Raw genomic sequence first — 222,504 nt, 5'->3', positions numbered from 1 at the left:
GCTAAAGCCCGGCACACGATCTGCGCGGGAAAGACCGATTCATGAAAGCTGTCATCGATGAGCTCGAACGCCGGCGCGCCGCTGCGCGCATGGGCGGAGGCGAAAAGCGCATCAAGGCCCAGCACGACAAGGGCAAGCTGAGCGCGCGCGAACGCATCGACGTGATGCTGGACCCCGGCTCGTTTGAAGAGTTCGACATGTTTGTCGAGCATGACTGCACCGAGTTCGGCATGGCCGACAAGAAAATCCCCGGCGACGGCGTGGTCACCGGGTCCGGGACCATCAATGGCCGGCTGGTTTACGTCTTCGCCAAGGATTTCACGGTGTTCGGCGGCTCACTCTCGCTCGCCCATGCGCGCAAGATCTGCAAGGTGCAGGACGCGGCGCTCAAAAACGGCGCGCCCATCATCGGCCTGTTCGATGCCGGCGGCGCGCGCATCCAGGAAGGCGTGGACGCGCTGGGCGGTTACGCGGAAATCTTCCAGCGCAATGTGCTGGCCTCAGGCGTCATTCCGCAGATCAGCGTGATCATGGGGCCGTGCGCGGGCGGGGACGTGTATTCGCCGGCCATGACCGACTTCATCTTCATGGTGAAGGACACCTCCTACATGTATGTCACCGGCCCGGACGTGGTCAAAACCGTCACCAACGAGGTGGTGACCCATGAGGAGCTGGGCGGGGCGTCGGTGCACGCCAAAAAGTCCGGCGTGGCCGATGCGGCGTTCGAGAACGATATCGAGGCGCTCATCCAGGTGCGCCGGATGATCGACTTCCTGCCCCTCAATAATCGCGAGAAGCCGCCCGTGCGCTCGGTGGCCGACAGGCCCGACCGGATGGAGCACAGCCTGGACACGCTGGTCCCGCCCAACCCGAACAAGCCCTATGACATCCGCGAGCTGATCGTGAAGACCGCCGACGAAGGCGATTTCTTCGAGATCGCGCCGTCGTATGCGGCCAATATCGTCATCGGGTTCGGGCGCCTTGAGGGCCAGACCGTGGGCTTTGTCGCCAACCAGCCGCTGGTGCTGGCCGGGGTGCTGGACATTGACGCCTCGAAAAAAGCCGCGCGCTTTGTGCGCTTCTGTGATGCGTTCGAAATCCCGATCATTACCTTCGTCGACGTGCCCGGCTTCCTGCCCGGCACGCGCCAGGAATATGGCGGCCTGATCAAGCACGGCGCCAAGCTTCTGTTCGCCTATGCCGAGGCCACGGTGCCCAAGCTCACCGTCATCACCCGCAAGGCCTATGGCGGCGCCTATGACGTGATGGCGTCGAAACATTTGCGCGGCGATATCAATTACGCCTGGCCCTCAGCCGAGATCGCGGTGATGGGCGCGAAAGGCGCCGCCGAGATCATCCACCGCGCCGACCTCGGCGACCCCGGCAAGATGGCCGCCCACACCAAGGAATACGAAGACCGCTTCGCCAACCCCTTCGTGGCGGCCGCGCGCGGCTATCTCGACGACGTCATCCTGCCCCGCAACACCCGCCTGCGCCTGATCAGCGCCCTGCGCACCCTGCGCAACAAGCAACTGACCAATCCGTGGAAAAAGCACGATAATATTCCGTTGTGAGGGGGGGCGTGTCATTTCCTGAACCCGGCTTTTCGAAAGGCGAGGTTGACCGCTCGGGAGATCGTTTCCGTGCAGGGACCGCGACTGAGCATGACGAGGTTGTGCTTGCGAATTGGCGTGCGGCGCATGGGCGGGTCATCAACGTTTTCCAGGCGAATCTTCGCAATCGTTGTAAAGAGTTTCAGTACCCGGTTGGCCAACGGCTCAAGCGTTTTCCGACAATCGTTGACAAGCTGACGCGTCAACCGGAAATGCACCTTGCCCGCATGAACGACATTGCTGGATGCCGAGTGATTTTTCCCACGATAAAGTCACTCTATCAATTTCGAGATCAGCTTTTAAAAGCTCGGTGGAGTCACAAACTAACCCATGATCCGGATCGCTATGACTATGTCGAGCGGCCAAAGGAGACGGGGTATCGCGGGATACATTTGGTCTATTCTTTTGTTCCGCGTGGACGCGGGGCTGAGCCTTGGCGAGGGCTTCGCATCGAGATTCAGTTGCGCACAAAAGCACAACATGTATGGGCGACCGGTGTCGAGACGGGTGATCTGTTAACAAAAGGCAGAGCCAAGTTCGGGGAAGGCGCTGATGCCTACCGACGTTATTGGCTGCTTGCGAGCGAAATCATTGCGCGTACTCGAGAGGGTCAGCCTTCGTACTTAGCGGAACTATCTTCAGAAGAAATTGTTTATCATTTTGAGGCGCTTGACCAGCAGTTAAATATACGAAGGCTTATGCGATCAGCGCGGCGGTCTCAACCCAAACTGAAGGCTGAAGCATCGACAGTCCTTATTTATCGGGCCGACAGAAAGCTGCCGTTGACAGCTCACAGCTTCTCGCATTGGCAGGATGCGGTCAAATTTTATAATAAAGCAGAGAAAGATTTGGCAGATCAGGCTGATGTGGTTTTGGTCGAGGCTGATAATGTAAAAAGTATTCGAAATGTTTTTAGAAATTATTTTTCGAATACAACAGATTTTTTAAGGTATATTGATGCGGGGATAAATCTGCTAAAATAACAGTACTCTATGCTGCGTGGCAGGCATAGCTGCAATGGTAGCAGCCATCCGACTTTCCAAACATGGAGCGAGCTTTTTCAATGGCATGATGGCAATCGGGAAAATCGCCAAGGTAGACGCGGTTCTCCGGCGCCGGCAGGTATGAGCAGCCATCGCGATGAACTTCATGCTCGCCGGTCGCTTGCGCTCTCTTGTTCACATAATACCGCGCCATGACAAGGCTCCTCGAAACGTCTAATTCGGCTATTTGTGGGGAGGGGTCAAGATCAGCGTCATGAGGCCCATTATGCCACCTGGCTTCGCTTCGCTCAGCCCGTTCGGCCGGTCGTCTGGTTCCCCGGACCAGACTTTGCGGCCGCACCCCCACGAGTGGGAGAGGAGCTCAACCCCATTACCCCCAACCCTACCTTCCCGGATTTTGCGTGAGCAAAAGTCGGGGACCCATCCCGCCCCATCAGAGCGGCCCCGGCGGCTGAGAGGTTCGGTGGATGGATCCCGGAACGGCTACGCCGTCCGGGAAAACAAGACAGACGCTCCGGCGTCTGAAAGCCCCCTCACTCCACCGGCAGATGCTCGCGCAGCAGCGCGGCGCTTTCGCTGAGGAGCTGGCGGCGGGAGTCGGCGGTGGTGAGGTAGTGGTCGATGGCGCGCATTTCGATATAGCGCAGGCGGCCCGAGCGGCGCATCACGCGGTCGAGATGGCGCGATTCCGCGACCGGCACGGTGGAATCCTCCACCCCGTGCAAGAGCAGGATGGGGGCGGCATATTCGCTGGCGCGGCGCGCGGGCGAGATGGAGGCGGGGTCGGCGCGCATTTCGGCGCGCGCACCGACATAGCGCTCCCAGAACAGGCGCCGGGCGCCGGGCTGGCCCAGCAGCTCCACCGGATCGGTGACGGGCGCAAAGGCGATGATGCAGCGCACATTCGCCCGGTCGATGAGGCCCAGCATCAGCGCGGCATAGCCGCCATAGGAGGCGCCCGCGGCGCAATATCCGCCCTCGCGCGCCACGCCTTCACGCACCAGATGGGCGGCGCCGTCGGCGATGTCGCGGATCATCAGCCCGCCAAACTCGCCATGGCCGGCGCGCTCGAATTCGCCGCCATAGCCGCTGGACCCGCGGAAATTGGGCTGCAGCACCGCATAGCCGAGCGAGGCGTAGTACTGCGCCCACCAGTCAAAGCTGGCGGTGTCGCGCGCGAAGGGGCCGCCATGGGGCAGGGCGACCAGCGGGAAGGGGCCGTCGGCGCGGGTCTTGCCCGGCGGCAGGGTCAGGAAGGCGGGAATGGACAGGCCGTCGGACGCATCATAGCGGAAGGCTTCGACCGGGCCGAGCGGGGTCTGGTCGAGGGCCGGCGCCTGGGACCCCAGAATGCTGAGATCGCCGGTGGCGCCGTCAAACAGGAAGTATTGCGACGGACGGCCGCGCTGGGTGGCCGCGACGGTGACCATCATCCGGTCGGCTGACCAGGAGGTGAGGGCCACCCGGGCGCAGGGCAGGACGCCGTCCAGCGCCTGGGCCAGGCTGGCGTGCAGATCGCGCAGGTCCGCGTCGATGAACACCTGGCCAGGCAGATCGTCATGCATGATCGAGACGCCGGCCAGTTCGTCGCGCCAATCGTCGACCAGCATCGCGTACTGGTCTCCTGCGTCTGCCGGCAGCTCGATCGGCGTCAGCGCCCCGGTTTCCAGATCGACCCGGTGCAGCCCTTTCTGCGCGCCGGTATTGATGCGCATGGCCAGCGCGGCGCCGTGCTCGATCACGCTGATCTGCGCGGGGGCGGGCCGGCCTGGTTCGGCGATGTAGAGCGGCTGGCCCTGGGCGTTGTCGAGCCTGAAATCGGCGCCGGAGGGCAGGCGCGAGGTGCTCGCGATGGTGCGGCCGTCCGCTGTCATGATGTCCCGGCGAATGCGCCCTGCGGTATTGCTGGAGGACATGCGCTCGCCGTGTCCGGTCTCGAGATCGACGCGCAGCGTCATGGTCGCGAACTCGCCCGGCGCCAGCCGGGTGCCGGTGTCGGGATTGGAATCGCCGCGCTGGACCACCATCTGGGCGATCGCGGCGCCCGGCTCGCCGGTGAGCAGGGAGGCGACCTGATTGGTGGCGCCGAGATAATTGCGCATGTTCTGCAGGAAGATCGGCGCCTCCCCGGTGTCAACGTTCAGGATCACGCCGCGCTCATTGGCGTAGACCGTGTGCGCGTCGCTCTGCCCGGCGCGCCAGGCGAAGCTGACCTCGATAATCACGTGCCGGTTGCTGGCCCAGTAGAACCCGCCCACGCTGGCGCGCTCGGGCGGTTCGTACAGGCGCGGGCGCTCGGCGCCGGTGAGATCGAACACACACACCGAACGCTGGCCCCGCCCGGCGCAGATGGCCGCGACGCGCCGCCCGTCGGGCGAAAGCCGGGGTTCGGAGAACGCCTCCATCTCGGCGAAGGGACCGGGATCGGGCGCCTGCGCGATGGCGGGCGGCGCGAACAGCGCCATCGCCGCTGCCGCCAGGATCGCCATCAGGCCTGAAAACCGTGCACCCATGACGTTCGCTCTCCGCGGCCAAGTCTTATCAAAGATTGCCGTTTTATACCCTCGTGACCCACGCTGCCGCCATCGCCGGCGCCGGTCAACCCGCTATTCGCGTGTGAGGTGAGGGGTGTGGCGCCGGACCCAAACATTTGTCCACCTGCATCCGCCCCGCCCGCGCTATATCTCTCACCATGGAGCGTTTTGCCCGACTGCTCGATACGCTGGCTTTCACGCCGCAGCGGAACGCCAAGCTGCGGGCGCTGGAGGTGCATTTTGGCGCGGCGCCCGACCCCGAGCGCGGGCTGGCGCTGGCGGCGCTGACGGGGGCGCTGGCGTTTCGCGGCGCCAAGGCCGGCGTGATCCGTGAACTGGCGGCGCAGCGCACCGATCAGGTGTTGTTTGCCCTGTCCTATGATTATGTCGGCGATCTCGCTGAAACCGTGGCGCTGATCTGGCCATCAAGGCCCGGCGCCAACCGGCCCCCTGACCTCGCCGAGGTGATCGACACCCTGCAGACCATCACCCGCGCCGAGGCGCCGGCCCAGATCGAGGCCTGGCTGGATGCGCTGGATTCCACCGGGCGCTGGGCGCTGTTGAAGCTGGTCACGGGCGGGCTTCGCGTGGGGGTGTCGGCGCGTCTGGCCAAGACGGCGCTGGCGCAATATGGCGGCGTGCCGGTCAATGAGATCGAGGAGATCTGGCACGGGCTGGAACCGCCCTATGAGGCGCTGTTCGCCTGGCTGGACGGCAAGGCGCCGAAGCCCGAAAGCGCCGCCAAATCGCCCTTCCGCCCGGTCATGCTGTCCCATCCGGTGGAGCCGCGCGATCTGGAAGCGCTCGACCCCAAGGACGTTCAGGCGGAATGGAAATGGGACGGCATCCGCGTGCAGGCGGTGAGCGAGGGCGGGGTGCGCCGGCTCTACACCCGCACGGGCGACGACATTTCCCATACATTTCCCGACGTGCTGGCGGCGCTGGATTTTGAAGGCGCGCTGGACGGCGAGCTGCTCGTGCGCGCCAGCGATGGCGGGCCGGCGCCGTTCGGCGATCTGCAGCAGAGGCTCAACCGAAAGACGGTCTCCAAAGCGCAGATGACGCGCCACCCGGCCTTTATCCGCGCCTATGATCTTCTGGTGGAAGGTGAAGAGGATCTGCGCGCCCTGCCGTTTGCGCAGCGCCGCCAGCGTCTGGAGGCGTTTGTGGCGGGGCTGGCCTCGGACCGCATCGATCTGTCGGCGCCGGTGGCGTTTGACAGCTGGGACGCGCTGGACGCCCTGCGTGCCGATCCGCCCCACGCCCAGGCCGAGGGCGTGATGATCAAGCGCCTGGCCAGTCCCTATCTGCCCGGCCGTCCGCGCGGCGAATGGTTCAAGTGGAAGCGTGATCCGTTTCTCATCGACGCGGTGCTGATGTACGCCCAGCGCGGCCACGGCAAGCGCTCCAGCTTCTATTCCGACTTCACCTTCGGCGTCTGGCGCACAGGCGAGGATGGCGAGGCGCTGACCCCGGTGGGCAAGGCGTATTTCGGCTTCACCGACGCCGAACTCAAACAGCTCGACGCGTTTGTGAAGGACAATACCGTGGAGCGCTTCGGACCCGTGCGCGCGGTGAAGGCGGGGCGGGATTTCGGCCTGGTGCTGGAGATCGCGTTCGAGGGGCTCAACCGCTCGCCGCGCCACAAATCCGGAATCGCCATGCGCTTCCCCCGCATTCACCGCATCCGCTGGGACAAGCCCGCGGCGGAAGCCGACCGGCTGGAGACGCTGGAGGCGATGTTGGGGGGCGGGTGAGGGGGGCTCACACAACAACGCCAGCGCATTCCAATGAAACGCCTCGTTCAAGCCTCCTCTCCCCTCTTTGAGGGGAGAGGGTAGGGTGAGGGGTGTGCGGCGGCTCAGCGAAACGTGTCGTAGGCAGGTGAACCGGAGAGGTCCGCCCCCTCACCCTACCCTCTCCCCCATAAATGGGGGAGAGGGGGTGGCCCGGGGGGCGTATTCCGGACGCGCAACCTAACCCCCCGGCGCCTCCCTTAACCGCCTTGCCGCGGCCATGGCTTCCAGGGCTTCGCCATCGGTGCGGGCGCCGCGGGCGGCGATGTCGTAGAGCTCGGCGGCGCCGGTGAGGTCGCCGGCGGCTTCTTTCAGGCGGGCGAGGCCCAGCGCCGCCCGGGCGTGCTCGGGCTCGAAAGCCAGGACGCGTTCAAACTGGACGGTGGCATCGGCGCCGTCGCCGGCCTGGGCCAGGCACGCGCCCTGGGCCGCAATCAGGTCGAGATCCCAGGGCGCGTCTTCCAGCTCCTGCGCGACACCGGCGCAGGCGGGGTTCAATGCGGCGGCGCGCTGGGCGGGGGTGGATACAGGGGCGGGCTGTGAGGTTTGCAGAGGTTCAGGCTCGGCTGGCGCGTCCGTGCTCGTCGCCGCGTTGTCTGGCGCCGGCGCAAACGGGCGCACGGGCGCCGCGTCCGGTCTGGCCGCCGCCGCGCGCGCTGCGGGCGGCGCGGTCCAGCCCTGCGCATCCAGCGTCAGCCACACACCGCCCGCGCGCACTTCAGCCGTCCGCATAGGGGCGCTGTCCAGCGTGAGGCGCACGCCGCCGTCGGATTCCGGCGACAGATGCAGCGCCGCGAAGGGCGCGGGGCTGGCCGGGGTGATCCGGCGCGCGGCTTCGCCATCCACGCCGATGACATACAGCGCGCCAGCTTCGATGAAGGCTGACGCCGGCTGGCGGTCGAAGGCGAGCCAGAGATGCACCCCGCCCTCGCGCTCCACCAGGAGCACGTCGCGCAATTGCGCGTGAGCGGGGGCCGCCGCGCCAAGCGACGCGGCGGCCAGGAGGCAGGTGAGGGGGCGAGAGACCATGGGTGAAGCATTGGCGCGAGTCGCCCGCCGCGCCTAGGTTCGTGGCGGGCCGCCCTCCGATTGACGTTGACGTGAACGTAAACCTGATAGATGGTGCGCGCCATGAGCCACACACCCGCGCCTGACTCGCTGTCGACGATCCGGGAGCTTGCCGAACGTTTTGACGTCACGGCGCGCACGCTGCGCTTTTACGAACAGAAGGGCCTGCTCAAACCGCGCCGGCGCGGGGCCACACGGCTGTACACGGCGGCTGATTGCGCCCGGCTGGAGCTGATCCTGCGCGGGCGCCGGGTGGGCTTTTCCCTCGATGATGTGCGCGAGATGCTGGAGATCGAACAGCTCGATCACGGCTCCCACGCTCACATGACGCTGGCGCTGGAGCGCATGCGCGACCGCATCACAGTGCTGGAGCGTCAGCGCGACGATATCGACGCGGCGCTGGCCGAACTGCACGCCGGGACGCGCTGGCTCGAAGCCCGCCTGGCCAATCGCGAACCGCCTGACGACATCAAACGCCGGGCGCGCGCCTTCGAGGCGCTGGCTGCGGCGCGCCTGACCGAATGGGCCGCTGGCCCGCCTGACTGACGCCTCACACGTTCACGCCAGCCCTCACCGGTCTGGCGGCCAACCCTTAAGCCGGCCCGATATCGCGCGCCGGCCCGACCCTTCGGAGACCGACATGCCCCAGTACCGCGCCCCGCTTCGTGATCAGAAATTCGTCCTCAACGAGCTTCTGGACGTTCAGCAATACACCCATCTCGACGGCTTCGCCGAGGCGACGCCCGACATCATCGACGCCATTCTGGAGGAGGGCGCCAAGCTGTGTGAGAACGTGCTGTCGCCGCTGAACAAGGTGGGCGATGTGCAGGGCTGCACGCTGAAAGACGGCGTCGTGACCACGCCCGAGGGCTTCAAGGACGCCTATACCCAGATGACCGAAGGCGGCTGGACCGCGCTGTCGGGCGATCCCAAGTATGGCGGCCAGGGCCTGCCGCATTTCCTGAACCTCGCCTTCAACGAGATGGTGACCAGCTCCAACATGGCGTTCGGCATGTATCCGGGTCTCACCGGCGGCGCCGCGCAGGCGCTGGTGGTGGGCGGCTCGGACGAGCAGAAGCAGCTCTATCTACCCAAGATGATCTCCGGAGAATGGTCGGGCACGATGAACCTGACCGAGCCCCATTGCGGCACGGATCTGGGCATGCTGCGCACCAAGGCCGTGCCCAATGGCGACGGGTCCTACAAGATTTCCGGCCAGAAAATCTGGATTTCGGCGGGCGAGCACGGCCTGTCGAAGAATATCGTTCACCTGGTGCTGGCACGCATTGAAGGCGCGCCGGCGGGCGTGAAGGGTATTTCGCTCTTCGTCGTGCCCAAATTCATCCCCGATGAAAACGGCGAGCCGGGCCAGCGCAATACGCTGAAATGCGGCGGGCTGGAGCACAAGATGGGCATTCACGGCAACGCCACCTGCGTCATGGATTATGACGAGGCCACCGGCTGGCTGGTGGGCGAGGAGAACAAGGGACTGCGCATCATGTTCGTCATGATGAACGAGGCGCGCCTGGGCGTGGGCCTGCAGGGTCTGGGCCTGGCCGAGACCGCCTACCAGTTCTCGCTCAGCTTCGCCAAAGACCGGCTTCAGGGCCGCTCGCTGACGGGGCCGAAAAACCCGGACGGCCCGGCCGATCCGATCATCGTGCACCCGGACGTGCGGCGCATGCTGATGGACCAGAAAGTGTTTGTGGAGGGCGCGCGGGCGCTGGCCTACTGGACCGCGCTGCAAGGCGATCTGGAGCACAAGGGCGAAGACGACAAGGCGCGCGAGACCGCAGGCGATTACATGGCGCTGCTGACCCCGGTGATCAAAGCCTATCTCACCGACAAGGGCTATGACAGCGTTTCCAAGGGCCTGCAGATTCATGGCGGCTCGGGCTTCACCGAGGAGTGGGGCATGTCCCAGCTCCTGCGTGATGCGCGCATCACCCTGATCTATGAAGGCACCAATGGCGTGCAGGCGCTGGACCTGGTGGGCCGCAAGCTGGCCATGAAGGGCATGGCGCCGATCAATAATTTCTTCGCCGCGCTGGACGCCTTCGTGGCGGAAAACAAGGGCGACAGCGCCATCGCATCGTCCGTGGAGGGCCTCGAAGCGGTCACCGCCAAGCTCAAGCGCGCCACCAACTGGCTGGTGGAGAAGGGGCTGGAGAATTTCGACAATGCGGGCGCGGCCTCGACCGATTACCTGCACCTGTTCGGCCTGACCTGCTTTGCCTGGACCTGGGCGAAGATGGCCAAGGTCGCCGCTGCGAAAGTCGCCGCGGGCGAAACCGATCCGATCTATGCCGCCAAGCTTGTCACGGCGGAGTATTTCGTCGCCCGCTGGCTGCCGGACGCCGACGCCCATCTGGCGCGCATCGAAAGCGGCGCCGGCAATCTGATGGCGCTCGCCGCCGAGGCGTTCTAGGCCGGCTGCGACCCAGACAGGAGATGCGATCATGAATGCTCAAGTGCTCAATACGGCCCGACCCGCCTGGCTCGACCAGGAGGACGTGAACATGTTCGACCACGCCGTGAGGGGCTTCCTGACCAAGGAATGCCTGCCCCACGGGGATCGCTGGGAGAAAGAGGGCCAGGTCGACCGCGATGTCTGGACCAAGGCGGGCGAAGCAGGCCTGCTCTGCCCGGCTTGCCCCGAGGAATATGGCGGCGCCGGCGGGGACTGGCGCCATGACTACGCCTTCCACATGGCTGTCGCCGAGCTGGGCGTGGACGGCTGGGGCGCGTCTTTGCACAACTCCATCGTCGCCCCCTATGTCTGGCATTACGGCTCGGAAGAGCAAAAGCAGCGCATCCTGCCTAAAATGCTGTCGGGTGAATATGTCGGCGCCATCGCCATGACCGAGCCCGGCGCGGGCTCGGACCTTCAGGGCGTGAAAACGACGGCGGTGCGCGATGGCAATGGCTATCGCATCAATGGCTCGAAGACATTCATCACCAATGGCGGCACGGCGAACCTGATCGTGGTGGTGGCCAAGACCGACCCCAAGGCCGGCGCCAAAGGCACCTCGCTCTTCCTCGTCGAGACCGACGGGCTGGAGGGTTTCCGGCGCGGGCGCAATCTCGACAAGGTGGGCCTGAAAGCCCAGGACACCGCCGAATTGTTCTTTGAGGACATGTGGGTGCCCGCCGAGGCCCTGCTGGGTCAGGACGAGGGCCGCGGTTTCGTCCAGCTGATGGAGCAATTGCCCCAGGAGCGGCTGCAGATCGCGGTGCAGGGCGTGGGCATGATGAAGCGCGCGCTGGCCGAGACCATCAATTACGTCAAGGAGCGCAAGGCCTTCGGCAAGGCGGTCATCGATTTTCAGAACACCCAGTTCAAGCTCGCCGAACTCAAGACCAAGGCCACCATCGCCGAGGTGTTCTGCCAGCACTGCTCGGACCTTCTGATCCAGGGCAAGCTGGACGCGGCCACCGCCTCCATGGCGAAATACTGGGTCACCGACATCCAGTGCGAGCTGGTGGACGAATGCGTCCAGCTTCATGGCGGCTACGGCTTCATGAACGAATACCCCATCGCCCGCATGTGGCGCGACGCGCGCGTGCAACGCATCTATGGCGGCACCAACGAGATCATGAAAGTGCTCATCGCAAGGACGCTCTAGTCGCGGCCCGCAGACACAGAACAACACCCCACAGGGAGGAACCCCCTTATGACCGACGCTTACATCTACGACGCCTGCCGCACGCCGCGCGGCAAGGGCAAGAAAAACGGTTCGCTGCACGAGATCACGGCGCTGCAGCTGGCCACCCAGCAGCTTGAGGCGATCCGCGACCGCAATAATCTCGACACCAGCTTTGTCGATGATGTGGTGCTGGGCTGCGTGTCGCCGGTGGGTGAGCAGGGCGCCGACATCGCGCGCGCCGCGGCGCTGAACGCAGGCTATGCGGAGTCCGTGTCGGGCTTTCAGGTCAACCGCTTCTGCGCCTCAGGGCTGGAGGCGGTTAATCTGGCCGCCGCGAAAGTCATGTCGGGCGAAGCGGACATGGCCATTGGCGGCGGCGTGGAAGCCATGAGCCGCGTGCCCATGGGCTCTGACGGCGGCGCCATGGTGGTGGACCCGGAAATGGCGTTCGACCACTATTTCGTGCCCCAGGGCATTTCGGCCGATCTGATCGCATCGAAATACGGCTATAGCCGCGATGATGTGGACGCCTATGCCGTGGAAAGCCAGAAGCGCGCCGAGCAGGCCTGGAAAGAAGGCCGGTTCAGCAAGGGCGTGGTGCCGGTGAAGAACCAGCTGGGCCTGACCCAGCTCGATCATGACGAGCACATGCGCCCGGGCACCGACATGCAGTCGCTGGCGAGCCTCAAGCCCGCCTTCGCCGATCTCGCCGCTTTCGTCGGCCTCGACAAGGTGGCGATCCAGCGATACCCGGACCTTGAGAAGATCAATTTCGTCCACCATGCGGGCAACTCGTCCGGGATCGTGGACGGCGCCTCGGCTATCCTGGTCGGGACAAAGGAAATGGGCGAGCGCCTGGGCCTGAAACCCCGCGCGCGCATCCGCGCCATGGCCTCCATCGGCTCTGAGCCGACCATCATGCTCACCGGCCCGGCCCCGTCGGCGCGCAAGGCGCTGAAAAAAGCCGGGATGAGCGAGAAGGACATTGATCTCTACGAGATGAATGAAGCCTTCGCCGCGGTGGTGCTGCGGTTCATGGAAGATCTCGGCGTCCCCCACGACAAGGTCAACGTCAATGGCGGCGCGATCGCGCTGGGCCACCCGCTGGGCGCCACCGGGGCCATGATCCTGGGCACGCTGCTGGACGAGCTGGAGCGCACCGGCAAGGGCACGGCGCTGGCCACGCTCTGTGTCGGCGGCGGCATGGGCACGGCCACGATCATCGAGCGGATCTAGGGCGATGGCCGGAGAGGATGGCAAGCGCGAAGCCAAGACAGGTCAGGCCGCTTATGCGGCCGGCCTGCCCCTCGGCATCGGCACGGGCCTGGCGCTCGGCGTGGCGCTTGGCGTTGCGCTGGACAATATCGCGCTTGGCATCGCGCTTGGCATCGCCATCGGGGCGGGAATGGCCCCGGCCTTCGGCGCCGCCCGAACCAGAACCAAAAAGAATTCACCGGATGCGCCCGACGCGGACGCATCAAAGGAGGAGAACTCCCAATGAGCTACACACATTTCAAATTCGAGGTCGACGGCGACGGGATCGCCCTGATCACCTTTGACAGCCCCAACGTGTCGATGAATGTCCTGTCCGCCGGCGTGATGGCTGAGCTCGGCCAGATCATCGCGCGCATCCAGGGCGAGGACGCCATCACCGGCGCCGTCATCACGTCGGGCAAGAAAGCCTTCTGCGCCGGCGCGGACCTGACCGAGCTGGGCGCCGGCATGGCCGATCTCAAGGGCCTGCCCGAGGACGAGGCCAAGCAGAAACTGTTCGACATCGCCTACCGCCTCAACGCCTCGCTGCGCGCGCTGGAGACCTGCGGCAAGCCGATCGCCGCGGCGATCAACGGCCTGGCGCTGGGCGGCGGGTTCGAGGTGACGCTGGCGTGCCATTACCGCGTAATGGCCAGCGATACCGGCGCCAAGCTCGGCCTGCCTGAAAGCCTGGTCGGCGTGCTGCCGGGTGGCGGCGGCACCCAGCGCCTGCCGCGCCTAGTGGGCGTGATGAACGCGGCGCCCATCATGCTGCAGGGCAAGCAGTTCGACGCCGACACGGCGAAAGCGCAGGGCGTGGTCCAAGAGATCGCCCCGGTGGCCGAGATCGTCGAAAAGGCCAAGGCGCTGGTGAAGGCCAATCCGCTGGGCTCCAAACAGCCCTGGGACCAGGACAAGTTCAAAATCCCCGGCGGCGGCCCCTACCACCCCCAGGGCATGCAGGTGTTCGGCGCGGCGAGCCCGATGCTCCTCAAAGAGACCTACGGCAATTATCCCGCCCAGCGCTACATCCTGTCGTGCGTCTATGAAGGCCTGCAGCTGCCCATGGATGCGGCCCTGCGCATCGAGAGCCGGTATTTCACCAAGCTTCTGATGCGGCCGGAAAGCCGCAACATGATCCGCTCGCTCTTCCTGTCCAAGCAGGCGCTGGAGAAGGGCGGTCGCCGTCCCGAGGGCCAGTCGAAATCCGACATCCGCAAGATCGCCGTCATCGGCGCGGGCTTCATGGGTGCGGGCGTGGCCACGGTGTCGGCCCAGGCCGGCATTGAGGTGGTGCTGATCGACCGCGACCAGGAAGGCGCCGACAAGGGCAAGCAGCACGTGCTCGATCACTTCGCCAAGGGCGTGCAGCGCGGCAAGCTGTCGGCTGACAAGGCCAAGGCCATGGGCGATCTGGTCACCGCGACCACCGATTATGCACACCTGAAAGACGTGGACCTGGTTGTGGAGGCGGTGTTCGAGAACTCCGAGCTGAAGCACCAGATCACCAAGGCGGCCGAAGAGCACCTGCCCAAGGACGCCATTTTCGGGTCCAACACCTCCACCATTCCGATCACCTCGCTGGCGCAGGCCTCGTCGCGGCCGGAAAACTATATCGGCATCCACTTCTTCTCACCGGTTGAGAAGATGATGCTGGTCGAATTGATCGTGGGCGAAAAGACCGGCGACGCGGCGGTGTCGCGCGCCATCGATTTCGTCTCCAAGATCAAGAAGACCCCGATCGTGGTGTCCGATACGCGCGGCTTCTACGCCAATCGCTGCGTGATGCGCTATATCGAGCAGGGCATGTATCTGCTCACCGAAGGGGTCAAACCCGCCCTGATCGAGAACGGCGCCAAGATGGCCGGCATGCCGGTCGGCCCGCTCTCCCTGCAGGACGAGGTGGCCATCGATCTGGGCTACAAGGTGCTGCAACAGACCAAGAAGGATCTGGGCGACGCGTTCGAGGACACGCCCAACGCTCACGTCATCGAAAAAATGTATGAGCTCGGGCGCTATGGCCGCAAGAACGCCAAGGGCTTCTACGTCTATGACGGCAAGTCCAAGCGCCTGTGGGAGGAGCTCGGCCAGTTCGCCCCGAACGGCACACTCCTGAGCGACGATCAGCAGCCGACCGTGGCCGAGATCAAGGACCGCATCCTCTACGCCCAGGCCATCGAGGCGGCCCGCACCATGGAAGAAGGCATCGTCGCCGATCCGCGCGAAGCCGATGTGGGCTCGATCCTGGGCTGGGGCTTTGCGCCCTATACCGGCGGCGTCCTGTCCTTCATTGACACGGTGGGCGCGGCGAAGTTCGTCAAGCGCGCCGATGAGCTGAAAGCCAAGTACGGCAAGCCGTTCGAGGTTCCCCAGCTCCTGCGCGACATGGCGGCCAAGAAGGAAACCTTCTACGGCCGGTTTGCACCCAAGCAGGCGGCTTAGGCTTCAGGCCTCCAGCTGAGACTTAAAGGGCCCCGGCGCGGCGACGCGCCGGGGTTTTTCTTTCCTGACCCCCGCTAACCCAACCTGCCTTCCCGGCCGACCGCAGCGAGAGCCGGGATCCATCCACCGATGTGTTCAGCCTGCGCGGCTGTTGAGACGGTCCGGGATGGGTCCCGGATCGGCTACGCCGTCCGGGAAGGCACAGGTGGGGATATTGGCTCCCATACCACCCCCGCCCCCGCCCCCGCTTGCCGCTCGCCGCGCAGCGGGCTAGGTCTGACGCATGAGCGAGCGAGTCCTTCCCCTGTCGGGTGTCTATAATTTCCGCCGGTTCGGCGCTTACCAGGCGGCCGATGGCGGGCATGTGGCCGACCGGCTGTACCGGTCGGGCCAGTTTTCGCGGGCGACGCCGGAGGATCAGGCGCGGCTTGACGGGCTGAACATACAGGTGGTGGCCGATCTGCGCCGGCCGCGTGAGCGCGAGGCGGAGCCGAGCTTCTGGGTGCAGCGTCCCCAGGTGCGGGTGCTGGCCAGCGACCATGCCGGCCATGCCGAGCCGCCGCACATGGTGTTCCTGCGCGACAGCGATATGAGCCTCAATTCCATCCGCCAGTTCATGACGCAGACCTATAAGCGCCTGCCCTTCGACGAGGGCAATATGGCGGTGTTCCGCGCCGGGTTCGAGGCGCTGGCCGAGGCCGATGATGCGGCGGGTTTCGTGGTCCATTGCGCGGCGGGCAAGGACCGCACCGGGCTGTTCTGCGCCTTCCTGCTGATGGAGCTGGGCGTGGACGCCGATGTGGCGCGCGAAGACTATCTGATGACCAATACCGCGGTCGATTATGACGAGCTGGCCCCCAAGGTGCAGGCGCGCCTGCACGAGCAGCTGGGCAAGCATGTGGGCGACCGTGAGATCCGCGCCTTTCTGGGCGTGGAGGGCGATTATCTGGACGCCGCCATGGCGGCGGTGGGCGATGTGCACGCCTATTTGCGCGGTCCGCTGGGCCTGTCGGACGCCACGCTGGAGGCGGTGAGGGCGAGGCTGATCGCGCCGTGAGCGCGGTGCGCCTGCCCGGCTGGATCGACCCGGACGCGGCGCTCGCCATTTTTGACGGCGAACCCTGGACGTTGCTGATGCGCGGCGGCGGCGCGGATGCGCGCGGCCGCTACAGCTATCTGTGCGCTGAGCCGGATTTCACCATTATGGACCATGATCCCGCGCGCGGGTTTGCGCGCCTGCGCGAAGGCTTCCGGCCCGGCGCGGTCGCTGACGCGGGCGATGGCGGGTTCGCCGGAGGCTATGCCGGACTTCTGTCCTATGATCTGGGGCGGGCGTTCGAGGCGGTTCCGCAACTGGCGCCGGGCCTGGCGCCCTGGCCGGCGCTCGCCATGGGCTGGTATCCGGCAGTGATCCGCTTTGATCATGCCATGCGCGAGGTGGTGGTGCGCGGCGAGCGGGACGCGGCCCGGCGCCTGGCGGACCGGATCGCCGATGCGCCCTCTGAAGCCATCCCGCCAGAGCCGCGCGGCGGGGCGAAGCTAACCCAGGTCTGGAGCGATGCACGTTATCTGGACGCCGCGCGCCAGGCGCGCGCTCTGGTGGCGGCGGGCGATATCTTCCAGGTCAATCTCTCCCATCCCTTGCGCGGACACATGGCGGGCGGGGATGCGCCGCAGCGCCTAGCCGCGCGCCTGGCATCGTCCAGCCCGGCGCCGTTCTCGGCGCTGATGCGCCTGGATGACGCGCGCGCCATCGTCACCAACTCGCCCGAGCGCTTCGTGACGGTCAGCGCGGACGGCCTGATCGAGACCCGGCCCATCAAGGGCACGCGCCCGCGCCGCGCCGACCCGGCCGAGGATGCGGCGGAGGCCGCCGCGCTGGCGGCATCGGACAAGGACCGGGCGGAAAACCTGATGATCGTGGATCTGATGCGCAATGATCTGGCGCGGGTGTGCCGTCCGGGCAGCGTGCGCGCGCGGTCTTTGTTTGAGGTGGAGGCCTTCGCCAATGTCCACCACATGGTGTCGTCGGTGGAGGGGCGCCTGGCGCCGGGGCGGGACGTGTTCGATCTGATCGCCGCGAGCTTCCCCCCGGGCTCGGTCACCGGCGCGCCCAAGCTGCGCGCCATGGAGATCATCGCCGCGCTGGAGGGCGAAAGCCGGGGGCCGTATTGCGGGGCGTTGGGCTGGATCGGCCTGGATGGCGCCGCCGATTTCAACGTGATGATACGAACCGCCTCTATGGTGAGGCGAGAATCGGGGTGGGATGTGGAGGTGCGCTCGGGCGGCGCGATCACCATCGGGTCGGACCCGGACGCGGAACTGGACGAAACCCGCGCCAAGGCGGCGGCGCTGCGGCAGGCTGTAGAGGACACCGGATGAGCGAGGTCTGGCTGAACGGACAGTTCGTGGCGGCCGATCAGGCGCGCCTGAGCATCGCCGATCGCGGCTTCCTTCTGGGCGATGGCGCGTTCGAGACCATCCGCGCCGAGCGGGGCAAGCTGCGCCGCTGGGCGCGCCACCGCGCGCGGCTGTCAGGGGCGCTGCATGCGCTGGAGATCGCTGCGCCCGACTGGGATCAGCTCGAGGCGGCGGCGCGTCACTTGTCAAAGCACATTGATGAAGCCGCCGTACGCCTGACCATCAGCCGGGGCGCCCACGGGCCGGGCATGGCGGCGCCGTCGGGCGAGGCGGGCACGGTGCTGCTGACCGCGCGCGCCCTGCCGCCTGCGCCGAGCGCCCTGTCCCTGACGCTGGTGGGTGATCCGCGGCGCGAGCCGACCAGCCTGGCCACCCGCTTCAAGCTGACCCAATACGCCGATCCGCTGCATGCAAGGCGCCGCGCCGCCAGCGCGGGCGCGGACATGGCGGTGATGCTGTCCTCGGGCGGGCATGTGTCCTGCGCCGACAGCGCCAGCCTGTTCTGGATCGAAAAGGGCGGACGCGTGATGACGCCGGGCGCCGATTGTGCGGCGTTGGCGGGCACGGCGCGCGGCGCCCTGATGCTCGCCTGTTCAGAGGCCGGGATCACGGTGGACGAGGTCAAGGCGGGACCCGAGGCGCTCAAACGCGCCGAGGCGGCGTTCATCACCAACGCCACGCTGGGCCTGGTTCCGGTGGCGCGCCTGGATGATGTCAGCTTTGTAGCCAATCACCCCCTGCTGTCGCGCCTGGCGGATATGGAACGGGCGGCGGAGTGATTTCCGCCGCCCGTGTCAGTCTCATGTATCAGGCCAGAGCCTAGAAATTCGCCCGGCGCATGCCCTGCAGGGAGTCCAGCACGGCGCGCGCATCGTCGGTGGGCTTGCGCTTGCGCTTGGCCTGGGGCTGGTAGGCCATCTGGGCGTGGGCTTCGCAATAAGCGCCGCCGGGACGCGTGGAGCGGCCGCAGAAGCGGAACTCGGTATCGGCCGGATCGCCGATGGGCCATTTGCACATGCCTTCGCGCAGGGTCAGCACCGTGGCGTATTCGCCATTGGCCATGCGCTTGGCGTCCACCGGCGCGGGCAGGTTCTGGACCGGTGCGGGCGCCGGAGCGGGGCTGGCGGCGGCGTCGGCCTGTACGCGCGGTGCGGGCGCCGCAGCGGCGGGACGGGGCGCGCGGGCGGCGGCGGGGCGGGTGACAGGGCGCCGGACCGGGCGCGAGGGCGCCGCGCGGCCCGACAGGCCCAGACGGTGCACCTTGCCGATCACGGCGTTGCGCGTGACCCCGCCCAGCTGCTTGGCGATCTGACTGGCGCTAAGCCCGTCAGCCCACAGTTTTTTCAGGGTCTCGACCCGTTCTTCAGTCCAAGCCATGGCGGTGCGCTCCTCGCCTGTTACGCTATGAAATCCCCGGCGTGCGCCCCGGCATGAGACGCCACCCCTAGGCTTTCGCTCTCGCGAGACCCCTATATGTTGGGGTCAGCCACGAGATACAGTATCGGTTGGAGCGCGGGGCACAAGATGCGCGCCGCTCACACCTGTGGAAAGGTGATTCGCAATCGCAGCGACAGGGGGAAATGGCGCCTGCGTGCAGCGCCGGAGCATGGTCAGCGAAAACGGGAAATGTCGCTTGACCCTAGCGCGACGGGCTTGCTGCGGCCGCCGACGCTGCCAGGGCGGCGGTGCGCGCGGCAGCAGCGCGAGCGTCCGCTTCACTGGCCAGCAAGAGCGCTGCGCGCAGGGCGCCGACCTCGATCCAGAGCGATTGCGTGACCCGGCCGTCCAGGCGTAAAAGATCAATGCGCACGCCCTCGCGCGGGGTCAGGGCGGTCAGCGCGGTGAGCGCCTCATCGGGAAAGGTGAAGCCATAGGCGGGCGCGCCCCCGGCGGGCGCCAGATGCTCAGCAGTCTCCGGGGCCAGTCGGGCATTGGCCATGAAGCGTTGCTCGCCCCCGGCATAGGCGCCCCAGGCGCTGACCGGATCGCCGCCCGGCGCCGGGCGCAAGCCCCCGATCGTGCGATCGACCGGTGCGGCCTGACGGGCCGGATCGCGCATCACCATGACGGCGCGCGGGGCCAGAGCATCGGCGCGCAGGGCCAGGGCCGGGGCGCGCACGCCGCGCGCTTCATACAGGCCAAAGGCGGCGGGGTGATCGCCCAACATCTGCGCCACGCGCCAGCCGGGCCGGCCGGCCATGGCGGGCGGACGCACGGCCCAGGCGTGACGGCGGCCGGGCAGAATGGGCTGGGTCAGCTCAGCCAGTTCACTCAGGCGCGCGCGGTGCGCGTCAGCGCTGGCGCGCAGGGCGGCGTCATCGCATCCCGGGGCGCGGGCGGCGCGCTCATACCGGTCGAGCAGGGCCTCATCGGCGCCGGCCACAATGGCGTCATCGCGCGCCTGGTCCAGCACGACATCAAGAAAGCTTCGCTCCACCGAAGTGAGCAGCGTACACGCCGCGTCGCCCGCGCGCAGGCGCAGCAGCGCCTCGTGATCGGAGGCGGCGGGGGCAGGGGGCGCAGCGGCCAGGATGAGGGCGGCGAGAGCGGGCGTGATCATGCCCGCCAGTCTTACGCGGTGCGTCTTGACGTCCGGTTTACGCCGTGGCCGAGCAGCAGAAGCAGCACAGCCAGCGTGAAGGCGCCCAGCGCAATCCAGCGGTCATGGCGCCGGATCTGGTTGCTGATCCACACCGCGCTGAAGCGCGGCGCGGCGCTGGGCCCGAAGCTGGTCACCGCCGACGCGTCCCACACCACGGCCCGGCCCTCGAGGCCGGTCCACAGGCCAGAGCGCGCCAGACGGGCCGCCGCGCGTGAGAAATCCGCGCCTTCGGGCGAGGTGATCAGCGCGATCCGCCGCCCGCCAGTGTCTTCAAACAGGGCGGCCATGCCGGTGACGCGCGCGCTGCGCGTGGTGTCGTCGGCGAACGCTGTGGAGGTGTAGTTGCGCCGGCGCGGCACACGGTTGGCCGCCGCGCTGGCCGCGGCGCGCACTTCGGCCGGAGCGGCGGCGATCAGGCGCGGATCGATCGAACTTTGCGGGCCGAGGATCATCAGATCATGACTGAGCGGCGCATCCTCCAGCCGGTCGCCATACCAGGCGTAGAGCCAGGCCGAACCCGAGGCGAGCGCGGCGCGCGACACAACGGCCAGCGCGGCGGCGCGGTCCTCGGGCGCGGCCGAGGCGAACACCACGGCGGCGCGTCCGCCCTGGTCGGCGCCAAAGGGCGCGCCGCCGGACGCCAGAGCGCCGAGCTGGGCGCCGGGGAGCAGCGGCGCGGTCAGACGTTCCAGGCGCGGCGCCGACAGGGCGTCGGCGAGCTCAAATCGCACCGAATGCAAATTCATGGACCGGGCCGCGAACAGCCGGGCCGAGGCGATGAGCGCGCCGGCGTCGCCCGCCGACAGGCGCAATTGCGCGGGGCCGGCCATGTCGATGGCGGGCAGGCCGCCGCTGGCGCGCACCTCGGTGGTGACGATCAGCTCGGCCACGCGAGGGTCAGTCACCAGGATCGGCGCCTCGCCCATGCGCAGGGCCAGGCCCTGCGCGATCAGGGCGGACACTGCCAGCGCGTCGCGCCCGGCCGCGTCGGCATCGATATGCACACGGCGCGGCGCGGCATAGTGCGCGCGCAGGCCCGCTTCGAGATCAGCCAGCGTCGTGAACCCGTCCGCCGGGGCGGAGCTGACGCGCAGGCGGCTCGCCTCGGCGTCGATGGCCCAGCCCGCGCGCGCGGCTTCGCTGAGGCGCACCACCAGCATGTTCTCGCCCGCGCGCAGCGTGTCGGCGTGGAGCACGAAGCGCGCTTCAAACGTTTCGGGGCGCGGCGCCAGCGCGACCGCGCGCGAGCGGTTGACGAAGACTTCGATCCGGCCGTCCGCATCATCGGCCAGCGGGCTGGCGTTCAGGGTCAGCTCCACGCCGGCCGGCGTGGCGCCGGGCGCGATGGTGAAGGGGATGCGCAGCTCGCGCGCCTGGGGCGTCAGGGTCAGCGCGGTCATGTGGGGGGCGATGGCCGACAGTCTCATATCTTCGGCGCGGGGCGGGCGGGCGTCTTCGGCGGCCAGGGCCTGATGACTCAAGGCGCCAAGCGCACACAGAACGCCAGACAACAGGGCGCAAACCCGCACACGTATCGACATGAAACACTCCCCTCGGTTAGGACTTTATTAAGCAATTGGCTTGCCATCAAGGTTCAATGAACGAACTCAAGGCAAAATTCTGGATCGACGCCCTGCGCTGGCGCGCCGAAGGGGCGGGCGCGCATGTCTATGTGTCGCGCCGGGGCGATCCGGACGCCGGGGCTGTGCTGGTGAAGCTTGTGTTGCCGCAAGGACTTGCGCGCCTTCTGGCGCCGGTGCGCGACTTTGAAGGCGCGCGCGTGTGGAGCCAGCCGCTGGGCGCCGAGCCCGTCGCGGAAGCCGAGGCGGATTCCTACGCCGCGCGCCGCGCCGGTCAGGATCCTGATCTATGGGTGATCGAGATCGAGGACCGCCAGGGCCGCCATTTCCTGACCGAGCCGGTGGAGGCGGGGTGAGAACCCGGCATGGTCGACGCGCGGTAAACGACGTGCTGGGGAAGTCTTAACGCGCCCGCGTCAGACTGTGGGTCAGACCCTGCCTGTCTGCTGCGGGATGCGCGATGCTGTTTCTGTTCAACGATGCGATTTTCGATCTGGGCGATCCGCGCGAGTTTGCGCTGGAGCACGCGCTGGCCGAGCCGCTGGGTCCCTCGGCGGTGATGACCCTGCGCGCCGGCCAGGTGATCAAGATGGTGCGCGAGGCGATTTTCGACGAACCGCAACTGGCCCGCACCAGCCCGGATATGGCCGCGTTCCTTGCCGCCCTGGTGGCCTGGAAAACCGACGAGGCCAATGCGCTGATGGCCGTGGCGCCGCGCCACATCACCCTGAGCGCCCAGGTCCAGGTGCGCCTGGCGGCGGTGTCGCTGATCACGCTGCAGCAATTGCGCGACCTGCAGGATGGCGGGCGCCTGTCCAGCCACGCCGCCAATCTGTCGGTCTGGTCCCAGGCCCCCCAGCGCATGCGGGCTTGAGGATTGTCGCGGCAGACCCGTATCTCCCGATTGTTTTCCCGGACGGCGGAGCCGATCCGGGACCCATCCCGCCCAGTTTCAACCGCTTAAGCACCAGGCAGGATCGGTGGATGGGTCCCGGCTTGCCTTTCAGGCAGCCGGGAAAACACGCTCGGTTCTCTGACAGGAGCCATAGCCGGCCACCCCCCAAAACCCGCGCATAAGCCCCCCGCTTGTCCCGGCGCGCCCGTCGGCATTTCAAGCCCTTGCATGGTTTCAAACCCAAACAATCCGACCTGTGCGCTGGCGGGGTAGGGTGATGGCACGGTCGGCATGGAGGGTTCGGGCCATGGTGGTCAGGGCGGACTGGCCGGCGATCTACGCCGACTGGCGCCGGGGCGACAGTCCTGAGGTGCTGGCTGAGCGCTATCGCCTGAAGCGGCTGACGATCATGCGCCGCTGCGCTTGGGTGGATCACTTCTTTCCGTATACGGAAACGGCGCCCCGGCTGTCGGGGGTCGACGCCCTGATCCAGCAGGCGCTGGACGCGGCGGCGGCGGGCGACTGGACGCTGGCTGAACGCATCGTCCGGCTCGTCACGGGGATCGCCCGTGCGATCATCCTCAAGGAGGAACAGCTTATGAAGACCCGCATATCCAAGGCTCAGGACAAGGACAGGACGCCAGCGCGTGACGCAACAGAACAGTTCGCTGTCCCAGGCAGTGAAGAACACAAGCGGCTTGTCGCCGAACTCGAAGATCGCCTTGACGCTCTCTCAAGATCCATCGAGCAAAGCGCGCATCCTGGAAGAGGTGCGGGCAGGGAAGAAGCCTCCTGAGGCGTACCTCTATGACTGGAGCCAGTGGGCCTGGGACCCGCAATTACCCCCCGCCGGCGACTGGCGCATCTGGCTGTTTCTGGGCGGGCGCGGGGCTGGCAAGACACGCGCCGGCGCCGAATGGGTGCGGGCCCGGGTGGCCGCAGGCGCACGGCGCATCGCACTGGTGGGCCCCGCGTTTCAGGATGTGCGCGAGGTGATGCTGGGCGGGCCGTCAGGACTTCTCAGCGTGGGCTACCCGCACGAGCGGCCGGCGTATCAGGCGTCGCGGCGCCGGGTGGTGTGGCCGGACGGGGCGGTGGGCTACGCCTTCAGCGCCGAGGACCCGGACGGGCTTCGCGGACCCCAGTTTGACGCGGCCTGGGCCGATGAATTCGCCGCCTGGGCCCGGCCGCAGGAGACGCTGGACATGCTGCGTCTGGGCCTGCGCCTGGGCGCCGACCCGCGCCTGGTGATCACCACCACGCCGCGCGCCATTCCGGCGGTGAAAGCCCTGATCGGCGCGCCCGGCGTGGCGATGACGCGACTGGCCACCGGTGAAAACCGCGCCAATCTGGCGCCGGGCTTTGTCGAGGCGATGGAAGCGCAATACGCCGGATCGCACCTCGCCCGGCAGGAGCTGGACGGGGTGCTGGTGGAAGACCCCGAAGGCGCGCTGTGGACGCGGGCGCTGATCGAGCAGGCGCTGCGCGCTGACAGGCCAGAGCCCGACCGCATCGTGGTGGCGGTGGACCCGCCCGCGGGCGACGGATCGGGCGATGCCTGCGGGATTATCGTGGCGGGCGCCGCCGGTGAAGGCCGGGCGGCGCGCGCGCTGGTGCTGGCCGACTGGTCGCTGCGCGCCGGGCCGGAAGCCTGGGCGGCGCGGGTGGCGCAGGCCTTTGAGGCGTATGACGCCGACAGTGTGGTGGCCGAAGCCAATCAGGGCGGCGACATGGTGCGCGCCGTGCTGCAGGCAGCGTCCCGCGATCTGCCGGTGCGCCTGGTGCGCGCCAGCCGCGGCAAGCGGGCGCGGGCCGAACCGGCTGCCGCGCTGTATGCGGCGGGGCGGGTGGCCCATGCCGGACGCTTTACCGCGCTGGAAGACCAGATGTGCGCCTTTGGCGCGCCGGGTCCCCGGGCCAGCCCCGACCGCGTCGACGCCCTGGTCTGGGCGCTGGCGGCGCTGTTGGGTGGCGGCGCGGAGCCGAGGCTGAGGGGGATGTGAGTGAGATTCCTGTCCTCCCCCGCTTGCGGGGAATGAGGCGTCAAAGATCGATATGGGGTATCGATCGACACGCCGAATGGCAGCGAAGCGGACGGAGGGGTGGCGCTTCTGGCAAGCCTGAAGATGAACGCTCTCCCGCGCCCCCTCACCCTACCCTTCGCTCTTTCGATTGATCCCCCGGATCAATCTCTCAGAGCTCAGCCCCCATAAATGGGGGAGAGGAGGCCTCCACAGCCCGTACTTTCCAGAGAATCCAAGCGTTTGCTTTTCGGAAAACAGAACGCCCGGTTCAAGCCTCCTCTCCCCTCCTTGAGGGGAGAGGGTGGGGTGAGGGGTGTGGCGCCGCGCGCCTTCGTCTCCGGATAGCCAGGTGTGCTCACACCCCACACAAAAGGAACCCTCTCATGCTCAAGAAACTTCTGGGCCTGGACGCCAAGGCGTCCGGGGGTAGCTGGACGTTGTCGCTGGGGCCGGGTGCGGCGTGGAGCGCGCGCACCTATGCCGCGTTCGCCCGCGAGGGCTATGCGCGCAACGCCATCGCCCATCGCTGCGTGCGCCTGATCGCCGAAGCCGTGTCGTCCTGTCCGCTGCAGGTCAGCGGCGAGGGGGCGGGGGCGCAGGCGGCGCGCGCGCTGCTGGCGCGGCCCAATCCCGACCAGTGCGGGGCGGAGTTCTTCGAGACGTTTCACGGGCATCTGCAGGTGGCGGGCGACGCCTATCTGGAGCTGGCGGGCGGGGCGGACGGCCCCCATGCGCTCTACGCCCTGCGGCCCGACCGGATGAGGGTGGTGACGGGACCCAAAGGCTGGGCGGACGGGTGGGAATACCGGCTGGGGTCGCAGGCGCGGGTGTTCGCCCGCGACCGGGCGAGCGGGCGCAGCGCCATCCTGCACATGAAGCTCTTCAATCCCGTGGACGATCATTACGGCCAGTCGCCCATGGAGGCGGCGGCGCGGGCGGTGGATGTCCACAATGCCGGCGGGACCTGGGCCAAGGCGCTGCTGGACAATGCCGCGCGGCCGTCCGGCGCGCTGGTGGTGACGGGCCGTGAGGGCGGGGATGGCCGCCTGACCGAGGCGCAATATGACCGGCTGAAGGGTGAGCTGGAGGGCCTCTATTCCGGCGCCGCCAATGCGGGCCGGCCATTGCTGCTGGAAGGCGGGCTGGACTGGAAGCCCATGGGCCATTCGCCCGCCGAGATGGATTTCATCGAGGCCCGGCGCGAGGCCGCGCGCGAGATCGCGCTGGCGTTCGGGGCGCCGCCCATGCTGCTGGGCCTGCCGGGGGATAATACGTATGCGAACTATCGTGAGGCGAACCTCGCCTTCTACCGCCAGACCGTGCTGCCGCTGGCGCGCAAGACCGCCAGCGCCCTGACCGCCTGGCTGGCGCCCTGGCTGGGCGAGGGGTTCGTGATCGAGGCCGATGAAACAGCCCTGCCGGCCCTGGCCGAGGAGCGGGCGGCGCGCTGGGCGCGGGTCAATGGAGCCGGCTTCCTCAGCGATGACGAGAAGCGCGCCCTGTTGGGCCTCGAGACCGGGAGAGGGTGATGGCGAGTTTGAACGGGGTGCGCGACCCCTGGCGGTTCGAGCGCACCATCACCCTGGGCGTCGCCGTGGCGCTGGCCCTGCAGACCGCCAGCGCGCTGATGTGGGCGGGCGCGGTGCGCGAACGCATCAGCCAGCTTGAAGCGCGCACTGCGGCGTCTGACAGCGTCAATGAGCGCCTCGCCCGGCTGGAGGAGCACAGCCTCTACACCCGCGCGGCGATCACAAGGATCGAACGCAAGCTGGATGAGGGCGGGTAGGGGGTGATCACTCTGCAAAGCTTGAGGATGAGCGTTCTGCCGTTCCCCCTCACCCTACCCTCTCCCCCATGGTCATGGGGGAGAGGAGGCGTCCACGCCTCATCACGATCGCTCAGGTCAGGCGATGGCATTTCCTGCATGCACGCCCCGTTCAAGCCTCCTCTCCCCTCCTTGAGGGGAGAGGGTGGGGTGAGGGGTGCGGCGCGCCCCGCCTCAAGCTGATCCCCCAAAAACTTCACACACAAAGGAGATGCGCATGCCAGCGCAGGATAGTCCGGGCGGGATGCTCGAGATGGCCGGGTATGCCAGCCTGTTTGATCAGGCCGATCACTCCGGCGACATCGTGCGCCGCGGCGCGTTTGCGGCGAGCCTCAGGCGCCGGGCGGCGAGCGGCGTGCGCATGCTGTTTCAGCACGATGCCGGCGAGCCGGTGGGCGTGTGGGACGCCATCGAGGAGGATTCGCGCGGGCTGTATGTGCGCGGGCGGATCCTGGGCGATGCGCCGCGCGGACGGGCGGCGCTGGCGCTGGTGCGCAATGGCGCGGTGGACGGGCTGTCCATCGGGTTTCGCACGATCCGCGCGCGGCCCAGGCCGGGCGGCGGGCGCGAACTTCTCGAACTCGATCTGTGGGAGGTCTCGGTGGTGACCTTCCCCATGCTGGCCGGGGCGCGCCTGAGCGTCGTGTCCGGCCCGGCCGTGCGCGCCATGGCGGCGGCCTGAACCTCCACTCGACACCTTCACACACGAGATTTCACACAAGAAAGGATCCCCATGACACGGGAAACCAAAATGTCTGCGCCGGGCGGCAAGTCGCGCGCGGCGATGCACGAGCTGCTGGCGGCGTTTGAGAGCTTCAAGGACGCCAATGACCGGCGCCTCAGCGAGATCGAGCGCAAGCGCGCTGCTGATCCGCTGCTGGAAGAGAAGATCAACCGCATCGACACGGCGCTGCATACCGCCCAGTCGCGCCTGGACCGGATCGCCATTGAGGCCGGGCGCCCGGCGCTGGGCGCGGGCGGGGAGCGCAGCGAGGCCAAGGCGGCGTTTGCCCATTTCCTGCGCACCGGGGACGGCGCGCGCCTCGTCGAGGCCAAGGCGCTGAGCGCGGGATCGCCCGCCGATGGCGGCCATGTCGCCCCGCCCGAGATCGAGGCGCTGATCACGGCCAGGGTGCGCGAGGCCAGCCCGATCCGCGCCATCGCCAGCGTGCGCCAGACCGGGGCGGGCGTGTTCAAGAAGCCGGTGAGTCTCGGCGGGGCGAGCGCGGGCTGGGTGGCCGAAACCGCGGCGCGGCCCGAGACCGACACCTCCACCCTGGCGCTGATCGAGTTTCCCGCCGCCGAGCTTTACGCCATGCCGGCCGCCACGCCGGCGCTGCTGGACGATGCGCTGGTCAATCTGGAGGAATGGCTGGCCGACGAGGTGCGCGACGTGTTCGCCGAGGCTGAAGGCGCGGCGTTCGTGAATGGCGACGGCGTGAACAAGCCGCGCGGCTTCCTGAACTATCCCAAGGAGCCTCTCGCCGACCAGGTCTGGGGCGAGATCGGTTATGTCGCCACCGGGGCGGCGGGCGCCTTCCCGGCGGAGGACCCGGTGGATGTGCTGATCGATCTGATCTACGCGCCGGGCGCGGCCTACCGCGCCAATGCGCGCTTCGTGATGAACAAGGCGAGCGTGTCGGCCGTGCGCAAGTTCAAGGACAGTGAGGGCAATTATATCTGGCAGCCGGGCCTGGCCGCCGGTCAGCCGGCCACGCTGATGGGCTATCCCGTCACCGAGGCCGAAGACATGCCGGACATCGCTGCGAACGCCTTCTCCATCGCGTTCGGGGATTTCGAGCGCGGCTATCTGATCGTCGACCGCCAGGGCGTGCAAATCCTGCGCGATCCCTATTCGGCCAAGCCCTACGTGCTGTTCTACACGACGCGGCGCGTCGGCGGCGGCGTCCAGGACTTCAACGCCATCAAGCTGCTGCGGTTCGCGGCGGCTTAGGGGGGGCTCGATACTTTCCCCTCCCCTTGATGGGGAGGGGAAGTCGTTTCCTTAAATCCAGAAAGGATGCGCCATGGCGCTATTGGAGTTGGCGCCGCCGGGCGCCGAGCCGGTCAGCGTGAGCGATGCGCGCGGCTGGCTGCGTGTGGGTCATGGGGACGAGGATGTGCTGATCGCCAGCCTCATTGCGGCGGCGCGCGAGCGCGTCGAGGCGTTGACCGGCCGTGCCCTGATTACCCGCGCGCTTCGCGAGACGCTGGATGACTGGCCGCGCGCACGCACCGACTGGCGCTCGGGCGCGGTGCGCCTGCCCGCCCCGCCGCTGATCAGCGTGGAGGCGGTGCGGGTGTTCGATGCGCAGGGGATTCCGGGCGTCTGGAGCCCGGACGAATACCAGGTCGATACGCGCAGCGATCCCGGCCGCATCATCCCGGCGGCGCCATTTGACCTGCCCCGGCCGGGGCGGCGGGCGGCGGGGATCGTGATCGATTTCACCGCCGGTTACGGGCTGGCGCCGGAAGACGTGCCCGCGCCCCTGCGCGAGGCGGTGCTGCGCCTGGCCGCCCACGCCTATGGCGGGCGCCATGCCCCGGAGGCGGCGCGCGGCGAGGGGGAGCTGCCCGATGGCGTCGCCCATCTCGTCCGCCCCTACAGGAGCGTCAGACTATGAGCGCTGAAGCGGCCTTCGCCGACGCCGTTCTGGCGCGCCTGGCCGGCGATGCGGACCTGAGCGCGGTGCTCGGCAGCCGGGTCTATGCGCTGGCGCCGGGCGGCGCGGCCTATCCGTTTCTGACCCTGGGCCGGGGCGTCAGCGAGCCCGCGGACGGCGCCGGCGCGGCCCTGATCGATCACCGGCTGACCTTGCGGCTGTACGCCATGCGCGATGATCGCGACCGCCTGCGCAAGGCCGTGTCGGCGGTGCGCGCCTCGCTGCACAACGCAAGCCTGGAGCTGACCCCGCCCTGGCGCTGCGTGCTGTGCCAGGTGGTCTATACCGACCAGTTCGCCGCCGCCGATAGCCGCACGACCCAGGCGCTGGTGCGCGTGAGGGCGCTGCTGGAGGGGTGAGGGGACCTCGTCCGTCCTTCCCATAACCAAGGAGACACATCATGGCGGCTCAGGCTGGCCGGGATATTTTGTTGCAGATCGGCGATGGCGGCGCGCCGGAGGCGTTCGCGTCTGTCGCGGGTTTGCGGGCGCGGGCGATCTCGCTCAATGCGCGCGCCATCGACGCCACCCACGGCGAGAGCCCCGGGCGGTGGCGCGAGCTGCTGGACGGGGCGGGCGTGCGCTCGGCGTCGGTCAGCGGCGCGGGCGTGTTCGTCGACAGCGCCGCCGACGAGACGGTGCGCGTTGTGTTCTTTGCCCAGGCGCGGCGCGCCTGGCGGCTCATCATCCCCGGCTTCGGGACGCTGGAGGGGCCGTTTCTGGTCACCGCGCTGGAATATTCCGGGCGCCATGACGGCGAGGCGGCCTATGCGCTGTCGCTGGCTTCGGCGGGCGAGGTGAGCTTTACCCCGGTGTGAGGGGGAACAGGTCGGAGATGCCCGAGGTTCGCCGGCGCCTGCCTCAAGGGCCCCCGGGGTTAATCCTCCCCGTCGCTCCATGCTGGAGGATCACGCAAGGCGGTCGCAGCCTGTCAAGGACGACCGGGCTTTGCCCGTTCGCCGCACGGCGGCGGCCCGCAGGGCCGTCCTTGACAGGTTGCGACGCTTGCGAAAATGGCTCAGCAAGGAAGGACGGCGAGATGGGGGCGCATCTCCATTGATGCGACGGTGGGCCGGGTGCAGCGCCGGGCCGGGTGGGGGCGGTTCAGGTTTTGAGAAGCCGCCTGTCGGCGGCGCCCCCACCCGACCTGAGGCGCTCAGCTGCGCTCTGGCCGGTCGCGCCGCCAGGCGCGGTCGACACGCTCGGCCTCGCAGGCGCGGCGGTCATCCACATTGGGCAGGGTTTCGCATTCGCGCTCGGCGCGGGTGTCATACAGATCGCGGCCCAGGCTCTCGCACCCGGCCAGCACGCCGGCGCACGCCAGACACAGACATAAGCGGAGCATCGGAGCCTCCCTTCATCCTGCTGCCGGACGCGCAGTCTAGCGCGTCCGGCGCGGGGCGCGAGGGGTTTTGGTCCCATCATCCTGCGCCTCCTCGAAAGGACCTCCCATGACCAATCCCCAACGGGGCGAGGCGGTGCTGGTGGTGGAAGGCGCGTCCGCGCGCCTGGCCTTCACCCTGGCGGCGCTGGCCGAGATCGAGGCGCTGCTGGGCGCGGACGGGCTGGAGGCGGTGGGCGCGCGCTTGGCGAAACTGACCGCAGGCGAGTTGATGGGCGTGCTGGCGGCGCTGCTGCGTGCGGGCGGGGCGCAGGCGCCCAAAGCGCTGGCGGCGCGCGCTTCGCCCCGGGCGGCGGCGGACGCGGTTGCGGCGTGTTTTCTGGCGAATCTGACATGACACCGCGCTGGCGCGCCTGGCTGCAGCTGGCGGTGCTGCGCTTCGGGCTGTCACCGCCTGAGTTCTGGGCGCTGACCCTGGCCGAATGGCGCGCCCTTGCCGAGGCCGCCGCGCCATCGGCTGACACGGCCATGAGCCGGGCCGAGCTGGATCGCCTGCTGGCGGCTTATCCCGATGACAGGAGAGAGCGATGACATCTCTGGCCGACCAGCGCGCCGAGGCGGCCGAAACGGCGGCGGCGCTGCACGAGACCGGCGAGGCCGGCGAGGCGGCGGCGCAGCGCGTGAGCGAGGCGTTCGAGACGGCGGGGCGCGCCATCTCCTCCAGCCTCGAATCCGCAGCGCGGGCCGGCGAAGTGTCGTTTTCGCGCATGAGCGAGGCGATATTGCGCGATCTGGCGCGCCTCGCCGTGCGCGAAATCGTGGCGCCGCAGATGGAGGGGCTGGCCTCAGGGCTGGGGCGCATGTTCGACCATGTGATTGGCCAGCGCGCCGAGGGCGGTCCGGTGCTGGCGGGGGCGCCCTATCTGGTGGGCGAGCGGGGGCCGGAAGTGTTCACGCCCACGGCCTCCGGCCGGATCGAGCCGGCCTCCGCGCCGCCCATCCAGATCATCATCCAGGCCGCGCCCGGCGGTGACATGGCCAACGCCGTGCGCCGGTCGGAGCGTCAGATCGCCGCCAGTGTGGCGCGCGCCGTACTGGCGGGGAGGAGCGGATTGTGAGCGGGTTTCATGACGTGGGCTTTCCCCTGTCCATCGGGCTTTATGCCCGCGGCGGGCCGGAGCGGCGCACCGAGATCGTGACGCTGGCCAGCGGCGCGGAAGAACGCAACAGCCCCTGGGCACATTCCAGGCGGCGCTGGGACGCGGCGCCCGGCGTGCGCACCCGCGATGATCTGGCGGTGCTGATCGCGTTTTTCGAAGCGAGGCGCGGGCGCCTGCATGCGTTCCGCTTTACGGATCCGCTGGACCATCTGTCCTGCCTGCCGTCGGGGGCTCCGTCCGCGCTGGATCAGCTTCTGGGCGAGGGGGACGGAGCGCGCACGGCGTTTGATCTCGTGAAGCGCTATGGCAATGGCGAGACCGGCTGGCTGCGGCCCATCGCCCTGCCGGTGGCGGGTAGCGTCCTGGCGGCGGTGGACGGGGAGGCGGCGCCTTTCAGTGTGAGCGGCGGCGCGGTCGTGTTCGACACCCCGCCCGCCCCCGGTGCTGCGGTCACCGCCGGCTTCCGCTTCGATTGCCCTGCGCGCTTTGACACAGACCGTCTCGACATCGCGGCGGAAGGGTTCGCGGGCGCCGCGCCGAGTGTCCCGCTGGTGGAAGTGCGGGTGTGAGGGGAGGGTGCTGTACCACTTTCCTCCCCCGCCTGCGGGGGAGGAAAAGGAATTCGCGGTGCGCTGTTTCGCGCCTCCCACGCCCACCCCCAACTCAACACTGGACAGGCCCGCTCCCTCGGCGTTGACTGGCGGCCAAAAGGGAGGCTGCCCATGTCGATAATGCTCGCCCTCATGCTCTCCATCGCCGAACCGGCTGAGGCGCCCTCAGGCCCGGAAACGTTTACGCCGCAGGGCTTCCGCCACAGCCTGTCGTTTGAGATCAACGCCCCGCGCGACGAGGTGTTCGCGGCGGCGACCGGCGATGTGTCGCCCTGGTGGGATCACCGGTTTACGCCCGATCCGGCCGAGCTGGTGATCGAGCCGGTGTTCGGCGGGCGCTTCTATGAGCGCTTCACCGATGACGCCGACGACGGCGCGCTGCATGCGACCGTGATTTATGTGAACGCGCCTGAAACCTTGCGTCTTGATGGCCCGTTCGGCCTGTCAGGACGGGCCGTGACCAAGCTGGTCAGCTGGCGGCTGGAAGAGGCCGATGACGGTGCGGCGACCGTGTTCCATGTGGACATCGCCCTGTCCGGCGAGGTGGACCCCGCGGTGGCGGGCATTGTCTCCGATGTCTGGCGCCATTTCATCGGCGCGCGCCTGACCCCCTATGTGGAGGCGGGGTGCCATCTGGCGCCGCAAGAGCGGTGTGCGGCGTGGGATTAGGGATTCGCTTCGTGGCGGCGTTTTGTGATTTTTGAGTAGCCGCCTTCGGCTACCCCCTCACCCCACCCTCTCCCCCATAAATGGGGGAGAGGAGGCTTAGACGACACGTATTTTTGCGGACGGGCCAGGCGATGGCTTTTCCAGCTGAAACGCCCCGTTCAAGCCTCCTCTCCCCTCATTGAGGGGAGAGGGTGGGGTGAGGGGTGTGGCCCATCCTACGCCCCCAAAAGGACCCTCACCATGATCCCCATACCTGACCCGCTCCGGCAGACGCTGGAGGCGGGGGTGACCACTTTGGCCTGGTGCTGGATTGTCACGCGGCGCGATGGCGCTGTGTCCGGGTTCACCGATCATGACCGGCCGCTCACTGTGGCGGGCGTCACCTGCGAGCCCGGCGGCGGGTTTGAGGCGGGCGAGACGCGCGCGGGCGACGGGCCGGGGCGCGGCGCGGTGTTTGGTGTTCTGACCTCGGATGTGATCAGCGCCGGCGATCTGGATAACGGGGTGTGGGACAGCGCGCGGGTCGAGGTGTGGCGGGTGGACTGGAGCGATCCGGCGCTCGCGTTTCGCGCCTATACCGGCGAGCTGGGCGCGGTGAAGCGCGGGGTTGCCGGGTTTGAAGCCGAGTTGACGGGGCTCAGCGCGCGGCTTGACCGGATAATCGGGCGGGTATTTGCGCGCGCGTGTGGCGCGGAGCTTGGCGACGGGCGCTGCGGCGTGGATCTGGAGGCGCCGGGCTGGCGGGCTTCAGGCGTGGCGGGCCTCGTGCTGGCGCCGGGCGTGATCACGGCGGGCGGTCTCGATGTCTTCGCCAGCGCCTGGTTCAGCCATGGCGTGATCGACTGGACCACCGGCGCCAATGCCGGCGCGCGCCAGCGGGTCACCGATCATCGCGCCGGGCCGGACGGGGCGGTGCTGACGCTGGACCCTGCCCCGGCGGCGCCGGTGGCGGCCGGAGATGCTTTCACGGTCACCGCCGGGTGCGACAAGGCGTTTGCAACGTGTACGGATAAATTCGCCAATGGGCTGAATTTTCGCGGCTGCCCACACATGCCGGGCAATGATCTGATCCTGCGCGCAGCGGGGTCTGAGCGGGTGCGCGACGGGGGCAAGAGGTGAGGGCGCTCGTCCTGGACGAGGCGCGGCGCTGGATCGGCACGCCCTACCGCCATCAGGCCAGCCTGCCCGGGGCCGGGTGTGACTGCCTGGGCCTCATTCGCGGGGTGTGGCGCGCGCTGTATGGCGCAGAGCCGGAGCAAGCCCCGCCCTATGGCCTCGACTGGGCCGCGCGCGGCGGGGGCGAGATGCTGCTCGACGCGGCCCGGCGCTGGCTGGTTCCGGTGGAGGCGGCGGCGCCCGGCGATGTGCTGGTGTTCCGCTATGCGCCGGACGCGCCGGTGCGCCATTGCGCGATACTGTCGGGGCCGTCTCACATGATCCACGCCATGCAGGGCCGGGCGGTGTGCGAGAGCGCGCTGGTCCCGTGGTGGCGCCGCCGGATCGCGGGCGCGTTCGCTTTTCCTGAAATCTGACACGCCAATCCAAGGAGAGCCGCTGATGGGCGAGCTGGTGGTGCAGGGCGCGGCGCGCCTGGCGACGGCGTTTATGGGCGGGCTGGCGCAGCGCGCCATCACCGGCCTGTTCGCGCGTGATCGCGAAGGCCCGCGCCTGAGCGAGCTGGCGGTGCAGACCAGTACCGAAGGCGCCGGACTTCCCATCATCTATGGCCGCATGCGCGTGACGGGGCAGATCATCTGGGCGGCGCGCTTCCGCGAGACATCCCAGACCCGCAAGTCTGTTGGCGGCAAGGGCGGGCCGAGGACGACCGAGTACCGCTACTCTTTAAGCTTCGCGGTGGGGCTGGCGGACGGCCCCATTGGCGGGGTCGGGCGCATCTGGGCCAATGGCGAGCCGTTCGAGCGCGCAGGCGCGGTGATGCGCGTCTATACGGGCGGCGAGGATCAGGCGCCCGATCCGGTGATCGCCGCCATTGAGGGCGCGGCGCCGGCCTATCGCGGGCTCGCCTATGTGGTGTTCGAAGATCTCGACCTGACGCCTTATGGCGAGCGCATCCCCAATCTGTCTTTTGAAGTGTTCGCTGCGGCGCCGGGCGCGGGCGAGGCGCCGTCGCTGGAGGATCAGGTGCGCGGCGTGTGCCTGATCCCGGCGTCGGGCGAGTTCGCCTATGCGGACCGCAGCGTCGTGCGCGAGATCGGCGAGGGCGCAGACAGACCTGAGAACCGGCATACGGCGCGTGCAGGCAGCGATCTGGAGGCGGCGCTGGATGATCTGGCGCGGGCTTTGCCCAACTGCGCCAGCGTGGCGCTGGTGACGGCCTGGATGGGGACCGATCTGCGCTGCGGCGCATGCCAGATCCGCCCCGGCGTGGAGACGCGCGGCAAGACCACGCGCCCGCTGGTCTGGTCGGCGGCGGGGGAGACCCGGGCCACGGCGCATCTGATCAGCGGCTCGGGCGATGGCCCGGCCTATGGCGGCGCGCCCAGCGACGAGACGGTGATTATGGCGATTGAGGCGCTCAAAGCCCGTGGATACCAGGTCACGCTCTATCCCTTCATCCTGATGGACGTGCCGCCCGGCAATGGCCTGCCGGACCCCTGGGGCGGGGCGGAGCAGGGCGCCTATCCCTGGCGCGGGCGCATCACCTGCCACCCGGCGCCGGGTGAGCAGGGTTCGCCGGACCAGACCTTCTCCGCTGCCGATCAGGTGAGCGCCTTTTACGGCTCTGCGCTGGCGAGCCATTTCAGCGTCAGCGCTGGGCAGGTGAGCTATTCCGGGCCGGACGAATGGTCCTTCTCGCGCTTCATCCTGCACCATGGCGCGCTGGCCAAGGCGGCGGGCGGGGTGGAGAGCCTGATCATCGGGTCGGAGATGCGCGCGCTGAGTCAGATGCGCTCGGGCGCGAATACCTATCCGTTCGTGACGCATCTCAAGCATCTGGCCGGGCAGGCGCGCGCCCTGCTCGGGCCGGATGTGAAGCTGTCCTACGCCGCTGACTGGTCGGAGTATTTCGGCCATGCGCCGGGCGGCGGCGACCGGCTGTTCCACCTCGACCCGCTCTGGGTGGACGCCAATATCGATTATGTCGGCATTGACTGGTATGCGCCGCTGGCTGACTGGCGCGACGGGGCGGGCCATGCCGATGCGCTGGCGGGCGCGCCGTCGATCTATGACCGCGATTACCTCGCCGCCAACGTGGAGGGCGGGGAGGGGTATGACTGGTTCTACGCCAGCGCCGCCGACCGGGACGCGCAGGCGCGCACCCCCATCACCGACGGCGAACATGGCGAGCCCTGGGTCTGGCGCTACAAGGATGTGCGCAGCTGGTGGGCCAATGCCCATCACGACCGGCTGGACGGCGTGCGCAGCGAAACGCCCACGGACTGGATCCCGGCGATGAAGCCGGTGCGGCTGGTGGAGCTCGGCTGTCCCGCCGTGGACAAGGGCGCCAACCAGCCCAATGTCTTCCTCGACCCCAAAAGCTCGGAGAGCTTCGCGCCCTACTTCTCCAACGGCGCGCGCGATGATCTGATCCAGCGGCGCTATATCGAGGCGCTCTATGGGTACTGGGAGGCGCCGGGCGTCAATCCGGTCTCGCCGGTCTATGGCGGGCCGATGCTGGACCTGGGCCTGAGCCATGTGTGGACCTGGGATGCGCGGCCCTTTCCCGAATTTCCCGCCCGCGAGGATGTCTGGAGCGACGGGCCGAACTGGCGCACCGGCCACTGGCTGACTGGGCGGGCCGGACAGTCGCCGCTGGCTGAGATCGTGCGCGATGTGGCCGCGCGTGCGGGGCTGGATGAGATTGACGCCTGCCGCATCGACGGCGTGCTGGCGGGGTTTGTGATTGATCGGCCGGCGCGGGCGCGCGATGTGCTGGACTCACTCGGCGCGGTGTTCGGCTTTGTTATCGCCGACCGGGCGGACGGCCCGGCGTGTTTGCCAGTCCGTGCCGCTGGCGCTCCGCTAGCGCTGGAGGCGGCCCGGCTGGTTGACCCGGTTCAGGGCGACCGCCTGACCTTCACCCGCGCGCCGGAGGAGGCCCGGCCAGCCGGCGCGCGCCTGACCCTGTTTTCCGATGATGGCGACTATCGTCCAGCCACGGTGCATGCGCTGGGTCTGGATTCCGTGCGTGAGGGCCTGATTGATGTGCGCCTGCCGGCGCTGGCTGACCGGGCGCTGGCGGCGGACTGGGCGCAGGCCTTGCTGAGCCGGGCGCGGCTGGAGGGCGAGAGCGCGCGCGTCGTGCTGCCGCCCTCGTTGTGCGCGCTGGAGCCGGGCGATCATGTGGTGCTCGACGCCGGCCCTGACGGGCGTGTCTGGCGCGTGGCGGTGACGGACGGGCTCAGCGCCCGGCGCGCAGAGCTGACCGGCGCCAGTGCGGGACCGGCGCTGATCGCGGGACCGCAGCCCCGGGCGGGCGAGGGCGGGGCGCCGGCGTCGCGGCCGCTTCTGCGCGTGCTGGACCTGCCGCTGGCGCCGGGCGAAGCTGCGCGCGGCGGGCTGTGGGCGGCCGGCTGGGCCGATCCCTGGCCGGGCGAACTCATTGTCTATGCCGGGGCGAATCTCGAAAGCGCCACCGAGCGGGCGCGCATCACGGCGCCGGGGTTCACCGGCGTTCTCACCGCGCCGCTGGGCGACGGGTTTGAAGGCCGGATTGACCGCGGCAACGCCGTGGGGCTGCGCCTGAACGACGGCGCCCTGTCCAACGTCACGCGCGCCGCGCTCCTGTCGGGCGCCAACCGGCTGGCGGTGGAGGGGGATGAGGGCTGGGAGGTGTTGAGTTTCGAACAGGCCGAACTGACCGGACCGGACACATGGCGTCTGACAGGCTTGCTGCGCGGGCTGGGCGGCTCGCCGGTTACAGGGGCGGGCGAAGGCGCGCGGGTGGTGGTGCTGGACGGCGCCGGAGAAGTGATCCCGGTGAGCGCCGAGGAGCGCGGCGCGCCTTTGCTGGTGGTCGCCTTACCGCCGGGCGCGGCGCTGACCGATCCGGCGGCGCGGACGGTGGAGATTGTGTATCGCGGCGCCGATCTGCGGCCGCTGTCGCCGGTGCATCTGCGCGCGCAAGTGAGAGCTGGCGCGCTGGAGGCGCGCTGGGTGCGGCGCGGGCGCATCGACGCCGACGCCTGGAGCGCGGAGATCCCGCTGGGCGAGGAAAGTGAGCGCTACGCCGTGGCGCTGCTCAATGCGGGCGGGGACGAGGTCTGGCAGGGCGAGACGGTGCAGCCTTCGCTTACGCTGGACGCAGGCGCGCTGAACGCGGCGCTGCCGGGCGGGCCGGACGGCGCGCGCCTGCGCGTCGCACAGGTATCAGCGGTTTACGGTCCGGGACGGGCGCGCGAGGCTGCGTTGGCATAAAGCGTCAACGCTGCGCGCGCGACGCCTCCACCAGCGCCCGGGCGCGGGCCTCAAAGGCGGCGTCGCGCGGCACGGGGGCGTAGCCCTCGGCCAGAAAGAGCTGATAGCGGCGCGTCCGGGTGGGGCCGAGTGCGATCACGATTTCGCCCGCCGGCTCGAAGCGCGCGAAATCCTCCGCGATCAGCGGCGCCTCGAACGGGCGCTGGGAGACCACCAGAACCTCGCCCTCAAAGCCCGGCGGCAAGGGCCAGACCGTGTCGGCGTAATTATGCGCGCCGTCATAGCGCCGCCACATGAAGAGCGGGGCGGGTATCGCCTCGCCATAGCGCTGCATCTGGTGGAAATCATTGCGATTGTCGAACACCAAAGCGGCCGCGCCGGTTTCGCCTGCGGCGCCAGTCAGGGCGTCGGCGGTGGCGGGCCATTCGCGCACGCGGTGGAAAGCGCTTTCGGCGCCCGCCGCATCGGCCAGGCGCGGTGATGCGGTCAGCACCATCATTCCGGCGCCGGCGCCGACATGCAGGATGATCGAGGCGTACAGCGCCCAGCGCCGCCAGCGCGGTCCGCGCAAGAGGAAGGCCACCGCGAGGATCGTCCCGGCGGCATAGGCTGCGGCGGCCCAGTTGGCGTGGGCGCGGCTGAGGAAAGCCTGAAACGCCACGATCAGCAGCGGCGGTGCGGCGAAGGCGGCCAGCATCAGCTCGGTGCGCGCTGCGGTCCAGTCCGGGGTCCAGGGGCGCACAGCCGCAACAATTGGGGCGATGATGGCGGCGACCAGGGCGATGACCATGATCGGGCCGAACACGGCGAGCTGATCGGCCAGGAAGGCCGCCGCCTCGCCGGGGTTGAACATGTCCGCGCCCCAGTTGGCGTTGTCGGCGGTGTGGCTCAATGTGGCGAAATCATTCGCCGCATTCCAGGCCAGATTGCCGCCTGCCGGGACAGCGAACACCGCCAGCGCCAGTACGCCGCGCCAGCTCATCAGCGCCCGGCGCACAGGCGCGTCGACCAGCACCGCCAGAGCGGTCCCGGCGAAAAAGTAAAACGCGGCGTATTTGGCCAGGAAAGCAAAGGCGAGCGACAGGCCCAGCATGACCGCGAAGGGCCAGCCGCCTCCCTCGCGCAGGCGGATCATGGCATAGAGCGCGCCCGACAGGCCGGCCATCAGGGCGGCGTCAGTGGACATGATCCCCGACGATAACCAGACGGCCGGCATCACCGCCCACATCACCGCCGTCATGGCCCCGGCGCGCGGGCCGTACAGGCGCGCCGCCGTCAGGCCGAGCAGGCAGGCGGTGATAGTGTGCAGGAGCGGGGCGAACAGTCGCACGGCCCAGTCCGAATCGCCGAACATGGCGGTGCTCAGCGCGATCAGCCAGGCGATCATGGGCGGCTTGGAGTAATAGCCCCAGTCCAGCTCGCGCGACCACAGCCAGTATTGCGTCTCGTCGGCGTAGAGGCTGCCGGGATTGACGAACAGCGCAGCGGTGCGGACCGCCAGCAAGAGCGCCACCGCTCCGGCGGCCCACAGTATGGGGCCATCCGCCGTCAGCCCGGACGGGCGCTGGGCGGAGGTCGGGCCGGATCGCTCTGTTGTTGGCATGCTCATGAGCGCTTTTTGCGGACCGGTGCGCGGCTTGTCAAAGCGCTCCGGCTCCACTGCCGGGACGGGCGTTGTCAAAAAGCCACGCCTCGACGCTTTGTGAGGCGGTGGCTGCGGACGCAATCAGACGATACCAACAGGCCCCGAGGCGGTATCGTGCTGCAGCGCAGCAATAGATTCTCCTTTTGTCAAAACAGGATAGCGCCTCTCCAACCGCCCGGTTTGCTCCGTGCACTTATTAACGCTCTCCGGGCCTTGCAACAAAAGCTTCACATATTTGTCGTTGATCCGTCAGCGCCACCCCTTAGAGCCCCCCGTGAAGCGTCGGCGTAGTGTCGGCGCCGGCACCTTGGTCGATTAGGGGAACTAAAAAATGGCGATTCTGAAGAAGCTCTCTCTCGGAGCCTCGGCTGTCGCGCTTGCGGCGATGGCGCCGATGGCGGCCGTGCATGCCCAGCAGACCTCCTCGGAGCTGCGCGGCTCTGTTGTGGACGTGAACGGCCAGCCGGTCGTCGGCGCGCGCGTCACCATCGTTCACACGCCCACCGGTTCGGCGAACGTCGCCACCACCGGCGGCTCGGGCCAGTTCGTTCAGTCCGGCCTGCGCGTCGGCGGTCCGTACAACGTGCTGGTCAGCGCGCCGGGCTTTGACGGCGAGGCTGTCGAAGGCCTGACCCTGGCGCCGGGCGCCCAGGCGCCGATCCGCATCACCCTTGCGCCGGCCACCGCCGACGTCGTGACCGTGACCGGCCAGGCCATCAGCCGCGTGGACCTGAACGCGGGCGTGGGCTCGAACTTCACCGCGCGCGACGTGGCCAACCAGCCCTCTCTTTCGCGTGACGTCATTTCCACCCTGAACCGTGACCCGCTCACCATCTCCGGCGGCCCGAACAATCTGTCGGTCGCGGGCGTCAATCCGCGCTTCAACGGCGTGACCATCGACGGCGCGCGCCAGCAGGACAATTTCGGCCTGGGCGACAACACATTCGCGACCTCGCGCTCGCCGATCAACATCGACATCATCGAGTCGGTGTCACTGGTGGCCTCTGACTATTCGGTCACTTCGTCGGGCTTCACCGGCGGCCTGGTCAACGTGACCACGCGCGGTGGTACGAACGAGTTTGATGGCGCCGGTTTCTACTACTACCGTGACCAGGACTTCGTGGGTTCGACCACGTTCGGTGGTGAAGGCAACTTCAACCCTGGCGAGTTCGAAGAAAAGGAATACGGGATTTCGTTCCGCGGCCCGATCCTGCGCGACCGGGTGTTCTTCTCGCTGTCCTATGACCGTTTCGAGACCGCCAGCCAGTCTGACTTCTCGGCCTCGGACGCCGCCGGCGGCCGCGATCCGGCGCTGTACGCTGCTCTGAACCAGATGGTTCAGGATACGTACGGCATCGACATGCTGGGCCGTCCCCAGCAGACCGCCGTGCCGGAAGAGACCGAGCGCTGGTTTGCGCGCATCGACGTCAACATCACCGACAATCACCGTCTCCAGGCGAACTATCAGCGCACAGAAGACGCCGGCGTCAGCAATATCGGCGCGAACAACATGGTGTCGGCCTGGTATGACACGCCGACCCTGCTGGAAAACTACACCGCCCAGCTGTTCTCTGACTGGACCCCGAACCTGTCGACCGAACTGCGCGCCAGCTTCATCGACTATATTCGTGGCCAGAACTGCCGCGCGCCGTCCGATGTCGGCACGCTGGAATTCCGCCTGACCCCGACCAACGTGGCCGGCACCCCGCTCGCGGGCCTGCTGACCTCCAACGCGACGATCACCGGCGGCTGCGACCGTTTCCGCCACGCCAACGAGTATGAAGACCAGCGTCTCCAGCTGTTCGGCAAGGCCGACTACACCTGGAACGACTTCATCTTCTCGGTGGGCGGCGAGTACGAGACCCTCGACCTGTACAACCTGTTTGTCGAGCGTTCGCGCGGCAGATTCATCTTCCAGGGCGCCAATGCCGGTCAGGACATCCTCGACCAGAACGCCAGCATCGAGTACCGCAACGTGCCGTCCAACGTGGCGCGTGAAGGCGCCGCGGAGTGGGGCTACACCCGCCAGTCCCTGTTCGGCCAGGCGCGCTGGCAGGCCATGCCGACGCTCGAATTCACCGGCGGCCTGCGCTATGAGCGCATCTCCACCGATGATCAGCCGACCTTCGATCCGACCTTCGAGCCGGCGGTGGGCTTCGACAACACCACCACCACGGACGGCCTCGACATCATCATGCCGCGCGTCAGCTTCCGTTGGGACGCTGCCGACCGCACGACGGTCTCGGGCGGCTTCGGCCTGTTCGCCGGCGGCGATCCGGGTGTGTGGACCTCGAACGCCTTCCAGGTTCCGGCCGTGTTCGCGGCGGGCAACTTCACCGGCGTGACCGGGCGTAACATCCCGCAGCCCCTGCTGGATCAGGTCGCCAACGGCACGCCGCTGGCCATCGACGCCATCGACCCGAACTTCGAAATCCCGGCGGACTGGAAATACTCCCTGCGCGTCGAGCAGGAGTTCGACCTGGTGTTTGGCGGCTTTGACTTCGGCCGGAACTATGTGGCGACCGCTCAGGTCATCCACAGCCGCAGTGACGTGAGCTTCCTGTGGCGTGAAGCGGCCCAGACCAACCAGCAGCCCTTCGCCCAGACCGGCGTGGCTCCGGATGGCCGTACGATCTATGCGGACCTGAACGCCCTTGGCGTGTCGAACCGCACCATCCTGACCAATGCGTCGGGCGATGAAAGCACGACCTTCACGGTCTCGCTGGCCAATGAGTTCGAGAACGGTCTCGGCTTCTTCGTCTCCTACGCCAACCAGGACATCCAGATGATCACCGAGGGCTCGTCCTCGCGCGGCATCTCGTCCTTCCGCGGTCAGGTTGACTCCGACATGAACTTCCCGAGCCCGCGCACCTCGATCTATCAGATCGAGCATGCGTTCAAACTCGGCGTCTCATTCGAGCGTGACTTCATCCAGGACCTCACCACCCGTGTGGACCTGTTCGGTCAGGTCAACTCGGGAGCGCCCTTCACCTATACCTTCGACACGAACTTCGACAACGCGCTGTTCGGCCGTCCGGGCAATGGCGAAAGCCAGTTTGACAACGCGCCGCTCTACATCCCGACCGCCGGCGATGCCCGCGTCGTGTACGGCGCCGGGTTCAACCAGTCGGCGTTCAACGACTTTGTTGACGCGCGTGGCCTGACCCGTGGTCAGATCCACGATGTCAACTCGGACAATGGTCCGTGGCAGCAGCGCTGGGACCTGCGTATCCAGCAGGACCTGCCGGGCATTCCGGGCGTTGACCGCTTCCTGGGCGACAACCGGTTCAAGCTGGTTCTCGACGTGGAGAACTTCCTGAACCTGCTGAACGACAGCTGGGGCACCCGTGTGAACGCGCCGCGCTTTGGCCAGCGTCCGATCGTGCGGGGCGACCTGGTCCGCGCCGCCGACGTGACGGCTCTTGGTGTCAATGCGGCCCCGGCCCTTACGGGTGATCAGCCGCGCACGGCCTGCGTCGTGGCCACTGACTGCGTGTATCGCTATAACGCCTTCCTTAACAACGCTGCGGTGACCGGCTTCCGGTCCAACCCGGGTTCGGCCTGGTTTGCCCGCGTCGGCATCCGTTACGAGTTCTAATCGAACCTGTAACCGCCGATTGGCGACTGACTATCGGGGGCGGCTCGCAAGAGCCGCCCCTTTTCTTTTACCCTTGCCATGATAGGCGTTGATCCGAGCCATCAGCCCGGAGTCCCGCCCATGACCGCCCTGCGCGTCCCGCACGAGTTCGAACCCCAGCGCGCCATCCACACCCTTTGGCCCGCGGCGGAGGAATTGTGGGAAGAGGATCTCGATCCGGCGCGCGCCGAGTTCGCGGCCTTCCTGGGCCTGGCCGCTGCGCCCGGCGCTGACGGGACCGCGCCAGACATCATCATCTACGCCGCCACGCCCGCCGCCGCCGCTGACGCACGGACCCGCCTGCCGCGCGCGCGCGTCATCGAGGCCACCTATGGCGATGTCTGGGCGCGCGACACGGGACCGGTCTTCGTAAAATGGACGGGCGGACTGCAGGCTGTGCGCATGGTTTTCAACGGCTGGGGCGGCAAGTACGATCTGCCCGGCGACACAACCATCGGCGCGGACATCGCGCGTCAGACGGGCGCTGCGGAACGTTCGAGCCAGCTGGTCTGCGAAGGCGGGGCGCTGGAGTTTGACGGTGCGGGCAGTGTGATCACCACGCGCCAGTGCGTGCTCAATTCAAACCGCAATCCCGGCTGGACCGAGGCGCAGGTGGAGGCCGAGTTCGCCCGCCTGTTCGGCGTGACCAATGTGATCTGGATTGATGAAGGTCTCATTGGCGACCATACCGACGGCCATGTGGACAATATCGCGCGCTTTCTGAGCCCCGGCGTGGTGGCCTGTCAGGCGCCGTCAGGCCCGGACGATCCCAATGCCGCAATCCTGGACGCCATCGCCCGCCAGTTGGCCAGCGCGCGGGATGCGTCGGGCAAGGCGCTGCAGGTCGTGCGCATTCCCTCGCCCGGCTTTGTCGAGCACGCTGAGGGCGGTCCTGCCGCGGCGTCGCACATGAACTGGGTCGCCGGCCCGAAGCATCTGGTCATGCCGGCCTATAATGAACACGCCGACGCCGCGTTGAAGGCGCTCCAGGGCGCGTGTGCGGATCGTATAGTTGTCGCCAGTGCGTCCAGTGCTATCTTGACGGGGGGAGGATCTTTCCACTGCGTGACGTGTAACGAGCCGCTGTAACGGGAAATCCCTTTGATGAACCCCATCCTGCTTCTGGCGCTGAGCGCCTCGCTCGGCCTCTCCGACGAGACGCCGCCGCCTGAGGGCGATGCCGGCGCGGCCTTGCCGGGCGAGGCGGAAGCTGCTGAAGCGGCGGCGGCTGCTGCCCCGGAAATCGACCTGCCGGCGCTGGACTACTTTGAGCCGCTGATGGCCCGCCTGGAGCAGGCGGCCGGGTTCGAGCGCTCGGTGGGCATGGCCATCGCGGTGCTGGAGCATGGCGAGCCGGTGCTGATCTACACAGCGGGCGAGACCTCGGCCGGGTCGGGCGAGATGGTCACCGCAGACACGCAGTTTCGCGCCGCATCGCTGAGCAAGGGCTTTACCGGCGTGCTGTTGGCATTGCTGGAGCATGAGGGCCAGCTTGATCTCAACCGCGCCGTTCCGACCCGGGCCCTGCGCCTGCGCGCGCCGCGCCAGCCCACCTGGCTGGAAATCCTGACCCATCGCACCGGTCTGCCGCGCAACGCCTATGACACACTGATCAATGACGGGCGTGACGCCGCCTATGCGCGCTCGCAGCTGGCGGACGTGAATCTCGTTTGCCAGATGGGCAGTTGCTACACCTATCAGAACGTTGCGTTCTCGGCGCTGGAGCACCTGGTCGAGGAGACGACGGGGCTGACTTATGCGGCGGCGCTGCGCCGCTATGTTTTCGATCCCTACGGGATGGATGGCGCGGGCGTGGGCGTGGAAAGCCTGCTCAATTCAGTGAGCTGGGCGGCCCCCCATCGCGGCTGGGCGCGCACCGCGGACGCCCCCGGCAGTCCGCAGTCGAACTATGACGTCATGCCCAGCGCCGCGTCGGTGACAGTCAGTCTCAATCACCTGATCGCCTGGGTGCAGGCGCATTTGCGGCCTGAGGCCGAGGGCGGACTGCCCGATGCGGTCAAGGCCCGCGTGTTCACCCCCTATACCGAAACCCTGCGCGAGACACGGGGCCTCGGCGGCGTGCGCGAGCGGGTCAGCGAAACCCATTACGGCATGGGCTGGCGCATCTATCACTGGGGTGATCGCCGCCTGATCGCCCATGCGGGCTATCTGTCGGGCTACGGCGCCCAGATCGTGATGGAGCCGGAGACCGGCTTCGCCTTCATCGGTCTGTGGAACTCCGATGGCCGCGCGCCCTGGCGGCTGTGGCCGACGGTGATGGATCTGCGCACCGGCGACGGGCCGGGCGAATGGATCGACGAAATCCGCAACTGATACGCTGAAGGCCGCAGCAGTGGCGCCATGAAAAAACCCGCCAGGATGTCCCTGGCGGGTTTTGGCGTTCGTGGCGCGGTGACCGGCCTAGTTCAGCCGGTCTTTCACATCCGCAATGCCGGTTTTCACCAGCTTGGTGCGCTGGGGCTTGGTCAGACCCTCGGTGAGCAGGGTGCGGGCCGCGTCCACTGCCAGGTCAGCGGCGAGGCCGCGCACATCCTTGGCGGCCTGGGCCTGAGCCTGGGCGATGCGCTGCTCGGCCATGGCGGTGCGGCGTTCGATGCGCTCGGCGATCTCGGCCTGGGCCTGCTCGCGCAGATATTCGGCCTCGGCGCGCGCCTTTTTGATGATCTGCTCGGCTTCCTCAGCGGCTTCGGCGTGCTTGCGCTCATAGGAGGCCAGCAATTCCTGGGCTTCCTCGCGCAGGCGGCGCGCCTCGTCCAGCTCGCCGCGGATCTTCTCCGCGCGGTCATCCAGCAGCTTGCCCACCGTCTTGTGGACGCCTGCGAAGAATAGGATGACGAAGAAGCCGATGAGGCCGACAAAGGCCCAGAACGTGGTGTCGTTGAGCAGATAGGTCATGGCTTAGCCCTTGCGCACGGCGTCGACGGCCTTTTCGGCGTCGCTGTCGGTCACGTCCAGTCCGGCGAGGCGTTCGGTGATCGCGGCGGCGGCGCCGGCGGCGATGGAGCGCACCTCTTTAAGCGCCGCGTCGCGGGCTTCGCGGATGCGCGCTTCGGACTCAGTCTGCTGGGCGTCCAGGCGGGCGTCCGCCTCACGGACGGCTTCAGCGATCTCCGCGTCGGCTTCGGCCTTGGCGCCAGCGGCCACGCTCTGGGCGCGGGCGCGGGCGTCGGCCAGTGATTTTTCGTAGGCGCGCACGGTCTCGTTGGCCTGATCGCGCATGGACGCAGCGGCGTCCAGATCATCGGCGATACGATCACGCCGCTCCTCGATCGCTCCGCCGATGCGCGGCAGGACGAAGCGCGACAGCAGGAAATAGAGAACGGCGAAGCTGATCGCCAGCCAGAACAGCTGGGATGCAAAATAAGTCGGATCGAACGGCGGGAAGGCCGCTTCCGCGTCTATCGGCGCGGTATCGATGGTTTGCGGCGCCGTCACGGGCGTCTCTCCTCTAACCGAGGCAAGCAGGGTAGTGACGATGGGCCTGACGCGCGATGGAGTTCGCGCGCCCGGCCATGCACCGTCGTGTCACGCTGTGGCCTAGACCACAAACAGCAGCAGCAGGGCGATCAGCAGCGAGAAGATGCCCAGCGCTTCGGTCACGGCGAAACCGAAGATCAGGGTGCCGAACTGGCTCGCGGCGGCGCCGGGATTGCGCAGGGCGCCCTGAAGGAAGCTGGAGAAGATATTGCCCACGCCCAGGGCGGCGCCGAGCATGCCGAAGGTGGCCAGGCCAGCGCCAATGTATTTAGCTGCTTCCGCTTCCATGATGTTACTCCTCGTAGATGTTCGGTGCGGATGAAGGAAAAGGCTCCGGGCGCCCCTAGTGATGACCAGGGTGGAGCGCGTCGGACAGATAGATACAGGTCAGAACGGCGAACACGTAGGCCTGGAGGAACGCCACCAGGAATTCCAGCGCGGTCAGCGCAACGACCATGACCAGCGGGGCCACGGCGCCGAGAACGCCCAGCGCTCCCACCGAGCCCAGCATGACGATGAAGCCGGCGAACACCTTCAGAAGGATGTGGCCGGCCAGCATGTTGGCGAACAGACGAACCCCGAGGGTCACCGGACGGGACAGGAAGGAGATGACCTCGATGGGGAACACCAGGATGTAGAGAACCGGCGGCACGCCGGACGGGAAGAAAATCTTGAAGAATTTCAGACCGTTCTTCATCACGCCATAGCCCACCACGACCAGCATGACCAGCATGGCCAGCGCGAAGGTGACGATGATGTGGCTGGTGAAGGTGAAGCCGTAAAAGCCCGGCGCCGGGAAGTAGGGCATCATGCCCAGCATGTTGCCCATCAGGATGAAGGCGAACAGGGTGAACACGAAGGGGAAGAATTTCAGCCCGTCATCGCCCGCCGTGGAGCGGATCATGCCGGCCACGAACTCATAGAGCATCTCGGCGACTGACTGGGACCGGCCCGGCACCAGGGCGCGCTTGGACATGGCCAGCGACAACAGCCCCGACACCAGCACCACCGACGCCACCATGAAATAGCTGGAATTGGTGAAGGACAGATTCAGCCCGCCAATCGTCAGATCGGCGATCGGGTTGATCTCGAACTGTTTGATCGGGTTAGTCGCGTCGGCCACGCCCCGCCCCTTGTGTCACGAACGCGCGCGGCGCGTCCCCTTGGCTGTCATTCAAACCGGTCAGTCGCCGCTGGCGTTGCTGTTGCGGTTCATCTCATTGACGGCGCGCACCATATTCAGCGTGCCCGCCGCGAAACCCAGTATCACTCCGGCCATCAATCCCCAGGGCGACCATCCCGCCAGCCAGTCGACCGCAAAGCCGAGCACTGTGCCGGTGATCACCCCGCCGAGAAATTCCGATCCGTAACGCAGACCCTGGCTCCAGCCGGATGCCTGCTGTTTCGCCTCCCGGGCGCGCCGTTCCTCAAGCTTGGCGTCAAGCCTGCGCTCAAAGTCGTCGCGATCGGCATGGTGCGGATTCGGGTCGTCTTGGCGGGACATAAGTGACCGTTTGCCCGGCAGGGACCTCCCTGTCAGGCGCGCGCACCCTATAAGCGGTCCCCCACCCTGTCAAGCAAGGTCAACGGCGCTCTTAATCATTGAAATAAAACAGTTTTCTCGCCTATTCGGCAGCCAGCATCGCTTCGGCCGCCCGCAGGTTCACCGAGACCAGCTGCGAGACGCCGCGCTCGCCCATGGTGACGCCGAACAGACGGTCCATCCGGCTCATGGTCACGGGGTTGTGGGTGATGACCAGGAAACGCGTATCGGTCATGGAGCGCATCTCCTCCAGCATGGAGCAGAAGCGGTCCACATTGGCGTCATCGAGGGGCGCATCCACCTCGTCGAGCACGCAGACCGGCGCCGGATTGGCCAGAAACACCGCGAAAATCAGTGCGGTAGCGGTCAGCGCCTGTTCCCCGCCGCTCATCAGGCTCATGGTCTCCATCTTCTTGCCCGGCGGGCAGGCATAGATTTCCAGACCCGCTTCCAGCGGATCGTCATTCTCGGTCAGGGCGAGCTCGGCGCGCCCGCCGCCGAACAGGGCGGAGAACAGGGTCTGGAAATGGCGGTCGACCACCTCGAATGCGTCAAGAAGCCGCGCCCGGCCTTCGCGTGACAGCGTATCGACGGCCTTGCGCAGGCGGGCCACCGCTTCCATCAGCTCGTCATGCTCGTGCGCCAGGCGCGCCCGCTCGGCTTCCAGTTCCTGGGCTTCAGTGTCAGCGCGAAGATTGACGGCGCCCAGCCGCTCGCGGGTCAGGCGGGCCTCATCCAGGCGGCGCTCCAGCTCCTGACTGGACAGGGCGCTGAACTCGCTGTCGGCGGCGCCGGGCGCCAGGGTCTCGGGCGTTTCGCCGGTGGCGTCGGTCAGGCGCGCCGCCGTCTCCGCCAGCCGTTCACGTGCGCCGGCCAGGCGCGCCTCGGCGCCGGCGCGCGCTTCACGCGCCGTGGCGGCGGCGCCTTCGGCCTGACGCAGGTGCGAATCGGCTTCGCGCTGGGCGCTTTCGGCTTCGGCCACCGCGTCGCGGGCGGTGCGGGCGGCCTGTTCAGCCTTTGCCAGCGCGTCCAGCAGGGCCGGGCGCTGGGCTTCCAGCGCATCAGGGCGGGCGCGGGCGGCGTCCAGTTCGCCGGTGGTCCCGGTCAGTTGTGCGGTCAGCGCCGCGCGCCGGGCGCCGGCATCGGCCTCGCGCCGTTCCCAGTCGGCGGTTTCGCGCTCCAGCGAGGCCAGGCGGTGGCGGCGTCCTTGCGCGTCCCGCTTGATCGTCTCCAGCGCCGCGCGGGCGTCGGCGGCGGCGCCGCGGGCGCGCTCGGCGCGGGTGCGCGCGCTGTCGAGCGCCGTCATCCCGTCATCTTCGGCTTCAGCCGCCGTGACGGCGGCAGCGGCGGTTTCGGCATCGGCGCGCGCGGCCGCGAGGCGGTCTTCGGCCGCCTTGAGAGCGTCGACCAGTCCGGCCCGGCGCGCCTCGGCGCGGGCGGCGTCGGCGCGGGCTGCAGACAGGGACTGCTCACCAGCACGAAGCGCGCGTTCGGCTTCAATGGCGGTTTCGCGGGTGCGGGCGGCGGCGCGTTCGGAGTCGCTGAGAGATTCGCGCGCCCCTTCGGCTGAGGCTTCCAGAGTCTCGGCATGGGCGCGGGCGGCGTCGAGCTGAGGCCCGAGCGCAGCCAGCTGGTTCAAGGTTTCCAGGCGCACGGCCGCTGCGCCCGGCGCGCCGGCATCGGCCGCATAACCATCCCAGCGCCGCAGGGCGCCGCTGGCGGTGACGAGGCGCTGACCGGGTTTCAGGTCTGCCGTCAGGCGGTCGAGATCGGCGTCGTCCACAACGCCGATGGCGGCCAGCCTGATGGAGAGAGCGGCGGGCGCGCGCACATAGTCGCTCAAGGGCTTGGCGCCAGCGGGCAGGGCGGCGGCTTTCACGCCACCCTCTGTCCAGCGGCGCGCGGCTTCGGGGCTCAGGCCGGCTTCCAGATCTTCGCCCAGGGCGGCGGCCAGCGCCTGCTCATAACCTGCGTCCGCTGTGACATCGTCCAACGCCCGGTCGCCGGTTTCGCCGGGCGCCAGCAGGCGCTCCAGGCTCGCCTGTTCACGCTCCAGGGCGATCATGTCGCCGCGCGCATCGCGGGCTGCGTCCCTCGCTTCGCCTGCGCGGTCGCGCAGATCAGTGAGGGCGGATTCAGCTGTGGCGAGGGCGTCGCGGGCGGCTTCCAATGCCGCGGCCCGCTCGCCGACATCCGCTTCCAAAGCGCTCAGATCAGGGCCGTCCTGCGCCCCGGCGCGCTCCAGCGCGGTGCGGGCGGCCTCCGTTTCGCGCTCCAGCCGGTCAGCGCGCTGGCGGGCCTGTTCGGCGTCGCGCCGCGCGCCCTGCAGGCGGGCGCGGAAATCGGCGCAGGCGGCGCCGGCGGCGTCCAGATCGGCTTCGGCCTTCTGGCGTGTCGTATCCGCGTCGGCGAGCGCGGCTTCGGCGCGCGACTGGGCAGGGGCGTCGGCGCGGGCCTGTTCGCGCAGCCCGTTCATCTGACCTTTCAGGCGGGCCAGCGCGGCGCGCGCCTCTTCGTGGAGTTCCGCTTCGCGGGCCTCGGCGGCCTGCAGCTCGGTGAGGCGCGTTTCGAGCCGCGTGATGGCGTCTCTGGCCGCGTCGATATCGCGGTCCAGCTGATCGCGGGTGCGTTCGGCCAGGCGTAGCGCCGCAGCGGCTTCGGCCTCGCCCTCGCGTAAAGGCTGGACGCGCGCGGCGGCGTCTTCCGCTTTCGATGTGGCGGCGGCGGCGGCGCGCAGGGCGGTGTCGGCCTCGGCGCGGGCGGCCTCAAGGGCGGTTTCGGCCACAGCTACGGCGTCGCGCGCCTCGCTCCACCGGCGCAGCCAAAGCAGGCTTTCATACTGGCGGATGGTCTGGGACAGCTCGCGATAGCGCCCGGCCTGACGCGCCTGGCGTTGCAGGCTGGCGTGGCGGGCCGCCAGATCGTCCACGATTTCCTGCAGCCGGGCGAGATTGGCCTCGGCGGCGGTGAGGCGCAGCTGGGATTCGCGCCGGCGCGCGCGCAGACCCGCCACGCCGGCGGCTTCTTCCAGGACCCGGCGGCGGTTTTCCGGCTTGGCGCTGATCAGCTCGCTGATCTGCCCCTGACGCACCAGGGCAGGCGAGTTGGCGCCCGTGCCCGCATCAGCGAACAGGAGCTGCACGTCCTTGGCGCGCACCTCCTCGCCATTGACCTCATAATCCGATCCCTTGCCGCGCGTGATGCGGCGCACGACTTCCAGGATTTCCGCATCGTTGAAGCGGGCGGGCGCGCGCCGGTCTGAGTTGTCGATGGTGAGGGTGACTTCGGCCCGGTCGCGTGAGGCGCGGTTATCGGTGCCGGAGAAGATCACGTCCTCCATGCCGCCGCCGCGCAGCGACTTGGCCGAGGTCGCGCCCATCACCCAGCGCAGCGCTTCAAGCAGGTTGGACTTGCCGCACCCGTTGGGCCCGATGATTCCGGTCAGGCCGGGATCAATGCGCAGCTCCGTCGCGTCGACAAACGACTTGAAGCCGGCAAGGCGCAGTTGGGTGAACTTCACCACACCCTCCGTTCACGCCGCCGCCCGCCCTGTGCAGGGCCCAAAGGTCTATCCGGCGTCACCATCCGACGCTTCGGGCGCAGCCGGTTCAGCGGTCACACCTTCGCGAGCCAAGAAGTACGCGATGATTCGCTCCATCGTGTCAGCGTCATAATCATGGGTGATCACGCCCTGATCATCGCTGATGGCGCGGCCATTGACGCCAAAGGCCAGAGCCGGACGCCGGCTTGCATCCAGCGTTCCATCGGGATGCTCCACCGTTTCCAGCGTGACGCCGTTGATGATGAAGCTGGGCGTGCCGCGAATACCGTCGCGCCCGGCCTGCTCGTTGGCGTCGAGCACTTGCTGGTAGATGTCGTTATTGGTCATGCAGGCCTGGAACTCGGCGTCGCTGAGGCCTGCGGTGCGCGCGATGGTGCGGAACTGCGCCTGGGCGCGGCCCTGACCCTGTTGCAGCGCGGCGCCCAGCGCCTGTTGCTGGGCGAACAGAAGATCGAGCACGTCGAAATAGCGCTCTTCCGGCGCGCAGCGCGCCAGCATGAAGCCCGGGGTGGCCAGCGCGGGCAGGCCCGTGATCATTTCGCGGAACACGTAGCGCACCTGGCCGCTTTCCACATACCGGTCCATCGTGGGCTTGCCATTCGCATGATAGTAGGCGCAGGCCGGGCAAGCGGTAGAGGCGTATTCGATGATGGTGAGTGGGGCGTTGGGGTTGCCCTTGGCGAAATCGCCCTCGCGCTCATACTGCGAGCGTCCGTCCGGGGTCGCGCCCCCGCATCCGGTGAGCACCAGGCCGGCGGCCAGCGCCGCCGTGCCGATCAGGCGTGACATGGACATCATCATTCGGTCTCTCTCTGCGGGCGCGGCGTCGGGGCGGGGCCAAGTTTGACGCCCTCATGTTCCTCCACCGCGCGCTGAAACTCGGCCATGATCGTATCAAGACTTTGGCCCGGCGTGTCCAGACCGGGCGGCGCCGCAGTCGCGGCTTTTCGCGCCGGCGGGGTGGAGACTGAGCCGCCCAGCGACCCCTGCACAATGCGCAGGCGCTTGGGCGCGCGGCCCGCATAGCGCGCGACGCGTTCGAGAATGCGCGCCGACTGCGCCTCCACCAGCGCGGCGGCGGGCCCGCGCGCGCGCACCACCAGGGTCAGCCCGCCCGCGCCGCCCTGCATTTTCTCCGGTCTGGAATGGGCGGCCAGCGGCGCGCCGACAATCTCCGCCCAGTGCTCGGCCAGTTCGGCGACGCCCGGCCCGTGATGCACCGCCAGGGGTTTCAGCACCCGCGCCAGCGCCGCCGCCGCCGCCGGGGGCGGGGCGATAGCCGGCCGTCCGCGATGGCGCTGGGCCCATACCCAGGCCTGCGCGCTGGCGTCCGCATCGGATGCGACCGGGCGGCGTCTGCCGCTTGACGGATGGGTCGGGCGTTTCATGCTGGCGAGGATCGCCCCCGCAGGCCGCTCTGGCAAGCGGGCGCCGCCACAAAACCGCCTGTGACATGAGCTCCAAGCCCGCTTCCGCCTCCTCTTCCACCCTGTCACGCGACGATGCGCCCGCCCTGCGCGCGGCGCTGCTGGACTGGTATGACCGCGAGGGCCGGACCCTGCCCTGGCGAGTGCGGCCGGAAGACCGGGCGCGGGGCGTCACTGCCGATCCCTACGCCGTCTGGCTGTCGGAGATCATGCTGCAGCAAACCACAGTGCCCCACGCCACGCCCTACTGGACGCGCTTCCTCGCGCTGTGGCCAACCGTTCATGATCTGGCCAACGCGCCGCGCGAGGATGTGATGGCGCAGTGGGCGGGGCTTGGATACTACGCCCGCGCGCGCAATCTGCACGCCTGCGCGCAAATGGTTTCAAACGAGCTGGGCGGTGTCTTCCCCAGCGATCTTGAGGCGCTTCGCGCCCTGCCGGGAATTGGCGAGTACACCGCCAACGCCATCCGCGCCGCCGCGTTCGATCTGCCCGCCAGCGTCGTGGACGGCAATGTGGAGCGGGTGATCACGCGCCTGTTCGCGATCGACGCGCCGCTGCCCGGCGCCAAGGGCGTGATCCGCGATCACGCCGCCCGCCTCGCCGATCCGGATCGTCCTGGCGATTACGCCCAGGCGATCATGGATCTGGGCGCCACCGTGTGCACGCCGCGAGGGCCCGCCTGCCATGCCTGTCCCTGGGCCGGGGCCTGCGCGGCGCGGGCAGCGGGCGAGATGGAGCGTTATCCGGTCAAGGCGGCGAAGAAAGCCCGGCCGGTGCGCCACGGGCTGGTGTTCGTGATTTTGCGCGGCCCGGCGGGGCGGCGCGAGCTCTATGTCCGCCCCCGCCCTGACAAGGGTTTGCTCGGCGGCATGCTGGAAGCGCCGGGCAGTGGGTGGCTGGAAGATGTGAGCGCGTTGCCGTCAGTCGTGGCGGCGGCGCCGGCGCCGCTGGGTTGGCGCAAGGCGGGGGCGGTGTCCCACGTATTCACGCATTTCGCGCTGGAGCTGGATGTCTATGCGGCTGAGGCGCCGGTGAGCTGGCGCGGGCCGGACGCGCAGGGGCGCTGGGCGCCCGCCGAGCCGCTCTCCGCCTCGGGCCTGCCGAGCGTCATGAAGAAGGCGGTGCGCGCGGCGCTCTAAGTTATTGACTGCCCTTTGTCGTAAAATCTTTAATTGATTAATTTAGCCCATAAAAATAAGATTAAGATAATTTATTACTAAGGGGGGGGCTCTTAAATGTATTCTATACGTAAACTATTAATAAATTCAGGCATCATTTTTTCGATTGCTGTAATTAATATAATTGTAATTGCCAGCAATTCCTTTAGTCAATCTCTGAATGGCCCCTTCACTATCAGTGAAAGGGGCTCTAATACATTTAGTCACTCATCATCTGACAGATACAAGTATATTGTTTACTCGGTTTATCTGAATTCAGGGAGTGTTGGCATCGTTGGGTTCCGTCGCACTTCAGGCATCGGGAACAACGATATCAGGGTTGGAACGGGCGTTGCGCCGAGCAATGCTTGGCGCGCATCCGTCACCGGGGTCGTGGCGTCTGACACGACGAACGACCAGTTCGGCGATATCCTGATGTTTGCCAATGATGGTTCTTCGGGACGCCGCTATTATCTGGAAGCATGGTCGGTTGACGACCGTCCTGGAACTTGGACCGTCAGGTATACGAGTTTCAATGTCGGTGAAGCTATCGGGCAGGCGATCGGCTCCGCTGCTGTGGAATGGCTGATCGTCTGTGGTGTGATGAATTCGTGCAATACGAATCAGTCTGAGGCTAATCGAAACGTCGGCCGGGCCCTGGATTTAGGCATGTCTGTCTTGCAGCGGGACAATGTCTGCAGCGTTGGAACTGATTTCGTGGTGAACGAAGTGCGAAATGAGCTGGCGCGTGAGTTGGGTCAAGGATTTGCTTTGATGGCGCTGACCGCCTTTGTGCGCGAGTTTGTGTCGGACGTAGCGTGGGCGCAGTGCTACTGACCCCGGATTGAGGCCGTCTCCAGGCTACGCCCCTTCCATCTGCGCCCTTATGCGGGCGCGCAGCACGTCGATGGGGGCGAGCTGTCCCGACTGGCGCACATGCCAGAACGTCCAGCCATTGCACGCCGGCGCGCCCTGGACATGGGCGCCCATCTGGTGGATCGAGCCGGTCTCGCCGCCCGCTGTCACCGTGCCGTCGGGACGCACGCGGGCCGTGCGCCGCCCCTGCGCGCAATACAGCGTGTCGCCGGCTTTCAGCAGGCCCGCCTCCACCACAGCGCCGAAGGGAATGCGCGGCAGTTCGCGCTTGGACTGGGTGACTTTCAGGTCGGCGTCGGCGGTGGGGCTGATCGCCGCGATGCGCCGCCTTGCGATGTCGGCATAGCCCTCATCGGCGTCAATGCCGATGAAGTGGCGGCCCAGCTTGCGCGCCACGGCCCCCGTCGTGCCGGTGCCGAAGAACGGGTCCAGGATAATGTCGCCGGGATTGGACGTGGCCAGCAGCACGCGGTGCAGCAGCGATTCCGGTTTCTGGGTCGGATGCGCCTTGCGCCCGTCGGCGGCTTTGAGGCGCTCGCCCCCTGCGCAGATCGCCAGCGTCCAGTCAGAGCGCATCTGCACCCCGTCATTGAGCGCTTTCATGGCGGCATAGTTGAAGGTGACGCGCGAGGCCTTGGTCTTGCCGGCCCAGATCAGCGTTTCGTGGGCGTTGGTGAAGCGCGTGCCCTTGAAATTCGGCATCGGGTTGGACTTGCGCCAGATCACGTCATTGTGGATCCAGAAGCCCATGTCCTGCAGGAAGGCGCCGACGCGGAAAATGTTGTGATAGCTGCCAATGGTCCACAGCGCGCCATCGGGCTTGAGCACCCGGCGCGCCTGTTCGAGCCAGGCGCAGGAGAACAGGTCGTAATCGTCGAAACTGCCGATCTGGTCCCAGTCATCGTCCACCGCGTCGACGCGCGAATTGTCCGGCCGGTGCAGATCGCCGCCCAGCTGCAGATTATAGGGCGGGTCGGCGAAGACGAGGTCGACGCTCTCGTCAGGAAGGCCCGCCATCACCTCCACGCAATCGCCGACCAGAATCTGATCGACCGGGAGATTGTTTTTGTCTGCGCCTGACACCGGTTCGCCTCGCGTTTGGAAACTCGTCACGAGCACAGGCATGAATCAGTCCGGCTTACCCGTTGGTTAAACCGGATTCATCATACGCCGCGCAAAGCCGCTTTTTCGCCAGGCGGCGCGCACGGGGGCGTAGCTTAGCCGATGGAGGGGGCAGGGACCTAACGCCTCGAGGGCGGCGCGGTGAACGGGGCTGGGATAGCCCTTGTGGCCGGCGAAGCCATAGCCGGGAAAGCGCGCCTCGGCCTGCGCCATCAGCGCGTCGCGCACGGTCTTGGCGATGATGCTGGCCGCGGCGATGGCCGGCTCGCTGGAATCTCCGCCGACAAGGGCGCGGGCGGGGCAAGGCAGGCCCGGCGGGACCTGATTGCCGTCGATCAGGATAAGCTGCGGCGGGCGCATGAGCCCCGCCGCCGCGCGCGCCATGGCCGCCAGCGTGGCGTGCAGAATGTTGAGCCGGTCAATCTCGGCGGGTTCAGCCAGCGCGATGCTCACCATCGCCTCGGCGCGGATGACCGCCGCCAGCGCCTCGCGCCGCCTGGCCGTGAGCTTCTTGGAATCGTCGAGCTGATCCAGCGCGGAAAACCCCGCCGGCAGGATCACCGCAGCGGCCACGACGGGCCCCGCCAGGGGGCCGCGGCCGGCTTCGTCGATGCCGGCGATCAGCGTTTGAGTCATGCGTACCCCCGCCCTGAGCTCACCGGATTCGAGTGAGTCGTACGGGGCCATCCTAGAACAAACTCATCTGTGCGTTCTCCGCCAGCGGGCGCTGGAACAGGTCGGTGCGCAGCGCCGTCCTTGGCCCGTCAAGCTCATACCGGCGCGCGGCGGCGCGGAAGCGGGTGGCGATAAGGTCTGCGACAGGGCCTTCGCCGACGCCGCGCACATGCCAGCGGGCGTCGTAATCCTTGCCGCCGCGGGTCTGGCGGATGAGGCTCATGATCTTGCTCGCGGCGTTGGGGCGGTGGAGGGCGAGCCAGTCCTTGAACAGATCGCGCACCTCCAGCGGCAGGCGCAGCAGCACATAGCCGGCATCGCGCGCGCCGGCGCCAGCGGCGGCCTCCAGCAGCGCCTCGGTCTCGTGATCATTGAGGCCGGGAATGATGGGCGCGGTCATCACGGTGACCGGCACGCCGGCGTCTGTCAGGGCGCGGATCGCGTCCAGCCGGCGCCGGGGCGTGGCCGCGCGCGGCTCCATGGCGCGGGCCAGTTTCGCGTCCAGCGTGGTCAGCGAGATGGCGGCTTTCGCCAAGCCCAATTCGGCCAGCTGGCCCAGCAGATCAAGATCGCGCACGATGCCAGCCGACTTGGTGATCACGCTGACGGGATGGCGGAACTCCAGGCACACCTCCAGAAGGCGCCGGGTCAGGCGCAGCTGGCGTTCCACCGGCTGATACGCATCGGTATTGGCGCCGATGAGGAGGGGTTCGGGCTGATAGCCGCGCTTGCGGAAGGCGGCTTCGAGAAGGTCCGCCGCGCCGGGCTTGAAGAAGAGCCGGCTTTCAAAATCAATGCCTGCCGAATAACCCCAATAGGCGTGGCTGGGCCGGGCGTAGCAATAGATGCAGCCATGCTCGCAGCCGCGATAGGGATTGATCGAGCGGTCAAAGCTGATGTCGGGGCTGTCATTGCGGCTGATAATGGTGCGGGTATTGTCCTTGATCAGCGTGGTGCGCAATTTGGGCGCGGCCTCGTCAGCGCCGCTCCAGCCGTCATCAGCGGGTTCGCGGGTCTGACGCTCGAACCGGCCCGCATCATTGGAGGCCGCGCCCCGCCCGCGCGGCCGCAAGGGCTCAGGCAGAGGCATGGCGGCGCGGGCAGGGGTCAGGGGCGGGCTCATGGGGCTGAAGCTGACTCCAAAAACGGAACGTAGCAAGAACAAAATCCGGTTGACTTTCACCAGGACGCACGGTTCAACCATCGCCATGGGCGCGCTGGTCATTGTCATTCCAACATTAAACGCGGCTGGAGGACTGGCGCGCACGCTGGACAGCCTGTCGCCGGCGCGCCGGGCGGGGCTGCTGCGCGCCGTGATCATCTCAGATGGCGGGTCGGACGACGCGACGCTGGAGATCGCGCGCAAGGCGGGTTGCCGGATCGTGACCGGCGCGCGCGGGCGCGGCGCGCAGCTGGCGGCGGGGGCGCAGGCGGCGCGCGCGATCACTGGCGCTAACGACTGGCTCCTCTTCCTCCACGCTGACACCGTGCTGCAGCCAGGCTGGGCGCGCGAGGCGGCGAGTTTTTTCCAAACCCATGCCGGGCGCGACCGGGCGGGGTATTTCCGCTTTGCGCTGGATGATTTTTCCCCCGCCGCGCGCCGGCTGGAGGCGGCGGTAGCGGCGCGGTGCGGCGCGTTCGCGCTGCCCTATGGCGATCAGGGCCTGTTGATCGGGGCGGAGTTTTATGACCGGATCGGCGGCTACAAGCCCATGGCCCTGTTTGAGGACGTGGATATCGTGCGCCGCATCGGCCGGCGGCGATTGGCGCGCTTACGCAGCGCGGCGGTGACCAGCGCGGCGAAGTTCCGCGCTGAAGGCTATGGCCGCCGCTCGCGGCGCAATCTGGTGCTTCTGGGGCGGTATTTCCTTGGCGCTGATCCGGCCCGGCTTGCACAAGTCTACCGGGCCTGATGCGCCCGGTCCTGGTGATCTTCGCCAAGGCCCCCGTAATCGGCGGCGCCAAGACGCGGCTGGCGCGCGGCATCGGCAAGGTCAGCGCCTGGCGGATCTATCGCGCCATGACGGCGCGGCTGGTGCGGCGGCTGAATGATCCGCGCTGGCGCCTCGTGCTGGCCATCGCGCCGGACCGGGCTGTGGCGCGGCGCTTTCCCGGCGTCTGGCCGCAGGGCGTGGCGCGGGCGGGGCAGGGCGGCGGCGATCTGGGCGAGCGGCAGGCGCGGGCGTTTTCGCGGCGAGGGCCGGTCTGCGTGATCGGCACCGACGCACCCGACGTGTCGCGCGGCGATATCGCTGCGGCGTTCGCACAGCTGAAGCGCCATGACGCGGTGATCGGCCCGGCCGAGGATGGCGGCTACTGGCTGCTGGCGCTGAACGGCCCGGCGCCGCGCGGCCTGTTTGACGGCGTGCGCTGGTCCCATCGTGAGACGTGCAGCGATCTGGAAGCGCGGCTGACGGCCAGCGGGTTGTCCATCGCCCGCCTGCGCACCTTGCGGGATGTGGACGAGGCGAGTGATCTCAGGCGTCCTGACCGTCAAGGCGCGTCTTGAGGCTCAGCAAATCCTCCCACGCGCGCGCCTTCTCCTGCGGACGGCGCAGTAGGAAGGCCGGGTGGTAGAGGGGCAGGGCCGGGATCGCCGCGCCACCCTCGGGCGTGAACGCGCCCCAGCGTCCGCGCAGGGCCGTGATGCCCACGTTTGAGCGCAGCATGGACTGGGCCGCGATGCCGCCGGCGAACACCAGAAACTCCGGCTTCACCAACGCAATATGGCGCTCGGCGAAGGGGCGGCAGGCGGCGATTTCGCCGTCGGTGGGCTTGCGATTGCCCGGCGGGCGCCAGAACACAACATTGGTGATATAGGCATCCTCGGGGCCGAGCCCGATGGCCGCCAGCATCCGGTCCAGCAACTGCCCGGACCGGCCCACGAAAGGCGCTCCGGCGATATCTTCCTCGCGCCCGGGCGCCTCGCCCACCACCATGACCCGCGCCTTGGGATTGCCGCGCGCGAACACGAGCTGTGTGGCGGTGACTTTCAGCGGGCAGCCTTCGTAAGCGTTTAGCGCGGCTTTCAGCGCATCCAGACTATCGGCCTTGGCTGCGGCGGCGCGGGCGTCCTCGCCGGACGGCGGCGGGGCGCCATAACCGGCGGCGCGGGCGGCCTGGGGCGTGGCGCGGGCCGATTGTGCGGGCGGCTGTTGAGCGGGCGCCGGCGCGCGGCGGGGCTGGCTCTGCCGGGTGCGCTCCTCGGGCAGGGGCGCCAGCACGTCCACGCCGGCCTGATCCCACCACTGGGTCAGGCTTTTCAGCACACGGATGTCTTCTGGGCTTAAGGGGGCGGACATCGGGCCGGGCTCTGCAAGCGATATGGCTGCGGGCGGCGTTCGCCCTAGCTCATGTGAAGGCCCTAGGCTAAGACGGGTTTGAGGCGCGCGCCAGTGACGGCGCTGCGCGATGGGATAGACGGATAGAGTCAGCGGGAGGCGAGTTTGGCCGATCAGACGATTGAGCGCGAAGCTATGGAATATGACGTCGTCATCGTCGGCGCCGGCCCAGCGGGCCTGGCTGCGGCGATCCGCCTGAAACAGGCAGCTGAGGCGGCGGGGCAGGATGTGTCCGTGGCGGTGCTGGAGAAGGGCTCTGAAGTCGGCGCCCACATCCTGTCCGGCGCCGTGCTCGATCCCAAGGCGCTCAACGAGCTTCTGCCCGGCTGGCGCGATGACCCGTCACACCCGTTCGACACCGAGGTGACTGAAGACAAGTTCGTGATGCTGGGCGAGGCGGGGTCGGCCACCATCCCCGGCTTCGCCATGCCGGACTTCATGCACAATGACGGCTGCTTTGTGGGCTCGCTGGGCACGGTGTGCCGCTGGCTGAGCGAAAAGGCCGAAGCGCTGGGCGTGGAGATTTATCCCGGCTTCCCGGCTGCCAGCTATATCGAAGAAGACGGCGCCATCAAGGGCGTGATCACTGGCGATATGGGCGTGGCGAAGGACGGCTCGCACAAGGATTCCTACCAGCCCGGCATGGAGCTGCGCGCCAAATACACGCTGATCGCCGAGGGCGCGCGGGGCAATCTGTCCAAGCAGCTGATCCGCGCCTATGGACTGGACGAGGGCCGCGAGCCGCAGAAATACGGGCTGGGCCTGAAGGAACTCTGGCGCGTGAAGCCGGAGAATTTCCACAAGGGCCGGGTCCAGCACACCATGGGTTGGCCGCTGGACAATTCCACCGGCGGCGGGTCCTTCATCTATCATTTCGGCGACAATCTGGTGTCCGTCGGCTTCGTGGTGCACCTTAATTACAAGAACCCGCACCTGTTCCCGTTCGGCGAGTTCCAGCGCTTCAAGACCCATCCCGAGATCGCGCCGATCTTGGAGGGCGCCGAGCGCCTGTCCTATGGCGCGCGCGCCATCACCGAGGGCGGCTTCCAGTCGGTGCCCAGGCTGGCCTTCCCCGGCGGGGCGCTGATCGGCTGCTCGGCGGGCTTTGTGAACGTGCCGCGCATCAAAGGCAGCCATAACGCCATGAAGACCGGCATGATGGCCGCCGAGGCGGTTGCGGCGGCTCTGGCCGAAGGCCGCGCCCATGACACGCTGGACGCCTACCAGGCGGCCTATGAGTGCAGCTGGGTCCATGCCGAGCTGAAATCCGTGCGCAATGTCAAACCGATGTGGACCAAATTCGGCACGGTGCTGGGCGTGGCGCTGGGCGGGCTGGACATGTGGACCAACCGCCTGATCCCCGGCTTCTCCCTGTTCGGGACGATGAAGCATGGCGGGCCGGACTATGCCGCCACCAAGCCTGCGGCCGACTGCAAGCCCATCACCTATCCCAGGCCCGATGGCGTGCTGACGTTTGACCGCCTGTCCTCGGTGTTTGTGTCGAACACCAATCATGAGGAGGACCAGCCGGTCCACCTCAAGGTCGCCGATATGGATCTGCAAAAGCAGAGCGAGCTGGGCGTCTATGGCGGCCCGTCGGCGCGCTATTGCCCTGCGGCGGTTTATGAGTGGGTGCCTGATGACAAGACCGGCGAGCAGCGCTTCGTAATCAACGCGCAGAACTGCGTGCACTGCAAGACGTGCGACATCAAAGACCCCAACCAGAACATCAACTGGGTCACGCCTGAAGGGGCGGGCGGTCCCAATTACCCCAACATGTGAGGCGTGGAGCGTCCAAGCGTTCCGCGGGTGCCATGCGCACACTGATCATCATCCTGGCCCTGGCCCTGCCGGCCGCGTCCTGCGCGAGCGGGCCGCGATTCCTGACGCCCGACGACGCGCCGCAGACGGCCTATGGCGCCTTCCTGTCGGCGCGGTACGCGGCGCAGATGCGCGATATCGCAGCCTCCGCCGCGTATTACGACGCCGCCTACGGGCATGAGCCCGACCTGCCGATGGTGGCCGACCGCGCGTTCTCCACGGCGCTGATGGCGGGCGATTTTCCGCGCGCGGACCGGCTCGCCGCCGACGCCGGGCGTGAGGGCGGCGTGGGCGGTATCGCCAGCCTCTATGGTCTGGCCGCGCAGCTCGCGGACGGGCGCTCAGCGGCGCCGGACGCCACAGATTACGGCCCGTTCGGCGAGCTGATCGCGATCATGCTGGCCGACTGGGAGCGGGTGCGGCGCGGGCGCGCCTCTGCGGCGGCTGAAGCGGCGTCCGATCATGACATTCCCATGGGCGCGGCGGGGTATCTGCTGATCCATCAGGGTCTGCTGCTGGAGGCGGGCGGCGCGTTTGAGCGCGCCGAGAGCGCCTATCGGGCCGCAGACAATTCGCTGGGCCTGCGCGACTACACCACTGTTCTGCTGGGCGCGTTTCTGGAGCGGCGCGGGCGCCGCGAAGAGGCCGCCGCGCTCTATGAGCGCCAGATCGCGCGCTCCGGACAGGAGGGCGACCCGGAGCTGCTGGCGGCGCTGGCGCGGGTGCAGTCCGGCGGGCGGCCGCCGCGCTTTCCCGACCCGCCGCAGGCCGCCGCGCGCGCGATCCATGGACCGGCCATGCTGCTGATGTCGCGCGCGCCGGTGGAGTTTCCCGTCCTCTATCTGCGCCTCGGCCAACGCCTCGACCCCGGTTTCGACCGCAATACGCTGGCCGTGGCGGATGCGCTGGAATCGCTGGGCCTGTCCACGGCGGCCCGGCGCGCCTATGGCGGCGTAGATGCAGGTCCCTTCGCCGAGCGCGCCGCAATTTCAGGCGCCTGGCTCGATTTCGAAGCGGGCCGCACAGACGCGGCGCTGGCTCGTGCGCGGGCGCTGGGCGGGTCGGCGGCGTCGCCCGGCCTGCGCATGCTGCTGGCCAATCTGTTGCAGGCGACAGGCGATTGCGAGGCGGCGGAAGCCCTGTACATCTCGCTGATCGATGAGGCCGAGGCCGCGGGTGAAGCCGTGGACTGGCGCCATGCCTATTTCGCCGGCAGCTGCAGGCTGTCGCGCGCCGGCTGGGACGAAGCTGCGCCCCTGATGCTGCGCGCGCTGGAGCTGGCGCCGGATCAGCCGGCCGTGCTCAATGATGTGGGCTATTCCCTGATCGTGGAGGGCGGCGAGGTGGAGCGCGGGCTGGACATGGTCCAGCGCGCCGCAGCGCTGGAGCCGGACAACCCGGCCTATCTCGACTCGGTCGGGTGGGGGTTCTACCGCGCCGGCTATCCGGGCGAAGCCGTGGACTGGCTGGAGCGCGCCATCGAGCGGCAGCCCGGCAATCCGGTGATCACCTGGCATCTGGGCGATGTCTATGCGGCGACGGGCCGCGAGCTGGAAGCGGGCTTCCACTGGCGCCGGGCGCTGGAGCTGGACCCGGACCCGGAACTCACGGCGCTGATCGAACGGCGCCTGTCGCTCGGCCTCGAAGCCGGGCCGGTGGAGGCGTCATGAGCCTGTCTCTGCGCGCAGGCGTGGAGCAGTTCGCCCCCGCCAAGGTCAATCTTACACTCCGCGTCGGGCGCGCCCGCGCTGATGGCTATCACGCTCTGGACTCCCTTGTGGTCTTCGCCGACTGGGGCGACACGCTCATCGCCGAGCCTGCCGATGAGCTGACGCTCGCCATCGAGGGCGATCGCGCCGGGGCGCTTGCAGACGAGCCGCATAATCTGGTGCTCAAGGCCGCCTGGGCGCTGCGGGCCGCCGCCGGGCGGCGTGAGCTGGGCGCGCGCCTGACCCTGACCAAGCGCCTGCCCGTGGCGGCGGGACTGGGGGGCGGGTCGTCGGATGCGGCGGCTGCGCTGCGCGCGCTGGCCGCGCTGTGGGACCTGGATTTTTCGCTGCGCCAGCTGGCCGAGATCGGTTCGGCGGTCGGGGCCGACGTGCCGGTGTGCGTGCATGCCCGCGCGGCGCGCATGAGCGGGATTGGCGAGGTGGTGACGCCGCTCGCCGCCTGGCCGGCCTTGCCCGCCCTGATCCTGCATCCGGGCGCTGCACTGTCCACGGGGCCGGTGTTCAAGGCTTTTGATGACGGTGATCCGGCCCCCCTCACTGAGGGCGCGGTGATGGCTGCGGGTGATCTGGAGGGCGCACTGCGACGGCTCTCGGCCGACGCCAATAATCTCGAAGCGCCCGCCCGCAGGCTCTGCCCGGCGGTGGGTGAGGCGCTGGATCTGCTGGCGGATCTGCCCGGCGCGCGCCTGTCGCGCATGTCCGGCTCCGGCGCCAGCTGTTTTGCCATATTCGAGACGCTGGATGCGGCGCGCGAGAGCGCGGCGCTCATCCAGCGCGCCCGGCCCGACTGGACCGCGGCGCCGGTGACGCTGGCGGGGGCGGTATGAGCCTCGCGATTCTCGCCATCATGGCGGCTGCCTTTGCAGCCAGCCTTATCGTGACGGTGCTGGCATGGCGTGCGGGCGTGCTGGACATGCCCAATGCGCGCTCCAGCCATGTGAATCCGACCCCGCGCGCGGGCGGGCTGGGCGTGATGGCGGGGCTGGGCGCCGGGGCGCTCGCCGCCAGCGCGTTCGCGCTGTCGGGCGGGCCGCTGGCGGGGATTCTGATCATCGCCGCAGCCTTCGCCGTGATGGGCTTTGCCGATGACCTGATCACGCTGGGCGAAGCCGGCAAGCTGATCGCCAGCGTGTGTCTGTGCATTGCGCTCGCCGCCGTCGCCGGGCCGGTGACCCATATCCCGGTGGATGGCGCGACGGGTATCAGCCTGCCGGTCTGGCTGGGCTGGGCGGGCTCGGCGCTGTTCGTGTTCGTGGCGGTCAATGCGGTCAATTTCATGGACGGGTCGGACGGCATGCTGCCCGCCGTGATGATCCCGGCGAGCATCGGTCTGGCGGTCGCCGGGCTTGTAGCCGGGGTCAACGCCAGCGTGATTGCCGGCGCCGCGCTGGCGGCGGCGCTGGCGGGGTTCATGCTGTTCAACTGGCATCCCGCGCGCGTGTTCGCCGGTGATGTGGGCGCGCTGGGCGCCGGGGCGGCGTATGCCGGGGGAGCGCTCGCGCTGGCCGGACACGGCTTTCCCGGATCGCTCTGGCTGGCGCCGCTCTTCGTTCTGGTGTTCCTGGCCGATGTGCTGCTGACGCTGCTGCGCCGGGCGCGCCATGGCCGCTTCTCGCTGCAGGCCCACCGCGAGCATGCCTATCAGCGCCTGATCGATGGCGGATGGAGCCACGGGCGCGTGGCGGCGGTCTATGGCGGGCTGACGGTGCTGATTGTCCTGACCGGGCTTGCGGCGGCGCAAGGGCCTGATATTGCGCCGTTTATAGCCTTCTGGATATGGACCGCGATCCTGATTGCGCTGCACATCCTCGCGGGGCGTGTGACCGGCGGCAAACCGGGACCCGGCGCCAAAAACCGTCCTTGAAAAGATATTTTTCTTGCCTGCGCCCTTGCCGTGCGTATAGTCCACCCCACCTTAGGCTCACTAAGAGCATAAGTGCGGCGCGCCCCTCTCCATCCCGCGCCGTTTCTTAGGGCCCGAGAAATGCTCAATTCGAGCAAAAGGAGTTGGCCATGGACGGCATGCATTTCACGACCGGCAATGATTGGCCCGAAGCCGACGCGCTCGTCTATGACGATGCGGTCAAGGTGCGCACCGATCATCTGTACGACCGGGTGAAGGATGTCGTCACGCCCATGGAGTGGCCTGCCTTTGCGCCGCTGATCGACGCCATCAACCGGCTGAAAGTCGAGCGCGGCGCGAGCATCCTGGCGCACAACTACATGACGCCGGAAATCTTCAACTGCGTGGGCGATATCACCGGCGACTCCCTGAAGCTCGCCCAGGTGGCCGCCGAGGCGAAGGAAGACGTGATCGTTCAGGCCGGCGTGCACTTCATGGCCGAAACCGCGAAAATCCTTTCGCCGGACAAGACGGTGCTGATCCCGGACATGGCGGCGGGCTGCTCGCTGGCGGCCTCCATCACCGGCGCCGACGTGCGCGCCATCAAGGCGGCTTATCCGCACCTGCCGATCGTGACCTATGTGAACACGTCGGCCGAGGTGAAGGCGTATTCCGACATCTGCTGCACCTCGTCCAACGCCGTGCAGGTGGTGGAAGCCGCCGCCGCGCAATGGGGCGTGGACACCGTCATCATGATCCCCGACGAGTATCTTGCGAAAAACGTGGCCGCCCAGACCTCGATCAAAATCCTCACATGGAAGGGTTCGTGCGAGGTGCATGAGCAATTCACCGCGCAGGACATTGACGACTTACGCGCCGCCCACCCCGACGCGGTGATCCTGACCCACCCCGAATGCCCGCCCGACGTGATGGCGAAGGCCGATTTCGCCGGCTCCACCGGCGCCATGGCGGCCTATGTGAAGGACAACGCGCCCAAGACGGCGATCCTGATCACCGAATGCTCCATGAGCGACAACGTGGCGGTGGAGAATCCGGGCGTTCAGTTCGTGCGCCCCTGCAATCTGTGCCCGCACATGAAGCGCATCACGCTCAAGGGCATTTACGAAGCCCTGCGCGACATGAAGCACGAGGTCCATGTGGAACCCGAGATCGCGGCCATGGCCCGCGCCAGCCTGCAGGCCATGCTGGACCTGCCGCGCCTCACCACTCCGCCGCACTTCGATACCGGCAAGGCGGCCGTCGCCGTGCCGTATGTGAGCGTGTGAGCATGGCGGCGCGGCCTGTCTCCCCCCGCTTGCGGGGGGAGTGGCCCGAAGGGCCGAGGGGGGCGTACGCGGCTTTCCCCCCTCCGTCGGCTTCGCCGACACCTCCCCCGCAAGCGGGGGAGGACAAGATCCCGTTCATGGACCCGAATTTCGGAGCTGAGTTGTGACCCGTCCCCTCATCATCGCCGGCGCCGGGATCGCGGGGCTGTGGACGGCGCTGCATGCAGCGCCGCGCCGCGTGATCCTGCTGACCGGCGCGCCGCTGGGGCAGGGGGCGTCGACGGCCTGGGCCCAGGGCGGCGTGGCGGCGGCGCTGGGGCGTGACGATGCGCCGGCTTTGCATGCGGCCGATACCGTGGCGGCGGGCGCGGGGCTTGTGGATGAGGCGGCGGCGCATATTCTGGCCGAAGCCGGACCCGGCGAAGTCGAAGCTCTCTACGCGCTCGGCGCGCCGTTTGAGCGTTCGCGAAATGGCGCATGGGCGTTGTCGCGCGAGGCCGCCCACAGCCGCGCGCGGGTGGCGCGGGTCAAGGGCGATCAGGCGGGGGCCGGCATTCTCGCCGCGCTGATCAAGGCCGTGCGCGCCGCAGATCACATCGACATCCGCGAAGGCTGGCGGGCCGAAGCGCTTTTGCCTGCATCCGATGGCGGCTGTGCGGGCGTGCTGGCGCGCAGGAGCGATGATGTACTGGCGCCACTGGAAGGCGATGTGGTGCTGGCCACCGGTTCTCTGTGCGGGCTCTACGCCGTGACCACCACGCCCTGGACCAGCCAGGGTCAGGCGCTGGCCATGGCCGCCGGGCTGGGCGCGGTGATCCGCGATCCTGAATTTGTCCAGTTCCACCCCACCGCCATTGATATCGGGCGCGATCCGGCGCCGCTGGCCACCGAGGCGCTGCGCGGCGAGGGCGCCATTCTGATCGACCGGTCAGGCCGCCGCTTCATGCGCGCCGTCCATGCGGACGCTGAGCTTGCCCCGCGCGATGTGGTCGCCCGGGCCGTCCACCGCCAGCGCCGCACCGGCAAGGGCGCGTTCCTCGATGCGCGCGCCGCCGTGGGCGAGGCCTTCCCCGAGCGCTTTCCTTCGGTCTTTGCCGCCTGCATGAGCGCCGGAATCGACCCGCGCGTGAAGCCGATCCCGGTGGCGCCGGCGGCGCATTATCACATGGGCGGCATCGCCACGGACCTTAACGGCTATACCGGCGTGCCGGGCCTTTACGCCGTGGGCGAATGCGCCGCGCCGGGCGTGCATGGCGCCAATCGTCTGGCCTCCAACTCTCTGCTCGACGGGCTGGTGTTCGGCCGCCGCGCCGCTGAAGCGCTGCGCGAGGCGCCGGCCCGACAGGTAGCAGCGGGGCGGGCTGAAGCGCCGCCCCTGCTGCCCGGTCCCGCGCTGCAGCGCCTGCGTCAGGTGATGAGCGCGGAAGCGGGCGTGGAGCGTGATGGCGCCGGTCTTGCCCGCCTGATCGCCGTGATCGATGATCTGGAAGCGCGCTATGGCGCGGCCCATGCCCTGATCGCCGCGCGCCTGACCGCTGTGGCGGCGCTGGCGCGCACCGAAAGCCGCGGCGCGCATTTTCGTCAGGACTTCCCGATGACGGATGCTGTGGCCTGTTCGACCCGCCTGACCCTTGATGAGGCGCGCGCCCTTGCGCCGCGCCTGCCCGCCGCCGGAGTGGCTGAATGAACATCCCGCCTGTCCCGCGCGGCATCGTCGCGGAAATCGTGTCGATGACGCTGGATGAGGATCTGGGCGGGCGGGGCGATCTGACATCGCTGGCCACCATCCCCGACGGCGCCCGGGCCAAATTCGTCATCGCGGCGCGCAAGGATGGCGTGCTGGCGGGCGTGCAGGCCGCCGATGAGGTCTTCGATCAGGTTGATGAAACCGTCGACGTGCAATGGCTCGTCCGCGATGGCGGGGAGCTGCAGGCGGGCGCGACAGTGGCGCGGATCAGCGGACCGGCCCGGTCCATCCTGGCGGCGGAGCGGGCGGCGCTGAACTTCCTGGGGCGGCTGTCGGGCGTGGCGACGCTGACCCGGCGCTATGCGGCGGCCATTGCGGGCACGGGCTGCGTGGTCGCCCATACCCGCAAGACCACGCCGGGCCTCAGGGCGCTGGAGTTACAGGCCGTGCGCGCCGGGGGCGGGGCCTCGCACCGGTTCGGGCTGGATGACGCCGTGCTGATCAAGGACAATCACGTGGCGGTGTGCGGCGGCGCGGGCGAGGCGGTGCGCCGGGCGCGCGCGTTTTGCGGTCACATGACCCGCATCGCGGTGGAGATTGACCGGCTCGACCAGCTCGCTGAGGTGCTGGAGGCGGGCGCGGAAAGCGTGCTGCTGGACAATTTTTCGCTGGATGATCTGCGCCTGGCCGTCGCGACTGCCAAGGGCCGGGTGACGCTGGAGGCGTCAGGCGGCGTGACGCTCGAGACCATTCGCGCTATCGCCGAGACCGGCGTTGACGTGATCAGCGTCGGCGCCCTGACCCATTCCGCGCCCGTTCTGGATCTGGGGCTGGATGCGGTCTGACGGGTCTCAGCCCGGCGGCGGACCCGACCAGCCGCAGGCGTCGCAGGCGACGCTGGCGCCCTGTTCCACCAGCGTGAAGTGACCGCATTCCGGGCAGGGCTCCCCGTAATAGTCCGGCGCGGGTGCGCGGGCCGGCGCGGCGGCGCCGGAGGCCGAGGCTTCGCCGGCGGGCTTGCGCGGGCGCGAAGCGAGCATCACCACATTGTCGGGCAGCTGGCCGCGTGAGAAGCCGCGCGAGATGAGGCTCGCCGGATCGGTCTGGGCGATCAGCTTTTCGCTGGCCACGCCCCGGCCAATCCCGGCCGTGTCGGCGCGCGGGTCTTCGGTCTGGGCCAGATCCTCGCGCCCTAGATAGCTCACCGCCAGTTCGCGGAACAGATAGTCCAGGATGGATGTGGCGAAGGTAATGGAATCATTGCCCTCCACCGGTCCCGCCGGCTCGAAGCGGGTGAACAGATAGGCGTCCACAAACTCCTCCAGCGGCACGCCGTACTGCAGGCCGATGGAGATGGCGATGGCGAAATTATTCATCAACGAGCGGAAGGCGGCGCCTTCCTTGTGCATGTCGATGAAAATCTCGCCCAGCTCGCCATTATCGAACTCGCCGGTGTGCAGGTAGACCTTGTGGCCGCCCACGGTGGATTTCTGGATATAGCCCTTGCGCCGGTCGGGCAGTTTGCGCCGTGCGGCGGCGCGCTCGACGACGGTTTCGACCAGGCGCTCCACGATGCGCTCCTCGGTGACCACATCGCGCGGGCCGTAATCGCCGCCGTCAAATTCGATCGTGTTCAGAAGATCATAGAGCGCTTCGCCTTCGCGGCGGATGGTGATGGCGTGCAGGCCGAGGCGCGCCGCCGAGGCGGCCAGGGCGCCGGCCTCGTCCATGCCAGCGGCGCCGGGCAAGGCGATCTCCAGTTCGCAGGATGCTCCGAGGACAGATTCCACCGCCACAGCCATGGCCAGGCGCGCCTGCGGCGCCGGGTCGGCGAACACGGCGCGGCGCTCCGGCGTCAGGGCCGGGCAGTCATCGAGACGCCCCGCGCCCTGCACATAGCGCTCGGCGGCGGCGATATCGACCGGGTCGACGCCCAGCGCCTCCAGCAGTTTTCCGCCTGCCCGGTCAAAGCGTTCCGGGCTGATGCCGCACCGCTGGGCGATCTCCGGCCCCAGGCTCCAGCGATTGATGGCGTAGCGCAGCGGAATGCCGTCGGCCAGCGCCGCATTGATGCGGGCAAAGGCGCCGTCGTCCACGCCCTGCCGGCGCAAGGCGTCGAGCCAGTCGGCCTTGTGACCGGTGAGAGAGCGGGCGCCCAGGGCATGGGCAAGCACCTGCGCGCGGATGTCTTCGGGCAGGTCCGACAGCGCGCTGTCGATACAGGCGGCAAAGCCTTGCCCGTCGGCTGAATCCAGCGCGGCGGGCGGGTGCACGCCAATGGATTCCGATCCCAGGAAGGTCAGGGACAGGGCGTCCGGGCGGGCAAGCGACAAAGGCGCCGGGCTGGCCGACGCGGCGTCGATGAGCCCGGCGGCGGCGTCGCGGGCGGCGTCGCTGTCATAGGCGAGGCCCTTTGCGCACAGCGCCGCGCCCAGACCGGACAGGGCGAGGGATCCGCCGGCAGCTTCCGCAATGGCGCCCCACAGGCTGGCGGCGGCGGACAAGGCTGAAAAGTCAACGCCATCGCCGGTGACGAAACGCGTCAGCTCCAGCGTGATGGCGGGGGCAGGAGCCGGCGCCGCGCCGGTGAAATGAAGCACAGGCAGGCCATGTGTCCACAGGGCTTCAGCCAATTGACCGGCGAGTTTGCGCGCCGGCTCGCCGGTCTGAAGCGCGCCGTCAGCATCGGCCAGGTCAAAGAAGCTCGTGTCCAGACGCACCGGGGACGGGGTGAAAACCGGCGCGGCCGTGTTCAAGCCCGCCTCTGGCGTGGTGACGCCCTGGCGGGCGCGGGCGATGGCCCGCTCGATCATCGTATCCGGCGCTCCGTCGCGCCGGGCGGCGCGCACGGCGCGCGCCAGCGCCCGGTTGTGGCGCGGGTCGAAACACTCGGCTTCCGCGCCGGTGCAGTTCACGCACGCCAGCGCCACGGCTTCCAGCCGCTCGGCCAGCACCCGCGCGCCCACATCAGCGGCGGCCTGGCCCATAGCGGCGGCGTTGAGATCGTGGAGGACAGAGGACAGGTCTTCCGCGCGGGCGGCCAGTGGCGCCGCGGGCGTCTCCAGGCCTTCGCCGCGCCACAGCGCTGGCGCCGGGCAGGCTTCGCGCGCCAGCAGCGAGGCGGTGATCTCGGCCTGGGCGAGCCTTGCGTCAGCCTTGGAGAACGCGCCGGCGAGCCGGGCGGCCAGCTCATTGATCAGGCTTTCTGCGTCCATGTTGGCGTCAAACCCGGCGCCGGTCAGCGCGGCGAAGGCGGCGCAGGCGCGCGGGCTCCAGCTGGCGGGGGCGCGCAGCGCGGCGTCGGCGGGCGCGTCCAGCGCGTCCGGATCCGCCGCCAGGAGCGGGCGGCTCTCAAACGCGTGTCCGGCCTCGGCCAGGGTCAGGCGCGCAGTGACGGTCATGGCGGCTCCTTGCAGGCGAACGCGCGAGCGCGCGAATCACCGCTATCGTACCGGAGCCCGGCGGTTTTGCGCGAATCCTGAACGGCGCTGCGCGGACCTAAGGGGCGCCGGAGCGCAGGCCGCCCGCGCGGACCCGCAACTGCAGGATCGCGATCACCGCCACCACAACAACCGGCAGGCTTCGATTGAGCAGGATATAGGCGTCGAGAGATCCTGCGGGCGAGGTGAAATAACCCGCCACAATCAAGGCAACGGCCACCATCGCCATGGCGGCCTGGATGGCGGCCGGCTGGTGGCGCAACAACATGACGGGAAACACGTACAAAAGCCCGTGGGCGAACCCTGCAGGTGTCCAGCCATCAAGGATGAAGATCGCCGCGGCGAGCATGATCGCCGCAAGGGGGGCCGCGAACTTGATCATGAGGCGCCGCCGTCCGGCCGGCTGACGACATAGTCGCCGCCATGAGCGAAAAACAGCGCCGCCTCGGCTGCGCGCCGCTCAATATGGCTGGCGCCGACCTGCATGGCTGGACCGCCGACGAATGCATTGTGCAGGCGCAGGGCATTGGCGGCGCCGGTATGGTCGCCCTGATTGAGGCGGGACAGGACGCGCGACCGCGCCAGCGCCTCCAGCCCGTTCTGATGGACGAAGGAAATCAGCGCCGCCATCTGCCCGTCCGAGACGGGCACGACCACCAGCGCGCGGATCTCGCTTTCGATCATGCCGGCTTCGCGCTGCAGATATTGAAGCGCCTCGATCTGGCTGATCTGGACGTCGAACGTCTGTGTGCAGGGCGCCAGGGCGCGGCCATAGCCGATCATTGAACAGTCATTGACCCGTGTGGCGCTGGGCCGGAAAGGCTCAAAGCTCAGGATCAGACCCAGCGCATCCACGCCGTCATCCTGGACGAGAAACAGAAACGCCTCCAGCTGGCGCCGGCTTTCCAGACCCCGGAGCGCGCGCATGCCGACGCCGGGCACGCGCGCATGCACCCAGCGCAGGAATTCGGCGGCGCTCACCGATTCAATATCGCTATTGATCAGGCGCACCAGAGTGGAATTGCCGAAGGCCTCGGCGCCGATATTGAACGTCAGCGAAATCAGGGCGTTGCGTTGATTGTCAGTCAGATCGCGCGAGACCGCTGTGCTGACCGCCCGCGCGGCGATGTCGATATCCTCCATGAGCAATTCCACTGCGCGCTCATGGCTGATCACATTGGCGGCGCGGGCCTCGCGCCCGGTATGGCCATATCCGATGGTCCTGATGCCGGCCTGGTCGAGATAGGTTTCGGCCCGGAACGCCTCGAACATCTGGATCAGCTCGATGACCGACTGCCCCGCGCGGCTGGGTCCTGGCGCCGGTATGGGCGCCGGAACGGGTGGGACGGGAACGGCGATGAGGTCTTGCGTCACGGCGTCCTCCGGCAAGACGTCCGGGGGCGGGACGTCCGGGGCGGGATCAGCCGCCTCGCTATCAACCGCAGTGCCGCCAGCGTCCTCGTCCACGGCGGCCGGCGGGAGGGGGAGCTGAAGCCCGGGACGGACCGCGGCCACGACCGACCGGCCAAGCACTAGCGGGTTGATCTGGCTTGATGATCTTTCGTGTACCGTCAGGCAGACGTCCGCCAGGCTGATTAGCAGGTCAGGACTGTTCAGAGCGTCAAGCTCAATGAGGGTCGGGGTGAAGACAATTGAGTGGCCGGCGGCCGGGCTGAGCATGTCCGGGATCAGGCTTCGCCGGTCCGGCCGCGTGAGGCGCAGCGCCCGTGTATCCACCGTGACCGGCCCGTCCCGGTCGCTGATTGCAAGGGTGACCCCTACAGGCGGCTCCAGCGTGTCCAGACCGGTGCCGTAGCTGGTCATGCCGCCGCTGAACAGGCCGCCCATGCCTCGGGTTTCAATCAGGATCGTGGTCCGGGACGGGCCCGAGCCCAAAGGATGGCTCCAGATATCCTTGACGCGGATGCCGCCTTCGGCGAAGCGGGCCATGGGCAGGGGCGCGGCGTCGGCGCCCAACAGGAAAATCGTGTCATTGCCGGGGACTGCATGGCCGGCGAAATACACCAGCGCCTCGGCGCCGTCCTCGGTGAGCCTTCCCAGCACATCAATGGCCTGCCGAAGTTCATGGCCGGTTTGATCGATCATGACCCCGCCGCCTACCAGAGCGTAGCCCGACTCTTCGGCGTAACGCGCCATGGCTCTGGCGTGCGGGATGTAGTCAGGCCGCGATGGCAGTCTGCGATAGTGAGCCGCCACGGCGATCACCGCATAGCGCTCCAGGCCGGGCTCCGGATGGAACTGGAAATCCGAGCCTCTGTACACACTCCATGCGACCAGCCCGCAAAGTACGCATGACAAGCAAAATATACCAAATGTAATGGTGGCGTTCGGTCGCATTTTACGCATGAGACCTCCATCGACATAAAAATATAGCGCAATCTTGAATATTTTACCATTTACAAATAGCAGCAGCGATTTGACTTGCAACCGTGGTTCGCGACGTAGAATTGAGCCTCCCGGTTCGCCAGCGAGGGCATCCACCGGGCGTCAGCTATGCTGCCCCCCGCCACTGGACCGGCGGGCCGGGCGGGGGCATATACGGGGCTCATACGGATTGATGAGGAACGGCCCATGCTCGGTTTCCTGTCCAAGATTTTCACCTGGTGGAATGGCGCGTCGGCTGGCGCGGCCTGGACCATCTGGCGTTCGGGCGAGCTGGTGGGCGAAGACCAGTTCGGCAATCGCTATTTTCAGGAGCGCAAGGCCGGCACCGGCGCCGACGGCAAGACGCGCCGCTGGGTCGTGTACAAGGGCTATGCCGACGCGTCGCGCGTGCCGTCCGACTGGCATGGCTGGCTGCACCACACGTTTGATGACGCCCCGACCGAAGAGACGATGGCGCGCCGTCCATGGGAACTCGATCACGAGCCTAACCATACCGGCACGCTGCGCGCCTACCGCCCGGCCGGATCGCTAAGCTTCGGGTCGCGGCGCCTGCGCCAGGAAACCTCCTCCGATTATGAACCGTGGAAACCGGGCGAATAGGCCATGGTCCCGCCACACATCTCGTGACAAAATAACTTCCATGATCCGATTGCTCGTCCTGACCGCTTCACTCCTGATTTCCACCCCCGCGCTCGCCCAGCAGGGCGATGGCGCGCGCGAGCTGTCCTCGCGCCCCGGCACGGTCGCCGTGCTGCGCGGACTGGACAAGGTCACAGCGCGCACCCGCGATTTTGAAGCGCCGGTGGGCGAGGCGGTGCAGTTCGGCGCGCTGTCGATCACCGTGCAGTATTGCCGCAAGCGCCCGCCCGAAGAGCCGCCTGAAGTGTTCGCCTTCCTGCAGGTCAATGACCGGCGCACTGACGGCTTCGGCGGTGAAGACGAGGGCGAGCAGATTTTCTCTGGCTGGATGTTTGCGTCGAGCCCGGGGCTCAATGCGCTGGAGCATCCGGTCTATGACGTCTGGGTCATCGACTGCAGAAGCTGAGCGCCCGGCAGGCCTTCGGGCAGGGCGAAGAAATCAGCCTCCCGCGCCACCGCCTTTGACAGCATGAGCTTGTAGCGCGCCCGCGGCGTCGCTACGGCGCCGAAGCGCTGCAGGTGGGCGGTGAGGAATTGCGCGTCCAGCAGCTCGAACCCGCCCGCTTTGAGCCGCGCCACCAGATGCACCAGCGCGGTCTTGGAGGCGTCGGTCTGGCGCGAGAACATGCTCTCGCCGAAGAAGGCTCCGCCCAGGCTGACGCCATAGAGCCCGCCTGCCAGCGCGCCGTCGCGCCAGCATTCCACAGAGTGGGCGTGCCCCGCGGCGTGGAGTTCCAGATAGAGCGAGGCGATCCGCTCATTGATCCAGGTGTCCTCGCGGCCTGGGCCGGGCGCCGCGCAGCCGCGCAGCACCGCCTCGAAACAGCGATTCACGGTGACGTGGAACACGTCCTGCCGGACCGTCCGGCGCAGGCTGCGCGGAATGTGGAAGTCAGTCAGCGGCAGCACGCCGCGCACATCGGGCTCGAGCAGGAATATGCGCGGGTCGTCGCGCGTTTCCGCCATGGGAAACGCGCCGCGCGCATAGCAGTCCAGCAATTCCTTGACCCCGAAGCCGCGCATGGCGCGGACCTCCCCTTACGTCTTATTGCGTTCGGCCAGCCAGCTTTCCAGCCAGCGGATGTGATAATCGCCCGCCAGGAAAGCCGGCTCTTCCAAGAGCGCCAGATGCAGCGGAATGGTGGTTTCCACCCCGCCCACGACCATCTCGCCGAGCGCCCGCTTCAGGCGCATCAGCGCCTCCGGGCGGTCGCGCCCGTGCACGATCAGCTTGCCGATCATGGAGTCGTAATAGGGCGGGATCGTGTAGCCGGCATAGAGCGCTGAATCGAGGCGTACGCCCAGCCCGCCGGGCGCATGAAACTCGGTCACCTTGCCCGGCGAGGGCGTGAAGGTGTTGGGGTTTTCGGCATTGATCCGGCACTCGATGGACCAGCCATTGATCTTCACATCGTCCTGGGTGAGGCCCAGCTCCAGCCCGGCGGCGACGCGGATCTGTTCGCGCACCAGATCGACGCCGGTGATGGCCTCGGTGACCGGATGCTCCACCTGCAGGCGGGTGTTCATTTCGATGAAGAAGAACTCGCCGTTCTCGTAGAGGAATTCCACGGTGCCGGCGCCGCGATAGCCGATCGCCTTGACTGCGTCGGTGACGGTCTTGCCGATCTTGGCGCGTGCGGCGGCGTCCAGCGCCACCGACGGCGCCTCCTCGAGCACTTTCTGGTGGCGGCGCTGCAGCGAGCAGTCGCGCTCGCCCAGATGGATGACGTTGCCATGCTCGTCAGCCATGACCTGGATCTCGATATGGCGCGGCTTGCCGAGATATTTCTCGATATAGACCGAGCCGTCGCCGAAGGCGGCCTTGGCCTCGGAGGAGGCGGTCTGGAGCGCCGATTCCAGGCTGGCTTCGTTCTCGGCCACCTTCATGCCGCGACCGCCGCCGCCGGAAGCGGCCTTGATCAGAACCGGAAAGCCGATGGATTTGGCGACTTTGCGCGCTTCGGCCATGTCGGTGATAGCGCCGTCAGAGCCGGGCACCACGGGGATGCCGGCGTCCACAGCGGCCTGTTTGGCGGTAATCTTGTCGCCCATCAGGCGGATGGTTTCGGGCTTGGGGCCGATAAAGGTGAGGCCATGGGCCTCCACGATCTCGGCAAAGCGCGCGTTTTCCGACAGAAAGCCATAACCGGGGTGGATCGCCTGGGCGCCGGTCACTTCGGCGGCCGCAATGATCGACGGCACGTGCAGATAGCTGCGCCCGGCAGGCGGCGGGCCGATGCACACGCTCTCGTCGGCGAGCTTCACGTGCATGGCGTTGGCGTCGGCTTCCGAATGCACCGCCACGGTGGCGATGCCCATTTCGCGGCAGGCCCTGTGGATGCGCAGGGCGATCTCGCCCCGGTTGGCGATCAGGATCTTGTCGAACATGCGCAGATCCGCCTCAGCCGATGATGAAAAGAGGCTCGCCGTATTCGACAGGCTGGGCCTCGGCGACGAGGATCTCAATCAGCTTGCCGGATTTGGGCGCGGTGATCGGGTTGAAGGTCTTCATCGCTTCGATCAGCAAGATGGTCTCGCCTTCTTTCACCGCGTCGCCCGCCTTCTTGAACAGGTCCGCGTCCGGGCTGGGGCGCAGATAGCAGGTGCCGACCATGGGAGAATTGACCGCGCCAGGATGGGTTTTGGGATCAGCGGCGGCCGCTTCGGGCGCGCTGGCGGCGGCGGGGACCGGCGCGCTCATCGGCGCAGGGGAGGGCGCCGCCTGAGCCGGGGCGGCGGCGTAGTGGACGGCCGGGGCCGCCGGGAACTCGCGCGCCACGCGGATTTTCAGATCGCCGCGCTCCACCTCGATCTCGGTGAGATCGGTGTCTTTGAGGATTTTGGCCAGTTCGCGCACGAACTTCGCATCGCCCTGCGGGCCGGACGGGTTGGACGCCATGAATTCAAATCCCCTTTACTGGCTTGTTTTGATCCGCGCGCGCGCCAGCTGCACCGCCGCTTCGATACCCAAGGCATAACCCATAGGGCCAAAGCCGGAAATACTGCCAGCCGCAGCGCGCGCAGCGTAGGACACAGCTCGAAACGGCTCGCGCGCAGCCGGTTGCGACAGATGCACTTCCACAGCCGGAACGTCCACCCCTTTGAGCGCATCGAGAAGCGCGACCGAGGTGTGGGTATAGGCGGCCGGATTGATCACGATGGCGCTGGCTTCGCGCCCGGCCCGCTGGATGAGATCGACCAGAACGCCTTCATGATTGGTCTGTTCGAACACGATCTCCACGCCGTGGCGGGCCGCCGTCTCGCGGCACAGCGTCTCGATATCGTCCAGCGTGGCATGGCCGTAAACCTCCGGCTCGCGGGCGCCGAGCAGGTTCAAATTGGGACCGTTGAGCACGTGGACGGGCTTGATGTCTGGCAAGATGATCCGGCTCCGGGCGCCGGGGCGCCTTGACGACTGGCTTCAGTTTTACGACGTGAAGGGGCGGAAGAACAAGCAAACCCTTGCCCCAGAGCGCAGCACAAATGCCAAAGATCACGATCGAGCTCAATGGCGAAACGCGCCAGGTGGACGCCGGGCTGACCCTGACCGGCCTGCTGGCGACGCTGGAGCTTGATCCGCGCAAGGTCGCGGTGGAGCGCAATCTGGAAATCGCGCCGCGTGGTCAGTACGCCGCCATCGGCATTGAAGAGGGCGACCGGCTGGAGATCGTGCACTTTGTCGGAGGCGGGTGAGGCAATGGCGTTGAATATCCTGCGCGATCCGCCAGCCGCCTTGCGAACGCTGATGGCGGGCTTTCATCAGGACTTCATGTACGACGTAGAGCACGCGGCAAGTTTTGAAGCCGCCATCGCGCGCATGCCGGCTGAATGGCTTGATGCCGAAGACCAGGAGCGCCTCAGGCCGGTGCTTCGCACCCTGCTGGACCGGGCCAGCCCGTCCGATCTCAAGGGCGTGCTTCGCCGAAGCGACGCCGGGTATTTTTTCAAGGCCGCCGCCGCCCGCCGGATCTTTGAACTCTGGGCCGAGGCACTGGGCGCGTAGACCGACCCTGGCGCCCCGCGCCTTCAGGGCTTCTTGCGGCTCTGGGCGCCCAGCACCACGATCAGGGTGAAGCAAACCAGACCGCCGATCATGAGCGGCAGGCTGTCCTCAAACGGCGTGCCGGTGAGGGTGCGGTACAGCGCATAGAGCCAGTTCAGCATCCCGACAATGGCGAGCACGAAGCTCGCGCCTTTCATGGCTGAATGCATGGCGTGACATCCCCTGTTGTCTTGCCGCCGGCATGAGGCGGGCCCGCCGGATCAGCCATCGGTTCGCGGCGTCTGATCCGTGCAGGCGACGCCCTGGCTGGCGGCTCCGGTCAACATGAAGATAATCACGGCGCCGGTCATGATGGCAAACAGTATCGCGGCGCCGGCCGCGCCCTGAGCGACGAAAAAGCCGGCCAGCGCGGCGTTGGCTGCGGCGATGCCCAACAGGACGTAGGCGAGGGCGTTTTTGCGCGAGCGCATGAGAGGCTTCTTTCAAGGTGCGGCTCAGTCCGGTCAGATCCGGACGGGCGGGATGAGGCACAATCGCCGTGATGATCGCAGGGGTCAAATAAATTGTTGTACATGTACAACATGACTGATGTGGTCCTCTGCGTCCCGGCGCGCAAACAGGCTGACGCGGACGGTGCTGCGCGCTAGGACATCCTGATGACCGAAACATCCGCCCCTCCCGCCGCACCTGTTGACGCCCCTCTGGTGGTGGCCGGGCGCACGCTTGCTTCGCGCCTGATCATCGGGACGGGCAAGTATGAAAGCTATGAACAGAACGCCCGCGCGCTCGAGGCGTCGGGGGCGGAGATGATCACCGTCGCGGTGCGCCGGGTGAATCTGTCCGACCCGTCCCAGCCGCGCCTGGTCGATTTCATCGATCCCGAGCGCTACATCTTCCTGCCCAACACGGCCGGATGCTTCACCGGCGAGGACGCGGTGCGCACGCTGCGCCTGGCGCGCGAAGCGGGCGGCTGGTCGCTGGTGAAGCTGGAAGTGCTGTCCGACCCCAAACACCTCTATCCCGACATGGCCGAGACGCTGCGCGCCACGGAGCTCCTGATCAAGGAGGGGTTCGACGTGATGGTCTATTGTTCCGATGACCCGGTCTATGCGCGCAAGCTGGAAGAGGCCGGGGCGTGCGCCATCATGCCTCTGGGCGCGCCCATCGGCTCGGGGCTTGGCATTCAGAACCCGGTCAATATTCGTTTGATCATCGAGGCGGCCAAGGTGCCGGTGATCGTCGATGCGGGCGTGGGGACAGCGTCGGATGCGGCCATCGCCATGGAGCTGGGCTGCGATGGCGTGCTGATGAACACCGCCATCGCCGAAGCCAGAGACCCGATCCGCATGGCGCGCGCCATGAAGCATGCGGTCATTGCGGGGCGCGAGGCGTATCTGGCCGGGCGCATGCGCAAAAAGCTCTATGCCGATCCGTCCAGCCCACTGGGTGGATTGATTTAGGGGGATTGCGCCTTTGCGCGCACTCTGGAGATGATCGCGCTCACCGCTAGGTCCACCCCATGATCGACATTCGCGAAGATGATTTGTCCGGCGCGCAGACCCGGGCGCTGTTGGCCCTGCATCTGGCGGGCATGCACGCGAGCTCACCGCCGGGGACAGTGCATGCGCTGGACCTGTCAGGGCTCAAGACGCCGGACGTCACGGTGTGGACCGCGTGGCGGGGCGGGACGATTGCGGGCATGGGCGCGCTGAAAAGCCTTGGCGGAGCACACGGCGAGATCAAGTCAATGCGCACCCATCCCGATCATCTGCGTCAGGGCGTTGCGGCGGCGCTGCTTGATCACATCATCGCAGAAGCCGGCGCGCGCGGCTGGCGCCGCCTCAGCCTGGAGACGGGCAGCGGGCCAGCCTTCGAAGCGTCGCTGGCGCTGTACCGCAAGCGGGGTTTTGTGAGTTGCGAGGCCTTTGGCAGTTATGCCTCAACCACATTCAACCAGTTCCTGCACCTGGACCTGTAAGCAGTGATGCAGCGCCAGTGAATGCGGTAACCTGTTGAAAGGCAGTTAGACTTCGGGCGGCCGTAGGGGGGAGCATGTCAGGTCCGGGTATAGCGCCGCGCGCATCGGCGCCGTTATGGCTGGCGCTGGCCGCGTTGCTGTCCATCGACGCGGCGCTGGACTGGCGCGGCGCCCTGCAGCGCATCGCAGAGGCCGCATTCTTGACCTGGTTCATCGTGTGCGGTGCATGGCTGCGCCGTCCGGCGCAGACCTAGCCGTCCGCCGGTTCATCGCCCGCGGCCGCCAGCGCCGCTTCCAGCGCGGCGGTCATTTCCGGCGCGGCGTAGCCCGGGATGATGACGTCGCCGGGAAACAGGAACATGGGCGTGCCGCGCAGGCTCAGCCGGTTGGCCAGCTCGAATGTGCGGTCGAGATGGGCTTCCACCTCCGGGCTCAGCATGCCCGCGCGCATGGCCGCCACGTCGACGCCGGCGGCCTCGGCCACCTCGTCCAGCGCGGCCTGATCCAGCGCACCGCGATGCAGCATCAGACCATCGTGGAAGGCCTCATAGACGTCGCGCTGGCCTTCCCACACCGACAGAGCCGCCAGCGCCGAGATTTCCGACGCCTCGCCGCGCAGGGGCAGGGTCTTGTGCACAAAGCGCACCTGGCCGGGATAGAGGGTGAGCATCAGCTCTTTCCACTCATGGGCGCGCTTGCAGAAGGCGCAGGCGTAGTCGGTGAACTCCACCACCGTCACGACCGCGCCGGCAGCGCCGATGAACGGGTCGCGCGCGTCGTCAAACAGGGCGCCGGTCAGGGCCACAGCGGCGTCGCGCAATTGCTGAGTTTCGCGTGCTTCGGCGCGGCGGCGCAGCTCCACCAGCGCATCCTCGATCAGCTCGGGATTGGCGATGATGTATTCGCGCACAATCGTCTCGATCTCGGCGCGGTCCTGCGCGGGATCGGCGGCTTCGCTGCACCCGCTGATCAAGACGGCCAGGGCGCAGGCGGCAAGGGAGCGGATCATGAAGTCTCCAGTCGAATCAGTTGAATCGCAGCCCGGCGAAGTTCGGCCGGGTCTGCTCGCGGCGGTTCCATTCGCGGATTTCGCGCGCGGTCGGTTCGGTAGCGTATAGCAGTTCGGCCGAGCGTATCCAGGCTTCCGTGCCGCGTTCCAGCCGCTCATGGGCGCGCCGGGCAAACAAATGAGCGTGCATGGAATCGTCGATGGCGAAATACCGCTCTGCAGTGGCCAGCTCGGCCATGGCGAGATCGCCGAGCGCCGTGTAGGCGAGAGATTTCTGGAACCAGCCAAAGGCATTGTCCGGCTCGGACACCAGAGCCTGGGTCAGCAGCGTCACTGCCTCGTTCACCGCAGCCTCGTCGCCGGTGGCGATCAGCGCCGTGGCGAGGCCGATCTGCAAGAGCGGCTGGCGATCGGCCAGCTCCAGCGAGCGGCGATAGGGCGGAATCGCGCGGGCGATCGCCCCGCTTTCAAACAGCATCTGGCCGTGCAGCTCGTGGAAATAGGGATTGTCCGGCTCATCATCGATCAGGGTGAGCACCACTTCCTCGGCGCGGTTCATCAGACCCTGCTTGTAGAACGCCACGGCCCGGGCGTAGCGCGCGGGGATGGAGGTGTCGCTTTCAGGATAGCGCTCGAAGGTCTGGGCCGGCGGCGCCATGAAGCCGATGATCTTGGCCTGGATGCGCCGCAGGGTCTCCACCTCTTCCTCGGTGTCGGGCACGTCGGCGTAAAGCGAAGCTTCCACATTGCGCCGCAGCGCGGCGATCCGGTCAGACGACAGCGGGTGCGAGCGGAAATACTGCCAGCGGCGCTGATAGGACAGGCGCTCCTGGTGGGCGAGACGCTCGAACGTGTTCACCAGTCCGCGCGCGGACTGGCCGGTGGCGGTCAGGAAGCGCACGGCGGCCTGGTCGGCGGCCGCCTCCTGGGAGCGCGTATAGGTCATGAAGTCCAGGGTCGCAAACTGGGGCGAGGAGGCGATGATCGCCGCGCCCGCATCGCCCGCGCCGGCCAGGGCGGCGATGATGCCGACCCCGATGGCGGCGGCCATGGCGGCCATGGCGCTGCGCTCGGCCTGCTGCATGCGCACCAGATGGGCGCCTTCGATATGACCCAGCTCATGGGCGATCACGCCCTTGATTTCGTTAGGGGTCTGGGCGACGACGATCAGCCCGGTGTTGAGAAACACATTCTGTCCGCGCGTGACGAACGCGTTGAATTCCATATCGCCGACCAGATAGATATCGACGGAATTGACATTGAGCCCGGCCGCCTCGATCAGCGGGTCGGAATAGGCGCGCATCACCGCCTCGATTTCGGCGTCACGCACGAGGCCTTGGGCGATGGCGGGCGCCGAGGCCAGCACAAGTGCGGCGAGGGCTGCAGCGGTGCGGCGCAGGAATGACAATACGGGCAAGGCGTTACTCCCTCCCCCTGTGGCTGACCCCTCAGCGATCTTCAAGTCAATCTAGACGGATATGAGGCGGCGCGCCTAGTCCGGGCGCGCCGCTCTCACAAACGTTACTTCAGACCCAGCAGCTTGCTGGAGCGCGACCACCAGCCGGTCTTGCGCGGCCCGTCGGACTTGGGCTCCGGCGCCGGTTCGGCCTTGGGCTCAGCCTTGGCTTCCGGTTCAGGTTTGAGCTCAGCCTTGGGCTTGGGTTCCGCTTTGGCTTTGGGTTCAGCCTTGGCCTTAGGCGCCGGTTTGGCGTCCGCCGCCTTCGGCTTGGCCGGGGCCTTGCGCCGCGTGCGGGCCGGCTTGGCTTCGGACGCCGGGGCGTCCGCCTCGGCAGGTGCTTCAGCCTCTGCCGGGGCCGCTTCAGCCGCAGGCGCATCGGCGGCCTTGCGGCGGGTGCGCTTGCGCGGCGCCTTGGCCGGCGCGGCCTCGGCGTCGGCTGCTTCGGGCTCTGTCGGGGCGGCTGGCGCGCTCACTGCGTCAGCATCCGTTTTGGCCTCAGCGGCGGCCGGCGCCTTGCGGCGGCGGCGCTTGGGCTTGGCGGCCTCAGCCGTGTCATCGTCACCGGCCGGTGCAGGCGCGCCGGTTTCAACCCCGGCCTCGTCAGACGCGGGGGCGCCGCGATCCTCGCGGTCAGACCCGGGCCGGCGGCGCCGGCGGGCCGGACGCTCGCGCCGCGGGGGCGCTTCGCCGGAGCCGAAATCATCACCGCCCGTGGGCTCCACCACCGCCAGCACATCGGCGCCGTCCGTGGATCCATCGCGATCATCCGCACGCGTCTGCGCGCCCTGATCACCGTCCACTGCGCCGTCTTCGCGCCGCTTGCGATTGCGTCCGCCGCGGCGGCCGCGGCGGCGGCGCTTTTTCGAATTGTCGTCGCCGTCGGACGCGGCGTCCGCCACTGCCGGTCGCGGCGCAGCCGGGGCTGCGGCAGCCGCTTTTCTGGCGGGACGCTCTTGCGGCGCGTCGTCGGCATCCGCGCGGTCATCGGTTTCGGCCTCTTCAGCCTCGGCGGCGGCGGCTTCGGCCGCTGCGTCCAGGGCCGCTTCAGCAGCGGCGTCCACCTGACTGACCGGCGCCGGGCGCGCGGAGACAGGGCGGGGACCTTCGCTGGCCGCTTCCAGACGCTCGAGCGAGCAGGCCGGACGCATCAGCGTGTCATCGGCCTTGATCGTCACGCGCATGGCGTAGCGCTGTTCGATGGAGTGCAAATGGTCGCGTTTTTCATTGAGCAGGTAGAGCGCCACTTCGGTGGGGCAGCTCAGGCTGACATGGGCCGACCGGCCGCGCACGCCTTCTTCTTCCAGGGTGCGCATGACGACCAGGGCGCTGGATTCCACCGAGCGGATATAGCCGGTGCCCGAGCAGTGCGGGCACACATCGGTGGAGCCTTCCACCAGAGAGGTGCGCCGGCGCTGGCGCGACATCTCCATCAGGCCGAACTGGGAGATGCGTCCGATCTGAAGGCGGGCCCGGTCGCGGGCCAGCGCATCCTTCATCTTCTTCTCCACGGCGCGAACGTTCTTGTTCTCGTCCATGTCGATGAAGTCGATGACGATCAGGCCGGCCAGATCGCGCAGGCGCATCTGGCGCGCGGCCTCTTCGGCGGCTTCCAGATTGGTGCGGTGAGCGGTCTGCTCGATCCCGCGCTCCTTGGTCGACTTGCCCGAGTTCACGTCGATGGCGACCAGCGCTTCTGTCGGGTTGATGACGATATAGCCGCCCGATTTGAGCTGGGCGGTGGGCGAGTGAATCGCTTCGAGCTGGCTTTCGACCTGATGGCGCAGGAAGAGCGGCGCGTCGTCGTTATAGTGCTGCACCTTCTTGGCGTGGCTGGGCATGAGCATGCGCATGAAGGCCTTGGCCTCCTTGTACGCTTCCTCGCCCTCGACCAGGACCTCGTCGATATCCTTGTCATACATGTCGCGAATGGTGCGCTTGACCAGATTGCCTTCCTCGTAAATCAGGGACGGCGCCATGGATTTCAGCGTGGTCTCGCGAATATTTTCCCACAGGCGGATCAGGTACTCATAGTCGCGCTTGATCTCGGTCTTGGTGCGCGAGGCGCCCGCCGTGCGGATGATCAGCCCCATGCCCAGCGGCACGGACAGTTCCGACACCGCCGATTTCAGGCGCTTGCGGTCAGGCGCATTGGTGATCTTGCGCGAAATGCCGCCGCCGCGCGCGGTGTTGGGCATCAGCACGCAATAACGGCCGGCCAGGCTGAGATAGGTGGTCAGCGCCGCGCCTTTGTTGCCGCGCTCTTCCTTGGCGACCTGGACCAGCAGCACCTGGCGGCGCTTGATGACTTCCTGGATCTTGTATTTGCGCAGGAGATTGCGGCGCCGGCGCGAGGCCTCGTCCAGCAGATCATCCTCATCCTGGACGGTTTCGCCGTCCTCGTCGCTCTGGGCGGCTGCGGCGGCGTCATCAGCCATCTGGGCGCTGAATTCAGCTTCCTGGGCGCGAAGGGCTTCGCGATCCGCGTGCGGGATCTGGTAGTAGTCCGGGTGGATTTCGTTGAAGGCGAGGAAGCCGTGCTTGTTGCCGCCATACTCGACGAAGGCCGCCTGGAGCGAGGGCTCCACACGGGTCACCTTGGCGAGATAGATATTGCCCCGGATGGGTTTTCGGGAGGCGGACTCGAAGTCGAATTCTTCAACGCGGTTGTTTTCCACGACCACGACCCGGGTTTCTTCCGGGTGGGCCGCGTCGATCAGCATCTTGCGGGACATTAAAGCGGTCTCCAGGCCGCACGACAGCGTCGCCGGCCCGGAGCGATCCGGGCGGCGGGGTGTGGCGGCGTTCGTTGGAGCGCGCAGCGCGGCGAGGGCTTGAAAGCATCAAGTTGGTCGCGAACGCAGCGCGCATGGGGTTGGTCCTCAGAGCGCATCCGCCATGGCCTCGGCCTGGGCGGCGCGCCCGTTCTCTGGTGTTTCCGGCGCCGGCGCGTCGGGAATGGGCCCGTGCGCGCGTCGTCCTGAACATGTTTCATCTGCGCCGGGCCAGGCTGGCCTGAAGCGCGTCATCGGCGGGCGTGCGGACCGAGTCACCGGAACCGGCACACGCCGACGCGCGGCACATTGCACCATTCTTCAGGCGATGAAAAGCAAGCTTGTCCATGTTAGGAGATGCTCAACAGTCCGCTAACCGAATCGCAAGGCGGGCGCCCTTAGGATGGGGCTCAAGACGTCTGCCCGCAAAACGCGGCAAGTCAGACGCACGGGATGACGAGGGTGTAAGGGTGACGCGAATTCTCGCAGCGATCCTGGCGTTCGCCGCCGCTCTGCTGGCGCCTGAAGGCGCGCAGGCCGGCGAAATCACAGCCGTGCGTTTTGGCGATCACGGCACCCATACGCGTGTCGTGGTGGAGACCCTGACCCCGGTGCGCGTGCGCGCCCACACGTTGTCCGAACATGGCGCACGCCTGGTCCTGTCCTTTGAAAATGCATCCTGGGCCGTCGCGAACCTGCCCGATGGCGCCGGTCTGGGCGCGGGGCTGGTGGGCATGTTCCGTTTTGACGGGGCGGCCAGCCATCCCAGGCTGGTGTTCTCCTTGTCCGGCCCGGCCAATATCCGCCAGCAGATAACGCTGGATCCGGCCGGCGGCGGCTATCGCACGGTCATCGATCTGGAGCCGGTCAGCCCGGCGGCCTTCGCCAGCGTTTCGGGTTTCCCCCAGGCGGCGGCCACCATCACTGAGCTGGTGGCGCGTGAGGCGGGCGTGGGTTTCACGCCGGAATCCTGCGAGCGGATCCGGGTGGTGATCGATCCCGGCCATGGCGGGCGCGATCCCGGCGCGCTGGCGCGCTTTGGCGGCATGCATGAGTCCGGCGTGGTGCTCGCCGCGGGCCTGTCGCTGCGCGAGATTCTCAACGAGGCCGGACGCTACGAGGTCATCATGACCCGCGACACCGACGTGTTCGTGACGCTGGAAGACCGGGTGCGGATTGCGCGCGAGGCGCGCGCCGACCTGTTTATTTCGATCCACGCCGATTCGGCGGGCGACAATAACGGGCCTCAAGGCGCCACGGTTTACTCCATGAATGCGCGGGCCGAGAGCCGGGCGCGCAACCGCGCCATCACCGACGGCAATTGGGTGGATATCAGCCGGCCTGAAGAGGTGTCGCGGATCCTGGTGGAAATGTCGATCGCCAACAAGCGCAGCCAGTCTGAGACTTTCGCTGCGGCGCTACGCACCGAGGTTGGCCGCGCCGCGCCGCTGTGGCGCTCCACCCCCATGGAAGCCAATTACGCGGTGCTCACCGACGCCGAGACCCCGGCGGTGCTGTTCGAAATGGGCTTCCTGACCAATCGCGAAGATTCGCGCCGGATGAATGATGCGCGCGAGCGGCGGCGCCTGATGCAGGCGGCGGCTGCGGCCATCGACACCCATTTTGCCGGCTGCAGCGGCACGGGCCGGACCTTCTGGGCCGCCAATACCGCCGCGCCCGCCCCGAGCGCCAGCGCGCGCTGACCGCTGCACCCTGTTGGCTTGTGCGCGGCATGCGCCATAATGGCGCCTGTTTCGGGGGGCACAGAGCGGGCCGTCTGCGGGCAGTCCGGCGGGTGAGGGTCATATGAGACTGTTGAGCTGGTCGAACGCGCTTCGGGCCCTTGTCTGGGGCGGCATCACGGTTTGCGTGGTGGGCGTCATCGGCCTGATCGCCTCGGCGGTCTATGTGGTGCGCGTCACCGCCGACCTTCCCGACTATCAGCAGCTGGCCGAATACGAGCCGGCCATCATGAGCCGTGTCCATGCCGGCGACGGCCTGCTGATCGCGGAATACGCGCGCGAGCACCGCGTCTTCGTGCCGATCGAGAACATTCCCCCCGAAGTGATCAGCGCCTTCCTCTCGGCCGAGGATCGCAATTTCTACCACCATGGCGGGCTGGATTTCGTCGGCATTCTGCGCGCCGCGATCGCCAATATCGGCAATTATCTGGGCGGGCGCCGGCTTGAAGGCGCGTCGACCATCACCCAGCAGGTGGCCAAGAATTTCCTGCTCACGTCCGAACAGGCGCTGGACCGTAAGGTGCGCGAGATGGTGCTGGCCCGGCGCATCGAGCGCGCCTTCACCAAGGACCAGATCCTCGAGCTCTATCTCAATGAAATCTATCTGGGAAATCGCGCCTATGGCGTGGCGGCGGCGGCGCTGAACTATTTCGACAAGTCGCTGGACGAGCTGGAGCTGCACGAGATCGCCTATCTGGCGACCCTGCCCAAGGGCCCGAACAATTATCACCCCGAACGGCGCACCGAAGCCGCCGTGGGCCGGCGCAACTGGGTGCTCACGCGCATGGTCGCCAACGGCTATATCACCGAAGCGAGCGCGGAAGAGGCGGCCCGCCAGCCGCTGGAGGCGACCACGCGCCTGGCCGGCGAGACCTATCTGGCGGCGGAATACTTCGTCGAGCAAGTGCGCCGCGAAGTGTTCAACCGCTATGGCGATGAGCAGATTTATGAAGGCGGGTTGTCGATCCGCACCACGCTGGACACACGCATGCAGCTGGCCGCACGCCGCGCGCTGCGCGACGGGCTGGAAACCTATGACCGGCGCTACGGGTACCGCGGGCCGCTGACACGGTTTGAAGAGTTTGACGACTGGCCGGCGCGGCTGGCCGAAATCGATCCTCCCGCCGATATTGATGACACCTGGGCTGTCGCTCTGGTGCTGGAAGTCAATGAGCGCGAGGCGCTGATCGGGTTCGCGGACCGCACGCGCGGGCGCATTCCGCTGTATGCGCTGAGCTGGGCGCGCGCGCCGTCGCGCGACGCCGAAACCAGCATGCCGATACTCGGACCAGCCATTTCGCGCGCTGACGCTGCTCTGACCATGGGCGATGTGGTGCTGGTCGAACGCCTGACGGCCGAGGATGCGCCCGGCGAGACCGTGGCCGAGGATCATTACGGCCTGCGCCAGATCCCCGAGGTGAACGGCGGCATTGTGGCCATGGATCCGTTCACGGGCCGGGTGCTGGCCATGGTGGGCGGGTATTCCTTCGCCCAGAGCCAGTTCAACCGCGCCGTTCAGGCGCGCCGCCAGCCCGGTTCGGCGTTCAAGCCCTTCGTCTACGCCGCTGCGCTGGAGAATGGCTACACCCCGGTCTCGATCATTCTGGATGCGCCGTTTGTGGCGTCGGGCGATGCGGAAATGCGCTTCTACCGCCCGACAAACTATTCCAACGTCTTCTACGGCCCCTCCACGCTGCGGCGCGGACTGGAGCTGTCGCGCAACGTGATGACCGTGCGTCTGGCCCAGGACATGGGCATGCGCCCGGTGACTGACCTGTCGCGCCGGTTCGGGATCTACGATGATCTGCAGCCCACGCTGGCCATGTCGCTGGGCGCTGGCGAGACGACGCTGATGGACCTGGTGGGCGCCTACGGGGCGCTGGTCAATGGCGGGCGGCTTGTCGAGCCGTCCATTCTGGACCGGGTGCAGGACCGCACCGGGCGCACCATCTGGGTGGCGGACGAACGCGAATGCCCCGGCTGCGAAGCCGATGAGTGGGACCGCTCCTTGGGCGAGCCGCAGCTGGCGCCGCTGGGCGAGGACGCGGTTGATCCGGTCGTCGCCTATCAGGTGGTGAGCATGCTGGAAGGCGCCGTGGCGCGCGGCACCGGCACCGCGCTGGGCGCGCTCGGCCGTCCCCTGGCGGGCAAGACCGGCACCACCAACGAGTTTCGCGACGCCTGGTTCGTGGGCTTCAGCCCGGACCTGATCGTGGGCGTCTATGTCGGCTTCGATACCCCCATGCCGCTGGGTCAGGGCGAGGCGGGCGGCGTGCTGGCCGCGCCGATCGCGCGCGACTTCCTGCGCCCGGCGCTGGAGGGCTATGCCGTGTCCAACTTCCGCCTGCCCGACGGCGTCAGCCTGGCGCCGGTCAATCGGGACACGGGCGAACCGTCCGCGCTGGGCCGTCCGGGCGTCATTCTGGAGGCGTTCCGCCCCGGCACCGAGCCGCGCCGCGGCGCGTCCGCGGCGGAAGAAGCCCTGAGCTTCGGGTTCGGAGCCCTTGGCGGCCGGGCCGGCGAGCGGCGTGACTCCGATGACGAGGACGATGAGGAGGATGAGCTGGGCGGGTTGTATTGACCGCGCCCAGCCGGTATCCCGCCCGTCCGATGCGTCCACCGCTGATGAAAGATCCCTCGCCATGCGCGCTGAAATCGCCGAGCTGAAACAGGCCGTTGAACAGTCCACCCTCCTTCTGCGGAGGCGTCTTTGACTGGGATACCGCCAGTAAACGCCTTGATGAACTGAACGCCCGCGCCGAAGACCCCTCGCTGTGGGACAAGCCTGAACAGGCCCAGACCCTGATGCGCGAGCGCAACCGGCTGGACGCTTCGATCCGCGAGGTGAGCGAGATCGAGGCCGAGCTGTCCGACAATATCGAAGTGGCCGAGATGGCCGAGGCCGAAGGCGAGGAAGAGCTGTACGAAGAAGCGCTCATTGCGCTGCGTCAGCTTTCCAGGCGGGCGGGCAAGGCCGAGCTGCAGGCGCTGTTGTCGGGCGAGGCCGACGCCAATGACTGCTATGTGGAGATACACCCGGGCGCAGGCGGCACCGAGGCCCAGGACTGGGCCGAGATGATGTCGCGCATGTATACGCGCTGGGCGGAGAAATCGGGCTACAAGGTCGAGGTGATCGACTATCAGGCCGGCGAGGAGGCGGGGATCAAATCGGTCACGCTGCTGGTCAAGGGCGAGAACGCCTATGGCTGGCTGAAGACCGAGGCGGGCGTGCACCGGCTGGTGCGCATTTCGCCCTATGACAGCTCGGGCCGGCGCCATACCAGCTTCGCCAGTGTCTGGTCCTATCCGCTGGTGGATGACACCATCAATATCGAGATCCTCGACAAGGATGTGCGCACGGACACCTACCGGGCCTCCGGCTCGGGCGGCCAGCACATCAACAAGACCGACTCGGCCGTACGCCTGACCCATATCCCCACCGGCATCGCCGTGGCGTGCCAGTCTGAACGCTCCCAGCACAAGAACCGGGCCAAGGCCTGGGACATGCTGCGCGCGCGCCTGTATGAGCAGGAATTGCAGAAGCGCGAGGCGGCCGCGCAGGCCGAGGCCGATTCCAAAAGCGATATCGGCTGGGGCCACCAGATCCGCTCCTACGTCCTGCAGCCCTATCAGATGGTCAAGGATTTGCGCACCCAGGTGGAGACGTCCGATACCCAGGGCGTGCTGGATGGCGATCTCGACCCGTTCATGGCGGCGGCGCTGGCCGCGCGTGTCGGTGTGGAAGACGCGCCGGACGCCTAACGCGAAAAAACCGGGCGCGTCAGGGACGCGCCCGGTCGTGTTTCAGCAATCTATCAAATCGGTGTTTCAGACTTTCGGCGCATTGGCCGCCGAGGGCGGCGGTGCGGCGGGCGTTGCGGGCTTGCCGAACGCGGACGTTTGCGCCTGAGGCTGAGCCTCGGTCTTCGGCGCGGCGGGGGTGCTGGCCGGCGCGGACGCGTCGCTGCGCGCAGGCGCCGGGCGGGCGGTGGCCTTGTCGGTCATCGGATCGGTGGAGCGGCGGCAATGGCCGTCGAAGAAGGCGCCGCTTTCAATGGACAGCGTGGCGTGGATCACATCGCCTTCCACACGGGCGGTGGAGGTGAGCTGCACCTGACGCGCGCGCACAGAGCCCTGGACGCGGCCGCGGATCACAACGGTTTCGGCGACCACTTCGCCCTTCACATTGGCTTCCTCGCCAATGGTCAGCGATCCGGCGCGCACATCGCCCTCGACCGTGCCGTCCAGCTGAACCTCGCCTTCGGACATGATCGAGCCGTGCACGACCAGGTCGGCGCTGAGAATGGAGGGGGCTTTGCTTTTCATGGAGGACGACCTCTTGGACGGGGCCGGCGTCTGGAAACCGGCGTCTGGGGCGGTGGGGGAGGAGTCTTTTTTAGTGAACATAGCGTCCCGCTCTGATGAAATCTTCGGGGTCCACGTGCGCGCCACGGAACCAAATCTCGTAGTGAAGATGGGTCGCTGTCGAACGGCCCGTCGAGCCCATGCCCCCCAGGCGTTGCCTGGCCTCGACGTCGTCACCGCGGCGCACATCAATGGAGTGCAGATGCGCAAAACGGGTCCGGAACCCGAACCCGTGATCGACCTCCACCGTGCGACCATAGCCTGCCCGCCAGCCCGCGTAAACGACCCGTCCCGGCGCGGGCGACACGATCGGCGCCCCGCGATAGGCGGCGAAATCGGACCCCGCGTGGAACGCCGGGCGGCGCGTGAACGGGTCGATGCGCGTGCCGTAGGGCGAGGTGCGCCGGTGCGGCCCCTCGATGGGCAGAGCCAGCGGGGTCGAGGTGAGCAATTGCTCCACCTGTTCGGCCTCGACCAGGCGCGCCGTGATGCGCGCGATGCGGGCGTTGAAGGGGTCGTTCAGGTCCAGACCGCCGGAAAACACCGGCGCCTGGTCAATCGGGATGAAGGGACCGCCCGTGCCGCCTTCACCGTCCAGCGGACCGGCGCTCACCGCCTGATCCACCCGCATGCCGGTCAGGCGCAGCACCGCGCGCAGTTTTTCCAGCCGCTGTTCGGCGCTTTCCTCGACCAGGGCCAGAGCGGCCTCCTGATCGGCCAGAAGCGCGGCGACGCGCTGTTCAGCCGGATCGGCGTCGGGATCGAGAGCCAGCGCCGTGGGCGCCACCAGCGGCTCGCGCGGGACTTCGTCGCCCTCGGTGGCGGCCATCAGGATGCGGCCATCGTCCAGGCTCGGGCTTTCGCGTTCGCGCGTGACGGACAGGTCCTCGGCGAAATCGAGCAGGCGGCGCAGCGTGTTGGAGCGGTTTTGCAGTTCGCCGGCGGTGCGGTCGAACGCGCTGGTGCGCGATTCCACATAGGCGATGGCGGCGGCCTCGGCGGCGCGGGCCTCATCGAGCTGTTGCTGATGGCGTTCGGCCAGGAGGCGTATTTCATGATCGGCGCGGCCTTCGGCCCGCGCGCTCAGCACCATGTTGACCGAGGTGATGGCCAGCCATACGGCCAGCAGGCAGACGCCGGTGATGGCGGCCACTTGCATCTCGGTGGTGACAGCAAAATACCGCACCTGACCTTCGGTGCGGTGATAGATCTGCCGGTCGGGGAAGCGTTGCTTGATATGCTCCCACGGCCCGGCCAGAAGACGTTTCACCATCTGCTCGCCTCGCCTCGCCTTAGCATTCTCAGTCGGCGCCCTCCCACAGGCCAGCCGCATGAAGCACATTCATGTGACCGTTTTCAACACACCGCATGCAATGTGTGGGCCGGACGTTAAGATATTGTCGACTGTAACGCCAGCGGCGTGTCTGCGTCCTTCATCCTGCGTTCAGATAAGGGGGCGACATGGAGTTTTTAGCGTCGGCGCTCCACGTCGATCCCTGCACTGGAACACCTGCCCGCAGGCCGGCTGAGGGCGCGTGGCGGCGGGTCCAGAGCCGAACGGGCCAGGCCGAGGCGTATCATTAATGATAATATAACTTGGAGCGGCGGGCTCGCACCGGCCCCCGTCTACCCTTGCAGCATGGCAATCAGATCCAGCGCTGAGTCCGAGATGACAGTGCCAGGAGGATACACCGCCGCTGCGCCCATGGCTTTGAGTTCGGGCACGTCTTCGGGCGGGATGACGCCGCCCACTACGATCAGCATGTCGCCGCGCCCGTCGGCCTCCAGCGCGGCTTTCAGGGCGGGCACCAGGGTCAGGTGACCGGCGGCGAGTGACGAGGCGGCGACGACGTGAACGTCGTTCTCCACCGCCTGGCGGGCGGCTTCCTCGGGCGTCTGGAAGAGCGGGCCGATATCCACGTCCCAGCCGAGGTCGGCAAACGCGCTGGCGACGACTTTCTGGCCGCGGTCATGGCCGTCCTGGCCCATCTTGGCGATGAGAATGCGCGGGCGCCGGCCTTCAGCCTCAGCGAACCGGTCTGCGGCGGCGCGGGCGCGCCGCACGCTCTCGTCATTGCCCGCGGCTTTCAAATACACCCCCTGGACCGAGCGGATCTCCGCCTTGTGGCGCCCGAACACCTTTTCCATGGCGTCGGACATCTCGCCCACCGTGGCGCGTGCGCGCGCCGCGTCAATACACGCCGCCAGAAGATTGCCGTCAGAGGCCGCCGCGCGGGTGAGGGCGTCCAGCGCGGCGCGGGTCTGCTCCGCGTCGCGTTCGCAGCGCAATTGCTCCAGCTTGGCCAGCTGCTCGGCGCGCACCTTGCGGTTGTCGACTTTCAGCACCGGCACGTCTTCGGGCTCGGTCAGGCGGAATTTGTTGATGCCGACAATGGTCTGCAGGCCGGAGTCGATGCGCGCCTGGGTGCGCGCGGCCGCTTCCTCGATGCGCAGCTTGGGCACGCCTTCCTCGATGGCCTTGGTCATGCCGCCCAGAGAATCGATCTCGTCGATATGCTCCAGCGCGCGGGCGGCCAGATCATGGGTCAGGCGCTCGACGAAGTATGAGCCGCCCCACGGATCGATGGCGTCGGTGAGATGGGCCTCGCTGGCCAGCACCAGCTGGGTGTTGCGGGCGATCCGCGCGGAGAAATCGGTGGGCAGGGCCAGCGCCTCGTCCAGCGAATTGGTGTGCAGCGACTGGGTATGGCCATCCACCGCCGCCATGGCCTCGATGGTGGTGCGGGCCACATTATTGAACACGTCCTGCGCCGTCAGCGACCAGCCCGAGGTCTGGGAGTGGGTGCGCAGGGACAGCGACTTGTCACTTTTGGGCGCAAAGCGCTCGCGCACCAGCCTCGCCCACAAGAGGCGGGCCGCGCGCAGCTTGGCCACCTCCATGAAATAATTCATGGAAATGCCCCAGAAGAAGGACAGGCGCGGCGCAAACGCATCCACATCCAGCCCGGCCTTCACGCCTGCGGCGATGTAATCCAGACCGTCGGCGAGGGTATAGGCTAGCTCGAGGTCCGCCGGGGCGCCGGCCTCCTGCATGTGATAGCCGGAGATGGAGATGGAGTTGTAGCGCGGCATCTCCCTGGCGGTGAAGGCGAAGATGTCGGAGATGATCCGCATGGAGGGCGCAGGCGGGTAGATATAGGTGTTGCGCACCATGAACTCTTTGAGGATGTCGTTCTGGATCGTGCCTGACAGCCTGGCCGCCGGCACGCCCTGCTCCTCGGCGGCCACGATATAGAGCGCCAGAACGGGCAGCACCGCGCCGTTCATGGTCATGGACACGCTCATCTGGTCCAGCGGGATGCCGTCGAACAGCTGGCGCATGTCCAGAATGCTGTCGATGGCCACGCCCGCCATGCCCACATCGCCGATGACGCGCGGATTGTCGCTGTCATAGCCGCGATGGGTGGCCAGATCGAAGGCGACCGAGAGGCCCTTCTGCCCGGCCGCCAGATTGCGCCGGTAGAAGGCGTTGGAATCAGCCGCCGTGGAGAAACCGGCATATTGGCGGATGGTCCAGGGCCGCTGGACGAACATGGTGGGGTAGGGGCCGCGATGAAACGGCGCTGCACCGGGCTTGTGATCGAGGAAATCGAGCCCTTCCACGCTTGAGCCGTCATAGACCGGCGCGATGGGCAGGCGCTCGGCGGTCTCGAACGGGGCGGCGTCCGCGCCCGGGGCGGTCGCGGTTTCGGGCTGGCCGAGATCGAGCCTGGTGAAGTCGGGATGGCGGCTCATGATCCGATCCCCAGGGCTGCATGGGCGCGCGCGCCGTCTTTCAGGGCGTCGCTGCGCAGATGGATGAAATGGTCGATGCCGGGGATATCCATCGGCTTGCCCGCCAGCCAGACGGCGCTTGCGCCGGCTGGTTTGAGGGCGGCGGCGAGGGCGGCTGCGTCCGCCTCGTAGGTCGCGTCGGTCCCGCAGATCACCGCCAGCCGGGCGCCTGAGCGTTTGAAGGCGTCGGCGCAGGCCTCGATCGTGTAGAAGACCTCTGGAGGCTGCGCCGCAATCCCGGCGACGGCCAGTCGGTTGGCGGCGAAACCGGCGCGGGCGCTGAAATCCGCACGCGGGCCCAGCGTGGCCAGGAAGGCGGCGGGTCTTTGGCCCTGCGCGTCGGCGGCGTCACGCAGGGCTTCAAACGGCGCAGCGAAACGCACCGGCGCAAGGCCTGGCCAGGGCAGGGGATCATGGCCGCTGGAATCGACTGCCGAGGCGGGGGCGTGGGCCACGCCGGTCTCCACAGTGCGGGCGTCCAGCTCGGGATAGGCCGTGACGCCGATCAGGCTGTCTGCGCCGGACGCATAGCGCTGGGTGCGCTTGGCGCTCATGGCGGCGACGTCTGTCGCGAAGGCGCCGGAGGCCAGCACAGCCTGCGCGCCGCCATCGGCTTCCATGGCCTGGAAGCGCGTCCAGGCGGCTTCGGCGAGGCGCGCGGCCAGGGTCTCGTGCAGATAGCCGCCGCCTGCCGGGTCCGCCGTGCGCCCCACATGGCTTTCTTCCATCAGAAGGATTTGCAGATTGCGCGACAGGCGCCGGGCGAATTTCGTCGAGCCACCCATGGCGTGGGTGAAGGGGCGCACCTCCACGCTGTCAGCGCCGCCTACAGACGCCGCGAACCCGGCGCAGGCATTGCGGATGAGGTTGGTGTAAGGGTCGCTGGCCGATGTCATGCGCGCGCCGGTTATTACGTGCAGTTTCAGCGCGCGGCGATCCGTGCTGACGCCAAACGCCTCCAGAATGCGCGACCAGAGCCGGCGCGCAGCGCGCAGCTTGGCGATGGTCAGATGCACGTCGGCGTCGGCGGCCAGCGTAACGCAAAGCGCGCCGGCGGCTGTGTCGGGGGTCAGGCCCTGGTCGATTAGCGCGCCCATCCAGGCGGCGCCCGCTGCGCACATGAAGGCGAGCTCCTGGGCCTCCGATCCGCCCGCTTCATAGACGCCGTGGGCGCGGATGGTGACCGGGGTGAGGGCGGGATAGCGCGCAATCGCGTCCTGCACGGCGGCGCATCCGGCGGTGTCGGGGATCGTCAGGCCCAGCCCGCCGCGCACGGACGCGCGGTCATAGCCTTGAGCGTCCAGCCAGTTCAAAAACAGCGCGCCGGCCTCAGGACTCTCAAGAGCAGGAGCGAGCCAGACCGGGGCGAGATCGGCCATGACGCCGTCCAGCGTGCGGGCCAGATCGTCAGCGGTCTTCACCGCAACGCCGCCCCGCCCGGCCGGGTCGATGGCCAGCGTGATCTCGCTGGCGCCGCCATTGAGATCCTGGAGAATCGCCGCGTTGGCCTTAGCCGGATCGGGCAGATCCGCGCGCTGACGGATGCCCCAGGGCAGGAAAGCATCGCGCACCGGCGACGCGCCGCGGATGAAGGGCGCCGCGCCCGGCGCGCCGGGATCACAGGCCTCGTCAAGGTCGGACAGCGTGAACAGCGGCCCGCGCGGCACGCCGTCCAGCGTTTTGCGCACGAGGCTTTCGAACGGCGCGCCTTTGAGCGCGTCCTCGGCCAGGGCGCGCCAGTCGGCGTCGGAGTGCGCGGCGAATCCCTCGGCCAGGGGGCGGATTGATTGGGTCATGGCCACGGGGATTACACCGCGTGCGCCGCGCCGCCAAGCCAGATGCCGCGCTTTGCCAGTGCGCGCTGACCCGGGGACAGGTCCGCGATCTGTCCGCCCCCCTCTGCCCGCGTCCTAGCCTTGAAGCGAGATTTATCCTCGCACCGGAGCGGAGATGTGATGAGCGATGCGACCCCCATGCTCGGCCTGCCCTGGCTGATGCCGGCCCAGGCCCAGAAGCATGTCACGGTGAACGAGGCGCTGGGGCGGCTCGATGCGCTGGTGCAGGCCCATGCGCTGAGCGCCAGCGTTGCGGCGCAGCCGTCCGATCCTGCGCCGGGCGACAGCTATATTCTTCCTGACGAACCCGAGGGCGAAGACTGGGATGTATTCGATCCGGGATCGCTGGTCTGGTTCCAGGATGGCGCCTGGCACGGCGCCGCGCCGCGCGCCGGGCTGGTGGTGTTCGTCGCCGATATCGGCGCGCTGATGGTGTTTGACGGCTCGGCCTGGCGCGAGCTGGACGCGATGATCCGGGCTCTGGCCAATTTGGAGGGCCTCGGTGTGGGGACCGCGCCGGACGCGGTCAACCGCTTTGCTGCCAAGCTCAACACCGCGCTGTGGACGGCCCTGACGTCGGGCGAGGGCGGGACGGGCGATCTGCGCTACACGCTCAACAAGGAGGCGGCGGGCCATGTGCTCTCCCTGCTGCTGCAGTCGGGCTGGAGCGGGCGCGCCGAGCTGGGCCTGATCGGTGATGATGACCTGGCTCTGCGCGTCTCGCCTGATGGCGCGGAATGGATCGCGGCGCTGCGCGTGGAGCGCGCCACCGGCGCCGCGCACATGCCCGCCCTGACCACGCTATCCCTCAATGGCGGACCGCTGGCGGGCCTGCGCAATCATGTGATCAATGGCCGGTTCGATGTGTGGCAGCGCGGACCGGCCGACATTCCCGACATGTGGCGGCTGGTGAGCGCGGGCGGCGGCGCGGCGTCGGCGGCGCGCGCGTTGCACCCGGCCGGCCAGAGCGATGTGCCCGGCGGCGGCGCGGCCTTCCTGCGCTGGACGGTGACGGGTGAGCCAGCCAGTACGCCGGTGCTGGTGACGCGCATCGAGGACGTGCGCACGCTGTCGGGGCGTCCGGCGGCGCTGGGTTTTTACCTGCGCAGCGATGCGGCGCGCAGCCTGCAGGTCCGGCTGGTGCAGACTTTCGGCGCGGGCGGATCGTCTGCGGTGCATCTCGATGATCAGAGCGTGGAGGCCGGGACCGGATGGAGCCGCCACGCGCTGGTGTTCGACGCGCCGGCGGTCACCGGCAAGACAATCGGCGAGGGCAGCTATCTGGAGATCCGGTTCAGCGGCGAAACGGGTCCGGCGTCTCAGGTGTTCGATCTTGATCTGGTCCAGCTGGAGGCCGGAGCGGCGGCCAGCGTGTTCGAGCATCGCCCCGAGGCGTTGGAGCGGGCGCTGTGCCTGCGCTATTTCGAGCGGATCGCCGCGCTGCACGTCCATGGCTGCTTCGCCACGGGCTATGCCGCCGGCGCCTCGGACAGCCGGGCCTTTCTGATCCATCAGCCCAAGCGTGCAACGCCCAGCTATGCGAGCGGCGGCGCATTCCGCTTTCACCCCCCGTCGCTGGGCGTCATCACCGAGCTGGCCTTCACCCGGCCCGCGTCCGGGCGGGTGGAGATCGTGGCGGCGGTGACAGACGCCAGCGCCGCGGGGGGCGTGTGCGGCGTGCTGCGCGCCGATTCCGACAGCGCCGCCCATATCGACATTTCTGCGGAGCTTTGAGCGATGATGTTTCTTCATGCGCGCTGGACCGATGACGAACACACGATGATACGCGCCGAGCGCGCCGACGGCCGCGTGCTGTTCATTCCGCCCGACCCCGGCAATGCGGACTACCGAGCGCTGGTGGAGGGGCAGGACGGATCGCCGCCGGTGGAGATCGCGCCGCCGCCGGGCGCCGATCCGGACTGAGCGCAGCGCGGCGGGCTTGGCCTTGGCCGGAGATGTGCCAATGTGCGGTCTTCTCCAGTCAGACCGGTGCGCGCCATGACGCTTGATCAGGGAATGATCCTCCTCATCCTCGCTGCCGCCATGGCGTTGTTTCTGTGGGGACGCTTCCGCCATGACATCATCGCACTCGGCGCGCTGCTGGCCTGCGTCGCCGCCGGGCTGATCGAGCCTGGCGTGGCCTTTGCGGGCTTCGGCCACCCGGCGGTCATCACGGTCGCCTGCGTGCTGGTGCTGAGCCGGGGCCTGCAGAATTCCGGGGCCGTGGACGTCATTGCGCGCCACGCCATCCCCAATGGGGCCGGACCCCTGGTCTCCATGGGCGCGCTGGTGGCGCTGGGCGCAGTGCTGTCGGGCTTCATGAATAATGTCGGCGCCATGGCGCTGCTGATGCCGGTCGCCGTGCGCATGGCGGGCAAGTTCGATCTGGCGCCGGGTCAGGTGCTGATGCCTTTGGCCTTCGGGACGATCCTGGGGGGTATGACCACGCTGATCGGCACGCCGCCCAATCTGATTGTCTCGAGTTTCCGGGCCAGCCATTCGGGCGAGGGCTTCGCGATGTTCGATTTCGCCCCGGTGGGTCTGGCTGTGGCGGTGGTCGGGGTCATCTTTGTTGTAGCGGCGGCCCGATTCCTGGTGCCCGCCAACCGCTCCAGCGGCGAGGACGAGTTTTCCACCGGCGCCTACATGACCGAGGCGCGAGTGGGCGAGAAGAGCCGCGCCGCCGGCCTGACCCTGCGTCAGGTGGAGGATTTGTTTGGCAAGGCCGACGCCCAGGTGCTCGCCATCGTGCGCCAGGATGTGCGGATCACGGCGCCCCATCGCCGCCGCAAGGTGCTGGCGGGCGATATCCTGGTCCTGGAAGCCGATGTGGGCGATTTGCCCGCCGTTCTGACGGTTCTGGGCGTCAAGCTGGAGGAGCGTGGCTCGTCCAAACCGGCCGTGGCGGCGGCGGACAAGCGCGAAGCGGAGGACGAGAAAAAGGCCGCGCGCGAAAAGGAAAACGCCGCGGCCACCGACGGCGACGCCAAGGCCGCCCGCGCGCGCGATGACGGCTCGGACGAGATCGTGCTGCGCGAATACGTGATCCTGCCCGAGGCCGGGCTGGGCGGCCGCTCGGCCAGCGAGCTGCGCCTGCGCACACGGTTCGGCATCAATCTGCTGGCGGTGTCGCGCGACGGCATGCGCTCGCGCGCGCGGCTGCGCACGATGAAATTCCGCGCCGGCGATCTGTTGCTGCTGGAGGGCGCGCCCGAGGCGCTGTCCGAGTTCGCCGCCGATACCGGGCTGGCGCCGCTGGCCGAGCGCGATCTGCGCGTGCCCAATCCGCGCAAGGCCATCATAGCCAGCGTGATCATGGCGGGCGCCGTGGGCGGGGCGGCGTTCGGGCTGCTGCCGGCCGCCGTGTCCTTTGCGATGGGCGTTATCGCCTCGATGATCACCTCCACCGTGCCGCCGCGCACAGTCTATCAGGCGATCGACTGGCCGGTGGTGGTGCTGCTGGCGTCGCTGATCCCGGTGGCGGGCGCGATGGAGTCGACCGGTCTGGCCGATCTGATCGCGCAGGGCCTGATCGGGACCGTGGCGATGGGCCATGGCGTGCTGGCGCTGGCCGCCATCCTGATCGTGACCATGTTCCTGTCGGACATGATCAACAATGCTGCGACCGCCGCCGTGATGTGTCCGGTCGCCATCGGGTCCGCCGCAGCGCTGAACGTCAATCCGGACGCCTTCCTGATGGCGGTGGCCATCGGGGCGTCATGCGCCTTCCTGACCCCGATCGGTCACCAGAACAATACGCTGATCCTGGGGCCGGGCGGCTTCCGGTTCGGGGATTTCTGGCGTCTGGGACTGCCGCTGGAGGCGCTGGTGGTGGCGGTGAGCATCCCGCTTCTGCTGGTGGTGTGGCCGCTTTAGGCCGGCTTGCCGCCCGGCCGGTGGAGCATCGAGCCCAGGGCGCGCGCCAGCGACAGCGCCGCCAACACCAGCACGGTGGCGGCCAGCATGAGCAGCATGAACACCATGGCCGCGCCCGACAGATGCAGGGTCAGCAAGGCGGCGTCCGAACTGGCCAGCGGCGAATTGAGAATCAGGCGGGTGAGCCAGTTGGAGGTCTGCAGCAAGCCGGACAGAATCGCCGGGTTCTCCCGTTCGATCAGAACGAACAGGCCGAGCGTGGTGAGGGGTATCGCGATCAGGGCGATGACGGTGCGAACCGCCCATCCCGCCAGTGCTGCGCCCGCCGTATGTGCCATGCCGCCCTCCCCAGGTCCTGCTGCTACCTTATGGTTAATTACGCTTGGACTCCAGCCAAGCGTTAGTGTGGCGCAAATGCGGCATTTTCCCGGCGCGCTGCGAGTCGGGCGACTGCGGCTTTGCCGTTTCGATCTTTGCGCGCTAAGAACACGTTACAGGGGATGACGGCCAGTCAGGACGCCATGACACGTCTTCGCAAGAGTATTTCGCCTGGCGCCCTGGGGCGCGCTGCATTCTCCCGTCTGCTGGGGATGAACGCCTCGCACAAACGTCTGCTCAAGATGCTGTTTGACGCGGCCAGCCTCGGCTTCGCGTTCCATCTGGCGCTGGCCCTGTCCACCGAGAGCATCGCCTATATGGCGCACTGGCACGTCTGGGGCGTGATGGCCGGCGTGGCCGCCGCCGGGCTCATCGTGTTCATGAATGGCCGGCTCTACGCCTCCATGGGGGCCGAGCGGGACGTGGATATTCTGCGGGTCTCGGGGTTGGGCGCGCTGGTGTCGGCGGTGCTGCTTCTGGGCCTGAGCGCGTTTGTCCCGGTGAACATACCGCTGGGCGCCGCGGTGATCTATCTGGCGCTGGCCCTGTGCCTGACCGGCGGCGTGCGCGTGGCGGTGCGCGCCATGTTCTGCGACCATCAGGTGCGCGCCAAGGAGCGGGTGCTGATCTATGGCGCCGGGGATGCCGGGCGCCAGCTGCTGGCCGCCCTGCGCGAGCGCGGCGAGCATGCGCCGGTGGGCTTCCTGGATGATGACGCCCTGTGGCACGGCGCGCGCATTGGCGGGCTGGAAGTGTTCAACCCGGCCGAGATCGGCCGGGCGGCCGGCGCGACCCAGGCCAATGCGGTGTTCCTGGCGCTGCCCAGCGCCACCCGCGCGCGCCGCAAGCGCATACTGGACCTGCTGGAGCCGTATGATCTGCGCGTCCAGACGGTGCCGGACATCAACGACATCCTTTCCGGCCAGGCGCCGATCTCGCAGATTCGCGCGGTCAAGGCCGAGGACCTTCTGGGGCGCGATCCCATTACGCCGGACCCCGAACTGATGTCGGCGACGATTCGCGGGCGCAGCGTCATGGTGACCGGGGCGGGCGGCTCCATCGGGTCGGAGCTGTGCCGCCAGATCCTCAAACAGGCGCCGGCGCGCCTTGTCATGCTCGATCAGTCGGAGTTTGCGCTTTACGAGATCGAACGCGCGCTGCGCGACCGCCGCGGCGAATGCGAGCTGATCGCCAAGCTGGGCTCGGTCAGCGACGCCTCGCGCGTCGCCTCCCTGCTCGGGCGCTTTGACGTGAACACGGTCTTCCACTGTGCGGCCTACAAGCATGTCCCGCTGGTGGAGAACAATGTCATCGCCGCGGTGCGCAACAACACGCTGGGCACGCTGGCGCTGGCGCGCGAGGCGATCAAGGCGGGGGTGTCGTCTTTCATTCTGGTGTCAACCGACAAGGCGGTGCGCCCCTCCAGCGTCATGGGCGCCACCAAGCGCCTGGCCGAGCTGACCTGTCACGCGCTCGGCGCCACCCAGGCCTCGACCCGCTTCACCGTGGTGCGCTTCGGCAATGTGCTGGATTCCTCCGGCTCGGTTCTGCCGCTGTTCCGCCAGCAGGTGGAACAGGGCGGCCCGGTCACCGTCACCCACCCCGACGTGACGCGCTATTTCATGACGCTGGGCGAGGCCGCCCAGCTAGTGATCCAGGCCAGCGCCCTGTCGGACGGGGAGGGCGTCTACGTGCTGGACATGGGCGACCCCATCAAGGTGGTGGATCTGGCGTGCCGCATGGTGCGCCTGGCTGGCATGCGCCCCTATCTGTCCGAATCGATGACGCGCGGGGATATCGAGATCAAGTTCAAGGGCCTGCGCGAGGGCGAGAAGCTCCATGAGGAGCTGTTGATCGGCGCTGCCGCCAGCCCCACCCGTCACCCGCGCATCATGAGCGAGGCCGCCGTGGCGCCGGACTGGACCGCGATGCAGGCGCTGCTGGCGCGCATCGAGGCGGGCTGCCAGGCCGGTGATGCCGCGGGCGTGGTCGCCCTGCTGGCCGACAAGGCGATTGGCTATGATCCGGACGCACTGTCCGGCCCCGCCGTGGTCAAAATGGACCCAAGAGCCGGCGCCCGCGCCCGCACCGCCGCCGCCCGCACCGACGCGCGGTCGGCGGAGTAGGAACCGCCAAACCCCTCGATCAATCTGGATTTTCGGGAAAACGCGGCTTTGGCTGGTGCTGCCGGAGAGATTCGAACTCTCGACCTCTCCCTTACCAAGGGAGTGCTCTACCCCTGAGCTACGGCAGCGCGCCAGACGTCCGCCGATCAGCGGAGGAGCGCGCTATAGCGCATAGTTTTCCCCCCGCCAAGGCCGGGCTTGACCCCAGACGCAGGCGGCGCCATTCCACAAAACATGACCCGGTCCACTCCCGATCCCAAGCTGGGCGCGTCCGCGCCTGACGCCGCAGCCCGCGAGGCCCGCCTGGCCGAGGCTTTGCGCGCCAATCTGAAGCGCCGCAAGGCGCCGCGCGGGGCCGCAGATGGGCCCGGGACGGACAGCGGCGAGGCGGATACCGGCTGACGCAGCTGCGCGCTCACCTCTTGTATCCACACCTGCGGCCGCTCACATGGCCCTCATCATTTCAGGCAAGGCGGACACACAGGCATGGACCGGATCCTCATTCGCGGCGGACGCCCTCTCAACGGGGCCATCACCATCTCCGGCGCGAAGAATTCGGCCCTGAAGCTGATGGCCGCCTCGCTGTTGTCCGATGCCCCGCTGACCCTGTCGCGCGTGCCGGCGCTCGCCGATGTGCGCTTTCTGGGTCAGCTGCTCGCCCGGCTCGGCGTGCAGGTCGAGGATCAGGGCGGCGGGCGCATGCGCCTGCACGCCAAAGACCTGGCTGAACCGGAAGCGCCTTATGATCTGGTGCGCAAGATGCGCGCGAGCTTCAACGTGCTGGGACCGCTGATCGCCCGCGAGGGGCGGGCGCGGGTGTCTTTGCCCGGCGGGTGCGCCATCGGTGCGCGCCCGGTCAATCTGCACCTGATGGCGCTGGAAGCGCTGGGCGCCGATATCGAGCTGTCCGAAGGCTATGTGATCGCGCGCGCGCCGCGCGGCCTGACGGGCAATCGCATCGTGTTCCCGATGGTGTCGGTGGGCGCCACCGAGCACGCCATGCTGGCCGCCGTGCTGGCCAGGGGGCAGAGCGTGCTGGAGCACTGCGCGCGCGAGCCCGAGATCGCCGATCTGGCCCATTGCCTCAACGCCATGGGTGCGCGCGTGTCCGGCGCCGGGACCGACACGATTACAATTGATGGCGTGGACCGGCTCCATGAGGCGCACTGGACCGTCACGCCCGACCGGGTGGAGACCGGCACCTACGCCATCGCCGTGGCGGCCGCCGGCGGCCAGGTGCGGCTGGAGGGCGCGGAACCCGACCATAATCGTGCCCTGTGGGACGTGCTGCGCCGTGCCGGGGCGGAGATCACGAGTGGCGCGGATTATGTGGACATCGCGCGCAGCGGGCCGATTCGCGCCGTGGACATCCAGACCGAGCCGTTTCCGGGCTTCCCCACCGATTTGCAGGCGCAGTTCATGGCGCTGATGACGCTCGCCGACGGCGCCAGCGTCATCCGCGAGACGATTTTCGAGAACCGCTTCATGCATGCGCCCGAGCTGACGCGCCTGGGCGCGCGCATTGATGTGCGCGGCAATGAGGCCATCGTGCGCGGTCCGGTCCGCCTGAAGGGCGCGCCGGTGATGGCCACCGATCTGCGGGCGTCTGTCAGCCTTGTCATCGCCGGTCTCGCGGCGGAAGGTGAGACGAGCGTCAGCCGCATCTATCACCTCGACCGCGGGTTCGAGCGGCTTGAGGAAAAACTGTCAGCCTGCGGCGCCGATATCGAGCGCCGCCCTGAGGAGTCCGTCTGAATGTCCGCCGACCGTCCCCTGCGCCTGATCGCCGAGAGCCAAGACGATCTGCCGATCCTGTCGGCGGCGCTGCAGGACGCCGCCGGGCAGCTGGGCGATTTCGTCTACGAGCCCAGGGCCCGCCGCTTCACCATTACGCTCAACCGCTTCCGCTGGGAGGCGGGGAAAAGCCGCCGCGGCGAGCGCGTGCGCGCGGCGCTGCAGATCAGCTCGGTGCTCGAGGCCAGCTCCCAGCGCCTGAAACAGGGCGCCCCGGACGCCGTGGTCAGCCTTCTGGCCATGACGTTCGAGCCGGGCGAGGCGCCGGGCGGGGTCTTGCTGCTGACCTTTGCCGGCGGCGGGGCCCTGCGCCTGAGTGTGGAGTGCATTGACGTGACGCTGGCCGACGTGTCGGCGCCGTGGGCGGCGGCGCGCCGCCCGGAACATCGTGAGGCCCGGACATGAGCGAGCACAGGCTGATTGCGGTGGAGCTGGACCAGGCCTCCATCGGCAAGGCCGAAGAGGCGGTCGAGCACGAGCGCCGGGTGGCGATCGCCGACCTGCTGGAGGCCAATGTCTTCGAGCCCGCCGGGTCCGAACACGGCCCCTACGCCCTGCGCCTGGCCATCGAGGATCAGCGCCTGGTGTTTGATGTAAAATCGGAAAGCGGCGCGCCGGTGCGCGTTTTCGTGTTCTCGCTCGGGCCGCTGCGGCGCATCCTTAAAGACTATTTTTTGATGTGCGACAGCTATTACGCCGCCGTGCGCGATGCGCCGCTGGGCCAGATCGAGGCCATCGATATGGGCCGGCGCGGTGTGCACAATGAAGGTTCCACGCTGCTGCGCGAGCGGCTGGCGGGCAAGATCGACGTGGATTTCGACACCGCCCGGCGCCTGTTCACCCTGATCTGCGCCCTGCACCGGAGAAGCGCGTGAGCGTTTCAGACCGCGCGCCGGCTGTGGTGTTCGTGTGTGCGCGCAACGCCGTGCGCTCGCCCATGGCTGAGACGTTCTGGCGGCGGCGATTCGGCGCCGGGGCGCCCGCCAGCTCATGCGGTCTGGAACCGGCGCCCTGGCCGGACGGTTTCATGATCCATGTGATGGGCGAGCTGGAGCTCGACCTCACCGCCTTTGAATGCCGCGATATGGAGGCTACCGCCGACACGCCGGTGGAACTGGTGGTGTGCCTGGCTCACGAGGCCAATCACGCCGCATCGGCCTTTGCAGAGCGGCGCGGGGCGGCCTATGAGTTCTGGCCCATCGCCGATCCGGCGCGGGTCGAAGGCCAGCGTGAGCAGCGGCTTGACGCCTATCGCGGCGCGCGTGACGCCATCGCGGCGCGGGTGGCGCAATGGGGCGCTGATCACAGCTAGAGTGCTGCAGGCTCGACGTAGCCTGTCATAGGGGACTATATAGCGCCCCGGCGCGCGACGGGATTTTTTCAGGTCCGGCGCAACGATCAAGAGGAGCCGCATGGCGAAGGAAGAATTGCTCGAGTTTCCCGGCGAGGTCGTCGAACTCCTGCCGAACGCGACCTTCAAGGTCCGTCTCGAAAACGAACACGAGATCATCGCGCACACCGCAGGCAAGATGCGCAAGAACCGCATCCGTGTGCTGGCGGGCGACAAGGTGCTCGTCGAGATGACGCCCTATGACCTGACCAAAGGGCGCATCACCTATCGCTTCAAGTAAGCCGGTGACCGCCGCGCGCGCGCCCCTGGTGCTGGCGAGCGCCTCGCCGCGCCGGAGGGACTTGCTGGCGCAGATCGGCGCCGCGCCCGACCGGATCGCCCCTGCCGATATCGATGAAAGCGCGCGCCCCGGCGAATTGCCGCGGGCGCTGGCTCTGCGTCTGGCGCAAGGCAAGCTCGCCGCCAGCGATCATCCCGGCTGCTACGTGCTGGCCAGCGATACGGTGGTGGCGGTCGGGCGGCGCATCCTGCCCAAGACCGAAACCCGCGCCGAAGCCGAGACCTGCCTGCGGCTATTGTCGGGGCGCAATCACCGGGTCTTCACAGGCGTCGCCGTGCGCGCACCGGACGGCAAGACCGCCAGCCGGGTGTCGGAGACGCGCCTTAAGATGAAGCCATTGAGCGAACCTGAAATCGCCGGCTATCTCGATAGCGGGGAGTGGGAAGGCAAGGCGGGCGGATACGGCATTCAGGGCCGGGCCGGGGCCTTTGTCATCGCGCTCACCGGCTCCTATACCGGCGTCATGGGTCTGCCGGTCTATGAGACCCGCCAACTGCTCACCGGACTGGGGTATGCGTTTTGAGGATCGTGGCGTTTGATCATGTGGGGGAGACCCGCGCAGCGGTGCTCGACGGCGAGCGGGCTGTGGAGCTGCATCTCGAACGCTGGAGCGAGCGCGGCAAGCGCGCCATCCGCGGCGAGGTCTATCGCGCCCGCGTCACCAAGGTGGATAACGGGCTGAACGGCGCCTTTTGCGAGCTGGGGCGCGGCCCGGCGGGCTTCCTGCCGTTTGGCAAGGCGGGGCGTCCTGACGGTCTGCACGAAGGCGCGGCGCTGGGCGTGCAGATCCAGCGCGAGGCATTTCAGGAAAAGGGTCCGACGCTCGCCCTGTTCGAGGTTGAACCCGGCGATGCGCCCCAGGTGGTCGTGCCGTCGCCCCCGCTGGCCGAGCGCCTGTCCATGATGTTCGACGCGCCGGTGCGCACGCCCAAGGAAGCCGAGATTGATCTAGGCGCCCTGTTCGAGGATGCGCTGGACCCGGTGGTCCCGCTGCCCGGCGGCGGGAAGCTGGTGATCGAGCCGGTCACGGCGCTGACTGCCATCGACGTGGATGCTGGCGCGCGCAGTACCCCGGGCGGGGCGGGCAAGCTCGCCATTGAGCTTAACAAGAGCGCCGCGCGCGAAGCGGCGCGTCAGATTCGCCTGCGCGGTATTGGCGGGGTGGTGGCGATTGACTTCCTGCCGCTGAAAAAGCGCGCCGACCAGGCGGCGCTGGACCAGGCGATCCGCGGCGCATTCAGGAATGATCCGGCAAAAGTGGACATCGCCCCGGCCTCGCGCTTTGCCATTGTCGAGCTGGCCCGCCAGCGCATCGGGCGCGGCCTGCACGAGATCTGCTGGGAACGGTTCGGCGTGGAGACGGTGGAGACGGCGGCGCTGGCTGCCCTTCGCGCGCTGGAGCGCGAGGGCGCAGCCAATCGCGCGGCGCGTCAGATCATCTTGCGCGCGGGGAGTGAGGTTCACGCCTGGCTCGACGCGGACCCTATTGGCTGGCGCAAGGCGATGAAGGCGCGCCTGGGCGAACGCTTCACGCTGGAGCTGGACACAGTGACGGGACCGCGCGCGTTTGCGGCGCATGCCTCATGACAGCGCGCCGTCACAAGACCGGCTGCCCGATTTGCGGGCGGGCGGTAGTGCAGGACTATCGCCCCTTCTGCTCGCGCCGCTGCGCGGACGCGGATCTCGGCCGCTGGTTCTCCGGCGCCTACGCGGTCCCGGGCGAGCCGGTGGATCCGGCTGATTTGCCGCCGTCAGACGATGGCGGGACTGAGCGCGATTGAGCCGGTGCCCTTGCCCTTTTGGCAAGACCTGCTAAGTCGGCCCCGCAAGAGAGAAGGAGGCCTCCCCATGCAGATTCGCGAGGGGCTCACCTTTGACGACGTGCTCTTGCAGCCCGGCGCGTCCGAGGTTTTGCCCGCCCAGGCCGATGTGCGCACACGCGCCACTGCGACCATCCCGCTGAACATTCCGATCCTGTCGGCCGCCATGGATACGGTGACCGAAGCGGGCCTCGCCATCGCCATGGCGCAAGCTGGCGGCATGGGTGTTATCCACCGCAATCTGACCGACGCCGAGCAGGCCGAGGAGGTCCGCCGGGTCAAGCGCTTTGAAAGCGGCATGGTGGTCAACCCGATCACCATCACGCCGGACGCGACGCTGGCCGATTTGCGCGCCTTGATGGACCGTCATCGCATTTCCGGCATCCCGGTGGTGGAGGCCGGCGGCGGTCCCAATGGCAAGCTCATCGGCATCATCACCAATCGCGATGTGCGCTTTGCCGACGACATGAACGCCAGCGTCGCCTCCATGATGACGCGCGAGAACCTCGTCACCGTGAAGCCCGGCGTCGACCAGGCCGAGGCGCGCCGCCTTTTGCACAAGCACCGCATCGAGCGCCTGCTGGTGGTGGACGCGGCGGGGCATTGCGTCGGGCTGATGACCGTCAAGGACATGGAGAAGGCGCAAGCCCATCCCAACGCCGCCAAGGACGAGCATGGCCGCCTGCGCGTCGCCGCCGCGACCACGGTGGGCGATGCCGGGTTTGAGCGCGCGCAGGCGCTGCTGGACGCCGGCGTGGACGTGCTGGTCATCGACACGGCGCATGGCATGTCGGCCAGCGTCATCGAGCAGGTGCGCCGGATCAAGGCCGCCTCCAACAAGGCCCAGGTGATGGCGGGCAATATCGCCACCTATGACGGCGCGCGCGCTCTGTTCGACGCCGGGGCGGACAGCGTGAAAGTGGGCATCGGGCCCGGCTCGATCTGCACCACGCGCATTGTGGCCGGTGTGGGCGTGCCCCAGCTGACCGCCATCATGGACGCCGCCCGGGCCCGCGAGGGCTTTGACGGCGCGATCATCGCCGATGGCGGCATCAAGTATTCCGGCGATCTGGCCAAGGCCATCGCCGCGGGCGCCGACTGCGTGATGATGGGCTCCATGCTGGCCGGCACCGAAGAGGCGCCCGGCGAGGTGTTCCTGTTCAAGGGCCGGTCCTACAAATCCTATCGCGGCATGGGCAGTGTGGGCGCCATGGCGCGCGGCTCGGCCGACCGGTATTTCCAGAAGGAAGTCACTGACGCCATGAAGCTGGTGCCCGAAGGCATTGAAGGCCAGGTCCCCTACAAAGGCCCCGTCGGCCCGATCCTGCACCAGATGGTGGGCGGCCTGCGTGCGGCCATGGGCTATACCGGCGCCAAGACCGTGGAAGAGTTTCAGGCCAAGGCGCAGTTCGTGCGCATCACCAATGCGGGCTTGCGCGAAAGCCATGTCCACGACGTGACCATCACCCGCGAAGCGCCGAATTATCCCACGCCGGGGTGAGGGCGCCTTTTCCTCCCCCGCTTGCGGGGGAGGTGGTCCGAAGGACCGGAGGGGGGAGGCCGCATCTTCAAATTCTGAGGATGATCGCTCTGCCGCTTCCCCCCCCTCGCCGCTACGCGGCACTCCCCCCGCAAGCGGGGGGAGATAGTCGTCGCGCTATTTCCGCCTCCAGACGAAAGAAAACCCATGCGTGAAGCCGGCCGTATTGCCGCCGCCATCGAGGTGCTCGACACCGTTCTGAACCGGCATCAGCCGGTTAAGGACGCCCTGCGCGACTGGGGCAAGGCCAATCGCTATGCCGGGTCGGGCGACCGGGCGTGGATTTCCGGCCTGGTGCTGGACGCCATGCGCAAGCGGGCCTCGCACGGCGTGCGCATGGGCGAGGACACGCCGCGCGCCATGGTGCTGGCCACGCTGGCCCATGAGTGGGAGACGGGGCCCGACGCGGTGGCGGCGATCCTCGACTGCGACGAGCATGCCCCCCCGCCGCTGACCGACGCCGAGCGCGCCGGGATGACCGCCGCCCTGCCGGACGATGCGCCGCTGTGGGCGCGCGCCGAAATCCCGGACTGGCTGGAAGCCAGCTTTGTGCGCGGCTTTGGCGGCGATGCGGTGGTCGAGGGCGCGGGCATGGCCTCTCGCGCGCCGGTGGATCTGCGCGTGAACACGCTGAAGACCGATGCGGAGAAGGCGATCTCGGCGGTGCGCGCGCAGATCAATTGCGATCCGTCTGACCTGGTCACCAGCGCCATCCGCATCGCGGCGGCCGATCCGCGCGCCAAGGCGCCGCCGGCCGATTCCATCCCCGCCTATGGCAAGGGTTGGGTCGAGGTGCAGGATCTGGGCAGCCAGATCGCCGCGCTCGCCGCCGCGCCGCTGGACGGGCTGCAGGCGCTGGATTTCTGCGCCGGGGCCGGGGGCAAGACGCTGGCTCTGGCCGCGCTCATGAACAATTCAGGCCAGCTCTATGCCTGGGATTATGACTGGCGGCGCCTGCGCGCCATCTGGCCGCGTCTGGAGCGCGCCGGGGTGCGCAATGTCCAGGTGCGCACCGGCAAGGAAGGCGAGGCGCTGTGCGATCTGGAAGACCGGATGGATCTGGTTTTCATCGACGCGCCCTGCACGGGGTCGGGCACCTGGCGCCGGCGCCCGGACACCAAATGGCGCCTGAAAGAGCGCGCGCTCGCCACCCGCATCAAGCAGCAGGACGAAGTGCTGGCCAAGGCCGCCAAATACGTGAAGGCCGGCGGGCGCATGATCTATGTCACCTGCTCGGTCCTGCCCGAAGAGAACGGCGACCGGATCAACGCGTTCCTGGCCGCCAACACAGCCTTCCGCGCCGTGCCGGTGATGGATGCCCTGACGGCCTCGGGCCAGCTCACCGAAGAGGGCGCGCTGACGCTGTCCGCCTGCGCCGGGGAGCATGGCGCCCTGCAACTCACCCCGGCGCGCACCGGCACGGACGGGTTTTATGTGTGCGTGATGGAGCGGGAGGGGTGATATTCCGACTGATCAGCCTGTTTTGCCTGTCCGTTCTGTGGAGCGTTCCGGGGGCCGAGGGGCAAACGGTTCAGTACGAGATTTCCCGCAGCGCGGTATGGCCTGTCACAGACAGCCAATCCGGGCGGGAGTATGACATCTATGTGCGTATCCCGCTGGGTTATGAAGAGGCGCGCGCGGAAGGGTATCCGGTCGTCTATCTCAATGACGGTCCTTATACCTTTCCCGTGGCGGTAGGGGTCGCCCACCTGCCCATGAATGCGGGCGTTATGGAAAGTGCAATCATCGTCGGCATTTCCCATGCTCGCAATGAGAACGGCATGGACAGCAGGGTGCGTGATCTTACCCATGCGCACGATGCCGGATGGCGCCTGCAGACCGGTGGGGCACCAGCCTATGCCGATTTTCTCGAAACCGGCATCATTGCCCAGGTAGAGGCGCGGTATAATGCTGATCCGGCGCGCCGCATCCTTTCCGGCCAGTCCTTGGGCGGTTCGTTCGGAGCGTGGATGCTTTTCGCGAGGCCCGGGTTGTTTTCCGGCTATATTCTGACCAGCCCGTCTCTCTGGTTCAATGACGGGTCGATCTTCGCGCTGGAGGCCGATTACGCTGCCAATCACTCCGATCTTCCAGCCAGGGTCTATTTTGCGACTGGAGCGCGCGAAGTCCCGGGGGACTCCACCCGTCACGACCTGGCAGGTGATCAGGTGAGGTTCGCTTCCACGCTCGAGGGGCGGGCCTATCCCTCGCTGGTCATCCGAAGTGAGATAATCGAGGGTGCCCGGCACGAGACCACATTCCCGATTGGCTTCACGCGAGGGCTTGAGTGGTTGCTGGCAAACTGATGGCCGGAACCGACGGATTTTCCGTGTGTGGACGGGAGCGGGCGGGGTAGCAGGCATGCCGATAGTTTCAGTCTTTTTCGGCATTACCATCCGCATGTATTTCGGTGATCATCCGCCGCCGCATATCCATGTGGTCTATCAAGGGCATGAGGCGTTGATCGCTATTGCCGATGGCGCTTTGCTCGAAGGCAGTTTGCCGCCGCGCGCCCGCAGGCTGGTTGCTGAATGGATGGATATGCGCCGGGATGCTATACTGGAAAACTGGCGGCGCGCTGAACGTCTGGAGCCGCTGGAGCGCATTGAAGGTCTGGAATGATCAAGCTCATTCACATGAAGCCCACTGGCCCGGCCTCGTTGCACCTGACCTTCTCGGACGGTCAGGCCGGTGAGCTGGACCTGTCGGCCCTCATCGCCCGGCCCGGCGCGATGGTCCTGCCTTTGCGCGATCCGGCGTATTTCGCGCGCGTGTTCCTGGAGGACGGCGCGCCGACCTGGCCCAACGGGTTTGATCTGGCGCCCTGGGCGCTGCACCGCGACATGGACGCGCAAGGCCTGCTCAAGCCGGCGGGTCAGGCCGCCTGAGCTGCGCTTGCCGCCAGTGCTTCCCGCGAGTTATTCTCGGACTATGAACACGCTTCTGGACCGCATCACCACCGACCCCGCCCAATGCGGCGGGCGGCCCTGTATCCGGGGGATGAGGGTGCGCGTGCGTGACGTGCTCGACCTGCTGGAAGCCGGGCTGGGTTATGATGAGGTGCTGGTCGAGCTGCCCTATCTGGAGCGCGATGACATCCGGGCCGCAATTGCGTATGCGGCGCGCCGCCTTGATCATCCTGTGATCAATGCCGCCGAATAGGCGGGCAGAGCTCTGGCCGGACGCCCACCTGCCGCCCGCACTGGTGCCTTGGCTGATCGAACGTTTCGATATGCAGGCACAGTCATTTGACCGCGCAGGGCTGCGGTTCGCGACGGATGAGGAGGCGTTCGCCAAGGCCAGACAGTCTGACGCCGTAATCGTTACCAAGGACGCTGATTTTCCCCGGCTGCTGGAGCGGTACGGGCCGCCCCCACGGGTCATCTGGCTGACCTTTGGCAATACAAGCCGTTCCAGATTGCAGGACATTCTGACATCCAAGCTGGGAATCGCGCTCAATCTGCTTGACGAGGGTGAGCGGCTTGTGGAGACCAGCGCCGATGACAATTGAAAATCACGAACGCGCCCTCATCATCGATTTCGGCAGCCAGGTGACCCAGCTCATCGCGCGGCGCCTGCGCGAGAGCGGGGTGTATTGTGAGGTGCATCCGTTCAACCGGGTGGATGACGCCTTCCTGGCCGCCTACGCGCCCAGGGCCATCATCCTGTCGGGCGGGCCGGCGAGCGTCCATGGCGAGGGTACGCCGCGCGCCACGCAAGGTGTGTTCGAGCTGGGCGTGCCGGTGCTGGGCATCTGCTATGGCGAGCAGACCATGTGCGCGCAGCTCGGCGGCAGCGTGGAGGCCGCCGACGAGCGCGAGTTCGGCCGCGCCGATATCGAGATCACGGCCGAGAGCCCGCTGTTCGAGGGCCTGGGCGGCGCCGGGCATCTGGAGCGCGTGTGGATGAGCCATGGCGACCGCGTGAACGCGATCCCGCAGGGCTTCCACCCCATCGCCGCCACCACCCACGCGCCGTTCGCCGCGATCGCCGACGAGGCCCGGCGTTTCTACGGCGTGCAATTCCACCCGGAGGTGGCCAACACGCCGCGCGGCGCGCTGATCCTGCGCAATTTCACCCACCGCATTGCCGGGATGAAGGGCGACTGGACCATGGCCGCGTTCAAGGACGAGGCCATCGCCAAAATCCGCGCCCAGGTGGGCTCGGGCAAGGTGATTTGCGGCCTCTCGGGCGGCGTGGACAGCTCGGTCGCCGCCGTGCTGATCCACGAGGCTATCGGCGATCAGCTGACCTGCGTGTTCGTGGATACCGGCCTCATGCGCGCGGGCGAGGCCGATCAGGTCGTCACCCTGTTTCGCGAGCACTACAATATCCCGCTGGTGGCCGCCGACGAGGAAGAGCGCTTCCTGTCCGCTCTGGCGGGGGTCAGCGATCCGGAAACCAAGCGCAAGACCATCGGCAAGCTGTTCATCGACGTGTTCGAGGAGAAGGCGAAGCTGGCCGGCGGCGCAGACTTCCTCGCCCAGGGCACGCTCTATCCTGACGTGATCGAAAGCGTGTCGTTTGATGGCGGCCCCAGCGTCACCATCAAGTCCCACCACAATGTGGGCGGACTGCCCGAGCGCATGAATATGAAGCTGGTCGAGCCGCTGCGCGAATTGTTCAAGGACGAGGTGAGGGCGCTGGGCCGCGAGCTCGGCCTGCCCGAAAGCTTTATCGGGCGCCACCCCTTCCCGGGGCCGGGCCTGGCCATCCGCATCCCCGGCGAGGTGACCCGCGACAAGGCCGACATCCTGCGCAAGGCCGACGCCATCTATATCGAGGAAATCCGCAAGGCCGGCCTCTACGATTCCATCTGGCAGGCCTTCGCCGTGCTGCTCCCGGTCCAGACCGTGGGCGTGATGGGCGATGCGCGCACCTATGACAATGTGCTGGCCCTGCGCGCCGTCACCTCAACCGACGGCATGACGGCGGACTATTTCCCCTTCGACCACGACTTCCTCGGCCGCACGGCGACGCGCCTCATCAACGAAGTGCGCGGCGTGAACCGCGTGGTCTATGACGTGACCAGCAAACCGCCGGGGACGATTGAGTGGGAGTAGGGGAGTAGGGGATTAGGGAGTCTGGCCCCGCTCGCCTGAAGCGATCCGGATCACGCCAGCAGGTGCACGGGCACGCCAAGCGCGGGTCCCGCGCCGGCGAGGCGTTGGTCGCACGTATGCACTGTGGCGCCATGCTCCGACGCGATAGCGAGATGCAGCGCGTCTCCCGCGCGCAGTCCATATGCATGCTGATCGGCGAACTTCGCCGCTGCGCGGAATTGCCCGCCCGTCACGCCCAGCACCGTGAAGCTCTCGGCGACCAGCTCGTTGAACACCGCAAGGGACGCCGCGCGCTGCTCCAGGCTGATCTGTCCGGTTCGCAGCTTGATCGCCATGGCCGATGACATCTCGGTGATGGTCCAGTCGCTGATCAGGAGTTGAGCCGGGTTCTGTTCCGCCAGCCAGGCCTGAGCCCGCGGCGTCAGCGCTTCATTGGAAAGCGCCGCCACGATCAGCGACGTGTCGATATAGAGCATCAGTAGCGATCATCATCGCGCATGGACCGGACGAAGTCGGCGGCGCTCCGCGACTGAGGTGGCAGCGACGCCGTCAGCGATTGGAGCAGCGCGGCGTCAACCGGCTTTCGCGGCTTCGACACCGCGGTCAGACGGGCAACCGGCTTGCCGCGGCGGGTGATGTCAATCGTATCGCCCGCTTCGATACGATCGACCAGTTCGCTCAAGTGGGCTTTGGCATCCGCCAGACTGATCGTACTCATGACACGCTCCTGACCATGTAGATAGTCATATAGCGGATTGATCTCAAGAAGGCCAGCATGACTTTGACCGGCGGGGTAAGCGGCGGCAGGTGTGATTCGGTCCCATCGTCGATCCGTCATCCAGCGAGTACATCCGCGGAACAGGCATAGAAACATCGGTCAGCGACGGGTAGCCCAGACTGACCGATCCGGTGAGCCGTCACATGTGTCCGGCGAGGAGATTGTATCCACGCGCAGCGGGCAGATCGTCGTCCCGCGGCGCTTGGTTTCGGCGACACCTTTGCTTAAGCGCTAGCGTCAGATAGACACTGCCCGCTACAATCTGCCGGGAGCGACTTCGCACCCACCGATCTCGATTCCGCCCCTGACGCCGCCTACGCGGCGCTGGCCGAAGCGCTGGACGCGCCGCTCTGGACGCGCGATGCAAAGCTCATGGCCGTTCCCGGCGGTTGCGCCCGGACCGAGGTTCTGCAGGAATTCGCCGCCATGACAAACGATCGCCTCGATACGCTGGAATCGCTCATCGCGCAGCAGCAGCGCGTGATTGATGATCTGTCCGAGGCGCTGGCGCATCAGCAGAAAGATATCGAGCGGCTGAAAGCACGGCTCCTGCAGTCTGATGACCGCATCGCCGAGCTCGAGGCGGGGCTGGCGCCGGCGACGGGCGAGAAGCCGCCGCACTATTAGCGCCTGAAGGCGGCGCCTTGTTTATCTGGCGCGACCGCAGCCAGGGAGCCGGATGCCTTGGCGCACCCCGCTGGACGTAAGGATGCGGCGCAGCCGCCGACCCCCGGACCACCCACGGCGGCGCATCCAGCCGTATGTCTCTCCCTCCTCCAAAGCACCTGATCCCTGCCACCGCCGCCTGCGTCCGCCTGACGCTGAGCGGAACTGGCGGGGCTGTTCGCGCGCTTAGGTTCGGGGCGCTCTTGTTTATGGATTTGTGATGCTCATACGCATTCTGGCCGGCGGTGTGGTTTTCGTGCTCGCAGCGTGCCTCGTTCTTGTGGTCGTCATCGCGATTGCGGGCTGGGACTGGCTGCGCGGTCCGGTGGAGACGCGCGTCTCGCGTGCGCTTGACCGGCAGGTGGTGATCAGCGAGCCGCTGGAGGTCGACTGGCGGTGGAATTTCGTGCCGGGGGTGCGGGTCGCCGGCGTCACTGTGGCCGATGAGTCCTGGACCGAAGACGCGCATTTCATCGAGCTGGAGCGCGCGGAAGTGGATGTGGTCCTGCTCGACCTTCTGGGCGGAACGGTCAATCTGCGCGAGGCCTGGATCACCGGGATGAGCCTGCGCCTGACCGTGGACGGGGAGGGGCGCCACAATTGGGGGCTCGGCCGTGGCGGCGAGGACGGCGATAGCGGGCGGATGCCCATCATCGGGCGTCTGCACCTGGATGAAAGCAAGGTGCTGTACCGAAACGCGCCGCGTGATGTGTCATTCAGCGCCAATCTCGACACCGTCGTGGCCCAGGATCAGGGCGGCGCGGACCGCACCTCCATTTCAGGCGAGGGCGAAGTGCGCGGCAGCGCCTTGCGCCTTTCCGGTGAAGGCGACGGCGTGATGCGCCTGCGTGATCCCGGTGAGAGCTTCGCCTTCCGCGTGGAGATCGAGGGCGGGGACACGCGCTTCACATTCGACGGCCGGCTCGGACCCCAGGGCAGTTTCCGGGAGGTCCGCGGCGCCCTGGCGCTGCGCGGCGATAATCTGCGCGACGTGTATGATTTCACTGGCATTCCCGTTCCCGACACGCCGCCTTACGATCTCACCCTCAATCTGGCGCGCGTCGACGATGTCTGGCAGGCGCGCGATATCCAAGGCTGGGTGGGCGAAAGCGATCTGTCCGGACAGCTGGACTATGACACGGCCCGCGAGCGGCCCTATGTGGACGCCGCGCTCAATTCCTCGGCGCTGGACTTCACCGATATCGGCATGCTGATCGGCGCGCCCACTATCGATCCGGACGATATGAACCAGAGCGAGCTGGAACGCGCCCAGGCCAGAGCCCTGCGCGACGAGGGCCGCATATTCCCGCGGGCGCCGCTGGCCGTGGAGCGCATTTCAGGCGTGGACGGGCGGCTCGTCCTTCAGGGGCTTGAGGTGACAGGCGTGGGCGAGGCGCTGACCGAGGTCAGCACGGTGATCACCCTGGACAACCGGGTGCTGCGCCTGGACCCATTGGAGTTCGGCTTTCGCGGCGGGCGGCTGTCATCGCGCGTCGAAATCGACGCGCGTGGCGAGGACGCCGTCACATCGGCGGACGCGACATTTTCGGGCATCCGGCTGCAGGATTTCATTCCCAATGACCACATGTCGGGCCTCATCTCGGGCGATGTCAGCCTGGTGGGGACCGGCGACACCATCCGCGACGCGATGGCGACGTCAAACGGCCGGATTCGGGCGCTCCTGGACGAGGGCGGAATCTCAAGCCGCACTTTGGAGCTGATCGGGCTGGATCTCCTGAACTATATCTTCGCCGGCGACGAGGCGGTCGCGACCCTGTGCGGTGTGGCCGACGTGGTGGTGACGGACGGGATCGGCGAGACGGCGACCTTCATTATCGTGACGCCCGACAGCCAGATTCACGGCCAGGGCGCCTTCGGTTTCCGTGGCGAACAGTTCGACCTTCAGATTCAGGCTCGCGACGCCAGTCCCAATCTTGGTTCGCTGGGCGGACCGATCAATGTCGGCGGCACGTTCCGCAATCCGGAAGTGTCCCCGGATGACGAAACCTATCTGCGCGGCGTGGCGACCGTCGCCCTGGGCGCTTTGCTGACGCCGCTCGCCGGCCTTCTGGGCACGGTGCAGCTCGACACGGTCGAGGGTGGAGTGTGCGAGCGTCTGGTCGGCCCGGCTGATGCCGCTGAAACAGACGCGCCGTGAGCGCTGCGCAGTCTGGCTGCGCCGGGCAGGCATTCAGCGTTGCGACTGCCGTTTGGCCTGCGGTGCTGTGAGGGGCGTTGTATTGCTTTGGTCCAGTCGACGGTCCAATATTCACGGGTTGGTTCGGAGAGACGGCATGGACATTCCCGTTAGCGACGCCAAGGCGAGATTGACTGATCTGGTGCGCCGCGCTGAAGCCGGCGAGGAGATCGTGCTCACCCGCAATGGCCTGATCGTCGCCCGCATCGTGGCGGCCAGGGCGCCGGTTGATCGCGAGCGCCGCGCGGACCTGATCGCCCGGGTTCGCAAGTCCGCGCGGCGTGCGCAGTCGCAAGGGCTGTCTTCGGCCCGCAGTCAGGACTTCCTTTACGGTGCCGAAGGGCTGCCGAAATGATGGCGGTGGATACGTCCGCCCTGATGGCGCTCCTCCTCAACGAAGCGGCCGCGGATCTCATTGTGGATGCCCTTGAAACCGCCGACACGATCCTCATCTCCGCCGCGACCGTTGCTGAGGCGATGATCGTTGCCGAACGCCGGGGACTTGACCAGGAGATGCGCACCCTCATTGATGGGCTCGGCATGGAGGTCGCGCCAGTCAACGCCGCCGCAGCCCATGCGGCCGCGCAGGCTTACAAGCGCTGGGGCAAGGGCCGCCACCCGGCGGCGCTCAATTTCGTCGACTGCTTCGCGTACGCGCTCGCGTCGGACAGGCGCGTCCCGCTTCTGTTCACCGGTGACGACTTCGCGCACACAGATCTCGATTCCGTCATCTAGGTCGCGAGCCATCAAGGTGCTCGGAACGAGGCCAGATCTTCGCCCCATGCCCGCTTGCCTCCCCTTCCCGCCTTGGCCACTGTGCGCGCCGTAGCCTGCTGAATGGATTGGACCTGCAAGACCGAACACCGTCTTGACCGGCTGGAATCGCATATCGCGCAGCAGCAGCGCGTGATTGATGATCTGTCCGAGGCGCTGGCGCATCAGCAGAAAGATATCGAGCGGCTGAAGGCACGGCTCCTGCAGTCTGATGACCGCATCGCCGAGCTGGAGGCGGGGCTGGCGCCGGCGACGGGCGAGAAGCCGCCGCATGACTGAGCCGCTCACGACCCGCTTGCCGCGGCGCGCTGGCGGTGGCAGCGTCCCCGACGGGCACTTCTGGCGAGGTCTCGAATGCGCGGTTTGGTCTGGGTGTTGTTGCCGGTTCTTGTGTGTGTAGCCTGTGGTCCTACCGGGTATCTTGAGCGCGAGGGGGAGGTCTATTGGGCCTCCTATCCCGGCAACAGTGCGTTCCCGACGCTGGAGCGGGTCGAGCGTGAGGTCGAGGCCGACCCGGCGAGTTTCAGGGTCGAACCCTTCGACGATTGGGCGTCGGACCGCGATCATGTCTTCTATAAGGGACGCAATGTCGGGCGCGTCGACCAGCCGAGCTTTGCCGCACGCAGCGCCTCGCTCGCCGCCGACCAGCACAATGTGTGGCTCAACGAGACCAGGATCGAGGGCGCTGACCCGGCGAGTTTTCGCCTGCTCGACCATGACTACGCGGTTGACGATCGCCGCGCCTATTACGGCTCGACGCCGTTCGAGGCTTGCGACCTGCCGAGCCTGCGGGTCATCGGCGATGGGATCGACGCCTTCGCGATTGATGAGGCGTGCGTGTTTGCCGGCAGTTTCAGGGCGCCCATCCAGGACCGCGCGAGCTTCGAGCTCCTCGGCGCAGGTTATTCACGCGACGCCACAGGCGTTTACTGGCTGAAGTACAGGCTGGAGGGCGCCGACCCGCAGAGTTTCCACGTGCCCCCGGGCCGGCGCTATGGCGTCGACCGAAGCGGGTGCTGGAACGGAGCGCGTGCGCAGGCTTGCCTTCAATAAACCTGGGTAGCCGGACGGCGGGGTGGTCCGCCGCCCTGCGCCGCCGCGTCATCGCACGACCTTAGCTGCACACAAGCTCGCCCCCTGGACCGGACTCGGTCTATTCTAGGCGCTATAGGGCGTTGTGACAGGCGGGGAGCGACATCATGGAAGTCTTGATCATCGGACTGGTGCTGCTGCTGGGCGTGCACATGACGCGTGTGGTCGGGCTGCGCGGCCCCCTGGTGCGTCTTCTCAGCGAGCCGCTCTACGCCATCTTCTATTCAGTGATCAGCGCGATCGGCCTGGCGCTGGTCATTTACGGCCACATCCTCGCCCATCCTTCGCCGCTGGTGTGGACGCCGCCGGAGTGGACGCGCACGCTTGCCCTGTTCGCCATTCCAGTCAGCCTGGTGTTGCTGGCGGCGGCCTATCTGCCCAGCCATATCCGCTCTTTCACGCGCCATCCCATGACGCTGGCGGTATTCCTGTGGGCGGGTGCGCACCTCACGGCCAATGGCTCGCTGGCCTCGATGGTGCTGTTCGGGAGCTTTTTCGCCTGGTCGGCTATCATTCTGATCGACGTCTACGCGCGCGGTGGCGCGTTTGACCGGCCGGGCCGCTGGAGCGCCGATATCGGCGCGCTGGTCACCGGCGCCGCGCTTGCGGCGCTGTTCGCCTACTTCCACATGCAGCTGTTCGGGGTGGCGGTGTTCGAGCTTGCATCCGAACCGGGCGCTCCGGGCATCTAGCTGTTGACGAGCCGCCCATCGGGGGCGGCCCGGCCAGGAGCAGACCCATGCAAGAGCTTATCCCGCTAGCCCCGTTCATCATGGTCGTCCTCATTGTGGCGACCGTCTATTTCTTCTCATCGCGCGACCGCCGCGAAGTGCTCGAAACCATGCGCGAGGCCATCCGCAATGGCCAGACGCTGGATCCCGAAACCATCAAGGCGCTGGGCGTGCCCGCGAAGAAGGAAGGCAATGGCGACCTCAAGACGGGGCTGATCCTCATCGCCGTCGCGCTCGCCCTGATCGTGCTGGGCTGGGTTATCACCAATACCGTCCCGATGGACGCCGGCGATCCGGAACCGCTTTACATCCTGACCGGCGTGGCCGCGTTTCCAGGCTTCATCGGCCTGGTGCTGACGGGGTTTGGCCTGGCGCGCATAGGCAGGAAAAAAGCCACCGGCAACGATCAGTAAGGCGGCTTCGATGGCGGTCCCGCTCAACGCTCCGGATGCTGACCTGGCGGCGGCCGTCATGGCCGCCGGCGACCGGCGTGCCTTCGGGGCGCTGGTCGCACGCCATCAGCAAGCGGTGCGCAGCCTCCTCCTGCGCCTGACGCGCCAGAGCGCGCTGGCCGATGATCTGGCCCAGGAAACTTTCCTGAAAGCGTGGACGCGTATTGGTTCTTTCCGCGCCGACGGCAGCTTCAAGGCCTGGCTTTGCGCCATCGCCTATTCCGAGTTCCTGATGGGCGCGCGCAAGGTCCGGGCGGCTCAGCGTCTGGCCGACGGGCTGACGGCCGAGCCGGGCGAGACCAGCACGCCGCCCGAGCCCGGAGGAGAGCGGATCGATCTGGACCGGGCGCTGGCCCAGCTCGGTGAAGAGGAACGCACCTGCGTGGTGTTGTGTTACGCGTCCGGCCTCAGTCATTCTGAAGCCGCGCAGGTGACGGGCCTTCCCGTGGGCACGGTCAAATCCCATGTCAGCCGGGGCCGGGCGAAACTGAAACTCTGGTTCGAGCGCAAGGAGGCCGCATGACCCGCCCTGACGAGGAATTTGACGCTCAGCTGCGCGGCCTGTTCGCGGATGCGGCACCGCCGGCTCATGATCCCGAGTTCGCCGGCCGCGTGATGGCGCGCCTGCCGCATCTGGAGCGCTGGCGGGCGGCGGCGGTGACGGCGGCGGCCCTTGCGGGCGCGGCGGTGGCGAGCGTGCAGGCGGCCCCGCTGGTCAGCGGGCTCGCCGTGGTGCTGGAGGATGCGGGCGCCCTCGCCGCCGGCGCCTTCAGCGGGCAGGCGATTGTCATGGCCGCCGCAGGCGCGGCGGCGCTGGGACTGGCGCTGCTATTGTCCTGGCGCGAGCCCGGCCTGCGATAGGCGCGTCAGTCACGCGCGGTCTGGGGCGGCGTGTTCAGCCCCGGGATCATGCGCTGCAGCGTGCCGTCGCGGTCGAGGAAATGGTGCTTCAGCGCCGCCCCGGCATGCAGCGCCAGCAGGCCGAAGATCACCCAGCCGCCGGCCCCGTGGATCGAACCGGCCAGTTCATAGAAGCCCTCGGTCTGGGGCACGGGCAGGCGCGGCAGGTCGAACCCCTCAATATTGAACAGGCGGGTGGGGAAATTGGTGGCCGAGGCCGTCACCCAGCCCCCGATCGGCGCGCCGATCATCACCGCGTAGAACGCGATATGGGTGAAGCGCGCCAGAATTTTTTCCCACGGCTTCATGTGCGCGGGAAGGGGCGGGACGGGATGGGTGAAGCGCCAGGCGAGCCGCGCCAGCGACAGGATCAGGATGGTGATGCCGGCGGTCTTGTGCCAGTTATACGCCGTCTGCACCTCGGCGAAGGTCATCTCGCCAGCCAGGGCCAGATCGCGCAGCCCCTCCATCCACCAGCCATAGAACACCATGGAGATCAGCATGATGGCGATCACCCAGTGGAAGGCGATGGCGACGGTGGTGTAGGTGGTGCGGCTGGCGGTCATGACTCACTCCGGGGCGGTGCGCAGGAACTCGGCCTCTATTCGTACCCGAACTTCGTCGCCGATAAAGCCCGGTGGCAGCTGTCCGACGCCGAAATCATTCCGGTCGATGATCAGATCGGCGCCGAAACCCATGGCGCGACGGCCTTCGAGCAGATTGAAGACCCCGCCGTAAAACTCTGTTTCCAGAACGGCGGGACGCGTGACGCCCTTCAAAGTGAGCTCACCATGGATGCGCCCGGTGGTCTCGCCGGTCACTTCGATGCGGGTGGAGCGGAAGATGATCTGCGGGTGAAGTTCCGCGTCAAACCAGGCGCCGCCGCGCAAGGTTTCGTCAAAGTCCGGGTCGCCGGTGGAGACCGAGGCCGCGTCGATCACGGCCGTGAGCTCTGACGCGCCGGGGCTTGCCGGATCGAAGCTCAGGCGCGCGTCCAGCCCGTCAAAGCGCGCCGTGTACCAGGACAGGCCCAGATGGCGCACCCGCCAGTTGACCGAGGCATGCTCTGTGTCCAGCGCCCACGCGCCAGCGGGCAGGCGCTCGGGATCGACCGACGGCGCCGACACGCAGGCGGCAAGCATGAGGCAGGCGAGGGTGGCGAGACGGCGCATGGGGCTGACTTTCACTGTCGGCGCCTGAGACTAGACCGGCACAGCGCCGCGTCCAGTTCACGCACCCCCTCGCGCCCGCGCGTGAAAGCGGTATGTTGCGGCTCATATCCTGATCTGACCCTCGAGGCCCGCCCATGACCTACCGCGCCCCTGTCCGCGACATCCGCTTCTGTCTGGAAGAAATCGCTGCGCTCGACGGGCTCAAGCCTACGGGCGCGTTTCCCGAGCTGTCGGGCGATCTGACGACCGCGATTCTGGAAGAGGCGGCACGCCTGGCCAATGACGTGCTGGCGCCGCTCAACTGGACCGGCGACCAGCAGGGCTGCACGCTGAAAGACGGCGCGGTGACCACGCCCGACGGCTTCAAGGAGGCCTATGCCAAATTCGTCGAGGGCGGCTGGCAGGGGCTGCAGTTTGACACCGGGCATGGCGGCATGGGCCTGCCGCGGGCGCTGGGTTGCGCGCTGATGGAGATGCTGCAAAGCGCCAACATGGCCTTCGGTCTGGGGCCGATGCTGTCGTTTGGCGCCATCGAGGCGCTGATCGCGGTGGGCACGCCGCAGCAGCGCGAGGTCTATTTGCCGAAAATCATTTCCGGCGAATGGACAGCGACCATGAATCTGACCGAGCCGCAGGCGGGTTCGGATGTGGGGGCGCTGCGCACCAAGGCCGAACCCAATGGCGACGGGTCCTGGTCGATCACGGGGCAGAAAATCTACATCACCTGGGGCGAGCACGACTGCACGGACAATATCATCCACCTGGTGCTGGCGCGCACGCCCGGCGGCGAGCCGGGCACGCGCGGCATTTCGCTTTTCCTGGTGCCGAAATTCATCCCGGATGAGACCGGCGCGCCGGGGGAGCGCAACGCCGTGACCGCCATCGGGCTGGAGCACAAGATGGGCATTCACGGCTCGCCCACCTGCACGATGGAGTATGCCGGCGCCAAGGGCTGGCTTGTCGGCAAGGAATTCAAGGGCATGGCCGCGATGTTCATCATGATGAACTCGGCACGCCTCAATGTCGGCGTTCAGGGCGTCGGGATCGCCGAGCGCGCCTATCAGCAGGCTTACGATTTCGCACTGGGCCGCCTGCAAGGCCGCGCCCTGATGGGGGAGGGCGAGGGACCCCACCCGATCATCGAGCATCCCGACATCCGCCGCACCCTGGCGATGATGAAAGCCAAGATCGAGGCCGCGCGCGCCATCTGCTTTCACGCCGCGGTGGAGGCCGATTTCGCCGAGCACCATGACGACGAAGACGAGGCGGCGTGGGCCAAGCGGCGCGAGGATTTGCTGATCCCCATCGCCAAGGCCTGGTGCACCGATGTGGGCGTGGAAGTCGCATCCATGGGCGTGCAGATCCATGGCGGCATGGGCTTTATCGAGGAGACCGGCGCGGCCCAGCACTACCGCGATGCCCGCATCGCCCCGATCTATGAAGGCACGAACGGCATTCAGGCGATTGATTTGGTGGGCCGCAAGCTGGTGCGCGATGGCGGCGAGGCCATGGGCGAGCTGATCGACGATATCCGCCAGACTGTGGAAGATTGCGAGACCAGCTCCAACCCTGATCTGACTGCGCTGGCCGCCCAGCTGGCGCCGGCGTGCGATGCGCTCAAAGCGGCGTCCGACTGGATGCTCAAGGCCAGCGAGGCCGACCGGCTGGCGGGCGCCACGCCCTTCCTGAAGCTGGCCGGTGACGTCACCGGCGGCTGGCTGTTGTGCGTCGGCGCGGTGGCGGCCCAGCGCCGCCTGAAGGAAAGAGAGGGCGATCAGGCCTATGCCAGTGCCCGCATCGCCATGACTCGCGTTTATGCCGACACGGTGCTGTCCAGCGCCCCGGGCCTGCTGGGCGATATCCAGACGGGCGCGGCCGTGCTGTTCGAGCCGGGGCTGACGATGCTGGAAAGCGCCTAGATCCAGTATGCGCCCGGATCGGGGTGGGTGCGGCCGTCGACCAGGCGCATCAGCCCCACCACCGTGCGCACCACCAGCCACACCGCGCCGAGCAGCCAGATCAGGAGCCCGAGACCGAGCAGCCAGATCGTGGCGAAACCGACCACCGCGATGATGATGCCGTAGATCACGGTGCGGATCTGGAAATCATAGTGATTGAGCAGCCAGGCGGGCGCCTTGTCGCGGCGCATGAAGGCGATGACCAGCGCGATCAGGGCGGTGATCCCGTTGGATAGCGCGAACAGCAGCAGCACGTAATTGACCAGCGCCAGCGTCCGGTCGCCATGGGGGTCGGGTCGGGCGTCAGGCATGGCGTCGCTCATGGGGTCTGATCCTCCTGATGCGATCAGTTTCGGATGGTTCGCCGCATGGCTCAAGACTGCGCAGCACGCCGGATCATAACAGGGTTTCATTTGGATTTGCCCTGTAGGCTGATAAGAATGTGCAACACAGACTCGCCAGCGGCCTCGGCCGCCGGGCGGAAGGGGAGCAGACCATGACCAGTGCGGGAGGCCATCCGGGCGCGCGGGCCCCGGTGATCGTGACCATGGCCGATACAGTTCCGGCGCGCGAGGTGGCTGAAGTCATCGGGATCGCCCGTGGATCGGTGGTGCGCGCGCGGTTTTTCGGGCGTGATTTCATCGCCGGCCTGCGCAATCTGGTCGGCGGCGAGGTGACCGAATACACCAAGCTGCTGGCCGAGGCGCGTGAGCAGGCGCTGGGCAGGCTGGTGGCGCATGCCGAGGAAATGGGTGCAGATGCGGTGGTGACCTTCCGTTTCTCCACCTCCTCGGTGATGGAAGGCAGCGCGGAAATCCTGGCCTATGGAACAGCGGTGAAGCTCAAATGATGAACCGTTTGCGCCCATTGGGCCTCAAGGCTGTCGGCGAGCTGGGCGAAACCTTGCGCTTCCTGGGCGGCGTGGCGGCGGTGTGGCTGGTGCTGGTGACCTTCGGGTTCGCCGCCTTCCATATCCCCTCGGTCAGCATGGAGCCCGGCCTGCAGGTCGGCGACCGCGTGCTGGTGTCGAAATTCACCTATGGCTATTCGCGCCACTCCTTGCCGCTGGGGCTGGGCTATGTCCTGCCCGAAAGCTGGAGCGGGCGAGTGTTCGGATCGGTCCCGGATCGCGGCGACGTGATTGTGGTGCGTGATCCCGAGCAGAACATCAATATCATCAAGCGTGTGATCGGCCTGCCGGGCGATACGCTGGAAGTACGCGACGGGCGCTTGATCCTCAATGGCGAGATGCTCCATCGCGAGCCCAGGGGCGTGGTGCAGTACCGCGACCGGTCGGGCCTGCTGGTGCAGGCCTCGGTGTATGACGAGGTTCTCCCCGACGGTACGATGCATGAAATCTACGAGCGCTCTGACGCGGCGAATTTCGACAATGTCGGACCGTTCCGCGTGCCCGCCAACCACCTCTTCCTGATGGGCGACAATCGTGACGCTTCTGCCGACAGCCGTGTGCTGGGCGGGCTGGGCTATGTGCACAATGATCAGGTAGTGGGCCGCGCGTTCACGGTGCTCTTCACCTTCGCCTCCTGCCGTCAGGAAGAAGGCCTGCACTGCCCGCCCTGGCGGGTCTGGCGCGGGCTCTGATCGCGCTTTAGGCTCGTTCCCCCAGAACAGGGAAGGGTGGTTTATGAGCCTCAAGGGCAAGACGATCTTCATCACCGGGGCGAGCCGCGGCATCGGCCTGGCCATCGCCGAGCGCTGCGCACGCGACGGCGCCAATATCGCCATCGCGGCCAAGACCGCCGATCCGCATCCCAAGCTCGAAGGCACGATCCACACCGCCGCCGCGTCAATCGAGGCTGCAGGCGGCAAGGCGCTGGCCCTGCAATGCGACATCCGCGACGAGGCCAGCGTTCAGGCCGCCGTGGCCAAAACCGCTGAAACCTTCGGCGGGATCGATATCGTGGTGAACAACGCCTCGGCCATCTTCCCGATGCCCACCAAGGACACGCCCATCAAGCGCTGGGATCTGATGCACGGGGTCAATGCGCGCGGCACGTTTCTGGTGACGCAGGCCTGCCTGCCCTGGCTGGAGAAGGCTGAAAACCCGCACATCCTGGCCCTGTCGCCGCCGCTGGACATGCAGGTGAAATGGTTCGCGCCCCATGTCGCCTATACAAGCGCCAAATACGGCATGAGCCTGTGCATCCTCGGCTGGGCAGGCGAATTCAAGGGCCGCATCGCCGCCAACGCCATCTGGCCGCGCACCGCCATCGCCACAGCCGCCATCGCCAATGTGCTGGCCGGCGAGGAGGCGTTCAAGCATTGCCGCAAGCCGGACATCCTGGCCGAGACCGCATACCGCGTGATGCTGAAGCCCGCCGCGGACTTCACCGGCAATTTCCTGATCGATGACAGCTTCCTGGTGAGCGAAGGCGTGACGGATCTCGACCAGTACGCCGTGGAGCCCGGCCAGGCGCTCCTGCCGGACTTCTTCGTCCCCGATCACCCCCCTGCGCCGCCGGGCGTGGAGATTATGGATATCCAGCTGGGGCACTAAACCGGCCTGCCCCAAAAACGCCGCTTGCATTTTCTGTAAAACGCGCATCATAGGCGTTGGAGCGTCGCACTCTGCGGCCTGGTCAGATGACCCGCCGCCACTCTGCCGGCACCCGTCGACGCGGGTCGCCTTCAGGCGTTCTCACATGTTGCTCATCGACACCTATGTCGGCCCGAGCGCGATCGAAGGAGTCGGCGTGTTCGCCGCCGAGTTCGTGCGCGCCGGTCAGCCGATCTATCGCTTTGAACCCGGTTTCGACCGGCTCATCTCCCCGTCCGATCTCGCGGCCATGCCCGAACCGATTCGCCGGTTCGTCGACCGCTACACCTATCCCCATCCTGCCGATGCGTCGCTGCTGGTGCTGGATGCCGATAACGGGCGGCACATGAACCACTCCTGCGAGCCCAACACCAATTTTGCCGATGCGGTGTACGGCTACGCCATTCGCGATATCGCGGCGGGCGAGGAGATCACCTGCAACTACGCCGAATTTGAACCGGCCTTCGTGATCCTGCCCTCCATGGTGGACGCCCATTCGGGCATGCAGCACCTGGCGGCGGCGGAGTAGACCGGCGCACCGACCAGTTGCCAGACGGCAGGCGGAGGGGTTAGCCAAGGGGCATGCGCACCCTTGTACACGCCCCCGCCGCCGCTCTGGACCACCATCCGCCCCAGGGGCACCCGGAGCATGCCGGGAGGCTTCAGGCCGTTTTGCGCGCGGTTTCGGCGACCGGAATCGAGCCTGCAACAGGCTTTTCCCCGGCCTCCCGCGCCGCGCTGGAGCGTGTGCATGCGAGCGCCCTGATCGATCAGGTGTTCGCCGCGTCTCCCCGCGAGGGCGAGACGGCGCTGGACGCCGACACCTGGATGAGCCCGGGCTCGCTGAAAGCGGCGCTGGCGGCGGCGGGCGCTGGCATGGCCGGGGTCGATGCGGTGATGGCGGGGGAGGCGGAGGCCGTATTCGTCGCCGCACGTCCACCCGGCCACCATGCCGAGCCTGACCGGGCCATGGGGTTCTGCCTGTTCAACACCATCGCCATCGCCGCGGCCCATGCGCTGGCCCATCACCGGCTGGCGCGGGTCGCGGTGGTCGATATCGATGTGCACCACGGCAATGGCACGCAGGCCTGGGCGCAGGACGAGCCCGCCTGCCTGTTCGCGTCCATCCATCAGGGCTGGATCTATCCCGGCACCGGCGCCGCGCACGAGACCGGGCGTCACGGCAATATCATCAATGTGCCGAAGGCTGCCGGAGCGGCAGGCCCCGCCTGGCGCAAGGCGGTGGAGACGGCGATTCTGCCCCGGATCGAAGCATTCGCGCCGGACTTCCTGTTTGTGTCTGCGGGCTTTGATGCCCATCGCGATGATCCGCTGGCCGGGCTGGCGCTGAGCGATGACGACTACGCTTGGGCGGGGGCGGCGCTGGCGCAGGCGGCCCGGGCGCATGCTCATTCGCGGCTTGTATGCGTGCTTGAGGGCGGATACGACTGCGCCGCGCTGGAGCGCTCCACCGGAGCCTTCCTGCGCGCCGTGCAGTCGGCGTGAAGTCTCGTGCAGCGGCCCGCCGCGTCATCCAGCCTTGATTGAACATCATGACCTTACCCAGCGCCGCGCCTGGCCAGATCATTATTGCCCGTCACGGCGAACCGGACCTGAACCGGTATGAGCGGGTCGACTGGCGCGGCTATGAGCGCTGGTGGGCGGCCTATGACCTGGCGGGGCTCAAACCCGGCCAGACCCCGCCCGAAGCGCTGTGTTCGCAGGCGCGTGCGGCGAGAACCGTGTTCGCCTCCACCCTGCCGCGCGCCATCGAGACCGCACGCGCCTGCATCGGCGAGCGTGAGCTGCTGATCGATCCGATGTTTGTCGAAGCCGCGCTGCCGCCGCCGCCCTGGCCGGGCCGGTTCAAGGCGCGCACCTGGGGCGTGTATGCGCGCTGCGCCTGGTGGCTGGGGTGCGCGCGCGGGCGCGAGACGCGCCAGCAAGCCGAGCTGCGCGCTCGTCAGGCCGCCGCGCAGCTAGTGGAGGCGGCGAATCACGGTCCCGTGGCGCTGTTCGCCCATGGCTGGTTCAATCGCATGCTGCGCCCGGCGCTGCAGGCGCAGGACTGGCGCTGTGTGGTGGACGGGGGTGATGATTACTGGTCCTGGCGCCGGTATGAGCGCCGCTAGGCGCTGCGTTTGCGCGCCTGACAGCGACACGGCTACGGGAATGAAGGGTTGATTGCGCGCGCGGTTCCGTCTTCTCTGGAGCGGCCCGATCCCCTCACGGAGCCCAGCATGAGTGCGCCTGCCGACATCTCCACCCTGAGCTTTGAAGCGGCGCTCGAAGAGCTGGAGACCATTGTCCAGAAGCTCGAGGGCGGCGAGGTGGAGCTGGAGAAATCCATCGCGCTCTATCAGCGCGGCGCGGCGCTCAAAGCCCATTGCGAGGCCCGCCTGAAAGACGCCCAGCTGAAAGTCGACAAGATCGTCATCGGTGCTGACGGCAAGCCGGACGCCGAACCGGCGGGGCTGGATTGAGCATGGGTCCCGACGCGCCGCCGCTGCCCGAGATTGCGCCGGAGGATTTCTTCCGCGCTGATGTGCGTCTGGGCGAGATTGTCGCCGCCGACCCGTTTCCCGAAGCGCGCAAGCCCGCCTGGAAGCTGACCATCGATTTTGGTCCCGGCGTCGGCGTGAAGAAGAGCTCGGCCCAGATCACAGAGCATTATACGCGCGAAGAGCTGCCGGGGCGGCGCGTGCTGGCGGTGGTCAATTTCCCGCCGCGCCAGATCGGCCCAGTGCGCTCTGAAGTGCTGGTGCTGGGCGTGCACGATGCGCAAGGGCGCGTCTGCCTGCTGGGCGCCGATGGCGAGGCGCCGCTGGGCGCGCGGGTGTCATGATGGGGCGGGCGTTGTCAGAGTTTTCAACGGCTCTGGGTGAAGCCGCTGACCGCGTGACGGTGGCATTGGATGCTTTGCTGCCCCGGCCCGATGGCCCGGAAAAGCGCCTCATCTCCGCCATGCGCTATTCGGCGCTGGGACCGGGCAAGCGCATGCGGCCCTTCCTGCTGATCGAATGCGGGCGCCTGGTGGGCGCCGATGAGCGCGCGCTTCTGCGCGCGGCCTGCGCGGTGGAGTGCATCCATGCCTACTCGCTGGTGCATGATGACCTTCCGGCCATGGACAATGACGATCTGCGCAGGGGACGCCCGACCCTGCACATCGCCTATGACGATGCGACGGCGATCCTGGCGGGCGACGCGCTGCAGACCCAGGCCTTCGCTATTCTCGCTGATCCGGAGACCCATCCCGATGCGGCACTGCGCTGCGATCTGATCGCGCGCCTCGCCCAGGCCGCCGGTGCGCGCGGCATGGCGGGCGGGCAGATGATCGACATGGCCATCGAAGCGGGCGAGGAGGCCGAGATCGGCGTCATTACCCGCTGTCAGCGCATGAAGACCGGCGCCCTGATCGCTTTCTGCGCCGAGGCCGGACCGGTTCTGGCGCGGTCCGACCGCGAGACGCGCACGGCGCTCGAAGGCTACGCCCACGATCTGGGGCTTTGCTACCAGATCGTTGATGATTTGCTCGATGCCGAGGGCGATGAGTCCCTGACCGGCAAGCGCACGCGCAAGGATGAGGGTCAGGGCAAGGCAACCTTCGTGTCGATCCTGGGCGTCGAGGGTGCGCGCGCGCGCGCGCGGCATCTGGCCGCGCAGGCCAAGGAGCATCTGGCCGATTATGGCGAAGATGCAAAATTACTGATACAAACTGTTGATTATGTCCTGGATCGCCAGTCCTGACAGTTGATTGCCGGTCAGCCCGGCTGCAGGAGACCGCATGCCCCATACGCCTCATCTCGACCAGATCCGCGTTCCCAGCGACCTGAAAAATCGCGATCTGACCTTCCTGACGGCTGTGGCCGAGGAGTTGCGCGCCGAGACCATCGACACGGTGTCTGTCACCGGCGGCCATCTGGGCGCCGGGCTGGGCGTGGTGGAACTGACCCTGGCGCTGCATCACGTATTCGATACGCCCGACGACATTCTGGTCTGGGATGTGGGCCACCAGTGCTACCCGCACAAAATCCTGACAGGCCGGCGCGACCGCATCCGCACGCTGCGTCAGGGCGGGGGGCTGTCGGGCTTCACCAAGCGCTCTGAAAGCGTTTACGATCCGTTCGGCGCCGCCCATGCCGCCACCTCCATCTCTGCTGCGCTCGGTTTCGCCGTGGCGCGCGATCTCAAGGGCGAGCATGACCGCAAGGTGATCGCCGTGATCGGCGACGGCTCGATGTCGGCGGGCATGGCCTATGAGGCCATGAACAATGCCGGCGCGCTGAAAAAGAACATGATCGTCATCATCAATGACAACGACATGTCCATCGCCCCGCCGGTCGGCGCGATGAGCCACTATTTCGCCCGTCAGGTCTCGTCCAAGAGCTATCGCGACCTGCGCAAGATCGGCAAGGGCATCGCCAAGACGCTGGGCGTCGAGACCCAGGCGCGCAAGGCCGAGGAATATCTGCGCGGCATGGCCATGGGCGGCACGCTCTTTGAGGAGTTGGGCTTCCGCTATATCGGCCCCATTGACGGCCATGATCTTGAACAGGTCATCGCTGTGCTGCGCAATGTGCGCGACGCCGATGACGGCCCGGTGCTGATCCATGCCGTGACCCAGAAGGGCAAGGGCTACGCTCCCGCGGAGCTCGCCGACGACAAGTATCACGGCGTGTCGCGCTTCAATGTGGTCACCGGCGAGCAGCAAAAGGCCAAGGCCGGACCTCCGGGCTTTACCGCCGTATTCGCCGACGCGCTGATCCGCATGGGCGAGCAGGATGAGCGCATCTGCGCCGTCACCGCCGCCATGCCGGCTGGCACCGGCGTCGACAAGTTCGCCGCGCGCTTCCCGGACCGCGCCTTCGATGTGGGCATCGCCGAACAGCATGCGGTGACGTTTGCGGCGGGTCTGGCGGCGGAGGGGCTGAAGCCCTTTGCGGCGCTGTATTCCACCTTCCTTCAGCGCGGGTACGACCAGGTGGTCCATGACGTGGCCATCCAGTCCCTGCCGGTGCGCTTTGCCATCGACCGGGCCGGGCTGGTGGGCGCGGATGGTCAGACCCATGCGGGCTCGTTTGATATCGGCTTCATGGGTTCGCTGCCCGGCATGGTGCTGATGGCGGCGTCTGACGAGGCGGAACTGGCGCGCATGGTCGCGACTTGCGCGGCCATTGATGACGGCCCCAGCGCTGTGCGTTATCCGCGCGGCGAGGGCACCGGCGTCGAGATTCCGGCCGTGCCGGAACCGCTGGAGATTGGCAAGGGCCGGATTGTGCGCGAGGGCTCCGGCGTCGCCGTGCTGTCGCTGGGCACCCGGCTGGGCGAAGTGCTCAAAGCCGCCGATGAACTGGCCGCTCATGGCCTGTCGCCCACCGTGGCGGACGCCCGCTTCGCCAAGCCGCTGGATGAGGACATGATCCTGCGTCTGGCGCGCGAGCACGAAGTGCTGGTCACCATCGAGGAAGGCTCGCGCGGCGGGTTTGGCGCCTTCGTGCTGCACCTGCTGGCGGAAAAGGGCGCACTGGATCGCGGGCTGAAAATCCGCACCATGACGCTGCCGGACGTGTTCCTGGATCACGACAGCCCGTTCGCCATGTATGATGCGGCGCGCCTGAACGCCCGCCACATCACCGCCACAGTGCTCGACGCGCTGGGCCGTGAAGAAGACGCCGCCCGCGCCCTGGCGTGAGCGGGCGTCAGCCTTGACCCAGCGCCAGCAGCGTTCTGGCGAATGCGGTGATCGCGCGCGGGGTCGTGGATTCCTGGTTTGAATGATAGTTGAAGGTCGGGATCTGCAACGTCGCGCCGGTGCAGCGTCCCGAGGACAGGGCGACGATGCGTCCGAGCTCAGTCAGGCCCAGTGATTTGAGCGGCTGGCCGCGGCGCGCGTGGGCGTCGTTCTCGCGCTCGATGAAGCTGTCCTTGAAAATGATCGGCGCGCTGACCGTATTGGCCGCGCGCTCAACCCGCTGGACGGTGTCTGGGTGGAAGGCGGCGGTCGCGTCACGACGGCGCAGTATCACCGCGCCGGCCAGCGCCGCGGCGCTGTCGTCAAAGGGCGTGGTGTCAAGCACCACAATGTCCTGGCGCTCCTGACCGGCATTGACCAGCCAGCCCAGCGCATGGGCCGCTGAGCGGCCGATCTCTTCCTCGGCAGTGAAGATGATGGTGCCGGTCAGTCCGAACTCCGCCGCCACGCGCAGGGCCGCCGCCGAGACCGGATTGTCGAGCTGGCCGGAAATCAGTCCGGCTTCCAGCGGTCCGAGCGTGCGGGCGAACGCGATCGGCGTGCCCGGCGCCAGATCGATCATACCCTCCAGAGACAGCACCAGGCGCGACGCGGCGTCCACGCTGGCGGAGACGATGCGTCCATAGGCGATGCGCCCGCCCGTCTTGCGGTCATAGGCGAAGACCGTTTCACCGGCATAGCGCTTGGAGACGGATTCGGCGAAATTGGCTGTGACGGTGTGGGCTTCGCCGTATTTCTCGTTCTTCACGGCGTGGGCGGCGTAGACCGCTGCGCCGTCTTCGGCCGTGATCGCGCCATGGCGGTCGATATGGGCGAGATACACCGGACCCTCGCCCAGCTGCGCAATGCACAGATTGCGCGGCCGGGTGACCTTGGCCCCCAGCGCCGTGAAATCGCGTGCGAGATGGTCAAGAAAGGGCGTCTCGTGACCGACCACGGACGGGAAATCGAGATACTCGCTGGTTTTGGCGAGGACCCGGGCAAAGATTTCGGTGTCAGTCGGCGCCGCGCGCATCTTACAGCTTCTCGACAAACACCGATCCGGCCGAATAGCCGGCGCCGAACGAGCAGATGACGCCTTTGTCGCCGGCGCTGAGATCGTCGCTATTGAGGTGGAAGGCGATGATGGAGCCCGCCGATGAGGTGTTGGCATAGGTGTCCAGAATGGTCGGCGCGTCCTCGCCGCCGGCCTCGCGGCCGAATACCTTGCGCGCGATCATCAGATTCATGTTGATATTGGCCTGGTGCAGCCAGATGCGGCGCATCTGATCGGGCGCCAGGCCCAGCTCCTCCATATGCTCGCGGATCATGTCCGACACCATGGGCACGACCTCCTTGAACACCTTGCGGCCTTCCTGGACGAACAGCTTGTCATCCTTGGGCGAGCCGTTGGCGCGCGCGCCGTTGTCGCCGTCCGCGCGCTCGGTGCGGTTCAGGAAGCCGAAATTATTGCGGATATTGTTGGAGAATTTGGTGCGCAGGCGCGTGCCCAGAATGCGCCAGCCGCCTTCACCCAGATCCTCGCGCTCCAGCAGGATCGCGGTGGCCACATCGCCGAAGATGAAATGGCTGTCGCGGTCGCGCCAGTTGAGATGGGCCGAGCAGATTTCCGGATTGACCACCAGGATGGCGCGGGCATGGCCCTGGGCGATCATGTCGGCGGCGGCCTGCATGGCGAAGGTCGCCGAAGAGCAGGCCACGTTCATGTCAAAGCCGAAGCCTTCCTCAATGCCCAGCGCGTCCTGGATCTCGATGGCCACCGCCGGATAGGCGCGCTGCATGTTGGAGGCGCCGACAATCACCCCGTCCACATCGCCGGGCGTCCGCCCGGCGCGCTCCAGCGCGTCGCGGCAGGCGTTCAGGCCGATCTCGGCCAACAGCGCCAGCTCGTCATTGCCGCGCGCGGGAATGCGCGGCGTCATGCGCTTGATGTCCAGCACGCCGGCCTTGTCGATGACATAGCGCGACTTGATCCCGGAGGCCTTTTCGACGAATTCGGCCGACGAGGGGCTCAGCGACTCGGTCTCGCCGCGGGCGATCTCGCCGGCGTGGGCGTCGTTATAGGCGCTCACATAGGCGTTGAAGCTGGCCACCAGCTCGTCATTGGAAATGGACTCCGCGGGCGTCCACAGGCCCGTGGACCGGATAACAGCGGCGCTCATGAAAGGCTCCAGCATTCTGTCTGAGTCTGTTTGATCACGCGCCAACTTAGCGAGCATCGCCCCATGCGCCAACCATACGTACAGAGAGTGTTGATCACGCCGACAGGCGCGCGACCTCGCCATGGCGCGGGCAGGTGACCAGATGGTCGTTAACCATGCCCACAGCCTGCATGAAGGCATAGACGATCACAGGTCCACAGAACTTGAACCCGGCCTGTTTCAGCGCTTTGGCCATGGCCTGGCTGGTTTCGGTCTGGGCGGGCACCTCGCTCATCGCCGTGTGGCGGTTCTGAACGGGAACGCCGTCAACGAAGTCCCACAGGAAGGCGGAGAAGCCGGGCCCCGCCTCCTGGATGGCGATCCAGGCGCGCGCATTGCCGATGGCCGCCTTGATCTTGGCGCGCGAACGGATGATGCCGGCGTCACCCATCAGCCGGTTGATGTCCGCCTCGCCATAGCGGGCGATGATGTAGGGATCGAACCGGTCGAAGGCCGCGCGCATGGTCTCGCGCTTGCGCAATATGGTGATCCAGGCGAGCCCGGCCTGGAAGCCGTCCAGCACCAGTTTTTCAAACAGAGCGCGGTCATCGCGCTCAGGCACGCCCCACTCCTCATCATGATAGGCGATGTAAAGCGGATCATTGCCCGGCCAGGGGCATCGCTGGGTCATGGCGGCGTCCTTCGTGCGTGCGAGGCGCACGCTAGCGGCGCGCAGCCCTGACCGCTACCTGATTCGTGCGCCGGGGCAGGGGGCTTGATTGACAGGCGGGCGCGCCTGGCCCATAAGCCCCGATCCCTCAGTGGCCGGCCTTGCCGGACCGCTCGTATCAACACGCACGGACGACGCGAGAACCGCCGTTTCCATTGCGCAGCAACGAGGGAGCTGCGCCGGGCCGCGTCATAAAAGAGAGACCTGATGTCAAAGCGTCATTCGCAGAAATACAAGATCGACCGCCGTATGGGCGAAAACATCTGGGGCCGCGCCAAGTCCCCGGTGAACAACCGCGCCTACGGCCCGGGCCAGCACGGCCAGCGCCGCGCCGGCAAGCTGTCCGATTTCGGCCTTCAGCTGCGCGCCAAGCAGAAGCTGAAAGGCTATTACGGCAACATCACCGAGAAGCAGTTTCTCAAGATCTATACCGAGGCGATGCGCCGCAAGGGCAACACCGCCGAGAACCTGATCGGCCTGCTGGAAAGCCGTCTGGATGCGATCGTCTATCGCGCCAAGTTCGTGCCGACCGTGTTCGCCGCGCGCCAGTTCGTCAATCACGGCCACGTGAAGGTGAACGGTCAGCGCGTCAACATCGCGTCCTACCAGTGCAAGCCGGGCGACGTCATCGAAGTGCGCGAGAAGTCGCGCAACATGGCCCTGGTGCTCGAAGCGCTGGGCAGCCCCGAGCGTGACGTGCCCGAGTATATCGAGCTTGAAGGCAAGGGCATGAAGGCGACTTACGCCCGCATCCCCGATTTCAACGAGGTGCCCTATCCGGTGAAGATGGAGCCCAACCTCGTGGTGGAATTCTACTCCTCCTAAGGTCTTCGGCGCGGCTTCGGCTGCGCCTGCACGACCGAACGAGACCCGCTGGCGCACGCTGGCGGGTCTTTTTCTTGCGGCCTTGGTGCTGTCGCCTCGCCTCACGGTCAGGTAAGCTCGCGATCAGCTGCCGACAGGAGACGCGCCATGATCCGCCTGAAGACCGCCTGCGCCGGTGCGTTCGCCCTGCTCGCGACAGCCTGCCAGACTGCGCCCTACAGCCCGGCCGGATACAGCGCCGAACCGGTCTATGACTGGCGCGTGGACCGGGCGGGCGATCTGGTGGTGCGCGTGGCCTCCAATGGCTGCACCACGCGCGACAGCTTTGTCGCCGATGTGTACGGCGCCGGCGGGCAGGGCTGGAATTTCGACGTCACGCTGACGCGCATCCATGCCGATAACTGCCGCGCGCTGCTGCCCCAGGGGGTGGAGCTGGTGTGGACGCGTGACGATCTGGGGCTCCCGCAGGGCGCGGGCGTGCGCGTCACCAATCCGCGCTCGGCGCCGCCATCCAGCTAACGTCTCCAGCCTGGTTGCGGAGACCATTCCTTAACGCGCCGCGCCGATAGTGCCCTGACGCATTCTGCCGTCACGGATTTGTGCGCATGGCTGAAGACTTTCGATCCGTCGCCGAGCCGGCCGCGCCGCCGCCCGCTCCGCCAGCGGGCCGGGCGCGCACGCTGTTGACGCGGCGCCTGGCTGACATTGTGTGCCTGCCCGCCAGCCGCGTGGCGCCGCAAGAGCGCTGGATGGTGGCCGATGTGCTGGAGACCATGCTGGCCACCGCTGATGCCGGCTTGCGCGCGAAGGTCGCTGCGCGCCTGGCCGATCAGGCCGAAGCGCCCGCCGGCCTCGTGCGCCGCCTGGCGCTGGATGAATTCGAGATCGCCGACCCCTTGCTGGCGCGCGCCCGGGCGCTGACCGATTTCGACATGATGGAGATCGCGCGCAAGACCAGCCGCCGACACCGTCTGGCGCTGGCCCGGCGAGAGCGCGTGTCCGAAGTGGTCGCCGCCGCCCTGTGCGCCAGCGGCGACGTGGACGTCATCTCGGCGATCCTGCGCAATGCCGGGGCGCATCTGGCGCTGGAGACGGTCGAGTTTCTGGTGCGCGAAGCGGCTGAAAACGAGACGCTGGCGCTTTTGCTCATCAAGCGCGCCGAGCTTCGCCCGGCCCAGGCGCTCACCCTGTTCTGGGCGTGTGGTCATGATCAGCGCCGCATGATTCTGGACCGCTTCGCCGCCTCGCGCGCCATTCTGCAAGAAGCCGCCAGCGACGTGTTTCCGCTGGCCGCGCGCCAGGAAGAGCGTGACCCGGCTGTGGACGCCGCACTGGTCTATATCGACCGGCGCCAGCGTGACCGCCGCGCCGCCGAGCTGTCGCCCTGGCAATCGCTGGAAGGCCTGATCGAGCATGCCGCGCGCGAGGGATTGAGGTTGGAGGCGCGCGCCGAGATGGCCACGCTGTCGGCCATCGGTCAGGACCTGACCAATCGCATGCTGGATGATTTCGGCGGCGAGCCGCTGGCCGTGCTGGCCAAGGCCACAGGCCTGTCGCGCGAGCATCTGGTGATGCTGGTCGAGCTGGGCGGGCGCACCGATACGCCGCTGCGCATCCAGCAGGCTGTGCGCGTGTTCGACACGCTTTCCGTCGACAAGGCGCAGACGGTCTTGCGCTACTGGAACTGGGTCATCGGACGCACCGGCGCCAGCTGACGCGGGAATCGCTTGTCAGGGGCAGGTCCTGCCGCTAACGACGCGTTTTATGACCGACGCAATTGCTCTGGCCCTGGCCAATCTCACCTCGCCCGCCGTGCTGTTCTTCGCACTGGGGATTTTCGCCGGCGTCGCCCGGTCCGATCTCACCATTCCCCAGGCCATCGCCAAGGGGCTGGCGCTCTATCTGATGCTCGCCATCGGTTTCAAGGGTGGCGCGGCCGTGGCCGAGGTGGGCCTGTCGATGGACCTCGCCCTCGCGGCGCTGGCCGGTGTTGTGCTCAGCTTCTCCCTGCCGCTGGTCGCGTTTGCGCTCTTGCGCGCCTTCACCAAGGTGGACCGGGCCACGGCCGCGGCGAGCGCCGCGCACTATGGCTCAATCTCGGTGGTCACCTTTGTGGCGGGTTCGGAGTTCCTCACCGCGTCAGGCCTGATCTGGTCGGGCCATATGGTGGCGGTGCTGGCGATCATGGAGACGCCGGCGATCCTGACCGGTCTGTGGCTGGCGGGCCGGGCCGCGAAGGGGCCGGACCCGGAAGCGCGCCCGGAGCTCCTGCGAGAGGTGCTGCTGAACGGATCGGTGGTGCTGCTCATCGGCGCCTTCCTTATCGGCTGGGCGTCCGGACCGGCGGGCATGGCGCGCCTCGATCTGTTCGTGAACGGATTGTTCCAGGGCCTGCTGTGCCTGTTCCTTCTGGACATGGGGCTGGTCGCCTCGCGCAGGCTGGGCGGAGCAAAAAAGCTGGGCGTGTCCGGGATAGCGTTCGGGGTGGTGATGCCGCTGATCGGCGCCGCGGCGGCGCTGCCCGTGGCGTGGCTGATCGGCATGAGCGCGGGCGATGCGGCGGCGCTGATGATCCTGTCAGGATCGGCGAGCTATATCGCAGTGCCCGCCGCCATGCGCATCGCCCTGCCGGAGGCGGACCCGTCCGTGTATCTCACCTTGTCGCTGGCGATCACCTTCCCGTTCAATCTGACCATCGGCATACCGCTCTATACCAGTGTGGCGCGCGCAGTTCTGGGAGGCTGACATGGCCCGATCGATCCGAAAGAAAGTCATCGCCATCGTGGAGGCCGCGCATCTGCGCCGGCTGGTCGATCTGATCCGCAGCTGCGGCGTGTCGGGCTTCACTGTCATTGACGGGCGCGAGGGCTCGGGCATTGCGGGTGACTGGAGCAGGGACGGGGTGTTCGAGGCCGTGGAGATGAAGATCGTTCACGCCGTCACCACAGCCGAGACTGCCGAGCGCGTGTTCGACAAGGCGGCTGTGTTCTTCGAGCGCTATCCGGGAATCATCTACGGCTATGATGTCGAAGTGGTGCGCGGCGAGCGGTTCTAATCGCGCGCCCATATGAAGAAACTGGCGTGCAACGCACCGGTTTCGCTGGAATTCGCGCCGCGCCTTGCCTAGAAACCGTGCCAATTCGTTCGCCGATCTCAGCTGTCACCTTTCCAGGGAGGACCGGGCTTTGACCCGCAAATGGCTCTATGGCGTGACCCTGACCATCGTGCTCGCCGCGATGTGGGCGCTGCTGTCCGGATACGGGCTCAAGCAGCCCATCCTGTCGCTGGCGATCTTCTCGATTGTCGTGACGGTCTTCATGACCGTGCGCATGGGCCTGCTCGATGGTGAGTCCACGCCCTATTTGCGGGTGCGCTATTACAGCTATTGGGGCTGGCTGGCGGGTGAGATCGTGACCGCTAACATCGCCGTGCTGCGCATCGTCCTGTCGCCGGTGATCGAGATCAAGCCGGTCGTGACGCGCACGCCGGTGACGCTGCGCGACGACGTAGCGCGCGCGACACTGGCCAACTCCTACACTCTGACGCCGGGCACGGTGACCATGGAGATCCAGGAGAACGGGTTCATCCTGCATGCGCTGGACGAATCGTTCGCCAGCCAGGAAGGCTTCCGCGCGTTCGAGCGCCGGGTGAAGACCGCCACCGGGGAGACCGGCTGATGAACTTTACCGGCTTTGTGGACATCATCGTCGCACTGATGATCGTCGCCGCCATGGCGCTCATGCTGGTGCGTCTGTTTATCGGCCCGACGCTCTATGACCGCGTGCTGGCCGTGAACGCGTTCGGCACAAAGATTGTCCTGTTCCTGGCCGTGTTCTCGCTGGCGGTCGGGCGCGCCGACGGTCTCGACATTGCGCTGCTCTATGCCCTGATCAATTTCGTGGCGACCATCGCGATCCTGAAATTCTTTAGCTACCGCTCGCTGGATGTGGCGCTGTTCGATTCAGAACCGCGTGCGGCGCGCAAGGACGGGGAGGGCGAGTGATGGACTGGATGTTCTGGCTCGGCGTCGCCCAGGCGCTGGCTTCGGCCGCCTTCATGCTGACCGGCGCCGGCCTCGTGCTGGCGGGGGCCATCGGTGTGATCCGCCTGCCTGATTTCTACACGCGCATGCATGCCGCCGGCGTCACCGATACGCTGGGCGCCGAGCTGGTCATCATGGGGCTGATCATCCAGTCGGGCTTCACATTGGTGAGCGTGAAGCTGGCGATCCTCGGGCTCATCGTGTTCCTGACCAGCCCGACCTCGACCCATGCCGTGGCCAATGCCGCCTACCGCTCCGGCCTCAAGCCGCTGCTGCGCCGCTGGCGCTCTGACGAAAAGCGGGAGGAAGCGCAATGAACGGCGCGGAGATCACCCAGCTTTTCGATTATCTGTTCATGGTGATGCTGCTGGTCATCGGCCTGGCCGTGATCCGCCTGCAGAACCTGTTCGCCGTGGTCATGCTGACCGGCGTGTACTCGCTGATCGCTGCCGCCTGGTTTGTATCGCTCAGCGCGGCGGACGTGGCGATCACAGAAGCGGCGGTGGGCGCAGGCATTTCCACGGTATTGCTGCTGGCCGCCATGCTGCTCACCTCGAGCGAGGCCAAACCCACCACGGCCTTCCGCCACTGGGCGGCGCTGGTGGTGATGACGGCGGCGGGCGCGGCGGTGTTCTACGCGCTGGGCGATCTGCCGGTCTATGGCGCCGCCGACAGCCCGGCCAATTCCGGCGTGGGCATGGACTACATCGCGCGCACGCCCGAAGAGATCAATATTCCCAACGTGGTGACGGCGGTGCTGGCCAGCTATCGCGGTTTTGACACCATGGGCGAGGTTTTTGTGGTGTTCGCCGCGGGTGTGGGCGTGGCGCTCCTGCTCAACCTATCCGGACGCGGCAAGCGCGGGGAGGACAATTGATGAACCCGTATATCGTCCTCCGCGTCGTTTCCAAGCTGCTGATCCCGCTGATCTTCCTGTTCGGCTTCTACGTCCACTTCCATGGCGAGTACTCGCCCGGCGGCGGGTTTTCGGCGGGCGTGGTGCTGGGCGTAGGCGTGATCTTGTATGCACTGATCTTCGGCATGGGCGCCGCGCGCAAAGCGGTGCCGCCCTGGTGGGCGCGGATCGGCATGGCGCTGGGTGCGCTCATCTTCGCCGGCGTGGGCTTTGTCTCGTTGTTCATGGGCGGCAATTTTCTCGATTACACCGTGCTCGACCCGAATCGGACCTATCTGGGCCAGCATATCGGCATCGTGGCGGTGGAATTTGGCGTGCTGACCAGCGTGACGGCCGTGATCATTGCGATTTTCTATGCGTTCGCCGGGCGCGAGCGCAGCGATGACACGGCGGAGGACTGAGGCGATGCTTGAGATCCTAGGCGATCGCTTCACCTTCGCGGTGATCCTGGTGCTGATGATGGTCGGCCTCTACGCCGTCATCGCCACGGGCAATCTGGTCAAGCGCATGGTGGGCCTGTCGATTTTCCAGACCTCGGTATTCCTGCTCTACATCGCCACCGCCAAGGTGACAGGCGGCGCGCCTGCGATATTCAACTATTCCGATCTGTCTGCGGGCACGATTCCGGACGATGCGGTCTACGCCAACCCGCTGCCCCACGTGCTGATCCTGACCGCCATCGTCGTCGGCGTGGCGACGCTGGCCATGGGGCTGGCGCTCGTGGTGCGCATCCGCGAGATCTACGGCACCATCGAGGACGATGAATTGTCCGAGATTGACCACGATGACGAGTTGAAGAGAGGCGTGTAGGGGCGATGGAGCCGCAGTTTCTCCCGGCCGCAATCGCGGCCCATGCGCCAGCCTTGCTGGTCATGATCCCGCTGATCCTGTCGGCCCCCGCCGCCATGATCACCAGCGGGCGCGTGGCGTGGGGCATGACCGTGCTGGGCGTCGGATCAGCCCTGGTGCTGGCCGTCGAGATATTCCTGGCGACGCGCGCCGAGGGCGCCGTCCTGTCCTACGCGATGGGCGGCTGGGCGCCGCCTCTGGGCATCGAGTTCCGGATTGACGCGCTCAACGCCGCGCTTCTGCTCCTGTTGGGCTCGACAGGCTTTCTCACCGTGCTGTTCGCCGGCCCCAGCGTGGCCGACGAGATCTCGCGCCAGAAGCGCTCGCTGTTCTATGCAGCCTTCCTGATCTGTTTCGCCGGCCTGTCGGGCGTGGCGAGCACGGGGGACGCGTTCAACCTCTTCGTCTTCCTCGAGATTTCCTCCATCGCGACTTACGCCATTATCGCCATGGGCTGGAGCAAGGACCGCCAGGCGCTCACCGCCTCGTTCAACTATCTGGTGATGGGCACGATCGGCGCGACCTTCTTCGTGATCGGCGTCGGCTTCATCTATATGACCACCGGCACGCTCAACATGGCCGATATGGGCCGGGCCATCGCCGACCTGAACGGCAATCGCGCGGTGGAAGTAGGCTTCGCCTTCATCCTGGTCGGAATCGGGCTGAAAGCCGCATTGTTCCCGCTGCATCAGTGGCTGCCCAACGCCTACGCGTACGCGCCCAATTTCGTGACCACATTCCTGGCCACCACCGCCACCAAAGTGGCGTTCTACGTCATCATCCGCTTCAGCTATGACGTGTTCTCCATCGGCACCGGCTTCGTGACCAACGCCATGATCTGGGTGATCACGCCGCTGGCCATTGCGGGCATGCTCGTGGCCTCCACCCAGGCCCTGTTCCAGAACAATGTGCGCCGCCTGTTCGCCTACTCGTCCGTGGCGCAGGTGGGTTACATGATGCTGGGCCTGGGCATGGCGACTTCGCTGGGCCTGTCGGCGGGCATGCTGCACCTGATCAATCACGCCATGATGAAGGGCGCGCTGTTCATGGCGCTGGGCGCATTCGCCCTGTCCTACGGCATCCGGCGGATCGAGGATTTCAAGGGGCTGGGCCAGGTCATGCCCATGACCTCGGCGGCCTTCACCATCGGCGCGCTGTCGCTCGTGGGCGTGCCGTTCACCGTGGGCTTCATCTCCAAATTCTATCTCATCGCAGCCGCGCTGGACGCGGGCTGGTGGTGGGCCGTGGCCGCTATCCTGATCTCTTCGGTGATTGCGGTGTTCTACGTCTACCGCATCCTGGTCGCGATCTGGGTGACGCCGCCCGACGAAGCGCGCAAGACATCGCCCAAGCGCGTCCCGCTGGCTATCGCCGTGCCGCTGGCCGTGCTGGCTGGCGCCAATCTGGTGTTCGGCGTCTGGGCTGAACCTATTGTGGACATGGCGCGCGCCGCCGCTGACGCCGCCATTGCGGCGGGGGTGAACCCGTGACCTGGACCCCTGAACTCGCGCTGGCTCTGGCCCTGATCCTGCCGCTGGTCGGCGGCGCCGGCGTGCTGTTGCTGGGCCGCTGGCCGAACCTGCGTGAAGCGGCGACCCTGATCACCGCTGTCGCGCTGGCCATTGTGGTCGCCTATCTGGTGGAAGCGGCCGGCGACCGCCCGGCGCTGACATTGCTGGAGATCGCGCCGGGCCTGTCGCTGAAGTTCACGCTGGAGCCGCTGGGCGCCGTGTTCGCCATGGTGGCCAGCGGGCTTTGGATCGTGAACTCGCTCTACTCCATCGGCTATATGCGCGGGAACAAGGAGAAGGACCAGACCCGGTTCTACTTCTGCTTCACAATCTCCATCGCCGCGGCCATGGGCATCGCCCTGTCGGGCAATCTGATCACGATGTTCTTCTTCTACGAGGCGCTCAGTCTCGCGACCTATCCGCTGGTGGCGCACAAGGGCGACGCCAAGGCGCGCAAGGGCGCCTCGATCTATCTGGGCATTCTGCTGGCGACCTCCATCGGCCTGTTCCTGCCGGCGATTTTCGCCACCTATGCCCTGACCGGCACGACGGACTTCACAGCCGGCGGCATTATGGGCGGGGTCGGGCCGGTCGCCGGATCGATCATTCTGGTGCTGTTCGCCTTCGGGATCGGCAAGGCGGCGCTGATGCCGACCCATCCCTGGCTGCCCAACGCCATGGTGGCGCCCACGCCGGTCTCGGCGCTGCTGCATGCGGTGGCGGTGGTGAAGGCGGGCGTGTTCTCCATCCTGAAAGTGTCGGTCTATGTTTTCGGCCCGCAATATATCGAGACGCTGCCGGCCGCGAATGTGCTGGCCTGGATCGCGGGCGCGTCCATCGTGATCGCGTCGGTGATGGCGATGACCAAGGATAATCTCAAGGCCAGGCTCGCCTATTCCACGGTCAGCCAGCTGTCCTACGTGACGCTCGGCGCCATGCTGGCGAGCCCGCTGGCGCTGATGGGCGCGGCCTTGCAGATCATCATGCACGCCTATGGCAAGATCACGCTCTTCATGGCCGCGGGCTCGATCTATACCGGCACCAAGAAGACCGACATCTCCCAGCTCAACGGGCTGGGCAGGCTCATGCCGGTCACATTTGCCGTGTTCCTGATTGGAGCCCTGTCGATTATCGGCATGCCGCCCTTTGGCGGGGTCTGGCCCAAAATCTTCCTGATGGAAGGCGCGGCCGGCGCCGGTCAGCCCTGGCTGATCGCGGTGCTGATCGCCTCCACCCTTCTGAATATCGGCTATCTCCTGCCCATCGCGATCCGCGGCTTTCTGAAGCCGGCGCCCGAGACCAGTCCGATGACGCCCGGTCTGCCGCCCGCCCTGGTCTGGGTGGCGCCGCTGATCACCGCCATCGGAACCGTGGTGCTGTTCTTCGCCATCGGGCCGCTGATCGACTATCTGACGCCGGTCTTCATGACGGAGATGACGCCATGAACGCGCCGAAGACCAACAAGAGCGCCAAACGGCTGCCGCGCGTTTCGGGAGGCCTTATCGGCCTCGCCCTGGTGCTGGCGCTGGGTGCGCTCAATCTGATCGGGTTTGGTCTGGAATATTTTCTGACCGAGGACGGTTTCGCCAAGTACCGCACCGTCACCGGAACCTACGAGCTGGTGCTGATCCCGGCGACGCTGGCGGCGATCCTGGCGGGTTGGGGCGTGCGCTGGGTGCTGGGCCGCCGCGGCGATTATTACGAGCGTGCCGCAGGCGATGTCAGCGGGGAGGGGCGTGATGACTGATCTGTTCGGCGCCCTCCATGGCGTGAACCCGGCCCTGTTCCTGATCCTGGGCGGCGTGCTGGCGCTGGCCCTGCCTTGGTCCCATGCGCGCAAGGTTGTGATGATCGCTGCGCCGCTGCTGGGCCTGGCGGCCTGGTTCGCGACGCGTGAGCCGGGCGTCTACGCCGTCATCGAGCTCGGGCCTATGACGCTGGAGACGTTCCGCTATGACGGGTTGTCGCGCATCTGGGCGCTGGTGTTTCTGCTGGCTGCTTTCCTCAACGGCATCTACGCCCTGCACGAGCGCAGCCGGATATCTGACGGCTCGGCGCTGATCTATGCCGGTGCGGCCGTGGGTGCGGTGTTCGCGGGCGATCTCCTGACCCTGTTCGTGTTCTGGGAGCTGACGGCGCTGTTCTCCGCGCCGCTGATCTTCGCGGCCGGCACGCCGGAATCCCAGCGCGCGGGCCTGCGCTATCTGGCGATCCAGGTCTTGTCGGGCGTGCTCCTGCTGGGCGGCGCCGCATTGTGGGCCAGCCAGACCGGTTCGTGGACATTTGACGCCATCGGCTTGGACGATCCGGCGGGGCTCGTATTGCTGATCGCGTTTGGCATCAAGGCGGCCTTCCCGCTTCTGCACATGTGGATGCAGGACGCGTATCCCAAGGCGACGGGCGTGGGCGCAGTGGTGCTCTCAGCCTTCACCACAAAGCTCGCGATCTACGCGCTTGCGCGTGGCTTTGCCGGAACCGAAATCCTGATCACCATTGGCGCCATCATGGCGGTGTTCCCGATCCTGTTCGTGATCGTGGAGAATGACCTGCGGCGCACGCTCGCCTATGCGCTCAACAACCAGCTGGGCTTCATGGTGGTGGGCGTGGGCGTGGGCACGCCGCTGGGCCTGAACGCCGCGGCGGCCAACGCTTTTGTTGGCGTGTTCTACATGGCGCTGATGTTCATGGTGATCGGCGCGGTGATGCATCGCACCGGCACCGCCAAGGTCAGCGAGCTGGGCGGGCTGTTCCGCTCCATGCCGATCACCGGCGCATTGTCCATAATCGGCGCGCTCGCCCTGGTCGGCGCGCCGCTCTTTTCCGGTTTCGTGACAAAGACGCTGGTCCTGTCGGCGGTGTCCTATCATGGCGACATGCTGGTCTATGGCATTCTGGTTTTCGCGGCCGCCGGCGTGATGGAGCTCAGCGCGCTCAAAGTGCCGTTCTTCGCCTTCTTCGGGCAGGACCGCGGCTACAAGGTCAAGGAAGCGCCGCTGAACATGCTCCTCGCCATGGGGCTGGCGGCGTTCCTGTGCATCTATCTGGGCAGTCACTGGCAGGGGCTCTACGGCCTGTTGCCCTTCGCCATCGATTACGAACCCTACACCGCCGACAATATCATCGGGCAGGTGCAGATCCTGCTGGCGGGCGCCTTCGCGTTCGCCGTCATGGTCTGGCTGAACCTGTTCCCGCTGCGCGGTGATCGCGCCATTCTGGACGTGGACTGGTTGTACCGCCGGGTGGGCGACGGCGTGGTGCGCTGGGGCGGCGCGATGGGCGTTCTCCTGGCGGGCGCCAGCGAGCGCGGGCTTGGCGTGGTGATCAAGCGCTGGACAAACCGCCTGTTCAACGTGTTCAGCCCGGCCGGTTCGCTGTCACGCATCTTCCCGTCCGGGTTGATGGCGATCTGGACCGGCGTGCTGCTGGCGGCGGTTCTGATCGTCGCCTACTTCTCCCCGTTGTAGTGAGGTAATCCCACGCGGGAATTTTAAGCGGTACAAGCGAGTCGGCGCCCCTGCATAGGAAAGTTATCCTCATTTCTATCCGCCGTCCTTATAGTCATCCGGAACCGGAAAGCTTGAGGTCGGAGGAAGCCACATGCAGTCCCAAATCCGAGCGCTTGATCTGGCGCGGGCGCGCCTGGCGCAGCAGGCGGTGTCCTACACATTCGACATTCCCGTCGAGGACATCACACGCGCCACGCGCGGCTCCGCCCGCGCCGCGCTTGGCCGCCAGATCGCCATCTATCTCACCCATGTCGCGTTTGAGTTGAGCCTGGCGCGGACCGCCGAGGCGTTCGACCGCGACCGCTCCACAGCCGCCCATGCCTGTCACCGCATCGAGGACCGGCGCGACGACCCGGCGTTCGACCAGTGCCTGGACGAGCTGGAGGCGTGTCTGCGCAGCCTGCCGGGGCCGGGCCGGGCCAGAGGCGAGCTGGCGGCATGAGCGCCCCCAGCTGGCTCAAGCGCCTGGACGCGCAAGGCCGGGTGTTGGCGCCCTTGCCGGGCGGGCGGCGCGGCTATGGCGTGTTCTCAGGCGCGGACCGCAGACGGCGCCCGCTCGCCATTGCGGCGGATGCTGAGGCGCGCAAAGCGGAGGCTGATGGCGCGCTGGAGGCTGGCCCCCACGGCCTGGTGCTGACCGCTGCGGGACAGGCCCGATTAAGGCGCGATGAGGCGGGAGGCGATTTCGCGGCCCAGCACCGGCGCACCGGCGTGCGCACCGTGACGGGGCCTGAGGGCCGGATGCAAACCGTCCAGGCCGATCTCGACGCGTCCTCGCCGCTGGCGCGCTATGCCCGGGCGCGCGGCGATCAGCGCGCGCTGATCGAGCCGCTGCATCTGGCCGCCGCCGCGATCCTGCGTCAGGACTACGAGCGCTCGGCCCTGATGACGCGTGTGACCATGGACTGGAGTGGACAGCCCGGCGGTAAGGTGCGCCGCGCGCCGCGCGACCGCTCCGACGCGCCGGCCGGGCGGCTGGCGGCTCAGGCGCGGGTGCTGGACGCGCTGGAAGCTGTGGGCCCGGGCCTGGACCGTTTGCTGGTTGCGCTGGTCCTGCGCGAGGCGCCCATGGGCTCAGCCGAGCGCGAGCTGGGCTGGCCGTCGCGTAGCGGCGCGCCGGCGCTGAGGCTGGCGCTGGACCGGCTGGCCGTTCATTACCGCCTGACCGCGCCGACCGCGCCCGCTAACCCTTTTTCGGCGGCTGAGGCCGGGTGAAGAGGAGAGTGTCCGTCTTGTCGTTGCGGTCCGCAAAGCGGTAGCCGTCGACATTGAAGCGGGTGAGCGCTTCGGGGTCCTCAATCCGGTTTTCGATGATCCAGCGGGCCATCATGCCGCGCGCCTTCTTGGCAAACACCATCAGGGCGCGCAGCTGCCCGTCCTGCTCTTCCTTGAAATCCACGCTGATCACCCGCGCGCCCAGCCCCTTGAGCCGCGCCGCCTTGGCGTATTCTTGCGAGGCCAGATTGACCACGACGGGTGCAGGCGCGGCCTTGAGATCACCCTTGAGGGATTTGGCGATATCATCGCCCCAGAAATCATACAGCGTCGCGCCGGACCGCGTTTTCAGGCGTGTCCCCATCTCCAGCCGGTACGGGTGGATGGCGTCCAGCGGGCGCAGCACGCCATAGAGACCCGACAGGATGCGCAAATGGTCCTGCGCCCATTCAAGATCGGCGGGCTTCATGGAGCGCGCATCAAGGCCGCGATAGACCTCGCCGGCAAACGCGAAGGCGGCGGGCTGGCCGCCGGGGGCTTCGGGGTCAAAGGCCTGAAACCGCTCGCGGTTCAGTTGCGCCAGATCATCCGACAGATGCATCAGCTCCTTGAGCTTGCCCGCGCTCAGCTGGCGCGTGGTGCGCGACAGAATGCGGGTGCGGTCCATGAGCTCGGGCTGCGTCACGCGCGGCGCCGGGGCGGGCGTGAAGTCAAGTTGCTTGGCGGGTGAAAGCAGAATCAGCATCAGGCGTCCTCGTCAGTCTTTCACCCTGAGATAAGGTCTGGAGCGCCCGCGTCAAATCAACCGGGCGTCAGCCCAGCAGCACGCGCGGGTTCATGATGGAATGGGGATCGAGCACGCCCTTGATGGCGCGCATGACGCCCGCCTGCGCCGGTTTGCGCTGCAGGAACTCGGCCTGCTTGATCGTGCCAATGCCATGCTCGGCCGAGATCGAGCCGTGATGGCGGTCCACCAGATCGTAGAGCTGCGCGGTCACCGGCGCGGCGCGGGCCAGGAACTCGTCGCCGCCGCCGGGCGCGCGGCGCGCGATATTGAAGTGCACATTGCCGTCGCCGACATGACCGAACGCGATGACCAGAGCATCCTCCAGCGCATCTTCAGCCAGCGCGGAGGCTTCCTCCATGAACGCCGCCATGCGCGAGACCGGCACGGAGACGTCATGCTTGGCGGCCTTGCCGTGCGCCTTTTCGCCCTCGGGGATGGATTCGCGCAGGCGCCAAAATTCCGCCGCCTGGGCTTCGGACTGGGCGATCACGGCGTCGGAGACGAGGCCGCGTTCAAGCGCCGTCTCCAGCGCCCGCTCCATCAGGATTTCCGCCCGGTCCGGCTCGCCGCTGGTCACCTCGATCAGCACGCACCAGTCCGGCTGCCCGCTCAGCGGATGGCGCGCGCCCGGCACGTGGGCGACCACCAGGTCCAGCCCGATGCGCGGCATCAGTTCGAACGCACACACGGCTCCGCCGGTGGAATCCTTGATCAGCGACAAAAGCTCCACCGCGCCCGCCGGATCGTTGACGGCGGCGATGGCCACGGATGTGGAGGCCGGGCGGGCGAAGAGCTTCAGCGTCGCCGCCGTGACCACGCCTAGCGTGCCCTCCGCGCCGATGAAGAGCTGCTTGAGGTCGTAGCCGGTATTGTCCTTGCGCAGGCCCGCCAGGTCCGACAATACCTGACCGCCGGGCATTACCGCCTCAAGCCCCAGCACCAGATCGCGCATCATGCCGTAGCGCAGCACATGCACGCCGCCGGCATTGGTCGAGATCAGCCCCCCAATCATCGCCGAGCCTTGCGCGCCCAGAGATAGCGGGAAGAGCCGCCCGGCGTCGCGCGCGGCATTTTGGACAGTCTCGAGTATCGCGCCAGCCTCGCAGGTAAGCGAATCATTGGCCGGGTCCACCGCGCGCACAGCGTTCATGCGCTTCATCGAGATCACCACCTCGCCCAGAGGCGTGGAGCCGCCGACCAGTCCGGTATTGCCGCCCTGGGGCAGGACCGCGATCCGCCGCGCATGACAGATGTCGAGTATGCGCACGACTTCCGCCGTGCTGGCAGGCTTCAGGAGCAGGGGCGCCGAGCCGATAAACCGCCCGCGCCAGTCGCGCGCATGCGGCGCGATCTCATCAGGATCGCGGCTCCAGCTGGCGGGCGGCAGGGCGGATGTGAGGGCGTCGAGCGGGTCAGTGGTCATGGGGCGCATTGATGCAGATCGCAGAGGCGCTGAACAGGGGCTGCATCAGGCCAGGACGTATTGGCTTTCCAGCGTCGGGGCGCCGTCGCACCGCACGCGGCCTTGCTCCACCAGATGGATCAGATGCGCCAGCACCGAATGGGCTGCCGCCGGGTGCAGGCGCTTGTCCACATGGGCGTACATCGCCGCGACCAGCTCGCGGATTTGGCGCGGCCCGCCCGCGAGATGCTCCACGATCTGACGCTCGCGCGCCCGGCGGTGGCCGATATAGGCTGAGAGGAAGGATCGCGGTTTTTCGATCGCGGGGCCGTGGGTGGGGCGGATGAGATCAAACTGCGCGTCGCGCACCCGCTCCAGGGCCGCCAGATAATCGCCCATATGGCCGTCCGGCGGACTGACTACGGACGTGGACCAACCCATCACATGATCGCCGGAAAACAGCGTGTTCTCCTCAGCCAGCGCAAAGCAGACATGGTTGGAGGTGTGGCCCGGCGTGTGCAGCGCCGTCAGCGTCCAGCCCGGCCCCGCGAACACATCGCCGTCGGCGACTTCCTGATCCGGGCGAAACCTGGCATCGTCACCGGCCTCAAGGCGCACCTCGGTGTCGGCGCTGGCGGCCTGGCCCGGGCTCATGGCGTGGACGCGGCAGCCATGGCGGCGCGCCAGCGGATGGGCGAGGGGGGAGTGGTCCATATGGTGATGTGTCACCAGCACGTGGGTTACGCGCTCACCGGCCAATGCGGCATGTAGCGCCGCCTCGTGTTCGGGCAGCAGGGGCCCGGGATCGATCACCGCCACTTCGCCATGACCGATGATGAACACGCCGGTGCCGGTGTAAGTGAACGGGCCCGGATTGCGCGCGACCACTCGGCGCACGAGCGGTGATAGCGTTTCCACGGACGCGTAGGCGACATCAAGCTGGTGAACGAAGTCGATCATGCAGGGCGGCTCGCTTGAAGGAGGGCGTCACAATGCCGGCGCAGCGCGGCGGCGATGCGCCGGATGGCCTTGAGTTTATCGTCCAGCGGCAGCGACACGGGCGGGCCCATGTCGGTCTTGTTGGCGTCCACAATCCAGATATCGCCAGACGCGCGGTCGCGCAGCACATCCAGCCCGCCCCATTCGAGACGCAGCTGCGCGCAGAAGGCCGCGATCTGCGCGCGCTCGCCGACGCTGAACGCCGCCTCGGGCATGGTAAGGCGCACCTGCGCATTATGGTTCTCAAAACGCCGCGCGACGGGACGCCTTTTCACGAACACCGACGCAATTTCCCCGCCCACGGTTGCGCAGCGCAGGTCTTCCGCAAGACCGTCCGGGCCGACCGTGTCGATCAGCCGCTGGTAACACCGCCCCGGCTCGCGCTGGCAGGGTCTGGTGTGCACCCGCCCGTCATGGGCGGCATTGATTTCGGACTTGTCCACGAACGGGCCGTCAAACACTTCCGGATCAATGGCGAGCGGGCGGTCGAACACCGACTCAAACGCGTGCGCGACGCGGGATTTGGAGATGTCGGCGCAATCAAGGTTGATGCCCGGCCCGGTCCACCCATGCGGGTGCGCACAATGGGTGGCGTCCTCGAAATGGAACAGAATGTCTGCCTCATCCCGGCTTGAGGCGAGGCGCAGGCCGGACAGCAGCGCCGCGGCCCAGATCAGAAACCAGGGCCGGGGCGTGTGCGGCGCGAAGGCGATTCGCGGTCCGTCGCGCACCACCGTTTTTTCAAGCGATTTCACGGCCAGAAAATAAGGCATCCAATGGGCAAAATCGCTCAGCACCGCCGGTGACAGCGGCACGCGCACCCCGGTGGCGCGCACCCTCAGGGCAGCGCCTTCAAGCTCGAAATCGTGCCACCAGGCGCGCGCGTTCATGGATGGGTCTCCCTGGTCCCGATTTGCACTCTATGTCGTCCAGACGTCTGCGCAACTCAAGTGGCTGTGACCTGTGCGCGCTGGCCCGGGGCTTGCTTGCCGCCCGGGAGAAGTGCGGGCGCGAGGGTGAACATGGCGGATTGGCTCAAAACAGCGGCGATCTGGGTCAGCGCCCGATTGCGGATGGCTGCGCTGGCGCTGCTGGCCGTGATCGCCCTGCGCGCCGTCGCGGCCGGCCTGTCTCCCGACGCCACTGCGCCGTCATCGCCGCCGCCCGCTTCAGCCCCCATTCAGGAATACAATGATAGGGCGTCTGAAATGCTGACAGAGGGTGATTCAATGCGTTGACCCGAAAGTTGCTTGACTGCGCCGGACTGCGGGCTGCCCTTGATCAGGCAGGACGCAACGCTCACAAACCCGTTTCCTTCCCGTTCAATCGTCGAATTTGCACCGCATGATCGGATACATCGCCCGCCGCCTGCTTGTCGCCGTGCCCACGGTGCTGGTCGTCATCACGGTGGCGTTTTTCATGATGCGCATTGCGCCGGGCGGGCCGTTCGATCTCGAACAGCCCATGCCCGAGCAGATCCGCCAGAACATCCTTGCCGCCTACGGCATGGATCAGCCGGTGTGGAAGCAGTATCTCGACTACCTGGCAGGTTTGGTGCGCGGCGATCTGGGGCCGTCGCTGAAGTTCCGCGACAAGGACGTCGCCGACATCATCGCCGAGGGCTTTCCGGTGTCCGCCACGATCGGTTTGTTGTCCATCGCGCTGGCCCTGATGGTCGGATCAGTGCTCGGCTCCATCGCCGCTCTGCGTCAGAATTCGTCCGCTGATTTCGCCGTCGTCGGCTTCGCCACCATAGGCATCGTGATTCCGCCATTTGTCGTAGGGCCCGTTCTTTCACTTGTGGTCGGAATCTATCTGGGCTGGCTGCCATCGGGCGGACTGGATCCACGCCTGGGCATGACCGTCGACCGGCTGATCCTGCCGGTGGCGACACTGGCCCTGCCACAGATCGCCATCATCTCGCGGCTCATGCGCGCGTCCATGATCGAGGTGATCCGGTCCAACTATATCCGCACGGCACGCGCCAAAGGTCTGTCCGGACCTTCGGTCATCGTACGCCACGCCATGCGCAGCGCGATTTTGCCCCTGGTCAGCTATATCGGCCCGGCGGCGGCGGCCCTGTTGACCGGCTCCATCGTCATCGAGCAGGTGTTCTCGCTGCCCGGCATTGGACGTCAGTTTGTCTTCGCCGCATTGCAGCGCGACTACACGGTCGTGATGGGGGTTGTGATCCTGTACGCCAGCCTGATCATCCTGCTTAATCTGGTCGCTGACCTGCTCTACGCTGCGCTCAATCCGAAAGTGAAGTACGACTGATGGTGTTCACCTCCACCCCATCGGAAAAAACCGAGCTGCTTGAAAAGAGCGCCATTCAGGGCCGGTCCCTGTGGCAGGACGCGCTGGCGCGCCTGCTGCGCAACAGGGCGGCCGTATTCAGCATGATCCTGTTGGCGGTGCTCGTGCTGCTGGCCTTTTTGGGTCCGTATCTCTGGATCCACGACAGCGGCGAGATCTATCGCGATCGGGTCCAGATCCCGCCCACGTTCGAGCACTGGCACATTTTCGGCACCGATGCGCAGGGGCGCGACTTGTTCGCGCGCACGCTGGTGGGCCTGCGCATGTCCTTGCTGGTCGGCGTTGTGGCGACCGCAGTGTCGCTGGTGATCGGCGTGGCGTGGGGCGCGACGGCCGGTTTCCTGGGCGGGCGCGTGGATCAGATCATGATGCGGATCGTCGACGTCTTGTACTCGCTGCCCTTCATCTTCTTTGTGATCATTCTCATGGTGGTGTTCGGGCGGAACATCATCCTGATCTTCGTCGCCATTGGCGCGGTGGAGTGGCTGACCATGGCGCGCATCGTGCGCGGCCAGACCATTTCCCTGCGGTCCATGGAGTTCGTGGAAGCGGCTCAGGCCGCCGGCGTCAGCCAGGTCGCCATTATCCGGCGCCACATCGTGCCGAACGTGCTTGGACCGGTCGTTGTCTACGTCACGCTGACGATCCCCGTGGTGATTCTCGCCGAAAGCTTCCTGAGCTTCCTCGGACTGGGCGTGCAGGAGCCGCTGACCTCGCTGGGCAATCTCATCGCCAATGGCGCGCGGGACATGGAAATCGCCAACTGGACGCTGCTATTCCCGGCGGCGACGATGATGCTGACGCTGTTCTGCTTCAACTTCATCGGCGACGGCCTGAGAGACGCGATCGATCCGAAGGATCGCTAGGCGCGCTACTCCAGACGCCGCGCGCGGAAGCGGCGCGGATGATGGCTCAGCGCCATGAAATGCGATCCAAGCGCGCCCGGATACAGATCGGCCGTCAGCCCGTCCTCGATCCGGCTGCGCGTGACGCGTCCGAAATTCGTTGAATCGGTCTGCACCCAAACCTGACCATTCGCCAGCGTCACCATCGCCATGCCAACCCTGTCATAGGTCACGCGGGTAACCGGCATGGCGCGCATTTCCTCAACGCCGCCATCGGCGCGGTAGACAATCTGGCTGCCATCCTCCAGCGTTTCGGTGTCTGTTTCGCTGGTCTGGGAGCCGCTGCGGCGCAGCAGTCCGGTGAGCCGCTGGATGCCCGGCATGTCGATGCCGAAGCTCTCGCGCTCCAGCGCCCGCACCGCCTCGCGCTCGATCACCACGACGCGGCCGGTTTCAACCGCGGCGGCGAAGCGGGCGAGCTCCCGGTCGAGACAGGCCATGCGCTCGGCCTCGGGCTCCACGCTGCGGCACGCCATGAGGGCCTGATAGGCCGGTGCGGGCGGGTCGTCCTGGGCCTGTGCGGGCGGTATGGCGAGGGCGCCCAGCATCAGGGCGGCGGCGAAACGGGTAGCGGCCATGGTCTTGTCACCGGTTTTGCTTGCGTTCAGGTATAGTTCTCTAGGACATTGTCGCGCCGTCAAGGGCTGGCCGTCATGATACGGCGTCAGCCCGATGTGGCCATCGCTTCGGAGTCGTGTTCCGGGACGGGTCACGCTATGACTTGACGGTAATGTGCAATGTCCGGCCACGATGGCAGGCGTGCGCAGCATCACCACCCCCGCGCCCGGCGCGGACCCGGCGCAATGCGCACCGGACCATCCATGAAGGAGACTGCTTCGATGACCCTGACCCGACGCCTGATGCTCATGACGGCCGCCGGCGCCGCCGCGCTGACCCTCGCCGCCTGCGGGGACCGGCCTGCGGCCGACCCGGATTCGGTGGTGCTGCATCGCGGCAATAACGCCGAGCCGCTGTCGCTGGATCCGCACAAGGCTCAGGGCGTCTGGGAAAACAACATCATCGGCGACATGTTCATCGGCCTGTTTACCGAAGCGGCCGACGGGTCGCCCGTGCCGGGCATGGCGGAAAGCTGGGAGACGTCCGAAGACGGCATGAGCTGGACCTTCACCTTGCGCGAAGCCCAGTGGAGCGATGGCGAGCCGGTGACGGCGCAGGACTTCGTCTACGGTTTCCGCCGCATCCTCAATCCGCTGACCCTGTCTGAGTATTCCAAGGTCCTCTACCCGATCCGCAATGCGCGCAACGTAAATTTCGATCCCGAGAACAATCCGCCCGAAACGCTGGGCGTGAGCGCGCTGGACGACCGCACGCTGCGCATTGATCTGGAATTTCCGGCGCCCTACCTGCCGGGCTTGCTGACGCACTACACCACCTTCCCGCTGCCCTCCCATGTGGTGGAGCGGTTCGGAGATGCCTGGATCCAGCCCCAGAACATCCAGACCAACGGCCCGTACATTCTGGTGAACTGGCGTGCGAACGACTTTGTCCACCTGCGCCGCAACACCAATTTCTGGGACAATGAGAATGTCTGCGTCGACGAGGTGTTCTTCTACCCCATGGTGGACAACGCCGCCGCCGAGCGCCGCGTCCGCAATGGCGAGCTCGACATCAACGCCGACTTCGCCGGCCAGAACCTTCAGTTCCTGCGCGAGCAGATCCCTGATTATGTGCGCGTCCACCCGTACATGGGCCTGACCTATTTCTCCTTCAACACGGCCAACGCTCCGTTCGATGATGCGCGCGTGCGCAACGCTCTCTCCATGGCCATCGACCGCGATTTCATCGTCAACGAAATCCGCCGTTCAGGCGAGGACCCCGCCTACAGCTTCGTGCCGCCGACCATTGCAGACTATCCCTCGACCGCGCGGATGAGCTGGGCGGACCTGTCGATGGATCAGCGCCGCGAGCGTGCGCGTGAGCTGCTGCAGGAGGCCGGTTATGGACCGGACAATCCGCTGCGCTTCACCTTCGGCTACCGCACCTCGGGCGACAATCCGCGCGTGGCGCCGGTGGTCCAGCGTGACTGGGCGGAGATCGCACCGTGGGTGCGCGCAGACATCGTCGGGGCCGAGGCCCAGATCCACTACGCGAACATGCGCGCCGGCGACTTCCAGGTCGGCGATGGCGGCTGGATCGCGGACTATAACGATGTCTACAACTTCCTCTTCCTGGGGGAGAGCCGCTCAATCCCGATGAACTACTCGCGCTTCACCAACGAGGCGTTCGACACCATGGTGACGCAGGCCAATCAGCAGCTTGATCTGGAAACGCGCGGGCGCATGATGGCAGAAGCCGAGCAAATCCTGCTCGACGAACAGCCCATCATGCCTATCCACTATCTGGTGAACCGCGCGCTGGTCAGCCCGCAGGTCACCGGCTGGGTGGATAACGCCAACCACATCCACCGCACCCGCTATCTGTGCTTCGCCGACCAAGGCGGCGCCGAGCAGTAAGGGCAGGCGGCGGCTGAAGCCGGGGAGGCGGCTTCACCATGTCGGAACCCGATCTGGAAGCCGCCGCCCGCACGGCGGCCGAGCACGTGGCCGCAGTGGCTGCGGCGGAAGGGACGCGCCCCAGGGTGCGCCCCTCGCGCCCCGGCGCCTTGCGTCCCGACACCCCGGAAGGCGTGTGCGCCAATTGCGGCGCCACGCTGATGGGGCCGGTCTGCCATGCCTGCGGCCAGCATGCCGATCTTTACAAGCGTCCGGTGTGGCGTCTGATTGGCGACAGCGTCTCAGACATGTTCGCGCTGGACGGCCGTGTGGTGCGCACGCTTGTCGCGCTCATGGCATTTCCCGGCCGGGTAACCCGCGACTATCTCAAGGGCAGGCGGGGGCGGTACATTCCGCCCTTCCGGCTTTATCTCATCGCCTCGCTGGCCTTTTTCCTGATCCTGCCGCTGGTCAGTCCGTCAGACAGCATGATCGGCAATGATGCGGGCGCCGCCGCCGCGTCGCGCGAACGCCTGGACGAAGCTCTGGCCTCAGGTGAGATCACCGAAGACAATTATCGCGCTGCCATCGCGGCCCTCGAAACGCTGGCGGTGTTTGACCCCGAAGTCGCTTTCGCCGTCGACCCGGCGCCGGAGCCGGCGGACGAAGCCGACGCTGGCGCCGGGGCCGGGGATGCTCCGGCGGATGGCGAGGGCGAGGCGCCAGTCATTATGGACTTCAGTCGTGGTTTGTCGCCTGAGGCGGCTCAGGCCATGCGGCGAGTCATCGTGCCCGAAGAGTTCGGCGCCTCGACCGAGACGGTCACGGGGTCGAGAACCGCCCGCGCGTTCATCGCCGACCGGATCGAGCGTCTGGCGAGCCGCCCTGACCGCTGGGCGGCGGAGAGCCTCGCCTGGGCGCCGCGCATCATGTTCGTGATGGTGCCCCTTTTCGCCGGCCTTCTGGGTCTCGCGTATGCATGGCGGCGCGGATTTTTGTACTTCGACCATCTGGTCACCGCGCTGCAGTTTCATGCGGCGATCTTCATCGCCATGCTCCTGGCGATGGCTCTGGGCCTGGTCATCACGCCCGGCTGGGTGGTGCTGGCGTTTTTCATCTACGCCCATGCCTATCTCTACCGCCTGCTCAGGGTGGTCTATTCCACCGGACGCCTTCAGGCCGTGATGCGCGTGGCGGCGCTGGATGTCGCTTACGGGTGTTTGATCCTGCTCGGCCTGACGGCGGTGGTGTTATTGGGCGCCGTCAGCGTTTAAGCGGCCTTGACGCGCAGGCGGGGCGCGCGAATGCTCGCGCCAATCTTCAGCGCTCAGGCCGGGACCGTTTCATGGACTCTCTCAAATCCGCCATCCGCACCATTGCGGACTATCCCAAGCCGGGCATCCAGTTTCGCGATGTCACCACGCTGCTGGGCGATGCGCGCGCGTTTCGCAGCGCGATCGATGCGATGGTCCAGCCTCATGCCGGCGCCAAGATCGACAAGGTGGCGGGCATCGAGGCGCGCGGCTTTATTCTCGGCGGCGCGGTGGCCCACCAGCTGTCGGTCGGCTTCGTGCCGGTGCGCAAGAAGGGCAAGCTGCCCCACAAGACGCTGAGCCAGACCTATGAGCTCGAATACGGCGTCGACGAGGTGGAGATCCATGCGGACGCCATCGCGCCGGGCGAGACCGTGCTGCTCATCGATGACCTGATCGCCACCGGCGGTACGGCGGAAGCGGCCATCACCTTGCTTCGCAAGGCCGGGGCCGAGGTTATTGGCGCGAGTTTCGTTATCGACCTGCCGGACTTGGGCGGCGCCGCGAAAGTGTCTGCGATGGGCGTGCCGTGCGTCTCGCTGGTCGCCTTCGACGGTCACTAGCTCTGGGCAGGATCCGGCGCCGGCGCCGGATCAAAGCGGTCGAGATTGGCGCTGACGATGAGCGCGCGGACCTGGTCTGCGTAGGCGTCGCCGCTGGCCGCATACGGGCCGATATGCGCCGCCAGATCCAGGCCCGTCACAGGCGCTTGCCGGGCGCGCAGCTCGGCGCGCGCCGCCCGCAAAGGCGCGAAATCCGGGTGCGTATTGAGCAGGTCGACATAATCACCCGCCGAGGCCAGCAGGCTGGGGAAGCCGTCCAGACCGGCCGGCATGCGGCCGAACAGGGCGTTGCGGTTGCGCGCTGCGTCGCTGTCGCCCCAGCCCGTGGCGAGGATGGCCTGCGCTGCGCCCATTGAGGGCGGGATGATGTCGACCCGCTCCAGCAATCCGTCCAGATCCTCGTAGCGAACCCCGTAGCGGCGGGCGAGCGTGTCGCGCCTGGCCTGCTGGGACAGGAGCAGGGGCTGGTCCGCCTCCTCGATGGCGCGCATCTGAAGCAGCGCGGCGCGGTCATTCAGGATACGGGCGTTCTGCGCCGCGATCAGGCCCGAGGCGATCCGCGCAAACGTGTCGCGCCGTTCGCCTGCTTCCAGATCGGTCCAGTCGGCGGGGAGCGCTTCAAGCCGCATAGTGCCCGTGGACGGGTCCAGCGGCGCCATGGCCTGGCGCAATTCCTCGATCGAGCCGGCCGCCATCAGGCGCTCTTGAGGCGTCTCGCGCGTCACAGTCAAGGAGACGGCGAGGCTCATGAAGGAAAACCCGCTGATCACCACGGCGACCATGCCGGCATTGGCCCAGCGCCCGCCGCGCGGCAAAGGCGGCGCCACGCCGAACAGGCGCGCCACCGGCCCTGCGGTCCAGCCCTGGATGACCAGCGAGGCGATCACCACGGCGAAGGCTGCAGAGAAATAGAGGTTGGCGTTCTCGACGCCCGCGATCACCGGATATGCGCCCAGGAAGATCGGCACGGCGCCACGCAGCCCCATCCAGGCGATGAAAGCGCGCTCGTTCAGGCGGAAGCGCTCGGGCGCCAGACAGATCAGCACGGCCAGAGGGCGCGCCACCAGGATCAGGATCAGCGCCACGCCAAGCGCAGGCAGGGCCACTTCAGCGGCGTGGCTGGGCGTGATCAGCAGACCCAGCATGAGAAACATCCCGATCTGGGCCAGCCAGGCCAGCCCGTCGGAAAAGCGGTCCGTCGCCTCCGCCGCCCGGCGTGGGGAGGCGGCCAGCGCCACGCCTGCGAGATAGGCGGCCAGGAACCCGGACGCGCCGATGACCTGGGCGAAGGCGAAAAGGAAGACCGCGGCGGCGACGCCAAAGATCGGATAGAGGCCGATGGGCAGGCGCACTTTGCGCTCCATCCAGCCGATCAGCCGCCCGCCAAACCAGCCGATCAGCCCGCCCGCAACTAGGGCCCAGACGATAGACAGGGCGGCCGCAAATGGCTCCGGCGCGCCGCCTTCCGACAGCCAGGTCACCGCTGTGACCACCAGGATCACCGCCATGGGATCGTTGAAACCGGATTCGGCCTCCAGCGTCGTGGCCACGCGCGGGCGCGCTTTCAGGTCCCGGCCCGCAATCAGCATCAGCACGGCGGCGGCGTCGGTGGACGACACGATCGCGCCCAGCAGGAAGGCCTCAACCCAGCCCAGATCGAACAGGTATTTGGCCGCCGCCGCCGTCACGCCCGCTGTAATCAGCACGCCGACGGTGGCCAGACTCAAAGCCGGGCGCAGCACGCCCTTGAGCCGCCGCAGCTTGGTGCCCAACCCGCCATCGAACAGGATCAGCGCCAGCGCCAGCGAGCCCAGCAGATAGGCCGAGTTGTGATCGTGGAACACGATCCCGCCCGGACCTTCTTCGCCGGCCAGCATGCCGATCGCCAGGAAGATCAGCAAAAGCGGCGCCCCCGCCTGCCGCGTGGCGGCGGCGCCGGCAATGGCCAGCAGCACAAGCCCGGCGGCAGCCAGAAGGATGAGGTCGGACGTCTGCATGATGCTCAAGGGTATAGGGGCGTGCGCGCCGGCGTGAAAGCTGTGATATGGCCGCCGGCGCGTCAATCCGGGGGCCGTTTGCCGTCCGCCTGACGGTTGAGGTTTGGGCTGCGGCAGAATCCCGTCATGAAAGATGATCGAAAAGCTTGGGAGCTGCGCCCATGACGCCCGGTGAAGTGCTCGACATCGCGACCCAGGCGATCTGGACCCTGCTGGGCATGGCGGCACCCGTCATGCTGATCGGTCTGGCTGTGGGCCTGATGATCGCGCTGTTCCAGGCGCTGACCCAGGTTCAGGAAATGACGCTGGTCTTCGTGCCCAAGATCGTGGCGATCTTCCTGGCGCTGATCGTATTCCTGCCGCTCATGGGGGCGCTGCTCTCGGGCTATATGGACATGATTGTCGACCGGATCGTGGCGGGTTGACGCGATGATCGCCGCGTTCGATCCGGGCGTCAGCCTGTTCGCCGCGGCTCTGGTTTTCGCGCGCATGGGCGCGATCCTCATGTTGCTGCCGGGCATTGGCGAGATGGCGGTGCCGGGCCGGATCCGGCTGGCTTTCGCGCTGGCCTTCTCGCTGGCGGTGGGGCCGATGATCGCCCCGCAATTGCCGCCCGCGCCTGAAACGATGGCGGGGCTGGCCGGCCTGATCACGGTGGAAATCGTCATCGGGCTGATGATCGGCGCGGGCGCGCGTTTCCTGATGGCGGCGGCGGCGACCGCCGGCCAGATCATCGCCTATCAAACGGGCCTGGCGATGGCGCAGGCCTTCGACCCCATTCAGGGTCAATCCGGCGCGCTGCCGGCGCAGTTCTTCAATCTCCTCTTCCTGGTGCTGATCTTCGCCACCAATCTGCATCACATGCTGTTGCAGGCGGCCGCCGGCTCCTATGCGCTGATGCCGGCGGGCGAGGCGCCGATCTGGGGTGATGCGGCGCAATGGGCGCTGGGCCTGTTTGTCGACAGTTTCGTGATCGCCGTGCGCATTGCCTCGCCGCTGATTGCTTTTGGCCTGATTTTCTATCTCGGGCTGGGCGTGCTCTCGCGCCTGATGCCCCAGGCGCAGATCTTCTTCATCGCCATGCCGCTCAACATCATGATCGGGTTCGCCATTCTCGCGATCTCGCTGGGTACAATGGCGATGATCTGGACCGAGCGCCTGGAATCCTTCGCCGCGACGCTGGGATAGCGCCATGGCTGAAGGCGAAGACAAATCTGAAAAGACCGAGGAGCCGACCGAGCGCAAACTTCAAAAGGCGCGCGAGGAGGGCGATGTCGCCAAGTCCCAGGAAATTTCCGGCTGGTTCACGCTGGCCGCCGGGCTCGCCGTGATCGCCTTCATGGCGCCGGGTTTCACCCGCGCGCTGAGCGAGGCGATGACCGTGTTTCTCGAACAACCCCACCAGCTCAGCCTTGACCCCGGCGCGGCGATGGCGTTGCTGGCGCGCTCTCTGGTGGACATGGCCTTGATACTCGGCCTCGCCTACGCGCTGCTGATGGTCGCGGCGGCGTCCGGCAATCTGGTCCAGCACGGCCTGTTGTGGACGCCCAAGAAGATCGCCCCCAAACTTGACAAGCTGAACCCGGTCGAAGGGCTCAAGCGCATGTTCGGCCCGCAGGGCTGGGTGAATTTCCTCAAGGGCGTGGGCAAGATCATTCTGGTGAGCGTCGCCATTACACTGGTCCTCTGGCCGCGCCGCCATGATCTGGCGAGCTTCCCCATGGTCAGCCCGGCGCGCATGCTGGGCGAGGTTCATGAGGCGGCAATTCTTCTGCTGATCGCGGCGCTGATCGCCTACGCCGTCATCGCCGCGCTGGACCTCGTGTTTCAGCGTCGCGAGTTCATCCAGCGCAACAAGATGAGCCGCAAGGAGCTGCGCGACGAGTACAAGGAGACCGAGGGCGATCCCATGGTGCGCGCCAAGCTGCGCCAGATCCGCCAGGAGCGCGCCCAGAAGCGCATGATGAGCCGGGTGCCCGACGCGGCGGTGGTGATCACCAACCCGACCCACTACGCCATCGCGCTGGAATACGAGCAGGGCCGCACGCCCGCGCCGATCTGCATCGCCAAGGGCGTCGACGCCGTCGCGCTGCGCATCCGCGAGCGGGCCGAAGAGCTTGATATTCCCATCGTGGAGGACCCGCCGCTGGCGCGTGCGCTGTTCGCCACCTCCGATCTGGACGAGCCTATCGACCCCGAGCACTACGCTGCCGTGGCCAAAGTGATCGGCTATGTGCTGAGCCTGTCGGACAAGCGGCGGCGGTGAGGGGCGGGGCGAATCAATCATTCGATTTCGCCCGGCTGCAAACACGGTTAACCTTGATCCGTGATGCTCAAGGGCCGAATCGCTTCCCGCCTCCACGGAGCCCGCCATGACCGACGCCCCCATCGCCCAACCTGTGCGCTCCGCTGCATTGGCGCCAACCGCCGCCGAGACGCCGAGCCCAGCAATGGATAACGCGCCACTGGCGGCGGGCCGGACCGGTCCACTCGTGCGTCCGCTGATCCGGCTGGTGCTGTGGACGGCTGGGCTGGGCGCGCTGAGCGCGGCGGGCGTGGCGATCATCGCCGGCGCTGCGGCCGGGTGGCATGGCGTGGTGCTGCTGGGCGGTCTGGCCGCCGCCGCCATGCTGGTCCTGTACGCGCTGGCCGCGGGCGACGCGGCGGGCCGCGCCCTGCGCGGCGGCGAGGGCGCGCGCACGAGCCTGGCCGAAGCGGCGCTGGAAGCCTCGCCTGATCCGCTGCTGATTACGGGCGCTGCTGGCCGCACGGTCTGGGCCAACTCAGCCTACAAGGCGCTGGCGCGCGAGGCCGGCGTATCGGACATGTTCGGCGCGCCGGGACCCGAGCGCCTGTTCGCCGGCGACAGCGCGGCGGCGGTGTACCGGCTGGCGCGTGCCGGTGCGCGCGGCGAGGCGGCGCGCGAAACCCTGTCCATGCCGTCTCCAGGTCTCGACGCTGATGCGCTGTACCAGGCCGATGTCAGCCCGATGAGCACGGGCGCAGCATTGTGGCGGTTTGCGCCGCTGCGTGCGCCCGAGGCCCTTGATGCGCCGGGCGCGCCTGACTGGGCCGAACATGCGCCCGTGGGTCTGTTCCTCGCCGACGGGGAGGGGCGCGTGCTGGGCGCCAACGCGACCTTGCGCGGCTGGCTGGGTGTCGATGCAGGCAAGGCGCTGAAGGTCAAAGATTTCCTGTCCGCTGAGAGCGCTGGCGCCATTGTGCGTGCGCGCGGCGCCGGCGCGGTGACGCGCCTTGAAGCGTCTCTCAAGGCGCGCGGCGGGGTGGAGACGCCGGTCGTCCTCGCACTGGACTGGAGCGGGGCGACCCCCGCGTGCGCGCGGGTAGTGGTCTATGGCCTGTCGCCGGCAGGCACGCCGCCGGGCATCGCCCAGCTGGCTGAGGCAGGCGGGGCGGCCAAGGGCGGGCGCACGTTTGACGACATGTTCACCACCGCCCCCTTCGGCGTGGCGCGGCTGGACGGCATGGCGCTGGAAGACGCGGTGATCGAAGACGCCAATCCCACACTCATTGAGCTGTCGGGCGGTGTGGCCATTCCAGGCAAACGCTTTCTCGACCTGTTCCGGATCACCGGCGGAGATACGCCCGACCTGGTGTTCACAAACGCGCTGGCCGGGCGCGGCGAGCCCAGCGAGGCCTGCCTGATCTGCGGTGACGGCGTGCGGGCGGTGCATGTGTTCCTGGCGCCGGTGCGCGCGGGCAAGCGCGCGGCGTACTTCATGGACGTCACCAGCTGGAAAGAGCTGGAACAGCAGGTCGATCAGGCTGGCAAGATGCAGGCGGTGGGCCAGCTGGCCAGCGGCGTCGCCCATGATTTCAACAACATGCTGACCGTGGTGAAGTTCCATTTGGGCGAATTGCTGGCGCGCCATCCGGTGGGCGATCCCAGCTATTATGATCTGCAGCAATTGCGCTCGGTCAGCGCGCGTCAGGCCGGCCTGGTGCGCCAGCTGCTGGCGTTCTCGCGCAAGCAGACCTTCCGCATGACCGTGTTCGATCTGTCCGAAGTGCTGTCGGACTGCAGCCACATGCTCAATCAGGTGCTCGAAGAGACCGTCCGGCTGGACATCCGGCATGGCCGCGATCTGCCGCTGGTGCGCGCCGACCGGGTGCAGATCGACAATATTCTGGTCAATCTCGCCACCAATGCCCGCGACGCCATGAAAGCCCAGGGCGGCGGCGTGCTGACCATCACCACCGAGGCGGTGGACGCCGCCCATGTGCGCCGCGCCGGGGCGCCCGAGCCTGCCGAGGGGCCGTGGGCGGCGATCCATGTGGCCGATACCGGCACCGGCATGGACGAGGCGACGCGGGCGAAGATTTTCGAGCCCTTCTTCACGACCAAGGCCCATCAGGGCGGAACGGGCCTTGGCCTGTCCACGGTCTACGGCATCATCAAGCAGTCGGGAGGTTTCCTGTTTGTGGATTCCAAGCCGGGCAAGGGCACGGTGTTCCACATCTATCTGCCGGGTCATGAGCCCAGCGTGCAGGAGGCCGAGACGCTGGTGGTCGAAGCCGCCGCCGCGGAGACCAAACCCGAGCCGCGCGATCAGGCCGGCCATGGCCGCATCCTGTTCGTCGAGGACGAGCAGATGCTGCGCTCTGTCGCCGCCAGCACGTTGCGCCGCAAGGGCTATGACGTGGTTGAAGCCTGCGATGGCGAGGAGGCGCTGGAGATCCTCGAAGCCGATCCGGAAAGCTTTGATCTTCTCTTGTCGGATGTGGTGATGCCCGGCATGTCAGGCCCCAAACTGCTCACCAACGCGCGCCACCTTCTGGGGTCGGCGCGCATCGTGTTCATCTCCGGCTATGCCGAAGAGGATTTCTCCGACACGCTATCGGCGGATCTGGCCATCTCCTTCCTGCCCAAGCCGTTCGAGATCACCGACCTGGCCGAACGCGTGAAGCAGGAACTGGCCGAAGCCGGACGCTAGCCCGGGACGCCTTCCGGCGGGCCAATTTGTTCTACTTGCGTTCCGGGAACAAAATGTGTACTTTTTGGCCATGAGCCCTGCATTGCCCGACTCGGGCGGGCATGCCAGAAGGAGACATGATCATGGCCGAGGCCAAGCTGCGCGTTGTGAAGGCAGAGAATATGGACAAGCAAAAAGCGCTGGACGCCGCCCTTTCCCAGATTGACCGCGCCTTCGGCAAGGGTTCGGTCATGAAGCTCGGCTCGCGGCCGATCCAGAATATCGAATCCATCTCCACCGGCTCGCTGGGTCTGGATATCGCGCTGGGCGTGGGCGGCCTGCCCAAGGGGCGGATCATCGAAATCTATGGCCCGGAAAGCTCGGGCAAGACCACGCTCGCTCTGCATACGGTCGCCGAAGCGCAGAAAGCGGGCGGCGTGGCGGCATTCATCGATGCTGAACATGCGCTGGACCCGATCTATGCGCGCAAGCTGGGCGTGGATGTGAGCGAACTGCTGATTTCCCAGCCCGATACCGGCGAGCAGGCGCTGGAGATCGCCGATACGCTGGTGCGCTCGGGCGCGGTGGACGTGCTGGTGATCGACTCGGTGGCCGCACTGACCCCGCGCGCCGAGTTGGAAGGCGAGATGGGCGATTCGCTGCCCGGCCTGCAGGCGCGCCTGATGAGCCAGGCGCTGCGCAAGCTGACCGGCTCGATCTCCAAATCCAATTGCCTGGTGGTCTTCATCAACCAGATCCGCATGAAGATCGGCGTGATGTTCGGCAGCCCGGAAACGACGACGGGCGGCAATGCGCTGAAATTCTATGCCTCGGTGCGTCTGGACATTCGCCGCATCGGTTCCATCAAGGACCGAGATGAGGTGATCGGCAACCAGACCCGCGTCAAAGTGGTCAAGAACAAGGTCGCGCCGCCCTTCCGCGAGGTGGAGTTCGACATTCTGTTCGGCGAAGGCATCTCCAAGACCGGTGAGCTGATCGATCTGGGCGTGAAGGGCAATATCATCGAGAAATCGGGCTCCTGGTATTCCTATGAGTCCGAACGCATCGGGCAGGGACGGGAGAATGCGCGCAAATTCATGCTCGATAATCCCGACATGGCTGCGCGGATCGAAGCCAAGGTGCGCGCCAATGCCGGGCTGATCGCCGAGGAATTGCTGGTCGGACCAAGCGAACATGACGATCACGGCGACGAGGAGGCCGTCGGCTAATAAGGGCCGCGCGCGCCGTGCATCACCCTAAGCTGGCTGCACAATCTACAGCGGGCGCTTGGCGAAGCCGGGCGCCCGCACGTATATGGGCGCTCAACTGGCTGGCGCGTCCGGCGCCGGCCGCCCCCTGCGCTATGGCGCGCCGCGCGCCCGGAGTGATCGATGACAGCCTTGGCCGATATTCGCAGCCAGTTTCTGGGCTTTTTTGCATCCCGGGATCATGAAGTGGTCGCCTCCGCGCCGCTGGTGCCCCAGGACGATCCCACCTTGCTGTTCGTCAATGCCGGCATGGTGCCGTTCAAGAACGCCTTCACCGGGACCGAGACGCGGGCCAAGCCGCGCGCGGTCTCGTCGCAGAAATGCGTGCGCGCGGGCGGCAAGCACAATGATCTCGACAATGTGGGCTATACCGCGCGCCACCACACCTTCTTTGAAATGCTGGGGAATTTCTCCTTCGGCGACTATTTCAAGGACGAGGCGATCGATTTTGCCTGGACCGTGGTCACCCGCGAGTTCGGGCTCGATCCTGACCGTCTTCTGGTAACGGTCTATGCCGAGGATGAAGAAGCGGCGGCCATCTGGCGCAAGGTGGCGGGCCTGCCCGATTCGAAGATCCTGCGTATCGCGACTTCGGACAATTTCTGGTCCATGGGCGATACCGGTCCGTGCGGGCCGTGTTCGGAAATCTTCTATGACCATGGCGCGGATGTGCCCGGCGGTCCTCCGGGCAGCCCGGACGAGGATGGCGACCGCTTCATCGAGATCTGGAATCTCGTCTTCATGCAGTTCGAGCAGCTGGCCGGTGGCGAGCGGCGCAATCTGCCCAAACCCTCCATCGACACCGGCATGGGGCTGGAGCGCATCGCCGCGGTGCTGCAAGGCGTGCATAATAACTACGATATCGACCTGTTCCGCACCCTGATCGCGGCGCAGGAAGACGCGCTGAAGGTCAAGGCGCAGGGCGACGCGCTGGCCAGCCACCGGGTGATCGCGGACCATATGCGCGCCACCAGCTTCCTGATTGCCGATGGCGTGACGCCGTCCAATGAGGGCCGCGGCTATGTGCTGCGCCGGATCATGCGCCGCGCCATGCGCCACGCCCACATGCTGGGCGCGCAGGAGCCGGTGCTGTATTCGCTGGCGCGCACGCTGGCCGATGAGATGGGCGCTGCCTATCCCGACCTCACCCGCGCTTTGCCCGCCATCGAGGAGACCCTGCGCGGCGAGGAAGAGCGCTTCCAGCGCACGCTCGGCCGGGGGCTGGGCCTGCTCGAGGACGCTGCGGCCAATCTCAAGCCGGGTGAAGCGCTGGCAGGTGAGACCGCGTTCAAGCTCTACGACACATATGGCTTCCCGCTCGACCTCACACAGGACGCCCTGCGCGCGCGCGGGCTGACGGTGGACGAGGCCGGGTTCGAGACCGCCATGGAGCGCCAGCGCGCCCAGGCCCGCGCCCACTGGGCCGGATCCGGCGACGCCGCGACGGACGGGCTCTGGTTCACCCTGCGCGACCGCGCCGGCGAGACCCGGTTCACCGGCCACGGCGCCTATGACGGGACTGGAACCCTGCAGGCGATCATCGCAAATGGCGCTGAAGCTGACGCGCTCAAAGCCGGCGAGACTGCCGAGCTGGTGTTCGACCAGACCCCGTTCTACGCCGAGGGCGGCGGCCAGATCGGCGATAGCGGGCAGATCGTATTCGACAACGGCGCGCGCTTTGCCGTGCGTGATGTGCAAAAGCGCGCCGGTTCGCTCTACGCCCATATCGGCACGCTGACCGAAGGCGTGATCAAGACCGGCGACACCGCGACCCTGTGCGCCGATGATGCGCGCCGGCGCCAGACCCGGTCCAATCACTCGGCCACCCACCTGATGCACGCCGCGCTGCGCTCGGTGCTGGGGCTGCATGTGACCCAGAAAGGCTCCTATGTGGGCCCGGACCGGCTGCGCTTTGACTTTTCCCATGGCCGTGCCGTCACCGCCGAAGAGATCGCGGCGATCGAGGCGCAGGTGAATGCGGTCATCCGCCAGAATGCGCCCGCGCAGATCGCCGAGATGACCCCGGCGGAGGCCATCGAGAAAGGCGCGCTGGCTCTGTTTGGCGAGAAATATGGCGAGCGCGTGCGCGTGCTGGCCATGGGCAATGCGCTGGACGGCGAGGGCAAGAGCTATTCGGTGGAGCTGTGCGGCGGCCTGCATGTGGCGCGCACCGGCGATATCGCCCTGTTCAAGATTGTCGGCGAAGGCGCGGTGAGCGCCGGGGTGCGCCGCATCGAGGCGTTGACGGGTGAGGCCGCGCGCCAATGGCTGGAAACCGAAGCGGGCATCGCGCGTGCTGCGGCGGGACAATTGAAGATCCCGACCCAGGACCTGGTGGCGCGCATCGCCGCCCTGCAGGACGAGCGCAAGAGCCTCGACCGGCAGCTGGCCGACGCCAAGAAGCAGCTGGCCATGGGCGGGGCGTCCGGCGGCGCCAGCGCGGCGCCCGAGGCGCTGGGTTCGCTCCAGTTCCTTGGCCGCATTCTCGAAGGCGTGGGCGGCAAGGATGTGCGCGACATGGTCCATGAGGCGCGCCAGCAATTGACCAGCGGCGTCGCGGCCTTCGTGGGCGTGGATGACGGCAAGGCCGCGGTGGCGGTGGCGGTGACGCCGGACCTCGCCGGCCGGATCGACGCCGTGGCGCTGGTGCGCGCGGGCGCCGAGCTGGTGGGTGGCAAGGGCGGGGGCGGCAAGCCGGATCTGGCCCAGGCGGGCGGACCGGACGGCGCCGGCGCGGAAGCCGCGCTGGCGGCGATCCGCGAGGCGGTGCGCGCGGCGGCGTCCGGCTGATTTTTCGCCGATGGCTCAATGGCCTGCCCGCAACGCCTCCCGTTTGTCACGCGGGCGGTGTAAAGTGCGCTCACGAAGAGGGGGGCGGGCGATGAATGCAGGAACGATTTCGGGCTGGATGCGCGGTATGGCGGCGGCCGGGCTGGCCTGTCTGGCTTCGGCCTGCGTGACGGCGCCGCCGTCGCTGTCCCCGTCCGGTTTCTCCGCCCAACAGGATGTGTCCACCACGCTGGCGCCCGCCCCGCGCGACCCCGAGACCGCCGGGTTCGAAATCGAAGGCGAGAACTTCCACGCCGTCATCACCTTTCGTGAGATCGACGGCCGGGTGGCCGCGCTGTTCAGCGGCCATGGTTTCCGGACGGGCCCGGTGGAGACAGAATTCGACCTGACCCAGCCCTGGGTCAGCGATGGCGAGCGGGTCTACACTGAAGGCTCACTGCTGGACCGGGTGCGAGTGTCCATGCGTGCGCGGCCATGCACTGCGTCAGATGGCGTCTGGGCGCGCGAGGCGTCCGTTCTGGTCGGGCGTCTGGGCTATCACGGCTGTGCGCGCGAAACGGGTCCCAATCCGAGCTGGACTGAACACCTTCCCGCCCTGATGACCGATATCGGCCAGTGCGTCAGTGCGGCGCGCAATTCCTCCATGGCCTTCGTGCGCGGCAGCGGGCAGGCCCACGTGCTTTATGCGGCGCGCGAGCGGGCAGGCACGCGGGTGCGCATGCGCTTTGGCGAATCCGGGCGGTGGGACTGCCTGATCGGGGAGCGCGGGCCGGAGTTTTCAGTGGTCAGCGACCGCGCCGAGCCAGCGCCGGGCGAGGCTGACCCGGTCTTTATCCCCGGCGCCATGCCCGATGATGGCGAGGGCTGTTATCTATATGAGGCGGTTCATGACGCCAGCGGCCGCCCGGCGGGCGCGCTGGCCTATGATGTGTGCGGCACCGGCGCGATCTCGATCAGCCAGCTGGACCGCGCCCGCTGACACTGTGTCAACTGACCAGCAGCTGGCGTGAACCCGGGTCCAGCTGGTGCAGCGCCTCCACCAGAGCGGCTGAATGCACCGGCAAACCGGTTTGGTCCACGCGCGCGCTGACCCGGTCGGCGGCCGCATCCATAACTGCCTCCCATTCTGCCTGAAGCGCGTCATTGTCGGGCTGCTCGCTCCGCGCAAATTCACGCCATTCGAAATAGGACCCGACCACCCCGCCGGCATTGGCCAGGATGTCGGGCAGGCTCTGGATCCCGCGCGCGTCCAGCACCTGATAACCTTCGCCGGTCACCGGCGCGTTGGCGATCTCCACCAGGCGGCCCGCCTTGATCTGGCGTGCCGTTTCGCCCGTCACGGCGTCGCCCTTGGCGGCCAGCACCAGCACGTCGCAATCAATGGCGAAGATGGACTCCGTGTCCCCGGACTGGCCGACCTTGCCGGTATCGGACTTGCGCGCATCCAGCGCGTCGAGGTCCAGACCGTCGCGGTCATGGGCCAGCGAGCGGGAATCGGACGCCGCTACGATCACGGCGCCCTTGGCGCAGGCGGCGCGCGCAAACGCGGTCCCGGCATTGCCGAAGCCCTGAACGGCGATGCGCGGCCGGGCCACGCACAGGCCCTCCTTGCACAGGCGCTGATAGACCCGCCACGCGCCCAGACCGGTGGCGCCTTTGCGCAGTTTCAGTCCGCCATGCTCGGGCGGCAGGCCGGTGATGGGTGCGCGGCTGGCGCCCTTCTCATACCCGAGCTCGCGGCGTATGGCGTCCATCTCGTCGGCGCCGGTGGCGATGTCGGGGGCGGGCACGTCGGTGTCCGGGCCGATGATGTCGCTGAAGGCGCGGGCATAGGCGCGGGCGACCTGATCGCGCTGGCTGCGGTCCAGCGTGCGCGCATCCACCTTCACCGCACCTTTGGCGCCGCCATAGGGCAGGCCGGACAAAGCACATTTCAGCGCCATCAGCAGAGCCAGGCGTTCGACCTCGTGGGCGTCGGCGTCTGCATCGAAACGAATGCCGCCCTTGGTCGGTTCGCCGCCTTGCGCAAAGCGCACCCGGAACGCTTCCAGCTGGCCCAAGCCCTCGACATCCAGCGTGCGCTCCAGACACTGGCTTGGCTTGGCCAGGCTGTCTGCGGCGGCGATCAGCCGGGCCGCGCCGTCGGCCTGGGCGAGCTGGTCCATGCGCTTGCGCACCTGGTCTGCGGGGGAGGGGGCGAGTGCATCCAACATGGGCGTTCCTGTCTGGCTGACTGAGCCATGAAACTTGGGGCCGTCCGGCGGGATGTCAAACCGGCCTCAGCCCGGCGGGGCGGGCGCCAGATGGGTGACGCGGGTCTGGAAGGCGTCGTCGCCGCCTTGCGTCAGCAGCAAGGGCGCGCTGCGCGCGATGGCGTCCAGCAGCGTACCAAACCAGTCCTGGTCAGCCTTGGGCACGTCGGCCAAGACCCAGGCGGTGACGCGGTTCTTGTCGCCTGGATGGCCGATCCCGATGCGTCCGCGACGGAAGTCTCCGGGGACATGGGCGATGATGGAGCGCAGGCCATTATTGCCCGCATGTCCGCCGCCGCGCTTCAGGCGGAACTTGCCCGGCGCCAGATCCAGCTCATCATGAAAAACGGTCAGATCGGAGGCGTCGAGACGGTAGAAATTCATCGCCTCGGCCACGGCGCGGCCCGCTTCATTGTAGAAGGTCTGGGGTTTCAGCAGCAGCACGCGCGCGGGACCGTCCGCCGTCGCGATCACCCCTTCGCACGCCTCGCCGTGGAAGCGCTTGCGCCAGGGGCCCAGCGACCATTGCGCGGCGATCGCGTCGACAGCCATGAAACCGGCATTATGGCGGTTGGCGGCGTATTTCGCGCCGGGATTGCCGAGGCCCGTGATCAGGTGCATGGCGTGCTCCGCACATGGAAAGGGCGGCGGCTGGAGCCAGGCTCCGGCGCGCCGCCCTTGATACGGTTCAGGGCCGGGCTAGGGGCCAGCAGGACTAGTCCTCGCTGGTTTCGTCCTCGGCTTGGACCTCGGCGTCGTCATCGGACTCTGCGTCCTCCGCGTCGCCATCTTCGCCTTCGATCACCGCACGCGAGCCTTGCATGGTCGCAATGGTGAAGTCGCGGTCGGTGATGGTCGGCTTCACGCCTTCGGGCAGGGTGACTTCGGAGATGTGCAGCGAGTCCCCGATATTCATGTGCTCGATATCGATCTCGATCGCTTCCGGGATCTGGCCGGCCGGGCAGTACACTTCGATGGTGTGGCGCACCACGTTGACCACGCCGCCGCGCTTGATGCCCGGGGCCTTCTCTTCATTGAGGAAGCGCACAGGCACTTCCACCGAGATGACCGAATTTTCGTCCACGCGCTGAAAGTCCACGTGCAGCGGGAAATCGCGCACCGGATCGAACTGCACATCGCGCGTCAGCACAGTTTGCGTCTCGCCCTTGTGGTTGATGGTGATCATCTGGGACAGAAACTTGCCCGAATTGATCGCCTTGATCAGCTCATTGTTTTTCAGCGTGATGGCGACCGGGCCGCGATCGCCGCCATACAGCACGCCCGGCACAAGGCCGCCGCGGCGCGCTTCGCGGGCGCCGCCCTTGCCGGTGCGCTCGCGCACTTCGACGGAAAGAACAATATCGCTCATCAGACCGGTTCCTCAGGGTTCAAATGCATGCGCCGCCCAAACCGGCGGCGCACGGCGCGCGGCGACGCGCCTTGAGCGCAGCACCGCAATTCGAGCGGCGGGCTATAGCCGATCCGCCAAACCCGCGCAAGGCGCGCGGTGCGCGTATTGCTGCAGCCTGGAGCGCAGACATGTCCGGTTTGCCCGGCAATCCTCACCCTCAGGCTACGCCACCACGCTGGCGCCCACACCGCCGCCTTGAGCGGGCGGTTGCAGCAGCGTTTCCATGATGTCCTCGATCAGCCGGAACTCTTCATGCAGCTTGGCGACGCGCTTGCGGTCATCCAGCGGCGTGAACAGTGAGCCGGGCTCGAACTTGTTGCCAGTCTCGGCCGCAATCAGAAGCTCGCCGCGCCCGCTTTCGGGGACGAGGTCCTCGTCGAACACACAGCGCACGTTCTTGCCCGCGAGCACTTCTTCCAGCCTGAGCAGGCGCTCCATGAACGAGGGGGTCAGCAGATAGCGCGCCATCACCTGGTCGGTGCCGTACACCTCGAACAGACGGTCGAACCGGAGATCGACCAGGCCGATACGCTCCAGCTTGCGCCCCGCGAGATGGCGCCGCGAGAACGCTTCGATGCCGTTGAACAGACCCTTGTCGCGCGTCACCAGGGTCACGCCCTCGATGGTGAGCGGGAAGGTGATGCGGATCAGAACACCGTGAAACACAGTGACGTAATAGGTGCGGTCCTTGCTGCGTCGGCGCTGTTGGAGATGGGCTTCGTACAGCTCGAAATCGGCGCCGTGAGATTCGCCGGCGAAATGGTCTTCGAACGCTTGCCGGTCCGAGCTGGTGATCAGGCCATGAGAGAGGAAGGCGTCAAAGCGGGCGGGGCTGGGCGGCCTGGGGCTGTAGGTCAGGCCGAATGCCTGCGCCATGCGGGTGTTCAGGCCGTGTTTGACTTCGGTGCGCAGCTGCTGAAGCGGATAGCCCGCCCACGCCATGACGCCCATCGCTGCGGCTACGCCTGCGAAAATCACGAAGGGCGTGGGCACGCCCGCAAAGCCCAGACCGGCGCCGATGACGATCGCCGCGGCGACAGCGGCCACAATGCCCACCACCAGCCGGGACACGGCCGCCTTGCGGCGCGATTCATGCTGCGACAGCCACGGGCCAAGCTCGGCCATGGCGTGATCAAGATCCTTCATGCGCGTCCCCGGTCAGTTAAGCCGAACAGACCCTGCCGTGATGCGCGAGCGGCGTCCAGACCCACCGCCCGGCCTGCATCACACCGCCTTTTTCTTTGACGCGGCAGGCTGAGTCGCCGCACACTCGGTAACTTGTTTATTTCAGGCGGCAGGCCCGGTGCGCGCGCGCACCGGGCGCGGCGCTGTTTTGCCAGGGGGCGCACAGCCATGGAAGACGTGATCACCCACTCGATCTTTTACGAGATCGCAGTGCTGCTCACGGTCGCTGCGGCCATCGGATTGGTCGGCCATATCCTGCGCCAGCCCCTGATCGTCAGTTTCATCGTGGTGGGCATCATCGCCGGCCCCTCCGTGCTGGACCTGATCCGGTCTGATGACAGCGTCGGCGTGCTGGCCGAGCTGGGCATCGCGCTGCTGCTGTTCCTGGTGGGCATCAAGCTGGACATCAAGCTGATCCAATCGCTCGGCCCGGTGTCCCTGCTGACGGGTCTTGGACAGGTCGCCTTTACGTCGATCTTCGGCTTCCTGATCGCCCTCGGCCTTGGCTTCGACCCCATCACCAGCGTGTATATCGCGGTGGCGCTGACCTTCTCATCCACGATCATTATCGTGAAGCTGCTCAGCGACAAGCGCGAGATCGACTCGCTTCACGGCCGCATCGCGCTGGGCTTCTTGATTGTTCAGGACATTGTGGTGGTGGTCGCCATGATCGCGCTGAGCGCGCTGGGCGTCGGCGGACAGGACGGCGCGGGCGTACAGGACGTCCTGACGGTGCTGGGCGCGGGCCTGGTGATGGTGGTCCTCGTGGTCCTGTTCATCCGCTTCGCCGCCACGCCGCTAACATCGCGGCTGGCCGGATCGCCCGAGCTGCTGATTACCTTCTCCATCGCCATGGCCGCCGCGTTCGCGGCCATTGGCGATGTATTCGGCCTGGGCAAGGAGCTGGGCGGTCTGCTGGCGGGGGTGGCGCTGGCCTCGACGCCCTACCGCGACGCCATCTCGGCCCGCCTCGCCTCGCTGCGTGATTTCCTGCTGCTGTTCTTTTTCGTGGCGCTGGGGTCCCAGCTTGACCTGTCCCTGATCGGGCAGAACATCCCGGCGGCGGTGATCTTTTCGCTCTTCGTCCTCATCGGCAATCCGCTCATCGTCATGGTGATCATGGGGGTGATGGGCTATCGCAAGCGCACCGGTTTCCTCGCCGGTCTCACCGTGGCGCAAATCTCCGAGTTTTCGCTTATCTTCATGGCGATGGGCCTGACCATAGGCCATGTCGACGAGCGGGCGCTGGGCCTGGTGACCCTGGTGGGGCTCATCACCATCGGCGCATCGACCTACATGATCACCTACTCCCACCGCATATACCCGCTGCTGGAGCCGATCCTGGGCGTGTTCGAGCGCAAGACGCTCCAGCCAGCCGAGAACGGAGAGGGCGACGCCGCCAAACGGCGTCATGACGTGATCCTTCTGGGGCTGGGCCGGTATGGCGGCGCGATTGCGCAGCGCCTGATCAAGAACGAGATTTCAGCGCTGGGCGCGGACTTCAATCCGGCGGCCGTGCGGACCTGGCGCGATCGTGGGCTGGATACAATCTATGGCGATCTGTCCGATCAGGAATTCATCTCCCATCTGCCGCTGAAGGGCGTGCAGTGGGTGATTTCCACCGCTACGGACCGTGAAACCGGCGTCGCCCACGAGGACAGCCGCATCGCTATGATCAAGACGCTGCGCCAGCTCGGCTTCAAGGGGAAGATCGCCGTCACCAGCCAGCATGGCACGCGCATTGACGAATTGACGGAGGCGGGCGCCGATCTGGTGTTGCAGCCCTTCCAGGACGCGGCGGACCGGGCGGTGGACCTGATCAGCGGGCGGTCGGACCTGAATATCGAGCGGCTCGATCCTATCGAGGACGCCGAGGAGCAGAGAGACATTCCCGGATAGGACGGGTCCGGGCCGACCGGACCCGAGCAGACCGGGGCGGGCGTCTAGTCGAACAGTTTGGACACGGACTCATCATTGGCGATGCGCCGGATGGCTTCGCCCAGCAGCGGCGCAACCGAGAGCGCGCGCACCTTGGCAGACGCCGCCGTCTTGTCGGTCACATTGATGGAATCGGTGACCACCAGTTCGCTCAGCACCGAAGCGTCGATGCGCTCGATCGCTTTGCCCGACAGAACGCCGTGGGTGATGTAGGCCGAGACCTCGGCGGCGCCGGCGTCCTTGATGGCGGCGGCGGCGTTGCACAGCGTGCCGCCTGAATCGATGATGTCGTCAAAGATGATGCAGCGCCGGCCTTCCACATCGCCGATGATGTTCATCACTTCGCTGACGCCCGCACGCGGACGGCGCTTGTCCACGATGGCGATGTCGGCGCCCAAGCGGCTGGCCAGAGCGCGCGCGCGCACCACCCCGCCTACGTCCGGCGACACGATCATTAGATCCTTCACGTCATAGCTCTGGCGGATGTCGCGCTCGAACACCGGCGTGGCGAACAGATTGTCGGTGGGGATGTCGAAAAAGCCCTGTATCTGGCCGGCATGCAGGTCCAGCGTCAGCACGCGGTGGGCCCCGGAGCCGGCGATCAGATTGGCCACCAGCTTGGCGGTGATGGGCGTGCGCCCGCCAACTTTGCGGTCCTGGCGGGCATAGCCGAAATAGGGGATGACCGCTGTTATCCGCCGTGCGCTCGCCCGTGTGAGCGCGTCCATGCAGATCAGCAATTCCATAAGATTGTCGTTGGCGGGCTTGGAGGTGGACTGGATCATGAAGACGTCCTGTCCGCGCATGTTCTCATCAATGCGCACGAACAGCTCGTCATCGGCGAAGCGTTCGATCTCCACGTTGGACAGGGGGGCGTCGAGATAGTCCGCGATGGCTTTCGCCAATGGCCGGTTGGCGTTGCCGCAGATCAGCTTCATGACGCATCACCCTCGAGACCCAATCCCCGTGCGCCTGATAGCAGAGCCTGCCCGGGGCGCAAAGGCCGGTGCGCGTGATTGTCAGCGGGCGGAGGGGTTGGGGCGGCCTCAAACCGCCTCCACAAACCCAGCCACCACCTTCTTCGTGCCGGCTTTTTCAAACGCCACGGTGAGTTTGTCACCGTCGGCTTCGATGATCTGGCCATAGCCGAATTTCTGGTGGAAGACGCGTTGACCGCGGGCGAATTTACTCGGCTTCCCGCTGGTGATGAGCGTGGCCTGGCCCTCGATCACGCCGGGATTGGCGCGCCGGCCCGAGGCCTGGCTCTCCTGATAGCGCCGCCAGCCGGGGCTCTCATAGGAGGAGCGGAACGCGTCCGACGGTCCGGCGCTCTCCTGGAAGCCCGGCCCGGCGTCGTAATATCCGGTTTCCGACTGGGCCTCGCAGTGCTCGGGCGGCAATTCATCGATGAAGCGCGAGGGCAGCACCGATTGCCAGCGCCCGTAAATCATGCGGTTGGCGGTGAAGCTGATGATCGCGCGCTCGCGCGCCCGGGTGAGGCCCACATAGGCCAGGCGCCGCTCTTCCTCCAGCGCGGCTGCGCCGCTTTCGTCCAGCGCGCGCTGGGAGGGGAAGACCGTTTCTTCCCAGCCCGGCAGGAAGACCAGCGGAAATTCCAGCCCCTTCGCGGCGTGCAGCGTCATCAGCGAGACCTCTTCGCCATCCTCAGCGCGGTCCACGTCGGAGACGAGAGCGATGTGTTCTAGGAAGGCGTCCAGCGTGTCGAACTCCCCCATGGAGCGCACCAGCTCCTTCAGGTTATCGAGACGGCCGGCCGCCTGCGGGCTCTTGTCCTCGCGCCACATGGACGTGTAGCCGCTTTCATCGAGCACGATCTCGGCCAGCTCGTCATGGCGCATGCTCTCGGCCTGACCCGCCCAGCGGTCGATATCGCGCAAAAAGACCTGCAAGGCCGTGCGAGCCTTGCCGCGAATCTCGTCGGTCCGGACGATCAGGCGCGCGGCCTCGGCGATGGAGGTGCGCGCGCTGCGCGCCGCCGCGGCGAGCCGCTGCACGGTGGTGTCGCCGATGCCCCGCTTGGGCGTGTTGACCACGCGCTCGAACGCCAGATCATCATCGATGGAGCGTACAAGGCGCATATAGGCCAAGGCGTCGCGGATCTCGGCGCGCTCGAAGAATCTGGGTCCGCCGACCACCTTGTAGGGCAGGCCCAGCATGATGAAACGCTCTTCAAAGGCGCGCATCTGCCATGAGGCGCGCACCAGCACCGCGATATCGCTGTGCTTGCCGCCGCCCCGCACATGGGCTTCCACCGTGTCGGCGACAAAGCGCGCTTCGGCCTCGCCATCCCACAAACCGCTGACCTGCACAGGCTGGCCGGGATCGTCCTCGGTCCACAGCGTCTTGCCCAGGCGCGCCTTGTTGGCGGCGATCAGGCCGGCGGCGGCGCCCAGAATATGTCCGGTAGATCGGTAATTGCGCTCCAGCCGTATGACTTTCGCGCCGGGAAAATCGGTCTCGAAGCGCAGAATGTTGTCCACCTCCGCGCCTCGCCAGCCATAGATGGACTGGTCGTCATCACCCACGCAGCACAGATTGCCCGATCCGCGCGCCAGCAGGCGCAGCCACAGATACTGTGCGACGTTGGTGTCCTGATACTCGTCCACCAGCACATAGCGGAAGCGGCGGTGGAACTCGGCCAGCACGTCGGGGTGGGCCTGGAAGATGGTGATGACGTGCAGCAGGAGATCGCCGAAATCGCAGGCGTTCAGAACCGACAGGCGTTCCTGATAAAGCCGGTAGAGCGCGCCGGCCTGTCCGTCGGCGAAGCTCCACTTGTCTTCTTCCGGGATGCGTTCGGGCGTCAGTGCGCGGTTCTTCCACCCGTCCACCAGGCTGGCGAAATAGCGCGGAGTCCAGCGCTTGATGTCGATGCCTTCGGCTTCGAGGATCTGCTTGATCAGGCGCAGCTGATCGTCGGTATCCAGAATGGTGAAGCTGGATTTCAGACCCGCCAGTTCGGCGTGGCGGCGCAAAATCTGGGCGGCCACAGAGTGGAAAGTGCCGAGCCACGGCAGGCCCTCCACATGCTCGCCCATGCTCGCGCTGACGCGATGCTTCATCTCGCGCGCGGCCTTGTTTGTGAAGGTCACCGCCAGGATCTGGGAGGGCCAGGCCTTGCCCGTGGCCAATATGTGCGCGAGGCGCGTGGTCAGCACCCGCGTCTTGCCGGTCCCGGCCCCCGCCAGCACCAGAACCGGGCCTTCAGTGGCCTCCACCGCCGCGCGCTGGTCAGCGTTCAGCCCGTCAAGATACGCGGCCTCAGTGCGCGGCGGACGCGCAGCGGCCTGCTGGGACAGCGGAAGGGTGGACATGGACGCACCTGAGGCAAGCGGCGATTCGAACAAGAGAACGAAACTAGCACGCGGGCGCGGTGAAGGCAGGGGGCAGGGTGTGCGTCGGGTAGCGAGTGTTGGCGTCGTGCAAGCATCTATGATATTTTTAAGATATCAATTCGTGAGGCGACCATGAAAGCTTTGATTGGAAAGTGGGGGCAGTCAGCCGGGCTGCGGATACCCAAGGACATTCTTGATCGTACGCGCCTCGCTGTCGGCGATGCGGTGGAACTGAGTGTGCAGGATGGAAAGGTCATTCTAACCCCCGCGCGGCCACCCCTGGATCGAGAGGCGATATTTGCGGCGATGGCTGACAAGGAGCCACCCGAACTGATGGAATGGGGACCGCTAGCGGGACGAGAAATCTGGTGAGCGCGCCAGCGGTTTTCGACCGTGGCGACGTGATCTGGCTGGAGTTTGATCCTGCGTTTGGCCATGGGCAAAGCGGGCGGCGCCCCGCTGTGGTGATATCGACCCGTCAATACAACGCTGCTTCTAGCTTTGTGCTGGTCTGTCCGGTGACGACAAATCCAAAGCCTTGGCCATTCAAGACCGCACTGACCGATGAGGCGCCGGTGCATGGGTGGGTGTTGTGCGACCAAATCCGCACGGTTGACCCCCGCGCAAGACACGCGAAGCTAGCGGGAAAAGTAGGATCAGGGACGCTCCTGCGGATGGCTCAACTGGTAGCCACACTCTTCGAGCTTCCCGACCCCCCTTCACCCGCCTGATCCCTCACCCCCGCCGCCCCGGCGCCGCCTCCGCGCCCGCCAGTATCCCGCCGTCGAGATCGAGGCCGGCGCCCGTCATATAGCTCGACGCGTCGCCCGCCAGGAACACCGCCGCCTCGGCGACTTCCTGCGGCGTGCCGAACCGGCCCATGGGCACGCCGCTCGCGATGTCGTTCAGAATCGTGTCGCGCTGCGGGCCGTCGCCGAGCATGGCGTCCCACATCGGGGTCAGGATGGCCGCGGGCAGGAGCGCGTTGCAGCGTATGGGATAGCCCTGCTGCGCGCAGTAAAGCGCCACGGTGCGGGTATGGTTGCGCACCGCCGCCTTGGACGAGGCGTAGGCCGCCGCGCCCGGTATCCCCACCACGCCTGAGCGTGAGGAGAGATTGATGATGGACCCGGCGCGCCGGCCCTTCATCAGCGCGATGGCGGCGCGGCAGCCCAGCGCCAGCCCGTCCAGATTGACCCGGTGCACCGCCCGCCAGCTGGCCAGCTGAAAGTGCTCGGGATCATGGGGACCTTCGGTCTCCAGAAATCCCGTGATGCCCGCATTATTGACCAGAACGTCCAGCCCGCCATGGCGGGTGCGGACATGCGCCTGCGCCGCGCGCCAGTCGTCTTCCGCACCCACGTCCAGGGGCAGGCTCTCGGCCCGCGCGCCCAGCTCTGCGGCGAGCGCGTTGGCGCTGTCGGCGTCGATGTCGGTGATGAGGACATGGGCGCCTTCGCGATGAAAAGCGCGCGCGATGGCTTCGCCAATGCCCCGGCCAGCGCCGGTCACCAGCGCGATGCGATGGTTGAGTGATGTCATGATGAAAAATCCGCGAAGAGGCGCGCCGGAAGCTCCGGCGCTACAGGGCTGCGCGTTGAAGCGCGGCGCGAAGTCAGCTCTGGCGGGTCGTGTTCATCGTCAGGGTCCTCCTCCGCACGAAGCGGGAGCGGGCGGGGTGATAGTCGCGGGCAAGAATGGCGTCAAGCGGCGGGTTGGCAATCGAGCCTGACCGGCGCACTTTGGCCGTCGGAAAGTTTGTAACATCCATTGGAGCTCTCTCATGTCCATCGAAAACCAGCGCCGCGTCGACAGCCCGTTCGGCGCCCGCTCCACCGCCGCGCAGGTGATGAATGGTCACGACCTGACCGGTCGCACGGCGCTGGTCACCGGCGGCTATTCCGGGATCGGGCTGGAGACGGTGCGCGCGCTCGTCGGGGCCGGAGCGCGTGTGCTGGTCCCGGCGCGCGATGCGGCCCGGGCCAAGGCGGCGCTGGCCGGCTTTGAGCGAGTAGAGGTGCTGGCGCTGGATCTGGCCGATCCGGCGAGCGCTGCAGGCTGCGCGGATGTGGTGCGCGAGCGTGTCGAGGCGCTGGACCTTCTGATCTGCAATGCCGGCATCATGGCCTGCCCCGAACAGCGCACGCCGGCCGGGCGCGAGCTGCAGTTCGCCACCAATCATCTGGGTCATTTTGTGCTGGCCAACGGGCTCGGCGCTCTGATGGCGGGGCGTCCGGGCGCGCGCCTGGTCATGCTGTCTTCGGTGGCCCACATGGTGTCGCAAGTAGATTTCGATGATCCGGACTTTACCAAGCGCGACTATGAGAAGTGGACCGCCTATGGCCAATCCAAGACCGCCAACGCCCTGTTTGCGCTGGGATTCAATGCACGGCACGCCGGGCAGGGGGTGGAGGCGTTTTCGGTCCATCCCGGCGGCATCATGACCGGCCTGCAGCGCGATATGGACCAGGCGGAGATGCGTGCGCTCGGCTGGATCGAAGCGGACGGGTCGGTGAATGCGCGCTTCAAGTCGGTGGAGGAGGGCGCCGCGACCACGGCGTGGGCGGCGGTGTCGCCCCTGCTGACCGGGCGCGGCGGCGCCTATTGCGAGGACTGCAATATCGCCGAGCCGGCGCAGGAACGCGGCTGGTCAGGCGTGCGTCCCTATGCCGTCGACCCCGAGCTCGCAGAGCGGTTGTGGACCCTGAGCGAGCGGTTCCTCGCCGAAGGCTGACCCCTTACGGGGCACTCATATGGGTGGTCAGGAACACGCCCAGCTCCTCAAGCATGGCGATGCGGGTTTCGGGCAGGCTCAGCCAGTGGTCCTCGCCGTCCAGCCGCACCAGGCGCACATCCTTGCCGGCGCCGGCGAGGGCGCGATGCATCAGCTCGCTCTGGCTGATAGGCACCACGGTGTCCTCTACCGGATGGATCAAGAGGACCGGCGCCTGCACCTGTGAGGCATGGCGGGCAGGCGAGCGCGCTTCAAGCGTGGCGCGCTCGCGCGTCGGATCGTCAATGGAATCGCGCCAGTAGTCGCGCTCGCGGCTGCGGCGGCTGCTGCGCGCGCCGATATCGCCGGCGAATACCCACAGATCGGTGACCGGCGCGATGGCCGCCGCACAGCGGTAGAGGTCTGGCGTAAAGGCGGCCCCCGCAAGCGCCGCATACCCGCCATAGCTGGCTCCCGCGATGCACACCCGCTGCGGGTCAGCGGCGCCCTCGGCAACAAGATGGGTCAGAACGTCGGTGACGTCGTCCTGCATGCGGCCGCCCCATTCGCCCCATCCGGCCCGTTCGAACGCGCGGCCATAGCCCTCCGAGCCGCGGAAATTGGGCTGGGCCACGCGATAGCCCAGCGCGGCGATGAAGCCCGCGATATAGTCATCGCCCAGATGGTCCTGGCTCGCCGGGCCGCCATGAGGCAGCAGCACGAGCGGGCGCACTTCGCCCGGCGCGGCGCCTGGCGGATCGGTGATGATGGCCTCCAGCGTGGCCCCGTCGCGCGTGCGGTAGGTGATCAGGCGGCGCGTGCTGACCAGGCCCGCATCCGCGATTTCCGGGCGCACCTCGCCAATCGGCGCAAGCTCGCCGCTGGGCAGGTCGGCCAGCAGGAAGCTTCCCGCCTCGCCGGGCGCCGCAATGTGCACCAGCGCGCGCGTGCGCGCCGCATTCCAGCTGCTGACAGTGATGATCAGACCCGGCGCGCGCGCCGCGACCATGTCATGAAGGGCGGCCAGATTGGCGTCGAGGAAAACCTGGCGCGGGGCGCCGTCGATATAGGCCGCGCCCAGGGGCGTGCGTGTGACCGGATCAATGATCACGTCCGATACGTCCCGGCCCAGCGGGGCGCTCATCGCGCCATGGGGTTCGCCGCCATCGGCGGGAAAGCGCACGACTGTGCGGAAGCCTCCCGACCAGTTGATGGCGTAGAAACCTGATCCGTCAGCGTCTACGGCGGCCACGCCTCCGGCGGGAGACAGATTGTCCCAATGGGGATGCGCGCGCCAGTTACTGCCTTGGCGAAGCTCCAGCGTGGAGCGGTCATTGGCGTTGTCAAATCTCAGCCGCGCCACGGCGTTACCCTGGGCGTCAACGATCCATCTTGTGATCGGCACTTCAGCCGAACGCAGGCGCGCAGTTTCAAAAACCCGTCCGGTCCCGCTGGCGGGGTCCACGCCGAACAGGGTCGATTCCAGCATGGGCCGCCCGCCGCCGCCGCCGAGGCGGTAGGCCGGCATGAGCACCCGTCCGTCGCGCACGCCGGCAAAGCGCGCCAGCGAGCTCTGCGGCAGCAGGGACGGCTCGCGGCCCAGCATCTGCGCGGTTTGCATGTTCGAGGTGTCCAGCGCGAAGAGCGCGAAGTATTCGGTATCCGACAGCCATTGCTCGAACAGGTTTCCCGGACCGCCCACCTGGACATTGCCGGAGAACGTGCTGATCGTGGTTATGACGAACCGGTCGTCCAGCCAGAACAGCTCGCGGATCTTGTTGCCGGTGATATCCACCGAGCGCGTGTTGGGATCGCCCTCCAGCGACATGACCACCAGCAGGCTGCGTCCTTCGCTGCGGGTGATAAAGGCGATGCGCGAGCCGTCCGCCGACAGGGCCGGGTAGGTCAGATTCGCCTCCTGTCCAAACATGACAGCCAGGCGCGAGACCGATTCAGTCGCACTGCCGGCAGCAGTGGCCGTGATCGCCACGAACCAGGCGGAAAGGCAAATCAGACAAAAGCGGATAGCGGTCACGTCACCACTCCACGGCATGATTACACGCCGGTGTGGCGAGCGCTTTGCGTCAGTCTATCGTGAGGAGAGTTTGTGACAATTTGATTTTTCGGGCTGCGCCGCACTCGGTGCATCTGACCGTCAGTGCTGGAGCCGCAGTGATCCGCCCGCTCAAGACGTGCGTATGCAATGAAAAGAGCAATTTACGGCGTAACACATGACGATGCTGGACGAAGGCTGGATACTCGATTGTGCGTCAGGCGCAGCGCCCGAAGCGGTGCGCGTGCTGGCGGCGTGTCAGGGCGTGATGCGCCCGGAGGCCGCGCGACGGGCCGCGCCGGTTGAAACGGCGTTTGGCGCTTTGCTCGAGGCCTTGCCGGGCGCGCCGCTGGGCGCCGATGCGCTGGCGCGCACGCTGGAACAACTGCCGGCCGACCCGGGCGGCCGCCCGCACCTCGCCGGACCGCAGCCGGGACTGCTGCCGCTTCCGCTGGCGCTGGCGCTGGAAGGTCAGGAGAACCGCAGCTGGCGCCGGCGCTTGGGCGGCTACAGCGAAATTCCCGTGGCCAGCCTCAGCGGGGACGGCGTGGACGCGCGCCTTATCTCCATCCCGCCGGGCAAGGGCGCGCCCCGCCACGACCATTCCGGGGAGGAACTAACCCTGGTGCTCACGGGTTCGTTTCACGACGGCCGCGCCGCCTTCGGTCGCGGCGATGTTTGTGCTGTATCGCCCGGCGATGTGCATCATCCGCGCGTGGACAGCGCCGAGACTTGCATCTGCTTCGTGGTGGAGCTGGGCGGCGTGCGTCTGACCAACCCGGTCTATGCGGGCATTGACCGGCTCAACCGCCTGGCCCAGCGCCTTTGATCTGCAAACAGGAGACATGTTGATGCTTCGCCTCACCGCCGCCCTTGTGGCCCTTCTGGCCGCGCCTGTCCCGTCCGCCCTCGCGGCGGCCGACCTCGCCGCCAGTGCTGGCGAGACGATCATCTTTGATGTGTTCAGGGGCAATGGCACATCCTTCGGCTCCCATGAAGTGCGCTTTTCTGAAGACGGCGACGCCCTGATCGCCGAGGTGACCGTGCGCCTGCGCGCCGGGCTCGGGCCGGTGACGGTGTTCCGTTACGAGCACGATTCCACTGAGCGCTGGGAGGAGGGCCGCCTGGTTGCCTTTGAAGGCCGCACGCTGAAAGACGGCGAGACGTTCGAGGTGGCCGCGCGCGCCAATGGCGACGGGCTGGAAGTCACGGGCCGCGATCCTGCAGGCGAGGCTGTGGAGGCGGCGATGGACGCCGACATCCTGCCGTCGTCGCACTGGCATCGCTATCCGCCCGGTGAGGATCAGGTGCTGAACACCGAGCACGGCACGTTGATGGAGACCAATGTCGAGTTCTTGGGCGAAGAAGAGATCGAGGCCGATGGCGGGACCATTCAGGCGCGCCGGTATCGGCTCGTCGCCTCGCTGACTCTGGACCTTTGGTATGACGAGAACGGGCGCTGGGCCCGTAGCGAGTTCGAGGCCCGCGGCCAGAGCGTGACCTATGTCCGGCGCGCCAATCCCGTGACGGGCTGATGTCTGCGCTGCGGCTGGTTCTGGGCGACCAGCTGACGCGGTCGCTGGCCTCTTTGCGTGACTATGTGAGGGGCGACATCGTGCTGATGGCCGAAGTCGCCGAAGAGGCCGGCTACGTCCCGCACCACAAGAAGAAGATCGCCTTTCTGTTTTCCGCCATGCGCCATTTCGCAAGCGTGCTGGAGGCCGATGGCCTCGACGTGCGCTACACGCGCCTCGATGACGCGGGCAATGCCGGGTCTCTCGAGGGCGAGGTGAGGCGGGCGCTGGCGGCGGGCGGCCATGATCGTGTGATCGTGGTGGAGCCGGGTGAGCATCGCCTCATGGAGGTGATGAAGACCTGGCCGGAATGCCTTGGTGTTCCAGTGGAAATTCGGCGCGACGATCGCTTCATTTGCTCGCGTGACCGGTTCGATGCCTGGGCGCAGGGGCGCAAGCGCCTGACCATGGAATTCTTCTATCGCGAGATGCGCCGGGAGACTGGCTTGTTGATGGAGGGCGACGAGCCGGCCGGCGGCCAGTGGAATTTCGACCATGACAACCGCAAGCGCCTGCCCGACAGCGTGACCATTCCGGCGCGCCTGCGCATCGAGCCGGATGATGTGACGCGCGAAGTGCTCGATCTGGTGGCCGCGCGCTTTGCCCATCATTTCGGCGACCTGGAGGGCTTCTGGTACGCGGTCACAGCAGAAGACGCCGCCCGCCAGCTCGACTGGTTCATCGATCATGCGCTGCCTGATTTCGGCGACTATCAGGACGCCATGAAGACCGGCGAGGCCTACCTGTTTCACTCGGTCATCGCGCTCTATTTCAATTGCGGCTTGCTCGATCCGATGATCGCCTGCCGCAAGGCCGAAGCTGCCTGGCGGTCGGGCGCCGCACCGCTCAACGCGGTGGAGGGGTTTGTGCGGCAGATCCTCGGCTGGCGCGAATATGTGCGCGGGATCTACTGGCGGTTCATGCCTGAATACCTCACCCGCAACGCCCTCGACGCGCGCCGCCCGCTGCCCGAGTTTTACTGGACCGGTGAGACGGAAATGGCCTGCGTGCGCGACGCCGTATTGACCACCAAACGCCACGCCTACGCCCACCATATCCAGCGCCTGATGATCACCGGAAATTTCGCCCTGATCGCCGGGATCGACCCAAAGCCGGTCAATGAGTGGTATCTCGCCGTCTACGCCGACGCCTATGAATGGGTGGAGGCGCCCAACACCCATGGCATGGCGCTGTATGCCGACGGCGGTTTGATGGCGACCAAACCCTATGCCGCATCAGGCGCTTACATCAACAAGATGAGCGACCACTGCAAGACCTGCCGCTATAAGGTCAGCCTCAAGAACGGACCGCAAGCCTGCCCGTTCAACTATCTCTACTGGAATTTCCTGATGGAGAATGAGGATCGTCTGAAGGGCAATCAGCGTCTGGCCATGATCTACAAGACGCTGGATCGCATGGACGATGACAAGCGCACAGCCGTGCGCGCCGACAGCGCGCGGTTTTTCGCGCGCATCGGCATCGAACAGGAAAGGAAATCCGCATGACCGAGCCAGTGACCAAGTCAGACGGCCTTGTCTGGATCACCGGCGCAAGCTCCGGCATTGGCGCCGCGCTGGCCCGGCGTATGGCGGGTGAGGGCTGGACCGTCGTCGTATCCGCACGCGGCGAAGATGACCTCAACGCGCTGGCCGCCGGGCATGAAGGCCGCATCATCCCGGTTCCGCTCGACATCACCGACGCAGACGCCGTCATGGCGGCGGTGGACAGGATTGAGCGCGATCATGGCCTCATCGCCTGCGCAGTGCTCAATGCGGGCATCTACATTCCCGTGCACGCCGAGGAACCCGACTATCAGGCCTACGCCAAGACCTTCGCGGTCAATCTCAACGGTACGGCGGCGTGCGTCAGCGCGCTGACCGGGCGCATGGCCAAACGGCGCAAGGGCCAGATCGCAATTGTCTCGTCCGCCACGGGGTTTGGCGGGATGCCCACGGCGTCAGCCTATGGCGCCTCCAAGGCGGCGTTGATCAACATGGCCGAATGCCTGGCCATCGAGCTGCACCGCTATGACGTGCATATCCAAGTGGTAACGCCAGGCTTTGTGGAGACCCCGGCCCAAGACGATAATGAATTCCCCAAACCCTTCATGATCAGCGCCGACGAGGCCGCCCGGCGCATTGCCTCGGGCCTGAAATCAAGCCGGTTCGAGATTACCTTCCCGCGCCGCTTCACCCTCATGCTCAAGGCCATATACGCCCTGCCGCGCGCCTGGCACATCGCCCTGGTGCGCCGCCAAACCGGCTGGAACAAGCCGCCGGAGGGGTAGGGGGGAGCTGCATTCTCCGGCGTATGAGGCGGGGTGACTTCACTTGTTTTCCCGGCCGACCGCAGGGAGCCCCGGGACCCATCCATTTATGTTTTTCGCCCGCGCCGGGGTTCAGAATGGCCGGGACGGATCCCGGATCGGTTACGCCGTCCGGGAAGGCAGTTTTACCTTATCAACGCACACTAAGCCCCACACCCGCCACCCACTCCGCCACCCGCTCCGGCGCTTCCATCGGCGCCAAATGGCTGACCCCGTCCAGAGTGCTGATCGACGCGCCGCGCCGTTCCAGCCCGCGCGCATTAATGACCGTGGAGCCGTGTTTTGCTTTGAGAACGTGCACGCCCGCGCCGACGTGCGCCGCCGCCTTCATGAGGTCATGGCGGCAGGCTTCGAAATTGGCGCCTTCCCACGCCGGGTCGCAGGCGAGGCGCCAGCCGTCCGGCCCCTCAATCAGTCCGTCTTCGAGATAGGCGTCCAGTACGCCGGCCGGCCAGGCGGCCATGGCGGGCTTGCCGCGGTAACGCGCCAGCGCCTCCTGCGGCGCCGTCCATGCATTGGCGCGCCGCCGGGCACGGTCGCCCAGGCCGATGCGGGCGCGAAACAGGGGCCAGAACGGCGTGCGCGCGGCGATGTAAACCGTCGGCGGCAATACCACCGGCTCGATCAGCGCCAGCGGCGGCGGGGCGTCCAAGCGGCCGGCCGCCAGCAACAGGCTGACCGCCCCCATGGAATGGCCCGCCAGCAGGTCCGCCGGGCGGTCCAGCGTGGCCAGAACATGCAGGAGGTCATTGGCGTAAATATCCCAACTGTCATGGGTTCTGGGATCAGCGGGCAGGGTCGTGCGGCCATGACCCCGCAGATCCACCGCGATGATGTCGAACCGTCCCGCCAGCGTCGCGAGCATGGGTTTCAGGCTCATGGCGTTGAAGCCATTGCCGTGGGCGGCGACCAGGCGCGGACGTCCGGGCGCCGGCCAGGCCAGCGCCGCGATATCGCCGTCCGGCGCGGGGATGGTCAGGCGGGTCGGTTCGGTGGTCACAGGGCCTTGCCTCCGGCTGACGCGGGCGTGAGCGCGCTGCACAAACTGGCGAGTTCACGCGGCCGGGCAAGGTCTGGCGGCGCCGATGGGCTAGTTTATGTCACACGCCCTTGAACAGGAGATCTCCCATTGCCGCCCGCAGCCTTGCCCTGATACTGATCGCGCTGGCGGGCATTGTCGCCCCTTCCGCCCATGCCACGGACGATCTGCATGATGCCTGGGACCAGCTGCTGGGCATGTATGTCATTGAAGGATCAGACGGCGTGGACCGGGTCGATTATGACCGCCTGCGCGCTCACGCGGATGATCGCGCCGCGCTGGTTGACTATATCGCTTCGCTGGAGGCCCAGCCGGTCAGCACGCTGGCGCCCGATGCGCAGTTCGCGCTCTGGGCCAATCTGTACAACGCGGTGACCGTACGCCTGATCGTGGAGGAGAACCCGTCGCGTTCCATCATGCAGATACGTCCCAGCCTGTTCTCCATCGGCCCTTGGGCCGCCGAACGCGTAACCGTGGAAGGGCGGGCGCTGTCGCTGGACGATATCGAGCACGGAATCATGCGCCCACAATTTGACGCGCCTCTGGTGCACTACGCGGTCAATTGCGCGTCCATCGGTTGCCCGGATATCCGCACCCGCGCCTGGCGGGCGGATACTCTGGATGAAGACCTGGACGCCGCGGCGCGCGCCTATGTGAACCATCCGCGCGGCGTCACGGTGACGGACCGCGGGCTGGTGATCTCGCGGATCTACAAATGGTATCAGGAGGATTTCGGCGGCAATGATGCAGGGGTCATCGCGCACCTTCTCGCCTACGCGCAGCCGCAGCTGGCGCAGGCGATCAGGGCCAATCCGCGCATTGCGGGCCACACGTATGACTGGGCGCTCAACCGTCCCGATTGAGACCTCGGCGCCGCCGCTAGAACGGCGCGAGATCCCAGACGAAGGCGAATGCGGTCAGCGCCGCCGCGGCGAGGCCCATAAGCGTGATGCCGGTCAGCGTGCCGAACCGCACCCGCTCGCCCGACGCCAGCGTACGCGCCAGCAGGACAAGGGTGAGGAGACCCAGAACGCCCGAGACCAGCATGAGCCAGGTCCCGGCGCCGGCTGGCGCGGCCAGTCCGGCGATGATGGCCGCATCCGCGTCCTCCATCAGCCGCGCGGCGCCCACGCCGATCAGGGTGAGGCCCGTCAGCCCGCTGACGCCAGCGAGCCAGGCGGTCAGGCGCGCGCCGCCGGTGAGGGCTGCGAGTTCGGCGGCGGGGCGCCGGTCGATGATGCGGGCGAGGACAGACAGCGGCAGAATGAACACGCCGAGGACAAGGATCAGCACGCATACGCCCGCCCACACCATCGGGACGACAAAGGCTTGCGGCGCGTCAGGGGTGAGGGCCAGGGCGCGGTAGACGCTGGTGGTCCACATCAGGTCCTCGTAGTCGGGCGCGCCCGCGCCCTCTGCCAGGCAGCTGACGTCCAGACCGTCCAGATCGAGGTCGTCAAAGAAGTCGCGCATCACCTGGCCGCCGCATTCGGGCATGGAGCGGGTGGGGCCGTGGCCCGCATAGGGGACTTCCACATAGCGCGAGCCGGGCATGGCTTCATGGATGTACACCGCCAGCCAGGGCGGGGTGATGGGGTCCCAGGCGCCGTTGACGATCAGGGTCGGGACACCGGTCTGGACCAGCGCATAGTCGGCCCGGTCGCGCAGGGTGAGGCCGGCCTCCTCGCACACCTCAGCGGCGCGCTGCGAGCCGGGCAGAGACACAGCCAGGCCATGCCAGCGGCTTCCGGCGCTCGCCTGCGCGGCGGCCAGCTCGGCCTGGACATAACCGTCATTGCACTGCACTGCGGCCGACATGCCCGGCGACATGGTCATGCCGCCGCCCGGCCCCATGCCGCCGGACAGCGCCACGGCCAATCCCTCAAGAACCACCGGGTCGCGACGCTCCAGAGCATCGGCGAGATTGGACATTACCGCCGGAATGAAGGGGTAGCTGTCCTGTTCGTAGGCCAGCGAGAAGGGTAGATAGGCCAGCAGGGCCGGCGGCAGCCAGACCTCGCCCCCGGGAGTCGCTTCGGAATCGGCGCCGGGCAGGATCACCGGATCATCGCGAAGTGATTCCATGGCCGCGAACAGGCGCGCTTCCAGATCATTGCAGGCGCGTGCGCCCTCGCAGTCCCCGGTGAAGTTGGCGATCAGAAGATCGAAAATGCGCGACAGATCAAACAGATCGACGAGATCGTTGGGCACGATGGCGTCGAGCACGATGGCGCGCACGCCGCCGGGGTCCTGACGCAGCAGCATCTGGCCGAGATGTGAACCGTATGAAATCCCCCAGACATTCCACTGCTCGTAACCCAGCGCCTCGCGCAGGGCGCGCACGTCGCGGGCATTCTCCACCGTGTTGTAGCCGGTGAGGTCTATCCCCTGCTCGGCGGCCTCGCGGAAGCACAGCGCGTTGCGCTCGGCCGAGGCGACCATCATTTCGTCAAGGCTGGCCGCGGCGTTCAGACCCGGGTCTATGGTATTGAATTGCGGGCAGAAAGACGTGCTGGCGCCAATGCCGCGCTGTTCCAGAATGTAGAGCGCGCGCGTCTCGGCGATGGGGTGATCATTGAGCCGACCCACATAAGCATCCACGCCCACGCCGGGTCCGCCGGTCAGATAGATGACCGGATCCTCGCGGTGCGCGGCCTCGTCCTCGCCGGTGGGGGCGATGCGCACATAGTGCAATTGAATCAGGCGCGTACCGTCCCGCTCGCGGTTCTCCGGCACCGTGATCATGCCGCAGGAGACCTCGCCCGGCTCGTAGTCGATCTCGCCCTTGAAGGGACAGACCAGCGGTGTCAGGCGGGGGTTGAGGCTGGAATCCGGTGTCGTAAACACCGCGTCACGTGTCGAAGCCGGGTCCTCATGTGACGAAACCGGGTCCTCATGGGTCACAGACGTGGCGTCTTGTGACAAAGCCGCCTGATCGGGTGCGTCCTGGGCCGCCGCCAACAGCGATGCGGCCGCGCTGGCCAGAGCGATAAAGTGAATCACGATTAAGCCCCTCCCCGAGACATGAGAGCTCCAGTTGGCCGTCTGGGCGCCCCTGCGTCAAGGCAAACGGGGCCGGGCGCGCTGTCATGCGCCCGGCCCCGTCAGATCGTGTCTTGAGCACCCGGCGGGCCTTGAGGGCCCGCTTCGCGCTGTCAGGTGCGCCTACTCGAACTCGGAGATTTCGATGCGGCCGCGCTGCCCGTCACGGCCCGAGCCGTAGGATCCGAACCAGATATCGTACCGGCCGGTGGCCGGCTGACGGAACACCAGTTGGGCCTGCACGCTGTCGCCGCTGTCGTCGTCACAGTGCCAGCTGCCGTCCGGGGCGTTGATCACCAGGGTCGTATCGAAGTCAGCGATGGCGCGCACGACGAACGGGAAAATGCTGCCGGCCGTATACCGTACCGACAGGTCCGGCGCGGACCCGGTATAGCCGCGGCAGCGGCCGTCGCCGGCATAAGCGTTGGTGGACAGATCGTTCCGCACCGCGACCTCACCGCGCGCAAACACATTGACAATGCGCGGATCGGGCGTGAACCCGGATGCCAGATCGATGACGCCATGCACCGCCGTCAGCATGAAGTTGAGGGCGTCGCCACCGCCGTTGTTCGATCCGCTCAAAAGTTCCGAAATTTCGATGCGGGCCGGCTCGTAATTATTGTTCGCAGAGTAGGCGCCGACCCAGATGTCATACTGGCCGGAGGCGGGCAGATCCCACTGCAGCATGGCCTGGACGCCTGCGCCGCTGTCATCGTCGCAGTACCAGGTCCCGTCGGGACCATTCACCACCAGCGTGGTGTCGAACGCCGCGGCGGCGCGGATGATCAGCGGTAAATAGCCGTCCGCTTCGTAGTGCAGACGGAAATCGGGCGCCTGCGCGATATTGCCCCGGCACCGGCCATCGCCGCCCTGTCCGATGGCGTAGCGCGACAGCGCTGAATTTGCGTCAACTTCGCCACCTGCCAGCATCTCGATCACATAGGGATCCGGCGTGAATCCGGCGGTCAGCGCCACGGAGCCGTATTCGGGTTCCAGCGAGTAGTCAGGCTGCGCCAGGCTGGCGGCGAGGCTCTTGGCCGCCCCGGCGCGGTGAACGTTCTGTGACCCGTCAGAGCTCAGGGCCAGCGCTGCGCCGGGCGCGGCGAGAAGGATCGAGGCGGCGACCGCCGAATGGATGAATGACATGGGTGTCCCCCCTTGTTGAGTCGGTGGATGGTGGCAAATCAGCCCGTCACCGGCAACTGACAACACCCATCATATTGGGCGGAAATTGGGCGTGCAGCCCCGGTGGCGCGATCCGGTGGCCAAACCGGGCGCGCGCGGCTATCAGGTGCGCATGCCTCCAGCGCCAGGACATCACAGGTCATGAGCCTTCGCCTCGCCTTCATGGGAACGCCCGCCTTCGCCGCCGCCTCGCTGGCCGAGATCGCAGGGGCAGGCCACGAAATCGCAGCGGTCTACACCCAGCCCGAGCGTCCGCGCGGGCGCGGTCAGGCCAGCGCGAAGACGCCGGTGCATGAGCTGGCTGAGCAATTGGGCCTGCCGGTTTTCACGCCGGAGAGCTTTCGCGATCCCGATGTGCTGGGGGCGTTCGAGGCGCTCAACCTCGATGCCGCCTGCGTCGTCGCCTATGGCCAGATCCTGCCGCAGCGCGCGCTGGATGCGCCGCGCCTGGGCTGTCTCAACCTGCACGCTTCGCTTCTGCCGCGTTGGCGCGGGGCGGCGCCGATCCAGCGCGCCATCATGGCGGGCGACGAGATGACCGGGGTGCAGATCATGCAGATGGAGGCCGGGCTCGACACCGGCCCGGTCCTGATGAGCGAGAGCGTGCCCATCCACGAAACCGACACCGCCGGTTCGCTGCACGACCGTCTGATGCAGGTGGGCGCCCTCCTGTGGCCGCGCACGCTGGCGGCGCTGGAGCGGGGCAGTTTGAGCGCCACGCCGCAGTCTGAGGACGGCGTCACTTATGCGCGCAAGATCACGCGCGAGGAGGCCCGGATCGACTGGACGCGGCCTGCCGGCGAGGTGGCCGACAGGATACGCGGCCTGTCGCCCTTTCCCGGCGCCTGGTTCGCACTGCAAGGGCCCAGGGGGGAGGTGCGCGTGAAGGTCCATTTCGCGGTTCCCGAACGCGGCGAGGGCGAGCCGGGCGAGGTGCTGGATGACGCGCTGCTGATCGCCTGCGGGCGCGGCGCGGTGCGCCTGACAAGGCTGCAGCGCGAGGGACGCGGCGTGATGGAGGCGGATGAGTTCCTTCGCGGTACGCAGGCGCCCGCCGGAACGCGCCTGAGCTGACATGCCCCGCTACCATCTCACCATCGAGTATGACGGGCGGCCCTTCGTGGGCTGGCAGCGTCAGGATAATGGCCCGTCGGTTCAGGCGGCGCTGGAGCGGGCCGTTGCAGCGCTCGACGGGGCCCCGCGCGAAGTCTATGGCGCGGGGCGCACCGATTCAGGCGTGCACGCCCTGGCCCAGAGCGCCCATGTGGACCTGGAAAAGGACCTGGCGCCGGGCAAGGTGCGCGATGCGCTCAATCACCATCTGGGACGCGACCCGATTGCGGTCCTCTCGGCGCGGCGCGTCGATGACCGGTTCCATGCGCGCTTCTCGGCGGTGAAGCGCGGTTATGTCTACCGCATCATCCCGCGCCGGGCGCGCCTAGCGCTGGAGGCGGGCAGGGCCTGGCGCACGCCGCGCGCCCTGAACGTCGCCGCCATGCATGAGGCGGCGCAGGCGCTGGTGGGGATGCATGACTTCACCACCTTCCGCGATGCGCGCTGCCAGGCGGAGACGCCGGTCAAATCCATCGACGCCATCGCCGTGCGCGAGACGGACGGCGAGGTGCGCATCACCGTCGAAGCGATCAGCTTCCTGCACCGACAGGTGCGCTCCATCACCGGCTCGCTGGTGGAGGTGGGCAATGGCAAATGGTCGGTCATTGATTTCGCCGATGCGCTGGCCGCCGCTGACCGCACACGCTGCGGACCCGTGGCGCCGCCCGACGGGCTGTATCTGGCGTTTGTGCGCTACGCCTAGGCCAGCAGCGCGATCACAATCGCCTCGATGACCAGCGGGATGGCCGCGGCCGCGCCCGCCAGCACCGGCGGCAGGCCCAGCGCACCATGGGCGACGCGCCAATGCACGAAATAGCGCGCCAGCATGTAGAGGCTGAGCAGGCCCTGGACCGCAGTGGCATTGGCCAGCCCGGCGAGGTATAGCGCCCAGATCAGGGCCTGCACGTGCAGCAGGACGAACACCGCCCAGTTATGCACCGCCAGCCATGCGCCCAGACGCTCGCGTATCCCCAAAATGGCGACCGTGAGGAAGGCGGTGAGCGGGAACAGGCCCCAGATGCGCAGCCATGCGCCCGCCGCCTCGCCAAAGCTGGTTGTCGCAGCGTCCGGCCCGTAGAGCGCCGGATTGTCGGCGGCCAGTGCATTGAAGCCCGCCACCGTCAGATAAAAGGCGGGCAGGGCCAGGATCACGCCATTGAACGACCGGCCGACGCCCAGGGGCGTCACGTCGAAATGCCCGCGCCAACCAGGCCGGAAGGCCAGCATGGCGAATACGCCGCGCACCCGCAGACTGGCGTCGGCCAGCATGCGCCGCATCAGGCGAAGGCCTCGAAATACCGGTCCAGGATGCGGGTATAGATGGCGGTGAGAAGGGTGATGTCGGCCACCGGCACGCGCTCGTCGATCTGGTGCATGGTCGCGCCGACCAGGCCGAACTCGGCCACAGGACAATAGTCTTTTATGAAGCGGGCATCCGACGTGCCGCCGCCGGTGGTGAGGGCCGGGGCCTTGCCGGTCACCTCGATCACGGCGTTCCTGAGCAGATCGGTGAAGGCGGGATTGTCGGTCAGGAAGGCTTCGCCTGTGACGGTCAGGTCCAGCTTGATCTGCCCGTTGAAGCCTGCGCCCACGCCCGCCGCCTCATCCTCGACCCAGCGTTTCAGGTCATCGCCGGTATGGGCGATGTTGAAGCGGATATTGAATTTCGCCTGCGCTACAGCCGGGATCACATTGTGGGGCGCATTGCCCACATCGATGCTGGTGACCTCCAGATTGGAGGGCTGGAAATGCGGCGCGCCGTCATCCAGGCGCCGGGCGGAGAGCTTGCTCAAGAGCGCCAGCAGGGGCGGGATCGGGTTTTCCGCCTTGTCAGGATAGGCGACATGACCCTGTCGCCCGGTCACATTGATGACGCCGTTAAGCGAGCCGCGCCGGCCTACCTTGATGGTGTCGCCGATATGGGCGGGATTGGTCGGCTCGCCCACCAGGCAATGATCAAACCGCTCGCCGCGCGCATACACGGCTTCAAGGAGCCTTTTCGTGCCGTTGACCGCCGGGCCTTCTTCGTCACCCGTAATCAGGAAGGCGATAGAGCCTTTGGGCGGGCCGTGGCGGGCGATATGGGCGCCCACCGCCGCCACCATGGCCGCGATGGAGCCCTTCATGTCCGCCGCGCCGCGTCCCCAGATCTGGTCCTGGGCGATGTCGGCGGCGAAGGGCGGATGGGACCAGGCGGCTTCCGGTCCGGGGGGCACCACGTCTGTATGTCCGGCAAAACAGAACACCGGCGCGGCAGTGCCCAGCCGGGCGTAGAGATTGTCCACCTCGCCAAAAGGATAGCGCGTGCAGGCAAAGCCCAGCGCGGTCAGCGCCTGTTCCAGCACGTCCAGCGCGCCCGCATCAGCCGGCGTGACAGACGGCGCCTGGATCAGGCGGCGGGCGAGGGCGATGGGGTCGAGCAGGGCGGGTAAGTGTGCCATGGCAGCAGACTTAGGGCGAAATGCGAGTCTGTGCCAAGGTCCGCTGACCGTCCTGTCAGGCAAGGCCCCAGCTGGGCCAGATCAAACGCCATCCTGCATTTGCCCAGTACAACGGGACAATCGAGGCCGCCTGCCCCTAACCTGGCCGAGCTAGGCGCCTCCTGCCGTATTGGTCGACGAGTAAAACCTACATTGCTGAGGCGCCTGAGCAATCCATTCCGCAGCCGAAACTGAATTGGTGGTGTGCTCATTGAGATCGTTAAAATGGCCGGCGGCCGTATACATTAGCCGTGCAGCAGGGCTGTCATCGGCAGCTCGCATCATGTCAATATATTCCCTTTGAGGAACCGTATCGATCGTAAGGTTCAGAGGGATGCGCGTGCGGCTATAGTCAAACCGCACGGCAGCCACTTGTGGCGGAATCACTTCCTTGTCGGATTCGCCCGAGACAAGCCGCGAGGCCAGGGTCAGAGGTGCCGCAAGCAAGTGCCGGAAGGTCTGCTCCGGGGTCGGCGCCAGGGAGGCGGCCATTTCACCCCACACAAGATTGATCGCTTGAAGTTCGGTCTGCAGACGCAGCGCAAGGCGGTCTGGCGAGGTTGTTTGGAAGATACGGTCCATCACCCGCAACACCCGATCAGAGTCTGCGATGCTGAGCGCCAGCTGACGGTCCAGTTCGCGCAGGCGGTCGCGTACGGCGACTTCAGACATGTCCGAGCGAGGCGTCTGCGCTTCTGCGCCAGACAGTTCGGGCCGCTGTATTCTGGCTTCGCGCTCGAATTCCGCCGCAATCCGGCCGCGCGTCTCCAGAGCGGCTTGGCGCGCTCGAGCGAGATCGCGGCGCCGGGCCGCGAAAGAGTCGGTCTGCTCCAGCCTGGCGGCGCGGAGGGCCAGCGTTTCGCACTGAGCCAGGGAGACGGCCCGGAGCGCCTGGAAAGCGTTCGCTTGCTGCGGGTCGAGATTGGCGACGTCGCGCAGCACAGCGGGTCCCAATGTGATCCCTGCCAGAATCGCATTTGTCGAGGAGGCCGCGGCACCGCCCGACGCCAGGATCGCTGTGCTGCCCGTGCCCGAAACAATGGAGCCAGCAGCGTCATATGCGATATAGATGCCGGATTGGCGACCATAGAATCTCAAGCAATACTGACTTCGTTCCCATGCCGAATTGAGCGTATTCGAACTCAAGTTTCCGTCACTGACTTCATTTGACCCGAACAAGTAGTAATTTATCGTCGGACCGAAATCTGATCGGTACTCTGTTGCATTAATCGGATTTATGAGAAAGCCTTCTGAAAGGGTCCTGAAGTCCCCGGAATATACGCTCACCGCCCTCCCTGCATTGTTCAGAGACTGACAGCCGCTTACCAGCGCAGCAGACAACAACAGCAGCATGCATGATCTGAATTTCATAACCCCGGCCCCAGCAAAAGAAGTTAACACGCGCATAAAACACCCCCTCAAAGGGAGCGGTCAAGCGCATTCTTGGTTAGGGTTGTGTGTTGGCCGCGCTAGCCCGCCAGCGCCCCGGTCAATCGCGCAGCAAGACGTTGATGCTTGTCTTGGATCGGGTCTGGGCGTCGACGCGTTTGACGATGACGGCGCAGTAGAGTGACGGCCCGCCCTTTGGATCGGGCAGGGCGCCGGGCACCACCACGGCGTAGGCCGGAACTTCGCCGCGCATCACCTCGCCGGTGGCGCGGTCCACGATCTTGGTGGAGGCGCCGATATAGACGCCCATGGACAAGACCGCGCCCTCGCGCACGATGACGCCTTCGGCCACCTCGGCGCGCGCGCCGATGAAGCAGTTGTCCTCGATGATCACCGGGCTCGCCTGCAGCGGCTCGAGCACACCGCCAATCCCGGCGCCGCCGGAGATGTGCACGTTCTTGCCGATCTGGGCGCACGAGCCGACCGTGGCCCAGGTGTCGATCATCGCGCCTTCGTCCACATAGGCGCCGATATTGACGAAGGAGGGCATCAGCACCGCGTTGCGGGCGATATGGGCGCCCCGGCGCACGGCGGCGGGGGGCACGGCGCGAAAGCCCGCAGCGGTGAATTCGGCTTCGCCCCAGCCTTCAAACTTGGACGGGACCTTGTCCCACCACGGCCCCTCGCCCGGGCCGCCGGCGATGAGCGTGTTGGAGTTCAGGCGGAAGGACAGGAGCACGGCTTTCTTGAGCCACTCATGCACCGTCCAGCCGCCTTGGCCGTCGGGGGAGGCCACGCGCGCCGCGCCGCTGTCGAGCAGGGCCAGCGCCGTCTCCACCGCCTCGCCAACAGGGCCTTGGCTCTGCGGGGTCAGCTCGGCGCGGCCCTCCCAGGCGGCGTCGATGGCGTCTTTGAGGGCGGCGTGGGTCATGGGATCAGGCCTTGGAGCTGGCGGCGCGCATTTCGCCCAGGAAACCGGTCAGACAGTCTGCGGCGTAGTGGACATGGGGCGGGTGAGCGCCCGGTCCGGCGGTATGGCCGTCGGGGTCGTGCGCGCTGGCGCGGATGAGCACGGTGGTGAAGCCCATATCCGCAGCCGTTTCAAGATTGGCCGGTGAATCTTCAAACATCACCGCGCTGTGCGGCGTGATGTCGAAATGGCGGGTGAAGCGCTCAAAGCTCGCCCGGTGCGGCTTGGGCAAATACTGCGCCGCCTCGATGTCATAGAGATCATCAAACAGGCCATTGAGGCCCAGCCGGTCGATCACCTTCTCGGCGTGCTTGCGCGAGCCATTGGTGAACACCACGCGCTTGCCCTGAAGCGCCGTGATGTGGCCGGCCAGCTCTGGGTTGGGGGTGATCACCGAGTGATCCACATCGTGCACGAAATCGAGGAAATCGCCCATATTGACGTCGTGATTGCTCATTAGGCCGTTGAGCGTCGTGCCATATTCGCGCCAGTAGGTTTTCTGCACCCGGCGCGCGTTCTCGCGGTCGAGGTCCAGCAGGCGCATTACGTACAGCGTCATGCGCTGTTCGACTTGGCTCATCACGGCCGTGTCGGCAGGATAGAGGGTGTTGTCCAGATCAAACACCCACGACTCCATGGCGTGGAAGCGCGCTGCGCCGCTCATTGCTCGATTTCCTCAAAGTCCGGCGCGGTCAGACGCATCGTCACGCCGGCTGTCTCTGCGTCCGGCGCCGGGGCGGCGCGGAAATTGGCGCGCACGAAGCCGTGGCGCTCGCAGCCTTCGGGATTGTCGTTGATGAAACGGCCCGGCGCGATGCAGAAGGAGGCGTTGGCCCCTGTGAGATGACGCTCGCCCTGATCGGTCAGCAGGCGGACATGCAGATGGGCTTCACCGGCCGCCAGCCGGTCGGCCGCCAGGCGCATGCACGCGCCGGGCTCGATGCGCCACCAGCCGCGCACCCGGGTTTCGCCCTCGCGTACACGCGCCAAAGCCGCCGCCATGGGCATTTCAGCGTCGTTGCAGACGCGCAGGCCCGTGCGGGCGTTGCGCTCGACCGCGCGTGAATGCAGCGCCTCGATCAGACCGGCCCGGTCATTGCCGAACTCGCGTCCGGCTTCGGCTTCGAACGCCGCGACCTGACGGCGCGTGCGCCGGCCGGCGAAGCCGTCGATCAGGCGGATATCATAGCCATTGGCCTGCAACAGACGCTGCAGGCCGGCCTCCTCGGCGCGATCACCGAACTCGTCGAGCTCCACGAGGACGGCGCGCGTGCGCTCGGCCTCGTTGAGGCGCCGGAACTGGCGGGTCTGCAGGCCCAGGGATGCGCAATTGGCCACGCCTTCGAAGGCGAAATCGGTTTCGTCGACGCACACATCCAGCGCGCCGCGCCATTCGCGCACGCCGCCGGGATAGGCGCTGGTGGAGCGGGCATAGAGATACTGGTCGGTATCGGCGCCCGGACCAAAACGGGCGCAGGCGCCCGGGGCGATGCGCGTCCAGCCTTCAGCCGCCAGTCCGGTGGGTGTGGGCCAGGCCTTGGCCACGTCCAGCATGAAGCTGGTCTCGTTGCACACCTCGCCGGCCAGCGCCGGTCCGGTCAGGGCGGCGGCGCCGAAGACTGCGGCCAGCAGCCCGCGCACGCTCATGCCGGCGCCGCCAGGGCCAGATCGGCCAGCTCCGCGCGCAGCTCGGGAATGCCGTCCTGCTTGGCGCTGGAGGTGAGGGCGATGCGCGGGTGGGCGGCGGGCCGGCGCTCGATCTGTTTCAGGGTTTCGGCCAGACGCGCCTCAGCCTCGGCGGGCTTGAGCTTGTCCGCCTTGGTGAGCACCAGCTGATAAATCACCGCCGCCTTGTCGAACGCTTTCATCACGCCCTCATCCACAGGCTTGATGCCGTGACGCGCGTCGATGAGCAAGAGCACGCGTTTGAGATTGACCCGGCCGCGCAGATAGTCCTGCGTCAGGGCGGTCCAGCGCTCCACCACATCCTTCGGCGCCTTGGCGAAGCCATAGCCGGGCAGGTCGACAATCCGCAGGCGCGAGGCGAGATCAAAGAAGTTCAGCTCGCGCGTACGGCCGGGCTCGTTGGAGGCGCGCGCCAGCGCCTTGCGCCCGGTCAGCGCATTGATCAGCGAGGACTTGCCCACATTCGAGCGCCCGGCGAACGCCACTTCGGGCGTATGGGGCGGCGGCAGGAATTCCAGCGCGGTGACGCCCAGCATGAAGTCACAATTGCCTGCGAACAGCTTGCGGGCCGCCTCGATACGCTCGGCCTCCTCGAGGCTCTGATCTGGCGCGTCAGGATGGGTCAGCGCTTGGCCCCCGGTTTGCGCCGGGCCGGGCCCGAGCGCTTCTTCTTGGCCGCCGGGTTGGAGCGCGTGCGCGTTCCGGCGGGTTTCGGCGCGGCGGGCCTGGGCGCGTCATCGCCGTCTGCAGGCTCAGCGTCCACCGCTTCGCCGTCAACGGCCGGCGTATTGGCGGGCTTGGTGCTCTTGAGCGCTGTCTGCGTGGCGGCTGCGGCCTTTTCATCGAGCGTCGCCCCGGCCTTGTCAGGCTCGGAGAAGTCCGGCGCAGGCTCGCCCTTCAGCTTGGCGCGCAGGCGGGCGATGCCCTTGTCGAACTCGGTCTCGACGCCCTGGCGGCGCATGATGATGTATTGCTGGATGACGGTCAGCGTGTTGTTCCAGGCCCAGTAGATTACGAGCGCGGCGGCGAAGGGCGCCAGCACGAAGGTGAACACCACCGGCAGGAAGGCGAAGATCTGGCGCTGGATCTTGTCGGGCGGCGGCGGGTTCAGGCTCATCTGCGCCCACATGGTCACGCCCATGATGATCGGCCAGACGCCCACGGCCAGATAGGGGTTGGAGATGAGCGGAATGCCTGACGGGTCGTAAGGCAGAAGGCCGAACAGATTCCAGATCGTCGTGGGATCGGGCGCGGACATGTCCCGGATCCAGCCGAAGAACGCCGCGTGGCGCGCATCCAGCGAGATGAACACGGTCTTGTACACCGCAAAGAAGATCGGGATTTGCGGCAGGATCGGCAGGCAGCCGGCGATGGGATTGATCTTCTCGCGCTTGTACAGCGCCAGCATGGCCTGCTGCTGGGCCTGGGGGTTGTCTTTGTGGCGCTCGCGGATCTCGGTCATCTTCGGCGCTACGGCGCGCATCTTGGCCATGGAGGCGAAGGCGCGGTTGTTCAGCGGGAAGAGCGGGATTTTGATCAGCAGCACGAACAGCATCAGCGCCAGGCCGTAATTGCCGATCACGCCGTAGAGGTAATGGATGATCGCAAAGAAGGGCCGGGTCAGGAACCAGAACATGCCCCAGTCGATGGCCTGGGACAGGCGCGGGATCCCGGCTTCGTCCTCATATTGCGACAACAGCGAGGACGACTTGGCGCCCGCATACATCATGCTGGTGTCGCTCACCGTCTCGCCCGGCCCCACGGCCACGGGCGCGGCGAGGTAATTGGCTTCGAAGACCGGCGCGCCGGGGCGGTCGAGCATGCGGAACTGGCCGCGCATTTCCGGCATGCCCTGGGGCGTGACCGCGGCGAGCCAGTATTTGGACGTGAAGCCCATCCAGCCGCCTGCGCCGGTGCGTTCCAGCAAGCGGTCCTCGGTCATTTTCTTGAAGTCGCGGTCGATCAGCCGGTCGCCGACAATCCCGACAGCGCCTTCGTGAAGGATGAAGAAATTGAGCAGGTCGGGCGGAATGCCTTCCTGGCGCACCGCGCCGAAGCGGCGCAGCGACACCGGGGCCGATCCGTTATTGGTCACAGCGTCAGTGACCGTGAACAGGTAATTGTCGTCCACCGAGATGGTGCGGCGGAACACCAGCGGCCCGGCTTCATGCTCCAGCACGACCGGCGTCTCCGGCGTCAGGCGGCCGCCCTCGACCAGGCGCCACTGCGTGCTGAGATCGGGCAGACCAGCGGGCGCGTCCGATCCGCCCAGCCAGCCGGAGAACATGTAGTGGCCGTTGGCCGATCCTTCGGGGTGGAGCAGCGTGACCGGCACGCCGTTATCAACTTCGGTGTCGTAACGCAGCAGCTGCAGATCATCGAGGCGTGCGCCGGTCAGCGCCAGCGTGCCCGACAGGGCGGGGGTGGCGATCTCGATGCGCTCAAAGCGCGCCAGCGCGTTTTCCCGTGTCAGCCCGGCGGCGGGCCGTTCCACACCGAAATCAACGCCGCTGGCGTCTGGCGCGGCATCGGCGGGCGGGGGCGCCTGCTCGGCCATCTGGGCGGCCTCGCGCGCGGCGCGCTGCTCCCGGGCCTGCGGCTGCATGACGAGCAGGTCGTAGAGCAGCAGGATGCCCATGACGCAGACGAAAAACAGAATCAGATTGCGCGTGTTCTTCGGGTCACCCATGGGTGCGGACATCCTTCACCAGGCCAATATGACGCCTCAGGCCGGATCGAAACTCCGGCCGGCCCGCACGCGCGGGGCGAGGCTTATCAACGCGCTTTCCACATCGTCAAGCAAAGCCGTCCATGCCCGGGCAGGCGTTTCGGCGCGCGCGATGAACACATAGTCGGTTCCCGGCGCGCCGTGGAGGGGCAGAAGCAGCCGGGCCGCCTCACGCAGCCGGCGCTTGGCGCGGTTCCGAACAACAGCCCCGCCGATCTTTTTCGTAGCGGTGAATCCGGCGCGCGCCGGCCCCTCCGGATCGTCCGGCCGGCTCAGCGCCTGAACCACCACGCCGGGGCGCGCTGCGCGCAATCCGTCGCGCGCGCGCAAAAAATCGCGCCGCACGGTGATCCGCGCGGCGCGATCGGGATAGGCTGCAACTGGTTTCAGCGCGCTCAGGCGGACAGCCGCTTGCGCCCCTTGGTGCGGCGGCGCGCAATGACCAGACGGCCCGATTTGGTGGCCATACGGGCGCGGAAGCCGTGACGGCGCGCGCGCACCAGTTTGGAAGGCTGGAAAGTACGTTTCACGGGATTTGCTCCGTTCAGGGACGCCGCCATCTCGCCAGCGGCTGTCCGAATTCGAGCCGCGGTTGATACGGGCGGGCGCACGTCAAGTCAAGACGCAGGCGTGCATCACGCGACGGTGATGCCCGCGCGCCGGGGCGTGACTCTCTTGTGTCACCGATGGGCTCTATATGCGAGCGTGCTTTCAGGTGTTGCTCAAGGAAATCGTACCGCCATGGCCGAGATCGATCCCGCCGAACCCGCCCAGCCTGGGCGCAAGACGCCGCTCTGGCGCCGGCTCATCCCGCTGGCCGTGCTGGTGGCGGGCCTGGCGGCGTTCCTGCTGGCCGGCGGAGGGCGCTATCTCAACCCGGAGGCGGCGCAGGCGCTGTTGCGTGATCTGGATGTCTGGGTGAGTGACAATCTCCTGTCTGCCATTTTGATCTACGCCGTGTTCTACGCGCTGGCGGTGTCGATCTCGGTGCCCGGCGCGGTGTGGTTCACCATCGGGGCGGGATTTCTGTTCGGTCCCTATGCCGGGACGGCGGTGGCGGTGGTCGGCTCGACCATTGGCGCGACCATCATTTTCCTGGCGGCGCGCTATGCCTTCGCCGACTGGGTGCGCGAGCGCTTCCCGTCCTATGTGGCGCGGCTGCAGAAGGGGTTTTCGCGCGACGCCTTCACCTATGTGTTGATCCTGCGGCTGATTCCGGTGCTGCCGTTCTTCGGGGTCAATCTGGCGACCGCGCTGCTGAATGTGCCGCTGCGCGCCTACATGCTGGGCACGCTGATCGGGGTGATCCCGCTGGCCTATGTCTACGCCACGCTGGGCTCGACCATCGGTCAGGCGGCGGGCGGCGTGCCGAGCCTGCTGGATCTTCTCACCCCGGAACTGATCGCGGCCATGGCGGTGTTCGCCCTCGTGGGCTTCATGCCTTTGATCTACAAGCGCCTGACCGGCCAGAAACCGCCAGCCGCCAACGGGGACGCGTCATGAGCCGCAGACATCTCAAAGCCGACATCGCCATTATCGGCGCCGGCGCGGCCGGTCTGGTGACCGCCGCGGGCGCGGCGTCGCTCGGGCGCAAGGTGGTGTTGTTTGAGGCCGGCGAGATGGGCGGCGACTGTCTGAACTATGGCTGCGTGCCGTCCAAGGCGATTCTCACCGCCGCCCATAAGGCGCATGGCGTGCGCGAGGCCGCCCGCTGGGGCGTCGAGGCCGAATTGAAACGCGTGGACTTCGCCCGGGTGCGCCAGACCATCGCTGACGCCATCGCCACCATCGAGCCTAATGACAGCCAGGAACGCTTTGAGGGGCTGGGCGTGACCGTGGTGCGCGAGCGCGCCCGCTTCGCCGGGCCGCGCACGCTGGAATCCGACACTGTGTCGGTCACCGCCAAGCGCATCGTCATCGCCAGCGGCACGCGCGCGCGCATTCCGGGCATCGAGGGGCTGAAAGACCTGCCCTACCTCACCAATGAAACCACCTGGTCGCTGGAGACACTGCCCGAGCACCTGATCATTCTGGGCGCCGGTCCCATTGGCGCCGAGCTGGGCCAGGCCTTCGTCCGGCTGGGCTCAAAAGTCACTGTGATCGAGGCGGGCGCGCCGCTGGCGCGGTTCGAGCCGGAACACGCTGCGCTGGCGCTGGAAGCGCTGAAGGAAGACGGGGTCAGCCTCCGCATTGGTCAGGCCGCCGTGCGCGCGTCCGGTGGGCCGGGCGCGATCACGCTGACGCTCGCCGACGGACAGACCGTCAGCGGCAGCCATCTCCTGGTGGCCGCCGGGCGCGAACCAGTGCTCGACGGCCTCAATCTGGAGGCGGCGGGTGTCGACACCGACGAGCGCGGGCTGATCGTCGATGATCGGCTGCGCACCTCCAACAAGCGGGTGCTGGCGGCGGGCGATATTGCAGGCAAGGGCGGGCTGACCCATCTGGCCGGCTGGCACGGCTCGGTCATCATCCGTAATCTGTATTTCGGCCTGCCGGCCGGCCAATCCTCCCAGCCCATCCCGCAGGCGGTCTATACCGATCCGCCGCTGGCGGGTGTCGGTCTGACGGAAGCCGAGGCGCGCGCGGAACATGGCGATGCGGTGAAAGTGTCGAGCTGGCCGTTTTCCGAGAACGACCGGGCGATCGCCGAAGGCGATACGCGCGGCGGCGTCAAGCTGGTCATCGGCAAGGGCGCGAAGCTTCTGGGCGCCCATGCGGCGGGCGCGCGCGCCGATGATCTCATCCAGATTGCGGGCGCGGTGATGGCGCGCGGCGGCACGGTGCGCGACCTGACGAGCGCCGTGGCGCCGTATCCGACGCGCGGAGAGGTCTTCAAACGCGCCGCAAGCAAGTATTATGAACCCACGGTGTTCGGACCGCTGGCCAAAATGCTGGCGCGGATCTTGACCGCCTTTCATTGACGCGAGGTGCGGGGGACGAGATTGGACAGTGACGGCCAGCGCCGCGGGACCGGCCCGGCCGCCTGGGTTCAGGCGGGCGGATCGCGCATTGTGCGCGCTATCCGCTCCCTGCCGGGCAAGCTGCTGATCTTCTCGTTCCTGTTTGTGCTGGTCGCCGAGGTGATGATCTTCTTCCCCTCCGCGTCCAATTTCCGCACCGAATGGCTGACCTCACGCGCGGAATCCGCCCATCTGGCCGCGCTGGCCGCTGAGACCGCCGATGCGGGCGGGCTGAACGAAGACCAGGTGCGCGAATTGCTGGCCGGAGCGGACGCCATTGCTGTCGCGCGTGTGTATGGCGGGTTCAACGAGCTGGTGCTGGGCGGCGATGTGGGCGACAGCGAGATGGTGGACGCTGACCTCACCCGTGAAACCCTGATCGAGCGCCATCTGGCGCTGTGGGGCACGGTGTTCGCGTCCGAGGAGCGCTACCTCAGGATCGTCGCCGCGCCGCGCACAAGGCCGGAGGAGCAGATCAGCGTCATCGTGCCCGAGGCCGGGTTGCGCAATGACTTGCTGGCCTTCTCCGCGCGCATCGCCGGATTGTCTCTGTTCATTGCAGGCGTCACCGGCGCACTGCTCTATTTGGTGCTGATGTTCATGTTCGTGCGCCCCATGCGCCGCCTGGCGCTGGCGATCACCGCCTTCCAGCAGGACCCGGGCAATCCGGCGTTGGGCTTTACCCCGTCAGGGCGGCGCGATGAGATTGGCGAGGCCGAAACCGCGCTGGCGGCCATGCAGGACGAGGTGCGCGCCGCCTTCCGCCAGAGGGACCGGCTCGCGGCGCTGGGCGGGGCGGTGGCGCGAATCAATCATGACCTGCGCAACGTGCTGGCCAGCGCGCAGCTGATCTCCGACCGCCTGGCCATGAGCGCGGACGAGCGCGTCGCCAATATGGGCGCGCGCCTGGTGCGCGCCGTCGACCGGGGCGTAAGGCTCTGTGAGGACACGCTGAAATTCGGACGGTCGCAAGAGCGCGCGCCGGTGCTCGGCCCGGTCAATCTCAAACAAGCCCTCGACGAAGCGCTGAGCGACGCCATAGCGGTGTCGGGGGCGGCGGCCTGGGACAATCAGGTGGATGATGCGGTGACGGTTCAGGCCGATCCCGACCATGTGCACCGCATCTTCCTCAATCTCTTCCGCAACGCCATCCAGGCCATGGGAGAGGGCGGGGCGCTGAGCGCGTCGCTGGCGCGGGACGGCGATGGCGCGGTGGTGATCGCCGTGCGCGATTCCGGGCCCGGCGTGCCGGCCCATGTGCGCGAAACATTGTTCGAGCCCTTTGGACGCACTGGCGCCAAGGGCGGATCCGGGCTCGGCCTGTCCATCGCGCGCGAGCTGGCCCGCGCCATGGGCGGGGAGGTCATTCTGGCGCAAACCGGCGGCGCGGGCGCGGTGTTCGAGGTCAGCCTGCGCGCCGCGCAAGAGGCTCCACAACGCCGCGCCGAGCCGTTAAACCGCCCGGCATGAATTATCGCCACGCCTTCCATGCCGGCAATTTCGCGGACGTGCTCAAGCACGCCGTGCTCGCCCTGTGCCTGACGCATCTGACCCGCAAGGACAAGGCGCTGCGCTATATCGACACCCATGCCGGGATCGGGCGCTATGACCTGACCAGCGATGAGGCGAGGCGCAGTCCCGAATGGCAGGGCGGGGTGGCGCGCGTGCTGGACGCGGTCCGGCCGGCGGCGGTGGAGGCGGCGCTGGCGCCCTGGCTCTCCGCTGTGCGCGCGGCCAATCCCGATGGCGCGCTCACCGCCTATCCCGGCTCGCCGGATGTCGCGGCCTCGGTCCTGCGCCCTCATGACCGCATGCATCTGTGCGAGCTGCACGAGGCGGACTGCCGCACGCTGGACAAGCGCTATATCCGCGATGCGCGGGTGAAGGCTGAATGCCGCGACGGCTACAAGGCGCTGTCCGCCCTCCTGCCGCCGCGCGAGCGGCGGGGCCTGGTCATGATCGACCCGCCGTTCGAGCAGCGCGACGAGATGGCAGCCATGGCGCGCGCGGCCCGCGCCGCGCTGGAGCGCTGGCCCACCGGGACTTATATTTTCTGGCGTACGCTCAAGGATTTATGGGCCAGCGAGCGGTTTGATTCAGGGCTCGCCCAATGGCTTCTGTTCGAACAGGATTTCGAGCCTGAGAAAGTTCTGCGCGCCGATCTCTGGGTGCGTGATCTGGAGAGCGAGGGCAAGCTGGCGGGCGCGGGCGTAGTGGTGGTCAATCCGCCCCACACGCTGGAGGGCGATCTGCTGGCGCTCTTGCCCTGGCTCAGCGAGACGCTGGCGCAGGGCGACGGCGCGGGCTGGCGCCTGGATGGCGCGGTGACCGACGAGACGCTGGAGCTGGACGAAGACGCGGGGTGAGGGCGGCGGCGCAATGTGCGAAATTTTCCTAATGGTGGAAAAATCAAGATTTCTTGCGCCATAGAAGTTGTATGTGCGGGCAAGGTGGTTTAGGCCTCGTTGCAGGCTATCGGCCTGTTACATCACATTTGGGGAATCACATGAAAAATATCCAGCTAATCGCCGCCGCGGGCGCGGCGGCCCTCTTCGTGTCTGCTTGCGCCACGCCGCGCGTGGTTGAAGCGCAGCAAGCGGGCGATCGCAACCTCAGCTGCGCGGAAATCATGCAGCAGATCGACGAAGCGCGTCAGTTCGAGGAAGCAGCCCGTGATGACCGCAGCGTCAACACCACGAATGTTGCCGCGGCCGTGTTCTTCTGGCCGGCTCTGGTTGGCACCTACATGAATACCGAAGAAGCGATCGAAGCGGCCCAAGACCGCCGCGAGCACCTGAACCGCCTATACGAAAACAAGGGCTGCTAGTCAGCGCTACTTTCGCCAGTTTGAAGCGGTGCGTTGCCTCTGGCGGCGCACCGCTTCTTTTTTACCCATCACCCAGCGTATCGCCCACCCCGAACAGTTTCCCGCGCTCGGTCCAGGCGACCAGCGCGAGGGAGCCGGCTCCCATCACCACAAACCCCAGCAGGAGCGGCACGACCGTGCCGTCATACAGCCGCCCGATAATGGTCCCCAGCACGGCGCCGGAGATGGATGTGACGGCCCCGTAAAGGGCAGCGACCGTGCCGGCGCGTTCGCCGGCGGGCTCCATGACCAGGGCGGAGAAATTGGCGCCCATCATGGCGAACAGCATGAGCCCGCCGCCCAGCAGCGTGTAGTAGAGCCAGAAAGGCGGCTGGCCGGCCAGGGCGATCAGGAGATGGACCAGATTGATCACGATGAACGCCGCCAGCGCCACGTGTGAAATACGCCGCATGCCCAGCCGGCGCACGATGCGGGCATTGATGATATTGGCGCCCGCCAGCCCCAGCGCCACCGCGCCGAACGCCACCGGGAACCAGGCGCCCAGGCCATAGAGCTCGGCCATCACCTGTTCGGATGTGGCGATGAAGGCGAACAGCGCCCCGAAAATCAAAGCCGCCGCCAGCATGTATCCCAGCGTCACCCGGTGGCGGGCGGCCAGAGCGTAATTGCGCGCCGCCGACGCCCAGCTCAGCGTGATGCGATGCTCGACGCGCAGGGTCTCCGGCAGGCGCAGCGCCATCCAAAGCATCAGCCCGCCGCCCAGCACAAACAGGGCGGCGAAAATCGCCTGCCAGGGCGCCACGAACAGGATGAGCTGGCCCAGGCCCGGCGCCAGAATGGGCGCGATCATGAACACGGTCATGGCGAATGACATGATCTCGGCCATGCGCCGTCCTGCCACCAGATCACGCACCACGGCCACCGCGACGACGCGGGTTGCGGCTGCGGCTACGCCCTGAAGGAAGCGCGCGGCCACCATCAGCCCCATGTCCGGCGCGCCGATGCACAGGGCGGTGGCGGCGAGATAGGCGATCAGCGCGCCCAGCAGCACGCGCCGGCGCCCCAGTGAGTCGGCCAGCGGGCCGAAAGCGAGCTGCGCCGCGCCAAAGCCCAGCATGTAGGCCGTGATGATCAGCTGGCGTTCATTGCCCGGCGCACCCAGCGCCGCGCCCACCTCGCCCATGGCGGGCAGGATGATGTCGATGGACAGGGCGTTCAGCGCCATCAGACCGCCCACCATGGCGATGAGCTCCACCGTCGTCAGCGACGGGCGCTTGGGATCAGGAGAGGTCAGGCGCACTGATTGGCGGCCTCCGGTCGCGCGCCACAAGAAACAGGGGAGGGCGCTGGTGAGGTTGTATGCATTTCGTCAATGACAACAAGTCAAATGGTCTGTCCGCCATGCGGCGCGTCAGTAGTCCGGATCGCCGTCCCAAGGCCAGCCCGGCGGGTAGCCCTCTGGAATCGCACCGGGAAACGCCGCCGGGCGTTTCTCAAGAAAGCTCATCACGCCTTCCACCGCGTCCGGGCTCATGCCCCGGTGCAATATGGCGCGGCTTTCCAGCCGGTGCGCCTCCATGGGGTGGGACGCACCCAGCATGCGCCACAACAGGCGCCGGTTCATCGCCACCGACACCGGCGCTGCGCCGTTCACAAAGCGAAGCGCGCGCTCGCGCGCCAGTTCCATGACGCCGTCTGGCGTATCGGCCAGCGCGCTGACGAGGCCGGTTTCCAGCGCCTCTTCGGCCATAAAGGTACGCCCCGACAGGCCCCAGTCCAGCGCCGTCTCCACCCCCACAATGCGCGGCAGGAACCAGCTGGCGCAGCCATCCCAGGCGATGCCGCGCTTTGTGAACGGGTAGGCGAATTTGGCGCCCTTCAGCCCGATGCGCGCATCCATGGGCAGGATCATGGTCGCGCCAATGCCCACCGACGCGCCGTTGATGGCGGCCACCACCGGCTTCTGGCTGTCAAAGATGCGCAGGTTCAGCATGCCGCCGGAATCACGCCATTTCGGATCGCGGTCGTCCAGGGTGCCGCTGGCATTGGCCTGGGACACGGCGTTGAAGGTTTCAGCCCCCGTCGACAAATCCGCCCCGGCGCAAAACGCCTTGCCCGCGCCGGTCACGATGACGGCGCGGACGGCTGCATCTGCGTCGGTTTCGTCAAACGCGGCGCGCAATTCCTCGCCCATCACCAGCGTGAAAGCGTTCATCGCCTCTGGCCGGTTCAGCGTGATGACCGCCAGCGGCCCGTCGCGGTTCAAGGTGATGGTCGTACGGCCCATGCAACCCCCCCTAAGGTGTCATGTCGTGGTCTGGTTGGGACGCCAACCTAGAGCGCGAACGCGCCCGCGCAAACCCGTCCGGCGCCGCAGCAGGGGCGGGGATAGTGGTATTCAGCCGGGCGGGACAGGGCGGGGGACAGGCGCGCCGGGGCGGGGGCGCGAAAAAGGGGGATAGACGGCCGGCCTGCGGGGTCAGGAGGCGCGCCTTGACCGCAGTGTCACTGGATCGCCTTGGACTGGCCGCCATCCACCACCAGCGAGGCGCCGGTGACCCAGCGCGCGCGGCGCGAGGCGAGCCAGACGGCGGCGTCGGCCACTTCCTCGGGCGTGCCCAGCCGGCCGAACGGAATGCCCGCCTTGACCATGTTGTAGAGCGCGGGCTGGTGCTGGCGGATCATCTCCCATCCGCCGCCGGGAAACTCGATGGAGCCGGGCAGGAGCGCGTTGACCCGGATGCCGTTGGGCCCCTCGATGCCGGCCAGTTTCTTGGCGTAGGCGTTGAGCGCCGCCTTGGCCGAGGTGTAGGCGTAATCGTCCATCGGGGCCGCCTCGATGCCCGAAATGGACGAGGTGAAGATGATCACGCCTTCGCCCTGTTGGCGCATGCCGGGCAGGAAGGCGTCCACCAGGCGCACGGCGCCCATCAGGTCCACTGACAGGCTGGCGTCCCAGCTGGAGCGCTCGGGCGTGACGGCGAGCGCGGAGGCGTTGCTGATCACGATATCCACCCGGCCAAAGCGCGCCAGCGCCGCCTTGGCGAGCGCCGCCACCGATGCATCGTCCGCCACGTCGCAGCTATGGGCGAGCGTTTCAGCGCCGCTGTCTTCAATCTGGCGCGCCGCCGCGTTCAGGGCGTCAGCCCCGCGTGCGGCCAGAACGAGCTTCGCGCCTTCCTCGGCCAGTCCTTTGGCGATCGCCAGCCCGATGCCCCGGCTGGCCCCGGTGACCAGCGCCACCTTGCCTGTCAAACCCAGATCCATGATGTCCCCCTTTGCCAAACCCGGGCGTGATGTTCGCGTGCGCATGCCAGAGAGTCCAGCCGGGGCGGGGCGCCGCCCAAGCCCGGGCGGGTCTGGCTAGCCTTCTGGGAACAGCGCCGCGAAGAAGGCGTTCTGGTCGCCGGTTCCGCCGAATTTCACGATCACCAGCCCTTCGGACGGAATGAGGTGCATTTGCATGTTGAACGCGCCCCAGGCCACCACCAGGTCCGGCGGCGCCGCGGGGAGGGCGCGGCCTGTGGATGGCATGTGAACCAGCACTTCGTTTGGCAGCACGTCGCGCGTGGCGTTGAAGCTGTCCTCCACATCACGGTTCAGCCAGAAGCCCAGGCCGTAGCCCAGATAGGCGGGCGTGGCGTAGTGCAGGCAGCGCCGGACCGACGCGCGCGTCATGAGACGCTGGCCGCCGAATACGCCGTCATCCAGCATGAGCTGGCCAAAGCGCGCCCATTCGCGCGCCGTCATGCGGGCCCCGGCGGAGAAATTCGGATTGCCGTTCCGGTCGCGGTTCCAGTCCGGCGCAGCGCCGATGGGCGCGAGAATGCGCGCGTCGAGATAGTCGGCTGGATCAAGCCCGCCCGTGATCGCGCCGTCAGGGCCGCGCAGGCCCCCGGTGCGCAGTTCGAACAGCGCGGCGAAGGCCTGAAACCCGCTGCGGCCATAGAGGGCGTCGCGGTCGGCGCGGTAGATTGGCGTGGCGTCGAGGGCTTCGCTGTAGCTGTCGATGCCAGACAGATCGCCCATGGGCTGGCCGGGCGGCAGGCCATGGGACAGGGCGATCAGGTCGCGTCCGCGAATGTCCTGCTTCACCCAGCTTTCGGGATCGCTGCCGTCCGGCGCCCAGGCGGCAATGCCGGCGAAGGCGTAATCGTCGGGGTTGAACAGGCCGTCATCGCGCGCGGCGCCGGCCAGCAGACAGGCAAAGCTCTTCGTACCCGAATTGAGCACCTCGCGCCGGTTTGCAGCGCCGAAACCCTGATAGGCCTCGTGCAGCACCTCGCCGTCGCGCATCACCAGCAGGGCCCGGGCGCCCGAGGCGAAGGCCTGCGCCGCTGCGGCGCTGATGTCCAGGGGGCGGGGCGCGGCGTCCGGATCCGGCGCGGCCAGCGCTGCGGAGGTGGCGCCGGCGGGAATTCCGTCCAGTGTCTCGAAGCTCAGAAAGACCCTGGCGATATCGGGCAGAAGCGGCGTGCCCAGGCGCTCATCGCCCTGGGCGAAAACGGTGAAGGTGCGCGCCGCGCCGGGATCGAAATCCAGCTCCAGCGCCGCCGATGCCGGCTGCAGGCAACCCCCGTCTGCCGCCGTTTCGCAGACCGTCAGCTCCACCGGCCATCGATACACGCCGGTCCCGGGCCGCACGATCAGGCGCGAGGGCGCTCCGATATTGAGCGCCGCGACCGCCATGGCGCCCCGGCGCGCCGGGGAATCGGCGCGCAGCACGCCGTCGCCGCTGGCGGTCGCCGCTATGGCGATGACATCGGGGCCGGGCGCGGCGGTGGCGGTCAGGCGCACGGTATTAGCCCCGGCGGTGACCGGAGCGCGGCCCTCGGCGCAGACAAAGGCCAGGCCGATCTCGCGTGCGGCGATCACGCCGGAGGTTTCAAGGGTGACGAGGAAGGTCTGGGCGGCGCCGGCCGGTATGTCCACGGGCGCGCCGGGCGATCCGGTCAGGACATTCGCGGCGCCCGTGGTCTGGAACGTCACTGACACCGGCACGGCGCCCGAATAGCCCGTGTCCAGCTCCACCCGGCAGGCGGTGGCGTCCGTGCTCCCTGAATTGAGCAGCGTGGCGAAGACGGTGGCCGGCTCGCCCGCCTCCACCGCCCGCGTGGTGGGCAGGGTGGCCGCGGCGAGGCGCACTTGCGCCTGTGCGGGCGCGCTGGCAGCCGCCAGCGGCGCGGCGAGGCAGAAGGCGGCGATGGCGCGCCGGATCATCGTCGTCTCCGTCATGGCTGAGTCTGTTACGCGCCGCGCCGCGCGGTTCCGTCGGCCCCGGCCCGGGTTTTGGCCGCCCGCGCGCCCTTCTTACACTGTCGCCGGACGCCGCTGCCCGGACAAGCGGCTTGATGGTGCCGCCCCCGCCGCCCCTTCACCTTGCGCCGCAACACGGTGATTGCTACTCGACGTGTCAGCCTGTTCACTGACGTCCGCCCCGATTTTTCCGGAGACCCGCCCATGCCGGTGACCCCTGACGACGTGCGCCGCATCGCCAAGCTGGCGCGCATCGCCGAGCCTGCCGACCGTATCGACGCCCTGACCGGCGAGCTCAACGGCATTCTCAAATGGGTGGAGCTGCTTGATGAGGTCGATGTTTCCGATGTCGAGCCCATGAGCACGGCGGTCCAGACGCCGCTGCCCCTGCGCGATGACGCGGTCACCGATGGCGGCGTGCGCGACTCAATCCTGAAAAACGCGCCGAAAGCCGAAGAAGGCTTTTTCGTCGTTCCCAAGAGCGTGGAGTAGGCGCGCATGACCGATTTCTCCTCCCTCACCCTGCACGAGGCCTTCGAGGGCCTGCGCGCCAAAAAATTCTCCGCTGTGGAGCTGGCTGAAGCGACGGTGGCGGCGGCGGAGGCCGCGCAGGGGCCGCTCAACTGCTTCACCTCCATCGATGGGGACCGCGCGCTGGACATGGCGCGCGCCAGCGATGCGCGCCTGGCCAAGGGCGAGGGCGGGGCGCTGGAAGGCGTGCCGGTGGCGATCAAGGATCTGTTCGCGGTGAGGGGCGTGGAGACCACGGCCTCGTCCAATATCCTGAAAGGTTTCAAGCCGGAGTACGAATCCACCGTTACGCAGAATTTGTGGGACGCTGGGGCAGTTTACTTCGCCAAGACCGCCATGGACGAGTTCGCCATGGGCTCGTCCAATGAGACCGCGGCCACCGGACCGGTGGTCAATCCGTGGCGGGCAAAGGGCTCTGACGCCAAGCTGACGCCGGGCGGGTCCTCGGGCGGGTCGGCCGCGGCGCTCGCCGCCGGGATCAGCTATGGCGCCACGGGCACTGACACGGGCGGCTCGATCCGCCAGCCCGCCGCGTTCGCCGGCCTGGTGGGCGTGAAGCCGACCTACGGCCGCTGCTCGCGCTGGGGCGTGGTGGCGTTCGCCAGCTCGCTGGACCATCCCGGCCCGTTCGCCAAGACGGTGAAGGATGCGGCTCTGCTGACCCAGGTCATGTCGAGCCACGACCCGAAGGATTCCACCTCGCTGGCCAGCGAGGTTCCGGATTTTGCCGCGGCGGCGGATCGCCCGATCAAGGGCCTGCGCATCGGCATCCCGAAGGAATACCGCGTTGACGGCATGCCCGGCGAGATCGAGACGCTGTGGCGCGAGGGCGCCGAATGGCTCAAAGCCCAGGGCGCCGAAATCGTCGATATCTCCCTGCCCATGACGCAGTACGCCTTGCCGGCCTATTACATCATCGCCCCGGCGGAAGCTTCGTCGAACCTTGCGCGCTATGACGGTATGCGCTTTGGCGCACGGGTGGAGGGGGCCGACCTCACCGAGACCTACGAGAAGACGCGCGCCGCCGGTTTCGGCAAGGAGGTGCAGCGCCGCATCCTGATTGGCACTTATGTGTTGTCGGCAGGATATTATGATGCGTACTATCTCAAGGCGCTGAAAGTTCGCCGGCGCATCTATGAAGACTTCACGCAGGCTTTTGAAAAAGTGGACGCCATCCTCACCCCCGCCACGCCCAGCGCCGCGTTCGAGATCGGGTCCAAGGCCAAGGCCGACCCCATCGAGATGTATCTCAATGACATTTTCACCGTCACCGCCAATATCGCCGGCATCCCGGCCATGAGCGTGCCCGCGGGCCTGGACAAGGACGGCCTGCCGCTGGGCCTGCAGGTGATCGCCCCGGCGCTGGACGAGGAAACCATGTTCGCCGTCGCCGGCGCGCTGGAACGCGCCGCCGGGTTCACGGCCAAAGCGGATAAGTGGTGGTGATCGGGCGGGCGTCATGACCCTCGTCCGCTTCCTCATCCCCGCTTTCGGGCTTCTGGCCATTCTGGGCGCGCTGATGGCCAGCGGGCACATGGGCGAGTCCGGCTGGTTGCTGGCGGTAGGCATTACCCTGATTGTGACGGGGGCGGTGGGCGTGCTGAACGTCATCTTCTTCCGGCGGCTCAAAGCGGCGTTGGACCGCATGGCGGACGAGCAACGCGAGGAGCGGTGAGACCCGCTGCGCATGCCTTGTTCTCGCAGGCCGGGCGGGCTAAGGGTCGAAGCTGATCACGCCCCCCATACGGACACGCCGCCGCCATGCGCCTCAGCCGATTTCTGCTTCCCGTCCTGAAAGAAACACCCGCCGACGCGAAGATCGTCTCGCACCGGCTGATGCTGCGTTCGGGCATGATCCGCCAGGAGGCGGCGGGGATTTATTCCTGGCTGCCGCTGGGGCTGCGGGTGTTGCGCAAGATCGAGGCAATCGTCCGCGAGGAGCAGAACCGCGCCGGCGCTATCGAGATTCTGATGCCGACGCTTCAGCCCGCCGATCTGTGGCGCGAGAGCGGGCGCTATGAGGCCTATGGCGACGAGATGCTGCGCATCGTCGACCGCCACAAGCGCGACCTGCTGTACGGACCCACAAACGAGGAGATGGTGACCGCCATCTTCCGCAATTATTGCAAGTCCTACAAGGATTTGCCGAAAAACCTCTATCACATCCAGTGGAAGTTCCGCGACGAGACCCGGCCCCGCTTCGGCGTCATGCGCGGACGAGAGTTCCTGATGAAGGACGCCTATTCGTTCGACTTGGACGAGGCGTCGGCGCGCGCGGCCTATAACCGCATGTTCATCGCCTATCTCAACACGTTCGCGCGCATGGGGCTCAAAGCCGTGCCGATGCGCGCCGACACCGGGCCGATTGGCGGCGATCTGAGCCATGAATTCATCATTCTGGCCGAGACCGGCGAGAGCGAAGTGTTCTGCGACAGCGCGCTGGTGGAGATGGGCGCGCCGGGTCTGGACGTCGATTTTGACGGCGATCTGCAGGCGCTGGTCGATCAGCGCACCGCGCTCTACGCCGCCACCGAAGACATGCACGATGCCGCCCGCTTCGAGGCCGAGACGCCGCAAGAGCGCCGCTTGTCGGCGCGCGGGATCGAGGTGGGTCATATCTTCTATTTCGGGACCAAGTATTCTGATCCCATGAAGGCCTTCGTCACCCATCCCGACGGTCAGGACCGGGCGGTGCACATGGGCTCTTACGGGGTGGGCGTGTCGCGGCTTCTGGGCGCCATCATCGAGGCCCATCATGACGAGGCGGGGATTGTCTGGCCCGACGCCGTGGCGCCGTTCGGGGCGGGGATCATCAATCTCAAAGCCGGCGATCCGGACACCGATGCGGCCTGCGCGCAGGCCTATGACGCGCTGTCGCTGGCCGGGCT

At 67.2% G+C, this 222,504-nt stretch carries 222 protein-coding genes and 1 tRNA gene (1 of these 223 running past the window's edge); 146 read left to right on the top strand and 77 right to left on the bottom strand.

All coding sequences use genetic code 11. The features are described from left to right. Positions 1–41 precede the first annotated feature (41 nt). Together L2D01_10270 and L2D01_10265 are read left to right on the top strand one after the other, a co-directional pair. Positions 42–1,574, top strand: a complete 1,533-nt coding sequence (locus L2D01_10270) for an acyl-CoA carboxylase subunit beta (GenBank protein ID WBQ09281.1) — start codon at positions 42–44, stop codon at positions 1,572–1,574. A gap of 8 nt (positions 1,575–1,582) precedes the next feature. Continuing rightward, positions 1,583–2,596 carry a RelA/SpoT domain-containing protein gene (locus L2D01_10265; protein ID WBQ09280.1) on the top strand — a complete coding sequence of 338 codons (1,014 nt, stop codon included), beginning with the start codon at positions 1,583–1,585 and terminating at the stop codon, positions 2,594–2,596. A gap of 7 nt (positions 2,597–2,603) precedes the next feature. On the opposite strand, the gene L2D01_10260 is transcribed toward L2D01_10265, so the two are convergent. Together L2D01_10260 and L2D01_10255 are read right to left on the bottom strand one after the other, a co-directional pair. Continuing rightward, positions 2,604–2,810 carry a hypothetical protein gene (locus tag L2D01_10260; GenBank protein ID WBQ09279.1) on the bottom strand — a complete coding sequence of 69 codons (207 nt, stop codon included), beginning with the start codon at positions 2,808–2,810 and terminating at the stop codon, positions 2,604–2,606. A 340-nt stretch (positions 2,811–3,150) separates the two neighbouring features. Then, positions 3,151–5,130: a prolyl oligopeptidase family serine peptidase gene (locus L2D01_10255; GenBank protein ID WBQ09278.1), complete on the bottom strand. Its 1,980-nt coding sequence runs from the start codon at positions 5,128–5,130 to the stop codon at positions 3,151–3,153. A 179-nt stretch (positions 5,131–5,309) separates the two neighbouring features. Here L2D01_10255 and L2D01_10250 point away from each other — a divergent pair, with 179 nt between their 5' ends. Further along, positions 5,310–6,908, top strand: coding sequence for a cisplatin damage response ATP-dependent DNA ligase (locus L2D01_10250; GenBank protein ID WBQ09277.1), 1,599 nt, complete (start codon positions 5,310–5,312; stop codon positions 6,906–6,908). Positions 6,909–7,127: 219 nt separating this feature from the next. Here the strand turns inward: L2D01_10250 and L2D01_10245 are convergent, their stop codons facing one another. Further along, positions 7,128–7,976, bottom strand: coding sequence for a hypothetical protein (locus L2D01_10245; GenBank protein WBQ09276.1), 849 nt, complete (start codon positions 7,974–7,976; stop codon positions 7,128–7,130). Positions 7,977–8,078: 102 nt separating this feature from the next. Between L2D01_10245 and L2D01_10240 the strand changes: the two genes are divergently transcribed. From L2D01_10240 to L2D01_10200, 9 genes are all read left to right on the top strand, one after another. Next, complete coding sequence (locus tag L2D01_10240; protein ID WBQ09275.1) at positions 8,079–8,561, top strand: MerR family DNA-binding transcriptional regulator; 483 nt, start codon at positions 8,079–8,081, stop codon at positions 8,559–8,561. Positions 8,562–8,655: 94 nt separating this feature from the next. Continuing rightward, positions 8,656–10,443, top strand: a complete 1,788-nt coding sequence (locus L2D01_10235) for an acyl-CoA dehydrogenase C-terminal domain-containing protein (protein WBQ09274.1) — start codon at positions 8,656–8,658, stop codon at positions 10,441–10,443. A gap of 31 nt (positions 10,444–10,474) precedes the next feature. After that, positions 10,475–11,641 carry an acyl-CoA dehydrogenase family protein gene (locus L2D01_10230; protein ID WBQ09273.1) on the top strand — a complete coding sequence of 389 codons (1,167 nt, stop codon included), beginning with the start codon at positions 10,475–10,477 and terminating at the stop codon, positions 11,639–11,641. 48 nt (positions 11,642–11,689) lie between these two features. Continuing rightward, positions 11,690–12,898, top strand: coding sequence for an acetyl-CoA C-acetyltransferase (locus L2D01_10225; protein WBQ09272.1), 1,209 nt, complete (start codon positions 11,690–11,692; stop codon positions 12,896–12,898). A gap of 4 nt (positions 12,899–12,902) precedes the next feature. Beyond that, complete coding sequence (locus L2D01_10220) at positions 12,903–13,163, top strand: hypothetical protein (protein ID WBQ09271.1); 261 nt, start codon at positions 12,903–12,905, stop codon at positions 13,161–13,163. Beyond that, positions 13,160–15,358: a 3-hydroxyacyl-CoA dehydrogenase NAD-binding domain-containing protein gene (locus L2D01_10215; GenBank protein WBQ09270.1), complete on the top strand. Its 2,199-nt coding sequence runs from the start codon at positions 13,160–13,162 to the stop codon at positions 15,356–15,358. The genes L2D01_10220 and L2D01_10215 overlap by 4 nt, the downstream gene beginning before the upstream one ends. Positions 15,359–15,641: 283 nt before the next feature. Further along, complete coding sequence (locus L2D01_10210; protein WBQ09269.1) at positions 15,642–16,415, top strand: tyrosine-protein phosphatase; 774 nt, start codon at positions 15,642–15,644, stop codon at positions 16,413–16,415. Next, positions 16,412–17,740 carry an anthranilate synthase component I family protein gene (locus tag L2D01_10205; protein WBQ09268.1) on the top strand — a complete coding sequence of 443 codons (1,329 nt, stop codon included), beginning with the start codon at positions 16,412–16,414 and terminating at the stop codon, positions 17,738–17,740. The genes L2D01_10210 and L2D01_10205 overlap by 4 nt, the downstream gene beginning before the upstream one ends. Further along, on the top strand, positions 17,737–18,558 hold the full coding sequence (locus L2D01_10200) for an aminotransferase class IV (GenBank protein ID WBQ09267.1): 822 nt from the start codon (positions 17,737–17,739) through the stop codon (positions 18,556–18,558). The genes L2D01_10205 and L2D01_10200 overlap by 4 nt, the downstream gene beginning before the upstream one ends. A 40-nt stretch (positions 18,559–18,598) precedes the next feature. On the opposite strand, the gene L2D01_10195 is transcribed toward L2D01_10200, so the two are convergent. From L2D01_10195 to L2D01_10185, 3 genes are all read right to left on the bottom strand, one after another. Continuing rightward, positions 18,599–19,156 carry a GcrA cell cycle regulator gene (locus tag L2D01_10195; protein ID WBQ09266.1) on the bottom strand — a complete coding sequence of 186 codons (558 nt, stop codon included), beginning with the start codon at positions 19,154–19,156 and terminating at the stop codon, positions 18,599–18,601. 262 nt (positions 19,157–19,418) lie between these two features. After that, positions 19,419–20,339 (bottom strand): hypothetical protein, encoded by a 921-nt coding sequence (locus tag L2D01_10190; protein WBQ09265.1) that lies wholly within the window; start codon positions 20,337–20,339, stop codon positions 19,419–19,421. An 11-nt stretch (positions 20,340–20,350) separates the two neighbouring features. Next, positions 20,351–21,922, bottom strand: a complete 1,572-nt coding sequence (locus L2D01_10185) for a hypothetical protein (GenBank protein WBQ09264.1) — start codon at positions 21,920–21,922, stop codon at positions 20,351–20,353. 56 nt (positions 21,923–21,978) lie between these two features. Here L2D01_10185 and L2D01_10180 point away from each other — a divergent pair, with 56 nt between their 5' ends. The 11 genes from L2D01_10180 to L2D01_10130 all read left to right on the top strand — a co-directional run bounded on the left by L2D01_10180 (position 21,979) and on the right by L2D01_10130 (position 30,185). Then, positions 21,979–22,317 carry a DUF1491 family protein gene (locus L2D01_10180; GenBank protein WBQ09263.1) on the top strand — a complete coding sequence of 113 codons (339 nt, stop codon included), beginning with the start codon at positions 21,979–21,981 and terminating at the stop codon, positions 22,315–22,317. A gap of 104 nt (positions 22,318–22,421) precedes the next feature. Continuing rightward, complete coding sequence (locus L2D01_10175) at positions 22,422–22,835, top strand: hypothetical protein (GenBank protein WBQ09262.1); 414 nt, start codon at positions 22,422–22,424, stop codon at positions 22,833–22,835. A gap of 328 nt (positions 22,836–23,163) precedes the next feature. Continuing rightward, positions 23,164–23,652, top strand: a complete 489-nt coding sequence (locus tag L2D01_10170) for a hypothetical protein (protein ID WBQ09261.1) — start codon at positions 23,164–23,166, stop codon at positions 23,650–23,652. Beyond that, entirely contained in the window at positions 23,579–24,859 is a 1,281-nt protein-coding gene (locus L2D01_10165) for a terminase family protein (GenBank protein ID WBQ09260.1), read from the top strand. Before L2D01_10170 ends, L2D01_10165 begins: the two co-directional genes overlap by 74 nt. 404 nt (positions 24,860–25,263) lie before the next feature. Next, positions 25,264–26,409: a phage portal protein gene (locus tag L2D01_10160; protein ID WBQ09259.1), complete on the top strand. Its 1,146-nt coding sequence runs from the start codon at positions 25,264–25,266 to the stop codon at positions 26,407–26,409. Further along, positions 26,409–26,666, top strand: a complete 258-nt coding sequence (locus tag L2D01_10155; protein WBQ09258.1) for a hypothetical protein — start codon at positions 26,409–26,411, stop codon at positions 26,664–26,666. The genes L2D01_10160 and L2D01_10155 overlap by 1 nt, the downstream gene beginning before the upstream one ends. A 256-nt stretch (positions 26,667–26,922) precedes the next feature. Next, the gene (locus L2D01_10150) at positions 26,923–27,387 is read left to right on the top strand and encodes an HK97 family phage prohead protease (GenBank protein WBQ09257.1); all 465 of its coding nucleotides are present in this window, start codon (positions 26,923–26,925) and stop codon (positions 27,385–27,387) included. Positions 27,388–27,438: 51 nt separating this feature from the next. Beyond that, on the top strand, positions 27,439–28,659 hold the full coding sequence (locus L2D01_10145; protein WBQ09256.1) for a phage major capsid protein: 1,221 nt from the start codon (positions 27,439–27,441) through the stop codon (positions 28,657–28,659). A 73-nt stretch (positions 28,660–28,732) separates the two neighbouring features. Next, positions 28,733–29,329 carry a phage head-tail connector protein gene (locus L2D01_10140; protein WBQ09255.1) on the top strand — a complete coding sequence of 199 codons (597 nt, stop codon included), beginning with the start codon at positions 28,733–28,735 and terminating at the stop codon, positions 29,327–29,329. Continuing rightward, positions 29,326–29,727: a DUF3168 domain-containing protein gene (locus tag L2D01_10135; GenBank protein WBQ09254.1), complete on the top strand. Its 402-nt coding sequence runs from the start codon at positions 29,326–29,328 to the stop codon at positions 29,725–29,727. Before L2D01_10140 ends, L2D01_10135 begins: the two co-directional genes overlap by 4 nt. A gap of 41 nt (positions 29,728–29,768) precedes the next feature. Then, positions 29,769–30,185 carry a phage major tail protein, TP901-1 family gene (locus tag L2D01_10130; GenBank protein ID WBQ09253.1) on the top strand — a complete coding sequence of 139 codons (417 nt, stop codon included), beginning with the start codon at positions 29,769–29,771 and terminating at the stop codon, positions 30,183–30,185. 338 nt (positions 30,186–30,523) lie between these two features. On the opposite strand, the gene L2D01_10125 is transcribed toward L2D01_10130, so the two are convergent. After that, positions 30,524–30,712 carry a hypothetical protein gene (locus tag L2D01_10125; GenBank protein ID WBQ09252.1) on the bottom strand — a complete coding sequence of 63 codons (189 nt, stop codon included), beginning with the start codon at positions 30,710–30,712 and terminating at the stop codon, positions 30,524–30,526. Between the two features lie 106 nt (positions 30,713–30,818). Between L2D01_10125 and L2D01_10120 the strand changes: the two genes are divergently transcribed. The 8 genes from L2D01_10120 to L2D01_10085 all read left to right on the top strand — a co-directional run bounded on the left by L2D01_10120 (position 30,819) and on the right by L2D01_10085 (position 38,528). After that, positions 30,819–31,106, top strand: coding sequence for a GTA-gp10 family protein (locus L2D01_10120; protein ID WBQ09251.1), 288 nt, complete (start codon positions 30,819–30,821; stop codon positions 31,104–31,106). Continuing rightward, positions 31,103–31,300 carry a phage tail assembly chaperone gene (locus L2D01_10115; GenBank protein ID WBQ09250.1) on the top strand — a complete coding sequence of 66 codons (198 nt, stop codon included), beginning with the start codon at positions 31,103–31,105 and terminating at the stop codon, positions 31,298–31,300. Before L2D01_10120 ends, L2D01_10115 begins: the two co-directional genes overlap by 4 nt. Next, a complete protein-coding gene (locus tag L2D01_10110; GenBank protein WBQ09249.1) occupies positions 31,297–31,827 on the top strand; it encodes a hypothetical protein in 531 nt (176 codons plus the stop codon). The genes L2D01_10115 and L2D01_10110 overlap by 4 nt, the downstream gene beginning before the upstream one ends. Beyond that, entirely contained in the window at positions 31,824–32,438 is a 615-nt protein-coding gene (locus L2D01_10105; protein WBQ09248.1) for a DUF2460 domain-containing protein, read from the top strand. Before L2D01_10110 ends, L2D01_10105 begins: the two co-directional genes overlap by 4 nt. A gap of 153 nt (positions 32,439–32,591) precedes the next feature. Further along, the gene (locus tag L2D01_10100; GenBank protein ID WBQ09247.1) at positions 32,592–33,149 is read left to right on the top strand and encodes an SRPBCC domain-containing protein; all 558 of its coding nucleotides are present in this window, start codon (positions 32,592–32,594) and stop codon (positions 33,147–33,149) included. Between the two features lie 240 nt (positions 33,150–33,389). Continuing rightward, positions 33,390–34,268: a DUF2163 domain-containing protein gene (locus L2D01_10095; GenBank protein ID WBQ09246.1), complete on the top strand. Its 879-nt coding sequence runs from the start codon at positions 33,390–33,392 to the stop codon at positions 34,266–34,268. Further along, entirely contained in the window at positions 34,265–34,681 is a 417-nt protein-coding gene (locus L2D01_10090; GenBank protein WBQ09245.1) for an NlpC/P60 family protein, read from the top strand. The genes L2D01_10095 and L2D01_10090 overlap by 4 nt, the downstream gene beginning before the upstream one ends. 25 nt (positions 34,682–34,706) lie before the next feature. Continuing rightward, positions 34,707–38,528: a glycoside hydrolase/phage tail family protein gene (locus L2D01_10085; protein ID WBQ09244.1), complete on the top strand. Its 3,822-nt coding sequence runs from the start codon at positions 34,707–34,709 to the stop codon at positions 38,526–38,528. 4 nt (positions 38,529–38,532) lie between these two features. On the opposite strand, the gene L2D01_10080 is transcribed toward L2D01_10085, so the two are convergent. Then, positions 38,533–40,137 carry a glycosyltransferase family 39 protein gene (locus L2D01_10080; protein ID WBQ09243.1) on the bottom strand — a complete coding sequence of 535 codons (1,605 nt, stop codon included), beginning with the start codon at positions 40,135–40,137 and terminating at the stop codon, positions 38,533–38,535. 367 nt (positions 40,138–40,504) lie between these two features. On the opposite strand from L2D01_10080, the gene L2D01_10075 reads away from it, so the two are divergent. The 3 genes from L2D01_10075 (at position 40,505) to L2D01_10065 (ending at position 46,144) form a co-directional block, all read left to right on the top strand. Further along, complete coding sequence (locus L2D01_10075) at positions 40,505–43,771, top strand: TonB-dependent receptor (protein WBQ09242.1); 3,267 nt, start codon at positions 40,505–40,507, stop codon at positions 43,769–43,771. A gap of 120 nt (positions 43,772–43,891) precedes the next feature. Next, positions 43,892–44,899 (top strand): agmatine deiminase family protein, encoded by a 1,008-nt coding sequence (locus L2D01_10070; GenBank protein WBQ09241.1) that lies wholly within the window; start codon positions 43,892–43,894, stop codon positions 44,897–44,899. A 15-nt stretch (positions 44,900–44,914) separates the two neighbouring features. Beyond that, a complete protein-coding gene (locus L2D01_10065; GenBank protein ID WBQ09240.1) occupies positions 44,915–46,144 on the top strand; it encodes a beta-lactamase family protein in 1,230 nt (409 codons plus the stop codon). 87 nt (positions 46,145–46,231) lie between these two features. Here the strand turns inward: L2D01_10065 and L2D01_10060 are convergent, their stop codons facing one another. The 8 genes from L2D01_10060 to L2D01_10025 form a co-directional block, all read right to left on the bottom strand. Beyond that, complete coding sequence (locus tag L2D01_10060; GenBank protein ID WBQ09239.1) at positions 46,232–46,726, bottom strand: ATP F0F1 synthase subunit B; 495 nt, start codon at positions 46,724–46,726, stop codon at positions 46,232–46,234. A gap of 3 nt (positions 46,727–46,729) precedes the next feature. Beyond that, positions 46,730–47,266 carry an ATPase gene (locus tag L2D01_10055; GenBank protein WBQ09238.1) on the bottom strand — a complete coding sequence of 179 codons (537 nt, stop codon included), beginning with the start codon at positions 47,264–47,266 and terminating at the stop codon, positions 46,730–46,732. Positions 47,267–47,368: 102 nt separating this feature from the next. Further along, the gene (locus L2D01_10050) at positions 47,369–47,596 is read right to left on the bottom strand and encodes a F0F1 ATP synthase subunit C (GenBank protein ID WBQ09237.1); all 228 of its coding nucleotides are present in this window, start codon (positions 47,594–47,596) and stop codon (positions 47,369–47,371) included. A 55-nt stretch (positions 47,597–47,651) separates the two neighbouring features. Continuing rightward, on the bottom strand, positions 47,652–48,431 hold the full coding sequence (locus tag L2D01_10045) for a F0F1 ATP synthase subunit A (GenBank protein ID WBQ09236.1): 780 nt from the start codon (positions 48,429–48,431) through the stop codon (positions 47,652–47,654). Between the two features lie 60 nt (positions 48,432–48,491). After that, positions 48,492–48,812: an AtpZ/AtpI family protein gene (locus L2D01_10040; protein WBQ09235.1), complete on the bottom strand. Its 321-nt coding sequence runs from the start codon at positions 48,810–48,812 to the stop codon at positions 48,492–48,494. A gap of 121 nt (positions 48,813–48,933) precedes the next feature. Next, positions 48,934–52,371 carry a chromosome segregation protein SMC gene (gene smc / locus L2D01_10035; protein WBQ09234.1) on the bottom strand — a complete coding sequence of 1,146 codons (3,438 nt, stop codon included), beginning with the start codon at positions 52,369–52,371 and terminating at the stop codon, positions 48,934–48,936. A gap of 48 nt (positions 52,372–52,419) precedes the next feature. Further along, on the bottom strand, positions 52,420–53,202 hold the full coding sequence (locus L2D01_10030; protein WBQ09233.1) for a DsbA family protein: 783 nt from the start codon (positions 53,200–53,202) through the stop codon (positions 52,420–52,422). 8 nt (positions 53,203–53,210) lie between these two features. Next, on the bottom strand, positions 53,211–53,801 hold the full coding sequence (locus tag L2D01_10025; protein ID WBQ09232.1) for a DUF721 domain-containing protein: 591 nt from the start codon (positions 53,799–53,801) through the stop codon (positions 53,211–53,213). 65 nt (positions 53,802–53,866) lie between these two features. On the opposite strand from L2D01_10025, the gene mutY reads away from it, so the two are divergent. Continuing rightward, positions 53,867–54,982: an A/G-specific adenine glycosylase gene (mutY, locus tag L2D01_10020; GenBank protein ID WBQ09231.1), complete on the top strand. Its 1,116-nt coding sequence runs from the start codon at positions 53,867–53,869 to the stop codon at positions 54,980–54,982. 96 nt (positions 54,983–55,078) lie between these two features. Continuing rightward, positions 55,079–55,837 (top strand): hypothetical protein, encoded by a 759-nt coding sequence (locus L2D01_10015; protein ID WBQ09230.1) that lies wholly within the window; start codon positions 55,079–55,081, stop codon positions 55,835–55,837. Positions 55,838–55,861: 24 nt separating this feature from the next. On the opposite strand, the gene L2D01_10010 is transcribed toward L2D01_10015, so the two are convergent. From L2D01_10010 to L2D01_10000, 3 genes are all read right to left on the bottom strand, one after another. Then, entirely contained in the window at positions 55,862–56,893 is a 1,032-nt protein-coding gene (locus L2D01_10010) for a site-specific DNA-methyltransferase (GenBank protein ID WBQ11635.1), read from the bottom strand. A 132-nt stretch (positions 56,894–57,025) separates the two neighbouring features. Further along, a complete protein-coding gene (locus L2D01_10005) occupies positions 57,026–57,634 on the bottom strand; it encodes a ribonuclease HII (protein WBQ09229.1) in 609 nt (202 codons plus the stop codon). Positions 57,635–57,686: 52 nt separating this feature from the next. Further along, the gene (locus L2D01_10000; protein ID WBQ09228.1) at positions 57,687–58,796 is read right to left on the bottom strand and encodes a PA0069 family radical SAM protein; all 1,110 of its coding nucleotides are present in this window, start codon (positions 58,794–58,796) and stop codon (positions 57,687–57,689) included. 85 nt (positions 58,797–58,881) lie between these two features. Between L2D01_10000 and L2D01_09995 the strand changes: the two genes are divergently transcribed. Both L2D01_09995 and L2D01_09990 read left to right on the top strand, forming a co-directional pair. Then, complete coding sequence (locus tag L2D01_09995; protein WBQ09227.1) at positions 58,882–59,586, top strand: glycosyltransferase; 705 nt, start codon at positions 58,882–58,884, stop codon at positions 59,584–59,586. Continuing rightward, on the top strand, positions 59,586–60,182 hold the full coding sequence (locus tag L2D01_09990) for a TIGR04282 family arsenosugar biosynthesis glycosyltransferase (GenBank protein WBQ09226.1): 597 nt from the start codon (positions 59,586–59,588) through the stop codon (positions 60,180–60,182). Before L2D01_09995 ends, L2D01_09990 begins: the two co-directional genes overlap by 1 nt. On the opposite strand, the gene L2D01_09985 is transcribed toward L2D01_09990, so the two are convergent. Then, positions 60,151–60,975 carry a uracil-DNA glycosylase gene (locus L2D01_09985; GenBank protein WBQ09225.1) on the bottom strand — a complete coding sequence of 275 codons (825 nt, stop codon included), beginning with the start codon at positions 60,973–60,975 and terminating at the stop codon, positions 60,151–60,153. The genes L2D01_09990 and L2D01_09985 overlap by 32 nt on opposite strands. Before the next feature lie 144 nt (positions 60,976–61,119). Here L2D01_09985 and L2D01_09980 point away from each other — a divergent pair, with 144 nt between their 5' ends. From L2D01_09980 to nadC, 7 genes are all read left to right on the top strand, one after another. Next, the gene (locus tag L2D01_09980) at positions 61,120–62,796 is read left to right on the top strand and encodes an electron transfer flavoprotein-ubiquinone oxidoreductase (protein WBQ09224.1); all 1,677 of its coding nucleotides are present in this window, start codon (positions 61,120–61,122) and stop codon (positions 62,794–62,796) included. Between the two features lie 32 nt (positions 62,797–62,828). Beyond that, positions 62,829–64,505 carry a hypothetical protein gene (locus L2D01_09975; GenBank protein WBQ09223.1) on the top strand — a complete coding sequence of 559 codons (1,677 nt, stop codon included), beginning with the start codon at positions 62,829–62,831 and terminating at the stop codon, positions 64,503–64,505. Further along, positions 64,502–65,392 carry a 4-(cytidine 5'-diphospho)-2-C-methyl-D-erythritol kinase gene (locus L2D01_09970; GenBank protein WBQ09222.1) on the top strand — a complete coding sequence of 297 codons (891 nt, stop codon included), beginning with the start codon at positions 64,502–64,504 and terminating at the stop codon, positions 65,390–65,392. The genes L2D01_09975 and L2D01_09970 overlap by 4 nt, the downstream gene beginning before the upstream one ends. Beyond that, positions 65,389–66,429 (top strand): hypothetical protein, encoded by a 1,041-nt coding sequence (locus tag L2D01_09965; GenBank protein WBQ09221.1) that lies wholly within the window; start codon positions 65,389–65,391, stop codon positions 66,427–66,429. The genes L2D01_09970 and L2D01_09965 overlap by 4 nt, the downstream gene beginning before the upstream one ends. Positions 66,430–66,578: 149 nt before the next feature. Further along, the gene (nadA, locus tag L2D01_09960; protein WBQ09220.1) at positions 66,579–67,694 is read left to right on the top strand and encodes a quinolinate synthase NadA; all 1,116 of its coding nucleotides are present in this window, start codon (positions 66,579–66,581) and stop codon (positions 67,692–67,694) included. Positions 67,695–67,857: 163 nt separating this feature from the next. Further along, complete coding sequence (locus L2D01_09955; protein WBQ09219.1) at positions 67,858–69,381, top strand: L-aspartate oxidase; 1,524 nt, start codon at positions 67,858–67,860, stop codon at positions 69,379–69,381. After that, on the top strand, positions 69,378–70,226 hold the full coding sequence (nadC, locus tag L2D01_09950) for a carboxylating nicotinate-nucleotide diphosphorylase (protein WBQ09218.1): 849 nt from the start codon (positions 69,378–69,380) through the stop codon (positions 70,224–70,226). Before L2D01_09955 ends, nadC begins: the two co-directional genes overlap by 4 nt. Positions 70,227–70,232: 6 nt before the next feature. Here nadC and L2D01_09945 read toward each other — a convergent pair whose 3' ends face one another. From L2D01_09945 to L2D01_09935, 3 genes are all read right to left on the bottom strand, one after another. Continuing rightward, positions 70,233–72,782 (bottom strand): hypothetical protein, encoded by a 2,550-nt coding sequence (locus tag L2D01_09945; GenBank protein WBQ09217.1) that lies wholly within the window; start codon positions 72,780–72,782, stop codon positions 70,233–70,235. Between the two features lie 97 nt (positions 72,783–72,879). Next, entirely contained in the window at positions 72,880–73,203 is a 324-nt protein-coding gene (locus L2D01_09940) for a hypothetical protein (GenBank protein ID WBQ09216.1), read from the bottom strand. After that, positions 73,200–75,104, bottom strand: coding sequence for a glycoside hydrolase family protein (locus L2D01_09935; protein ID WBQ09215.1), 1,905 nt, complete (start codon positions 75,102–75,104; stop codon positions 73,200–73,202). The genes L2D01_09940 and L2D01_09935 overlap by 4 nt, the downstream gene beginning before the upstream one ends. A gap of 309 nt (positions 75,105–75,413) precedes the next feature. Between L2D01_09935 and L2D01_09930 the strand changes: the two genes are divergently transcribed. Together L2D01_09930 and L2D01_09925 are read left to right on the top strand one after the other, a co-directional pair. Continuing rightward, positions 75,414–75,827 (top strand): NADH:ubiquinone oxidoreductase subunit NDUFA12, encoded by a 414-nt coding sequence (locus tag L2D01_09930; GenBank protein ID WBQ09214.1) that lies wholly within the window; start codon positions 75,414–75,416, stop codon positions 75,825–75,827. Positions 75,828–75,867: 40 nt separating this feature from the next. Continuing rightward, complete coding sequence (locus L2D01_09925) at positions 75,868–76,272, top strand: DUF2155 domain-containing protein (GenBank protein ID WBQ09213.1); 405 nt, start codon at positions 75,868–75,870, stop codon at positions 76,270–76,272. On the opposite strand, the gene aat is transcribed toward L2D01_09925, so the two are convergent. Genes aat through aroQ form a run of 4 tightly spaced genes read right to left on the bottom strand, consistent with a single transcriptional unit; the run spans position 76,239 to position 79,245 of the window. Next, positions 76,239–76,889, bottom strand: a complete 651-nt coding sequence (aat, locus tag L2D01_09920) for a leucyl/phenylalanyl-tRNA--protein transferase (protein WBQ09212.1) — start codon at positions 76,887–76,889, stop codon at positions 76,239–76,241. The two genes, L2D01_09925 and aat, sit on opposite strands and share 34 nt — an antisense overlap. 15 nt (positions 76,890–76,904) lie before the next feature. Beyond that, the gene (gene accC / locus L2D01_09915; GenBank protein ID WBQ09211.1) at positions 76,905–78,254 is read right to left on the bottom strand and encodes an acetyl-CoA carboxylase biotin carboxylase subunit; all 1,350 of its coding nucleotides are present in this window, start codon (positions 78,252–78,254) and stop codon (positions 76,905–76,907) included. Positions 78,255–78,267: 13 nt separating this feature from the next. Further along, a complete protein-coding gene (gene accB / locus L2D01_09910) occupies positions 78,268–78,765 on the bottom strand; it encodes an acetyl-CoA carboxylase biotin carboxyl carrier protein (GenBank protein WBQ09210.1) in 498 nt (165 codons plus the stop codon). A gap of 15 nt (positions 78,766–78,780) precedes the next feature. Next, the gene (aroQ, locus tag L2D01_09905; GenBank protein WBQ09209.1) at positions 78,781–79,245 is read right to left on the bottom strand and encodes a type II 3-dehydroquinate dehydratase; all 465 of its coding nucleotides are present in this window, start codon (positions 79,243–79,245) and stop codon (positions 78,781–78,783) included. Positions 79,246–79,349: 104 nt separating this feature from the next. On the opposite strand from aroQ, the gene thiS reads away from it, so the two are divergent. Then, positions 79,350–79,559, top strand: a complete 210-nt coding sequence (gene thiS / locus L2D01_09900) for a sulfur carrier protein ThiS (GenBank protein WBQ09208.1) — start codon at positions 79,350–79,352, stop codon at positions 79,557–79,559. A 4-nt stretch (positions 79,560–79,563) separates the two neighbouring features. Further along, entirely contained in the window at positions 79,564–79,869 is a 306-nt protein-coding gene (locus tag L2D01_09895; GenBank protein ID WBQ09207.1) for a hypothetical protein, read from the top strand. A gap of 23 nt (positions 79,870–79,892) precedes the next feature. Here L2D01_09895 and L2D01_09890 read toward each other — a convergent pair whose 3' ends face one another. Beyond that, complete coding sequence (locus L2D01_09890; protein ID WBQ09206.1) at positions 79,893–80,078, bottom strand: hypothetical protein; 186 nt, start codon at positions 80,076–80,078, stop codon at positions 79,893–79,895. A 51-nt stretch (positions 80,079–80,129) separates the two neighbouring features. After that, the gene (locus L2D01_09885) at positions 80,130–80,339 is read right to left on the bottom strand and encodes a hypothetical protein (protein WBQ09205.1); all 210 of its coding nucleotides are present in this window, start codon (positions 80,337–80,339) and stop codon (positions 80,130–80,132) included. Between the two features lie 186 nt (positions 80,340–80,525). On the opposite strand from L2D01_09885, the gene L2D01_09880 reads away from it, so the two are divergent. From L2D01_09880 to L2D01_09870, 3 genes are all read left to right on the top strand, one after another. Then, positions 80,526–81,329, top strand: a complete 804-nt coding sequence (locus L2D01_09880; protein ID WBQ09204.1) for a thiazole synthase — start codon at positions 80,526–80,528, stop codon at positions 81,327–81,329. A gap of 59 nt (positions 81,330–81,388) precedes the next feature. Then, positions 81,389–81,847 carry a GNAT family N-acetyltransferase gene (locus L2D01_09875; protein WBQ09203.1) on the top strand — a complete coding sequence of 153 codons (459 nt, stop codon included), beginning with the start codon at positions 81,389–81,391 and terminating at the stop codon, positions 81,845–81,847. Positions 81,848–81,921: 74 nt separating this feature from the next. Continuing rightward, on the top strand, positions 81,922–82,101 hold the full coding sequence (locus tag L2D01_09870; protein ID WBQ09202.1) for a hypothetical protein: 180 nt from the start codon (positions 81,922–81,924) through the stop codon (positions 82,099–82,101). Here L2D01_09870 and L2D01_09865 read toward each other — a convergent pair. The 3 genes from L2D01_09865 to L2D01_09855 form a co-directional block, all read right to left on the bottom strand. Then, positions 82,098–82,856: a DsbA family protein gene (locus L2D01_09865; GenBank protein ID WBQ09201.1), complete on the bottom strand. Its 759-nt coding sequence runs from the start codon at positions 82,854–82,856 to the stop codon at positions 82,098–82,100. The two genes, L2D01_09870 and L2D01_09865, sit on opposite strands and share 4 nt — an antisense overlap. Positions 82,857–82,872: 16 nt before the next feature. Next, positions 82,873–84,273 (bottom strand): M48 family metalloprotease, encoded by a 1,401-nt coding sequence (locus L2D01_09860; protein WBQ09200.1) that lies wholly within the window; start codon positions 84,271–84,273, stop codon positions 82,873–82,875. Between the two features lie 104 nt (positions 84,274–84,377). Next, a complete protein-coding gene (locus L2D01_09855) occupies positions 84,378–87,047 on the bottom strand; it encodes a ribonuclease E/G (GenBank protein WBQ09199.1) in 2,670 nt (889 codons plus the stop codon). 509 nt (positions 87,048–87,556) lie between these two features. Here L2D01_09855 and L2D01_09850 point away from each other — a divergent pair. From L2D01_09850 to prfB, 3 genes are all read left to right on the top strand, one after another. Further along, positions 87,557–88,789 carry an N-acetylmuramoyl-L-alanine amidase gene (locus L2D01_09850; GenBank protein WBQ09198.1) on the top strand — a complete coding sequence of 411 codons (1,233 nt, stop codon included), beginning with the start codon at positions 87,557–87,559 and terminating at the stop codon, positions 88,787–88,789. 103 nt (positions 88,790–88,892) lie between these two features. After that, the gene (locus L2D01_09845) at positions 88,893–91,409 is read left to right on the top strand and encodes a penicillin-binding protein 1A (protein WBQ09197.1); all 2,517 of its coding nucleotides are present in this window, start codon (positions 88,893–88,895) and stop codon (positions 91,407–91,409) included. Positions 91,410–91,470: 61 nt separating this feature from the next. Then, a protein-coding gene (prfB, locus tag L2D01_09840; GenBank protein ID WBQ09196.1) for a peptide chain release factor 2 occupies positions 91,471–92,590 on the top strand; the annotation gives its coding sequence in 2 pieces (ribosomal slippage) (positions 91,471–91,539 and positions 91,541–92,590; 1,119 coding nt in all). Between the two features lie 66 nt (positions 92,591–92,656). Here the strand turns inward: prfB and L2D01_09835 are convergent. The 4 genes from L2D01_09835 to L2D01_09820 form a co-directional block, all read right to left on the bottom strand. Next, a complete protein-coding gene (locus L2D01_09835) occupies positions 92,657–93,154 on the bottom strand; it encodes a polymer-forming cytoskeletal protein (protein WBQ09195.1) in 498 nt (165 codons plus the stop codon). 70 nt (positions 93,155–93,224) lie between these two features. Further along, entirely contained in the window at positions 93,225–94,466 is a 1,242-nt protein-coding gene (locus L2D01_09830) for a M23 family metallopeptidase (GenBank protein WBQ09194.1), read from the bottom strand. 353 nt (positions 94,467–94,819) lie between these two features. Continuing rightward, complete coding sequence (gene scpA / locus L2D01_09825) at positions 94,820–96,949, bottom strand: methylmalonyl-CoA mutase (GenBank protein ID WBQ09193.1); 2,130 nt, start codon at positions 96,947–96,949, stop codon at positions 94,820–94,822. Beyond that, positions 96,946–98,784: a methylmalonyl-CoA mutase family protein gene (locus L2D01_09820; protein ID WBQ09192.1), complete on the bottom strand. Its 1,839-nt coding sequence runs from the start codon at positions 98,782–98,784 to the stop codon at positions 96,946–96,948. The genes scpA and L2D01_09820 overlap by 4 nt, the downstream gene beginning before the upstream one ends. 159 nt (positions 98,785–98,943) lie before the next feature. Between L2D01_09820 and L2D01_09815 the strand changes: the two genes are divergently transcribed. From L2D01_09815 to L2D01_09805, 3 genes are all read left to right on the top strand, one after another. Beyond that, positions 98,944–100,557: a DUF2793 domain-containing protein gene (locus tag L2D01_09815; GenBank protein WBQ09191.1), complete on the top strand. Its 1,614-nt coding sequence runs from the start codon at positions 98,944–98,946 to the stop codon at positions 100,555–100,557. Positions 100,558–100,560: 3 nt separating this feature from the next. After that, the gene (locus tag L2D01_09810; GenBank protein WBQ09190.1) at positions 100,561–100,746 is read left to right on the top strand and encodes a hypothetical protein; all 186 of its coding nucleotides are present in this window, start codon (positions 100,561–100,563) and stop codon (positions 100,744–100,746) included. A 75-nt stretch (positions 100,747–100,821) separates the two neighbouring features. Continuing rightward, positions 100,822–102,699 carry an anion permease gene (locus L2D01_09805; protein WBQ09189.1) on the top strand — a complete coding sequence of 626 codons (1,878 nt, stop codon included), beginning with the start codon at positions 100,822–100,824 and terminating at the stop codon, positions 102,697–102,699. Here L2D01_09805 and L2D01_09800 read toward each other — a convergent pair. After that, complete coding sequence (locus L2D01_09800; GenBank protein ID WBQ09188.1) at positions 102,696–103,037, bottom strand: hypothetical protein; 342 nt, start codon at positions 103,035–103,037, stop codon at positions 102,696–102,698. The two genes, L2D01_09805 and L2D01_09800, sit on opposite strands and share 4 nt — an antisense overlap. Positions 103,038–103,220: 183 nt before the next feature. Between L2D01_09800 and L2D01_09795 the strand changes: the two genes are divergently transcribed. Next, complete coding sequence (locus L2D01_09795; GenBank protein ID WBQ09187.1) at positions 103,221–105,203, top strand: polysaccharide biosynthesis protein; 1,983 nt, start codon at positions 103,221–103,223, stop codon at positions 105,201–105,203. 53 nt (positions 105,204–105,256) lie between these two features. Here the strand turns inward: L2D01_09795 and L2D01_09790 are convergent. Continuing rightward, positions 105,257–105,331, bottom strand: a tRNA-Thr gene (locus tag L2D01_09790). Between the two features lie 106 nt (positions 105,332–105,437). On the opposite strand from L2D01_09790, the gene L2D01_09785 reads away from it, so the two are divergent. The 17 genes from L2D01_09785 (at position 105,438) to guaA (ending at position 117,111) form a co-directional block, all read left to right on the top strand. Beyond that, entirely contained in the window at positions 105,438–105,605 is a 168-nt protein-coding gene (locus L2D01_09785) for a hypothetical protein (GenBank protein ID WBQ09186.1), read from the top strand. Positions 105,606–105,689: 84 nt separating this feature from the next. Next, the gene (gene murA, locus L2D01_09780) at positions 105,690–106,958 is read left to right on the top strand and encodes a UDP-N-acetylglucosamine 1-carboxyvinyltransferase (protein ID WBQ09185.1); all 1,269 of its coding nucleotides are present in this window, start codon (positions 105,690–105,692) and stop codon (positions 106,956–106,958) included. After that, positions 106,959–107,402: a DUF2948 family protein gene (locus L2D01_09775; GenBank protein ID WBQ09184.1), complete on the top strand. Its 444-nt coding sequence runs from the start codon at positions 106,959–106,961 to the stop codon at positions 107,400–107,402. Beyond that, the gene (locus L2D01_09770; protein WBQ09183.1) at positions 107,399–107,872 is read left to right on the top strand and encodes a UPF0262 family protein; all 474 of its coding nucleotides are present in this window, start codon (positions 107,399–107,401) and stop codon (positions 107,870–107,872) included. Before L2D01_09775 ends, L2D01_09770 begins: the two co-directional genes overlap by 4 nt. Further along, positions 107,869–108,309: a hypothetical protein gene (locus L2D01_09765; GenBank protein WBQ09182.1), complete on the top strand. Its 441-nt coding sequence runs from the start codon at positions 107,869–107,871 to the stop codon at positions 108,307–108,309. The genes L2D01_09770 and L2D01_09765 overlap by 4 nt, the downstream gene beginning before the upstream one ends. 100 nt (positions 108,310–108,409) lie before the next feature. After that, positions 108,410–108,628, top strand: coding sequence for a translation initiation factor IF-1 (gene infA, locus L2D01_09760; GenBank protein ID WBQ09181.1), 219 nt, complete (start codon positions 108,410–108,412; stop codon positions 108,626–108,628). 4 nt (positions 108,629–108,632) lie between these two features. Continuing rightward, positions 108,633–109,211 (top strand): Maf family nucleotide pyrophosphatase, encoded by a 579-nt coding sequence (locus tag L2D01_09755; GenBank protein ID WBQ09180.1) that lies wholly within the window; start codon positions 108,633–108,635, stop codon positions 109,209–109,211. 5 nt (positions 109,212–109,216) lie between these two features. Continuing rightward, entirely contained in the window at positions 109,217–110,275 is a 1,059-nt protein-coding gene (locus L2D01_09750) for a ribonuclease E/G (GenBank protein WBQ09179.1), read from the top strand. Beyond that, positions 110,272–110,469, top strand: coding sequence for a DNA gyrase inhibitor YacG (gene yacG, locus L2D01_09745; protein WBQ09178.1), 198 nt, complete (start codon positions 110,272–110,274; stop codon positions 110,467–110,469). The genes L2D01_09750 and yacG overlap by 4 nt, the downstream gene beginning before the upstream one ends. Before the next feature lie 67 nt (positions 110,470–110,536). Next, a complete protein-coding gene (gene guaB, locus L2D01_09740) occupies positions 110,537–112,009 on the top strand; it encodes an IMP dehydrogenase (GenBank protein WBQ09177.1) in 1,473 nt (490 codons plus the stop codon). Positions 112,010–112,195: 186 nt separating this feature from the next. Then, a complete protein-coding gene (locus tag L2D01_09735) occupies positions 112,196–113,509 on the top strand; it encodes an RsmB/NOP family class I SAM-dependent RNA methyltransferase (GenBank protein WBQ09176.1) in 1,314 nt (437 codons plus the stop codon). After that, positions 113,506–114,354 (top strand): hypothetical protein, encoded by an 849-nt coding sequence (locus L2D01_09730; protein WBQ09175.1) that lies wholly within the window; start codon positions 113,506–113,508, stop codon positions 114,352–114,354. The genes L2D01_09735 and L2D01_09730 overlap by 4 nt, the downstream gene beginning before the upstream one ends. A 25-nt stretch (positions 114,355–114,379) precedes the next feature. Next, positions 114,380–114,670, top strand: coding sequence for a DUF4160 domain-containing protein (locus L2D01_09725; GenBank protein ID WBQ09174.1), 291 nt, complete (start codon positions 114,380–114,382; stop codon positions 114,668–114,670). Next, entirely contained in the window at positions 114,667–114,936 is a 270-nt protein-coding gene (locus tag L2D01_09720; protein WBQ09173.1) for a DUF2442 domain-containing protein, read from the top strand. The genes L2D01_09725 and L2D01_09720 overlap by 4 nt, the downstream gene beginning before the upstream one ends. Positions 114,937–114,979: 43 nt before the next feature. Continuing rightward, the gene (locus L2D01_09715; GenBank protein ID WBQ09172.1) at positions 114,980–115,210 is read left to right on the top strand and encodes a DUF433 domain-containing protein; all 231 of its coding nucleotides are present in this window, start codon (positions 114,980–114,982) and stop codon (positions 115,208–115,210) included. A 43-nt stretch (positions 115,211–115,253) separates the two neighbouring features. Next, positions 115,254–115,559, top strand: a complete 306-nt coding sequence (locus tag L2D01_09710; protein WBQ09171.1) for a DUF5615 family PIN-like protein — start codon at positions 115,254–115,256, stop codon at positions 115,557–115,559. Then, positions 115,549–117,111: a glutamine-hydrolyzing GMP synthase gene (gene guaA, locus L2D01_09705; GenBank protein ID WBQ09170.1), complete on the top strand. Its 1,563-nt coding sequence runs from the start codon at positions 115,549–115,551 to the stop codon at positions 117,109–117,111. Before L2D01_09710 ends, guaA begins: the two co-directional genes overlap by 11 nt. A gap of 50 nt (positions 117,112–117,161) precedes the next feature. Here the strand turns inward: guaA and L2D01_09700 are convergent, their stop codons facing one another. Continuing rightward, complete coding sequence (locus L2D01_09700) at positions 117,162–117,587, bottom strand: type II toxin-antitoxin system VapC family toxin (protein ID WBQ09169.1); 426 nt, start codon at positions 117,585–117,587, stop codon at positions 117,162–117,164. After that, a complete protein-coding gene (locus L2D01_09695; GenBank protein ID WBQ09168.1) occupies positions 117,587–117,829 on the bottom strand; it encodes a type II toxin-antitoxin system prevent-host-death family antitoxin in 243 nt (80 codons plus the stop codon). Before L2D01_09695 ends, L2D01_09700 begins: the two co-directional genes overlap by 1 nt. A gap of 486 nt (positions 117,830–118,315) precedes the next feature. Here L2D01_09695 and L2D01_09690 point away from each other — a divergent pair, with 486 nt between their 5' ends. From L2D01_09690 to L2D01_09645, 10 genes are all read left to right on the top strand, one after another. Then, positions 118,316–118,516 (top strand): SlyX family protein, encoded by a 201-nt coding sequence (locus L2D01_09690; protein WBQ09167.1) that lies wholly within the window; start codon positions 118,316–118,318, stop codon positions 118,514–118,516. A gap of 259 nt (positions 118,517–118,775) precedes the next feature. Then, on the top strand, positions 118,776–120,713 hold the full coding sequence (locus L2D01_09685; protein ID WBQ09166.1) for an AsmA family protein: 1,938 nt from the start codon (positions 118,776–118,778) through the stop codon (positions 120,711–120,713). 136 nt (positions 120,714–120,849) lie between these two features. Beyond that, on the top strand, positions 120,850–121,107 hold the full coding sequence (locus L2D01_09680; protein ID WBQ09165.1) for a type II toxin-antitoxin system prevent-host-death family antitoxin: 258 nt from the start codon (positions 120,850–120,852) through the stop codon (positions 121,105–121,107). After that, entirely contained in the window at positions 121,104–121,487 is a 384-nt protein-coding gene (locus L2D01_09675; protein ID WBQ09164.1) for a type II toxin-antitoxin system VapC family toxin, read from the top strand. The genes L2D01_09680 and L2D01_09675 overlap by 4 nt, the downstream gene beginning before the upstream one ends. A gap of 102 nt (positions 121,488–121,589) precedes the next feature. Beyond that, entirely contained in the window at positions 121,590–121,805 is a 216-nt protein-coding gene (locus L2D01_09670) for a SlyX family protein (protein ID WBQ09163.1), read from the top strand. Positions 121,806–121,880: 75 nt separating this feature from the next. Next, positions 121,881–122,579, top strand: a complete 699-nt coding sequence (locus L2D01_09665; GenBank protein WBQ09162.1) for a DKNYY domain-containing protein — start codon at positions 121,881–121,883, stop codon at positions 122,577–122,579. Positions 122,580–122,725: 146 nt separating this feature from the next. Then, positions 122,726–123,310: an NnrU family protein gene (locus L2D01_09660; GenBank protein WBQ09161.1), complete on the top strand. Its 585-nt coding sequence runs from the start codon at positions 122,726–122,728 to the stop codon at positions 123,308–123,310. Positions 123,311–123,357: 47 nt separating this feature from the next. Then, positions 123,358–123,762 carry a DUF6249 domain-containing protein gene (locus L2D01_09655; GenBank protein WBQ09160.1) on the top strand — a complete coding sequence of 135 codons (405 nt, stop codon included), beginning with the start codon at positions 123,358–123,360 and terminating at the stop codon, positions 123,760–123,762. A 10-nt stretch (positions 123,763–123,772) separates the two neighbouring features. Then, on the top strand, positions 123,773–124,324 hold the full coding sequence (locus tag L2D01_09650; protein ID WBQ09159.1) for an RNA polymerase sigma factor: 552 nt from the start codon (positions 123,773–123,775) through the stop codon (positions 124,322–124,324). Further along, entirely contained in the window at positions 124,321–124,662 is a 342-nt protein-coding gene (locus L2D01_09645) for a hypothetical protein (protein ID WBQ09158.1), read from the top strand. Before L2D01_09650 ends, L2D01_09645 begins: the two co-directional genes overlap by 4 nt. Positions 124,663–124,667: 5 nt before the next feature. On the opposite strand, the gene L2D01_09640 is transcribed toward L2D01_09645, so the two are convergent. Together L2D01_09640 and L2D01_09635 are read right to left on the bottom strand one after the other, a co-directional pair. Continuing rightward, the gene (locus L2D01_09640) at positions 124,668–125,267 is read right to left on the bottom strand and encodes a cytochrome b (protein WBQ09157.1); all 600 of its coding nucleotides are present in this window, start codon (positions 125,265–125,267) and stop codon (positions 124,668–124,670) included. 3 nt (positions 125,268–125,270) lie between these two features. Next, positions 125,271–125,873, bottom strand: a complete 603-nt coding sequence (locus L2D01_09635) for a YceI family protein (GenBank protein WBQ09156.1) — start codon at positions 125,871–125,873, stop codon at positions 125,271–125,273. A 134-nt stretch (positions 125,874–126,007) separates the two neighbouring features. Between L2D01_09635 and L2D01_09630 the strand changes: the two genes are divergently transcribed. Then, positions 126,008–127,792, top strand: coding sequence for an acyl-CoA dehydrogenase (locus L2D01_09630; protein ID WBQ09155.1), 1,785 nt, complete (start codon positions 126,008–126,010; stop codon positions 127,790–127,792). On the opposite strand, the gene L2D01_09625 is transcribed toward L2D01_09630, so the two are convergent. Beyond that, positions 127,789–128,154: a hypothetical protein gene (locus L2D01_09625; protein WBQ09154.1), complete on the bottom strand. Its 366-nt coding sequence runs from the start codon at positions 128,152–128,154 to the stop codon at positions 127,789–127,791. The two genes, L2D01_09630 and L2D01_09625, sit on opposite strands and share 4 nt — an antisense overlap. 173 nt (positions 128,155–128,327) lie before the next feature. Between L2D01_09625 and L2D01_09620 the strand changes: the two genes are divergently transcribed. The 10 genes from L2D01_09620 to dxs all read left to right on the top strand — a co-directional run bounded on the left by L2D01_09620 (position 128,328) and on the right by dxs (position 136,080). Beyond that, the gene (locus L2D01_09620) at positions 128,328–128,681 is read left to right on the top strand and encodes a YbjQ family protein (protein WBQ09153.1); all 354 of its coding nucleotides are present in this window, start codon (positions 128,328–128,330) and stop codon (positions 128,679–128,681) included. Beyond that, entirely contained in the window at positions 128,681–129,433 is a 753-nt protein-coding gene (gene lepB / locus L2D01_09615; GenBank protein ID WBQ09152.1) for a signal peptidase I, read from the top strand. The genes L2D01_09620 and lepB overlap by 1 nt, the downstream gene beginning before the upstream one ends. A gap of 43 nt (positions 129,434–129,476) precedes the next feature. After that, the gene (locus L2D01_09610) at positions 129,477–130,349 is read left to right on the top strand and encodes an NAD(P)-dependent oxidoreductase (protein ID WBQ09151.1); all 873 of its coding nucleotides are present in this window, start codon (positions 129,477–129,479) and stop codon (positions 130,347–130,349) included. 145 nt (positions 130,350–130,494) lie between these two features. Continuing rightward, positions 130,495–130,917, top strand: a complete 423-nt coding sequence (locus tag L2D01_09605) for an SET domain-containing protein (protein ID WBQ09150.1) — start codon at positions 130,495–130,497, stop codon at positions 130,915–130,917. Positions 130,918–130,970: 53 nt separating this feature from the next. Next, a complete protein-coding gene (locus L2D01_09600; GenBank protein ID WBQ09149.1) occupies positions 130,971–131,894 on the top strand; it encodes a hypothetical protein in 924 nt (307 codons plus the stop codon). Between the two features lie 47 nt (positions 131,895–131,941). Continuing rightward, the gene (locus L2D01_09595; GenBank protein WBQ09148.1) at positions 131,942–132,520 is read left to right on the top strand and encodes a phosphoglycerate mutase family protein; all 579 of its coding nucleotides are present in this window, start codon (positions 131,942–131,944) and stop codon (positions 132,518–132,520) included. 108 nt (positions 132,521–132,628) lie between these two features. Further along, positions 132,629–132,871: an exodeoxyribonuclease VII small subunit gene (locus L2D01_09590; protein WBQ09147.1), complete on the top strand. Its 243-nt coding sequence runs from the start codon at positions 132,629–132,631 to the stop codon at positions 132,869–132,871. 2 nt (positions 132,872–132,873) lie between these two features. Next, on the top strand, positions 132,874–133,233 hold the full coding sequence (locus L2D01_09585) for a tRNA-binding protein (GenBank protein ID WBQ09146.1): 360 nt from the start codon (positions 132,874–132,876) through the stop codon (positions 133,231–133,233). An 11-nt stretch (positions 133,234–133,244) separates the two neighbouring features. Next, entirely contained in the window at positions 133,245–134,135 is an 891-nt protein-coding gene (locus L2D01_09580; protein ID WBQ09145.1) for a polyprenyl synthetase family protein, read from the top strand. A 37-nt stretch (positions 134,136–134,172) separates the two neighbouring features. Beyond that, entirely contained in the window at positions 134,173–136,080 is a 1,908-nt protein-coding gene (gene dxs, locus L2D01_09575; protein ID WBQ09144.1) for a 1-deoxy-D-xylulose-5-phosphate synthase, read from the top strand. Between the two features lie 7 nt (positions 136,081–136,087). Here the strand turns inward: dxs and L2D01_09570 are convergent, their stop codons facing one another. The 3 genes from L2D01_09570 to L2D01_09560 all read right to left on the bottom strand — a co-directional run bounded on the left by L2D01_09570 (position 136,088) and on the right by L2D01_09560 (position 138,972). Beyond that, a complete protein-coding gene (locus L2D01_09570; protein ID WBQ09143.1) occupies positions 136,088–137,155 on the bottom strand; it encodes a hypothetical protein in 1,068 nt (355 codons plus the stop codon). A 1-nt stretch (position 137,156) separates the two neighbouring features. After that, complete coding sequence (locus L2D01_09565) at positions 137,157–138,302, bottom strand: beta-ketoacyl-ACP synthase III (GenBank protein WBQ09142.1); 1,146 nt, start codon at positions 138,300–138,302, stop codon at positions 137,157–137,159. Between the two features lie 94 nt (positions 138,303–138,396). Then, positions 138,397–138,972 (bottom strand): DNA-3-methyladenine glycosylase I, encoded by a 576-nt coding sequence (locus L2D01_09560; protein WBQ09141.1) that lies wholly within the window; start codon positions 138,970–138,972, stop codon positions 138,397–138,399. A gap of 246 nt (positions 138,973–139,218) precedes the next feature. Between L2D01_09560 and rpsD the strand changes: the two genes are divergently transcribed. The 17 genes from rpsD (at position 139,219) to L2D01_09475 (ending at position 151,875) form a co-directional block, all read left to right on the top strand. Beyond that, complete coding sequence (rpsD, locus tag L2D01_09555; GenBank protein WBQ09140.1) at positions 139,219–139,836, top strand: 30S ribosomal protein S4; 618 nt, start codon at positions 139,219–139,221, stop codon at positions 139,834–139,836. 147 nt (positions 139,837–139,983) lie between these two features. Beyond that, positions 139,984–140,355 (top strand): hypothetical protein, encoded by a 372-nt coding sequence (locus L2D01_09550; GenBank protein WBQ09139.1) that lies wholly within the window; start codon positions 139,984–139,986, stop codon positions 140,353–140,355. A gap of 86 nt (positions 140,356–140,441) precedes the next feature. Beyond that, positions 140,442–141,551 (top strand): DUF2336 domain-containing protein, encoded by a 1,110-nt coding sequence (locus tag L2D01_09545; GenBank protein WBQ09138.1) that lies wholly within the window; start codon positions 140,442–140,444, stop codon positions 141,549–141,551. Between the two features lie 49 nt (positions 141,552–141,600). After that, on the top strand, positions 141,601–142,581 hold the full coding sequence (locus L2D01_09540) for a sodium-dependent bicarbonate transport family permease (GenBank protein ID WBQ09137.1): 981 nt from the start codon (positions 141,601–141,603) through the stop codon (positions 142,579–142,581). 1 nt (position 142,582) lies between these two features. Next, on the top strand, positions 142,583–142,891 hold the full coding sequence (locus L2D01_09535; GenBank protein WBQ09136.1) for a hypothetical protein: 309 nt from the start codon (positions 142,583–142,585) through the stop codon (positions 142,889–142,891). Positions 142,892–143,021: 130 nt separating this feature from the next. Continuing rightward, positions 143,022–143,513, top strand: a complete 492-nt coding sequence (locus tag L2D01_09530; GenBank protein WBQ09135.1) for a Na+/H+ antiporter subunit E — start codon at positions 143,022–143,024, stop codon at positions 143,511–143,513. Beyond that, a complete protein-coding gene (locus tag L2D01_09525) occupies positions 143,513–143,839 on the top strand; it encodes a monovalent cation/H+ antiporter complex subunit F (protein WBQ09134.1) in 327 nt (108 codons plus the stop codon). Before L2D01_09530 ends, L2D01_09525 begins: the two co-directional genes overlap by 1 nt. Next, positions 143,839–144,195 (top strand): monovalent cation/H(+) antiporter subunit G, encoded by a 357-nt coding sequence (mnhG, locus tag L2D01_09520; GenBank protein ID WBQ09133.1) that lies wholly within the window; start codon positions 143,839–143,841, stop codon positions 144,193–144,195. The genes L2D01_09525 and mnhG overlap by 1 nt, the downstream gene beginning before the upstream one ends. Beyond that, positions 144,192–144,755, top strand: coding sequence for a DUF4040 domain-containing protein (locus L2D01_09515; GenBank protein WBQ09132.1), 564 nt, complete (start codon positions 144,192–144,194; stop codon positions 144,753–144,755). Before mnhG ends, L2D01_09515 begins: the two co-directional genes overlap by 4 nt. Next, the gene (locus L2D01_09510) at positions 144,755–145,195 is read left to right on the top strand and encodes a Na(+)/H(+) antiporter subunit B (GenBank protein ID WBQ09131.1); all 441 of its coding nucleotides are present in this window, start codon (positions 144,755–144,757) and stop codon (positions 145,193–145,195) included. Before L2D01_09515 ends, L2D01_09510 begins: the two co-directional genes overlap by 1 nt. Before the next feature lie 4 nt (positions 145,196–145,199). Further along, on the top strand, positions 145,200–145,604 hold the full coding sequence (locus tag L2D01_09505) for a cation:proton antiporter subunit C (GenBank protein ID WBQ09130.1): 405 nt from the start codon (positions 145,200–145,202) through the stop codon (positions 145,602–145,604). Positions 145,605–145,609: 5 nt separating this feature from the next. Then, on the top strand, positions 145,610–147,133 hold the full coding sequence (locus L2D01_09500) for a monovalent cation/H+ antiporter subunit D family protein (protein ID WBQ09129.1): 1,524 nt from the start codon (positions 145,610–145,612) through the stop codon (positions 147,131–147,133). Continuing rightward, a complete protein-coding gene (locus tag L2D01_09495; GenBank protein WBQ09128.1) occupies positions 147,130–148,599 on the top strand; it encodes a monovalent cation/H+ antiporter subunit D family protein in 1,470 nt (489 codons plus the stop codon). Before L2D01_09500 ends, L2D01_09495 begins: the two co-directional genes overlap by 4 nt. Next, on the top strand, positions 148,596–148,901 hold the full coding sequence (locus L2D01_09490) for a hypothetical protein (GenBank protein ID WBQ09127.1): 306 nt from the start codon (positions 148,596–148,598) through the stop codon (positions 148,899–148,901). Before L2D01_09495 ends, L2D01_09490 begins: the two co-directional genes overlap by 4 nt. Then, positions 148,894–150,618: a Na(+)/H(+) antiporter subunit D gene (locus L2D01_09485; protein ID WBQ09126.1), complete on the top strand. Its 1,725-nt coding sequence runs from the start codon at positions 148,894–148,896 to the stop codon at positions 150,616–150,618. Before L2D01_09490 ends, L2D01_09485 begins: the two co-directional genes overlap by 8 nt. Positions 150,619–150,751: 133 nt before the next feature. Next, the gene (locus L2D01_09480; GenBank protein WBQ09125.1) at positions 150,752–151,102 is read left to right on the top strand and encodes a chromosomal replication initiator DnaA; all 351 of its coding nucleotides are present in this window, start codon (positions 150,752–150,754) and stop codon (positions 151,100–151,102) included. After that, positions 151,099–151,875: a DUF6456 domain-containing protein gene (locus L2D01_09475; protein ID WBQ09124.1), complete on the top strand. Its 777-nt coding sequence runs from the start codon at positions 151,099–151,101 to the stop codon at positions 151,873–151,875. Before L2D01_09480 ends, L2D01_09475 begins: the two co-directional genes overlap by 4 nt. Here L2D01_09475 and yaaA read toward each other — a convergent pair. The 4 genes from yaaA to L2D01_09455 form a co-directional block, all read right to left on the bottom strand. After that, positions 151,844–152,620: a peroxide stress protein YaaA gene (gene yaaA, locus L2D01_09470; protein ID WBQ09123.1), complete on the bottom strand. Its 777-nt coding sequence runs from the start codon at positions 152,618–152,620 to the stop codon at positions 151,844–151,846. The two genes, L2D01_09475 and yaaA, sit on opposite strands and share 32 nt — an antisense overlap. Before the next feature lie 67 nt (positions 152,621–152,687). Further along, positions 152,688–154,085 carry an FAD-binding oxidoreductase gene (locus L2D01_09465; GenBank protein ID WBQ09122.1) on the bottom strand — a complete coding sequence of 466 codons (1,398 nt, stop codon included), beginning with the start codon at positions 154,083–154,085 and terminating at the stop codon, positions 152,688–152,690. Between the two features lie 45 nt (positions 154,086–154,130). Next, positions 154,131–155,024, bottom strand: coding sequence for an MBL fold metallo-hydrolase (locus L2D01_09460; GenBank protein ID WBQ09121.1), 894 nt, complete (start codon positions 155,022–155,024; stop codon positions 154,131–154,133). Next, positions 155,021–155,953: a hypothetical protein gene (locus L2D01_09455; protein WBQ09120.1), complete on the bottom strand. Its 933-nt coding sequence runs from the start codon at positions 155,951–155,953 to the stop codon at positions 155,021–155,023. Before L2D01_09455 ends, L2D01_09460 begins: the two co-directional genes overlap by 4 nt. Positions 155,954–156,085: 132 nt before the next feature. Between L2D01_09455 and L2D01_09450 the strand changes: the two genes are divergently transcribed. The 3 genes from L2D01_09450 to L2D01_09440 all read left to right on the top strand — a co-directional run bounded on the left by L2D01_09450 (position 156,086) and on the right by L2D01_09440 (position 158,245). Then, on the top strand, positions 156,086–156,301 hold the full coding sequence (locus L2D01_09450; protein WBQ09119.1) for a hypothetical protein: 216 nt from the start codon (positions 156,086–156,088) through the stop codon (positions 156,299–156,301). 106 nt (positions 156,302–156,407) lie between these two features. Then, positions 156,408–157,340, top strand: a complete 933-nt coding sequence (locus tag L2D01_09445) for an ABC transporter permease subunit (GenBank protein ID WBQ09118.1) — start codon at positions 156,408–156,410, stop codon at positions 157,338–157,340. Further along, entirely contained in the window at positions 157,340–158,245 is a 906-nt protein-coding gene (locus L2D01_09440; protein WBQ09117.1) for an ABC transporter permease subunit, read from the top strand. Before L2D01_09445 ends, L2D01_09440 begins: the two co-directional genes overlap by 1 nt. A 5-nt stretch (positions 158,246–158,250) precedes the next feature. On the opposite strand, the gene L2D01_09435 is transcribed toward L2D01_09440, so the two are convergent. Beyond that, the gene (locus L2D01_09435) at positions 158,251–158,862 is read right to left on the bottom strand and encodes a hypothetical protein (GenBank protein WBQ09116.1); all 612 of its coding nucleotides are present in this window, start codon (positions 158,860–158,862) and stop codon (positions 158,251–158,253) included. Positions 158,863–159,123: 261 nt separating this feature from the next. Between L2D01_09435 and L2D01_09430 the strand changes: the two genes are divergently transcribed. The 3 genes from L2D01_09430 to L2D01_09420 all read left to right on the top strand — a co-directional run bounded on the left by L2D01_09430 (position 159,124) and on the right by L2D01_09420 (position 162,613). Next, a complete protein-coding gene (locus L2D01_09430; protein ID WBQ09115.1) occupies positions 159,124–160,758 on the top strand; it encodes a peptide ABC transporter substrate-binding protein in 1,635 nt (544 codons plus the stop codon). Positions 160,759–160,796: 38 nt separating this feature from the next. Next, positions 160,797–162,011, top strand: a complete 1,215-nt coding sequence (locus L2D01_09425; protein ID WBQ09114.1) for a DUF3667 domain-containing protein — start codon at positions 160,797–160,799, stop codon at positions 162,009–162,011. A 71-nt stretch (positions 162,012–162,082) separates the two neighbouring features. Continuing rightward, a complete protein-coding gene (locus L2D01_09420; protein ID WBQ09113.1) occupies positions 162,083–162,613 on the top strand; it encodes an adenine phosphoribosyltransferase in 531 nt (176 codons plus the stop codon). On the opposite strand, the gene L2D01_09415 is transcribed toward L2D01_09420, so the two are convergent. Further along, positions 162,610–164,610, bottom strand: a complete 2,001-nt coding sequence (locus L2D01_09415; GenBank protein ID WBQ09112.1) for a potassium/proton antiporter — start codon at positions 164,608–164,610, stop codon at positions 162,610–162,612. The two genes, L2D01_09420 and L2D01_09415, sit on opposite strands and share 4 nt — an antisense overlap. A 161-nt stretch (positions 164,611–164,771) precedes the next feature. Between L2D01_09415 and fliQ the strand changes: the two genes are divergently transcribed. The 7 genes from fliQ to L2D01_09380 all read left to right on the top strand — a co-directional run bounded on the left by fliQ (position 164,772) and on the right by L2D01_09380 (position 174,581). Further along, positions 164,772–165,035, top strand: coding sequence for a flagellar biosynthesis protein FliQ (fliQ, locus tag L2D01_09410; protein WBQ09111.1), 264 nt, complete (start codon positions 164,772–164,774; stop codon positions 165,033–165,035). 4 nt (positions 165,036–165,039) lie between these two features. Continuing rightward, entirely contained in the window at positions 165,040–165,798 is a 759-nt protein-coding gene (fliR, locus tag L2D01_09405) for a flagellar type III secretion system protein FliR (protein WBQ09110.1), read from the top strand. A 4-nt stretch (positions 165,799–165,802) separates the two neighbouring features. After that, complete coding sequence (flhB, locus tag L2D01_09400; GenBank protein ID WBQ09109.1) at positions 165,803–166,876, top strand: flagellar biosynthesis protein FlhB; 1,074 nt, start codon at positions 165,803–165,805, stop codon at positions 166,874–166,876. Between the two features lie 106 nt (positions 166,877–166,982). Beyond that, a complete protein-coding gene (locus L2D01_09395) occupies positions 166,983–169,565 on the top strand; it encodes a response regulator (GenBank protein ID WBQ09108.1) in 2,583 nt (860 codons plus the stop codon). 161 nt (positions 169,566–169,726) lie between these two features. Next, positions 169,727–170,773, top strand: coding sequence for a recombinase RecA (gene recA, locus L2D01_09390; GenBank protein ID WBQ11634.1), 1,047 nt, complete (start codon positions 169,727–169,729; stop codon positions 170,771–170,773). Positions 170,774–170,935: 162 nt separating this feature from the next. Next, positions 170,936–173,602: an alanine--tRNA ligase gene (alaS, locus tag L2D01_09385; protein WBQ09107.1), complete on the top strand. Its 2,667-nt coding sequence runs from the start codon at positions 170,936–170,938 to the stop codon at positions 173,600–173,602. 91 nt (positions 173,603–173,693) lie between these two features. After that, positions 173,694–174,581 carry a hypothetical protein gene (locus tag L2D01_09380; protein WBQ09106.1) on the top strand — a complete coding sequence of 296 codons (888 nt, stop codon included), beginning with the start codon at positions 173,694–173,696 and terminating at the stop codon, positions 174,579–174,581. 7 nt (positions 174,582–174,588) lie between these two features. On the opposite strand, the gene L2D01_09375 is transcribed toward L2D01_09380, so the two are convergent. From L2D01_09375 to L2D01_09360, 4 genes are all read right to left on the bottom strand, one after another. After that, entirely contained in the window at positions 174,589–175,815 is a 1,227-nt protein-coding gene (locus L2D01_09375) for a hypothetical protein (protein WBQ09105.1), read from the bottom strand. 66 nt (positions 175,816–175,881) lie between these two features. Then, positions 175,882–176,475, bottom strand: coding sequence for an aminoacyl-tRNA hydrolase (gene pth, locus L2D01_09370; GenBank protein WBQ09104.1), 594 nt, complete (start codon positions 176,473–176,475; stop codon positions 175,882–175,884). A 94-nt stretch (positions 176,476–176,569) separates the two neighbouring features. After that, positions 176,570–177,223 carry a 50S ribosomal protein L25/general stress protein Ctc gene (locus tag L2D01_09365; GenBank protein ID WBQ09103.1) on the bottom strand — a complete coding sequence of 218 codons (654 nt, stop codon included), beginning with the start codon at positions 177,221–177,223 and terminating at the stop codon, positions 176,570–176,572. A 204-nt stretch (positions 177,224–177,427) separates the two neighbouring features. After that, on the bottom strand, positions 177,428–178,411 hold the full coding sequence (locus L2D01_09360; protein WBQ09102.1) for a DUF3137 domain-containing protein: 984 nt from the start codon (positions 178,409–178,411) through the stop codon (positions 177,428–177,430). Positions 178,412–178,618: 207 nt separating this feature from the next. Between L2D01_09360 and L2D01_09355 the strand changes: the two genes are divergently transcribed. Continuing rightward, the gene (locus L2D01_09355; protein WBQ09101.1) at positions 178,619–180,349 is read left to right on the top strand and encodes a cation:proton antiporter; all 1,731 of its coding nucleotides are present in this window, start codon (positions 178,619–178,621) and stop codon (positions 180,347–180,349) included. A gap of 44 nt (positions 180,350–180,393) precedes the next feature. On the opposite strand, the gene L2D01_09350 is transcribed toward L2D01_09355, so the two are convergent. Further along, positions 180,394–181,326: a ribose-phosphate pyrophosphokinase gene (locus L2D01_09350; protein ID WBQ09100.1), complete on the bottom strand. Its 933-nt coding sequence runs from the start codon at positions 181,324–181,326 to the stop codon at positions 180,394–180,396. Between the two features lie 108 nt (positions 181,327–181,434). Continuing rightward, positions 181,435–183,723, bottom strand: a complete 2,289-nt coding sequence (locus L2D01_09345; protein WBQ09099.1) for a UvrD-helicase domain-containing protein — start codon at positions 183,721–183,723, stop codon at positions 181,435–181,437. 153 nt (positions 183,724–183,876) lie between these two features. On the opposite strand from L2D01_09345, the gene L2D01_09340 reads away from it, so the two are divergent. After that, positions 183,877–184,116 carry an AbrB/MazE/SpoVT family DNA-binding domain-containing protein gene (locus L2D01_09340; GenBank protein ID WBQ09098.1) on the top strand — a complete coding sequence of 80 codons (240 nt, stop codon included), beginning with the start codon at positions 183,877–183,879 and terminating at the stop codon, positions 184,114–184,116. Between the two features lie 363 nt (positions 184,117–184,479). Here the strand turns inward: L2D01_09340 and L2D01_09335 are convergent, their stop codons facing one another. Beyond that, a complete protein-coding gene (locus L2D01_09335) occupies positions 184,480–185,286 on the bottom strand; it encodes an SDR family oxidoreductase (protein WBQ09097.1) in 807 nt (268 codons plus the stop codon). A gap of 241 nt (positions 185,287–185,527) precedes the next feature. Here L2D01_09335 and L2D01_09330 point away from each other — a divergent pair, with 241 nt between their 5' ends. Next, a complete protein-coding gene (locus L2D01_09330) occupies positions 185,528–186,478 on the top strand; it encodes an oxidoreductase (GenBank protein ID WBQ09096.1) in 951 nt (316 codons plus the stop codon). A 4-nt stretch (positions 186,479–186,482) separates the two neighbouring features. Here L2D01_09330 and L2D01_09325 read toward each other — a convergent pair whose 3' ends face one another. Continuing rightward, complete coding sequence (locus L2D01_09325; protein WBQ09095.1) at positions 186,483–188,492, bottom strand: alpha/beta fold hydrolase; 2,010 nt, start codon at positions 188,490–188,492, stop codon at positions 186,483–186,485. Positions 188,493–188,688: 196 nt separating this feature from the next. On the opposite strand from L2D01_09325, the gene L2D01_09320 reads away from it, so the two are divergent. From L2D01_09320 to L2D01_09305, 4 genes are read left to right on the top strand one after another with little or no spacing between them, the layout of a single operon-like run. Beyond that, complete coding sequence (locus L2D01_09320; GenBank protein WBQ09094.1) at positions 188,689–189,339, top strand: cupin domain-containing protein; 651 nt, start codon at positions 188,689–188,691, stop codon at positions 189,337–189,339. Between the two features lie 22 nt (positions 189,340–189,361). Continuing rightward, positions 189,362–190,045: a DUF6134 family protein gene (locus tag L2D01_09315; protein WBQ09093.1), complete on the top strand. Its 684-nt coding sequence runs from the start codon at positions 189,362–189,364 to the stop codon at positions 190,043–190,045. Next, positions 190,045–191,589: a cryptochrome/photolyase family protein gene (locus tag L2D01_09310; protein ID WBQ09092.1), complete on the top strand. Its 1,545-nt coding sequence runs from the start codon at positions 190,045–190,047 to the stop codon at positions 191,587–191,589. The genes L2D01_09315 and L2D01_09310 overlap by 1 nt, the downstream gene beginning before the upstream one ends. Further along, positions 191,586–192,371: an SDR family NAD(P)-dependent oxidoreductase gene (locus tag L2D01_09305; GenBank protein ID WBQ09091.1), complete on the top strand. Its 786-nt coding sequence runs from the start codon at positions 191,586–191,588 to the stop codon at positions 192,369–192,371. Before L2D01_09310 ends, L2D01_09305 begins: the two co-directional genes overlap by 4 nt. Before the next feature lie 172 nt (positions 192,372–192,543). On the opposite strand, the gene L2D01_09300 is transcribed toward L2D01_09305, so the two are convergent. After that, positions 192,544–193,410 (bottom strand): alpha/beta hydrolase, encoded by an 867-nt coding sequence (locus L2D01_09300; protein WBQ09090.1) that lies wholly within the window; start codon positions 193,408–193,410, stop codon positions 192,544–192,546. A gap of 110 nt (positions 193,411–193,520) precedes the next feature. Between L2D01_09300 and L2D01_09295 the strand changes: the two genes are divergently transcribed. Continuing rightward, the gene (locus tag L2D01_09295) at positions 193,521–194,312 is read left to right on the top strand and encodes a DUF547 domain-containing protein (protein ID WBQ09089.1); all 792 of its coding nucleotides are present in this window, start codon (positions 193,521–193,523) and stop codon (positions 194,310–194,312) included. A 16-nt stretch (positions 194,313–194,328) separates the two neighbouring features. Here the strand turns inward: L2D01_09295 and L2D01_09290 are convergent, their stop codons facing one another. Together L2D01_09290 and L2D01_09285 are read right to left on the bottom strand one after the other, a co-directional pair. Next, entirely contained in the window at positions 194,329–196,452 is a 2,124-nt protein-coding gene (locus L2D01_09290; protein WBQ09088.1) for an alpha/beta hydrolase, read from the bottom strand. Between the two features lie 162 nt (positions 196,453–196,614). Further along, a complete protein-coding gene (locus L2D01_09285) occupies positions 196,615–197,637 on the bottom strand; it encodes a hypothetical protein (GenBank protein ID WBQ09087.1) in 1,023 nt (340 codons plus the stop codon). 180 nt (positions 197,638–197,817) lie between these two features. On the opposite strand from L2D01_09285, the gene fmt reads away from it, so the two are divergent. Together fmt and truA are read left to right on the top strand one after the other, a co-directional pair. Continuing rightward, positions 197,818–198,750, top strand: a complete 933-nt coding sequence (gene fmt, locus L2D01_09280) for a methionyl-tRNA formyltransferase (GenBank protein WBQ09086.1) — start codon at positions 197,818–197,820, stop codon at positions 198,748–198,750. A gap of 1 nt (position 198,751) precedes the next feature. After that, a complete protein-coding gene (gene truA, locus L2D01_09275) occupies positions 198,752–199,492 on the top strand; it encodes a tRNA pseudouridine(38-40) synthase TruA (protein ID WBQ09085.1) in 741 nt (246 codons plus the stop codon). On the opposite strand, the gene L2D01_09270 is transcribed toward truA, so the two are convergent. The 10 genes from L2D01_09270 to rpmH all read right to left on the bottom strand — a co-directional run bounded on the left by L2D01_09270 (position 199,489) and on the right by rpmH (position 208,572). Then, positions 199,489–200,067 carry a hypothetical protein gene (locus tag L2D01_09270; protein ID WBQ09084.1) on the bottom strand — a complete coding sequence of 193 codons (579 nt, stop codon included), beginning with the start codon at positions 200,065–200,067 and terminating at the stop codon, positions 199,489–199,491. The two genes, truA and L2D01_09270, sit on opposite strands and share 4 nt — an antisense overlap. After that, on the bottom strand, positions 200,067–201,230 hold the full coding sequence (dapE, locus tag L2D01_09265) for a succinyl-diaminopimelate desuccinylase (GenBank protein WBQ09083.1): 1,164 nt from the start codon (positions 201,228–201,230) through the stop codon (positions 200,067–200,069). Before dapE ends, L2D01_09270 begins: the two co-directional genes overlap by 1 nt. A gap of 150 nt (positions 201,231–201,380) precedes the next feature. Next, positions 201,381–202,622: a hypothetical protein gene (locus L2D01_09260; protein ID WBQ09082.1), complete on the bottom strand. Its 1,242-nt coding sequence runs from the start codon at positions 202,620–202,622 to the stop codon at positions 201,381–201,383. Between the two features lie 136 nt (positions 202,623–202,758). After that, entirely contained in the window at positions 202,759–203,589 is an 831-nt protein-coding gene (gene dapD, locus L2D01_09255) for a 2,3,4,5-tetrahydropyridine-2,6-dicarboxylate N-succinyltransferase (protein WBQ09081.1), read from the bottom strand. 4 nt (positions 203,590–203,593) lie between these two features. Next, on the bottom strand, positions 203,594–204,292 hold the full coding sequence (locus tag L2D01_09250) for a pyrimidine 5'-nucleotidase (GenBank protein ID WBQ09080.1): 699 nt from the start codon (positions 204,290–204,292) through the stop codon (positions 203,594–203,596). Next, complete coding sequence (locus tag L2D01_09245; protein WBQ09079.1) at positions 204,289–205,275, bottom strand: DUF1036 domain-containing protein; 987 nt, start codon at positions 205,273–205,275, stop codon at positions 204,289–204,291. The genes L2D01_09250 and L2D01_09245 overlap by 4 nt, the downstream gene beginning before the upstream one ends. Further along, positions 205,272–205,850, bottom strand: a complete 579-nt coding sequence (gene yihA, locus L2D01_09240; protein WBQ09078.1) for a ribosome biogenesis GTP-binding protein YihA/YsxC — start codon at positions 205,848–205,850, stop codon at positions 205,272–205,274. The genes L2D01_09245 and yihA overlap by 4 nt, the downstream gene beginning before the upstream one ends. An 86-nt stretch (positions 205,851–205,936) precedes the next feature. After that, positions 205,937–208,003 (bottom strand): membrane protein insertase YidC, encoded by a 2,067-nt coding sequence (gene yidC, locus L2D01_09235; protein WBQ09077.1) that lies wholly within the window; start codon positions 208,001–208,003, stop codon positions 205,937–205,939. Between the two features lie 36 nt (positions 208,004–208,039). Then, positions 208,040–208,387, bottom strand: coding sequence for a ribonuclease P protein component (gene rnpA / locus L2D01_09230; GenBank protein WBQ09076.1), 348 nt, complete (start codon positions 208,385–208,387; stop codon positions 208,040–208,042). A gap of 50 nt (positions 208,388–208,437) precedes the next feature. Next, positions 208,438–208,572: a 50S ribosomal protein L34 gene (rpmH, locus tag L2D01_09225; protein ID WBQ09075.1), complete on the bottom strand. Its 135-nt coding sequence runs from the start codon at positions 208,570–208,572 to the stop codon at positions 208,438–208,440. Positions 208,573–208,783: 211 nt separating this feature from the next. On the opposite strand from rpmH, the gene L2D01_09220 reads away from it, so the two are divergent. The 5 genes from L2D01_09220 to L2D01_09200 all read left to right on the top strand — a co-directional run bounded on the left by L2D01_09220 (position 208,784) and on the right by L2D01_09200 (position 213,829). Then, positions 208,784–209,545, top strand: a complete 762-nt coding sequence (locus L2D01_09220) for a TVP38/TMEM64 family protein (protein ID WBQ09074.1) — start codon at positions 208,784–208,786, stop codon at positions 209,543–209,545. After that, entirely contained in the window at positions 209,542–210,963 is a 1,422-nt protein-coding gene (locus L2D01_09215; protein ID WBQ09073.1) for an FAD-dependent oxidoreductase, read from the top strand. The genes L2D01_09220 and L2D01_09215 overlap by 4 nt, the downstream gene beginning before the upstream one ends. A gap of 21 nt (positions 210,964–210,984) precedes the next feature. After that, positions 210,985–212,472 (top strand): HAMP domain-containing histidine kinase, encoded by a 1,488-nt coding sequence (locus L2D01_09210; protein ID WBQ09072.1) that lies wholly within the window; start codon positions 210,985–210,987, stop codon positions 212,470–212,472. Continuing rightward, positions 212,469–213,368: a 23S rRNA (adenine(2030)-N(6))-methyltransferase RlmJ gene (rlmJ, locus tag L2D01_09205; protein ID WBQ09071.1), complete on the top strand. Its 900-nt coding sequence runs from the start codon at positions 212,469–212,471 to the stop codon at positions 213,366–213,368. The genes L2D01_09210 and rlmJ overlap by 4 nt, the downstream gene beginning before the upstream one ends. A gap of 140 nt (positions 213,369–213,508) precedes the next feature. Then, positions 213,509–213,829: a hypothetical protein gene (locus L2D01_09200; protein ID WBQ09070.1), complete on the top strand. Its 321-nt coding sequence runs from the start codon at positions 213,509–213,511 to the stop codon at positions 213,827–213,829. 61 nt (positions 213,830–213,890) lie between these two features. Here the strand turns inward: L2D01_09200 and L2D01_09195 are convergent, their stop codons facing one another. The 4 genes from L2D01_09195 to L2D01_09180 form a co-directional block, all read right to left on the bottom strand. Further along, complete coding sequence (locus L2D01_09195) at positions 213,891–215,129, bottom strand: multidrug effflux MFS transporter (GenBank protein ID WBQ09069.1); 1,239 nt, start codon at positions 215,127–215,129, stop codon at positions 213,891–213,893. Positions 215,130–215,240: 111 nt separating this feature from the next. Next, on the bottom strand, positions 215,241–216,116 hold the full coding sequence (locus tag L2D01_09190; protein ID WBQ09068.1) for an enoyl-CoA hydratase-related protein: 876 nt from the start codon (positions 216,114–216,116) through the stop codon (positions 215,241–215,243). 218 nt (positions 216,117–216,334) lie between these two features. Continuing rightward, positions 216,335–217,096, bottom strand: coding sequence for an SDR family oxidoreductase (locus L2D01_09185; GenBank protein ID WBQ09067.1), 762 nt, complete (start codon positions 217,094–217,096; stop codon positions 216,335–216,337). 96 nt (positions 217,097–217,192) lie between these two features. Next, the gene (locus tag L2D01_09180) at positions 217,193–219,064 is read right to left on the bottom strand and encodes a beta-lactamase family protein (protein WBQ09066.1); all 1,872 of its coding nucleotides are present in this window, start codon (positions 219,062–219,064) and stop codon (positions 217,193–217,195) included. Positions 219,065–219,289: 225 nt separating this feature from the next. Here L2D01_09180 and gatC point away from each other — a divergent pair, with 225 nt between their 5' ends. The 4 genes from gatC to L2D01_09160 all read left to right on the top strand — a co-directional run. Continuing rightward, on the top strand, positions 219,290–219,577 hold the full coding sequence (gatC, locus tag L2D01_09175) for an Asp-tRNA(Asn)/Glu-tRNA(Gln) amidotransferase subunit GatC (GenBank protein ID WBQ09065.1): 288 nt from the start codon (positions 219,290–219,292) through the stop codon (positions 219,575–219,577). 6 nt (positions 219,578–219,583) lie between these two features. Next, positions 219,584–221,062, top strand: coding sequence for an Asp-tRNA(Asn)/Glu-tRNA(Gln) amidotransferase subunit GatA (gatA, locus tag L2D01_09170; GenBank protein WBQ09064.1), 1,479 nt, complete (start codon positions 219,584–219,586; stop codon positions 221,060–221,062). Positions 221,063–221,075: 13 nt separating this feature from the next. Beyond that, positions 221,076–221,291 carry a hypothetical protein gene (locus L2D01_09165; protein WBQ09063.1) on the top strand — a complete coding sequence of 72 codons (216 nt, stop codon included), beginning with the start codon at positions 221,076–221,078 and terminating at the stop codon, positions 221,289–221,291. A gap of 86 nt (positions 221,292–221,377) precedes the next feature. Next, positions 221,378–222,504, top strand: partial view of a proline--tRNA ligase gene (locus tag L2D01_09160; GenBank protein WBQ09062.1) — the 5' portion only. It continues 205 nt past the right edge of the window; 1,127 of the gene's 1,332 nt are visible here — the first part of the coding sequence; it begins with the start codon at positions 221,378–221,380; its stop codon lies beyond the right edge, outside the window.

This window comes from Hyphomonadaceae bacterium ML37 (assembly GCA_027627685.1).
Lineage (GTDB): Bacteria > Pseudomonadota > Alphaproteobacteria > Caulobacterales > Maricaulaceae > Oceanicaulis.
Note: the sequence above shows the minus strand (reverse complement) of the source record. Positions and strands in the feature narration are given on the sequence as shown.

Excerpts from the sequence above, each read along its gene's own strand:
- L2D01_10270 (WBQ09281.1), top strand. The coding sequence starts at position 42 with ATGAAAGCTGTCATCGATGAGCTCGAACGCCGGCGCGCCGCTGCGCGC.
- L2D01_10260 (WBQ09279.1), bottom strand. The coding sequence starts at position 2,810 with ATGGCGCGGTATTATGTGAACAAGAGAGCGCAAGCGACCGGCGAGCAT.
- L2D01_10255 (WBQ09278.1), bottom strand. The coding sequence starts at position 5,130 with ATGGGTGCACGGTTTTCAGGCCTGATGGCGATCCTGGCGGCAGCGGCG.
- L2D01_10250 (WBQ09277.1), top strand. The coding sequence starts at position 5,310 with ATGGAGCGTTTTGCCCGACTGCTCGATACGCTGGCTTTCACGCCGCAG.
- L2D01_10245 (WBQ09276.1), bottom strand. The coding sequence starts at position 7,976 with ATGGTCTCTCGCCCCCTCACCTGCCTCCTGGCCGCCGCGTCGCTTGGC.
- L2D01_10240 (WBQ09275.1), top strand. The coding sequence starts at position 8,079 with ATGAGCCACACACCCGCGCCTGACTCGCTGTCGACGATCCGGGAGCTT.
- L2D01_10235 (WBQ09274.1), top strand. The coding sequence starts at position 8,656 with ATGCCCCAGTACCGCGCCCCGCTTCGTGATCAGAAATTCGTCCTCAAC.
- L2D01_10230 (WBQ09273.1), top strand. The coding sequence starts at position 10,475 with ATGAATGCTCAAGTGCTCAATACGGCCCGACCCGCCTGGCTCGACCAG.
- L2D01_10225 (WBQ09272.1), top strand. The coding sequence starts at position 11,690 with ATGACCGACGCTTACATCTACGACGCCTGCCGCACGCCGCGCGGCAAG.
- L2D01_10220 (WBQ09271.1), top strand. The coding sequence starts at position 12,903 with ATGGCCGGAGAGGATGGCAAGCGCGAAGCCAAGACAGGTCAGGCCGCT.
- L2D01_10215 (WBQ09270.1), top strand. The coding sequence starts at position 13,160 with ATGAGCTACACACATTTCAAATTCGAGGTCGACGGCGACGGGATCGCC.
- L2D01_10210 (WBQ09269.1), top strand. The coding sequence starts at position 15,642 with ATGAGCGAGCGAGTCCTTCCCCTGTCGGGTGTCTATAATTTCCGCCGG.
- L2D01_10200 (WBQ09267.1), top strand. The coding sequence starts at position 17,737 with ATGAGCGAGGTCTGGCTGAACGGACAGTTCGTGGCGGCCGATCAGGCG.
- L2D01_10195 (WBQ09266.1), bottom strand. The coding sequence starts at position 19,156 with ATGGCTTGGACTGAAGAACGGGTCGAGACCCTGAAAAAACTGTGGGCT.
- L2D01_10190 (WBQ09265.1), bottom strand. The coding sequence starts at position 20,339 with ATGATCACGCCCGCTCTCGCCGCCCTCATCCTGGCCGCTGCGCCCCCT.
- L2D01_10185 (WBQ09264.1), bottom strand. The coding sequence starts at position 21,922 with ATGTCGATACGTGTGCGGGTTTGCGCCCTGTTGTCTGGCGTTCTGTGT.
- L2D01_10180 (WBQ09263.1), top strand. The coding sequence starts at position 21,979 with ATGAACGAACTCAAGGCAAAATTCTGGATCGACGCCCTGCGCTGGCGC.
- L2D01_10175 (WBQ09262.1), top strand. The coding sequence starts at position 22,422 with ATGCTGTTTCTGTTCAACGATGCGATTTTCGATCTGGGCGATCCGCGC.
- L2D01_10170 (WBQ09261.1), top strand. The coding sequence starts at position 23,164 with ATGGTGGTCAGGGCGGACTGGCCGGCGATCTACGCCGACTGGCGCCGG.
- L2D01_10160 (WBQ09259.1), top strand. The coding sequence starts at position 25,264 with ATGCTCAAGAAACTTCTGGGCCTGGACGCCAAGGCGTCCGGGGGTAGC.
- L2D01_10155 (WBQ09258.1), top strand. The coding sequence starts at position 26,409 with ATGGCGAGTTTGAACGGGGTGCGCGACCCCTGGCGGTTCGAGCGCACC.
- L2D01_10150 (WBQ09257.1), top strand. The coding sequence starts at position 26,923 with ATGCCAGCGCAGGATAGTCCGGGCGGGATGCTCGAGATGGCCGGGTAT.
- L2D01_10145 (WBQ09256.1), top strand. The coding sequence starts at position 27,439 with ATGACACGGGAAACCAAAATGTCTGCGCCGGGCGGCAAGTCGCGCGCG.
- L2D01_10140 (WBQ09255.1), top strand. The coding sequence starts at position 28,733 with ATGGCGCTATTGGAGTTGGCGCCGCCGGGCGCCGAGCCGGTCAGCGTG.
- L2D01_10135 (WBQ09254.1), top strand. The coding sequence starts at position 29,326 with ATGAGCGCTGAAGCGGCCTTCGCCGACGCCGTTCTGGCGCGCCTGGCC.
- L2D01_10130 (WBQ09253.1), top strand. The coding sequence starts at position 29,769 with ATGGCGGCTCAGGCTGGCCGGGATATTTTGTTGCAGATCGGCGATGGC.
- L2D01_10125 (WBQ09252.1), bottom strand. The coding sequence starts at position 30,712 with ATGCTCCGCTTATGTCTGTGTCTGGCGTGCGCCGGCGTGCTGGCCGGG.
- L2D01_10120 (WBQ09251.1), top strand. The coding sequence starts at position 30,819 with ATGACCAATCCCCAACGGGGCGAGGCGGTGCTGGTGGTGGAAGGCGCG.
- L2D01_10115 (WBQ09250.1), top strand. The coding sequence starts at position 31,103 with ATGACACCGCGCTGGCGCGCCTGGCTGCAGCTGGCGGTGCTGCGCTTC.
- L2D01_10110 (WBQ09249.1), top strand. The coding sequence starts at position 31,297 with ATGACATCTCTGGCCGACCAGCGCGCCGAGGCGGCCGAAACGGCGGCG.
- L2D01_10100 (WBQ09247.1), top strand. The coding sequence starts at position 32,592 with ATGTCGATAATGCTCGCCCTCATGCTCTCCATCGCCGAACCGGCTGAG.
- L2D01_10095 (WBQ09246.1), top strand. The coding sequence starts at position 33,390 with ATGATCCCCATACCTGACCCGCTCCGGCAGACGCTGGAGGCGGGGGTG.
- L2D01_10085 (WBQ09244.1), top strand. The coding sequence starts at position 34,707 with ATGGGCGAGCTGGTGGTGCAGGGCGCGGCGCGCCTGGCGACGGCGTTT.
- L2D01_10080 (WBQ09243.1), bottom strand. The coding sequence starts at position 40,137 with ATGAGCATGCCAACAACAGAGCGATCCGGCCCGACCTCCGCCCAGCGC.
- L2D01_10075 (WBQ09242.1), top strand. The coding sequence starts at position 40,505 with ATGGCGATTCTGAAGAAGCTCTCTCTCGGAGCCTCGGCTGTCGCGCTT.
- L2D01_10070 (WBQ09241.1), top strand. The coding sequence starts at position 43,892 with ATGACCGCCCTGCGCGTCCCGCACGAGTTCGAACCCCAGCGCGCCATC.
- L2D01_10065 (WBQ09240.1), top strand. The coding sequence starts at position 44,915 with ATGAACCCCATCCTGCTTCTGGCGCTGAGCGCCTCGCTCGGCCTCTCC.
- L2D01_10060 (WBQ09239.1), bottom strand. The coding sequence starts at position 46,726 with ATGACCTATCTGCTCAACGACACCACGTTCTGGGCCTTTGTCGGCCTC.
- L2D01_10050 (WBQ09237.1), bottom strand. The coding sequence starts at position 47,596 with ATGGAAGCGGAAGCAGCTAAATACATTGGCGCTGGCCTGGCCACCTTC.
- L2D01_10040 (WBQ09235.1), bottom strand. The coding sequence starts at position 48,812 with ATGTCCCGCCAAGACGACCCGAATCCGCACCATGCCGATCGCGACGAC.
- L2D01_10030 (WBQ09233.1), bottom strand. The coding sequence starts at position 53,202 with ATGTCACGCCTGATCGGCACGGCGGCGCTGGCCGCCGGCCTGGTGCTC.
- L2D01_10025 (WBQ09232.1), bottom strand. The coding sequence starts at position 53,801 with ATGAAACGCCCGACCCATCCGTCAAGCGGCAGACGCCGCCCGGTCGCA.
- mutY (WBQ09231.1), top strand. The coding sequence starts at position 53,867 with ATGAGCTCCAAGCCCGCTTCCGCCTCCTCTTCCACCCTGTCACGCGAC.
- L2D01_10015 (WBQ09230.1), top strand. The coding sequence starts at position 55,079 with ATGTATTCTATACGTAAACTATTAATAAATTCAGGCATCATTTTTTCG.
- L2D01_10010 (WBQ11635.1), bottom strand. The coding sequence starts at position 56,893 with ATGGCGGGCCTTCCTGACGAGAGCGTCGACCTCGTCTTCGCCGACCCG.
- L2D01_10005 (WBQ09229.1), bottom strand. The coding sequence starts at position 57,634 with ATGACTCAAACGCTGATCGCCGGCATCGACGAAGCCGGCCGCGGCCCC.
- L2D01_10000 (WBQ09228.1), bottom strand. The coding sequence starts at position 58,796 with ATGAGCCCGCCCCTGACCCCTGCCCGCGCCGCCATGCCTCTGCCTGAG.
- L2D01_09995 (WBQ09227.1), top strand. The coding sequence starts at position 58,882 with ATGGGCGCGCTGGTCATTGTCATTCCAACATTAAACGCGGCTGGAGGA.
- L2D01_09990 (WBQ09226.1), top strand. The coding sequence starts at position 59,586 with ATGCGCCCGGTCCTGGTGATCTTCGCCAAGGCCCCCGTAATCGGCGGC.
- L2D01_09985 (WBQ09225.1), bottom strand. The coding sequence starts at position 60,975 with ATGTCCGCCCCCTTAAGCCCAGAAGACATCCGTGTGCTGAAAAGCCTG.
- L2D01_09975 (WBQ09223.1), top strand. The coding sequence starts at position 62,829 with ATGCGCACACTGATCATCATCCTGGCCCTGGCCCTGCCGGCCGCGTCC.
- L2D01_09970 (WBQ09222.1), top strand. The coding sequence starts at position 64,502 with ATGAGCCTGTCTCTGCGCGCAGGCGTGGAGCAGTTCGCCCCCGCCAAG.
- L2D01_09965 (WBQ09221.1), top strand. The coding sequence starts at position 65,389 with ATGAGCCTCGCGATTCTCGCCATCATGGCGGCTGCCTTTGCAGCCAGC.
- nadA (WBQ09220.1), top strand. The coding sequence starts at position 66,579 with ATGGACGGCATGCATTTCACGACCGGCAATGATTGGCCCGAAGCCGAC.
- nadC (WBQ09218.1), top strand. The coding sequence starts at position 69,378 with ATGAACATCCCGCCTGTCCCGCGCGGCATCGTCGCGGAAATCGTGTCG.
- L2D01_09945 (WBQ09217.1), bottom strand. The coding sequence starts at position 72,782 with ATGACCGTCACTGCGCGCCTGACCCTGGCCGAGGCCGGACACGCGTTT.
- L2D01_09940 (WBQ09216.1), bottom strand. The coding sequence starts at position 73,203 with ATGATCAAGTTCGCGGCCCCCCTTGCGGCGATCATGCTCGCCGCGGCG.
- L2D01_09930 (WBQ09214.1), top strand. The coding sequence starts at position 75,414 with ATGCTCGGTTTCCTGTCCAAGATTTTCACCTGGTGGAATGGCGCGTCG.
- L2D01_09925 (WBQ09213.1), top strand. The coding sequence starts at position 75,868 with ATGATCCGATTGCTCGTCCTGACCGCTTCACTCCTGATTTCCACCCCC.
- aat (WBQ09212.1), bottom strand. The coding sequence starts at position 76,889 with ATGCGCGGCTTCGGGGTCAAGGAATTGCTGGACTGCTATGCGCGCGGC.
- accC (WBQ09211.1), bottom strand. The coding sequence starts at position 78,254 with ATGTTCGACAAGATCCTGATCGCCAACCGGGGCGAGATCGCCCTGCGC.
- accB (WBQ09210.1), bottom strand. The coding sequence starts at position 78,765 with ATGGCGTCCAACCCGTCCGGCCCGCAGGGCGATGCGAAGTTCGTGCGC.
- thiS (WBQ09208.1), top strand. The coding sequence starts at position 79,350 with ATGCCAAAGATCACGATCGAGCTCAATGGCGAAACGCGCCAGGTGGAC.
- L2D01_09895 (WBQ09207.1), top strand. The coding sequence starts at position 79,564 with ATGGCGTTGAATATCCTGCGCGATCCGCCAGCCGCCTTGCGAACGCTG.
- L2D01_09890 (WBQ09206.1), bottom strand. The coding sequence starts at position 80,078 with ATGCATTCAGCCATGAAAGGCGCGAGCTTCGTGCTCGCCATTGTCGGG.
- L2D01_09885 (WBQ09205.1), bottom strand. The coding sequence starts at position 80,339 with ATGCGCTCGCGCAAAAACGCCCTCGCCTACGTCCTGTTGGGCATCGCC.
- L2D01_09880 (WBQ09204.1), top strand. The coding sequence starts at position 80,526 with ATGACCGAAACATCCGCCCCTCCCGCCGCACCTGTTGACGCCCCTCTG.
- L2D01_09875 (WBQ09203.1), top strand. The coding sequence starts at position 81,389 with ATGATCGACATTCGCGAAGATGATTTGTCCGGCGCGCAGACCCGGGCG.
- L2D01_09870 (WBQ09202.1), top strand. The coding sequence starts at position 81,922 with ATGTCAGGTCCGGGTATAGCGCCGCGCGCATCGGCGCCGTTATGGCTG.
- L2D01_09865 (WBQ09201.1), bottom strand. The coding sequence starts at position 82,856 with ATGATCCGCTCCCTTGCCGCCTGCGCCCTGGCCGTCTTGATCAGCGGG.
- L2D01_09855 (WBQ09199.1), bottom strand. The coding sequence starts at position 87,047 with ATGTCCCGCAAGATGCTGATCGACGCGGCCCACCCGGAAGAAACCCGG.
- L2D01_09845 (WBQ09197.1), top strand. The coding sequence starts at position 88,893 with ATGAGACTGTTGAGCTGGTCGAACGCGCTTCGGGCCCTTGTCTGGGGC.
- L2D01_09835 (WBQ09195.1), bottom strand. The coding sequence starts at position 93,154 with ATGAAAAGCAAAGCCCCCTCCATTCTCAGCGCCGACCTGGTCGTGCAC.
- L2D01_09830 (WBQ09194.1), bottom strand. The coding sequence starts at position 94,466 with ATGGTGAAACGTCTTCTGGCCGGGCCGTGGGAGCATATCAAGCAACGC.
- scpA (WBQ09193.1), bottom strand. The coding sequence starts at position 96,949 with ATGAGCCGCCATCCCGACTTCACCAGGCTCGATCTCGGCCAGCCCGAA.
- L2D01_09820 (WBQ09192.1), bottom strand. The coding sequence starts at position 98,784 with ATGACCCAATCAATCCGCCCCCTGGCCGAGGGATTCGCCGCGCACTCC.
- L2D01_09815 (WBQ09191.1), top strand. The coding sequence starts at position 98,944 with ATGAGCGATGCGACCCCCATGCTCGGCCTGCCCTGGCTGATGCCGGCC.
- L2D01_09810 (WBQ09190.1), top strand. The coding sequence starts at position 100,561 with ATGATGTTTCTTCATGCGCGCTGGACCGATGACGAACACACGATGATA.
- L2D01_09805 (WBQ09189.1), top strand. The coding sequence starts at position 100,822 with ATGACGCTTGATCAGGGAATGATCCTCCTCATCCTCGCTGCCGCCATG.
- L2D01_09800 (WBQ09188.1), bottom strand. The coding sequence starts at position 103,037 with ATGGCACATACGGCGGGCGCAGCACTGGCGGGATGGGCGGTTCGCACC.
- L2D01_09795 (WBQ09187.1), top strand. The coding sequence starts at position 103,221 with ATGACACGTCTTCGCAAGAGTATTTCGCCTGGCGCCCTGGGGCGCGCT.
- L2D01_09785 (WBQ09186.1), top strand. The coding sequence starts at position 105,438 with ATGACCCGGTCCACTCCCGATCCCAAGCTGGGCGCGTCCGCGCCTGAC.
- murA (WBQ09185.1), top strand. The coding sequence starts at position 105,690 with ATGGACCGGATCCTCATTCGCGGCGGACGCCCTCTCAACGGGGCCATC.
- L2D01_09775 (WBQ09184.1), top strand. The coding sequence starts at position 106,959 with ATGTCCGCCGACCGTCCCCTGCGCCTGATCGCCGAGAGCCAAGACGAT.
- L2D01_09770 (WBQ09183.1), top strand. The coding sequence starts at position 107,399 with ATGAGCGAGCACAGGCTGATTGCGGTGGAGCTGGACCAGGCCTCCATC.
- infA (WBQ09181.1), top strand. The coding sequence starts at position 108,410 with ATGGCGAAGGAAGAATTGCTCGAGTTTCCCGGCGAGGTCGTCGAACTC.
- yacG (WBQ09178.1), top strand. The coding sequence starts at position 110,272 with ATGACAGCGCGCCGTCACAAGACCGGCTGCCCGATTTGCGGGCGGGCG.
- guaB (WBQ09177.1), top strand. The coding sequence starts at position 110,537 with ATGCAGATTCGCGAGGGGCTCACCTTTGACGACGTGCTCTTGCAGCCC.
- L2D01_09735 (WBQ09176.1), top strand. The coding sequence starts at position 112,196 with ATGCGTGAAGCCGGCCGTATTGCCGCCGCCATCGAGGTGCTCGACACC.
- L2D01_09720 (WBQ09173.1), top strand. The coding sequence starts at position 114,667 with ATGATCAAGCTCATTCACATGAAGCCCACTGGCCCGGCCTCGTTGCAC.
- L2D01_09715 (WBQ09172.1), top strand. The coding sequence starts at position 114,980 with ATGAACACGCTTCTGGACCGCATCACCACCGACCCCGCCCAATGCGGC.
- guaA (WBQ09170.1), top strand. The coding sequence starts at position 115,549 with ATGACAATTGAAAATCACGAACGCGCCCTCATCATCGATTTCGGCAGC.
- L2D01_09700 (WBQ09169.1), bottom strand. The coding sequence starts at position 117,587 with ATGCTCTATATCGACACGTCGCTGATCGTGGCGGCGCTTTCCAATGAA.
- L2D01_09695 (WBQ09168.1), bottom strand. The coding sequence starts at position 117,829 with ATGAGTACGATCAGTCTGGCGGATGCCAAAGCCCACTTGAGCGAACTG.
- L2D01_09690 (WBQ09167.1), top strand. The coding sequence starts at position 118,316 with ATGACAAACGATCGCCTCGATACGCTGGAATCGCTCATCGCGCAGCAG.
- L2D01_09685 (WBQ09166.1), top strand. The coding sequence starts at position 118,776 with ATGCTCATACGCATTCTGGCCGGCGGTGTGGTTTTCGTGCTCGCAGCG.
- L2D01_09680 (WBQ09165.1), top strand. The coding sequence starts at position 120,850 with ATGGACATTCCCGTTAGCGACGCCAAGGCGAGATTGACTGATCTGGTG.
- L2D01_09675 (WBQ09164.1), top strand. The coding sequence starts at position 121,104 with ATGATGGCGGTGGATACGTCCGCCCTGATGGCGCTCCTCCTCAACGAA.
- L2D01_09670 (WBQ09163.1), top strand. The coding sequence starts at position 121,590 with ATGGATTGGACCTGCAAGACCGAACACCGTCTTGACCGGCTGGAATCG.
- L2D01_09665 (WBQ09162.1), top strand. The coding sequence starts at position 121,881 with ATGCGCGGTTTGGTCTGGGTGTTGTTGCCGGTTCTTGTGTGTGTAGCC.
- L2D01_09660 (WBQ09161.1), top strand. The coding sequence starts at position 122,726 with ATGGAAGTCTTGATCATCGGACTGGTGCTGCTGCTGGGCGTGCACATG.
- L2D01_09655 (WBQ09160.1), top strand. The coding sequence starts at position 123,358 with ATGCAAGAGCTTATCCCGCTAGCCCCGTTCATCATGGTCGTCCTCATT.
- L2D01_09650 (WBQ09159.1), top strand. The coding sequence starts at position 123,773 with ATGGCGGTCCCGCTCAACGCTCCGGATGCTGACCTGGCGGCGGCCGTC.
- L2D01_09645 (WBQ09158.1), top strand. The coding sequence starts at position 124,321 with ATGACCCGCCCTGACGAGGAATTTGACGCTCAGCTGCGCGGCCTGTTC.
- L2D01_09640 (WBQ09157.1), bottom strand. The coding sequence starts at position 125,267 with ATGACCGCCAGCCGCACCACCTACACCACCGTCGCCATCGCCTTCCAC.
- L2D01_09635 (WBQ09156.1), bottom strand. The coding sequence starts at position 125,873 with ATGCGCCGTCTCGCCACCCTCGCCTGCCTCATGCTTGCCGCCTGCGTG.
- L2D01_09630 (WBQ09155.1), top strand. The coding sequence starts at position 126,008 with ATGACCTACCGCGCCCCTGTCCGCGACATCCGCTTCTGTCTGGAAGAA.
- L2D01_09625 (WBQ09154.1), bottom strand. The coding sequence starts at position 128,154 with ATGAGCGACGCCATGCCTGACGCCCGACCCGACCCCCATGGCGACCGG.
- L2D01_09620 (WBQ09153.1), top strand. The coding sequence starts at position 128,328 with ATGACCAGTGCGGGAGGCCATCCGGGCGCGCGGGCCCCGGTGATCGTG.
- lepB (WBQ09152.1), top strand. The coding sequence starts at position 128,681 with ATGAACCGTTTGCGCCCATTGGGCCTCAAGGCTGTCGGCGAGCTGGGC.
- L2D01_09610 (WBQ09151.1), top strand. The coding sequence starts at position 129,477 with ATGAGCCTCAAGGGCAAGACGATCTTCATCACCGGGGCGAGCCGCGGC.
- L2D01_09605 (WBQ09150.1), top strand. The coding sequence starts at position 130,495 with ATGTTGCTCATCGACACCTATGTCGGCCCGAGCGCGATCGAAGGAGTC.
- L2D01_09600 (WBQ09149.1), top strand. The coding sequence starts at position 130,971 with ATGCGCACCCTTGTACACGCCCCCGCCGCCGCTCTGGACCACCATCCG.
- L2D01_09595 (WBQ09148.1), top strand. The coding sequence starts at position 131,942 with ATGACCTTACCCAGCGCCGCGCCTGGCCAGATCATTATTGCCCGTCAC.
- L2D01_09590 (WBQ09147.1), top strand. The coding sequence starts at position 132,629 with ATGAGTGCGCCTGCCGACATCTCCACCCTGAGCTTTGAAGCGGCGCTC.
- L2D01_09585 (WBQ09146.1), top strand. The coding sequence starts at position 132,874 with ATGGGTCCCGACGCGCCGCCGCTGCCCGAGATTGCGCCGGAGGATTTC.
- dxs (WBQ09144.1), top strand. The coding sequence starts at position 134,173 with ATGCCCCATACGCCTCATCTCGACCAGATCCGCGTTCCCAGCGACCTG.
- L2D01_09570 (WBQ09143.1), bottom strand. The coding sequence starts at position 137,155 with ATGCGCGCGGCGCCGACTGACACCGAAATCTTTGCCCGGGTCCTCGCC.
- L2D01_09565 (WBQ09142.1), bottom strand. The coding sequence starts at position 138,302 with ATGAGCGCCGCTGTTATCCGGTCCACGGGCCTGTGGACGCCCGCGGAG.
- L2D01_09560 (WBQ09141.1), bottom strand. The coding sequence starts at position 138,972 with ATGACCCAGCGATGCCCCTGGCCGGGCAATGATCCGCTTTACATCGCC.
- rpsD (WBQ09140.1), top strand. The coding sequence starts at position 139,219 with ATGTCAAAGCGTCATTCGCAGAAATACAAGATCGACCGCCGTATGGGC.
- L2D01_09550 (WBQ09139.1), top strand. The coding sequence starts at position 139,984 with ATGATCCGCCTGAAGACCGCCTGCGCCGGTGCGTTCGCCCTGCTCGCG.
- L2D01_09545 (WBQ09138.1), top strand. The coding sequence starts at position 140,442 with ATGGCTGAAGACTTTCGATCCGTCGCCGAGCCGGCCGCGCCGCCGCCC.
- L2D01_09540 (WBQ09137.1), top strand. The coding sequence starts at position 141,601 with ATGACCGACGCAATTGCTCTGGCCCTGGCCAATCTCACCTCGCCCGCC.
- L2D01_09535 (WBQ09136.1), top strand. The coding sequence starts at position 142,583 with ATGGCCCGATCGATCCGAAAGAAAGTCATCGCCATCGTGGAGGCCGCG.
- L2D01_09525 (WBQ09134.1), top strand. The coding sequence starts at position 143,513 with ATGAACTTTACCGGCTTTGTGGACATCATCGTCGCACTGATGATCGTC.
- mnhG (WBQ09133.1), top strand. The coding sequence starts at position 143,839 with ATGGACTGGATGTTCTGGCTCGGCGTCGCCCAGGCGCTGGCTTCGGCC.
- L2D01_09515 (WBQ09132.1), top strand. The coding sequence starts at position 144,192 with ATGAACGGCGCGGAGATCACCCAGCTTTTCGATTATCTGTTCATGGTG.
- L2D01_09510 (WBQ09131.1), top strand. The coding sequence starts at position 144,755 with ATGAACCCGTATATCGTCCTCCGCGTCGTTTCCAAGCTGCTGATCCCG.
- L2D01_09505 (WBQ09130.1), top strand. The coding sequence starts at position 145,200 with ATGCTTGAGATCCTAGGCGATCGCTTCACCTTCGCGGTGATCCTGGTG.
- L2D01_09500 (WBQ09129.1), top strand. The coding sequence starts at position 145,610 with ATGGAGCCGCAGTTTCTCCCGGCCGCAATCGCGGCCCATGCGCCAGCC.
- L2D01_09490 (WBQ09127.1), top strand. The coding sequence starts at position 148,596 with ATGAACGCGCCGAAGACCAACAAGAGCGCCAAACGGCTGCCGCGCGTT.
- L2D01_09485 (WBQ09126.1), top strand. The coding sequence starts at position 148,894 with ATGACTGATCTGTTCGGCGCCCTCCATGGCGTGAACCCGGCCCTGTTC.
- L2D01_09480 (WBQ09125.1), top strand. The coding sequence starts at position 150,752 with ATGCAGTCCCAAATCCGAGCGCTTGATCTGGCGCGGGCGCGCCTGGCG.
- L2D01_09475 (WBQ09124.1), top strand. The coding sequence starts at position 151,099 with ATGAGCGCCCCCAGCTGGCTCAAGCGCCTGGACGCGCAAGGCCGGGTG.
- yaaA (WBQ09123.1), bottom strand. The coding sequence starts at position 152,620 with ATGCTGATTCTGCTTTCACCCGCCAAGCAACTTGACTTCACGCCCGCC.
- L2D01_09465 (WBQ09122.1), bottom strand. The coding sequence starts at position 154,085 with ATGACCACTGACCCGCTCGACGCCCTCACATCCGCCCTGCCGCCCGCC.
- L2D01_09460 (WBQ09121.1), bottom strand. The coding sequence starts at position 155,024 with ATGATCGACTTCGTTCACCAGCTTGATGTCGCCTACGCGTCCGTGGAA.
- L2D01_09455 (WBQ09120.1), bottom strand. The coding sequence starts at position 155,953 with ATGAACGCGCGCGCCTGGTGGCACGATTTCGAGCTTGAAGGCGCTGCC.
- L2D01_09450 (WBQ09119.1), top strand. The coding sequence starts at position 156,086 with ATGGCGGATTGGCTCAAAACAGCGGCGATCTGGGTCAGCGCCCGATTG.
- L2D01_09445 (WBQ09118.1), top strand. The coding sequence starts at position 156,408 with ATGATCGGATACATCGCCCGCCGCCTGCTTGTCGCCGTGCCCACGGTG.
- L2D01_09440 (WBQ09117.1), top strand. The coding sequence starts at position 157,340 with ATGGTGTTCACCTCCACCCCATCGGAAAAAACCGAGCTGCTTGAAAAG.
- L2D01_09435 (WBQ09116.1), bottom strand. The coding sequence starts at position 158,862 with ATGGCCGCTACCCGTTTCGCCGCCGCCCTGATGCTGGGCGCCCTCGCC.
- L2D01_09430 (WBQ09115.1), top strand. The coding sequence starts at position 159,124 with ATGACCCTGACCCGACGCCTGATGCTCATGACGGCCGCCGGCGCCGCC.
- L2D01_09425 (WBQ09114.1), top strand. The coding sequence starts at position 160,797 with ATGTCGGAACCCGATCTGGAAGCCGCCGCCCGCACGGCGGCCGAGCAC.
- L2D01_09420 (WBQ09113.1), top strand. The coding sequence starts at position 162,083 with ATGGACTCTCTCAAATCCGCCATCCGCACCATTGCGGACTATCCCAAG.
- L2D01_09415 (WBQ09112.1), bottom strand. The coding sequence starts at position 164,610 with ATGCAGACGTCCGACCTCATCCTTCTGGCTGCCGCCGGGCTTGTGCTG.
- fliQ (WBQ09111.1), top strand. The coding sequence starts at position 164,772 with ATGACGCCCGGTGAAGTGCTCGACATCGCGACCCAGGCGATCTGGACC.
- fliR (WBQ09110.1), top strand. The coding sequence starts at position 165,040 with ATGATCGCCGCGTTCGATCCGGGCGTCAGCCTGTTCGCCGCGGCTCTG.
- flhB (WBQ09109.1), top strand. The coding sequence starts at position 165,803 with ATGGCTGAAGGCGAAGACAAATCTGAAAAGACCGAGGAGCCGACCGAG.
- L2D01_09395 (WBQ09108.1), top strand. The coding sequence starts at position 166,983 with ATGACCGACGCCCCCATCGCCCAACCTGTGCGCTCCGCTGCATTGGCG.
- recA (WBQ11634.1), top strand. The coding sequence starts at position 169,727 with ATGGACAAGCAAAAAGCGCTGGACGCCGCCCTTTCCCAGATTGACCGC.
- alaS (WBQ09107.1), top strand. The coding sequence starts at position 170,936 with ATGACAGCCTTGGCCGATATTCGCAGCCAGTTTCTGGGCTTTTTTGCA.
- L2D01_09380 (WBQ09106.1), top strand. The coding sequence starts at position 173,694 with ATGAATGCAGGAACGATTTCGGGCTGGATGCGCGGTATGGCGGCGGCC.
- L2D01_09375 (WBQ09105.1), bottom strand. The coding sequence starts at position 175,815 with ATGTTGGATGCACTCGCCCCCTCCCCCGCAGACCAGGTGCGCAAGCGC.
- pth (WBQ09104.1), bottom strand. The coding sequence starts at position 176,475 with ATGCACCTGATCACGGGCCTCGGCAATCCCGGCGCGAAATACGCCGCC.
- L2D01_09365 (WBQ09103.1), bottom strand. The coding sequence starts at position 177,223 with ATGAGCGATATTGTTCTTTCCGTCGAAGTGCGCGAGCGCACCGGCAAG.
- L2D01_09360 (WBQ09102.1), bottom strand. The coding sequence starts at position 178,411 with ATGAAGGATCTTGATCACGCCATGGCCGAGCTTGGCCCGTGGCTGTCG.
- L2D01_09355 (WBQ09101.1), top strand. The coding sequence starts at position 178,619 with ATGGAAGACGTGATCACCCACTCGATCTTTTACGAGATCGCAGTGCTG.
- L2D01_09350 (WBQ09100.1), bottom strand. The coding sequence starts at position 181,326 with ATGAAGCTGATCTGCGGCAACGCCAACCGGCCATTGGCGAAAGCCATC.
- L2D01_09345 (WBQ09099.1), bottom strand. The coding sequence starts at position 183,723 with ATGTCCACCCTTCCGCTGTCCCAGCAGGCCGCTGCGCGTCCGCCGCGC.
- L2D01_09340 (WBQ09098.1), top strand. The coding sequence starts at position 183,877 with ATGAAAGCTTTGATTGGAAAGTGGGGGCAGTCAGCCGGGCTGCGGATA.
- L2D01_09335 (WBQ09097.1), bottom strand. The coding sequence starts at position 185,286 with ATGACATCACTCAACCATCGCATCGCGCTGGTGACCGGCGCTGGCCGG.
- L2D01_09330 (WBQ09096.1), top strand. The coding sequence starts at position 185,528 with ATGTCCATCGAAAACCAGCGCCGCGTCGACAGCCCGTTCGGCGCCCGC.
- L2D01_09320 (WBQ09094.1), top strand. The coding sequence starts at position 188,689 with ATGACGATGCTGGACGAAGGCTGGATACTCGATTGTGCGTCAGGCGCA.
- L2D01_09315 (WBQ09093.1), top strand. The coding sequence starts at position 189,362 with ATGCTTCGCCTCACCGCCGCCCTTGTGGCCCTTCTGGCCGCGCCTGTC.
- L2D01_09310 (WBQ09092.1), top strand. The coding sequence starts at position 190,045 with ATGTCTGCGCTGCGGCTGGTTCTGGGCGACCAGCTGACGCGGTCGCTG.
- L2D01_09305 (WBQ09091.1), top strand. The coding sequence starts at position 191,586 with ATGACCGAGCCAGTGACCAAGTCAGACGGCCTTGTCTGGATCACCGGC.
- L2D01_09285 (WBQ09087.1), bottom strand. The coding sequence starts at position 197,637 with ATGTCATTCATCCATTCGGCGGTCGCCGCCTCGATCCTTCTCGCCGCG.
- fmt (WBQ09086.1), top strand. The coding sequence starts at position 197,818 with ATGAGCCTTCGCCTCGCCTTCATGGGAACGCCCGCCTTCGCCGCCGCC.
- truA (WBQ09085.1), top strand. The coding sequence starts at position 198,752 with ATGCCCCGCTACCATCTCACCATCGAGTATGACGGGCGGCCCTTCGTG.
- L2D01_09270 (WBQ09084.1), bottom strand. The coding sequence starts at position 200,067 with ATGCGGCGCATGCTGGCCGACGCCAGTCTGCGGGTGCGCGGCGTATTC.
- dapE (WBQ09083.1), bottom strand. The coding sequence starts at position 201,230 with ATGGCACACTTACCCGCCCTGCTCGACCCCATCGCCCTCGCCCGCCGC.
- L2D01_09260 (WBQ09082.1), bottom strand. The coding sequence starts at position 202,622 with ATGCTGCTGTTGTTGTCTGCTGCGCTGGTAAGCGGCTGTCAGTCTCTG.
- dapD (WBQ09081.1), bottom strand. The coding sequence starts at position 203,589 with ATGACCCACGCCGCCCTCAAAGACGCCATCGACGCCGCCTGGGAGGGC.
- L2D01_09250 (WBQ09080.1), bottom strand. The coding sequence starts at position 204,292 with ATGAGCGGCGCAGCGCGCTTCCACGCCATGGAGTCGTGGGTGTTTGAT.
- L2D01_09245 (WBQ09079.1), bottom strand. The coding sequence starts at position 205,275 with ATGAGCGTGCGCGGGCTGCTGGCCGCAGTCTTCGGCGCCGCCGCCCTG.
- yihA (WBQ09078.1), bottom strand. The coding sequence starts at position 205,850 with ATGCTGGGCGTCACCGCGCTGGAATTCCTGCCGCCGCCCCATACGCCC.
- yidC (WBQ09077.1), bottom strand. The coding sequence starts at position 208,003 with ATGGGTGACCCGAAGAACACGCGCAATCTGATTCTGTTTTTCGTCTGC.
- L2D01_09220 (WBQ09074.1), top strand. The coding sequence starts at position 208,784 with ATGGCCGAGATCGATCCCGCCGAACCCGCCCAGCCTGGGCGCAAGACG.
- L2D01_09215 (WBQ09073.1), top strand. The coding sequence starts at position 209,542 with ATGAGCCGCAGACATCTCAAAGCCGACATCGCCATTATCGGCGCCGGC.
- rlmJ (WBQ09071.1), top strand. The coding sequence starts at position 212,469 with ATGAATTATCGCCACGCCTTCCATGCCGGCAATTTCGCGGACGTGCTC.
- L2D01_09200 (WBQ09070.1), top strand. The coding sequence starts at position 213,509 with ATGAAAAATATCCAGCTAATCGCCGCCGCGGGCGCGGCGGCCCTCTTC.
- L2D01_09190 (WBQ09068.1), bottom strand. The coding sequence starts at position 216,116 with ATGGGCCGTACGACCATCACCTTGAACCGCGACGGGCCGCTGGCGGTC.
- L2D01_09185 (WBQ09067.1), bottom strand. The coding sequence starts at position 217,096 with ATGGATCTGGGTTTGACAGGCAAGGTGGCGCTGGTCACCGGGGCCAGC.
- L2D01_09180 (WBQ09066.1), bottom strand. The coding sequence starts at position 219,064 with ATGACGGAGACGACGATGATCCGGCGCGCCATCGCCGCCTTCTGCCTC.
- gatC (WBQ09065.1), top strand. The coding sequence starts at position 219,290 with ATGCCGGTGACCCCTGACGACGTGCGCCGCATCGCCAAGCTGGCGCGC.
- gatA (WBQ09064.1), top strand. The coding sequence starts at position 219,584 with ATGACCGATTTCTCCTCCCTCACCCTGCACGAGGCCTTCGAGGGCCTG.
- L2D01_09165 (WBQ09063.1), top strand. The coding sequence starts at position 221,076 with ATGACCCTCGTCCGCTTCCTCATCCCCGCTTTCGGGCTTCTGGCCATT.